Here is a 167,254-nt window from a genome sequence, read left to right on the forward strand (position 1 = left end):
ACGGCCTCGGCGACATCGCCGAAGAGGGCTACCGCGAGCTGGAGCTGCAGGCTCCGAACGTGATGGCCCGGCAGTCGGTGTTCGAGCCGCTGCAGACCGGCATCAAGGCCATCGACGCGATGACCCCGATCGGTCGGGGCCAGCGGCAGCTGATCATCGGTGACCGGAAGACCGGCAAGACCACCGTCGCGCTGGACGCCATCCTCAACCAGCGGGACAACTGGCGCACCGGCGACCCGAAGAAGCAGGTTCGCTGCATCTACGTCGCCATCGGCCAGAAGGCCTCCACCATCGCCTCGATCAAGGGGCAGCTGGAGGAGGCGGGCGCGCTGGAGTACACGACCATCGTCGCCTCGCCGGCGTCCGACCCGGCCGGCTTCAAGTACCTGGCCCCGTACACCGGCTCGTCCATCGGACAGCACTGGATGTACGGCGGCAAGCACGTCCTGATCGTCTTCGACGACCTGAGCAAGCAGGCCGAGGCGTACCGCGCCGTGTCGCTGCTGCTGCGTCGCCCGCCGGGCCGTGAGGCGTACCCGGGTGACGTCTTCTACCTGCACTCCCGCCTGCTGGAGCGCTGCGCGAAGCTCTCCGACGAGCTGGGTGGCGGCTCGATGACCGGTCTGCCGATCATCGAGACGAAGGCCAACGACATCTCGGCCTTCATCCCGACCAACGTCATCTCGATCACCGACGGTCAGATCTTCCTGGAGACCGACCTGTTCAACCAGGGCGTCCGTCCGGCGATCAACGTCGGCACCTCGGTCTCCCGGGTCGGCGGCGCCGCCCAGGTGAAGCCGATGCGCAAGGTCGCCGGTTCGCTGCGGCTCAACCTGGCCCAGTACCGCGAGCTGGAGGCGTTCGCCGCCTTCGCCTCCGACCTGGACCGGGCCTCCCGGGCCCAGCTGGACCGCGGTGTGCGGCTGGTCGAGCTGCTCAAGCAGCCGAACTACTCGCCGTACCCGGTGCAGGAAGAGGTCGTCTCGGTCTGGTCCGGCGTCGAGGGCAAGCTCGACGACATCCCGGTCGGCGAGGTGCGGCGCTTCGAGGCGGAGTTCCTCCAGTACCTGCGGCACAAGCACGAGGGCGTCCTCGCGTCGATCGCCGACAACCAGTGGGGCGATGACATCGTCAACTCCCTGGACACCGCGATCAGCGAGTTCAAGCAGGTCTTCCTCAACAAGGAGGACGAGCGCAAGGTCAACGACGCGCCGGCCGCCCCGCTCGAGGGTGACGAGAACCGCGAGACGGTGACCCGCTTCCGCGACAGCGCTGCCGACCGCCCGGCCGAGAGCTGATCTGATGGCGGCCCAGGTTCGCGTTCTTCGTCAACGAATCCGCTCGGCGAAGTCGATGAAGAAGATCACCAAGGCGATGGAGCTCGTGGCGACGAGCCGGATCGCCAAGGCCCAGGCCCGGGTGCAGGCGTCCCTGCCGTACGCCCAGGCCATCACCGGTGTGCTCACGGCGCTGGCGTCCAACGCGCGGATCGACCACCCGTTGCTCACCCCGCGCGAGCGGGTGCGACGGGCCGGTGTCCTGTTGGTCACCAGCGACCGTGGCCTGGCCGGCGGTTACAGCTCAAACGCGATCAGGATGGCCGAGTCGCTGATCGCGCGGCTCAAGGCGGACGGCAAGGAGCCGGTGCTCTACGTCATCGGGCGTAAGGGCGTCGGGTTCTACCGGTTCCGTGACCGGCCGATCGAGGCGAACTGGACGGGCTTCAGCGAGCAGCCGTCGTTCGAGGACGCCCGTACCGTCGGCGAGACGCTGATCAAGGCGTTCACCGCCGGTGCGGACGACGTCGACGGCGGTGCCGGCGCGGACGGCGTGCTCGGTGTCGACGAGTTGCACATCGTCTACACCGAGTTCCACTCGCTGATGACGCAGAACCCGGTCACCAAGATCATTGGTCCGATGCAGGTCGAGGACCGGCCGCGCTCCGAGGGGCTGCTGCCGGCGTACGAGTTCGAGCCGGAGGCGGAGGCGCTGCTCGACGCGCTCCTGCCGAGGTACATCAACACGCGGATCTACGCGGCGTTGCTCGAGTCGGCGGCGAGTGAGTCGGCGGCACGGCGGCGGGCGATGAAGAGCGCCACCGACAACGCCGAAGAGATGATCGAGAAGTACACGCGTGAGATGAACTCGGCCCGTCAGGCCGGGATCACCCAGGAGATCAGCGAGATCGTCGGCGGCGCCAACGCGCTTGCCGCGTCGGGAAGTGAAGTGTGATGACTGCACCAGTAGAGACCAAGACGGCCACGGGTCGCGTGGTCCGGGTCATCGGCCCGGTCGTCGACGCCGAGTTCCCGCGCGACGGCATGCCGGCCCTGTTCAACGCCCTGAACGTCACCGTGAGCCTGTCCGGCGGTGAGAAGACGCTGACCCTGGAGGTCGCCCAGCACCTGGGTGACAACCTGGTCCGCGCGATCTCGATGCAGCCGACGGACGGTCTGGTCCGCGGCGCGGAGGTTCGTGACTCCGGTAAGCCGATCACCGTTCCGGTGGGCGACGCGGTCAAGGGCCACGTGTTCAACGCGATCGGCGAGGTGCTCAACCTCAAGGAGGGCGAGACCCTCACCCCGGACGACCACTGGGGTATCCACCGCAAGGCCCCGGCCTTCGCGGACCTGGAGCCGAAGACCGAGATGCTGGAGACCGGCATCAAGGTCATCGACCTGCTCGCCCCGTACGTCAAGGGCGGCAAGATCGGTCTGTTCGGCGGCGCGGGTGTGGGCAAGACGGTGCTCATCCAGGAGATGATCACCCGGGTTGCCCGTAACTTCGGTGGTACCTCGGTCTTCGCCGGCGTGGGTGAGCGCACCCGCGAGGGCAACGACCTCATCGCCGAAATGACCGAGTCCGGCGTCATCGACAAGACCGCGCTCGTCTACGGCCAGATGGACGAGCCGCCGGGCACGCGTCTGCGGGTGGCCCTCTCCGCGCTGACCATGGCGGAGTACTTCCGGGACGTGAAGAAGCAGGAGGTGCTGCTCTTCATCGACAACATCTTCCGCTTCACCCAGGCCGGTTCAGAGGTCTCCACCCTGCTCGGCCGGATGCCGAGCGCGGTGGGTTACCAGCCGACCCTGGCCGACGAGATGGGCGAGCTCCAGGAGCGGATCACCTCCGTCCGGGGCCAGGCCATCACGTCGATGCAGGCGATCTACGTGCCGGCGGACGACTACACCGACCCCGCCCCGGCCACCACGTTCGCCCACCTGGACGCGACCACCAACCTGGAGCGGTCGATCTCCGACAAGGGCATCTACCCGGCCGTGGACCCGCTGGCGTCCTCGTCCCGGATCCTCGCCCCGGAGTTCGTCGGCCAAGAGCACTTCCAGGTGGCCACCGAGGTGAAGCGGATCCTGCAGCGCTACAAGGACCTGCAGGACATCATCGCCATCCTCGGTATCGAGGAGCTCTCCGAGGAAGACAAGATCACCGTGGCCCGGGCCCGGCGGATCGAGCGCTTCCTCTCGCAGAACACCTACGCGGCGGAGCAGTTCACCGGCGTGCCGGGCTCGACGGTCCCGATCAAGGAGACCATCGAGGCGTTCCGGAAGATCAGCGAGGGTGAGTACGATCACTTCCCCGAGCAGGCGTTCTTCATGTGCGGCGGTCTCGAGGACCTGGAGAAGAAGGCTGAGGAGCTGATGAAGGCCTGACCCAGCCCTCGTCCGACCCGTAGCAAAAAGACTGCCCCGGCAATGCCGGGGCAGTCTTTTGTTCATGTTCGCGTCCTACCATCGTCGCGGTCCGTTACTCGTGGTCGTCATTCCGGAGGGTCCCGAGCTACGGTTCGATCCGCGCTCACCTTAACGAGCGTTGATCTTTGCAACCCTTCGACGACGTGCGCCCGTCTTCCTCGTCGTGGGCGCGACGAACGGAGCTGCTCGTGGGTAAGGCCGGCAAGAGTGGCCGCAAGCCATCCATCTGGCGAGGTGTGCCGCGGTGGGCCAGGCTGTGCACGGTGTTCGGCACCGTACTGACCGTGCTCAGCGGCGCCGTGCTGGTGGGCACCGAGGTGCTCATGGCCCGCTACGAGGGTGCTGTCGGCAAGGCCGACCTCTTCGGCGACCAGGCGGCGGGCGCCCAGGCGAAGAAGAGCGAGATCAAGGGGCCGCTCAACATCCTGCTCGTCGGCATCGACCCGCGTACGCCGACGGCCGCGCCGCTGGCCGACTCGATCATGGTGCTGCACGTGCCGGCCTCGATGGACCGGGCCTACCTGTTCTCGCTGCCTCGTGACCTCTACGTGCCGATCCCGCCGTTCAAGAAGGCCGACTTCCCGGGCGAGACCACGAAGATCAACGCCGCGATGTCGTTCGGCAGCAAGGTGCCGGGTGCCAACCCCGACGCGGCACGGGGCTTCGAGTTGCTGGCCACCACAGTGCAGAACGCCACCGGCATCAAGCGCTTCGACGCTGGCGCGATCATCAACTTCACCGGTTTCCAGAAGATCGTCGACGCCATGGGCGGTGTCGACATGTACATCGAGCGCGACGTGAAGTCCGAGCACAAGCAGCCGGACGGCAAGCCGCGGCCGGGAAACACCCGTGGTGAGGGCTACGTCGGCCCGCAGGCGCTCTACAAGAAGGGCAACCGGCACCTGAGTGGGTGGCAGGCGCTGGACTACGTCCGGCAGCGCTACCCGAAGAACGGTGTTCCGGATTCCGACTACGGCCGGCAGCGCCACCAGCAGCAGTTCGTCAAGGCCATGGTCGGCCAGGCGTTCAGCGCCGACGTGGTGTCCAACCCGATCAAGCTCGACAAGGTGCTCCGCGCCGCCGGCCAGTCGTTGATCTTCAACGGTCGAGGCAACAGCGTGGTCGACTTCGGGATCGCCCTGAAGGACATCCGCCCGAACACCATCGAGATGATCAAGCTGCCCGGTGGTGGGGTCTTCGAGGGTAAGAAGTACCTGGGCGAGCAGTTTCAGGAAGGTGTTCCGGACTTCTTCACCGCTCTGCACAACGAGCAACTCGACCCGTTCCTGCTGGAGCACCCGGAATTCGTCAACAAGGCCAAGTAGTCAGGTCGGCGTTGTCCCCACCCGCGTTGGGCGCGCCGCGTCGTCAGGCTAGACTTTCGGCAATCCGTAGCCGCAGCAAGGAGACAGCGTGGCACAGCAGCTTCACGTCGAGCTCGTCGCCGTCGAGGAGAAGGTCTGGTCCGGTGACGCCGAGATGGTCGTCGCCCGGACGACCGAAGGCGAGCTCGGTGTCCTGCCGGGGCACGCGCCGCTGCTCGGCCAGCTCGCCGAGCCCGGCCAGGTACGCATCAAGCTCGCCGGCGGTGAGCAGGTCGCCTACGAGGTGGCCGGCGGCTTCCTCTCGGTGAGCGCCGACGGTGTCACCGTGCTGGCCGAGAGCGCAACCCCGGTCTCCGCGCAGAGCCGCTGAGCCACACCGGGGATGGAGATCGTCGAAGGATTCGGAATCGGCGTAGTCGTCATCCTCGGCGCGCTTCTGATCCTCTTCGTCCGGCGAGCTCTCGTCACCCGCAGCGGTGGCATCATCCGGCTCAGTGTCCGGGTCTCCACCATGCTCGACGGCCGCGGCTGGTCGCCCGGCTTCGGCCGGTTCGCCGGTGACGAGCTGCGCTGGTACCGGATGTTCAGCTTCGCGATCCGACCCAAGCGGGTGCTCTCCCGCAAGGGGCTGGCCGTGGAGCGCCGCCGGTTGCCCGAAGGTCAGGAACGGTTCTCCATGCCCGCCGACTGGGTGATCCTCCGCTGTACCAGTCACCACGCACCGGTGGAGATCGCCATGGCGCGATCGACCGTGACCGGTTTTCTCTCCTGGCTCGAGGCCGCCCCTCCGGGGGCGGTCTCGCCACGTATGGCCTCCCAGGACTGGCCGGCTGCCTGATCGGCTCTTCTGTGGTTGCTCTTCTGTGGTCGCTCTTCTGGGTTTCCGGGGGAGCCCGCCCGGCTCCGGGCGGTCAGGCTTGATCCCTGCGCCGGGCGGGCTCCCCCGGAAACCCTTCGTTGGGCACTGCCCGCCGTTCTGGCGCGGTTCTCTCACCTGCCGTTACCGGTGCGGTTGAGTCCCGCCTCCTCAGTACGCGCAGCGCGCCGGGCTGCGCGTTGGGCTGGTTGATCGACTCGGCTTTCTTGATGTCGGGGTGTTCTGGTGCTTGGGATGCCCCGACATCAAGAAACCCGAGTCGATCGAGGCGCCGGCCAGCCGGACTCGCCGACGGGCCCAGGTGCTGGTCGGCCTGGCTCGCGAGGAGTCAGCCCTGGCTACGCGTGGTGGCGGGCAGAGTGGGAACCCAGACCTCGACGTGGTGCGAAGCGCTGACGTTCAGCGCTTGCCGCCCGGCACCCATAGCACGTCTCCTGCCGGATTTGCCGTTCTTGACAGGATAAAGAGCAGATCGGAGAGCCGGTTGAGATACTTTGCCGGGAGCGTGCTGGTTCGTTCCGGATCGTGGCTGACCAGTGCCCACGCTGCCCGTTCGGCACGCCGGGCGACGGTCCGCGCCACGTGCAGCAGCGCCGCACCTGCGGTGCCGCCGGGGAGGATGAAGGAGTCGAGCTTGCTCAGGCGTGCGTTGTACTCGTCGCACCAGCCCTCCAGGCGCTCGACGTACTCCTCGGTCACCCGCAGCGGCGGGTACTTCGGCTCCGGCTCGACCGGGGTGGACAGGTCGGCGCCGACGTCGAACAGGTCGTTCTGCACCGACCCCAGCACGCCGCGAAGCTCCTCGTCGAGGTTTCCCAGCGCGAGGGCGACGCCGATCGCTGCGTTGCACTCGTCGACATCCGCGTACGCGGCGATCCGTGGATCGGTCTTCGGCACCTGCTCGTTGTTGCTCAGCCTGGTCATGCCGGCGTCGCCGGCCTTGGTGTAGATGCGCGTGAGGTGGACGGCCATGACGCACAGCCTACGGATTCCCGACCTGACGATCCCGGCGCGGCCGGACAGCACCGCCGGCTGGCCGGTGGTGGTGGGCCCCGGCGACGCCGGGGATTCGGCGGTCAACGATGTCGACGTCATCCGGGTACGCGGTGACGCACGACTGTCCGGCACCGTGCACGTGGTCGGTGCGAAGAACTCGGCGTTGAAGCTGATGGCCGCCGCGCTGCTCGCGCCGGGCCGCAGTGTGATCACCAACGTCCCCCGGATCACCGACATCGCGATCATGGGGGAGGTGCTGCGTCGGCTGGGCTGCGACGTCCAGTTCGACGCGGACGACCCGGTCGACCCGATGGTCGCCCGTGGCGGCGTGGCCCGGTCCCGGTCGGTGACGATCGACGTACCCGAGCAGCCGGGCGCGGAGGCCGACTACGACCTGGTCCGACGGTTGCGCGCGTCGATCTGCGTGCTCGGCCCGTTGCTGGCCCGCCGGGGGTACGTGCGGGTGGCCCATCCCGGCGGCGACGCGATCGGGTCGCGGGGGTTGGACATGCACATCTCCGGGCTGACCCGGATGGGCGCGGAGATTTCCGGTGAGCACGGGTTCGTCATCGCGTCCGCCCCGCACGGGCTGCGTGGCGCGGACATCGTGCTGGACTTCCCCAGCGTCGGCGCGACCGAGAACCTGGTGATGGCGGCGGTGCTGGCCCAGGGCACCACGATGATCGACAACGCGGCCCGGGAGCCGGAGATCGTCGACATCTGCACGATGCTCAACCAGATGGGCGCGCGCATCGTCGGCGCGGGCACGTCGACGTTGCGCATCACCGGTGTGCCCGGTCTGCGTCCGGTGCGCCACGCCACGGTGGGGGACCGGATCGTCGCCGGCACCTGGGCCTTCGGCGCGGCGATGACCCGGGGCGACGTGACGGTGACCGGGCTCGACCCGGCCTTCCTGGAGGTCGCCCTGGACAAGGTGGTGGCCGCCGGCGCGCTGGTGGAGACCCGGGGAGACGGCTTCCGCGTACGGATGGACGAGCGGCCCCGGGCGGTGGACGTGGTGACGCTGCCGTACCCCGGCTTCGCCACCGACCTGCTGCCGATGGCGATCGGGCTGGCGGCCGTCAGCGACGGCGCCTCCCTGATTACCGAGAACATCTTCGACGGCCGGTTCATGTTCGCCAACGAGATGATGCGGCTCGGCGCGGACATCAAGACCGACGGGCATCACGCGGTGGTCCGGGGTCGGGATCGGCTCTCCGGTGCCCCGGTGCGGGCCACCGACATTCGAGCCGGGGCAGGGTTGATCATCGCCGGACTCTGCGCGGAGGGGGTCACCGAGGTCTCCCACGTGCACCATGTCGACCGGGGTTACCCGGACTTCGTGGCCGACCTGCGTGCGCTCGGGGTGGCGGTCGAGCGGGGCACCACGCCGGAGGAGCCGGCACTGGAGATCTGAGGTCCTCCACGACCCGGCCCGACCGCCACTTAGCCATCGTTCAGGCTCGCCGACTAGGGTGCAGGCAGGCACTCAATTGCAGCGAGGGAGAAGCAGATGGCGGGTCGACTCGCGGTCGTCGGGGCCGGGTTGATGGGTTCCGGCATCGCCCAGGTGGCGGCGCAGGCGGGCTGGCAGGTGACGCTGCGCGACCTGGACGACGCGGCCACCACCCGGGGTCTGGGCGGCATTCGGAAGTCACTGGAGAAGTTCGCCGAGAAGGGCAGGATCGAGGCGTCCGAGGTCGAGGCGACGCTGGCTCGGATCACCCCGACCACCGACCTGGAGGCGGCGGCGGACGCGGATATCGTGGTCGAGGCGGTCTTCGAGCGGCTGGAGATCAAGCACGAGGTGTTCCGCGTCCTGGACAAGATCTGCAAGTCGGACGCGGTGCTCGCCACGAACACCTCGGCGATCCCGGTCACCCAGATCGCCGCGGTGACCGAGCGGCCCGAGGCGGTGGTCGGCACCCACTTCTTCTCCCCGGTGCCGATGATGCAGCTCTGCGAGCTGGTGCGCGGTTACAAGACCAGCGACGCCACGCTGGACACCGCGCGGGCCTTCGCCGAGGAGATCGGCAAGACCGTCGTCGTGGTCAACCGGGACATCGCCGGCTTCGTCACCACCCGGCTGATCTCCGCTCTGGTGATGGAGGCGGTCAAGCTGGTCGAGTCCGGGGTGGTGTCCGCGGAGGACCTGGACACCGCCTGCCGGCTGGGCTTCGGGCACGCGATGGGCCCGCTGGCCACCACCGACCTGACCGGCGTGGACGTGCTGCTGCACGCCTCGAAGAACATCTACACCGACACCGCCGACGAGAAGTTCTTCCCGCCGGAGCTGCTCCAGCGCATGGTCACCGCCGGCGACCTGGGCCGCAAGACCGGCAAGGGCTTCTACACCTACTGAGATCGGCAGCCGCGGGGGCCCGTTCGCGGGCCCCCGCGGTCAGCTCGGGTCGGGCGGCGCCGCCCGCGCCGCCGCGACGAAGTCGAGGGCAGCGGGTATGACCGAGCCCCAGTACCGGAAGTCGTGCCCGCCGTCGGCGTACTCGGCTCGCGCGGCCGGCTCGGGAAGGGCTCGCTCCAGCGCCTGCACGTCGGCGAGGAAGTCGTCCTGGCGACCGCACCAGAGGCCCAGCGGAGTGCCGCGCAGCCGGTCGACACCCGCGAAGACGGCATCGCCGGGCACCACGGCGGGGGAGAAGGCCGCCACCGCCCGGAGCAGCCCCGGCCAGGTGGCGGCGAGCAACAGCGAGCCGAAGCCCCCCATGGACCAGCCCCACGCCGCCAGTCGGGTGGCGTCGAAGCCCTGCTCGGCGCACCAGGCCGGCAACTCCTCACGCACCATCCGCTGCGGGTCGTCCCGACCGGCGGGGCGCCAGGAGAGGCGGTCGCCGGTCGCTCCGGCGAGCACGAACGGCGGCGAGTCGCGACGCACCGCGTCGGTCAGGAAGCGCCCCAGGCCGAGCCCGGGAAAGTCCCGTGCGGTGGTGGACGCGCCGTGCAGCACCAGGCAGACCGGCAACCCCTGACCGTCGCCGTGCCCGTCCGGGACGGCGCTGTAGAAGTCGACCGAGCGGCCACGCGCGGCGGACGGGCGGCTGACCAGTCGCTCGTCGCCGGCCGGCGCGGCCGGGGGGACGGGTCGCGTCGGCGACGGGCGGATCAGGTCGCGGGCCGTCCAGCCGACCCCGACCGCCAGCGCCGTTGCCCCTGCCCCGGCCAGCAGGAGCCCGCGTCGGGTCGGTCGAGCGGCCATCGTCAGAGTCTGGCAGCCCCGGGGGCGGATCGGGGGCCCCGGGAAGAGGTCAGCCGTCGCGCTTGGTGGTCCAGCGGAAGGTGGTCAGGCAGAGCACCACGCCGATCACGCACCACAGGGCCAGCACCATCGCCACCCGGCCCAGCTCGAACGAGCCGCCCGGCTCCTGGGCGCCGAAGCCGTCGGGCAGGAAGACCGACCGCAGCCCCTGGCACATCCACTTGAGCGGGAACAGCGCCGCCACCTGCTGCATCCAGGTGGGCAGGTCGGTGAAGACGAAGAACACCCCGGAGATGAACTGGAGCACCAGGGCGACCGGGGTGACCACCGCCGAGCCGCTGCGGGCGGTGCGGGCCAGCGACGAGATGGCGATGCCGCACAGGGTGCAGGCGGTCACCCCGAGCCCGGCGACCCAGCCGAAGGTCAACCACTTGCCGGCGGTGCCCGGCAGGTCGAGATCGAACAGCGCCACCGCGACGGCCAGCAGCAGCGCGGTCTCGGCGATGCCGATCGCCACCACCATGATCACCTTGCCGGCGAACCACACCCACTTCGGCATCGGCGTGCCCCGGTAGCGCTTGAGCACCCCCCGGTCCCGTTCGATCGGGATCCAGATGCCCAGGTTCTGGAAGCTCACCGTCATCAGGCCGGTCGCGATCATGCCGGTGATGAAGTACTGGGTGTACTTCACCCCGCCACCGATCTCCCCGCTGAAGATCGCCGCGAAGATCAGGATCATGATGATCGGGAAGCCCATGGTGAACACCACGGACTCCCGGCTGCGCAGGAACTGGGTGATCTCCAGTCGGCCCTGGCGCAGCGCGAGCGCTCCGGCACCGGGACGACGGCTGCGGGTCGCGGTGGCCGGCGCCGCCGGCCTTGTCGTGGTGGTCATCGCGCGTGTCCGATCATCGTGAGGTAGACGTCCTCCAGGGTCGGCCGGGTCACCGTGAGGCCGGGGACCTCGCCGCCGTAGCGCGCGGCGAGGTCGGCCACGAAGGCCGTCGGCGTCGCGCTCTGCGCGCTTTCCAGCGTCCCTTCCGGGGTACGCCAGGAGACCGTCGCGAGGGCCTCCTGCCGATTGCCCAGCCGGTTCGGCGCGGCCACCTCGACCAGCCGGCCACCGGCGATCACACCGACCCGGTCGGCGAGCGCCTCCGCCTCGTCCAGGTAGTGCGTGGTGAGCACGATGGTGGTGCCGGCCGCGGCGAGGTCGCGGATCAGCTCCCAGAACTCGCGGCGGGCCTCCGGGTCGAAGCCGGTGGTCGGCTCGTCGAGGAAGAGCAACTCGGGGCGACCGATGATGCCCAGCGCCACGTCCAGGCGGCGCTTCTGCCCGCCGGACAGGGTGTGCGTCCGGGCTTTCGCCTTGGTGGCCAACCCGACCCGCTCGATCACCTTGTCCGGGTCGTCCGCGTCGGGGTAGAAGCCGGAGAAGTGCCGGATCACCTCGGCCACGGTCAGCTCGTCGAACTCGCCGGTGCCCTGGAGCACGATGCCGACACGGGAGCGCCAGTCGGCGTCCGGGTGGGCCGGGTCCGCGCCGAGCACGAAGACCTCGCCGGCGTCCCGGTGCCGGTAGCCCTCCAGGATCTCCACCGTGGTGGTCTTGCCGGCGCCGTTCGGGCCGAGCAACGCGAACACCTCACCGCGGCGCACGTCGAGATCCACGCCCGCCACCGCCACGTTGTCCCCATACGCCTTGCGCAGCCCACGGACCGAGATGGCCAGCTCGTCATCCATGCCGTCCAGTGTGCGTCCTGGTGACAACCGGTGCGTGCCCGGGGTGTGGCGATGCGCGCCACTCCGCGTGGATCGCGCCAGGGCGTCCTCGACATGGACCTGTGCGGTTTTCCACAGCTCCTTTTACTGAACGGTAACTTAGACTCCGGCCATGGATGAGACGGCATTCCCGGGGCGACTGCCCGAGCGGGACCGCCCGTGGGTGATGCGCACCTACGCCGGCCACTCGTCGGCCACCGCGACCAACGCCCTCTTCCGCCGCAACCTGGCGAAGGGGCAGACCGGCCTGTCGGTCGCCTTCGACCTGCCCACCCAGACCGGGTACGACCCGGACCACGAACTCGCCTCCGGCGAGGTCGGGCGGGTCGGCGTGCCGGTGGCCCACCTCGGCGACATGCGGGCGCTCTTCGACGGTCTCCCGCTCGCCGACACGAACACCTCGATGACCATCAACGCCCCGGCGATGTGGCTGCTCGCCCTGTACGGCACCGTCGGCCTGGAGCAGGGCGCCGACCTGGCCCGCTGCGCCGGCACCACCCAGAACGACATCATCAAGGAGTACCTGTCCCGGGGCACCTACATCTTCCCGCCGGCGGCGTCGCTGCGGCTCACCGCCGACGTGGTGGCGTACACGCTGCGCGAGATGCCCCGGTGGAACCCGGTCAACATCTGCTCGTACCACCTCCAGGAGGCCGGCGCCACGCCCGTGCAGGAGGTCGGCTTCGCACTGGCCACCGCGGTCGCCGTGCTCGACGCGGTCCGTGACTCCGGCCAGGTGCCGGCCGAGCGGATGGGCGACGTGGTCCAGCGGATCTCGTTCTTCGTCAACGCCGGTGTGCGCTTCGTCGAGGAGATCGCCAAGATGCGCGCGTTCGGCGCGCTCTGGGACGAAATCACCCGGGACCGGTACGGGGTCACCGACGCCAGGCAACGGCGGTTCCGCTACGGGGTGCAGGTCAACTCGCTCGGCCTCACCGAGGCGCAGCCGGAGAACAACATCCAGCGCATCGTGCTGGAGATGCTCGGCGTGACGATGTCCCGTGACGCCCGGGCCCGCGCGGTCCAACTGCCCGCCTGGAACGAGGCGCTCGGCCTGCCCCGCCCGTGGGACCAGCAGTGGTCGCTGCGGATGCAGCAGGTCCTGGCGTACGAGTCGGATCTGCTCGAATATCCCGACCTCTTCGCGGGCTCGCACGTGATGACCGCGCTGGTCGACGAGGTCGTCACCGGGGCGCGGGTCGAGCTGGACAAGGTGCTGGAGCTGGGCGGCGTCGTCGCCGCCGTGGAGACCGGCTACCTCAAGAGCGCGTTGGTCGCGTCGCTGGCCGAGCGTCGTCGGCGGATGGAGTCCGGTGCCGACGTGGTGGTCGGGGTCAACCGGTACACCGAGACCGAATCCTCCCCGCTGACCGCCGCCGGCGCAGGCGCCGTCGAGCAGGTCGATCCCGCGGTCGAGGCGGCCGCCGTGGACGGCGTACGCCGCTGGCGGGCCGACCGGGACGCGGCCGTCGTCGACGCGGCGCTGGCCCGGCTGCGCGCGGACGCCGCGACCACCACCAACCTGATGCCGGCCACCCTGGAGTGCGTGCGGGCCGGGGTGACCACCGGCGAGTGGGCCGGCGCGCTGCGCCAGGTCTTCGGCGAGTACCGGGCACCGACCGGCCTGGCCGGTGCCACCGGCGGCGGTGGGGAGCCGGGCCTCGTGGCGGTCCGCGAGCGGGTCACCGCCACCGCGCGGGAGCTGGGCAGCGGCCGGCTGCGCCTGCTGGTCGGCAAACCCGGCCTGGACGGGCACTCCAACGGCGCGGAGCAGATCGCGGTACGCGCCCGCGACGCCGGCTTCGAGGTCGTCTACCAGGGCATCCGGTTGACTGCGGCGCAGATCGTCGCCGCCGCCGTCGAGGAGGACGTCGACCTGGTCGGGCTCTCCGTGCTCTCCGGGTCGCACCTGGCCGCCGTGCCCGCGGTGCTCGACGGGCTGCGCGCCGCCGGCCGGCCGGACCTGCCGGTGGTGGTGGGCGGCATCATCCCGGCCAGTGACGCGGACACCCTCCGGGCGGCCGGCGTCGCCCGGGTCTTCACCCCGAAGGACTTCGCCCTCACCGGCATCATCGACGACCTGGTGACGGTCATCCGTCACGCCAACGACCTGCCCTGAGCGGGCGCTGTCCCGGCAGGTCGCCGGCCGACGTGGGTCAGCGGCCGGCAGGTCGCCCGCCGACGTGGGTCAGCGGCCGGCAGGTCGCCGGCCGGCGTGGGTCAGCGGCCGGAGTAGGTCATGCAGTCGGCCATGTCGTTGTCCGGGCCGACCCTGATCGACGCCGCGTGGCACTCCAACTGCTCGTTGTGCCGGCAGTCGGAGCGCTGGCAGGCGCCCACCTGTGCGATCAGGCTGTCCACGCCGCCGCGGACGGGCGACTCGACGAACGTGTGGCAGTGGGCGTGATCCATGCTGCCGATGGTGATCGCGAAGGCGTGGCAGTCACCCGACTGGTTGTACGCGCACGCGGCCACCACGCATTCCTGGACTCGGGGCATCTCCAACGCTGCGGTCATGCCGACCTCCTCTAGGTTCTTGCCCCGATCCTAGGCTTTTGTCGGCCACCGGAACCCCGGTATAGCGGGCCGCCGATCCGCCGCCCACCGTGATCGACTCGGGTTTCCGGAACGCGGGGTGTCCCGCTGCGGGGGATGGCCCGGTTTCCAGAAACCCGAGTCGATCAAGCGTCAGACGCGGAAGCCGGCGGCGCGGGCGGCCTCTCGTTCGCGGCGTCGTTCCGATCGACGACGGAAGAACCAGAAGGTGAAGAACGCCAGGCCGACCAGGGCGACGAGCACCAGCACCGGCAGGATGATCGCCACCAGGGAGACCACCACGCTGGTGGCGTCCTCGGCCGTGCTGGCGACCGGGGCGCCGATCCCGGCGGTGGTCGCGTTGATCACCGGGCGGGCCGCGGACTTGAGCAGGTGCACGCCCAACGCCAGCAGTACGCCGGTGACGACCGGCACCCACTGGTGGGACGAGAAGAAGCTCCCCGGGTCGCTGACCGTCACCGTCTCCGACGATGAGCCGGCGCCGAAGGCCAGGCCACCGGCGGTGGGTCGGACCACTGTCTGCACCACGTCGTTGATGTGGTCGACCACGGGCACCTTGTCCGCCACCATCTCGACGGCGAGCAGCACGGCCATGATGGCGATGACCCAGCCGTTGCCGAGCCAGGTCCAGCCGCTGGGCAGGTCGATCAGGTCGGTGTAGCGGCCGAGTAGACCGAGGATGAGCAGGGGTATGTAGGCGTTCAGGCCCGCCGAGGCGGCGAGACCGGTGCCGGTGAGGACTTCGAACACGGTCTCAGCATCGCATCGACGCGCCAGTGCCGCTCGCTGGCGACCGGGGGGTGCTCGGCTACCCTCGTCGGGTGCGGTTGGTCATTGCGAAGTGCTCGGTGGACTATGTCGGACGGCTCTCGGCTCACCTGCCGCTGGCCACCCGGTTGCTGATGGTGAAGGCGGACGGGTCGGTGTCTATTCACGCCGACGACCGGGCGTACAAGCCGTTGAACTGGATGAGCCCGCCGTGTCGGTTGGAGGAGGCCCCCGGTGTGTGGCGGGTCGTCAACAAGGCTGGCGAGGAGTTGCGGATCACCCTGGAGGAGATCTTCCAGGACACCTCGTACGAGTTGGGTGTGGATCCGGGCCTGCGCAAGGACGGGGTGGAGGCGCACCTACAGGAGTTGCTGGCCGCCAACCCGGGTGCCCTGGGTGAGGGGTTCACGCTGGTCCGCCGCGAGTACATGACGGCCATCGGCCCGGTGGACCTGCTGTGCCGGGATGCCAACTCGGGCTCGGTCGCCGTCGAGGTCAAGCGGCGTGGCGACATCGACGGGGTGGAGCAGTTGACCCGTTATCTCGAGCTGATGAACCGCGACCCACTGCTCAGCCCTGTCGTCGGGGTCTTCGCCGCCCAGGAGATCAAGCCGCAGGCCCGGGTGCTCGCCACCGACCGGGGCATCCGGTGTGTTGTCGTGGACTACGACAAGCTGCGCGGCATCGTGAAGGACGAGCTGACTCTCTTCTGACCGGCGTCCTATCCGGTGCGCACCGCGATCAGTGACTTCGGCAGGCCGAACACCCGCTCCACCAGCATGGTCGAGTCGGGGAAGTAGTGGCGCATCTGCGAGCGGTCCAACAACTCGGTCCAGAGCACCTGGTGGATGGCGGCGTCGTGGCTGCGGGTCGGCTTGTGCCCCAACGGCCAGCGGCGGGCGAACGCGGTGCGCAGTCGTACCGGCAGGAACTGCATGCCGGGCGCGATCCAGTGTGGCTCGATGGGGAAGTAGCGGTAGGGCGTCTGCACCCAGTGCCGGTCGGCCAGTGAGCGGGCGGTGGCGGCGAAGCGGATCCGGCGTTCGTGCCCGCCCACATGCTCCAGCACCGAGTTCGAGAAAACCAGGTCGTAGCTGCCCTTGGTGAGATGCGGGGGCAGGTCGCAGGCGTCGGCCTGCTCGACGTGGGCCCATTCCGGGACGACGGCGGGCGGCTGCTCCAGGTTGACGACGGTCACCCGGGCCGGTCGGACGGTGGAGCGGTGCCAGGTGCCGAGCCGACCACCGAGGTCGACCACGTGCATGTCGCAGATGTCGGGAAAGGTGCGCGCCAGCCAGTCCGAGCGGTGCCGACGCCGTCGGGCGCTCCACGACTGGTCACTGTCGACAAGGCGGTAGCGCAATCGATTGGGGCCCATTTAACGCAATGTACCGCCGTGACCACAGCGTATAAACATGTGGATACACCGATCCTTGTGATGATCGGTTATCCGACACTTACCTTCCGTACATGACCTTGATGGCCTTGACGAGTCGGGCCACGTCGGCCGGGGTGCGCTCGAAGGTCATCGACGGCAGCAGCGACCGCGCACGACGTCGGGTGACCGCCTTGGCCCGACCGAACTCACGCAGGCCGTCCTCCCCGTGGATCCGCCCGAAGCCGGAGTCGCCCACACCGCCGAACGGCAGGGTGGACATGCCGGCGAAGGTCAGCGTGGAGTTGATCGACGCCATCCCGGAGCGCAGTCGCCGGGCGATGGCCACCGCACGCCGCCGGCCGAAGACCGAACCCCCGAGGCCGTACGACAGGGCGTTGGCCCGGGTGACGGCCTCGTCGGCGTCGCGGACCCGGCTGATGGTCAGCGTGGGACCGAAGGTCTCCTCGCGGACGGCGGCGGACTCCTCCGGTACGTCCACCAGCACGGTGGGGTGGACGTACGGCGGCTGTACGGCGCTCGGGCCGCCGAGCACGGCGCGCCCGCCGGACGTGATCGCGGCATCGATGTGCCGGCGGATCACGTCGATCTGCGTGGGCATGGTGATCGGGCCGATGTCGGTGCCCTCCGGCCCGACCGTCAGTCGACCGGCGCGGGTGACCACCTTGTCGACGAAGGCGTCGAAGACGGCGTCGACCGCGTACACCCGCTCGATGCCGATGCAGGTCTGGCCGGCGTTGGTCATGCCGCCCCAGACGCACGCCTCGGCGGCCGCGTCCAGGTCGGCGTCGCTGTCCACGATCATGGCGTCCTTGCCGCCGCCCTCGATCAGCACCGGGGTCAGCGTCTCGGCGCAGGCCGCCATCACCTTTCGGGCGGTGGCGGTGGAGCCGGTGAAGGCCAGCTTGTCGACGCCGGAGCGGCACAGCGCCGCGCCCACGTCGCCCAGCCCGTGCACGGCGGTGAACACCGGCTGCTCGGGCACCACCTCGGCGAAGCTGTCCACCAGCCACTGGCCGACGGCGGGCGTGTACTCGCTCGGCTTGAGCACCACGGCGTTGCCGGCGGCGAGGGCGTACGCGGCGGAGCCGATCGGCGTGAAGACCGGATAGTTCCACGGCCCGATCACGCCGACCACACCGTGCGGCTGGTATTCGAGGTGCCCGGAGAACTCGGCGAGGATGAGCCGGGACCGCACCCGGCGTGGACCGAGCACGCGGCCGGCGTTGCGGGCGGCCCAGTCGATGTGCTCGATCGCGGTGACGATCTCGACGATGGCGTCGGCGGTCGGCTTCCCGCCCTCGACGTGCACCAACTCGGCCAACTGCTCGATGCGCTTGGCGAGCAGGGCACGCCACCGCAGCATCCGCTGGCGGCGGCCGGTGAACCCGAGACCGGCCCACCACTCGCCGGCGGCGCGGGCGCGCTCGACGGCCTGCCGCACGTCGGCGTCGCTGGCGACCGGGAGGCGACCGGCCTCAGCGCCGGTCGCCGGGCTGGTGGAGACCAACTCGCCCGCGTCGATGACCGGAACGCCCGGGATATGCACTGCCGTCATGGCGGAAGTCTAGACCCGAGGATTACTCACCGGTAGGGTTCCCGATTCGCGGTCGGGGGACCGGCGTCGCACCAACCCGGCCGATCGTTGATCAGTGCAGGTCAGGGCGTCGGCGACGGGTGCAGCCCGCCCGAATCGTCGAACGGCAGGTGGCCGGGAGGTGACGAGAGGCTGACCGGCCGGTCGGTATTGACGACTACCGTCTGATGGCAAGCTGACGCGCGGAGTGACGGTGTGGGGTGGAGGGCTGACTGTCCATGGAGGAACATCCGGAACTGATGCCGCTGTTGACGGTCGCGGGTGGACCGATGCGCGGCGCGAGCTTTCGCATGCGAGCCGAAATACAGGTGATCGGCAGAGCGCCGAGCGGTCAGGTGGTCATCAACGACCCACACCTGAGCCGTCGTCACGCCGAGGTGTGGCTGGCACCGGAGGGCCCGTCCCTGCGGGACCTGGGCTCCACCAACGGCACCTGGCTCAACGACCGGCGGATCACCGAGGTGGAACGACTCTCCGACGGCGACGTGATCCGGCTGGGCCGTACCGAGCTGCGCCTGTTCGACCCTGGGGTGGCGCTCACCGACCCGGTGGGGCTCAGCTTCGGCCCGTCCCGGCGCGACGTCCGACCGACGCTGGCACTGCCACTGGCCGCGCCACCGGGCTCGCGTCGCTGATCTGGCGGCCGGCCACACCTGGGAGCTCCGCTGGGTGGCGGTCCGACACCTGGACCGGCGGGGACACCCGTGGCACCATGCCGCGGATGGAGACCGAGCAGCGGACCGTGGCGGCGAACGGCATCACCCAGGCGGTACGGGTGGCCGGCCCACCGGACGGCACGCCGGTGCTGCTGATCCACGGCAACTGCTCGTCCGCGCTGTTCTGGGAGCCGCTGGTCCGCCGTCTGCCACCGACGCTGCGGGTGGTCGCCCCCGACCTGCGGGGGTACGGGGACTCCGCGACCGCCCCGGTGGACGCCACCCGAGGCCTGCGGGACTTCGCCGACGACGTGGCCGCCCTGCTGGACGACCCGACGCTCTTCGACGCCGACGCGCGCCCGGTGGTGGTCGGGCACTCCCTCGGCGGCGGGGTGGCGATGCGCCTGCTCGTCGACCATCCGCACCGGGTGGGGGCGTTGCTGCTCGCTGCACCGGTCTCCCCGTACGGCTTCGGTGGCACCCGCGACCTGACCGGCACGCCGACCACCCCCGACTTCGCCGGCACCGGCGCCGGCACGGCGAACCCGGACTTCGTCGCCCGCCTCGCGGCCGGTGACCGGAGCACGGACGCGCCGGCCAGCCCGCGCGCCGTGCTGCGAGCCACCTACGTGGCCGATCCCGCCTCACTGGGCACGGACGAGGAACTGTTGCTGGACACCGTGCTCTCCACCGCCACCGGGGACGACAACTACCCGGGCACGGCGGTGCCGTCGGAGAACTGGCCGGGCACCGCGCCGGGGGAGCGCGGGGTGCTCAACGCGCTCGCGCCGACCTTCTTCCGGATCGCCGACGAGTTGGTGGCCGTCGCCGAGAAACCGCCGGTCACCTGGGTACGCGGAGACGTCGACGTCATCGTCTCGGACACCTCGCTCTTCGACCTGGCGTACCTGGGTTCGCTGGATCTCGTGCCCGGCTGGCCCGGCGCGGACGCCTGCCCACCCCAGCCGATGGTCGGCCAGACCCGGGCGGTGCTGGAGCGGTACGCGGCGGCCGGCGGCGCGTACCACGAGGTGGTGCTGCCCGGCTGCGGTCACAGCCCGCACCTGGAGCGCCCGGCGGAGTTCGTCGCGGAGTTGTTGGCCCTGACCAGCGTGTCGGCCGGGTAGCGGCGCCGCTGGGCCGTGGGTGAAATATGCCACGGCGTCTCGACAACTCACCGTCACGTGGCAGACTCGCGCGCATAACCTTAGCGGCCGTTCAGTGGCCGTGTGGAGTCTCTGGGGAGGCCGGTCGTGGCGCGCGAGTTCAGCACCGTGGGTGTGGTGGGGCTGGGCACCATGGGTGCCGGCATCGTCGAGGTCTTCGCCCGCAACGGCATCGACGTGGTGGCCGTGGAAATCTCCGCGCCGGCGCTGGAGCGCGGCCGGGCCACCCTGAAGGGCTCCACCGACCGGGCGGTCGCCAAGGGCAAGCTCGCCGAGGCGGACCGCGACGCCCTGCACGAGCGGGTGCACTTCGCGGTCGGGCTGGACGCGCTGCACTCCGTCGACCTGGTCATCGAGGCGGTGCCCGAGCACCTGGACCTCAAGCAGCGGATCTTCGCGGAGCTGGACCGGGTCTGCCGACCGGAGACGATCCTCGCCACCAACACCTCGTCGTTGAGCGTCACCGAGATCTCCGTCGCCACCAGCCGGCCCAACCAGGTGATCGGCATCCACTTCTTCAACCCGGCCCCGGTGATGAAGCTGGTCGAGGTGGTCCGCACGGTCGTCACCGCACCCGAGGTGGTCGCCGACGTGGAGGCGCTCTGCGCCCGGCTCGGCAAGGTCGACGTCACCATCAACGACCGGGCCGGCTTCATCGCCAACGCGCTGCTCTTCGGCTACCTCAACCACGCGGTCGGCATGTTCGAGGCGCACTACGCGACCCGGGAGGACATCGACGCCGCCATGAAGCTCGGCTGCGGCCTGCCGATGGGCCCGCTGGCGTTGATGGACCTGATCGGCCTGGACACCGCGTACGAGATCCTGGACACCATGTACCGGCGCGGCGGGCGGGACCGCCGCCACGCCCCGGTGCCGCTGCTCAAGCAGATGGTGACGGCAGGGCTGCTCGGCCGGAAGTCGGGCCGGGGCTTCTACACCTACGAGCGGCCCGGCTCCCCGGTGGTCGTACCGGATGAGGCGACGCCGCTGGCCACGGACGGCGGGCTCGCCGACGGCGCGCGCGCCATCGCGAAGGTCGGCGTGGTCGGCTCCGGAACGATGGCCACCGGGATCATCGAGGTCTTCGCGAAGGCCGGCTACGAGGTCGTCTCGGTGACCCGCGGCATGGAGAAGTCCGCGAAGGTCTGTGAGGCGGTGAAGACCTCGCTGAACAAGGGCGTGGTGCGCGGCAAGCTCGCCGAGGCCGACCGGGACGCCGCCCTGGGCCGGATCAGCTGGTCCGCCACGCTCGACCATCTCGCCGACGTCGACCTCGTGGTCGAGGCGGTCGTCGAGGAGTTGAGCGTCAAGAAGGCCCTCTTCGCCAGCCTCGACGAGATCTGCAAGCCCGGCGTGGTGCTGGCCACCACCACCTCGTCGCTGCCGGTGATCGACGTGGCGATGGCCACCCAGCGGCCGGCCGACGTGGTGGGGCTGCACTTCTTCAACCCGGCCCCGATCATGCCGCTGGTCGAGGTCGTCCGCACCATCCGCACCTCCCCGGAGGCCACCGCCACCGCCCGCGCCGTCTGCGCCGCGCTCGGCAAGACCGGCGTTGTCTGCGGCGACCGGTCCGGCTTCATCGTCAACGCGCTGCTCTTCCCGTACCTGAACGACGCGGTGAAGATGCTGGAGGCCAGCTACTCGACGGCCGACGACATCGACCACGCCATGAAGCTGGGCTGTGGCTACCCGATGGGCCCGTTCGAGCTGCTCGACGTGGTCGGGCTGGACGTCTCCCTGGCCATCCAGCGCGAGCTGTACCTCGAACTGCGCGAGCCGGGCTTCGCGCCCGCGCCGCTGCTGGAGCACCTGGTCACCGCCGGCTACCTGGGCCGCAAGACCCGCCGCGGCTTCCGCGACCACTCGCACCGCTGACCGGGTCAACGCCGGGCGGCTCCGGCCGCGTCTGCATGGTGTGACCTTCGAGGAGTACGTCGGCAGCCGCGGCCCGGCCCTCGTTCGGCTGGCCCGGCTGCTGACCGGTGACGAGCACCGGGCCGAGGACCTCACCCAGGAGGTGCTGTCCCGGGCGTACGTGCACTGGCGCGCCCCGGTGCGGCTGACCGCGATGCCGGCCGGGGCGTGGCCGGCCGGCTGCGAGGTCACCGTGACCAACTTCCCGGCCGCGCTGGACGTCTCGCTGGTCGTCAACGGGAGCGGGTTCCGCTCGATGGAGGTGCGGCTTCAATACGCGCGCAGCATCGCCGGTGCGCGCACGGAATCCAACGCGACGGCGGCCGGCCGGCCGGTCTACCGCTACCCGCAGGGCGGAATGATGGAGCTACTGGGGATACCGAAGGCTCATCTCACCGCCGGTTGGGGCTGGCCGAACAAGGGGTTCACCGAGGACGACGCGACCACCGTGCTCGGCGGGGTGCAGGTCGCCGAGCACCTGGACCGGCCCGCGACCTGGTGACCGCCCCGGGCGGTCGCACCCGCCGGACGTACGCTTGGTGACTGTGAGCCCCCGTCGCAATCGCCCTCGCCGGGACGAGAACGCCAACCTGGACGCCGACAGGGTCCGGCAGGGCGTCGCCTCGGTGCAGCAGTGGACCGACGGCGCCTGGCAGGTACGCGGCATCGGCGCGGGCGCGTCGGTCAAGACGTACCGCTGCCCCGGTTGTAACCAGGAGATCCGGCCCGGGGTGGCGCACCTGGTGGCCTGGCCGGCGGACGGCCTGGGTGACCTGACCGACCGGCGGCACTGGCACAGCGGCTGCTGGCGTGCCCGGGACCGGCGCGGCCCGGCGGTGCAGCGCGGCCGGGGCGCCCCGCGCTACTGAGCGGCCCTCTTCGGGGGTGGCCTGTGCCACGGCTGAGCGATCTGGATCACCCTGTTCGTGCCTGGGCGGGCGGTGGCGGCGACTTCGCGACAGACTTGGGCGGTGAGCACAGCGATCCGCGCGTCGTCGATCCTGCCCGGCCGCCGGGAGGACATCGAGCTGCACACCGCCGACGGTCTGCGGCTGGTCGGTGAGCTGGCCCTGCCGGCCGACCGGCCGCCGGTGGCCACCCTGGTCTGCCTGCACCCGCTACCGACCCACGGCGGAATGATGGACAGCCACGTGTTCCGCAAGGCGGCCTGGCGGCTGCCCGCGCTGGCCGACCTGGCGGTGCTGCGGTTCAACACCCGGGGCACCAGCAGCGTGCGCGGCACCAGCGAGGGAGCCTTCGACGGCGCGGTGGGCGAGCGGTACGACGTGGCCGCCGCCATCGAGTACGCGGAGTTCGCCGAGCTGCCCAACATCTGGCTCGTCGGCTGGTCGTTCGGCACCGACCTGGCGCTGAAGTACGGCTGCGATCCGGCGATCGCCGGGGCGATCCTGCTCTCCCCGCCGCTGCGCTTCTCCGCCCCCGAGGACCTGGCCACCTGGGCCAACTCGGGTCGGCCGCTGGTGGCGCTGGTGCCGGAGTTCGACGACTACCTGCGCCCCACCGAGGCGCGGGAGCGGTTCGCCGCCGTGCCACAGGCCGAGGTGGTCGGGGTGCCGGGTGCCAAGCACCTGTGGGTGGGCGACGCGGAGACGGTGCTGGACGAGATCGTCCGGCGGGTCAACCCAGCCGTCGAGGTGCCACTGCCGACAACCTGGGACGGCCCGATGGAGGCCGGCGACGTCAGCGCGTACGCCGACCGGACGGTGGCTGCCTTCGCCGACACCCCCGTCCCCGGCCCGGCCGCGACCAAGGCGGACTGACCCGGCCGCCACCAAGGCGGACTGACCCGGCCGCCACCAAGGCGGACTGACCCGGCCGCGACCGAGGCTGGCTGACTCGCTCGTCCCCGGCCTGGCCGCCGGTCCGGCGGGCTGATGCTCAGCGGCGCTCCTGGCGGGGCAGCACCACCTCGCGCAGGATCAGTTGCAGCGCGGCCACCGTGGGGATGGCGATCAGCGCGCCCACCACACCCAGCAGCGCCACCCCGAGCAGCGCGGCGAGCAGGGCCGCCACCTCGTTGACCTCGACCGAGCGCCGCATAACCTTCGGGTAGATCAGGTAGTTCTCCACCTGCTGGTAGATGAGGAAGAACACCGCGCAGGCGATGCCGGTGGGCAGGTCGGCGGCGAAGCCGACCAGGCTCACGATCACCGCGCCCAGGGTCGCGCCGATCTGCGGGATCAGGTCGGTCACCGCGACCACCACAGCCAACGCGAACGGGTACGGCAGGTCGACGATCAGCGCGAAGACGAACGTGGTCGCGCCGGCCAGCACCGCGATGCTCAGCGCGCCGACCATGTAGGCGCCAACCTTGGCCAATATTTCGTCACCGATCAGCTGCACCCGCTCCCGCCGGGAGCCGGGCACCAACGAGTAGCCCAGCGAGCGCAGCTTGTCGAAGTACGCCAGGAAGTAGATGGTCAGCACCAGCACGGTCAGCGTCCGGAACACCGTGCCGAAGATCAATTGGGCCCCGCCCAGCACCCCGCCCAGCGCCCGTCCGACAGTCTCCGCGTTGGCCGCGCCCTGCACCCGCTCCACCACGTCGTACCGCTCCACCAGGTCGTTGACCGTCGGATTGCGGCGCAACTCGTCGAGCAGGCTCGGGATCTGGTCGATGAACTGCCCCGACTGGGTGACGATCGGCGGGACCAGCGCCACGATGCCGCCGCAGAGCAGCAACACCACCGTGAGGGCGACCCCCGCCACCGCCAGGCCGTGCGGCACACCCCAACGGCGTAGCCGGACCACCGCCGGGTTGAGGCCGACCGCGAGGAAGAGCGCGATCACCACCAGCACCAGGATGCCGCCGGCATTCCGAATCCCCAGATAGAGGGTGTACGCCAGCAGCACGCCCAGCGCACCGGTGAAGCCCAGCAGGAAGCTGCTGCGGCGCAATGGCCGCCCTGGTGTGCCGAACTTTCCGGACGGGACCGCCGGCGGCTCGTCCGGGTCGACCCCCGGGGCGGGGACCGGCACCGGCGGTGGCACCTCGGCTGGCTGGGGGGTCTCCGCTGGCTGGGGGGTCTCCGCCGGTGGTGGCGTTTCCGCTGACGGGGGACCGGGGGTCACGTCCGGCTCGTCGCCGGAGGGGTCGTGCTGTGGCACCAGGAACCTCCCGGCTCAGGCCGTCGGACGACGGGCGACGGCCACGAACGCCCGCCACGCGGCGGGCGCGAACACCAGGACCGGACCGGCCGGATCCTTGCTGTCCCGCACCCCCACGACCCCCGGCAGATTGTCCGCCACCTCGACACACTCTCCGTTGCCGCTACGGCTGGACGTGCGCCAGAGCGCGCCGATCAGGTCCATGAGGTCACAACTTCCTTCATCAGTTCGATCGACTGGCGGCGAGACAACGCACCGTTTCTGATCATCTCCCAACGCGCCAGCAGCGTAGCCACCTCATGGTCGCCATCGACCACGAGACCGTCAATCTGATGCTCCATGTGCCCCACCCAACCACCGTCGGCGCCTCGGGCCAGATTGAACGGTCCGGAAAGGCCGACGTGCAGTCCGGTGTCGGCCGGAACGATGTGCAGGCTGACGTGTGGTTGCTCCAGGCTGGCGACGAGGTGGGTGATCTGCTCGACCATCAACCCGCGAACCTCCTCGCCGGCACGCCGCAGCACCAATTCGTCGACCACCGCGACGAACTGCGCCGGCTCCGGCTGCACCAGCAGCGACTGGCGGTCCAGGCGAGCGTGGACTCGGCGTTCCACTTCGTCGTCGCTCAGCAGGTCGTCGCAGCGGATCACCGCGCGGGCGTAGTTCTCGGTCTGGAGCAGCCCGGGGATCAGCGTGGGTTGGAAGCAGCGAAGTTGGCGGGCGCTGCGCTCGGCGTCCAGCCAGGGCCGGAACCAGCTCGGCTGGCCGTCGCGCTCGGCGAGCTTGAGCAGGTAGACGAGCAGGCCGCCGGTCGTCAACACCTCGTCGGCGCGGGCCAGGAAGAGTCGGTCCAGTGGACGCTGTCCCAGCTCCAGCGCGGACACCATCGAGCCGGAGTAGTGCACCAGCCGACCGAAATCCTCCTGGCTCATCCCGGCGGCGATCCGGAGCCGGCGCAGTTGCGCGCGGATCATGTCGGCCGTCGGCGCGGCGTCGCCTTCCACAGTGCCTCCGCAGGTCGAGGGTCGTCTCCACCGGTCGACCCGGCGGGTCACGTCGTCACCGCAGTCGCCCCACCGGAGCCGTCGAGGCCTTCCGACCGTAGCGGTGTTCTCAGCAGACTGTCACGTACCGGGTCGTCCCCGGACCACTCCGGTTTTCACCGCGCGGGCACTGCCGTCTCCACGTCGGCACGACCGCGCCCCAGCCGAGGAGACCTCCCATGCCCACGCCCACGTGTCGCGCCGTCAGCCGGTCGCTGCCCGTCACCGTCACCTCGCCCGCGCGGAGGTCCACCGGCTGTGCACTGCCCGATTCGCACGTGGTCGGCAGAGCGGGTACACCGGCTTGGCGGTTGTCCACCGGCTGCACGCCGCCGGGTCCGCACTCACGGCGCAGGGCGCGTACCCCGGTGTCGGGGCTGCCCCAGCCGCGGCTCGGGCCGTACCCCATGTTTCCCCGACCCTGCGGCGCGCGGACGCCGCACACCCCGTTGCGACCCATGTGGTGCTGCCGGGCCGACGGCCTGCCGTGGCCCTGTGCGGACGCCCGGCTGCTGCTCAAGGCGGAGTTCGACAGCGATCCGGCCGCGCTGACCATCTACCTCGCCGGGCTCTACCACGAGGCGGCGCACGACCTGTACCAGCTCAATCCCTACGACGGGCCGGCACCTCGGGAGCTGTTCGAACGCTTCGTGGCGTGGGGCCCGTTCCGCCGCCCGATCATCGACCCGGATGGCCCCTAGGCTCCGGACCACGCGCAGATCTTGGACAGTTTCCGTCACGCGATGACGGAAACTGTCCACGATCTGGTGGTGTGGCGGCCTCCCGACGTGAAGGCTGTTCGGATGCTGCCCGCCGATGACGCCGACGCACTCGACTGGCTCACCTTCGAGCAGGCGGGCGTGCTGACGACCGCGCAGGTTTCCGGGCTGCTCAGCGAGGGGGCGATACGTGGCCGCATCCGATCCGGTCGGTGGCGGTCGATCTGTCGGGGCATCCTGCTGACCGGCAACGGTCGCCTGGGCCGCGACCAACAGCTCTGGGTCGCGGTGCTGGCAGCCGGACCAGGGGCGATGTTGGCCGGCGCAACAGCCGCCAGCGAAGCGGGGGTACGCGGGCTGCGCGGTGAGCCGCCACGTGCTGGTGTCGGCCACCCGCCGTGCCGCGCGGACCTCCCTGCGCCGCCTCCCGATCGACATGCCTGCGGTGCTGGTGCATCGCACGTCGGTGTTGCCGGAATCGCACCGCCAACTCGCCCGTCCGCCGCGCACCACGACGGCCAGGGCGCTGGTGGACGCGGCGGGGTGGGCGGTCAGCGTGGACGAGGCGCAGTCGGTGCTGGCCGCCGGTTGCCAGCAACGCCGGGTGCTTCCCGAGGAGTTGCGGGCGGTGCTCGACGTTCTGCCCCGGGCACCACGCCGACGCCTCATCCAACAGACGGTTGGTGACATCACCGGCGGCGCGCAGGCGCTTTCCGAGATCGATTTCCTGCGCCTCTGCCGGCGGCATCACCTGCCGCTACCTGATCTGCAGGAGCAGCGGATCGATGCGGCCGGTCGTACCCGCTGGCTGGACGCGTACTGGCGGGAGTGGCGGGTGCAGGTGGAGATCGACGGCGCGCACCACATGGACGTCCGGCAGTGGGCAGACGACATGCGTCGGCAGAACGACGTGTGGACCAGCGGCGACCGGATTCTGCGCTTTCCGGCCTGGCTGGTCCGTGCCCGCCCCGACGAGGTCGCCGACACCGTCCGCCGTGCTCTCGTCGCGGCCGGCTGGACCCCGACTGCATCCGTGCGCACTCCGACGCACAACTGAATCTTGGACAGTTTCCGTCACGCGATGACGGAAACTGTCCAAGATTTCGAAGCTCACACGGGCGCCCGTAGCAGGGTCAGTCCTTCTCGATGGTGACCTTGCTGGGCTTGGCGCTGCGCTCGTCGGTGGTCGGCTTGGTGGGACGTTTGCCGTTCTCGCCCGTACTGGTGATCTTGGTGGGCTTGGCGTCCCGGCCACCCACCCCCGGGACCGCGGCGACTGTCGGTTCCCCGTCCACCCCGGCGCTCGCCACGCCACCGTCGACGGTGGTCACCGGCTCGGCCACGGGTCGCGTCGTCGGCTGCCCGGCGTCCTCCGCGTTGGCGTTCACCGGCTGCCTGGTGTCGGCGGGCTCGGTCTTGAGACCGGTGGTCGGACCCGACCCGGAGGCCGCGCCGGCGGCAACGCTCACGCCGTCGTCCCCACCACCGGGCACGCCTCCGCTCGCGCTGGCGTCTCCGGCCGGCGCGGTCGGGCCGTCGATCGGACCGGCGACACTCTGCAACCGCAGCTCGGACATCTGACGCTGGAGCTCGTCGGACTCCTGCCGGGCCTTCCAGGTCTCCTGCCGCAGATCCGCCAACTGCTGCTGGGCCTGGGCGATCTCCAGCATCACCTGGGCCAACTGCTGACGGCCCGCCGCCGACTCCTGCTGGGTCGCCGCCAGGTGCTGCTGAGTGGTGGCCAGGTGCTGCTGCGTGGTGGCCGCGTACTCCTCGAACTGCCGCCGGGACGCCGCGACATGCTCGTCGGCCTTGCGGCGCTTGTCGCTGGCCTCGGCCTCGGCCCGGCTCAGCAGCTCGGCGGCCTCCGCCTCGGACCGCTGACGCAGCGCCGCCGCGTCCTGCTCGGCCGCCTGACGGATGCCGGCGGCGCCCTGCTCGATCTCGTTCTTGCGAGCCGTGTACTCGGTCTCCAGCTCGTTCTTCCGGGTGGAGAATTCGGTTTCCAGCTCGTCCCGACGGCTGGTGAACCCGGTCTCCAGCTCCTGCTGACGACTGGCGAGCCCGGCCTCCACCTCCTGCTGGCGCGCCGCGTGTTGCTTGTCCAACTCGTCGCGGCGCTTGGCGAACTCCTGCTCGGCCGCGGACCGTCGCTGCGCCAACTCCCGGTCGGCCGCCTCCCGACGGGAGTTGACCTCCTGCTCCACCCCGGCCCGCCACGCGCCCAGCTCCTGTTGGGTCTGCGCCCGGGTGTGCTGCACGTACGCCTCGGTCTCGGTGCGCATCCGCTGCACGTACGCCTCGGTCTCGGCCCGGCTGCGCTTCGCCGCCTCGGTCGCCTGCGTCGTCAGCCGCTCGGCCTCCTGCTGCGCCTTCGCGCGGGTGGCCCGACCGGCCATCGACGCGTCGTCGATGATCTGCTTGGCCTCCTGCTGCACCTTGGCGTGGGTGGCCCGCCCGGCCTCGGTCGCGGTGTCGGTGAGCCGCTTGGCCTCCTGGAGCGCCTTGGCGTGCACCTCCTTGGCGGCATCGCGCAGATCGCTGGCCTCCTGCCGGGCGTTGGCCAGCGTCTCGCGGGCCGTCTCGCGCAGCTTGGTGGCCTCCTGCTGGGCCCGGGTGTGGATCTCCTTGGCGGAATCCCGCAGCTGGGTGGCCTCCTGCTGGGCCTTCGCCAGAGCGTCCTGCGCGGCCTTGCGCAACTGCGCCGCCTCGTCCTTGGCCGCCCGCAGGGACGCGTCCGCCTCGGCCCGCTGCGCGGCGCTGTGCCGCTCCTCCTCCGCACGTCGGGCGGCGAGGGCGATCTCGAAGTCCTTCAGAGCCCGCGCGGCCTGCTCGCGGGCCTCCTCGATGATGTGCTCGGCGGCGGCACGACGGGCCTCGATCTCCCCGTTCGCGTCGCCGAGGATCTGCTCGGCCTGCTCCTCGGCGAGAGTGAGGATCGACTCGACCCGCGGACCGAGGTGCCGGAACGACGCCCGGTCGACCACGTTCATCTGCTTGCGCACCTGGGTCAGGTCGCGCTGGAGAACCTCGACCTGGCCGGCGAGCTTGTGGATCTGTGTGTACGCCTGTTCCCGTTCGGAGGCGAGGGTCGCGATCTCGTGCTCAGCACGTGCGACATAACGGTCGACCTGTTTCTTCTCGTACCCCCGCAGAGCGGACTCGAAGCTGGGCTCCGTCGTCACGTCCCCGCCGAGAGCGAACAGTTCCTCGCCGTGCGACATGCCCCCATCCTCACACGCAACGGGGCCTGCTGGGGCGATACGGACGGGCCTTGTGGGAGCTACTTCACTCCGTTGCGGTCAGCGAACACCAGGGGTTAGGAAACGCATACGGCGCGAGGCGGCACCGGTTACCCGGTGTCACCTCGCGCCGTCGATGCCCCGACCTGACGCCTCGCGTCAGCCGGCGGTCTCCGCGGGCACCCGCTCCTGACCGCCCTCGGTCTTCTTTGCTGCTTCCGGCTTGGCAGCCGGAGCGGCCTGCGCCGGCATTCCCGGAACGATGCCGGCGAGGCCGGAGAGCATCTGACCCAGCTGCGACGTGACAGCGTCCTTCTGCCGGGTGAGGTCCTCGACCTCGCGGCGGGCGGCCTGCGTGGTCAGCTCCGCCTCGGTGCGAGCCTCGGTGAGCAGGCGCTGCGACTCGGCCTTCGCCTCGTTGAGGGTCTTCTCCGAGTGGGCCTTGGCCTTGTCGACCGTCTCGGCGGCGTTGCGCTCCGACTCGACCCGCCGCGCCTCGGCGCGCTGCTCGATCTCCTTGGCCCGCTCCTGTGCGGCCCGGGCACGCTGCTCGGCCTCGCTGACCAACTTCTGGGTCTGCGCGACCTGGGCGGCGTGCCGCTCGGACTCCTCGCGCTCGGCCTTCTCCCGCCGCTCGGCCAGCTGGAGCTCCAGGGCCTGAAGGTCCTTGTCGCGCTTGTCCCGCGCATCGGTGAGCAGCTTGGTCGCCTCGGCGCGCTTCTCCTCAGCCTCGCGGGCGGCCTTCGCCCGCTGCTGGGTGATCTCCCGCTCGGCGGTGGCCCGCAGGGTGGCGACCTCCCGCTCGACGGTCGACTTCAGCTCGGCCACCTCGTGCGCGGTGACCGTACGCAGCTGCTTGGTCTCCCGGTCGGCGTCGGCGCGCAACGTGTCGGCCTCGCGGCGTGCCTGCACCCGGACCTCGGCGGCCTCGCGCTCGGCGGCCGTCCGCAGGTTGCCCGCCTCGCGCTCGGCGCTCGCCTTCATGGCGGCAGCCTCGGCGCGGGCCTTGTCGGTGATCTCGCGAGCCTCGAGGCGGGCGGCGGAGAGGATGCCCTCCGACTCGCGCTTGGCCTCGTTGCGGTGGTCGTTGGCCTGCTCCTCGGCGAGCCGGAGGATCTGCTCAACGCGCGTGCCGAGCCCGGACAGGGTGGGCCGGCTGTTCTCTTCGAGCTGCTTGTTCGTGTCGGTGAGCTTCTGCTCCAGCGCACTCATGCGCTGCTCGGCCTGGCGGAGCCGACGCTGGGCGTCGTTCATCCGCTGCTCGGCCTCGGCACGGGCCTGCTCGGACTGGGTCAGCGCGGCGGTCATCCGGCCGAGGAAGTCGTCGACCTGATGAGTGTTGTATCCGCGCAGGCCAACGGTGAAATCTGGCTGCGAGTTCGCGTTATCGAAGAACGCGAGAGGGGAGGACTGCTGCTGGGGCATTGGGACATACTGGCAGACGCCCCAGGGTGCTTCGCAAGAGCGGTGCGCAGCTTTCGTGCCCTCTTTACATGGTCAACTCCCGCGATCGGCCAGGATGGACCAATCGGCGATCTTGGCAGGTCCCGGCGGGTGGGACGCCACGCAGCGTGACACGGAAAAGGGCCCCGGGGTTACCCCGAGGCCCTTTGTTCGATCCGGGTGGCTTATCCGCTAATGGGGGCGGAAGAACAATGAGCGATCAGCGCAATGGTCATCCGGCGTTCCACCGTCCGGCCGGAACCCGCCTCGGCGCTCCGGACGCCGGTCGGTGCCTCCGAGGGCCGGCGGTGCCGGTCAGTGACCCCGGAACCGGTTGATCGCGTCCTCGTGCCGGGCCCGAAACTCCCCGTCACGTACGCCCAGCCCGTCGGTCGGTGCGAGGCAGCGCACGCCGACCTTGCCCTGGTGGGCGTTGCGGTGCACCTCGTACGCGGCCTGGCCGGTCTGCTCCAGCGGGTAGGTGCGGGACACCGTCGGGTGCACCTTGCCGAGAGCGACCAGGCGGTTGGCCTGCCACGCCTCGTGGTAGTTGGCGAAGTGGCTGCCCACGATCCGCTTGAGGTGCATCCACAGGTAGCGGTTGTCGTACTGGTGCTGGAAGCCGCTCGTGGAGGCGCAGGTGACGATGGTCCCACCGCGCCGGGCCACGTAGACGCTGGCACCGAACGTCTCCCGACCCGGGTGCTCGAACACGATGTCCGGGTCCTCGCCGCCGGTCAGCTCGCGGATTCGCTCACCCAGGCGCTTCCACTCGTCCGGGTCCTGGGTTTCCTCGTCCTTCCAGAAGCGGAAGCCCTCCGCAGCCCGGTCGATGACCAGATCCGCGCCCATCCTGCGGCACAGCTCGGCCTTCTCCGGAGAGGAGACCACGCAGACCGGGATCGCGCCGCCGTTGAGCGCCATCTGGGTGGCGTACCCGCCGAGGCCGCCGGAGGCGCCCCAGATCAGCACGACGTCACCCTGCTTCATGTTGGCGCCGTGGTGCGAGACGAGCTGCCGGTACGCGGTGGAGTTGACCAGCCCGGGACTGGCCGCCTCCTCCCAGCTCAGGTGCCGCGGCTTGGGCATCAGCTGGTTGGCCTTGACCACCGCCAGCTCGGCCAGCCCGCCGAAGTTGGTCTCGAAGCCCCAGATCCGCTGTTGCGGGTCGAGCATGGTGTCGTCGTGCCCGGCCGCGTCCTCCAGCTCGACGGAGAGGCAGTGCGCGACCACCTCGTCGCCGGGCGCCCAGCGGGTCACCCCGGGGCCGGTGCGCAGCACCACGCCCGCCGCGTCCGAGCCGACCACGTGGTACGGCAGGTCGTGCCGGCGGGTCAGCTCGGAGAGCCGGCCGTAGCGCTGGAGGAACTTGAAGGTGGACACCGGCTCGAAGATGCTGGTCCACACGGTGTTGTAGTTGATCGCGCTGGCCATCACCGCGATCAGTGCCTCGCCCGGCGCCAGCTCCGGCGTCGGCACCTCCTGCACGTGCAGGGCCTTGCGCGGGTCCTTGTCCCGGGTGGCCATGCCGTCGAACATCCGGGCCTCCTCGGCGCGGACCACCACGCCCCGGTAGCTCTCCGGTACGGGCAGCCTGGCGAGGCCGGCGAGTTCGCGGTCCGGATCGTTCGATTCCTCCGCCGCCATGATCGCTTCGAGGATGTCCTGCACGGTGACCTCCGGTTCATCCGCACCCGCACGGGCCTGGGTGCTGCCATCGTCGGCGCCGGTGGGCACGACCGCCATGTCGGCATTCGACACATCCGGCACCGGTCGCGCTCCTGTGGGGCCGGACGTTACTGAACGGTAGCTAGGGCGGGAAGTCCTCTGTGAAAAACTGCATCCACCGATGCGTGAAGGTGTCCAACCACCCCGCCAACCGCGCACTGACGTGCGCGCACCCGGCCTCCAACGGCCGCACCCCTCGTTGATCAAGAGCTTTCGGTCATCCGTGCGGCGCAGGATGACGCAAACCTCTTGATCAACAAGGGGTAGGGGTGGGGGCGGGGGGTCAGTGGGAGGTGGGGGCGGGTTGGACCAGTTCGACGAGGACGCCACCGGCGTCCTTGGGGTGGACGAAGTTGATCCGGCTGTCCGCGGTACCACGCCTCGGGGCGTCGTAGAGCAGGCGCATGCCGCGCTCGCGTAGCGCCGCGCAGGCCGCGTCGATGTCCACCACGGTGTACGCGACCTGCTGCACGCCCGGCCCGTTGCGGTCCAGGAACTTCGCGATCGTCGACTCGGGGGTGAGCGGGGCGAGCAGCTGCACGCAGCCACCCTCCGTGGTCGGTCCGACGGCCAGCATCGCTTCCCGTACGCCCTGCTCGGTGTTGGTCTCCACGTGTACGCAGCGCATCCCGAACGTCCGCTGGTAGAAGTCGATCGCGGCGTCCAGGTCGGCCACGGCGATCCCGACGTGGTCAATCTTGCGAAGCCCGATGTCTGTGACGTAGTCCGCACCGGGCTCGACGGGGGAGTTCTCTGCCATGGCGCTAGTCTGGCCGAACAATCGTTAAGGCGTACAGCTCGGCACCCCTTCGGAGGCAGGCATGGCTTCGGTGATCGTCAGCGGCGCGCGGACCCCGATGGGCCGGCTGCTGGGCAACCTCAAGGACCTCCCGGCCACGAAGCTCGGCGGGATCGCCATCAAGGCGGCGCTGGAGCGTGCCGGCGTCAGCCCGGACCAGGTCCAGTACGTGATCATGGGCCAGGTGTTGCAGGCCGGCACCGGTCAGATCCCGGCTCGGCAGGCGGCGGTCGAGGCCGGCGTGCCGATGTCCGTGCCGGCGCTGACCATCAACAAGGTCTGCCTCTCCGGCCTGGACGCGATCGCCCTTGCCGACCAGCTGATCCGGGCCGGCGAGTTCGACATCGTGGTGGCCGGCGGCATGGAGTCGATGACCAACGCCCCGCACCTGCTGATGGGCCAGCGCACCGGCTACAAGTACGGCGACGTGGTGGTCAAGGACCACATGGCACACGACGGGCTCAGCGACGCCTGGGACTGCTGCTCGATGGGCGAGTCGACCGAGCGGCTCGGCACCAGGCACGGCATCTCCCGCGCGGAGCAGGACGCCTTCGCCGCCGCCAGCCACCAGCGGGCCGCCGCCGCGCAGAAGAACGGCCACTTCGCCGACGAGATCGCCCCGGTGGTCATCCCGCAACGCAAGGGTGACCCGCTGGTGATCACCGAGGACGAGGGCATCCGCCCGGACACCACCGCCGAGTCGCTGGCCAAGCTGCGCCCCGCCTTCGCCAAGGACGGCACCATCACCGCCGGCAGCTCGTCGCCGATCTCCGACGGTGCCGCCGCCGTGCTCGTGATGAGCAAGGCCAAGGCGAAGGAGCTGGGGCTGACCTGGCTGGCCGAGATCGGTGCGCACGGCAACGTGGCGGGCCCGGACAACTCCCTGCACTCGCAGCCGTCCAACGCCATCAACCACGCCCTGAAGAAGGGTGGCCTGAGCGTTGCGGACCTGGACCTCATCGAGATCAATGAGGCGTTCGCGCAGGTCGGTGTCCAGTCCACCCGGGACCTCGGGATCAGCCCGGACAAGGTCAACGTCAACGGCGGCGCGATCGCGCTGGGGCACCCGATCGGCATGTCCGGCGCGCGTCTCGTAATCACCCTCGCCCTGGAGCTGAAGCGGCGCGGCGGTGGCACCGGGGCGGCCGCGCTGTGTGGCGGCGGTGGCCAGGGCGACGCGCTGATCATCCACGTGCCGGGCAAGGCCGAGACGGACCAGTGAGCGCGAGGAGTGAGCCGGTCCTGCGAGCCCCGCAGTCGCGAACAGGGATGGCGCAGTGAGCGAGGCTGAGCACGTCCCGGCAGCGGGCACCACGTCGGTGCGCCGCAGCCGGGACGTACCGCTGCTGGTCGAGCGGGCCCGCACGGGCGACCCCCGCGCGGTGGCTCGCCTGATCACGTTGGTGGAGAACGGTGACGCGCTGTTGCCGGAGATCGCCGCGGCGCTGGCGCCGTACGCCGGGCAGGCCCAGGTGGTCGGGCTGACCGGTTCACCCGGGGTGGGCAAGTCGACCACCACGAACGAGCTGGTCCGCGCGCTGCGGGCGCGCGGGCACCGGGTGGGCGTGCTGGCGGTCGACCCGTCCAGCCCGTTCACCGGTGGAGCGATCCTCGGTGACCGGGTGCGGATGCAGGACCACGCCACCGATCCGGGCGTCTACATCCGGTCGATGTCCAGCCGGGGGCACCTCGGCGGGCTGGCCGCGGCCACGCCGCAGGCGGTCCGGGTGCTGGAGGGCGCCGGCTGCGACGTGGTGCTGGTCGAGACGGTCGGCGTCGGGCAGGCCGAGGTGGAGGTCGCCTCGCTCGCCGACACGACGCTGGTGCTGCTCGCACCCGGGATGGGCGACGCGATCCAGGCGGTCAAGGCCGGCATCCTGGAGATCGCCGACGTGTTCGTGGTCAACAAGGCGGACCGGGACGGCGTCGACGCCACCGTCCGTGACATCCAGGGCATGATCGCGCTCGGTGAGCGCGGGCCGGGGCAGTGGCGGCCCCAGGTGGTCCGGTCGGTCGCCGCCCGGGGTGAGGGCATCGACGACATCGCCGCCGCCATCGACAAGCACCGGGGCTGGCTGGTCGAGCACGGCGAGCTGCGCCGCCGCCAGGAGACGCGGGCCGCCGCCGAGATCGAGGCGATCGCCCTCGGCGCCCTCCGCGCCCGGATCGGCTCACTGCGCGACGGTACGGAGTTGGCCACGCTCGCCACCAAGGTTGCCGGGGGCGCGACCGACCCGTACACGGCGGCGGACGAGTTGCTCGCCCAGCTCGCGCGCTGACCCGGCGACCCGCCGGCCGGCGCGTCCACCTGGAGGAACCCGATCGGCACTGTCCGGTGCGGACCGGCGCCGTCGCTCGTGCGCGCCTCACGCCCGCAAGCGAAGGTCGCTCTGGTTTTAGTAGGCTCGCCGCGCGTGGCCACAAGCGGGGCTTCCGCGGAGCGGGCTGACGAGCCGGTCGGTCCACAGTGCACCGGGACCAGGGAGATGTGATCATGACGGACGCGGTGGAGAACGCCGGCGCAGTGCAGCCCGCGACGGGCGCGGCCCGGGGTGTCACGTCGGTTTCCGACGAGGTCGTCGAGAAGATCGCCGGTACGGCCGCTCGTGCCGTGCCCGGTGTCGCCGATCTCGGCGGTGATGTTTCCCGGTTCTTCAACAGCGTGCTGGACAAGATCGGCCTGGACGAGGTGGGCGACGCTCGGCGGGGCGTGTCGGCCGACGTGAATGGCAGCTCGGCCGTCATCAACGTGGTCCTGGTGATCGACGCCGGCCACGTCGTGGCCGACGTGACCGAGGCGGTGCGGGCCGCGGTGATCGAGGCGGTGGAGAAGTACGGCCTGACGGTCACCCAGGTCAACGTCACTGTGGACGACATCGAGCTGAACCCGCCGGGGGCGGCAGCGGGAGCCTGAGGCGTAGCTGCGACGGCCTGACGGCTGCCGGACCGCCCGTTTGCCGTCCGCCAGGAACATCCCGGGACGCATCGTCCCAGTAGGCTCGCACCGCCCCGACTTCACCGGGGCCGGACGTGCCCAGACGCGGTGGTGCGAGGAGCAGGGAGCAACTGTGGACCTGGAAGCAACGCGGGAGCTGACCCGGGCGTCGGTGCCGGCCGGCGGGACGACGCAGGTCGCCGACGAGGTGATCGAGAAGATCGCCGTCGCGGCGGCCCGCGCGGTGCCCGGCGTTGCCGACCTGGGCGGGGACGTCGCCCGGTTCTTCAACGCGGTTCTCGACCGGGTCGGGCTGGACCAGGTGGGTGACGCGCGGCGGGGTTGCTCGGCCCACGTGACCGGGGACGCCGCCGTGGTCAACCTGGTGTTGGTGATCGAGGCGGGTCGTCCGGTACCGGAGATCACCAGTGAGGTACGCGCCCGGGTGACGGAGACGGTCGAGGCGTACGGGCTGCGGGTCGACGAGGTCAACATCCGGGTCGACGACGTGGCGATGGGTGGGCCGACCCTGTAGCGCGCAGCCGGGCGTCCAGGTCGCACGTTACTCGCCGGTACGGCCTGACTTAGCGATCGTTCAGGTGGGGGCCTTACACTCGACGTGCAGTCGAGGACCCGAGGAGGAGCCCTGCTCATGGACGCCGACGAGATCGACGCCGGACGGGCGCGCTGGCAGGCCCGGTACGACGCCGCGCGCAAGCGGGACGCGGACTTCACCACGCTCTCCGGGATGCCGGTGGAGCCGGTGTACGGGCCGCCGGAGGGCGCCACCTATCCGGGCTTCGAACGGATCGGCTGGCCGGGCGAGTATCCGTACACCCGGGGCTTGTATCCCACCGGTTACCGCGGTCGGACCTGGACGATCCGGCAGTTCGCCGGCTTCGGCAACGCCCAGCAGACCAACGAGCGCTACAAGATGATCCTCGGCGCCGGCGGCGGCGGGCTCTCGGTGGCGTTCGACATGCCGACGCTGATGGGCCGCGACTCGGACGACCCGCAGGCGCTCGGCGAGGTCGGCCACTGCGGCGTGGCCATCGACACCGCCACCGACATGCAGGCACTCTTCGACGGCATCGACCTGGCCGGCGTGACCACCTCGATGACCATCTCCGGTCCGGCCGTGCCGGTGTTCTGCATGTACCTGGTCGCCGCGGAGCGGCAGGGCGCCGACCTGTCCAAGCTGGACGGCACCCTGCAGACCGACATCTTCAAGGAGTACATCGCGCAGAAGGAGTGGCTCTTCGACCCGGAGCCGCACCTGCGCCTGATCGGCGACCTGATGGAGTACTGCGCCCGGGAGATTCCGCGCTACAAGCCGCTGTCGGTCTCCGGCTACCACATCCGTGAGGCCGGCTCGACCGCCGCGCAGGAGTTGGCGTACACCCTGGCGGACGGCTTCGGCTACGTCGAGCTGGGCCTGTCGCGTGGGCTGGACGTGAACGTCTTCGCGCCGGGGCTGAGCTTCTTCTTCGACTCGCACCTCGACTTCTTCGAAGAGATCGCCAAGTTCCGCGCCGCCCGTCGGATCTGGGCCCGTTGGCTGCGTGACGTCTACGGCGCTACCAGCGAGAAGGCCCTGTGGCTGCGGTTCCACACCCAGACCGCCGGGGTGTCGCTGACCGCACAGCAGCCGGTCAACAACGTCGTACGCACCGCCGTCGAGGCTCTCGCGGCGGTGCTCGGCGGCACGAACTCGCTGCACACCAACGCGCTGGACGAGACGCTGGCGCTGCCCACCGACGAGTCGGCCGAGATCGCCCTGCGTACCCAGCAGGTGTTGATGGAGGAGACCGGTGTGGTCAACGTGGCCGACCCGCTCGGCGGCTCCTGGTACGTCGAGGCGTTGACCGACAAGATCGAGGCCGAGGCGGAGGAGATCTTCGCCCGGATCCGGCAGCTCGGCGGGGACGGGCCACACCAGATCGGCCCGATGACCTCGGGCATCCTGCGCGGCATCGAGGACGGCTGGTTCACCGGGCACATCGCCGAGTCGGCCTTCGTCTACCAGCAGGCCCTCGAAAAGGGCGACAAGAAGATCGTCGGGGTCAACTGCCACACCGGCACGGTCGCCAAGGAGCTGGAGATCCTGCGCATCTCGCACGAGGTGGAGCTGGAGCAGCGCCGGGTGCTCGCCGAGCGCAAGAGTGCGCGGGACGAGTCAGCGGTCCGCGCGGCGGTGACCCGGATGATCGAGGCGAGCCGTACCGACGAGAACATGATCCCCGCCATGCTCGACGCGGTCCGCGCCGAGGCGACCCTGGGCGAGATCTGCGACGCCCTGCGCGCCGAGTGGGGCACCTACCGAGAGCCGGCCCGCTTCTAACCCCCCCAACCCCCACCCCTCCGCGATCTTGCAGTTTCTGCGCCGACATAAGGCATAAATGCGGCGTACCGGCGACAGAATGTGCAAGATCGCGGGGGGTGGGGGCGGGGCGTGAGAGTTGCAACGTCGGGGTTGCGGGTGAGCTGAGATCGGGGGCTCACGTGCGAGACTAGGTAACCATGAGCGACCCACGGATCACCTCGTCGATCTTCACCCGCGGCGCGGTCGACCTCAGCACGCTGCGTGGCCCCGCACCAGCAAGTACCCGCCCCGGCACGCCCCCGCAGGGCGGCCCGTCCAACGGCGCCCCCGGCGCGCCCACAGCCGGCGGTGACACCGCCATCGTGGACGTCACCGAGGCGACCATCCAGTCCGACGTGCTCGAACGCTCGATGGCCACGCCCGTCGTCGTGTTCTTCGGTGCGGCCGGCTTCCCGGAGAGCGACGAGTTCGCCCCGGTCCTGGAGCGGCTGAACGCCGAGGGCGGCGGCACCTGGGTGCTGGCCCGGGTCGACGTGCAGGAAAATCCCCGAATCGCCCAGATGTTCCGGGTGCAGGGCATCCCCATGGTCTACGCGGTCGTCGGCGGCCAGCCGGTCGACGCCTTCTCCGGAGTGGTTCCCGAGGCGCAGCTGCGGCAGTGGCTCCAGGCCGTACTCAAGGCCGGTGGCGTGACCGTCGCCGAGCCGGAGGACCCCCGCCTCGACGAGGCGGACGACGCGCTGATGAGCGGCGACCTGGACGCCGCCGAGCAGGCGTACCGGAAGATCCTCGCCGACGCCCCGGCGGACGCCGCGGCCACGGCGGGGCTGGCCCAGGTCGGGGTGGCCCGCCGGGTGGCCGGTGCCGACCCGTCCGCCGCGCTGGCCGCCGCCGAGAGCGCCCCCGACGACGTCGCCGCCCAACTGCTGGCCGCCGACATCGAGGTGCTCAGCGGCCTGGCCGAGCAGGCGTACGCCCGGCTCGTCGGTCTGGTCCGGCGCACCGCCGGTGAGGACCGTGAGACGGTTCGCCAGCACCTGGTCTCGCTCTTCTCCATCGCCGGCCCGGACGACCCGGCGGTCGCGTCGGCGCGTCGGGCCCTGGCCAGCGCCCTGTTCTGAGTTCGTAGCACGCCAGCGCGGGCCGGCGTTCCGGCCGGCCCGCCCGACCACCGAGGACGGGAGCTCATGATGCGCCGGATCGCCGTCCTCGACGCGCCGACGAATCTCGGTCTACGGCCGCCGACGCCCACGTCGGTCCCGGGTTGCGCCAAGGCGCCCGGGGCGCTGCGCGACCACGACCTGCTGGCCCGGCTCCGCGCCCGCGACGCCGGATGCGTCACCCCCGCCCGGTACGACCCGGGCGACTGGCGGCCCGGCGACGGGGTGTGCCACGCCCGGGAGATCGCCGACTACTCGTTGGCCCTCGCCGAACGCATCGGCTCGATCATCGACCGGGGTGAGTTCCCGGTGGTGCTCGGCGGCGACTGCTCCGTGCTCCTCGGCTCGGCCCTGGCCATGCACCGCCTCGGTGAGGCCGTCGGCGGGCGGATCGGGCTGGTCTTCGTCGACGGGCACTCCGACTTCCGGCACCCCGGCAACGCCTCCTACGTCGGCGCGGCCGCCGGTGAGGACCTGGCCCTGGTCACTGGGCGAGGGCAGGCCGACCTGGCCGCGCTGGAGGGCCGCCGGCCCTACTTCCGCGACATCGACGTGGTGGTGCTCGGCATCCGCGCCCAGGACGAATACCGGCTCGACCTCCAGGCCGCCGGGATCACCACCCGACCGGTGCCGGCGCTGCGTGCCGAAGGCGCCGCCCGGACGGCCCAGTGGGCGCACGAGCAACTCGCCGACTGCGCGGGCTACTGGGTGCACATCGACGTGGACGTGCTCGACCCGGCGGTGATGCCCGCCGTGGACGCCCCCGACCCGGGTGGAATCGCCTTCGCCGAGCTGGAGATCCTGCTCGCCGGCCTGGTCGACACCCCGCACTGCCTCGGCGTGGAGCTGACCGTCTTCGACCCCGACTACGACCCGGACGGCTCGTACGCGGCCGAGATCGTCAACACAGTGGTCGCCGGTCTGGCACCGGTGACCGCCCCGGAAGCCGTGCCCCCCCGACTGCTGTCGGCCCGGCCCGCGCCCTCCCCGCGGCGCGGCAACGGCCGGGGCGCCACCGCCACCACCGATCGCTTCGAGCGGCTCGACCGTGCCGAGCGTCCCAACCGTGCCGAGCGGCTCGACGGGCTGGTTGGGCTTGACGGGCTCGACGGTGCTGAGCAGGTTGCGAGTCTTGAATTCCCCGCTGACGTCGACCCTGCTGACATCGACCCTGCTGACATCGACCCGGCCGATGTCGGGCCTGCTGGGCTCGGGTCTGCCGGCGTCGGGCCTGCCGGGCTCGGGCCTGCGGCTCTCGGGCCGGCCGGTGTCGGCGCACCCGGCGTCGGTCCGTCGGTGAGCGTGGTGCCGAACGACGTCCCGGCCGAGAGGGAATCACTTGGCACGGGCGGACGGGCCCACTCCGGGCCATCGGGCGTCGCGGCCAGTGTCGCGCCCCTGGTCGAACGTGAACCGGTCGGCCCGCCGGCGTCGGCCGGCCCAGGTCTCCTGCGACGCACCGCCCCGTCGACCCAGAACCCGCCGGAAAGGCACGAAGCCGACACCGCCTGACCCGGTCTTCGGCCCCCTAGCCTTGATCGACTCGGTTTCAGTGAATCCGGGGTGTCCGAGTGGCTCGGACACCGCAGTTTCAGCGAAACCGAGTGGATCAAGGCCGGGCGCCGGGCGTTGCCCCCCGGGCGAGGGCCGTACGCCGGGGCGTTGGCCCCGGGGCAGTGGCCTCAGGGCGGTGGCCCGGCGCCTGGTAGGCCCCGGGTGGTGGGGTCAGGGGGTCGGGAGGGCGCGGAGGAAGCGCTCGGCCATCGGGACGGCCGAGGCGGTGCTGGCCCCGCCCTTCTCCACGAAGACGGCGAACGCCACGTCGCCCCGCCAGCCGACGAACCAGGCGTGGGTGTGCGCCGGGTTGTCGTCGTACTCGGCGGTGCCGGTCTTGCCGTACACCTCGCCCGGCACATCCTTGAGCGCGCTGCCGGTGCCGGCGGTGACCACCTCGCGCATCATCGTGCGCAGCGCCTTGACGGACTCTGGCTTGAGCTGCTCGCCTGCCGGCGCCGGCTTGGCCGGCGCCGGGTCGATCAGCAGCTTCGGTTGCTCGAAGCGGCCGCGGGCGACGGCGGCGGTGGCGCCGGCCATGGCGAGCGGGCTGACCAGCGTGGTGCCCTGCCCGAACGACGCGGCGGCCTGCTCGGCCAGGCTGCCGCCCGTCGAGACCTTGCCGGTGAAGGCGTCCGTGCCGAGGTCCCACTGACCCTCCAGGCCCAGCGAGCGACCGGCGGCGGCCAGCCCGTCGCCGCCGAGCTTCGGGGCCAGCGCGGCGAACGCCGTGTTGCAGGACTTGGCGAAGTCGGTGCGGAACGGCACCGAGCCGAGCTCGAAGTTGTCCGAATTCTTGAAGGACCGGCCGTCCACGGTGAAGGTCTTCTTGCAGTCCACCGGCCCGTCCAGCGTGACCGCGCCCCGGTCCAGCAGGCCCAGCGTGCTGACCATCTTGAACGTGGAGCCCGGAGGAACCTGGGCGTCGAAGGCCAGATTCTCCCCGGCCGGACCGGGGCCGTTCGCGGCGGCGAGCACGGCGCCGTCGCTGATCCGGATCGCCACCAGGGCGGATCGGCGCGGCTCGGCGCGCAGTGCCCCGTCGGCCGCGTTCTGGACGGCGACGTCCAGCGTGGTCTTCAGCGCCTGCCCGGGCTGCGGCTCCCGGCGGAACAGCTCGGCGCCGGTGGGTTCGAGTTTGCCGCCCTCGGCCGGACGCTCGACCACCACGGTCAGCCCGGGGCCGCCGCGCAGTCGTTCGTCGTAGCGGCCCTGTAGCCCGCCGTGCCCGACCAGATCGCCGACGACGTACCGGTCGGGGTGCGCGGCGAGGTCGTCGGCCTGCGCCTGGTCGACAGTGCCGAGCAGCGCACGGGCGAACTCGCGGGTGGGCGCCAGGTCGAGCTTGTCGGTGATGAACTTGGTGCCGGGCAGGTCGTAGATCCGGGGCTTGATCTGCAGGTACGCCTCCTCGCGGAGCGACACCACCTCGACGAATGCGCCCGGCTCGGCCTTGGCCACCCGGTCGGGCAGGTCGGCCAGGTCGACGCCGGGGACCAGCGCCGGGCGGATGGCCTTGAACGCCGCGTCGAGGTCCTTGACGAGCTTCTTGAGGTCGGTGACGGCGTTGGGCTGCACGCCCACCCGGACCACCGGGCGGGGGGTCACCAGCGGCTTTCCGGTGTTGTCCAGCACGGCGGCGCGGGCACCGGGGTCGCGCCGCAGCGCCAACCGGTCGCCCTTGGTGAGCTGCTCGTGCACCACCTTCGGCTCCCAGATCACCTGCCACTGGTCGTCGTCGCCGTGGGCGAGCCGCACCTCCCGGTCGTACGCCCAGCGGGTCTGACCGGGCAGGGCCCACTCCACCTGGACGGTCGTGGTGGCGATGTCCTTCGTGATCTTCGGCTCGCCGCGACGCGTCAGCTTGGGCGGGGTGGCCGCCAGCTCACCGGAGAGGTCCTTGATCTCGCGCGCCACGTCGGCCGACGGCAGTTTCGAGCCGAGCGGGTCGATCAGACCGACCGCCTGGAGGTCACCGCTGCGCCAGCCCGCAAGGAAGGCGTCGACGGTGCTCTGCGGCCCGTCGTCGCCGGAACAACCGACCAGGACACCCGCCGTGAGCAGCGCCGTGGTGACGGCGGCGGCGAGCCGGCGGGCGGGGTTCGGCCGGTGGGGCCGGGGGTACGACAAGGGCATGAAGCTGGTCCTTCCGATCTCGGACTGCCCTCGCACGGTAGTACGGGAACGCCGTCCCCAACGTCCCCCAGGTGCTTGGTCGCGCTCAAAGACGGGCCGCACCCGTGTGATGAACATCGCGTGGCGGGGTATCCCGCAGCCGGCCAACCTCGGACCCGCAACGGGTGAAAGGACAAAGTCCCGATCCGGACGTCTGGCCAGTGGTCCGCCGACGAAGGCGCAGAGCGGCAGGGCCTAGGCTGGGCGGCAGAGTGACCCACAACGCGGTGGGTCGAGGGGAGTGGCACCGATGGACCGGCGTCCGGCGATCAAACCGGAACCCGACCTCCGGCAGGATGACTCCGGCCGGGACGATGACAGCTTCGATTCGGCGACCGACGGGGACGGCTACGGCCGACTCGACACGGGAGTCACCGGGCTGACCGGGTCGAGCATCGACACCATCTACGATCTGGGTCTGCCAGCCGAGGCGCTGGCCGACGACGTGGAGGACGCCGAGCTCGACGAACCCGTCCCCAACGCGGAGCGCCTGGTGGCCCAGGCCGTCGCGCTCGCCGGGGACGACCACGACGCGGCGACACTTGTCGGCCGTTTCTGGCGGTTCGCCCCGGACGAGGAGCTGGTCGGCTTCACGGCGGAAGAGATGCTCGACGCGGCCCGGGCGCACCGGGATCTCGCCCAGCAGCGGGTGCCGGGCGAGTTGAAGCTGCGGATCCACGAACCGCACGCCGACCAGCACCACACGGTCGTCGAGATCGTCACGGACGACATGCCGTTCCTGGTCGACTCGGTGACGGCGCTGCTCAACTCGTACCACCTGGACGTGCACCTGCTGGTGCACCCGCTGGTGGTGGTACGGCGGGAGCCGCTGGGCCGGCTCACCGAGGTCTCCGCGGATGTGGAACCGGACGACGCGATCAGCGGCGACATCATCGAGAGCTGGATGCGGATCGAGATCGACCCGGTCCGGGACGCGGCCGAACGGGACCGGTTGCGCCGCGAGTTGCAGCGGGTGCTCACCGACGTGCGGGAGGCGGTGGAGGACTGGCCGAAGATGCGTCAGCGTGCCCTCGCGCTCGCCGACGAGCTGGCGTCCGCCCGTACCTCCGACAACCGCCCACCGGTGCCGGAAAAGGACATCACCGACTCGGTGGAGCTGCTGCGCTGGCTCGCCCAGGACCACTTCACCTTCCTCGGTTACCGCGAGTACCGGTTGGTGGACGCCGACGGCGGCGACGCCGCCGACCCGGTCGACGGCAAGGCGTTGGAGGCGGTGCTCGGCACCGGGCTGGGCATTCTGCGCTCCGATTCGCCGGACGCGCGGTCGCTGTCCTCGATGACACCCGAGGCGCACGAGAAGGTGCTGGAGAAGCGCCTGCTGATCATCACGAAGGCCAACTCGCGGGCCACCGTGCACCGCTCGGCGTACCTGGACTACATCGGCTTCAAGATCTTCAACTCCGACGGTGACGTGATCGGCGAGCGGCGCTTCCTGGGCCTGTTCTCGACGGCCGCCTACCGGACCAGCGTCCGCGAGCTGCCGGTGGTACGCCGCAAGGTGGCCGAGGTGCTGGACCGCTCCGGCCTGAGCCAGCGCAGCCACTCGGGCAAGGATCTGATCCAGATCCTGGAGACCTACCCGCGCGACGAGCTGTTCCAGATCAAGACCGACGACCTGTACCACGCGGTGGTCGGCGTGCTGCGGATGGCCGGCCGCCGGCAGCTGCGGGTCTTCCTGCGGCGGGACGCGTACGGGCGGTTCATCTCCTGCCTGATCTACCTGCCCCGGGACCGGTTCACCACCCAGAACCGGCTGCGCATGCAGGACATCCTGCTGCGTGAGCTGAACGGTGTCGGGGTGGACTACACCACCCGGGTCACCGAGTCGATGCTGGCTCGGGTGCACTTCATCGTCCGTACCGACCCGACGCGGCCACCCGGCGACATCGACGCCGACCTGCTCGCCGAGGAGTTGGCCGACGCCACCCGGCTCTGGGACGACGACTACCGGTTGGTGCTGGAGCGCAAGCTCGGCGACGAGCAGGCCAAGCACCTGTTCACCCGGTACGCCGACGCTTTCCCGGAGGGCTACAAGGACGGGCACACGCCGTACGAGGCGATGAAGGATCTGGCGAAGCTGGAGCTGCTGGAGGAGCCCGGCCAGCTGGAGATGCACCTGTTCCGCAAGCAGTTGGCACCCCGGCCGGGCACCCGGGTACCCGGAGCCGACCTGGCCGAGGCGATGGACGTCCGGTTCAAGGTCTACCGGTACGGCGAGCCGATGATGCTCTCCGCCGTGCTGCCGGTGCTGCACTCGCTCGGCGTACGGGTGGTCGACGAGCACCCGTACGAGGTGGACCGGATCGACGGTCGGGTCTACCTGTACGACTTCGGCCTCATGCTGCCCGAGGGGCACCACGAGCTGGCCGAGGTGCGCCCGCACGTGGAGAACGCCTTCGCGGCTGCCTGGCGCGGCGAGGCCGAGGTGGACCGGTTCAACGAGCTGGTGCTGCGCGGCGGGCTGACCTGGCGGCAGGTGGTGGTGCTGCGGGCGTACGCGAAGTACCTGCGGCAGGCCGGCACGGTCTTCTCGCAGGACTACATGGAGCAGACCTTCATCGCGTACCCGAAGCTCGCCGCCTTGCTGGTGGAGCTCTTCGAGACCCGGTTCGCGCCGGGCGAGTTGAGCACCGAGCAGCGGCAGCAGCGCAGCGGTGAGCTGGTGGAGACGATCCGGGGCGCGCTGGACGACGTGGCGAGCCTCGACCAGGACCGGATCCTGCGCTCATACCTGACGCTGATCGAGGCGACCCTGCGGACCAGCTTCTACCAGAAGCGCGCCGACGGGCGGCCCAAGGCGTTCGTGGCGTTCAAGCTCGACCCGCAGGCCATTCCGGACCTGCCCGCGCCGCGACCGAAGTTCGAGATCTTCGTCTACTCGCCGCGCTTCGAGGGTGTGCACCTGCGGTTCGGGCCGGTGGCCCGGGGCGGGTTGCGGTGGTCCGACCGTCGGGAGGATTTCCGTACCGAGGTGCTGGGCCTGGTCAAGGCGCAGATGGTGAAGAACACCGTGATCGTGCCGGTCGGCGCCAAGGGCGGCTTCGTGTTGAAGCAGAAGCCGGGCGACCGGGACGAGGCGGTCGCCTGCTACCAGGAGTTCGTCGGCGCGATGCTGGACGTCACCGACAACATCGTCAGCGGGCAGATCGTGCCGCCCGAGGACGTGGTCCGGCACGACGGCGACGATCCGTACCTGGTCGTGGCGGCCGACAAGGGCACCGCGACGTTCTCCGACATCGCCAACGAGATCTCCAAGAACCACAACTTCTGGATGGGCGACGCGTTCGCGTCCGGCGGATCCGCCGGCTACGACCACAAGAAGATGGGCATCACCGCCCGGGGCGCCTGGGAGTCGGTCAAGCGGCACTTCCGTGAGCTGGGCCTGGACACCCAGACCCAGGACTTCACAGTGGTCGGTGTCGGCGACATGTCCGGCGACGTGTTCGGCAACGGAATGCTGCTCTCCGAGCACATCCGGCTGGTGGCCGCCTTCGACCACCGGCACATCTTCCTCGACCCGGAGCCGGAGGCCGCCACCTCCTACACGGAGCGTCGACGGCTGTTCGACCTGCCCCGTTCCTCCTGGGAGGACTACAACCCGGAGCTGATCTCGGCAGGTGGCGGCATCTTCCCGCGTACCGCGAAGTCCATCCCGATCACGCCGCAGGTCCGGGCGGCGATCGGCCTGGACGACGACGTCACGCAGTTGTCACCGCAGGACCTGATGAAGGCGATCGTCACCGCCCCGGTGGACCTGTTCTGGAACGGCGGCATCGGCACCTACGTCAAGGCCTCCACCCAGACCAACGCCGAGGTGGGCGACAAGTCCAACGACGCGATCCGGGTGGACGGGCGCAACCTGCGCTGCCGGGTGGCGGGCGAGGGCGGCAACCTGGGCTGGACCCAGCTCGGCCGGATCGAGTACGCGTTGACCGGTGGCCGGATCTACACGGACTTCATCGACAACGCGGCCGGGGTGGACACCTCCGACCACGAGGTGAACATCAAGATCCTGCTCAACACGGCGGTGGCCGACGGTGAGTTGACCATGGCCGACCGGGACGAGCTGCTGGCCGGGATGACCAACGAGGTCGCGGAGCTGGTGCTGCGGGACAACTACGACCAGGCTCGGGCGATCAACAACGCCCAGGCCCAGGCCGCCTCGCTGCTCCCGGTGCACCGTCGGATGATCAACGAGCTGGAGCGTTCGGGCGGGTTGGACCGCGCGCTGGAGGCGCTGCCGCCGGACGAGGAACTGGCGGTCCGTAGCGAGTCCGGGCTGACCGCGCCGGAGTTCGCCGTGCTGCTCGCGTACGTGAAGATCGTCCTGGAGCGGGAGATCCTCACCGAGGGGTTGGCCGACGAGGAGTGGACGACCGACGTCCTGGTCAACTACTTCCCGACGCCGATGCGTGAGCGGTTCGCCGACCGGATGGGCCGGCACCGGCTGCGCCGGGACATCGTCACCACAGTGCTGGTCAACGAGGCGATCAACCGGGGTGGCATCTCGTTCATCTTCCGGGTGGTCGAGGAGACGGCGGCCAGCGCGGCCGACGTGATCCGGGCGTACGTGGTGGTCAGCGAGGTGTTCGGCCTGCGCGACCTGTGGGACGCGGTCGAGGCGCTGGACAACAAGGTGGCGCCGGAGCTGCAGACCAGCGTCTACCTGGACACCCGTCGGCTGCTCGACCGGGCGGTGCGATGGCTGGTCTCCAACCGGCGTTCGCCGATCGACGTGCCGGCCGAGATCGCCCGGCTGCGCGACGGGGTCACCCGGCTGCTGCCGGGGCTGGAGGAGCTGTTCTACGGCAACGAGCGCCAGGGCATCGCCGCGCACATGGACTCGATGACCGAGCGTGGGCTGCCCCGCGAGCTGGCCGAGCGGGCCACCCGGCTGATGTACAGCTTCGGCCTGATGGACGTGGTGGAGACCGCGAACGCCAGTGGGCGGGACGTCAGCGAGGTGGCCTCGGTCTACTTCGTGCTGTCCGACCTGTTCCGGGTGGACTCGCTGCTGTCGAAGATCTCCCTGCTGCCGCGGGAGGACCGCTGGCAGACGTTGGCCCGGATGGCGCTGCGGTACGACCTGTACGCCGCGCTGGCCGCGCTCACCGCGGAGGTACTCGACTCCACCCCGGGCGACCTGCCGCCGCACGAGCGGGTGCAGCAGTGGGAGCAGTCGAACGCCACCTCGATCCACCGGGCGCGGCGGGCCATGGGTGAGTTCGACGAGTCGCGGGCGGACCTTGCCGCCCTGTCGGTGCTGCTGCGCCAGATCCGCACCCTGGTGCGGACCTCCGCAGCCGCCTGAGTCAGGTACGCCGGACGCGGTCCGGCCGGTCGGGGTGACCCGACCGGCCGGACCGCGTTTCGTTCGTCGTGGGTCACGCCGCCAGGGTGGCGAAGACGACGATGTTGTCCGGGTAGCTCTTCGCGGCCTGGTCGAACTGACCACCGCAGGTGACCACCCGCAGGCCGGGCCGGTCACTCGGTCCGTACACCAACTCGGTGGGGAAGGCCGTCTTCGGGTACGACTTCACCGAGTCGACAGTGAAGGTGGCCGGCACTCCGTCGGCGCGGCGCACTGTGACGGTGTCGCCGGGGGTGAGAGCGCCGAGGTCGAAGAAAACGGCCGGGCCGAGCACCGCCGAGTCCACGTGCCCGACGATCACCGCGTTACCCGTCTCGCCGGGGCTCGCGCCGGGCTCGTACCACCCGGCCTGGTCGGCCTTGTCCAGCGGAGGGACCTGGACGGTGCCGTCCGGGTTGGTGCCCAACGACATGATCGTCGCGTCGACGCCGATCCGGGGGATCTCGATGCTGGTCGGTGCCGAACGGGCCAACCCGGCCGCCGCCTGACCGACCGGCTGCCCGTCGAGCGGGGCATCGTCGGCGGTGCTCGCCGGCCCGGTCGCCTCGGGGCCGGCCTGGGCCAGCGGCTGCGGCGGTCGCGGAGTGGGCGTGGTCTTCAGGGAGGCGCCGATCATGCCGGCACCGATCATGGCCAGGGTAACGACGACGGCCGTGCCGGCGGCACGCCACGGTCTCCCGTGGCGGCCGCCGGCCGGTGTCGCCGTCACGTCAGACGAGCGAACCATCGGTCCGCCGACGACGCATCAGCACGATCCCGCCGAGCGCGGCAGCGCCGAGCACGCCCGCCCCGCCGGTGGCCAGACCCCGGTCGGTGCCGGTGCTGACGCCGCCGTCACCACCGTCGACACCGCCGTGCGGCAGCACGACGAGCTCGCCCTCGCCGCAGGAGCCCTTGAGCTCGTAGCGACCCGGCTTGGCGTCCTTGTCGACCTTGGCTTCGCCGTAGTAGACGAACTCGCGCTCCTCGTGCCGGCCACGCTCGTCCGAGCCGCGCTCGTCCTTGCCGTAACCGCCACGCTCGTCCGAGCCGTGCTCGTCCTTGCCGTAACCGCCACGCTCGTCCGAGCCGTGCTCGTCCTTGTTCTCCCAGCCCTTGTCCGAGCCGTATTCGGAGCCGTGCTCGTCCTTGTTCTCCCAGCCCTTGTCCGAGCCGTATTCGGAGCCGTGCTCGTCCTTGTTCTCCCAGCCCTTGTCCGAGCCGTACTCGGAGCCGTGCTCGTCCTTGGACTCCCAGTCCTTCTTGCCTTCGTCCTTGGAGTCCCAGTCCTTCTTGTCACGGCCCTCTTCAGCGTCCTGGCCGTGCTCCTCGCCCTTCCAGTCCTTGCTGCCCTCGTCGCCGTAGGCGTCGGCGGCAGCGCCGCCACCCTGGCCACCCTTGCCGTTCTCGTCCTTGCCCTTGTCGTCCTTGCCCTTGTCGTCCTTGCCGTGCTCGTCCTTGCCGTTCTCGTCCTTGCCTTCGTGGTCCTTGCCCTTGTCGTCCTTGCCGTGCTCGTCCTTGCCGTTTTCGTCCTTGCCGTTCTCGTCCTTGCCCTTGTCGTGGTCGGAGGAGTTCTCCTCCTCGCGCCACTCGCGGTCCTCACCCCGGTCTTCATCCGCCGGCTTGAGCTTGACCTTGCCGGTGACCTTGGACCACACGTACGCGTGCTCCTGCCGATCCGGGCAGATCTCGAGGAGCTTGACCTCGTCGCCAGCCTTGACGACGTGCGGCTTGGCGTAGACCTTGCCGTCGTCGTGGCCGTCGGCGAATGCGATCCCCGGTGCGAACACCAGGAGCGACGCGCCGCCGAGCGCGGCGCCCGCAACGACCTTCCCGAGCATCTTCTTAGCCATGACCTGCGTCACTCCATCCCTGTTGTCCTGAGCTCGGCGACAACCGAGCTAAGACCGACGTTAGACCGTTTCATGACTTATGAAGTGAAAGATTCGCGTTTTGACGTTTAAGCCGCTAAGGGGTGAAGGGGTGCTACGCGGCTTTCGCCGCGCCGAGCGTCGTGTCGGTCGTCGCGGGACCTTCTGGGTGGCGCACGGCGTTCCGCGCTCCGTGCGCCCGCACTGCCCCGCTCATCGCGTTGCGGCGGGTCCGGGCCACCCGTGCCGGTCGGGCCCACTCGGAGGTATCGTCCGAACGGCTCCCGCAACGCATCGAGCCATTGCCATGGAAGCGCTCCCATGCAAGAATCGGCGAACGCGGTTCAGAGAGCCACACCGTGCAGGCAGGGGAGTCGAGGGCACCCGGGTCACCGGGCGACGCACCCGCCGCCGATCGACCGGCCGACGCATCGGGCGGGCACCACCACCACCATCGCCCGTCCGGGTCGGGCGCCCCCCCAAAGAATCCCGTGGCGCCGACGGCCGTCCGTGCAGGACGCCCATCGGGCCGTCCCGCCGGGCCGTACGTGGGCCCGGTCTCGCCCAAGGAGATCAGTGGCATGAATGTGTGGAGAAGGCTAACCGGCCCACGCCGGGCCCTCGCGCTCGCCGGCGCGGGTGCCCTGGTCGCCGGTGGGCTCGTAACGATTCCGGTTACCGCGGCGCAGGCCGCGACGCAGTGCGACATCGCGTACACGAGTAACGACTGGCAGGGCGGCTTCACCGCGAACATCACCATCAAGAACGTCGGCGACCCGCTGAACGGCTGGACGCTGGGCTGGACCTTCCCCAACTCCAGCCAGCGGGTGCAGCAGGGCTGGTCGGCCACGTTCACCCAGTCCGGCAGCCAGGTGACCGCGCGCAGCATGTCCTACAACGGCACCCTGGCCACCGGTGCGTCGACGAGCATCGGCTTCAACGGCGCGTGGAGTGGCAGCAACCCGAAGCCGACCTCGTTCACCCTGAACGGTGTGGTCTGCAACGGTGGCACCACCCCGCCGACCACGCCCCCGCCGACCGACCCGCCCACTGACCCGCCGACGGACCCGCCGACCGATCCGCCGACCACGCCGCCGCCCGGCACCAAGGTCGACAACCCGTACGTCGGGGTGCGCGGTTACGTGAACCCGGAGTGGAAGGCCAAGGCGGACGCCGAGGCCGGCGGAAGCCGGGTTTCCAACAACCCCACCGCCGTCTGGCTGGACCGGATCGCCGCGATCAACGGCACGCCGAACAGCAGCTCCAACGGTGCCTTCGGGGTGAAGGAGCACCTGGACGAGGCGCTGCGCCAAGGCGCCGGCTACATCCAGTTCGTGATCTACAACCTGCCCGGCCGGGACTGCTCCGCGCTCGCCTCCAACGGTGAGCTGGGTCCGGACGAGCTGCCGAAGTACAAGGCCCAGTACATCGACCCGATCGCCGCGATCCAGGGCCAGTCGAAGTACAGCAGCCTGCGGATCATCAACATCATCGAGATCGACTCGCTGCCGAACCTGGTGACCAACACCTCCGGTCAGCCGGGCGGTACGGTCATGTGCGACACGGTCAAGGCGAACGGTGCCTACGTCAACGGCGTCGGCTACGCCCTGGCCAAGCTGGGCGCGATCGGCAACGTCTACAACTACATCGACTCCGGGCACCACGGCTGGCTCGGTTGGGACAGCAACTTCAACCCGAGCGCCGAAATCCTGAAGACCGCCGCAGTCGCCTCCGGCAGCACTGTCAACAACGTGCACGGCTTCATCACCAACACCGCGAACTACTCGGCGCTGCAGGAGCCGTACTTCAAGGTCACCGATAACGTGAACGGCCAGACGGTGCGGCAGTCCAAGTGGGTCGACTGGAACTACTACGTCGACGAGCTGTCGTTCGCCCAGGCGTTCCGGACCAAGCTGGTCTCGTTGGGCTTCAACTCGAACATCGGCATGCTCATCGACACCTCCCGCAACGGTTGGGGTGGCTCCGCCCGACCCACCGGGCCGGGCGCGACGACGAGCGTCGACACGTACGTCAACGGTGGCCGCATCGACCGTCGGGCGCACCTCGGCAACTGGTGCAACCAGGCCGGTGCCGGTCTCGGTGAGCGGCCGCGGGCCAACCCGGCGACGGGCATCGACGCCTACGTCTGGGTGAAGCCGCCGGGCGAGTCGGACGGCTCCAGCAGCGAGATCCCGAACAACGAGGGCAAGGGCTTCGACCGGATGTGCGACCCGACGTACGGCGGCAACGCCCGCAACGGCAACAACCCGTCGGGAGCTCTGGGCAACGCGCCGATCTCCGGTGCCTGGTTCTCCGCCCAGTTCCAGGAGCTCATGCGCAACGCCTACCCGGCCCTCTGATCGGGTAGCTCACGCACCAACCCGCTGCCAGTGGTTGGTGAGGCACTGTTGGCAGCAGGTTCCCCCGGGTCCCCGGCTCGACCGTCACAGGTCGGGCCGGGGACCCCCCTTTCGGACCCCGATCAGGGCACTGTCCGTTCGATCGCCGCCCGGCCCTGCTCGGCCAGGTCACGGCGGGCCTTCTCCAGGTTCTCCGGTGTCAGATCCTGCCCGCGGGCCATCACCAGGTCCTCCGGCTCCCAGGGCTGCTCGCCCCCGGTGCGGATGTTGTCCCCTCCGGCGCCGGTGCCCGTCCCGGTCGCCCCGGTGCCGGCGGCGTACGGGTCACCGATCAGCTCGTCGGTGTCCGGTGCGAGGTCGTCCGGTCGGCTGCGAGGCTCGGCGAAGCCCGGTGTGTCCCGGTCCGGGCCACCTCCGGTCCGCAACTGCGGCACGGTGGCGTCATCGTCCACCGCCGAGGCCACCTCGGGGCTGTCCTCCAGCGGCGGTTGGCGATCGCGATCGGTCATGGTGCTGCCTCCTGTGTCCGACACGGTGCCTGATTTCCCCCGCGTACCCCTTCGTGTCGCGCTCATGCCGCACGGCCCGGCGGTCGGAGCCGGGCCGTGCTCCCGCCTTGCGAGTCAGGTGGTCAGGCGTCGGGCTGCTGCTCGTTCGGGGACGGCGCTTCCGCTGGGCGCCACCACTGCCAGAGCAGCATGAGCAGACCGAACACGAGCATCGCCAGCCCGGCCCACAGGTTGATCCGTACGCCTTCGGCCTTGTCGATCTCGGCCCGGCTGTCGAAGATGCCGATCAGCGTCACGATGACCCCGTACGCGACGAAGAGGCCACCGATCACCCGGCGGATGTCGAACAGCCGAGCCGCGGCGGAACGTCGCTGCTCCGCCTGCGCCTCGTTGATCAGCGGGTCCTGTGCCGGCTTGCCATCGTTGCTCATCTGCCGACCCCTTTCCTCAGAAGACCGGGATGTAGAAGAGGGCGGCCAGCGCGACCGCGATCAGACCGAGCAGCACCGGGGAGCGGTACCAGGCGGCGTCCCCGGTGAGCACGTCGCCCTTCAGGTCGACGCCGCCCATGCCGTACACCAACCCGCGCAGCTCCTCGTCCCGCTTGGGTGAGGTGAGCGGAGTGACGATCGCGGCGACCACCACCGCCGTGACGAACGCCAGACCGGCGCCCCAGAAGCTCTCCTCCAGGTCGGAGTTGAAATCGACCACCCCGCCCTTGTAGAGCAGGTACAGGCTCAGCGACACCAGGGTGCCCAGCAGCAGCGACCAGAAGCCGGCCAGCGCGCTCATCCGCTTCCAGAACATGCCGATGATGAAGGTGGCGAACAGCGGTGCGTTGAAGACGGAGAAGAGCGCCTGGATGTAGTTCATGATGTTGCTGAACCCGGCCGCGATGAACGCGGTGCCGATCCCGATCACCACTGCGCCGACCGTCGCCCACCGGCCGACCCGCAGGTAGTACTCGTCCGACCGGTCGCGGCGGATGTACGCCTGCCAGATGTCGTAGGTGAAGACGGTGTTGAAGCCGCTCACGTTGGCCGCCATGCCGGCCATGAACGAGGCGAGCAGGCCGGTGACCGCCACCCCGAGCACGCCGTTGGGGAGCAGGTCGCGCATCAGCAGCGGGATGGCGTTGTTGTACTGGAGGTCGCCGCTCTCCGCGCCGAGGCCCTTCACCGTCACCAGGGCCACCAGGCCGGGGATGACCGTGACCAGGGGGATGAACAACTTCGGGTACGCGGCGATGATCGGCGTACGCCGGGCGGCGCTCATGTTCTTCGCCGAGAGGGCCCGCTGCACCTCGGCGAAGTTCGTCGTCCAGTAGCCGAACGACAGCACGAAGCCGAGGCCGAAGACGATGCCGATCCACTGCGCGCCCAGCGGGTTGGCGGTGCTGCCGGTGTCCTGCCACGCGTGCAGGCCGGCCTCGCCGAGTTTGGTGTCGCCGACCGCGTCCATCAGGCCGTTCCACCCGCCGACCTTGACCAGGCCGATCACGGTGACCGGGATGAGGCCGGCCAGGATGACGAAGAACTGGAGCACCTCGTTGTAGATCGCCCCGGACAGGCCACCGATGGTGATGTACGCCAGCACGATCGCCGCGCCGACCACGATCGCCGTCCAGAGCGGCCAGCCGAGCAGCGCCTGCATGACGAGGGCCAGCGCGTACAGGTTCACGCCGGCGATCAGCACCTGGGCGACGGCGAAGCTGATCGCGTTGAGCAGGTGGGTGGGGCGGTTGAACCGGAGCCGCAGGTACTCCGGCACGCTGCGGACCTTGGAGCCGTAGTAGAAGGGCATCATCACGATGCCAAGGAAGACCATCGCCGGGACTGCGCCGATCCAGTAGTAGTGGACCGTCATCACGCCGTACTGGGCCCCGTTGGCGGCCATCCCGATGATCTCCAAGGCGCCCAGGTTCGCCGAGACGAAGGCGAGACCGGTCACCCAGGCCGGCAGCGAGCGGCCGGAGAGGAAGAAGTCGACGCTGGTCCGGATGGCCCGGCGCGCGGCGAAGCCGACCCCGAGGACGGTGACGAAGTACAGCGCCAGGATCAGGTAGTCCAGGCCGTTCATGTTGAACCGAAGACCGTCGCCGTCCATCCCGTCCCCCCTTGTCCCGGCGTCCGCGCTGGTGGTGGGCGCGCGCCCTATTACCCCGTCCGCACGGTTTCACTCCTGGGGGTCGGGATCGTCGTATTCGGGCAATTCGGGTGGTCTGGCGGGCTACGCGACGATCGGCACGCAAGAGGGCGCCCCGGCCGTTTCGGCCGGGGCGCCAGTGTTGGTCCGGTGACTCAGCGACCGAGTACGCGGTCCAGGAAGTCCCGGTAGTTGCGGACCGCCATTCGCAGTTGCTCGGTGTCGGACGAGCCGGCGTCCTGCCACCCGCCCAGCGTGTTCTTCTGGGCCGCCAGCGCCGAGGAGAGGGCCTGGATGGCCTCCTCCACCAGCGACTGCGCCTCGCCGGCAGCCGCCTGCGGGTCGTCGACGAAACGCAGCTGCACGTCCCGCCAGCGGTCCCGGAAGCCCTGCGCGGTGTCGGTGTCGAGGAGCGTGGCCGGCTCGGCCGCGACCGTCGACCCGGCGGGTCGGGATGTTCCGGCGGACTCCAGCGTGGGGCTGGTGTCGTCGCCGGGGACCGGTTCGCCGTCCGCGTCCGGGTCGACCATCTCCGGTGTCGCGCTGCCGTAGCCGGCTGCGCCCGCTGCGGCGGCATCCCGATCGCCGGTCAGATCGCCGCGCCGCTCCGGGTCGCCGTCCGTGCTCCCCGGCGGGACGACGGTCCGCGCGGAGGTGTCCGCGTCGGCGCGGTCGTCCAGGTCGGTGGGGTCGTCGACGTCCGCGCTGTCGTCGACGTCCGCGTCGCGGCGGTGCAGCTCGGCGGTGGGGTCGGCGCGCAGACCCTCCCGCTCACCGTCCTCGGCGCCGTCGCCCGGCTGGGCGGTCCGCTCGGCCCTCGGGTCCGGCTGATCCTGCGGGTGCGGGCTGGCCAGCGCGGAGGCGGCCACCGCGTCGGCCACCGTGGTGGCGCCGAACGTCGTCGGCAGCGGCCCCGGCTCGTGGAAACCGCCCTCGTCGGTGGACCGGTCGTCGCGCCGGTGGCGCGGGTCGGAGTCGTCGGTCAGCTCGTCGTCGGCCGCGTCGTACGTGGCGTCCCGGTCGGTGTCGCCGGTCCGCTCATGGACGGCGGCCCGCTCGTCGAAGGTGCCCCGGTCGTCGAGGGCGTCCTCCGGGACATCGGAGCGGTCGGCCCGGTCGCCGGCCGGGGGTACCGGCACGGGCGCAGACCGGACGGCCTCCGGGTGGTCGTTGCTCACCTGCTGCTCTTCCTGGCGCATCGGTGGCCTCCTCAGCGGCTCGTGGCGTCGTGGTCCGGGTGGTGGCGCTGTTCGGGCGTGCGTTGGCCGACCGGCTCCTCACCCAGCAGGTCGGCGAAGAGTGCGCGGTAGTGCACGACCGCCTGCCGCAGCTCCTCGGTGCTGGCCTCGCCCCGGGAGTTGCGCAGGTGGATCTCGTGCGCGTCCCGGTAGTTGGTCAGCGTGCGGGCGTGCTCGACGGAGAGGTGGGCGATCTGGTCGGAGAAGTCACCGGTCGGGTAGCCCTGCTCCTCGATGAGCCGGGTGACCAGTTCGTCCGCGTCGCCCACGGTCTCGCCGGGGGAGTCGATGAAGCGGACCTGGAGTTCCTCCCAGGCGGCGGCGTACCGGGCCCGGGACTCGGGGGTGAGTGGGGTGAGCGTGAGCTCGGCATGCCGGCGTTCCCGGTCGCGCAGTTCGCGCTCCGCGGCGGACCGGCTGTCCTGTTCCGCCACCACCCGGTCGTACTCCGGTCCGAACCGGTTGCGCAGGGCCCGGCGGTTGTTGAGCGAGCGGGCGGCCACGGCCAGCACCGCGACGATCACCAGCACGACGAGCACGATGACGACTATCTGCGTGGGCGACATGGGCTCCTCCTTCGTCATCTGCTATTCCCTCCGCGCAGTGATCGCCAATCCCGATCCGAGGCACTTTCCTGACGAGGGGCCCAACTACTCACCGGCCAAGACCTGATTCATCCCGGAAGAGGCGCTTGGGCGGTGGAGACACGGGCGGTAGTGAAACAGCCTCCGATTACGTATCCTGCCCAAGGCGCCCGCGCCGGTGCCCGGCGACGCGGCCGGGCGCGCAGCCGGCAGGCGCGGTGCCCGGCGGTGCCGGCGCCCCTCCTGCCACCCTGTACGGGCGAGGTCTGATGAAAACCCGCGACTGGCCGATCCGCTCGAAGCTGACCGCGTTGGTCGTCGCGCCGGTGACCGCGCTCCTGGCGCTGTGGATCTTCGCGACCACGCTGACCTTCGGTCCCGCCCTGAACCTGCTCTCCGCCCGCACCCTGTTGTACGACCTGGGTCGCCCCGGCGAGACGGTCGTCACCGAGCTGCAACGGGAACGCCGACTGTCGGTGGTGCAGCTCGCCGGCAACACCGAGCTGCCCGCACTCGCCGAGCAGCGCGGACGCACCGATCGAGCGGTCGCCGAGCTGCGCCGCCGGGTGGACGGGGAACCGCTGCGCGACGCCGCGGACGACCTGCTGGAAACCCGGGTCGACCAACTGGTCACCGCCCTGTCGGCGTTGCCCGACGGGCGGAAGTTCATCGACGAGCGCAAGGTGGACCGGGCCGGCGCGATCGGCCTGTACAGCGGCATGGTCTCCGCGGCCTTCCAGGCGTTCGCCGGGATGGCGACGCTGACCGACCCGGACCTCAACCGGCAGGCCCTGGCGCTCACCGCGCTGGGTCGCTCCCGGGAACTGCTCGGTCAGAGCGACGCGCTGTTGGCCGGCGCGCTGACCGCCGGACGGTTCGCCGAGGGCGAGCACACCCAGCTCGTCCAGGCCATCGGCAACCAACGGTGGCTCACCGAGAGCGCCGTCGCCGACCTGCCCGAGAGCAGCCGGGTCGCGTACCAACGGTTGACCGAGAGCGAGGCGTTCACCCGGCTGCGCAGCATGCAGGACGCGCTGGTCGTACCCAACCGGTCCGGCCGGCCGACGGTCGACGCGGCGGCCTGGCAGGCCAGCCAGGACACGGTGCAGCAGCAGTTGCGGGACTTCGAACTGTCCGAGGCCGACGCTCTCACCGACCGTTCGGTGCCCATGGCGGTCCGCATCCTGGTGCGGCTGGCCGCCGCCGGCGTACTCGGGCTCGTCGCGGTGGTCGTCTCGGTGCTGGTGGCATTGCGGGTCGGCCGCACCCTGGTCCGCCGGCTCAGCGGCGTCCGCACCGCCGCGCTGGAGCTGGCCGAGCACCGGCTGCCCGACGTGGTGGCCCGGCTGCGCCGGGGCGAGCAGGTCGACGTCGCCCGGGAGGCGCCGCCGCTGGAGTACGGTCACGACGAGATCGGTGAGGTCGGGCGCGCCTTCACCGAGGTGCAGCGCACCGCCGTCCAGGCCGCGGTGGACGAGGTCACCCTTCGTCGCGGGCTCAACGAGGTCTTCCTCAACATCGCCCGACGGAGCCAGAGCCTGGTGCACCGTCAGCTGCACCTGCTGGACCGGATGGAGCGGCGTAGCGAGGACCCGGACGAGCTGGCCGAGCTGTTCCGGGTCGACCACCTGGCCACCCGGCTGCGCCGGCACGCCGAGGATCTGGTCATCCTCGCCGGCTCCGCGCCCGGCCGGGGTTGGCGGAACCCGGTCGCGATGGTCGACCTGATCCGCGGCGCGATCTCCGAGGTCGAGGCGTACGAACGGGTGGACGTCAAGGCCGTGCACCCGGCCGGCGTGCTGGGGCGGTCGGTCGGCGACATCATCCACCTGCTCGCCGAGCTGGTCGAGAACGCCACCGCCTTCTCCCCGCCGGACACCCGGGTCACCGTCACCGGGGCGCAGGTGGCCAACGGGTACGCCCTGGAGATCACCGATCAGGGGCTGGGCATGTCCGACGCGGCACTGGAGACCGCCAACACCCGACTGGCCAGCTCGCCGGAGTTCGACCCGGCGCAGAGCGCCCGACTCGGCCTGTTCGTGGTGGCCCGGCTGGCGGCCCGGCACGGCGTACGGGTGCGGTTGCGCCCATCCGGGAAGGGCGGCGTGACAGCCGTGGTGCTGGTCCCCGGCGACCTGGTCACCACCGAGCCGCCGGCCGGCCCCGACCCCGCCACGCTCGGTACCGCGTCGGCCGACCCGAGCCGGCGGCTGGCTCGGACGGCGCGCCGGGGTGCCGTGACCCGCCCCCGTACCCGCCCGCCGACGGCCCCGTCCGCCAGCACAGCCCCGCCCGCCCCACCCACCGGAGCACCGACCTCGGCCATCCCGCCTGCCAATGGGCGCAACGAGGAATCGGCGACCCCAGACGAGCCGGACGATGAGCTGGATGGCCTGCCCCGCCGGGTGCGCCGTCGTACCCCCACCGCCCAGCCTCGCTCGACCGTCACCGACACGCCGTCGCCCCGCTCGCCCGAGGAGGTCCGCCAGGTGATGGCGGCACTCCAGGCCGGCACGGCGCGCGGACGCGCCACCGCAATCACCCCGACGGCGTCAACCGGCCCGGCGGCGTCAACCGGCCCGGCGGCGTCAACCGACCCGGCGGTCCAGGCGGTGCCCACCGACCCGCCGACGACCCCCGAACCCCCGACCGTGACTGAGAGGGACGCCTAGTGCGGCATTCGACGAAGCAGAGCGCCGGCCTGGACTGGTTGCTCGACGAACTGGTGCAACGGGTACCGGCCGCCCGCGAGGCGGTGGTGCTCTCCGCCGACGGCCTGCTGCTCGGCTGCTCGGCCGAGCTGGAGCGCTCCGACGCCGAGCACCTCTGTGCGCTCGCCGCCGGCTTCTCCAGCCTCGCCCGAGGTGCCAGCCGGCACGTGGACGGCGGCCCGGTGCGGCAGACCGTGGTGGAGATGGAGGCGGCGTACCTCTTCGTCACCGCCGCCGGGCAGGGTGCCTGCCTGGCCGTGGTGAGCGACGCCGACGCGGACATCGGGCTGGTCGCGTACGAGATGGCGATGCTGGTGATCCGGGTGGGGGAGAGCCTTGCCGCGCCGGCCCGATCGGCAGCGGGTGCCGGAGATGCGGACTGAGCCGCCCGGGCCGCAGCACGAGTGGCTGGACGGTGAAGCCGGCCCGGTGATGCGCCCGTACACGCTCACCGGAGGCCGGGTACGCTCCGCCGTCGACGATTTCAACCTGGTCGCGTTCGTGTTGGCCGGCTCGGACGTCGATACGTCAAGCCAATCGCATCTGCTGCCGGAGCATCGACGGCTGGTCACCTTGGCCCACCGGCCGGTGTCGGTGGCCGAACTGGCAGCCGAGCTGGACCTCGCGGTCGGCGTGGTCCGGGTACTGCTCGGTGATCTCCTCGCCGAGGGCCTGGTCGCGGTGCACGAGCCGCCGGCCGCCGGCATCCTTCCCGACGACGACATCCTCAAGGCGGTGGTCAGTGGACTCCGTGCGCTATGACCAGGTGGGCACCAGCACCACCATCCCGCTGGCACTGAAGATCCTCATCGCGGGAGGCTTCGGGGCTGGCAAGACGACCTTGGTGAGTGCCCTGAGCGAGGTCCGTCCGTTGCAGACCGAGGAGGTGCTCACCGGTGCCGGGATCGGCACCGACGACATCTCCGGCGTGGAGGGCAAGACCACCACCACGGTGGCGATGGACTTCGGCCGAATCACCATCAACGACGACCTTCAGGTCTACCTGTTCGGCACGCCGGGCCAGGACCGGTTCTGGTTCCTCTGGGACGAGCTGGCCTTCGGCGCGCTCGGCGCGGTGGTGCTCGCCGACACCCGGCGGTTGGCCGACTGCTTCCCCTCCATCGACTACTTCGAGCAGCGGGGAATCCCGTTCGTGGTGGGCGTGAACTGTTTCGACGACTCCCGCCGGTTCGACCTGGAGACCGTACGCCGAGCGCTCGACCTGGACCCGGACGTGCCGATGGTGCTCTGCGACGCCCGGGACCGGCAGTCCGGAAAGATGGTGTTGATCTCTCTGGTGGAGCACGTCGCACGACAGCGCGGCGAGCCGGTGCCGGCGGCCTGAGATCCGGGCCGGAAAGCCGGTTAACGGGCGGGCAACGCGGGCAGCCTCTGGTTGGATCAACGAAGGATGCCGGCGGAGGAGTTGGGCGTGAGCGGTCAGGGTGAGGTCGTCCACATCGGGGGTTACACCGCGCAGAGCGGCGGGCGGGGCAGCGGCATCGTCGCCGCTCGTCGCGACCCGAGGACCGGGGCGCTGACCCCGCTCGGCACGGTGGCGGTCACCCCGTCCCCCTCCTTCCTGGCGCGGCACCCCACCCAGCCGGTGCTCTACGCGGTCAACGAGCTGACGGACGGCGAGATCAGCGCCTGGCAGGTCGGCGCGGACGGTGCGCTGGACCCGCTCGGCAGTCGATCGACCGGCGGCGCCGAGCCCTGCCACCTGGCGGTGCTGCCCGGCGGGGGTCACCTGCTGGCGGCCAACTACGGCAGCGGCAGCATCGCGGTCTTCCCGCTCGACCCGCAGGGCGTACCGGGCGAGCGCACCGACCTGGTGGTGCACGAGGGGCACGGCCCCGACCCGGAGCGCCAGGACCACGCCCACGCCCACATGGTCTCGCCCGGGGTGGGCCAGGGGCCGATCTTCGGCGTGGATCTCGGCACCGACTCGGTCTACCGGTACGACCTGGACGAGGCGACCGGACGACTGGTGCCGCGTGCGCCCCGGATGCGTACGAAGCCCGGCACCGGGCCCCGGCACCTGGCCCGGCACCCCGACGGACGGCGCTGCTACCTCGTCGGTGAGCTGGACGCCTCGGTCACCGCCTACGAGCTGACCGACGACGGCGCGTTGCACCAGCGCGGGCGGGTCGAGGCGAGCGAGCGCGCCGGTCACGTCCAGCCGTCGGAGGTCTCGGTCGCCCCGGACGGCCGGTTCCTCTACGTCGCCAACCGTGGGGTGGGGACCGTGGCGGTCTTCAGCCTGGGCGGGGAGCTGCCCGAGCTGGTGGCCGAAGTGGACACCGGCGGGGAGTGGCCCCGGCACTTCGCCCTCGTCGGGGAGCACCTCTACGTCGCCGACGAGCGGGCGGACATGGTGCGGGTGTTCCGCCGCGACGCCGACACCGGCGTCCTGGAGGCGGTCGGCGAGCCGGTGCCGGTGCCGAGTCCGACGTGCGTAATGTCCTGAACGATGGTTTAGAGACGTGAGAGCGACACTGGTTTGGCAACGCCGTGAGGCTGTCGCGTCACTCTGTGTTGCAAAAAAGAGGTCAACTGTTTCTCCTCCGTAACTTTAGTCCGAACGGATGTGGCAGGGACGGCACCTAGTACGCAAGATGGTCACCGTGTCAGCAGGCCGCCATCGCATGCGTTCGAAACTCCACCTAGCCGCCGCCGCCGCAACGGCGGGGGTGCTCGTCGTGACGACGGGCGCGTGGTTCGGCTATCAGGAGTTGATTCAGCCCAGCTGCTCGGGAGAGATCCGACTCGCCGTGGCGGTCGCCTCCGAACTCGCGCCAGCGGTGGACGCCGCCGCGTCCCAGTGGGTCAAGGATGGCGCCGCGGTCGGCCCGACCTGCATCCGCGTCGACGTGTCCGCGTCCGACCCGGTCGACGTGGCGGCCGTGGTGGCAGCCAAGCACGGCGCTGTGCTGGCCGGCGTGGGGCAGGCCAGTGGCACCGCCGTCAGCCCGGACGTCTGGGTGCCCGACTCCTCGACCTGGCTGCTGCGGTTGAAGAAGGACGCGACCGCGTTCGCTCCGACCAACGGCGCCTCCATCGCGCGCAGCCCGATCGTCGTCGCGATGCCCGAGCCGATCGCCACCCGGCTGGGCTGGCCGGACAAGAAGTTCAACTGGACCGACCTGCTCAAGCAGGTCACCAACACCAGCACGCCGCTGCGGACCGGGATCGTCGAGCCGACCCGCGACGCGGCTGGCCTGTCCGGTCTGCTCTCGCTGACCGCGGCCGCCAACGGCGCCGGTGGCGACGCCCAACGCAACACCGTCGGCGCGCTCCGCGCACTGGCCACAGGGCGTTCCTCGCTCCGCAACGACCTGCTGGCCCGCTTTCCTACGGCCAACGACTCGACCTCCATCGCCAGCGGTCTCGGCGCGGCGGCCCTGTCCGAAGAAGACGTGATCGCGTACAACAGCAAGAAGCCGCCGGTGCCCCTCGCCGCGCTCTACATGGAGCCGGCGCCGATGCCGCTGGACTACCCGTACGCGGTGTTGCCGGGCATCGAGCCGAGCAAGGCGTCGGCGGCCAAGGTGCTGTTCGAGCTGCTCACCAGCCCGAACTTCCGCAACCGGCTGGCCGCGCAGTCGCTGCGCGCGCCGGACGGCAACTGGGGCGAGGGTTTCAAGGCGCCGCAGGGTGCTCCGAGCCCGTCCGGCGGCGCGCCCACCGCGCCGGCGAACGGCGGCACCGCGGCGGGTGGCCTCGACCCGGCCGCCATCCAGCGGGTCGTCTCCAGCTGGTCGATCGCCACCCAGTCCGGTCGGATGCTCGCCGTCATCGACGTCTCCGGCTCGATGAAGGACCCGGTGCCCAGCGCCAACAACCGCAGCCGGGAGGAGGTCACCGTGGACGCGGCCCGTCGCGGCCTCGGCCTCTTCGACGACTCCTGGTCGATCGGCCTGTGGACCTTCTCCACCAAGCTCGTCGGCAACCGGGACTACCGGGAGCTGATTCCGATCGGGCCGCTCTCCGGCCAGCGGGCCCAGTTGGAGGGCGCGCTCGCGACCATCAAGCCCTCCAGCGGTGACACCGGCCTCTACGACACCATGTTGGCCGCGTACCAGGCGGTGCAGGAGAACTGGCAGCCCGGCCGGGTCAACTCGATCGTGCTGTTCACCGACGGCAAGAACGAGGACGACAACGGTCTCAACCAGCAGCAGCTGCTCGGCAAGCTCAAGCAGGTCGCCGACCCGGAGCGGCCGGTCCAGGTCATCATGATCGGTATCGGCGAGGGCGTCAGCAAGGCAGAGCTGGAGTCGATCACCAAGGTGACCGGTGGCGACGTCTTCGTCACCAAGGACCCGAGCGAGATCGGCAGCATCTTCCTCAGCGCCATCGCACGGCGTCCGCCAGCGCCGCGCTGATCCGACGCTCAGACGTCCAGGGGCCTGCCGTACCGTCGATTCGGTGTGGCAGGCCCCTTTTCGGCCACCAGGTTGTTGAAGAAAAGTGACGGCAATACGTCGGAAGCAATCGGCAGTCATAGTTGTCAAGGCAGGATGTCGACTGTTCCGGCATAGTCGGTCCGCCTCCGGTCCGACCCGTCGGCCGGGGCCATCCTGTACAGAGTGGGAGGGCCGGTGAGCGTGGCGACACTGTTGACCCCCGCCACGTCGGCGGAGCCGGACGCTCGACGCGCCGGGCTGGTGGCGCGTGCCGACGAACGGTCCTACGTGCGGGTCCTGGTGGTGCTGGACACCACCATCCTCATCATCGCGCTGCTGATCGGGTACGTGGCCCGTTTCGGTGACGACGAGCCGACCGGCTCGGAAATCCCGTACGTGCTGGTCGCCCCCGGGTTGGTGCTGGCCTGGCTGATCTCGCTCAAGGCGCTCGGCTGCTACGACGACCGGGTGATCGGCTACGGGGCGGACGAGTACCGGCGGGTCAGCTCAGCCAGCCTGCGCCTGGCCGGGGCGATCGCCATCATCGGCTACATCGCCGACGTCGGCGTCTCCCGGGGTTTCCTGGGCATCTCCTTCGCGGTGGGCACCGTCGGGCTGGAGGTGGCGCGGTTCGCCGCCCGCAAGCGACTGCACCGGGCCCGCTCGCTGGGCGCCGGCTGGTCCCGCAAGGTGCTGGTGGTCGGCGACACCGCCCACGTGTTGGAGTTGGTCCACACGCTGCGCCGCGAGCCGTACGCCGGCTACCAGGTGGTGGGCGCCTGCATCCCGGACGCGCTGCTCGCGCCGGTGGCACAGCGGCTGGGTGACGTGCCGGTGGTGGGGTCGTTCCGGGGTATCCCGGAGGCCGCCACCGCGATCGGCGCGGACACGGTCGCGGTGACCGCCTCCGGTGAGCTGACCGCGACCCGGCTGCGCCGCCTCGGCTGGCAGTTGGAGGGGACCGGCATCGACCTGGTCGTGGCGCCCGCGCTGACCGACGTCGCCGGCCCGCGCATCCACACCCGCCCGGTCGCAGGCTTGCCGCTGATCCACGTCGAGGCGCCCGAGTTCCGCGGGGTCCGCAAGCTGGTGAAAGGTTTCGTCGACCGGTCCGTCTCGTCGCTGGCGCTGGCGGTGCTACTGCCGCTGATCGCGTTCATCGCGCTGGCCATCAAACTGGACAGCCGGGGTCCGGTGCTGTTCCGGCAGGTCCGGGTCGGCCGGGGCGGGCAGGAGTTCGGCGTGTTCAAGTTCCGCACCATGGTCGTGAACGCGGACGCGCTGCTCGCCGAGTTGACCGCGCGCAACGAGACCGACGGCCTGATGTTCAAGATGCGCCACGACCCCCGGGTGACCCGCGTCGGCCGGCTGCTGCGCAAATGGTCACTGGACGAGCTGCCGCAGCTGGTCAATGTGCTGCTGGGGCAGATGAGCCTCGTCGGGCCCCGCCCGCCGCTGCCCTCGGAGGTGGCCCGCTACGACGGCGACGTGGCCCGGCGGCTGCTGGTCAAGCCCGGCATGACCGGCCTGTGGCAGGTCAGTGGCCGCTCCGACCTGAGCTGGGAGGACGGCATCCGGCTCGACCTCTACTACGTGGAGAACTGGTCCCTCGCCGCCGACCTCACCATCCTCTGGAAGACCTTCGGCGCAGTGCTGAACGGCCGCGGCGCGTACTGACCACCGCTCACGCCTGGGGGCCGGTCCAGTCCAGGCAGACGACCACCGCGTCGTCGACCAGGTCACCGGCCACGAACGCGCGCAGATCACCGATCAGCGACCGGACGGCGTCCAGGGGGGCCATCGGCCCGGTCCGCCGCAGGAACCGGTCCAGCGCCGTCTCGCCGTAGCGCATGTGCTGACCGGTGGCCTCCACCACCCCGTCGCTGACCACGAAGACCCGGTCGCCACGCTGCAGCGGGAACTTCTGCTCGTGGTAGTCGGTCGCCTCGAACATGCCCAGCGGGAACTGCGCCTCCAGGGGCTGCTCGGTGACGTCCCCGTCGCGGAGCAGGACCAGTCGGGGTGACCCGGCGTCCACCACGGTCATCATCCCGGAGCGCAGGTCCAACTCGATCAGCAGCGCGGAGAGGTGCTGCTCGCCCCGGTACAGGTCGTAGATGGCCTGATCGGCGAGGGCGGCCTGGTCGGCCAGGCTCAGCCCGGCCCGACGCGCGTTGCGCAGCGCGTGGGTGGCCAGCGAGGTGAGCAGAGAGGCGGCCACCCCCTCACCGGTGCCGTTGATGGTGGACAACCAGACCCGTTCCCCGTCGTCGGACCAGTCGAAGCTGTCGCCGCGCACCGCGTACGCCGGCTCCAACTGCCCGGCCAGGCTGAACGAGGGACGGATCCGGCTGCGGCCGGGGAGCAGGTCCCACTGCATCTCGGCCGCCAGGGTGAGGCGTTGGCTGCGCCGGGCCGCCAGATAGACGTCGGTGCCGGCGGAGACCGCCGCCACCTCGTGTGCGAGCGCGGTGGCGATGTCGGCCAGATCGGCGAGAATCTCCCGGTCGTCCGGAACGGGCGACAGGCACAGCACCCCTCGACGCTCGCCACGCATGGTGACCGGGAACCAGGCGGTGCCGTCGGTCAGTATCGGCGACTGGTGGTCGAAGGCGCGCCAGGCCGGGTGCCCGGGGTTCGTGATCGAGTCACCGTCGGTGAGGGGCAGTAGTTCCGCGAGTCGGTAGTCGACCTGGTAGAGCTCGACGTCGCTGATCCCGTACGCCTGGACGAGCACTTCCCCGATCCCACCGACGAGCCGGTCAGCTGGTGTCTCGTTCAGGGCACGTCGTGCCCGATTGACCGGTTCGCTCATCGTCAGTCCTTCACTGAAAGCTCGACTACCAGGAGGTTCGGAGTACTCTCGGGCCACCATGGCCGAACTGAACCGTCCGACGGACCCTGAGACGAGTATGGCCGCCGCACTGGATGCGGCAGCCGCTGCCCTGCTGGGCATCTGGGAGTCTGCCCGGGAGGGGACCGCGAACCGCGTGTCCGGTGCCCAGTTGCGGGCGGTGATGGTGGTGGAGCAGTACGACGGGATCAACCTGCGTCGGCTCGCCACCCGACTCGACATGCTGCTCAGTTCCGCCAGCCGCCTCTGTGACCGGCTGGTCGCCGCCGGCATGCTGGAGCGCGAGCCGGGCCGCTTCGACCGGCGGGAGATCTCGCTGCACCTCACCCCGGAGGCCCGCCGGCTCGTCGCCCAACTGCGGGCCGACCGCCAGGCCCAACTCGCCGCCGTGTTGGCCGGGATGAGCCGGGAGGGCCGCGACGCGCTGCTGAGCGGGATGCGGGAGTTCGACGAGACCGCCCGCCGCCAGCAGACGCAGAACGTGCCGACGCCGGATGAGCCGACGGGCCAGGGGGACTGGCCGGACGACCCGGACCGGCCCGGTGGGCGGTCGGAGGACTGGTCGGGCGATTCGGGTCGGCAGACCCGAACGGGGTGGACGGGTTCGTCGGGCGGTCCGGAACGATCGGTCGGCACCAGCAGGGAATGGCCGGCCGACGGCCCGCCGGTGGCGCGTACCGCCTGATCAAGCCGGCCGGGCCGGCCCCGGCCGGTCATGCCGGCGTCGACGCGCCCACGGCCAGCATCGCGATGTCGTCGTGGGCCTGCCCGCCCAGCCAGTCGTCGACCGTGCGGAGCACCCGGTCGATCAGCGCCGCCGGCGGTTGCCCGGCCGCCGACGCGAGCGCGGCCCGCAGCCGGGCCTCGCCGAACATCGCGGCGTCGCGCGGGCCGCGAGCTTCGGTCACCCCATTGGTGTACGCGAGCAGCAGATCGCCCGCGTCGAGGTGCACCCGGGTCTCGGCGAACCGTGCGGCCGTCAGCGCCCCCACCGGCATGCCACCGACCGGGACCGGGGTGACCGTGCCGTCGGCGGTGACCAGCAGTGGCGCCGGGTGACCCCCGCCGGCGACGCGGACGTCCAGCCCGGCCGGCCCCCGGTCCACGGAACCGAGCAACAGGGTGGTGAACTGGTTGCGCCGCGCCGCGTCCGGCGCGTCGAGCAGGGCCTGGTTGAGCAGGTGGATCAGCTCCAGCGGGCGTTGCTCGACGAGCCTCAGCGTCTGCAACGACTGGCGGACCCGGCCGGTCAGCACCGCCGCGCCCACGCCCTTGCCGCACACGTCGCCGAGCGCGAACAGGGCGCCGCGCCGGTGCGGAAACACCTCGTAGAAGTCGCCGCCGATGCGCAGGGTGTCGCCCGCTGCCCGGTAGCCGCCGGCCATGCTCACGCCGGGCACGACGGGCAGCTCGGGCGGGAGCAGACTGGTTTGCAGCACCCGGGCCAGGTGGGCCTGCTCACCGTGCAGGTCGGCGGTGGCCAGCGCGGCACCCGCGCGGGCGGCGAACTCCCGGGCCAGCTCCACATCGCGCGGGTCGAAGCCGGCCCGCCCGGCCCGACGGATGAGCAGCAGCGCACCGGCCGACCCGCTGGCGCTGAGCAGCGGGCTGACCAGCACCATGCCCGGGGGGCCGAACTCGGGCGGCAGCAGGTCGGCCAGGTCGGTGAGCAATGCGTCCGGCCAGGGGCCTGGCTCGGCCCGGTCGCCGGCCAGCGCTTCGGCCAGCCCGGGCACTGAGCTGGTCAGCGCGGGGCTGGCCAGCCCGGTGATCGGGGCGGGCTCGCCGTCGGCGTACCGGATCCATCGGGGGTGCGGCTCGGCCGGCGCGGTCGGTCGGGGCAGTGCCACGGCGACGTCGGCCAGGTAGGGAACGGCGAGCGTGGTGGTGGCCAGGAGGACCTGGTCCCGGTGCAGGGCCAGCGCCAGCCGGCTGCCGGCCTGGGCGAGGAAAGCGGTGCGGGAGCGTTCGGCGAGCAGGGCGTCGTTGCGGGCGTGCTCCTCGGTGACGTCGCGGACATACCACGCCCACCGGGAGCCGGCGAGTTGCCGTCGGACGCCGCGCAGTCGCCGGCCGTGGTGGTCGGCGTCGAAGCTGTCAGCGCCGCTGGCGACCGCCCGGGCCAGGGCTGCCACCGGGCAACCGGCCAGCTCGGTGCCGGCGTCGATCTCCGGGATCAACTCGGCCGCCATCGCGTTGACCAGGGTGACCCGACCGGTCCCGTCTGTTGTCAGCACGGCCTCGGCGAGCCCGTCGAGCAACTCCCGGGCCAACCGTTCGTCGGCTGACAACGGTGTGCCGCCGGGTTGCTGGGTCGTGGTCACCGCCGGACGCCGGCTCGCGTCTGACGACGTGTGCGCATGCTGCCTCTCGACTCCTCACCGGGGATCGTTGCCGGAAGGCAAGGGTACCGATTCGCTCCGACAGCGGCGCACGGCGCGGGTTGGCGATCAGCCGGCGCGGGCCAGCCAGCCGGCGGGCTGGGCGACGATCCTGCGCACCACCGAACCGGCGGCGCCTACCGCGGCGGCCTCCGCGCCGAGCGTCGAGGGGCGGACCGTGACCGGCGACCAGGCCGCGGTGAGCACCCGGGCACCGATCTCGGCGAGGACCGGGGGGCACAGCCAGGGTGCGAGCGCCGCGTAACCGCCACCGAGCACCACGGTGTCCAGGTCGAGCAGGTTGACGACGCCGGCAACCGCGACGCCGAGCGCCGTTCCGGCGTCGTGCAGCGCCCGCAGCGCGTCGGCGTCGCCGGCCTCGGCCAGCTCGGCCAACCGGGCCGTCGCGGTGTCCGCGGGAAGCTCGGCCCGGACCAGCCCGGCGGCGGCCACGATCGCCTCCTGGCCGGCGTACTGCTCCAGGCAGCCCTGCCCACCGCAGCGGCACGGACGGCCCTCGGGGTGCACCGGAAGGTGCCCGATCTCGCCGCTCCACCCGCGTACGCCGCGAAACAGCGCGCCGTCCAGCACGATGCCGGCGCCGATGCCCACCTCTCCGGAGATGTGCAGGAAGCTGGACGGGCCGGGTGGCTGCGAGTGCAGCTCGCCGAGCGCGGCGAGGTTGGCCTCGTTGTCCACCACCAGTGCGGGGACGCCGGGCACCTGCTCGATCAGCGGAGGGTGCTCGGCGAGCAGGGCGGGCACCGGCACGTCCTGCCAGCCGAGGTTCGGCGCGAGCCGGACCAGACCGGCGTCGTCCACCAGGCCGGGCACCGCGAGCGCGGCCCCGACCAGTGTGAGGCCCTGATCGGCGGCGTCGTCGCGGGCGGCCCCAGCCATCTCGACCAGCTGTGCCAGCGCGTCGGCGGGGGCCACCGGACGCAGGTCGGCCCGGTGCACGGTGCGGTGCCGGACCTCACCCGCGAGGTCCACCACGCAGACCGCCAGGTAGTCCACGTTGACCTCCAGGCCGAGCCCGGCCGGCCCCTGGTCGGCCAGGACCAGCCCGCGGGCCGGACGGCCGGCACCGGAGCGGGGAGCCGGGTCGGACTCGCTGACCAGCTGGCCGGCGAGCAGGTCCTCGACCACCGCGGACACGGTTGCTCTGGTGAGGCCGGTCGCGGTCGCCAGGTCGGCTCGGGACGGAGGGCGTTCGGCCGCGGCGATCCGGCCGAGCACCAGGGCGAGGTTGAGCTCGCGCAGACTGCCCTGACGGACTGCGCCGGCCGGGGCGTGGGTGAGGCTCACCCCTTGACAGTGCCATAGGGTGGGCAAATAATTCAATCGCTGAACAAATAGAGGACAACACCACCCCGGAGGTTGCTCATGGCACCCCGTCCCACCCCCGCCGACAAGTTCTCCTTCGGGCTCTGGACCGTGGGCTGGCAGGCCCGCGACCCGTTCGGTGACGCCACCCGTCCCGAGCTCGACGCGGTCGAGGCAGTCCACCGGCTCGCCGAGCTGGGCGCGTACGGCATCACCTTCCACGACGACGACCTGATCCCGTTCGGCGTCGACGCGGCCACCCGTGACCAGCACATCGCCCGGTTCCGCAAGGCCCTCGACGAGACCGGCCTGGTGGTGCCCATGGTCACCACCAACCTCTTCACCCACCCGATCTTCAAGGACGGTGGCTTCACCAGCAACGACCGCGACGTCCGCCGGTACGCGCTGCGCAAGGTGCTGCGTCAGGTCGACCTGGCCGCCGAGCTGGGCGCCAGCACCTTCGTCATGTGGGGTGGCCGCGAGGGCTCCGAGTACGACCTCGCCAAGGACGTCCGGGCCGCGCTGGACCGCTACCGCGAGGCCGTGGACCTGCTCACCCAGTACTCCATCGACAAGGGCTACAACCTGCGGTTCGCCCTGGAGCCCAAGCCCAACGAGCCGCGCGGCGACATCCTGCTGCCGACCATCGGGCACGCGCTCGGTTTCATCTCCCAGCTGGCCCACCCGGAGCTGGTCGGCCTCAACCCGGAGGTCGGCCATGAGCAGATGGCCGGGCTCAACTACGCCCACGGCATCGCCCAGGCGCTGTGGCAGGGCAAGCTGTTCCACCTGGACCTCAACGGCCAGCGCGGCATCAAGTACGACCAGGACCTGGTCTTCGGCCACGGTGACCTGATGAACGCATTCGCCCTGGTGGACCTCCTGGAGAACGGCGGCCCCAACGGCGGGCCGGCCTACGACGGCCCCCGGCACTTCGACTACAAGCCGTCCCGCACCGAGGACATGGAGGGGGTGTGGGCCTCCGCGGCGGCCAACATGAGCACCTACCTGCTGCTCAAGGAGCGGGCGGCGGCGTTCCGCGCCGACCCCGAGGTGGTCGAGGCGCTCGCCGCCAGCAAGGTCGGCGAGCTGAGCACGCCGACGCTCGGCGACGGCGAGGGCTACGAGGAGATCCTGGCCGACCGCTCCGCGTTCGAGGACGTCGACGTGGACGCGGTGGCCGCCCGGGGCTTCGCCTTCGTCCGGCTCAACCAGCTCGCCGTCGAGCACCTGCTCGGCGCCCGCTGAGGCCCCGCCATGCCGTTGGTCGCAGGCGTTGACTCGTCCACCCAGTCCTGCAAGGTGGTGATCCGGGACGCGGAGACCGGCGCCCTGCTCCGGCAGGGCCGGGCACCGCACCCGGACGGCACGGAGGTCGACCCGGAAGCCTGGTGGCAGGCGCTACGTAGCGCCGCCGACCAGGCCGGCGGGTTGGCCGACGTGGCGGCGATCTCCGTCGCCGGCCAGCAGCACGGCATGGTGTGTCTCGACGAGGACGGCCGGGTGGTCCGCCCGGCGCTGCTGTGGAACGACACCCGATCCGCCGACGCCGCCGCCGACCTCATCGAGGAGGCCGGCGGCGGCGCGGCCGGGAGTCGGTTCTGGGCCGAGGCCACCGGCAGCGTTCCGGTGGCCAGCTTCACCCTCACCAAGCTGCGATGGCTGGCCAGGCACGAACCGGAGCTGGCCGCCCGGGTGGCCGCAATCTGCCTGCCACACGACTGGCTGACCTGGCGGCTGGCCGGCGCACCAGGGTTGGACGCGCTGCGTACCGACCGGGGTGACGCCAGCGGCACCAGCTACTGGTCGCCAGCCACCGGCCAATACCGGTTGGACCTGCTGGAGCAGGGCTTCGGTCGGCGGTTGGTGGTGCCCGAGGTGCTTGGTCCGGCAGAGTCTGCGGGAAAGCTGTCCGACGGCCTCGGCGGGCCGGGCGGCGCGCTGCTCGGCGCGGGCACCGGGGACAACGCCGCCGCCGCGCTGGGCGTCGGCGCCGGCCCGGGTGACGTGGTCGTCTCGATCGGCACGTCCGGCACCGTGTTCAGCGTCGCCGACGTGCCGGCCGCCGACGAGAGCGGGGCCGTCGCGGGCTTCGCCGACGCGTCCGGCCGTTTCCTGCCGCTGGTCGCCACGCTCAACGCTGCCCGGGTGCTGGACGCTGCCGCCACGATGCTCGGCGTCAACCTGGACGAGCTGGCCGAGCTGGCGCTCTCCGCGCCAGCCGGTGCGGACGGGCTGGTCATGGTGCCCTACCTGGAGGGTGAGCGGACGCCGAACCGACCGCTCGCCACTGGTGCCGTGCACGGCCTGACCCTGCGCACGTCGACCCCCGCGCACCTTGCTCGGGCCGCCGTCGAGGGCATGCTCTGCGCGCTCGCCGACGGGCTGGACGCGTTGACCGCGCAGGGTGCCACCGCCCGCCGGGTCATCCTGGTCGGCGGCGGGGCCCGGTCGGCCGCCGTGCGTCAGATCGCCCCGCAGGTCTTCGGCTGCCCGGTCGTCGTCCCGCCAGCCGGGGAGTACGTCGCCGACGGCGCCGCCCGCCAGGCCGCCTGGGTCGCCCTGGGTGGCGCCGCGCCGCCGGTCTGGGCGGTAGAGGGCACCGAGGAGTACGCGGCGGCGGCCGTCCCCGCCGTCCGCGACCAGTACGCCGCGGCGCGCGGGTTGGTGCTCGACCGGCGCTGACCGTCGGGATCGACGCGGGTGGGTGCCGGTCGACGGTGACCGGCACCCACCCGCGTGACGACCTCCTTTGCGCGGTCTGGTTGGCTGCCGGTCATGACGGTGACCAGTGGCGGGCGCGGCCTGCGCCCGCACGCTCGGGGCGGTGGGCGGGCGCACCGGTTGTACAGCGTCGTGGTGTTCGTGCTGCTCGCCTCGCTGGACAACGTGGCGATCGGGCTGGTCCCCCCGCTGTACGGCCCGATCTCCGACGCGTTCGAGGTGTCCGGTCGGCTGCTCGGCGTGGTCACCGCGGTCAGCTTCCTGGTCAGCGCGGTGGCGGCGGTCGGCTGGGCGTACGTCGGGGACCGCACGAACCGCAAACCGCTGCTCATGGTGGGCACACTGCTCTGGGCGGCCGGCACCGGCGGTAGCGCGCTCGCCGGCGGCTACCTGACGTTCCTGGCCGCGCAACTGGTCGCGGCGGTCGGCCTCGGCGCGGTCGGCTCGGTGGGCTTCTCCGTGGTCACCGACCTGATCTCACCGACCCGGCGCGGGCTGGTGATGAGCTTCTGGGGGCTCTCCCAGGGGGTCGGCACCCTGGCGGGCACCCTCGTCGGCGGGCTGCTCGGGGCGGCCGACTGGCGTCGGCCGTTCCTGCTGTTGACCGGCGTCGGCCTGGTCGCCACCCTGGCCTACCTGTTCACGTACGACATCCGGCGTGGCCAGAGCGAGCCGGAACTGGCCGGCAGGTTGGACGCCGGCGCCGAGTACGACTACCGGATCAGCCGCGCCGACCTGCCGCGCATCCTGGCCCGGCGGACCAACCGGTGGCTGATCCTGCAGGGTCTGACCGCGCAGGCCGCGTTCGGCTCGTTGGTCTGGCTGCCGGTGCTCTTCGCCGAACGGGCCGAGGCCCAGGGCTACTCCACGTCGACCGCCGTGGTGGTGGGCAGCGTCTTCGCCACCCTGTTCCAGCTCGGTGGGGTGCTGTCCATCGTGGGCGGGCTGATCGGTGACGCCGTGCAACGGCGTACCCCAAGAGGGCGGGCACTCGTCGCCTCGATCGGCATCCTCGCCGCGCTGCCGTTCTACCTGGTGTTGTTCTTCGTTCCGGTGACCATCGACGTGCCGGACGGCGCGAGCGGCGGCGCGGTGATCGGTGCGGTGCTGACCAGTGTCTTCACCGAGCCGTCGGTCGGGCTGAGCCTGCTCACCGCGATCGTGGCGCTCGCGTTGACGTCGGCGAACTCGCCGAACTGGTTCGCGCTGATCGCCGACGTCAACCCGCCGGAGCACCGGGGCACGGTCTACAGCCTGGGCAACCTGGTCAACGGGGTCGGTCGCGCGGCCGGCAACGGGCTGGTCGGGGTGGCCTTCCAGGCGCTGCGAGCGGCATTCCCGCCACCGCTGAACTTCGCCGTCGGGCTGGCCGCGTTCCAGCTTTTCTTCATCCCGACCGGTGTCATGTACTGGCTCGCCTCGCGGACCTCACCGGCGGACATCGACAACGTGCACGACCTGCTACACACCCGAGCCGACCGCCTCTGACGCGCCGAGCTGCGCCGCGCCCGCGCTGCGTTGCCCGCGCTGCGCTGCCCGCGCCCCGCGCCGTGCACGCCTCAAGATCGCGCTACTTCCTGGTTCTAGTTGCCTTCCGGCGGGCCGAGACCACTACATCCTGGAAGTAGCGCGATCTCGAGGGTGCGGGCGGTGCGGGGCACGGCCCGCGGGCGCGGGGCGTGAATCGTTGACGACATCAGCTCCACAGCGGGCTGCCCCGCCCCGACCGGCCCGCCCGCGAGCACCGCTCGGCGGGGCGGGCCGGTCGGTGCGAGATCAGCCTCGCAGCCAGACGGTCACGTCGGCCGGGACCGCGCCGTCGTCGTCCAGGGGCGCGCTGGCGGCGAGCACCTCGGCACCGGCCGGCAGCGGCACCGGGGCGGCACCGAAGTTGGTCAGCACGGTCAGCTCACCGTTGCGGAAGCTCAGCACCTCGTCGCCGGAGGACAACCACTCCAGGGTGCCGCGACCCAGACCGTGTGAGCGGCGCAACCGCAACGCCGTGCGGTACAGCTCGTACGTGGAACCGGGCACGTCGCGTTGGCGGTCCAGCGCGTACTCCGCCCAGAGGGCAGGCTGCGGCAACCAGCTCGCGTCGGTCGGCCCGAAGCCGTACGACGGGGCGTCGGCCTCCCACGGGATCGGCACCCGGCAGCCGTCCCGGCCGCGCTGGGTGTGCCCACTGCGGGCCCAGGTCGGGTCCTGCCGGGCCTCGTCGGGCATGGTGGTGTGCTCGGGCAGCCCCAGCTCCTCACCCTGGTAGAGGTACGCCGAGCCGGGCAGCGCCAGCATCAGCAGGGTGGCCGCCCGGGCCCGGCGCAGACCGAGGGCGGCGTCCGGCTGCGGGTCGCCGATGCCGATGCCGTTGGGGCGTACGGTGCCGACCGGCAGGCCGAGCCGGGAGGCGTGCCGCACCACGTCGTGGTTGGACAGCACCCAGGTGGTCGGCGCGCCGACCGAGTCGGTCGCCTCCAACGAACGGGTGATCACCGCGTACTGGGCCGGTGCGCTCCACGAGGCGAGCAGGTACTCGAAGTTGAACGCCTGGTGCATCTCGTCCGGGCGGACGTAGCGGGCCAGCCGCTCGGCCGGTTCCACCCAGGCCTCGGCGACCAGCACCCGCTCGCCGGGGTAGCTGTCCAGGACCTGCCGCCACTGCCGGTAGATCTCGTGCACGCCGTCCTGGTCCCACATCGGCGGGCGGGGCTTGTCGATCTCGTTGCCGGAGAGGATCTCCTGCGGCTCCTGCCAGTCGGCCAGGTCGGCCTGCTTGATGAGGCCGTGCGCCACGTCGACCCGGAAGCCGTCCACGCCGCGGTCCAGCCAGAAGCGCAGCACGTCCAGGAACTCCGCGTGCACCTCCGGGTTGTCCCAGTTGAGGTCGGGCTGCCCGGTGTCGAACAGGTGCAGGTACCACTGGCCGGGCTGTCCGTCGGCGTCGACCGTCCGGGTCCAGGCCGGGCCACCGAAGACGCTCTGCCAGTCGTTCGGCGGCTGGTCGCCGGTCGGACCACGGCCGTCCCGGAAGATGTACCGCGACCGCTCCGCGCTGCCGGGCGCGGCCGGCAGCGCGGCCTGGAACCAGCGATGCGCCGAGGAAGTGTGGTTCGGGACCAGGTCGACGATCACCCGCAGGTTGCGGGACCGGGCCTCGGCGATCAACTTGTCCGCGTCGGCGAGGGTGCCGAACAGCGGGTCGATGTCGCGGTAGTCGGCCACGTCGTAGCCGGCGTCGGCCTGCGGCGAGGGGTAGAAGGGAGAGAGCCACACCGCGTCCACGCCCAGCTCGACCAGGTGGTCCAGGCGGGCGGTGATGCCGGGCAGGTCACCGATTCCGTCCCCGTCCGAGTCGGCGAACGAGCGGGGGTAGATCTGGTAGATGGCGGCCTCGGTCCACCAGCCGGTGGCCGGGTGACCGGAGGGGGTCTGCTGCGTCGGGTCGGTGTTCAGGGTCGTCTCCCGTGTTGCGGTGTTTGGATTTCAGTGTGCCCGGGGCGGTGCGGTCGAATCCCGGACCACCAACCGAGTGGGCAGGACCACCGGAGTGTCGCAACCGGCGCGCCGCTGACTGACGATGGGGCCCGGCGGTCGGGCCCCGAGCGGGTCGAGCAGCATCTGGGCAGCCAGCCGGCCCTGCTCGGCGGCGGGCTGGGCGACAGTGCTGAGCCCGAGCACACCGGCCAGGTCGTGGTCGTCGATGCCGACCACGCTGACGTCCTGCGGCACCCGCAGTCCGACGTCGCGCAGGGCGGTCATCGCGCCCATCGCCATCTCGTCGCAGGCGGCGACGATCGCGGTCGGTGGCTCGCCGCGGGCCAGCAGCTCGGCGGTGGCCCGGTTGCCGCCGTCGATGGTGAAGGTGGACTCGATGTCCAGGGTGGGGTCGGGTCGCAGGCCGGCGGAGCGCAGCGCCGCCTGGTAACCCCGACGTCGGTCGAGGTGGGTGGTGAAGGCCAACTCGTCGTCCGGGTCGCCGGAGATGTGGGCGATCCGGTGATGGCCGAGGTCGATCAGATGCTTGGTCGCGACCCGCGCGGCCGCCACGTCGTCGATGCGTACGCACGGCCAGTTGGGCACCCTGCTGCCCGAACTGATGGTGACGCCGGGCAGTTCCAGCGTGGCCAGCGCGGTCAGGTCGGCCGGGCGCAGGGGCGTGGCGACCAGCATCATCGCGTCCACCCGCTTGTGCAGGTTGGCCGTCCGCAGGACCCGCTGGCGGACCTGCTCCCGGCCGCCCAGGTTGTAGAGCAGCAGGTCGTAGCCGGACTGGTGGAGGTACTCCTCGACCGCCTCGACGACGGTGCTGAAGAACCAGCGGGTGATCCGGGGGACCACAACGGCGACCGTGCCGGTCCGGCCGCCGGCGAGCCGGGACGCGCTCGGTGAGACCTCGTAGTCGAGTTGCTCGGCGGCGGCGAGTACCCGGCGTCGGGTGGCGGCCGAGACCGTCGGTAGTCCGCGCAGCGCCCGCGAGACGGTGGCCGTGGACACTCCGGCCAGCCGGGCCACATCATCGATCCTCGTCACGGTTTCCCCCGCTCGGTGCCCGGAGCGTCCGCCGCCGCCCGAGGGGCCAGGCGGCGGCGGACGCGCGGGTCAGCCCTTGACGCTGCCGGCGAGCAGACCTCGCACGAAGAAACGCTGCAGGGACAGGAACACGATGAGCGGTACGACGATGCTGACGAACGCACCGGCGGTGAGGCGCTGCCACTCGTTGCCTCGGGTGCCGGCCATCTCGGCGAGCCGGACGGTCAGCGGGGCGGTCTCATCGCCGCCGCCCGCGAAGATCAGCGCCACCAGCAGGTCGTTCCAGACCCAGAGGAACTGGAAGATGCCGAACGCCGCCAGCGCTGGGGTGATCAGCGGCAGCACGATGGTGCGGAAGATCTTCGGGTGGGTGGCCCCGTCGACCCGGGCCGCCTCCATCAGGTCCCCCGGCAGTTGCGAGATGAAGTTGTGCAGCAGGAACACGGCGAACGGAAGCGCGAAGCAGGTGTGGGCGAACCACACCTGGGCGAACTTCTGCTCGTCGACCAGGTCCCAGGCCGGCATCAGGGTGACGCCGCCGAGGCTGACCCCGGTGGAGAAGAACCTCAGCAGCGGCACCAGGGCCATCTGCAACGGCACGATCTGCAACGCGAAGATCGCGATGTAGACCCAGTCCCGGCCGCGGAAGTTGATCCACGCCAGCGCGTACGCGGCGAGGCACGCGAAGGCGAGCGGGAAGAGCACCGACGGGATGGTGATCGCCAGCGAGTTGATGAAGGAACCGGCGAGCTGCCCGGAGGACGACGAACGCCCGAACAGGACCTGCTCGTAGTTCTCGAAGGTGAACTGCGGGTTGGTGAACGAGGTCCACCAGCCGGTGGTCTTGATCTCGTCCTCCGGTCGGAGGGAGGAGACGAGCAGGCCGAAGGTCGGGATGGTCCAGACCACCGCGATGACGATCGAGACGAGCGTCGCGGTGCGGCTGTTCAACCGCTTGCGGACCCGGCCGGCCGTGGTGGTCGGGGTGCCGTCGGTCTTCTGGGTGCCGGCGGCGACGGTGGGCGTTGCGGTGGTCATCTCAGCCCTCCCGCTGTTGACGGAGGTTACGGACCTGGTAGATCACGACCGGGATGACCAGGAGGAAGAGGAAGACCGCGAGCGCGGAACCCCGCCCGTTCTCGCTGTACCGGAACGCCTGGTTGTACATCTCGTTGGCGATCACGCTGGTGTCGTAGTTGCCGTTCGTCGAGGTCCGGACGATGTCGAAGACCTTGAGCGTGGCGATCGTGAGGGTCACCATCACGACGATCAGCGCCGGTCGGATGCTCGGCATGGTGATCTGCCAGAACATCTGCCACGGGCTGACACCGTCGAGCCGGGCGGCCTCGACGATGTCGCCGGGGATCGCCTTGATCGCGGCGGAGAGCACCACCATGGCGAAGCCGGCCTGGATCCAGACCATGATGACGATCAGCAGCAGCGTGTTCAGCGGCGATTCGAGCAGCCACTGCTTGGGCTCACCGCCCAGGCTGACCACGATCTGGTTGAGCAGACCGATCTGGTCGCCCTCACCTCGGTAGGCGTAGACGAACTTCCAGATGATGCTGGCGCCGACGAAGGAGATGGCCATCGGCAGGAAGATCAGTGACTTGGCCACGGCCTCGAAGCGGGCCTTGTCCACCAGTACGGCGTAGATCAGGCCGAAGCCGGTCGCCACCAGCGGGACCAGGAGCACCCAGATCAGGGTGTTGATCAGGACCCGGACGATCGCGTCGTCGGAGAACATCCAGCCGAAGTTGTCCAACCCCACCCACTCCGTGCTGGTCCTGTTCATCAGGGAGAGCAGCACGGTGCGGATGGCCGGCACGACCAGACCGATGGTGAGCAGCAGCAGCGTCGGCAGCAGGAAGAAGAGCGCGAAGATCCCCTCCCGCTGCTTGGGTCGACGGGGAAGTGGAGCACCACCCACCGAGGCGGCGACGAGCTGCGCCTCCCGTCGCCGGGCGAACCAGGCCGGCACCACGTCGAGCAGCAGTAGGAGACCACCCACCACCAGCACGAAGGCGACCAGCCCGTACATCAGCATGAGGAGCTTCGGCTGCTGATCGGCGAAGTCGAACTCCATCAACCCTCCCTTCCAGGTCCACCGCGGCCGGTGGCCCGGCCCGCGTCAGCGGACCGGGCCACCGCCGGGATCACTTAGGCCAGCTGCTCTCGATGCCCTGGAGCACCGGGGCGGTCGCCTTGCCGTTCAGCCACTCGACCATGCCCTTCCAGAACGTTCCCGCGCCGACGGCGGCCGGCATCAGGTCGGATCCGTCGAAGCGGAAGGTGCCCGTCTTGTCCTGGAGGATCTGGACGGAGAGCTTGTCGATCGGGCTGGCGACGTTGGCGATGTCCAGCTTGTTGTTCGCCGTCACCCAGTTGCCGAGCTTCGCGCGGCTGTTCACGTACTCCGCCGAGACGAGGTAGGTCTGCACGGCCTGGACCTCGGGACGGTCGGCGTAGCCGACGACGAACTCGCCTGCGCCCAGCACCGGCTTGCCCTTGGCCGGGTCGATGGCCGGGAAGTAGAAGGCGAACGCGTCGCCGTCCTCGGCCACCTTGGTGCCCTCGGGGAACTGGTTGGCGTAGAACGACGCCTGTCGGTGCATCGCGCACTTGCCGGTGGTCACCGGCAGGCCCGCCTCCTGGAAGGCGGTGGTGGTGATGCTCTTGACGCCGCCGAAGCCGCCGTTGACGTACTTCTCGTTCTTGAGGATGCTGCCGGCGCGGTCGACCGCGTCGACGATCTTCGGGTCGTTGAACGGGATGGCGTGGGTGGTCCACTGGTCGTAGACCTCGGGACCCTGCGTACGCAGGACCACGTCCTCGATCCAGTCGGTGGCCGGCCAGCCGGTGGCGTCACCGGACTCGACGCCCGCGCACCACGGCTTCGTGCCGCTGGCGGCGATCTTGTCGCTCAGGGCGATGAGCTGGTCCCAGGTGGTCGGGATCTCCCAGCCCTTCTCCTTGAAGGTCTTCGGCGAGTACCAGACGAAGGACTTCACGTTGGCGCCGAGCGGCACGCCGTAGAGCGTCCCGTTCACGGTGCCGTACTTCAGCCAGTCGGCCGGCATGTTCTGCTCGGCGAGGGCCTTGGTGTCGGCGCCGAGGGACTTCAGCTTGCCGGCGTCCGCGAATCGCTTCACCAGGCCCGGCTGGGGCACGAAGGCGATGTCGGGGGCGTTGCCGCCGTCGACCCGGACGGGGAGCTGCGCCTCGAACTCGCCGCTGCCCTCGTAGTCGATCTCGATGCCGGTGCAGTCCTCGAACGTCTTCCAGGAGTTCCTGAGCAGGTCGGCCTCGGCGTCACGGATGGACGCGTAGATGGAGACCTTCTTGCCGTCGTGGCCCTCGTACTTGTCGTATGCGGCGCACTCCGCGGAGCCCGCTTTGCTGCTCTTCTTGTCGTCGCCGGTACCACAGGCGGTGGCGCTGAGCGCCAGCCCGAGTACACCGGCGATCACGAAGGCCTGGCGTGGTCTGGTAAAGACCGCCATGCCGTCCTCCTTCCTAGCCGGCGCGGTCGTGCTGGTGACCTGTCGCCGGTCCGATTGGGCGTGCACACATGTAAGCGCTTGCATCCGGCCCGGTCCACCCCCTGTCAGACACGAGCGAGTAACAATCCGGAAACCTGCGGTCTGCCTGGTGGGCGCGCTCCCGGGACAAGCTGAGGACTCTTTCGAAGATTGACGATATCTGTCAGGCTGGCCACCTCGGATCGAAGGTTTTCGACATAGGAGGAGCTGTATGCGAAAGCGGTGGATCAGCCTGCTGGTGACGGGTCTCTTGGTCGGGGGAGCAGTGGCGCCGGCGACACCCGCGCTGGCCGCGCCGACCTTCAGGGTGCCGTTCCCGTGCGGGCAGACCTGGTCCGGGCAGACCCGGTCGGACCACAGCCCGGCCTACGCGGTCGACTTCAACCGCACCGACGACTCCGGCGACCCGGTGGTCGCCAGCGCACCCGGCACCGTCGACCGGGTCACCGACCTCGGCGGCACCAGCTACGGCAAATACGTCCGAATCAACCACGGGGGCGGTTACAGCACCTACTACGCGCACCTCAGCGGCTTCAACGTCTCGGTCGGGCAGACGGTCGGGTACGGCAAGGTGATCGGCTGGGTCGGCAGCACCGGGGGATCGACCGGCCCGCACCTGCACTACGAGCAGCGCCTCAACGGTGCCGACATTCAGGTCCGCTTCAACGGCACCCTGGCGCTGTACTGGGGCACCAAGAGCTACACCAGTGGCAACGGGTGCTCTTCGGGCAGCGGCAACGGCACTGTCGACACCAGCGGCACGCCGCTGACCGTCCGTTCCGGCCCCGGCACCGGGTACGCCTCGGTGGGTACCGTCGCCGACGGCACCCGGGTGACCATCGCCTGCCAGACCAGCGGCACCACGGTCACCGGCACATACGGCACCAGCTCGATCTGGGACCGGATCGGCTCCGGCCGGTTCATCGCGGACGCGTACGTGTACACCGGCTCCGACGGATACATCCCCGGCGTGCCCCGCTGCTGACCCGGTGACGGCCACGGTCCCCGGCGGACGCCGCCGCCGGGGACCGTGCGGTCAGTTGTTCAGCTGCCAGATCGACAGGTTCAACGCGGCGGCGAAGGTGACCCAGGCCCAGTACGGCAGCATCAGCGCCGTCGCCACCCGGGACACCCGGGCGAACAGCACCACGGTCAGGCCGATCGCCAGCCACATCAGCACGATCTCGGCGAACGCCAGCCCGTACTGCCCCGCGCCGAAGAACAGCGGGGTCCAGATCGCGTTGAGCACCAGTTGGGCGGTCCACGCCCAGAGGGCGGGGGAGAAGCCGACCCGGCGCCAGACCAGCCAGCCGGCCACCGCGATCAGCGCGTAGAGCAGCGACCAGACCGGGCCGAACAGCCACGACGGCGGGGCCCAGCTGGGCTGCCGTAGGTTCGCGTACTCCGCGGTGGTGCCCTGCACGCCCAGCCCGCCGATCGCGGCGGCCACGAAGACCGCCGCCGCGAAGCCAGCGAGGGCCCACCACGCTCGCCGCCCGGAGGTCGCCGGCGCGTCCTGAGACATCTCCATCGTCGAGATATTTCCCATCGGGGTCGGATCAAACCGCCGAGCGGGAGGGTGGTTCACGGGGCCGGCCAGCCACGAAAAAGCGCCGGGATCGCCACGGCCGATGCTTCTGTCGGGAGGACGAAGCTTCGGTCGCGGCGACCCCGGCGGGTCCCGGTGTCGAGGCGTATGAGCGCTAATTGAAAATGCTGACGCCACCCGGGCCGACCAACAGCCCGACGACGATGAGGACGATGCCCCACAGGATCTGCCGGCGGAACAGCGCGAGGATGCCGGCGACCACGAGTACGACTGCGAGAATCCAGAGAATCAGCTCCATGACCTCTGACTACCCGACTGGCCGATCGGGGAAACCTGGTCGGTGTCGAGTTGATCGCCAACGTGGAAGACGCTGTACGCCTGCTTGATCACCGGGTGCGCGACGTTGCGGACTCGTACCCCGCCGGGGGTAGTGCCGCGTTCGGTGCCGGCGTGCGCGTGCCCGTGCACGGCCAGCGCCGTGGGCGCCGAGTCGATCGCCTGCCCCAACTGGTACGACCCCAGGAACGGGTAGATCTCCAACGGCTCGCCGACCAGCGTGTCCGGCACCGGCGAGTAGTGCGTGAGCGCGACCAGCATGTCGCAGTCCAGTGAGCGCAGCGCCGCACCGAGCCGGTCCGCGCTGTCGGTGGTGGTCCGCACGAAGGCCTTCATCTCCGGCTCGCCGAAGTCACTGGCGCACCGCCCGGCGAACCCGCCGCCGAAGCCCTTGACGCCGGCGATGCCGAGCCGGCCACCCGCGCAGTCCAGCACGACGCCGTTGCCCTCCAGCACGGTGATGCCCGCGTCCTCCAGCACCTTGACCACCTGTGGCACCTGGTCACACTGGTGGTCGTGGTTGCCCAGCACGGTCACCACCGGTACGGCCAACCCACCGAACTCCTCTGCCACGCAGCGCGCCTCGGCCTCGGTGCCGTGCCGGGTCAGGTCACCGGCCAGCAGCAGCACGTCGGCGCACTCCGGCAGCTCCTCCAACGCCGGTCGGAACCGGCCGACCACGTCCTCGTCCAGATGCACGTCGCCCACAGCGGCAATCCGGATCACCATGGAACCTCCTCAGGGCAGTTGCTCGATCTCCGTGGGCGCCTGGGCGCCGATCACACCGATGTCGCTGGTGATCGGCACGTCCGGGAAGCGCTCGGACACCCGACGCAGGATCTCCTCCCGCCGGTGCGGGCTCTCCACCTCGCCGTAGAGCACGAGGGCGCGTTCGCGGCGAACCACTGTGATCCCCTGTTCGGCGACGGCGGGGTCCTCGACGAGCAGCCGTTGGATCTCCGCCTCGACGTACTCGTCCGGTGGGTCGGCACCGATGTCGCGATCGGTCACGATGTCCCCTCTCCTGGCTGGGTGCCGGCTGCCGGCACCACCTCCAGCCGGTCCAGCAGCACCAGGAACGCCTCGGCGTACGGCGAGTGCTGCGTCTCCTTGCGTACCCGTTCCCAGTCGATCTGCTCCCGCAGCGAGCGGGCCAGCGGCAGCCCGCGGGCGAAGTCGCAGTAGTGCTGGGAGAAGCTGAGCAGTTTGTGCACCATCAGCTGGGTCGCGGACAGCACCGGCATGTGAATCGCGTCCACCGGTCGGATGACCGTGTCGGCGAACGTCTCCTCGGTCACCGGCGTCTCGATCGGCCGGTGGATCAGGTCCACCATCCGGCCGTCGTCGAAGACCTTCACCAGCCAGTCCTCCGGTGGACGCTCGGCGACGAAGCCGGCGGCCACCAGGGCCTCCAGTGCCTCTTCCACGTCGGCCTCCCGGATCAGGAAGTCGACGTCGTGATCACTGGAGTGGCCCCCGTGGGCGTAGACCGCGAAGCTGCCGCCCAGGGCGAACGGAATCTCGGACTGCTTGAGCACGGCGGCGACCTTCTTGAGGGTGTGCACAAGACTCTCGTCTCCGCGCTCAGCCATCTGGTTCTCCCGTCGTCGTGTTGGTGGACCGGCGGTTGGATTTCGAACTCCGGTACCCGGCATTCCGGTCGTCCACACCTGCTGGTGTCTCGGTCGGGCGTCAACAGGGATGAAGCACCACAAACCTCGCGGACCAGGTGCGCGGGTCGGATAACCTGTGGAGAGTGGCCAGATCATCGGGGATGCGACGACGCAAGGCCCGATTGCGCACCGTCGCCCTGATCGGGATCGACGGTTCGGGCAAGACCACGCAGGCACACCGGCTGGCCGACGCGCTGAATGCCGCCGGACGCCCCGCCACCTACCGCCGCAACGCCAGTGGCCGCCGCTGGCTCGGCCGACTCGCCCAACGCCTCGGCCGACCGGACGCGCAACGGCTCGTCGGTCGCGACGGCGTGCTGGCCGTGGAGTCGGTGCTGCGCTGGCTGGCCATCGCCATCGCCCTGCTCAGCTGTCTGCTCACCGGCCGGACGGCGGTGATGGACCGCTACTCGGCCTGCCAGTACGCGAGCATCCGCGCGCACGGCGGGCAGCGCTGGGAGCGGCTCGCCCGGGCCGGCTACCGGCTGTTCCCGACGCCGCAGGTGACCTTCCTGCTCGCCGTCGACCCGGCGGAGGCGTACCGGCGCATCGAGAAACGCGGTACCGACCACGAGACGATGGGGTGGCTGACCGCCGCCGACACCGCCTACCGGGCACTGCCCGAGTACCCCAGCTTCGTGCTGGTGGACGCGGGCCGCCCGGCCGAGGAGGTGACCGAGCAGATTCAGGCGCACCTGGAGACCTGGCTTCCGCCGTCCGCCTCGGGCGGAGAGGACGTCGGCCCTGTGGTGGCTCAGGCCCGCCCGTAGACCGGCACGGTGGCGCCACTGGTCGGGGCGGAATCGGCCGACGCGAGGAACCGGATCACCGGCGCGATCTCGGCCGGGGTGACCCAGCGGGAATGGTCGGCGTCGGGCTGGGCCGCCCGGTTCGCCGGGGTGTCGATGACGCTGGGCAGCACGGTGTTGCAGCGCACGTTCTGCGACCGGTACTCCACCGCGACCGCGTTGGCGAAGGCCAGAACCGCCGCCTTGGCCGTCGAGTAGCCGGCCGCACCGCGGAACGGGTTGACCGCCGCGCGGGCCGAGACGCAGACCACCGCGCCGCCGCCGGACGCCACCAGGTGCGGCAGCGCTGCCTGGGTGACCAGGTAGGTCGGCCGCAGGTTGACGGTGAGCATCCGCTCGAACTCCTCGACCGGGGTCTCGTGCACCAACCCGCCGCTGGCGTACCCCCCGACGAGGTTGACCACCGCGCGCAGCGGCGCCGCCGGTTCGCCGGCCGCGGCCTCGACCGCCTGCGCCGCGCCCGCCGGCTCGCCCAGGTCCGCGACCACCCGGACCAGTCCGGCCGCCGCCGGCTCCGACCCGGGCCGGGCTTTCCGCTCCGGTACGACCACCCGCCAGCCCGCCTCGACGAACGCGGTGACGACCGCCCCGCCGAGCCCGCCGGAACCCCCGGTCACCAACACGCTGCGCTCTCCCATACGCCCCACGCTAGTGCCCCCGCCGCTTCGAGCCCCTCCGTCGATCATGACGTTGTTGCCGTGACACGCCGAGCTGAGTGGCAACAACGTCATGATCGCGGTCTGCCGTGGGCAGATTGGTTGGGACGTTCGGCCCTCGGGGGCGCAGGATCGGCGGATGCGCATCCTCATTCTCGGTGGCACCCGGTTCCTCGGTCGGGCGACGGCACGGCTCGCCGTCGAACAGGGGCACGAGGTGACCTGTGCGGCCCGGGGCGTGTCCGGGGCGGTGCCGGCCGGGGCGCGGTTCGTGGCGGCCGACCGCGATGACCCCGAGTCGCTCGTCCCGCTCGCCGCCGCGGGCTTCGACGCCGTGGTCGACGTGACCCGCCAGATCAGCCACGCCCGGCACGCGCTGGACGCGCTCGCCGACCACGTCGGCCACTGGTCGTTCGTGTCGACGATCTCGGTGTACGCGGACAACACCACCCCGGGCCAGAGCGCCGCGGACGCGCCCGTGCTGCCGGCCGCACCGGCGGACGTGGACGGTCCGGTCGGCCCGGACCACCGCTGGTACGGCGAGTGCAAGGTGAGCATCGAGGAGCTGGTCCGGGAGCGGATGGGCGTGGATCGTTCGTTCATCTGCCGGGCGGGGCTGATCGTCGGCGCAGAGGATCCGAGCGATCGTTTCCCGTACTGGGTGCGGCGGCTGTCGGCCGGTGGTGAGGTGCTGGCCCCCGGGCACCCGACCGATCGGGTGCAGTTCGTGGACGTCGCCGATCTGGCCGGTTGGCTGTTGCACGCCGCCGGCACCCGCCTCGGCGGCACGTACGACGGCAGCGGTCCGGCGATGTCCCGGGCCGAGATGTTGGCCGGGGTGGCCGCCGGGCTGGGCATCGCCGATCCGGCCTTCACCTGGGTCGACCAGGAGTTCCTGCTGTCCAACGACGTACGCGAGTGGTCGGGGGAGCGGGCGCTGCCACTCTGGGTGCGGCTGCCGGAGACCGCCGGCCTGATGGACCGGGACGTCCGAGCGGCCCTGGACGCCGGTCTGACGATCCGTCCGCTGGCCGACACCGTTCGGGCGACCGCGTCCTGGATGACCGCGCACCCGGCGGCCGTCCGGCAGGGTGGACTCGACCCGGCGGATGAGGCGGCGATCCTGGGGAAGTGGCAGGCTGTGCGGGACCGGTGATCCCGGCGATCGAAGTTTCCCCCACCTCGGACAGTCATAGTTGACGCTCACGCCTGGTGAAAGTAAGTTTCATCCGTGGCGAAGAGTGCGAAGATTTCTGCGAGTCACGAGCCCGGTGGGCTGATCGTCCACATCAGCGGGCTGTTGCCGTCGCTGTCGCCCGCCGAGCAGCGGGTCGCCCGGTTGGTGGTCTCCGACCCGGCGGCCGCCGCCCGTCGGACGATCACCGACCTCGCCACCGCAGCCGAGACATCCGAGGCGACCGTCATCCGGTTCTGCCGTTCGGTGGGCATGGACGGTTACCCCCAACTGCGCATCCGCCTCGCCGCCGAGGCCGCCCGCCGGATCGAGCCACCGGACGCCCGAGTGGTCGGCGGTGACATCCCGCCCGGCGCCGACCTCGCCCAGATCATCGCCACCATCGCGTTCAACGACGCCCGCGCCGTCGAGGAGACCGCCGAGCAACTCGACCCCGCCGTCTGCGAGCAGGTGGTCGAGGCGATCAGCGGTGCCGGTCGGATCGACATCTACGGCGCCGGCGCCAGCGGGTTCGTCGCCTCGGACTTCCAGCAGAAGCTGCACCGCATCGGCCGGATCGCCTTCTACTTCCCCGACGTGCACACCGCGCTGACCTCTGCAGCCCTCCTGGGCCGGGGGGACGTGGCGATCGGCATCTCGCACACCGGCACCACCTCCGACGTGATCGAGGTGCTGGAGCAGGCTCGTACCCGTGGTGCCGCGACAGTGGCGCTGACCAACTTCCCGCGCTCGCCGATCACCGACGTGGCGGACTTCGTGCTGACCACGGCGGCCCGGGAGACCACCTACCGCTCCGGCGCGACGGCCAGCCGACTGGCCCAGCTCACCGTGGTCGACTGTCTCTTCGTCGGGGTGGCCGCCCGCAACCGGGCCCGGGCCCGCAAGGCCCTGGAGGCGACCGCCGAGGCGGTTCAGTCGCACCGGGTGGGTGCCAACCGGAGGCGGGCATGACGGCCGGTGCGGAGATGCCCGCACGGCCCGCTCGCCCCACGGTCCGGGTGGGTGCCCCCACCGAACGGCGTAACCCGCTCAGCGTCGACCTCGACCTGATGTCGACCCGGGACGTGCTCACCGTGATCAACGAGGCGGACCGGCGGGTGCCCGCTGCGGTCGCCGCGGTGCTCGACGAGATCGCCACCACCGTCGACCTGGCGGTCGCGGCGCTTCGCGGCGGTCACCGGGTGCACTACTTCGGGGCTGGCACCTCCGGCCGACTGGGCGTGCTCGACGCGGCCGAACTGGCCCCCACCTTCAACTCGCCCCGACACTGGTTCTGCGCGCACCTCGCGGGAGGCCCGGACGCCATGTGGCGGGCCGTCGAGGACGCCGAGGACGACGACCGGGGCGGCGCGGTCGAAGCGGCCAGTTGTGTACGGGCCGGCGACCTGGTGGTTGGTCTGGCGGCCAGCGGACGCACCCCGTACGTCCTCGGGGCGCTTGCCTCGGCCCGTACCAAGGGCGCTTCGACCGTGCTGCTCTGCGCCAATCCGGAGGCGGAGGCCGCCCGGTCGGTCGACGTGTTCATCGGGGTGGACACCGGACCCGAGGTGGTCACCGGGTCGACCCGGATGAAGGCGGGCACAGCGCAGAAGTTGGTGCTCAACACGTTCTCGACCGCCGTCATGGTGCGCCTGGGGCGGGTCTACTCGAACCTCATGATCGATATGGTGGCCACCAACGCGAAACTCCGCGGACGAATGATCTCGATTCTGGTCGAGGCCACCGGTTGCTCGGAGGAGCTCTCCCGGCAGGCCCTCACCGAGGCCGACGGGGACCTGAAGACGGCGCTCGTCGCCCTCGTCTCGGGCGCCGAGATCGCCGCCGCCCGGGCCGCGCTGGCCCGCTCGGCCGACCAGGTGCGCGGCGCCCTCGCCCTGCTCGCCTCATAGCGCCGCCCGCGCCGGGAAGCGAACCGTCCCTCGGATTGTTCATCTGGCCGGGGGGTAATAACACCCCCGTGAATGAACCGACCGGTCCACCGGTGCGTATCTGGCAGTGACCAGGATCGCATCGCGGTGGTGACCCGGGTCGCTGTGCCCCCACGGCGGGCGGTGTTGCCATGGTGCGGTAACCCGTACGTGGTGCCCAGTGGCGAGCCACCCGATGGGGTGCTGACAGCAAACATGGACCGTGCTCTCAGCTACTACTCAGGCATTCGTGACACTTTCGACTCACGACGAGGAATCCCCGACACGTCTCATCTGTTGTGTAGGTGTCAGCACCGATCGGCACAGCAGAAGTTACCAGGGGCTGACAGGTGTGGGGAATGGCAAGGAACCGGGCAACCGGCGCGAGCGAGGGGACCGTGGGCAACGTGGACAAGAACATCGGCATGCGAACCGACGAGGTTGCCGAGGAGCGCGACCTGGTCGGCGTCTACCTGCACGAGATCTCCCGGACGCCACTGCTGGACGCCGCCAAGGAGGTCGATCTCTCCAAGGCGATCGAGGCCGGCCTCTACGCCGAGCACCTGCTCGGTGAGGAAGCCCTTCCCGCCGGTGTCGACCGGGCCGACCTGGAATGGCTGGTCGTCGAGGGGGAGCGGGCGAAGGACCTATTCATCCGCGCCAACCTCCGACTGGTCGTGTCGATCGCCCGACGGTACGTGCGTTCGGGGATGCCCATGCTGGACCTGATCCAGGAGGGCAACACCGGCCTCGTCCGGGCGGTCGAGAAGTTCGACTACGAGCGCGGCTACAAGTTCTCCACCTACGCCACCTGGTGGATCCGGCAGGCGATCAGCCGGGCGATCGCCCAGCAGGAGCGCACCGTCCGTCTACCGGTGCACCTGGTGGAGGACGTCAACCGGATGCGCAACGTGGCCCGGCAGTTGACCCGTGAGCTGGGCAGCGACCCGGAGCCGGAGCAGATCGCCAACGCCCTCGGCGTCACCGTCGAGCGGGTGAACGAGCTGCGCCGTTGGTCGCAGGACACCGTCTCACTGGACACCCCGGTGGGCGACGACGGCGACACGAACCTCGGTGACCTGGTCGCCGACAGTGACGCGCCGTCGCCGGAGGACATCGTCCTCAGCGGCCTGGAGCGGCAGCGCATCGAGGGGCTGCTCAACCACCTCGACGACCGGTCCGCCGGCATCATGCGGGCCCGCTACGGGCTGGAGGACGGCCGGGAGCACTCGCTCACCGAGGTGGCGTCCCGGTTCTCGCTGTCCCGCGAGCGGATCCGGCAGCTGGAGATCCAGGCCCTCGGCCGGCTCCGCGAGCTGGCTCGTGCGGAGGGGCTGCAAGCAGCCTGACCTGGTAGTAATGACGGCGAACGGCCGGCGTCCGATAGGGGGACGCCGGCCGTTCGCCGTTTGCGGTCGTGGTTAGCGGACCCGGCCGTAACCCTGGATGGACATCATGTTCATGCCACGCTTGAGCACGTTGCGACCGGCGCTGGGCGCGTCGATCACCTGACCGTCGCCCACGTAGAGGGCGACGTGCCCGAGCCCGCTGTAGAACACCAGGTCACCGGGGCGTAGTTCGCCCCGCCCGATGTGGGCCACCGCGCTCCACTGCATCCGGGTGTTGTGCGGAAGGGACTTCCCGGCCGCCCGCCAGGCCGCCGAGGTCAGGCCGGAACAGTCGTAGCCGTTCGGCCCGTCGGCCGCCCAGATGTACGGCTTGCCGATCGCGCCGAACGCGTAACGCACCGCGGTGCCGGCAGCACCGGACACGGCGGGCACGTTCTTGGCCTCGGTCGTCGCCGCCTTGGGCTCGGGTCGCTCGGTGGCGGCCCCGTACGCCTGCCGGCGCAGCTCGTACAGCTTGGCCAGGTCCTGCTCGATCTGCTTCTTACCCGCGGCGAGCTGACGAGCCTGCGCGGCCTGCCGGGTCAACGTCGCGCCCAGGCGGGCCTTCTCGTCGAGCAGCCGCTGCTGGTCGGCCGTGAAGCCGGAGATGCGCTCCTGCCGCTGGCGGGTCAACTGCTCGATCGTGCCGAGCCGGTCCAGCAGCGCGGCCGAGCCGCCCGGGCGCAGCAGGGCGTCCGCGGTGCGCAGGCCGCCACTCTTGTACGCGGTGGAGGCGAGCTCCGCCACGTCGGCCCGGCTCTGCTCGACCTGCTGTTCGAGCGGGCTGATGCGGGTCTGTAATCGGGCCACGGCGGCCTCGTTTGCCTTGATCTCCTCACGCAGCTTGTTGTACGACTCGACGACCCGCTCCAACTCGGCCGAGGACGTCTCGATCCGGCGGGTCAGGTCGGCGGGGGACGGCTCGGCCTGGGCCACCGCCGTCGGGGCGATCAGCGCGGCCGACATGCCGACCAGCGCCACGGTGCGCAGCAGATTTCTCAGGGATGACAAGAGCGGAAGGCCCCTCTCCCACGGCCGCCGGGGCTGCTGACGCCCTCGACGACACCGGCCGGGGCCATCCGGGCGGACGGCACTGGGCCGGACCGGCTCGCCCAACCTAACCCGGGACGGTTGTCGCTCGCAGTTGAAGCAGGGGTGAAAGTTGGGGGAGTTGCCGGTCGGGCCGGTGGGTTGGGTGGCGTCATCGTGGCTGATGACGCCTCAGAACGAGGAAACAATGCCCCTTTCGCGAGCTAATGACGGATATACGACTTTCGTCGTTCCGGGCGTATGCCGCCGGAGCCCTGGCCGCCATAACCGATAAAACCTGAAATGGATGCTGTTTCTCGGCGATGTCACCCAGGCGTGACGAGCTGTCGGGACCCGGTAAATGCCCAGGTCGACTGGCGGGGCCGCAACACAATGAAGTCCGGAGCCGGGAATCCCGTCGACAGCCAGCGATGACTGTCGCCAGCGGGCCCACTCGGCCAACCGTCCCCTTCGGGAGGAACCGTGAATCGTGAAGGCGCAAAGACGCGACCGCCGCGAACGGTGCCGGGCGCCCGGTCGACCCTGCTGTACGCGAGGCCCGGCATCATCGTGACCGTCGACCGGTTCACCGTCGGTCGGAACAGCTACCGGGTCGCCGACCTGACCCATCTGCGTACCACCCGGGGTCCGCACGACCGGATCGCCGTCCGGGCCGTGGTCATCACCGCCAGCATGCTCGGCGGTGTGGGGGTGCTCCTCGGCTTCACCGGCGGTCTGCAACGCCTCACCGCCGAGGCGTACCTGATCCTCGGCGCGGTGCTCCTGCTCCCGGCCGCTCTCGCCCTGGTCGGCGATCGCTGGCGCCCACCGCCGCACGAACTGTGGGGGTGGTACCAAGGCTCGGAGGTGCTGCTGTTCAGTGCCGACGACGAACGGCAGTTCGGCCAGGTCACCCGGTCGCTGCTGCGGGCCCGGGAGGTCAACCGCTACGGCGGTTGGGTCGACCCGCTCGCGGAAGCGGACCCGTGGCGGCCCAACCGTTGACCCGACGGCGGCGGGCCGGAGCCGCGTCGGCCCACCGGCCGCTCAGCAAGCTCAGCGGGCGACCGGCTCCGGAGCCCGTTCCTGCTGCGGCGCGGCCACCCAGGCGCTGACCCGGCGCTCGGCGTAGAACGAGACGAACGGCACCGTGCCGGCCAGCATGACCAGGATCATCCGCTTCAGCGGCCAGTCGGCCCGGCGGCTGAGGTCGAACGCGGCCGCCAGGTAGACCATGTAGAGGAAGCCGTGCGCCTGACCCACTGTCTCCACCACGACGGGGTTGTCGAACGCGTACTTCAGTGGCATGCCGATCACGACCAGCAGGATCAGCACCACGCCCACGATCCAGGCGATCACGCGGTACCGGGTAAGGGCAGCGCCCACCTTCGTCCGTCCTTCCGAGCCCGGCTCAGCCGGGATAGTCACCGGGCCGGGCGCCCGGATTGGCGTTCAACCATGACAGGTAGTGGTTGTAGGCGGCCAGGTCGGTGTCCTCGACGACATCGCCGGTGGCCGGCACCCGGGACACCCGCACCGGGCGGCGTACCGCCGGTCGGGACCCGGCGGCGACCGTTGGCGCGGGCTCGACGGCCGGATCCGCCGGCGGCGCGTCGGCCTCCGCCGCCTTGCGGCGGGCCAGCTTCACCTCACGCCACCAGACGTAGACCACGAAGCCGGCGAAGATCGGCCACTCGACCGCGTACCCCCAGCTCAGGCTGTTGCCGGCCGCGGCCCGGCTGATCTGCCACCAGCCCAGCCCGAGGAAGCTCACGACCAGCACGACCATGGCCACGTGGCGTGCGATCCACGCCGGGGTCCAGAGCCGCCTCATGTCATTGAGGGTACCGGGGGCGCTGCCGGTCTCCGACACCGTGTCGTAGTCGTCGCCTCGCGGGCTTGGTTTGGCATCACCACGCCTGGGCAATCGTCTAGACGCCAGCCCAAACGAGATCAAGGGGGGCGGTCATGACCGGATCGGTACGTGAGGACGACTTTGCGTCCAGCGGCAGTGCGGATATGAGCCCGGAGCAGCGGGTGCCCGAGTGGGGCGGCGATCAGCTCGCCGACCCGGCTGGCGCTTCCGGCCTCGACGGCGACCTCGGCATCGACCCGACGGAGCTGACCGACGAGGACCTGATCCGCGAGATGCACAGCCTGCACCGAACCCGCCTGGACACTCTGCGGCACGCGGCGGACTCCGCACTCGCGAACCATCTCCGGCGCACGGCGGAGCTGGAGACCGAGTACCTGGCCCGACACCCGGGTCGTGAGGTCGATCCCAGCCGCCTGCGGGACGCCTGATGGCGGCCCGCGCCGTGCGCGGCATGTCCGCGCCACCCGAGGTGGTCTTCAACACGGCCACCGACCCCGACCGTGCCTCGGCCTGGCTGCCGGAGCCGCTGCGCGGCGACGGCAGCCCCGCTGCGGAGATCAGTGGCGAGGAGCTGCGCGCCCGCTGGGGCGACGGCGACACCGACGACTGGTCCGCCGAGATCCGGGTGGAGCCGGCTGATTCCGGTGGCGCCCGGATCCAGCTCGACCTGGCCGACGGGTCCGGCGGGCCCAGTCTGGACCAATTGGCCGACGAAGCGCTCACCAACCTGGTACGCGAGGTCGCCGACAACCTCCAGGCCGGCTGAGCCGGCCGCGCGGGACGCCGTTCCCGTACCACCACGACACGTGAGGAGATCGGGTGAGCGACACTGGCCTGCGGCAGAAGGCGGCCCGGCTGCGCCGGGCGTACGCGCCGCACGAGCACCGGCCGCTCGGCGGCTACCTGGTGGCGATGGGCGCCTACGCCGGGGTGACCGGAGCTCTCGCCGGCCTGGTCAAGGCGACCGGCCGACCGGTGCCGGAGCGTCCCGCGCCGTCCGACGTGGTGCTGCTCTCCATCGCCACGCACAAGCTGAGTCGGTTGCTGTCCAAGGACGCGGTGACCAGCCCGTTGCGGGCGCCGTTCACCCGCTACGACCGTCCGATCGGCAGCGGCGAGGTGATGGAGCAGGTCCGCGACTCGGGCAGCCCCACCCGGCACGCCATCGGCGAGCTGCTGAGCTGCCCGTTCTGCCTGGCGGTCTGGGTGGCCACCGGGCTGACCGGTGGCCTGGTGCTCGCGCCCCGGCTCACCCGCCTGGTGGCCACCGCGCTGACGGCGGTCGCCGCGTCCGACTTCCTCCAGATGGCGTACGCGACGGCGCAGCAGGCCGCCGAGGGTGGGCACCAGGACGACGACTGACGAACAGGACACGAGAAGGGGGGCCGGCGCATGCCGGCCCCCCTTCTGCGTACGTCTCAGCGCTGCATGCCGGACCAACCGTGCGGCGACTCCGGCTCCCGTTCGTCCTCGTCCGCCCCGGTGATGATGTCCCGATCCACCGCCGTGCGGTCGTGCTCGTTGGCGAAGTCCGGCTCGGGCGTGGTGTCCCTGCCCTTCGGGGGCTGACCCAGCGCCGGCACCGTCTCGTCGTGGTCCTCGTGGTGCGTCATGTCGTGTCCCTTCTGCGGTCGCTGACTCGATGGCAGGCGCTCAGCCGATGGAACCGCCCAGCAGGTCGCTGGCCTCGTCCACCGCGTACTCACCCTCGGGAAGCGCGTCGATGCGGGCGAGCAGGTCCGGTGGAAGCTCGGCGGCCACCGCCCGGCGATAGATCTCCGCCTGGGTGACCCGCTCCTGCGCCCGGAAGATCTCGTCGAGCAGGTCGTCGAGGGCCTGCGTGTCCGGCTCGTCGGCCACGGATGCGTCGTCGGTCACGTCGATCAGCTACCCGGGGCGGAATCGGTCAAACGTCACCCCGGACCGGTGGCGGCCTGCGCTCTCGGTCGATGGCCCCGCGAACCTTCCTTTGCTCTGCACCCGCCCAGGCGACAGTCACGCTCGGTAGGTGGTGCACGGACGGGTGCAGAGCAAAGGAAGGCAAAGAGGTAGCGGGGGCGAGGAGGGGCGAGGGTGATGTTGCTCGGCCCTCCTCGGCCGGGCCGGGTCCGCCGGGGCTCGCCCAATACAGACAGCGCCGCCCCCGGCCTTGTGGGCCGGGGGCGGCGCTGGTGTCGGTGTGCAGGTCGCCTCTCGGCGAGTGGCACTACGCGGCTCCAGCCGGACGGTATTCCGCGAAGGCTATATAGGTGAGGCCCGGGGACACTGGACACACCGACACCCCTGTCAACGAGCCGACCCCCGCTCGTGTTCCGCGGGTCGTGGTGTCGGCGGTCACACCGTCGTCGGCAGGGTGGCCCGACGGGCCCGCACCGCGGAGGCGAGGTGGTCGAGCACCTCGGCGGTGTCGTCCCAGCCCAGGCAGGCGTCGGTGACCGACCGGCCGTACTCCAGCTCCCGGGTCGGGTCGAGCTCCTGCCGGCCGGGCAGCAGGAACGACTCCAGCATCACGCCGGTGATCCCACGCTGGCCGGCGGCCAGCTGGGCGGCCACGTCCGCGGCGACCAGCGGCTGGTTGCGGTGGTCCTTGCCGCTGTTGGCGTGGCTGGCGTCGATCACCAGCCGTTCCGGCAGGTCGGCGGCGCGGAGCAGGTCGAGCGCCCCGGCGACCGACTGGGCGTCGTAGTTGGGCCGGCCGCCCCCACCGCGCAACACCAGGTGCCCGTCGGTGTTGCCCCGGGTGTGCATGATCGCCGGAGTGCCGGAGAAGTCGATGCCGGGGAAGACGTGCGGCACCCCGGCGGCGCGGATCGCGTCCACGGCCGTGCCGATGCTGCCGTCCGGCCGGTTCTTCATGCCGATCGGCATGGACAGGCCGGAGGCGAGCTGACGGTGCACCTGGCTCTCCACGGTGCGGGCACCGATCGCGCCCCAGGCCACCGTGTCCGCGATGTACTGCGGGGTGATCGGGTCGAGGAACTCACAACCCACCGGCAGGCCGAGGCGGAGCACGTCGAGCAACAGCGCCCGGGCCAGCCGCAGACCGGTGTTGACGTCCCCGCTGCCGTCCAGGCCGGGGTCGTTGATCAGGCCCTTCCAACCGACGGTGGAGCGCGGCTTCTCGAAGTAGACCCGCATGACGATCAGCAGGTCGTCGGCGAGCCGGTCGGCTGCCGTCCGAAGACGCTGCGCGTAGTCCAGGGCGGCGGCCGGGTCGTGCACCGAGCAGGGACCGACCACCACCAGCAGGCGGTCGTCCTCGCGGTCCAGCACGCGACCGACCGCGCGGCGGCCGGTCAACACGGCCGACGCGAGCGGGGCGTCCAGGGGCAACTCGTGGTGCAGCAGGGCGGGCGTGGTCAGCGGCACGACACGGTCGATCCGCTGATCGCTGACCCGATCGGTCTCCGGGGTCGTCACGGTGGGCATCCTTCCGCCGACCGTGCCCGGGGCCGGTGCCCGGGACGAGCCGGCTGCTCGTACGCAAAAGGGCAGGAACGACAGCTCCTGCCCAGCCGGCTCGGTCCGTGGTGACGTCAGTTCATGGTGAAGTCACCGGCGTGCGAGCCGGCTGCCTAAACCATCGATAGGAACGCGTCACCGGGCCAGCGTACCCGACCGGACGCGGTCACCCGTCCTGTCGTCCCAAGATGCGGGGCGAAGATCGCGTGCCGGGGGTGCGGTCGGGGTAACAGGGGTGCCATGACACACGAGCAGAGCGATCAGGAGCGGGTGGAGTCCCGCGCGCACCACCTCCTGCCCGAGGAGGAGGCGGTGGGCAGCGACGACCCGGAGGCGCAGGCCGAGGCCATCCTCGCCGATTCGGACATCCGCGAGGCGGACCAGAACGCGGCACCGGACACGGTGCTGGAGCGTCGTACCTCGGATCAGACCGTGGTGGCGGTCGAACCGCCGGACTGAGCGGTCGCCCCGCGGGCCCTGCGCGACCCCCGGTAGGTCTGGTCGCGCAGCCAGGCGAGCGGACCTGCCACCCGCAGTCCGGGTGGCAGGTTGCGCACCGGGTCGAACGCGAGCGCCGCGTCCTCCTCGGCGCTGAGCTGGGCATCGAGGCTGACCTGCCCGACCAGCCGCCACGGCCCCACCGCCGACGCGACCGCGAGCACCAGGAGCGGCGTGTCCGTCCGGGTCGCGGCGGCCGCCGCGGCCAGGCTGCGACCGAGGTCGGCCGAGTCGGGGTCGGCCAGGGCGGCCAGCCACAGGCGGCGCCGACCCGCGCGGTAGTACGTGATCGTGCTGTACGTGCCGGTGAAGCGGCGTCGGGGCAGCGGCAGGTTCCGCAGCACCGGGGCTGCGCCGCTGGAGCTGACCAGCAGGTCGAACGGCCGGCCGCCGTCGCGGTGCAGGCGCAGCGCGAGGCCCAGGACGTCGGGCCAACTGCCGGGCGTGGGCGTCCCCTTGGAGAGCCGGATGGTGGTCCGGTACCGGCCGGGGTGGTCCAGCAGAGCGACCCCGGTGGGCGGTCCGGGCGTACCCCAGATCACCGTCTCGCCGACGAACGAGCGACCGGCCGGATGCAGCAGCCGGCCGCGGCGCAGCCGGCCGAGTGCGGTGCTGGCGCGTACGACGGCGGTGGCGGCCCGGCCGGCGGACCGGGACGGAGGCGGGGTGACGGTCATTGCTCTCCGGTACCCCACGCGGCGGCTCCGATGCCGCCCGGGTCGGCTCGCCGACCGACCGCACGTCACCTTTCCGCCCCCGAGATCGGATAGCGTCGGGGGCATGCCCGACAGCGGTTACCCCTGGCCCATTCAGACGTCCCGACTGGACAACGGCCTGCGCGTGGTGGTGAGTGAGGATCGCACCGCGCCCGCCGTGGCCGTCAACCTCTGGTACGACGTCGGCTCCCGGCACGAGCCGGCCGGGCAGACCGGTTTCGCCCACCTCTTCGAGCACCTGATGTTCGAGGGCTCGGTGAACGTGGCGAAGACCGAGCACATGAAGCTGATCCAGGGCTCCGGCGGCTCGCTCAACGCCACCACCAACCCGGACCGGACCAACTACTTCGAGACGGTCCCGGCCGAGCACCTGGAGCTGGCGCTCTGGTTGGAGGCCGACCGGATGGGCGGCCTGGTCCCCGCCCTCACCCAGGAGACGCTGGACAACCAGCGGGACGTGGTGAAGAACGAGCGCCGGCAGCGCTACGAGAACGTGCCGTACGGCGACGCCTGGCTGCGGTTGCTGCCGCTGCTCTACCCGCCGGGGCACCCCTACCACCACGCGACGATCGGCTCGATGGCCGACCTGAACGCCGCCGACCTGGCCACCTTCCAGGCGTTCCACCAGACCTACTACGCGCCGAACAACGCGGTGCTCACCGTCGTCGGCGACGCCACCGCCTCCGACGTGTTCGCGCTCGCCGACAAGTACTTCGGCGCGCTGCCCGCCCGCGACGACATCCCGCCGGCACCGGACGGCCGCAGCGTCCCCGCCACCGGGCAGACGGCCGTCGAGTCGGTGAGCGCCGACGTGCCCGCGCCACGGGTCTACATCGCCCACCGCAGCTACCCGTTCGGCAGCCCGGGATACAACGTGATCACCGTGCTCGCCACCATCCTGGGCAGCGGCCGGGGCAGCCGGCTCTACCAGCGCCTCGCCGACGGCGAGCGGATCGCGCAACCGGACCTGGTCGGGGCGTACGGGGTGGACCTCGCCCACGCCCCGGCACCGCTGATCGCCACCGCCACCGCCCGCCCCGGAGTGAGCGCCGAGCGGCTGGCCGAAGGGCTGGCCGAGGTCGTCGACGAGTTGGCCACCGTGCCGGTCACCGCCACCGAACTGGATCGGGCCAAGGCGTTGCTCAGCACCGGATGGTGGCGTCAGCTGTCCACCGTCGACGGCCGTGCGGACCTGCTCGGCCGGTACGCCACGCAGTTCGGTGACCCGGCCCGCATCGCCGAGCAGTTGCCGGCCCTGCTCGCGGTGACCGCCGAGCAGATCGCCGAGGCCGCCGCCGACGTGCTCGCCACCGACCGGGTGACCCTGACCTACCTGCCCGAGGAGACCTCATGACGCTGATCGCCGACCGTCCCGGCCCGGGTGCCGCCCGCCCGTACCGGTTCCCGCCGGTGGTCCGCCGCGCCGCGGCCGGTGGTCAGGTCGTCGCCGCGCACCTGCCGGGGCAGAACCTCGCCGTGGCCCTGCTGCTGCTCGACGTGGGCGCGGGTCAGGAGCCGGTCGGCAAGGAGGGCTTGTCCGGTGTGCTGGCCAAGGCGTTGGAGGAGGGGACCGCGCAGCGGGACGCCGCCGCGTACGCGCTCGCCGTCGAAGGGCTCGGCACCGCTTTGTCGACCGGTCTGGACTGGGACTCGTTCCAGGCCAGCGTGGTGATCCCGGTGGACCGGCTGAACGCCGCCGTGGAACTGCTCGCCGAGGCGGTCCGGACGCCCAGGCTCGACCCTGCCGACGTACGCCGGGTCCGCGACGACGAGGCGACCGCGCTCCGGATGGACTGGGCCAACCCCGGCCCGCGGGCCGACGCCGCGCTGCGCGCCGACCTGTTCGGCGCGCAGAACCGCTGGGGACGGCCGATGCACGGCGACCCGGAGTCGGTCGCCGGGTTGGACGTGGAGGACGTGACGGTCTTCCACTCGGAGTGGTTCCTGCGCCCCGGCACCCTGATCGTCGCCGGTGACCTGGACCGGATCGACCTGGACCAGCTGGCCGCCGCGGCGTTCGCCGGCACCGGTGGTGGCCCCGCCGAGCGGCGCGGTCCCATCGAGGTGCCGCTGCACAACGGTCGGCGGATCATCCTGGTGGACCGGCCCGGCTCGGTGCAGTCCACGCTGCGGCTGGGGCACCCGTCGCCACACCGGGCGCACCCCGACCACGTGCCGATGACGCTCGCCGGCACGGTGCTCGGCGGGGCGTTCACCTCCCGACTCAACCACCTGCTGCGGGAGGTGCACGGCTACACCTACGGCATCCGGGGCGACTTCGCCGCGTCGCGGCGGTTCGGTCGGTTCGCGGTCAGTTCCGGCGTGCAGACGGCGGTCACCGCGCCGGCCCTGGTCGAGGCGGTGGGCGAGATCACCCGTACCCAGGCGACCGGGGTGACCGAGGACGAGCTTGAGGTGGCCCGCTCCTGGCGGGCCGGGCAGCTGTCGGTCGAGTTGCAGAGCCCTCGGGCGATCGCCTCCGCGCTGACCACCCTGGTGGTGCACGACCTGCCGGACGACTACCACGCGCGGTTGCGCGAGTCGCTGCTCTCCGCCGACGTGGCCCAGGTCTCCGCGGCGGCAGCCACCCACCTGCACCCGGAAGCCCTCACCCTGGTCATCGAGGGCGACGCCGCAGTGATCCGCGACGACCTGGAGGCCACCGCCCTAGGAGATCTCCTCCCCTAACCCCCGGACAACGCCGTTGATCAAGAGGTTTGCGTCATCCGGAGCACGGTTCCTGACGCAAATCTCTTGATCGACAGCTGTAGGGCGGGATGTGAGGTGGGACCCGGGGGGTGGGAAAGGGGTCCCGGTTTCGGGGGTGGGGTCGGTAGCCTCGCGGGCATGAGGATCGGCATTGTGGGGGCCACCGGCCAGGTCGGTGGCGTGATGCGGCAGGTGCTGACGGAGCGGAAGTTCCCGGCGGAGCAGGTGCGGTTGTTCGCCTCGGCGCGGTCCGCCGGGCGTACGTTGCCGTGGCGCGACGGTGAGGTGACCGTCGAGGACGCAGCGACCGCGGACTACTCCGAGCTGGACATCGTGCTCTTCTCGGCCGGTAAGGGCACGGCCCGGGAGTTGGCGCCACGAGTCGCCGAGGCCGGCGCCGTGGTGATCGACAACTCGTCGGCGTTCCGGATGGACCCGCAGGTGCCGCTGGTGGTCGCCGAGGTCAACCCGCACGCCGCCCTGGACCGCCCGAAGGGCATCATCGCCAACCCCAACTGCACCACCATGGCCGCGATGCCGGTGCTGCGTCCGCTGCACGCCGAAGCTGGCCTGGTGGGCCTGGTCGTCTCCACCTACCAGGCGGTCTCCGGCGCCGGGCTGGCCGGCGTCGCCGAGCTGGACGAGCAGGTCCGCAAGGTGGCCGAGCACGCCGCCGGGCTGGCCTTCGACGGGTCGGCCGTGGAGTTCCCCGCGCCGCGCTCGTTCACCCAGCCGATCGCCTTCAACGTCCTCCCGCTGGCCGGTTCGATCGTCGACGACGGCTCGTTCGAGACCGACGAGGAGCAGAAGCTCCGCAACGAGAGCCGCAAGATCCTGGAGATCCCCGACCTGAAGGTCTCCGGCACCTGTGTCCGGGTGCCGGTCTTCACCGGGCACTCGCTCCAGATCAACGCCCGGTTCGCCCGACCGATCACCCCGCAGCGCGCCCACGAACTGCTGGCCGACGCGCCCGGGGTGGCACTGACCGACGTCCCGACGCCGCTGCAGGCCGCCGGCCAGGACCCGACCTACGTGGGCCGGATCCGCGCCGACGAGACCGTCGAGTACGGGCTGGCCCTGTTCTGCTCCAACGACAACCTGCGCAAGGGCGCCGCGCTGAACGCGGTGCAACTCGCCGAGCTGGTCGCCGCCGAGCGCCGCTGACCGGCACGGTCGAACTCTCACCGAGCCCTCGCCGTCCGTCGGCGAGGGCTCGGTGCCGTTCCGGGTGGTCGCCCTGCCGTTCCGGGTGGTCGGCCGCGGCGGCCGGCAGGTCGTGCTTGGATGGGTCGGAGACGATCGTCCAACCTGGAGGACACCATGCCGGATGACGGCACCCAGCAGGCGTTGACCGATCTGGTGGCCGGCCGCTCGATGGGTGTGCTCGCCACCATCAAGCGGGACGGACGTCCGCAGCTGTCCACGGTGCTCTACTCCTTCGACCGGAACGCGGGCCTGATCCGGGTCTCGGTCACCGACGGCCGTGCCAAGACCGCCAACCTGCGCCGCGACCCGCGTGCCAGCTTCCACGTCAGCAGCGAGGACGGCTGGGCGTACGCGGTGGTCGAGGGTCGCGCCGAACTGACCCCGCCGGCCACCCAACTCGACGACGAGACTGTCGAGGAGTTGGTGGCGCTCTACCGGGGGCTGAGCGGTGAACACCCCGACTGGGACGAGTACCGCCAGGCCATGGTCGACGAGGGACGGATCGTGCTACGCCTGCACGTCGAGCGGCTCTACGGGATGCCGCCTCGGGGCTGACCCGCCCACAGCCGATCAGCCCGGCTCGATCACGGTCACGCCGGGCCACCGCTGCGCCGGCCGGTGCCGGGCCAACCGCTGCCGCGACCCGGCCACGTCCACCCTTGTCGGGTTGTGCCGCCACACCCCGGCCAGCAGATCCGTCAGGCCGTACGGGGCGCAGACCCTGAGCCGGCCGGCCGAGTCCAGACTGACGGCCACCGCTGTCGCGTACTCCGGCCAGGTGGCGACCGCCTCGGCAACGCTTCGGTACGGCTCGATCGGGTCGCCGCCGAACTTGGCCGCGTACCAGGTGTGCACCGCCGCCTGGTTGCGCGCCTGCCACGGCGGCTGCGGCCACATCGCCGCCAGCCGGGCGGTGGCCCGGTCGTCGTCGGCGCGGGTCAGCCTCGTCGGGTCGAAGAAGACCACGTCCACGTCGCGGACCCGCGCCGGGTCGAACCCGTCGCCGTGCCGCTCGCCCCACACCAGGTCGCGCAGGGCGCCCGCGCCGATCCAGGCGTCCGGCAGCTCGGAATCACGCACCACGGTCAGCGCCCGGGTCAGCCAGTTGCTGCCGGAAACCAGTTCCCGCAGCTCCTCCTCGCCCGTCATCATCCGCCCACGATAGGCAGCACAGCCGACGCGCGCCGTCGGTAGGCGGGTGTGCCGCCCGTCGACGGGTATACGGCCCTGCTTTGCCGTTGCGGCCTGCTTCTGCCGTCGCGGGATGTCGGGGAGGGGGTGGGCGATGGGCGCCGGCACGAGCAGCGACGAGGCCGGCCCTGCGGGCCCGATTCTGCTGCCTCTACGAACTGCGACGCCTGCGACACCCGCGTCGATGGGCCGGGGCCGTATGCGTTACCCCCTCCCGGGCGGCGGGTAGACGGGCGGTGCCGACACCGAGAGGGGAGCACCATGACAACGGTCGGAGAGTTCATGACGACCCGGTTGGTGACGATGGACGGCAACGACACGCTCATCGCCGCCGCGCAGGAGATGCGTGACAGCGCGATCGGCGATGTGGTGGTGACCGACGGCGACAGTGTGGTCGGCATCGTCACGGACCGGGACATCACGGTCCGAGGTGTCGCGGAGAACATGGACCCGGGCTCGACGCGGTTGAGCCAGATCACCACTCGCGACGTGATCACGGTGAGTCAGTACGACGATGCCGTGGCCGCCGCGGACCTGATGCGGACGTACGCCGTACGCCGCCTTCCCGTGATCGACGACGGGCGCCTGATCGGCCTTGTGTCGATGGGTGACCTCGCGGTCGAGCGCGAACCGCAGTCGGTACTGGCCGACATCAGCGCCGACGATCCGAACAACTGACCCGTCCGCCGCGGCACGCGCCGGCTCTCCCGTTCGGGAGGGCCGGCGCTGTGGCGTTTCCGCCCCCTCGGTGATCAAGAGCTTCGCGTCAGGACACGCCGATAGCGGTGACGCAAACCTCTTGATCACCGGGGCAAGGGCGGGGGGCTCACCCGAATTGGGCGAGGTTGACCGGGGGAGCGGCGGGGACCCGTGCGGGGACGTGCAACGCCGGCCGTCCGTGCGACGCGAGCGCGGTGGGTGGGATCCCCGGCCCGGCAACTGGGAGGAGTGGACCCGATGGTGGACGCGACCACGAGGTTCTTCGAGGACCTGGACCGGCGGGGGTACGAACCCCTGCTGGCCAAGACCTCCGGGACGCTGCGGATCGACCTGCACGAGGGGGCGCAGACCTGGCACTGGCTGCTGAGGATCGACCACGGCCGGCTGAACGTCAGTCAGGAGGACCAGGAGGCCGACACGGTCATCGGCGCGAGCCCGGTCCTCTTCGACGACATCGCCTCCGGGCGCGAGCACGGCCTGGCCGCACTGCTGCGGGGGGACATGACGGTGTCGGGCGACGCGCGTCTCGTCGTGCAGGTGGAGCGGATCTTCCCGGGTTCCCCGGACGCCCGTGGGCCGCGCCGCCGATTCGCCGGGGAGGTGCACTGATGGGGCAGAGCAACACGATCAGGATCCTGGACGGCAACACGTTCGTCGTCTGCGAGGACACCGGTGACATCGAGGCGACGCCGAGCGAGCCCACCGGGCTCTTCTCCATCGACACCCGGTTCCTGTCGACCTGGGTGCTGACCGTCAACGGTGAGCGACTCAACTCGCTCTCCTACGACGACCTGCAGTACTTCGAGTCGCGATTCTTCCTGGTCCCGGGCATGGCCACGCACTACGTGGACGCGAAGCTGTCGATCATTCGGGAGCGCACGGTGGGCGGCAGCTTCTGTGAGCAGCTGACCATCCTCAACCACGACGAGAAGCCGGTCGACCTGGAAATCCGGATGGACGCGGCGTCGGACTTCGCCGACCTGTTCCAGGTCAAGGACGAGATCCTGAACAAGAAGGGCGAGATCTACACCGAGGTGGAGTCGGACCGGCTGCGGCTGGGGTACCGGCGGGGGAACTTCCGGCGGGAGACGATCATCTCGTCGTCGGTGGGGGCCCGGTACGACAGCAAGGGCTTCGCGTACACCGTGCACCTGGAGCCCAACGAGCAGTGGGACACCTCGATCGACGTCCAGACCCAAGCGGTCGGGCCCGGCGGCCGGGATCTGCGGTTCGGGCTGCGCAAGCACGGCGACGAGCGGCTCGCTCTCCAGCACGACCTGGAGAAGTGGATCGCCGACGCACCGAAGGTCAACAGTGAGCACGGCCGGGTGGCCAGCACGTACCGGCGCAGTCTGATCGACCTGGCGGCGCTGCGCTTCTCGCCGCTGTCGTTGGGCGGCGCCACCCTGCCCGCCGCCGGTCTGCCCTGGTTCATGACCATGTTCGGCCGGGACAGCATCCTCACCTGCCTGCAGACACTGCCGTTCACTCCGCAGCTGTCGAAGACGACGCTGCGCATCCTGGCGTCTTTGCAGGGCAGCCGGTTCGACGACTTCCGGGACGAGGACCCGGGGCGCATCCTGCACGAGATGCGCTACGGCGAGACCGCGGCCTTCGAGGAGCAGCCACACTCGCCGTACTACGGCTCGGTCGACGCGACGCCGCTGTTCATCGTGCTGCTCGACGAGTACGAGCGGTGGAGCGGGGACGTCGCGCTGGTCAAGGAGTTGGAGCAGGAGTCCCGGGCCGCGCTGAGGTGGATCGACAACTACGCCGACCTGGTCGGCACCGGCTACATCTGGTACGAGCGACGCAACACCGACACCGGCCTGGAGAACCAGTGCTGGAAGGACTCCTGGGACTCGATCTCCTACTCCGACGGCACGCTGCCACCGTTCCCACGGGCCACCTGCGAGGTGCAGGGGTACGCGTACGACGCGAAGGTCCGCGCGGCCCGGTTGGCGCGGGAGTTCTGGGGTGACCCGGAGTTCGCCGACCAGTTGGAGCGGGAGGCGGCAGAGCTGAAGGAGCGGTTCAACCGGGACTGGTGGGTGGACGACGGCGAGTACTTCGCCCTGGCCCTGGACCCGGACGGCCGGCAGTGCGACATCCTCAGCTCCAACATCGGCCACCTGCTGTGGAGCGGGATCGTCGAACCCGAGCGGGCGGAGAAGCTCGCCGCGCACCTGGTCGGGCCGCGGCTCTTCTCCGGCTGGGGGGTGCGCACCCTCGCCGAGGGGGAGGCCCGCTACAACCCCATCGGCTACCACAACGGCACGATCTGGCCGTTCGACAACTCGTTCATCGCCTGGGGCCTGCGCCGTTACGGCTTCGCCGAGGAGGCTGCGACCATCGCCAACGGCATGCTGGACGCGGCCACGTACTTCGACGGCCGGTTGCCGGAGGCGTTCGGCGGCTATCCGCGGGAGCTGACCAAGTTCCCGGTGGAGTATCCGACGGCGTGCAGTCCGCAGGCCTGGTCGACCGGCACGCCGCTCCTGCTGCTGCGCACCATGCTCGGTCTGGAGCCGCACGAGGGTCACCTGGCGGTCGAACCACGGCTGCCGGTGGGGATGGGTCGCATCGAGGTGCTGGACATTCCGGGTCGTTGGGGCCGGGTGGACGCGTTCGCCCGGGGGCGACTGGACCTGAACAAGCTCGGCGACTGACCGACCGGACCGCCGAACCGGCGGTGGTGCGCCACCCGCGTCGCCGCCGGTTCTCCACCCAGCCGACACCCAGCCGGTCAGGGTAGATTCTGCGAATGCCGGAGCTCGTGTACCCGCCCGTTATCGCCGCCGCCAAGACGATGTTCCGTCTTCTCGACCTGAAGATCACCATCGAGGGCGCCCACCACGTACCCCGCTCCGGCGGGGCGGTGCTGGCCAGCAACCACGTCAGCTACCTCGACTTCATCTTCGCCGGCCTGGGCGCGAACCCCTCGGGGCGGCTGGTCCGGTTCATGGCCAAGCAGTCGGTCTTCGCGGACCGGATCGGTGGCCCGTTGATGCGCGGGATGAAGCACATCCCGGTTGACCGGCAGGCCGGCGCTGCCTCGTTCCGGGCCGCCGTGGACGCGCTCAAGCGCGGCGAGGTCGTCGGCGTCTTCCCCGAGGGGACGATCAGCCGGTCGTTCACCGTGAAGGAGCTCAAGAGCGGCACGGTCCGGATGGCCCGCTCGGCGAAGGTGCCAGTGCTGCCGGTCGCGGTGTGGGGCACCCAACGGCTCTGGACCAAGGGCCGCCCGCGTACGCTCACCCGCCGGCACACACCGATCACCATCCTGGTCGGCGAGCCGATCAACCCGGCGGACTTCCCGGACCCGAACGTGCTGGCCGCCGAGCTGACCACCCGGCTCAGCGCCCTGGTCGACCGGGCACAGCGGGATTATCCGGACACCCCGGCCGGCCCGGACGACACGTGGTGGCAGCCCGCGCACCTGGGCGGCAGCGCGCCCACGCCGGAGGAGGCCGCCGCTCTGGACGCCGCCGCCGAGCAGCGCACCGCCAGCGCCTGACGCCAGGTTCCTCGACACGCGCCCAGTTGGCCGGATCGTTCCGCACCGGGGCACGATGGTGTCTGCCGGCGCGATCGCCGTCCGGCCAGGATCGACGTCATGAGCAGAGCAGCACTCGTCGTGATCGACGTGCAAGAATCCTTCCGTCAGCGCCCGATCTGGGCGTACGGCTCCAACCCCGACATGATCCGCCAGGTCGACCGGCTGGTGGCTGCGGCCCGCGAGCGTGGCGACCTGGTGGTCTGGGTCCTGCACTCGGAGCCCGGCACGGGCGGGTTGTTCGACCCCGCCCTCGGGTACGTGCGGCTGATCGACGGGTTGGTCCCCGCCGAGGGTGAGCCGACGCTGGTCAAGACCGCGCACAACGCGTTCACCACCACGAACCTCCAGCAGGTGCTCACCCAGGCGGGCATCACCGACATCACCGTCTGCGGCATCCGCACCGAGCAGTGCGTGGAAACCACCGCCCGGGTCGGCTCCGACCTCGGCTACCGGATGACGTTCGTCACCGACGCCACGCTGACCTTCCCCATCCCACACCGGGACCTGCCGGAGACCGCCACGGTCGCGGAGATCCTCGCCGACCCGCGCACCCTGACGAACGAGGAAATCGTGACCCGCACCGAGTACGCGCTGGCCGGCCGCTTCGCGACCATCCGCACCGTGGACGAGGTCACCGGCGCGACCCTCGCCGGCAGCCGGGGCTGACGTCGTGACCCGGGTCGTCTTCCTGCTGGTCCCACAGCTGCACCTGCTGGACCTCGCCGGGCCGGCTCAGGTCTTCTCCAGCGTCGCCGACCTCGGGTACGACTATCAACTGCACTACGTCGCGGAGCGCGAGCAGGTGCCCACCGTGCAGGGCGTACCGCTGGTCGCCGACACCCGGTGGCCCGAGCTGGCCCCGGACGACCTGGTGATCGTGCCCGGTTGGCGGCCGGCGGCGCACGGGCCGCAGGGGCCGGTGTCACCCGGCGACCTGCGGCGGCTCGCCGCGCACCACGCTGCCGGTGGCACGGTGGCCAGTGTCTGCGCCGGGGCGTACGCGCTCGGGCGGGCCGGGCTGCTCGACGGCCGACGCTGCACCACCCACCACGAGGTGCAGGACGACCTGGCCCGCCGGCATCCGGCGGCCCAGGTCGTGCGCGACGTGCTGTACGTGGTGGACGACCGTGTGGTCACCTCGGCGGGTATCGCCAGTGGCATCGACGTGGCGCTGCACCTGGTGGCGACCCGGCACGGCCCGGCGACCGCCGCGAAGATCGCCCGCACGCTGGTCGTCTACGCCCGCCGCAACGGGCACGAGCCGCAGGCCAGCGCGTTGATGCGGCACCGCTCACACCTGTCCGACTCGGTGCACCGGGTGCAGGATCTGATCGACAGCCGGTACGCCGAGCCCCTGCCGCTGGCCGAACTGGCCGCCGCCGGCGGTGTGGCCGAACGAACCCTGACCCGGCTCTTCCGGGCGAGTACCGGCCTCACTCCGCTCGGCTACCAGCAGCTGCTCCGGGTGGAACGGGCCGAGCACCTGATCGGGCACGGCACCACAGTGGAAGCCGCCGCGCGGGCGGTCGGCTTCACCGATGCCCGGATGCTGCGCCGCCTGCGAGCCCGCCCCACGAGGTCGGATCCGGTCTCGAGCGGTAGTAGTCGTCCCGGGAGTGGAACTCCACCGGCAACGAGCCGGGCAGCGTGATCCGGGTGTCCCCGGCGAGCAGACCGGGGCCGGCCCGCAGCAGCAGCACGTCGCGCTCCTGGGCCGAGAGGTCGACCAGTTGTGGACGGTTGAGCCGGAACATGGCCACCGCCCGGCGGACCTGCCGGGCCAGCGCCACGACCTCGGCGGTCGTTCCGCTGAGGGCCAACGCCGGCTGCTGAATGGTGCGCAGCGCGTCGCAGACGATCAGCAACTGCGCCGGGGCGTCCGGCGCGCTCGTCGGCAGCTCCAACCGGGACGGCCACTGCCAGCGGATCTGACCGCTCATCAGGCCGTTCAGTCGAGCCGGCGGTCGGGCCAGGTGCGTGCCGTCGGTGACCAGCGACAGCTGCGAGCCACTGCCCACCCAGCAGATCCGCTGGTCGGTGACGGTCACCGCGACCGGCTCGGGCATCTGCCAACGGCGGCGCACCTCGCTGGGCCCGAGCAGGTAGCCCGCGACCAGCAGCCGGTGTCGCCCGAGCAACCGTTCGCCGGGCATCGGTCGCAGGTTGTAGCGGCGGTCCAGGGTCGGGCCCACGTCGTCGTCGGGGGCGTCGAACCGGTGGGGACCGATGAAGAAGGGGGACGCGTCGGCGTGCATCGTCACGACCTTCCGGTCAGCTGGCTGTGTACTGAAGCCTTCCGGACCGGAGCGCCCCTGTCATGACGCCTGTTAGGGGGTCGGCCGGTCGTGTGTCGCCTGTGACCGGTAGATGCCGATCTCCTCCGGGCGGACGAGACCGTCCTCGATCGCACGGGCGAGTAGTGCCGCCTTTGTGGCGGCTGGTCGCCCCGCCCGGGTGTACTTGATCCGCGCCCGGTCGACGTACTGCTTCACGGTGTGCTCGCTGATCTGCATCCGCCGAGCCACCGAAGCCTTGGACATCGACTGGAACCAGAGCAGCAGCGCCTCACGCTCCTTGTCGGACAACATCGGCCGGTCCGGTCGCGGGTCGCCGACCATGGCACCGGCCAGCGCCGGCGGTACGTACGGGCGGTCGCTCGCGGCGGCCAGCACCGTTTCCACGCAGTGTTCCCGGCCCTCGTGTTTGGCCAGGAACGCCACCGCCCCGGCGTCCAGCGCGGCGAGCATCGTCTGCGGGTCGGTGTGCTCCGAATAGACCACCACCCGCCTGCCGGCGGCGCTCAGCTCGGCCAACTTGTCCAACGCCATCCGACCGTGCAGCCGCAGGTCGAGCAGGATCACATCGGCGTGCGGCGCCGCCCGCAGCACCGCGTCCGGGTCGTCGCCGGTGGCGAGCACCGTCAGGCGCGGTTCGGTGGCGAGCCAGGCGCGGACCCCCTCGACCACCACCGGGTGGTCGTCGACGATCGCCACCCCGACCGGCCGATCGCCGGTCACCGCCGCCACCGGGTCTGCGCCCATCTGATGTTCCCGTCCCGTTCGTAGAGGTACTGCACCGGCCCGTCGTCGTGCTCCCCGGGGGGCGGGCCGGTCGACTCCGGTCCCTCCCGGTCCGGCGTGACGAGGCTGACCACCACCTCGTCCGGGCCGGAGACCACTGTCAGTCGCGCCCATTCCCGGGCGTCGGCGAGGGTGCCGGTGAGCGGGTCGGCCAGCCGGCGGCGGACCTCCACCGGCAGCGGAGGCGGGGTGCCGATGGTGACCAGGTCGATCGGGAGACCGTTGCGTTCGGCCAGGTCGGCGGCGGCTCGCAACTCGTGCAACAGCGGGTCGGGCACATCGTCGGACTCGGCGATCAGCCGGCGCAGCCGGGCGGCGGCCAGCATGCACCGGCGCTGCACCTCCGGGTCGTCCGGGTCAGCCTGGCCGCCGGCCAGGTCCCCGAGGACCCGCCCGGCCGCCGAGCTGACCAGAGCGAGCCGGTCCCGGCGTTCCCGAAGGCCCCGCTCGGCGGCATCCCGCTCCGCGGCCATCGCGTGACCGGCGACCGAGACGGCGGCCCGTTCCCGAGCCAGGCCGACGATGACCGTGCTGCCCACGAAGACCGCCACCGGCAGGGAGAACGTGCCGTAGACGTACATCACGTAGCGCGCCACGTCGGCCGGATCGGGGCCGTGCACGAGCACGGCGACCAGCGCGATCAACGCGTGCGTGCTGAGGAGCGCGATCAGCCCCACGACGCGCCGACCCCACACCGCCAGCACGAAGAACCAGCCGAGCGTGCCCCACACCCAGTTGGCGGCGGTGAACAACTGCCGCTCACCGGCGGCGGCGAAGACGGCCGCGTCGACGACCAGCAGCAGCCCGGCCAGCGGCCACGGCGGCAGTGGCGAGCCTTGCAGCAGTCGTACCCCGGCCACCGCGCCGGTCACGGCGACCAGGATCCAGGCGCCGAGCACCACCGCTGGCGCGGCGAACTCCGCGCGGGCGGACAGCACCGCCGGTAGCGCGATCGCGACGTGCCAGGCCAACGCGATGGCGACGGCGGCGATCCGGGCACCCCGGTCGGACGCGTGCGCCACGGCGGCCGGCGCGGCGAGCGTGGCGGGGGAGTCCGGCTCGCGGGGGGTCGGGACGCTGGTGCGGTTCGGTGCTTCCGGCGCGTCGGTGGGGTGCGCCGGGGTGTTCAGGTCAGCCGACACCGGGCCACTCCAGTCGAATCCGGGTGCCCGCGCCGACGGCCGAGTGCACGACGGCCCGCCCACCGACCGTCGCCATCCGGCCGCGGATCGACTCGCGCAAGCCGTACCGGTGGGGTGGGACGGTGGACAGGTCGAAGCCGGGGCCGTCGTCGGCGACCTCGACCACGACGCCTATCGCGTCGCGGCTCAGCCGCAGCGTGGCCCCGGCGCCCGGCGCGTGGCGGACCACGTTGGACAGTGCCGCGTAGGCGCTCTCGCTGATCGCGTCGGCCACCCCGACGGGGACCGTGCAGGACGCCAGGTCCAGCCGTACCGCAAGCTCGGGCAGCCGGCCGACCATCAACCGCAACCGCCCGTCGAGCGGCACCGGGCCGTCGCCGGCCACCGGGCCGACGTCGGTGAGCGAGACGAGGGTACGCAGGTCGGCCGCGCACCGGTCCCGGAAGACGACCGACGGTCCGGCCACCGCGCCCAGCCCCACCATGGTCAGCGTCCCGAGCACGGTGTCGTGCAGGTCGCGGTTCTGCTGGCGTTCGGCCTCGCGGGCGGCGCGCGCGACCAACGCCTCCCGGGTCATCCGCTGGTGTTCGACGAAGGCGCGGTCCGCCCGGCCGATGCGCCGGCGCATGACCGCCGTCATCATCGCCGTGCAGGCGGTCTGCGCCAGTAGCGTGGCCGCGTGGGCCCGAGCTTCGATGGGGTTGCCGGCGGCCTGCGCCCCGGTCACGTAGGTGGCTATCACGAGTAGTCCGGCCGGGATCGACCAGCGTGCCGAGGTCGTGGCCTGTGTGTTGATCACCGTGGTGCTGGCCAGCACGGCGATCCAACTGCCCTCGCCGGGCAGCACCTCGGGCGCCACCAACACCGGGATGAGAAGGCAGGTCAGCGCGGTGACCGCCACGTCACCGGCGACGAGGCCGGGGCCGATGCCGTGGCGCAAGGCGCGGTGCGCATACCAGAGAGACCAGCCGGTCAGCACTGCCACGGCGGGCAGCAACACCGCCTGCTCCACCGGCGGGGTCTGCACCGACACGGCCACCGCCGCGCCGAACAGCCCGCAGCTCAGCCGCAGCAGCGCTGGCAACGTGGTGAAGATGAGGCCCAGGGCCCCGCCGGCCGGATTGTCCAGCGTGGGCGGCGGCACGGTTGGGGTGGCAACGGCCGGCATCGGGAAGTGTCCTTCCGACAACGACCCGGTCCGGGTCCACACGGCGTAGATCGACATCGGACAATAGCATGGGGGCCGTGGCGGAGTGATCCTATGTGTGCGGAGTGTCGCTAATGTGTCACTCTGTGCTGCGGGGCTGAAGGAGGTCCCAACGGTTGCCATAGAGATCGACGAACACCGCTACCGAACCGTACGCCTCGTGCCGCGGTTCCTCCAGAAAACGGACCCCGGCCGCCACCATCCGGGCGTGGTCCCGAGCGAAATCCTCCGTGTAAAGAAACAGCCCGACCCCGCCGCCGGTCTGGTCGCCGATCCGAGCCTGCTGCTCGGCGCTGCTCGGCCGGGCCAGCAGCAGGGCAGTCTCCCTGGCCCCCGCCGGGCGGACCACCACCCAGCGTGAACCGTCCGGTCGGGCGGTGTCCTCCACCAGCTCGAAACCGAGGTCGCCGACGTAGAAGTCGATCGCCTCGTCGTACTCCCTGACCAGCAGCGCGACAAGTCCCAGATGTGCCATTCGGCCATTCTGCCGGCGGACGCCCCGAGCCCAGCCGGCGACGTCCCCACCGGTCACCAGCGTCACGCCGCGGCCCGGCCGGCCGGAACCGGACGCGTCCGTCGTCCGTCTCATCCCCGGGTGGAAGGTGGTGAGCTGGATGCGTTCGTCTCGTACGGCACTGGCGGTGGCACTGCTCGGCATGGCGCTGGGTGGTTGCGGTGGCACGGAGCTCGGACCGGGTGGGGCGGACGAGCCCGCTCCGGCTCAGATCGTCGATGGGTGGACCTCCTGCGCCAAGGAGGCGCCCCGGGCCGGCGAAATGATCACGGAGACGTCGCCGCCGGCAGTGAAGGAGCCGACCATCGGTCGCATCGACCCGGCGTTCACCCCGGTCGCGGCGGTGATCTGTGGGCGCGAGATCCGGCCGGGCCCCAACGGCGGCCAGGAGCAGATTGCCACCGAGCGACGCGCCGAGCAGATCGCACCGCTGCTCACGGCGCTGCGCCTGCCCAGCGAGCAGACCGGCGGGGAGGTCGCCTGCACCCTCGACATGGTCATCCCGCCGTGGCTGGCTCTGCTCGACGAGCGGGGGCGCTGGCTGCGGCCCCACATCCCGACGGACTCCTGCGGCAAGCCACGCGGCGAGGTGATGGACGCCCTGGCCGAGCCGACGTGGACCACGGTGGACACCCGTACCATCCGGCAGATCGAGTCCGCGGCGGCCGAAGCCGCCGGATGCGCCCAGCAGTGGAAGGATCTGGTGTGGGCAGACATCCGGAACGGTAACCCCGGGTCGGCCGGGCCGGGCACCCGCCCGGCCGCGGGGCCGCTGCGCCTCTGCGTGTACCAGGTGCCCGCGTCGCTTCAGGACGGCGAGAAGCCGCCGGGCGACTTCGTGTACGGCGGACCGCTGCCAGCCGAGCGCCAGGCGGGCGTGCTCCGGGCACTGTCCAACCGCCGGGCGGTGGTCGACTGCGCCACCCCGGCGACCCGCTTCGCGGTGCTGCGCCCACTCGACGGGAGAGGCCCCGACCGGCACGTGGAACTCGACGGCTGCCGACGGTTCCTGGTCGCTTCAGCGACGGGTGGGGCGCAACTCGGCCAGGGCGACGACGCGCTGGTCGCCCTGCTGGGGCCCGTCTAACGTCGGAGGTACGCGCTACCGTCCCGGCCATGGCAGCTCGGATCTCCCTGACCCTCGACTCCACCGACGCACAGGTGCTCGCCGCCTTCTGGAAGACGGCCCTGGGCTACATCGACGAACCACCACCACCGCCCTTCGCCACCCGCGAGGAGTGGCACGCGCAGTTCGACCTGCCGGAGGACGACCTTCCCGAGCATGGCGCGTGGCTGTGCGACCCGGACGGCGTCGGCCCGTACCTCTCCATCCTCAACGTGCCCGAGCCCAAGACGGCGAAGAACCGGCTCCACATCGACATCCGGGTGCCCGGCCACGGCAGCCCCGACGAGCGGTGGGCGCGGATCAGGGCCGAGGCCGAACGGCTGACGCAGGCCGGCGGACGGGTCCTGGCAGAGTTCGGCCAGGAACACGTGGTGATGGCCGACCCGGAGGGCAACGAGTTCTGCGTGGCGGTAGCCTCAGCCTGAGCACGCCGTCACCAGCTGTCCGGGCGGTCGAGATCGCGGGCCGGCTGGTACCCGCCGAGGATCGCCAAGCCCTCCGCCTCGGTGTAGCCGTTTCCCCGACCCTTGCGGAACGCCTCGACGTGGCAGGGCTTGACCACCATCTCCAGCACGTCCCTGCCTTGCCGGCGGGCCCGGTAGGGGCCGGCGACAAGATCTCCGCGCCGGGCGTCGTCGCCGGCCGGGGCGAGTTGCGCCCGAACGGTCAGCCAACGGCCGGATGCGTCACCGACCACCAGGGAGCCCTCGACGAAGGAGTCCCGCGCCGACCGGCCGAGCGTGACCGAGCACTCCAGCAGCCGTCCGTCGGGCGGCAGCGACTCCAGCCGGAACGGCACGACGCAGCGGTGGGCACCGTCGAACCGGACCCGAGGTGCGAGCGAACGCGTACTCCTCGAACGTCACGCCCTATTGACGCCGTAGGCCGGCCAGCCCGTAGACACCCGGCGGGAACTTTCTGCCGGGCAGGGCCGTCGTGACGCGCCTACCTGTCGCTGACGTAGATGCCCCGCTGCGGCACGTCATCACCGGGTTGCGCGCTAGAGCTGTTGGACGATCTGGACCGGGTTGCCGTCCGGGTCGGCCGTCCAGGCGATCAGCAGGCGATCGAGCCACCGATGCGGTGCGGCCAGTGCTGGCGCGCCGTTCGCCGTGAGTTCGGCGTACGCGGCGGCGGTGTCGTCGGTCCAGAGGATCACCGCGGCCCGCTGGCCATGGGGTACGGGGTCGAGCCCGTGATCGTCGCGGGTGGAGGCCACCGAGGCGACGCCGATCTTGTAGCCGTCGAGGACGAGATCGATGTGGATCGGCTCGCCCTCGGCCGGCACCCGGAAGGTCTCAGTGAAGCCGAGACCGGCGTAGAACTCGGCGGCGCGGGAGACGTCCTCGCTGAAGAGGATCACCTGCGGGGTGCGGAACATCGACACGGCCCGACGCTATCAACGCAGTGCTGGTGCTGGTGCTGGTGCTGAGCGCCAGGAGACAGCTGTGCGCCAGCGGGGCTATCTCCGTCCTCGGAGAAAATCTATGTTCGAAGCGCTAGACATTCGCACCGTCATCAACTAGCGTTTCTGTGGTCGAGAACAGAGCCAACAAAGACGCTGACGTTGCCGCCCCGCACGAGGGCGAAGGAGTGGGGCCAAGGATCTTGCAAGCCCTGCTCAGCTCGGCGGCAGAGATTTGCCGCAGTTCGGCAGTGCGCAGGAATGCGTGTGACAGCGGGTGGGGCCAACGCTTGTTCAGGGCTTCACCCGAGGTGAGAAGAGTTCGTCGTACGTGTCGGGGCCATGAAGTTGCGTGGGGCTCGGACACCGACGGACAGCACGGAGTGCAGCAGAGGAAATCAGAGGCAAGGGAGGGCATTACACCGTTGGATCGCCCGCAGCCAGTCGCACTTGTGGGCTGGGCGCGGACACCGCAGTTTCCCTCGAACGAGAGGTGGTCTCCGGTCACGCTTATGCGATCCTCGCACCCGAAGCCGTCACTGACGGCCGGTGTGGACAAGACAAGCCGACGTTCTGTCGGTAGATGGTGTTCCTGACCCACAACCCTTGGGCCCCGGTGCTTCCGAGCACCGGGGCCCTCGTGATGGAGGTTCCATGGCTCAACCCGACGACATGCTCGACGATGAGGACTACCCCGCCTACACGATGGGCCGCGCCGCCGAGATCATCGGCTGCTCGCAGGATTTCCTACGCCGACTCGGCGACGCGAAACTGATCGACCCGCAGCGCTCCGGTGGAGGGCACCGCCGCTACTCCCGCTACCAACTGCGCCTTGCCGCGCGAGCTCGGGAGATGTGCGACCAGGGCACGGACATTGCCTCGGCCTGCCGGATCATCATTCTTGAGGACCAACTCGAAGAGGCCCTTCGACGCAATGAGCGCCACCAGCAGGGCTGAGCAAACCCTCCGCGCGGGCCTGGCCGCACGGTGAAGCCGAGCGCCATACGGTCCCTCCCCTCAGGGCAGGGGCCGTCTGTCGTCTCGGGAAAGGTCTCGGTCATCTGGACGGGCGGGCCTGGCGGCAGCGCTCGATTGTGGTCTCGTGCCTGCGGCTTCCGGATGACCAACTCTCCAGACACGGCCGTGGCCGTGGTGAGTTTTCTCGTTGGAGCGGAAGCTGCAAGTCAGCGGTGGTGCGCCCGGCAGGATTCGAACCTGCGGCCTTGGGATTAGAAGTCCCCTGCTCTATCCGCTGAGCTACGGGCGCGTGTGGCGTGGATGTCGCGCCCAGAGGGTACCGCCGTCCCACTGCCCGACGGTGAAAAGGGTGCCCGCGTCCACGTTGCCGAGCAGAGTCTCACGTCCGCCCCGTAGCGGGCATCCGGGTTACCGCGGAGCGGCCTGGCCGTGGACCGTACCTTTGGCTGGTGTTGCTGGATTCCGACGCCGAGAGCGACGTCGCCTACGAGCTGTGCCAGGTCGTCGGTCGCGCCATCCTGCCGTACCGGTCATCGGGCGACTTCGGTACCGCGTTCTTCTTCCGGGGCGGCGACGACCCGGTGGGGGAGTCGCTGCTGACGGCGGCCGACCTGGTGGTCGGTTCGGCTGGTGAGTTGGGCCTGCGGGCCAGCGTCACCGAGCCGGCGGGGGTGGCCCCGGCCGTCATAACCGAGGCCGAGATCGTGCCCGGTTGGGCCCGCTTCGCAGGCGACGGGGTCGCGGTGTTGCCGACCGCTGGCCTGCACCGGTATGCCGGCGACGGCGGCTGGCGGTGGCGCGTCCAGCCGGTGCCGGCGGGGATCGCCGCCGGGCCCGAGGTGGTCGCCCGCCTCGGCGCCGACGCCAGTTCCGCCTTCGTGCTGGCCCATGGGGTACGCGAAGACGGGTCGCGGCCGCTGGAGGTCGCGATCGAGCGGGTGGTCCGCGACGGGGACGCCGTGCTGATCACCACCGAGCTGCCGCCGGGGTACGTCGGCGCGCCGGTCTTCATCGTTCAGGCTGAACCCACCGGTGAGGTCTCCCCGTACTGCCTGGGCCTGGTCCTGCCAGGTGTCGGCGCGCACCCGGTGGCCACCTTCGACCGGATCCGTGCCCTCCTCCCGGCGACACCCGGCGACATGTGAGCCGCGGCGCCGTCCGGCCCACTCAGCCGCCGAGCGTCGCCGCCCCTGCCGCGTCGGCCGTCTGCGTGCTGGTCGGCGGCGCGTCAGCGCGGTCGGCGTCGGTACGCGCGGCGTCAGCTGAGGACGCGTCTGGCCGAGCGGCGTCTGATCGAGCGGCGTCGGCCGGGGCGGCGTCGGTCGGCGCCGCGTCGGTCGGCACGGCGTCGGGCGGCACGGCGTCGGGCGGCACGGCGTCGGGCGGCGCGGCGTCGGGCGGCACGGCGTCGGGCGGCGCGGCGTCGGGCGGCGCGGCGTCGGCCGGGGCGGTGGGGCCGGCGGCGAGGAACGCCTCGGCCCAGCGGCCCACCTCGTCGAAGACCTTCTTCCGTACGGCGGGGCCGGAGAGCGTGAGGTCGTGCAGCCCGCCGTCGAAGCGGGCCACTGTGACGTGGCGGCCGAGTCGGGGCGCGTAGCGGACCATGTGCTCGACGTCCAGTACGGCGTCGGCCAGGGTCGCGTTGTCGTGCCACTTGGTCCCCCGGAAGGACCGGGTCGAGCAGGCCAGCAGCACCGGCACCTGGATGTCCAGCCCGGCGCGCAGCCGGCGTTGCCCGGTACGGATCGCGTTCAGCCAGCCGGCCCGGACCGGGAACCCGGCCAGCGGCTTCCACGCCAGGTCGTAGGTCCACTCGCCGCGGTGGTCGGAGTGGATGCTCTCGCCGTACACCGTGCCCAGCCCGAACGGGAGGATGCGGTGCGGCGCCCTGCGGCCCAGCCGGGACGCGGCGGCCGCGAGGGGTCGACGGACCGCCCAGGGGGCGTTCAGGTCGAAGAAGGGGCTGTTGAGCACCAGGCCGTCGATGGTGCCGGTGTCGCGGCGAGCGTCCGCCCAGAGCGAGATGATCAGGCCGCCGGTGGAGTGGCCCATCGCCAGTAGGGTGTCGTGCCCGTCGTCCTTGCGGATGATCTCGGCGGCGGCATCCAGCTCGGGGAAGTAGTCGCTGATCTCGTGGCAGAAGTTCGGGGTCTGGCCAGGGAGCAGGCTGCGGCCGTATTTGCGCAGGTCGAGCGCGTAGAAATCCCAGCCTCGCTCGGCGAAGAAGTCAGCCAGGTGCGTCTGGAAGAAGTAGTCGACGAAGCCGTGCACGTAGAGCACGGCCCGCCCGGTGGGCCGCTCGGCCCGCCGCCGGACCACTGTCGCGACAACGGGGCCTTCGTCGTCGGTGCCCAGGTCGATCGTCTGCCGCTCGTACGGCGGCCCCAACACGTCCGGTTCCACGAACGCGACGCTACGCCGCCAACCTACCCAGCGGTAGCCCGCGCGTCCCACTCGTCCCGCTCGCCGCACTTACCCCGCGATCTTGCACTTTCTGTCCCGACAAAAAGGGGCAAAAGCCGCTGTTCGGGAGCCGAAAGTGCAAGATCGCGGGGTGGGGCGTGGGTCAGGCCGTTTCCGCGTCGGCGCGGGGGGCCAGGTTCTCCGGCTCGTCCGCCTCGATCTGCGGCTGGGGGACGTCACGCAGGTGCTTGTTGTGCCGGGGCTCCTGGCGGGTCTTGGCGTCGTTGAGCCGACGGCGCAGGTCGTCACGGACGTCATTGAGTGCGGCGTGCAGGTCCTCCTCCGCGGAGGTGGTGACGATCTTCTGCCGGCCGGCGATCCAGCACTCCAGGGTGACCTTCTGACCACGCGCCTCCCGGTCCTTCACCGACACCTCCAGCTCGGTGGCGTCAGCGTGGAAGCTGGCCAGCCGGGCGTCGAGGGTGGCGAACTGCTCGGCGATCCAGTTGCGGTCGCCCTGGGAGAACCCGGCGCCCACCCGCAGGCACTCAGCCACGGTGGCCGGGTTCGCCACGGCGCTCATCGCTGCGCCTCGGAAGCGTTCGCGGAGTCGATGGTAGTGATCGTCATGGCGCTGACCTCTCGTCGACGTGGAGCTGTCGGTGGTGCGTTGATCAAGTCCTTACCCAGTTCCGGTGGCCTGGGAAACCGTGGACGGCAGGCCGGGCGGGTCGGGCGTACCACATCCGGGCGTGATCAGGGCGTTGTCCACAGGTGGGCTCGTCATCCACAGGTCGGGGATGGGCGCTCACGAAGCCCGTCCCCAGTGTCGATGCTCGGTGTCGAGTCGACTCGCGCTGGCAGGCCCCGATCCCCCTGGAGGGACGATGTTCGACACTTACGTGACAATCGTCGGCAATGTGCTGACTACGCCCGAGTGGCGGCGTACGACCCAGAGCAACACTCTGGTGGCCAACTTCAAGGTCGCCTCGACCGCCCGCCGACTCGATCGGGACAGCGGCCGTTGGGTTGACGGCAATTCGCTCCGCGTCCGCGTCAACTGCTGGCGCAAGCTCGCCGAGGGGGTCGCGGCCTCCGTCATGGTCGGCGATCCGGTGGTGGTCTGCGGGCGGCTCTACACCCGCGACTGGACCGACGACGGCGGTAACCACCGCACGCTCTACGAGCTGGAGGCGGTGGCCGTCGGCCATGACCTGTCCCGGGGTCGCGCCCGCTTCCTGCGCAACCGGCCCAGCATGGCGACCAGCACCGTGGAGGACGCGGAGGCCGAGAGCCGGGTGCACGGTGAGCCCACCGAGCCGGTGCCGGCCGGGCAGGCGCCCGTGCTGCCCGACGACCGTCCGCTGGACGACGACTTCGAGCTGCCCGACTACGCGGAGCTGCGAACCAGCCCGTTCGGCAACGTCCCGGCGGGCGACGACAGCTCCCCGAGCGGCGGGGTCTTCGGCGACGGCGGAGCGCTTGCGAGCGCCGGGCAGGCCGACGTTCCGCCGGACCTCGATGACGAGTTGGCCCCTCCACCCGAGGCGGACGACGACAACGCCGACGGTGACCTGGACATCGAGTTGGGGCCGGTGCCCGACGAGGGGCAGCCGGAGCCGCCGCAGTCCGGTCGAGGGCGGCGTGGTCGGGGCCGGATCCCGCAGCCAGCCTGACCGATCGGCTCGGCCGTCGCGGGTTGGGCGGCGGTCGAGCTGGCCGAGGCACCGTTTCGGTCACAGGTGCTGCGGCGAAACGGCACCACCCGGCACGGCGCGGTGCGGCACGACGGGGGCGGGGTGGCGGCGCGACCAGCGTCGTCACCCCGTGACGGGCGTCGGTGGGCTGGTCTGCCTGTTCGCTCCACGGGTTCTCGTTGCCGTTGCGGGACCGTGGGTTGGGCTGGTTCACGGAATGCTCGTCTAGGCTGGCCGGCCGGAGGTGGTGCGGGTGCGACGGACAGCGCCGATGGCGAACGCGGTGGGGCTGCTCGCCGGGTACGCGCTGGACAGGGTGCTCGGCGACCCCCGCCGTTGGCACCCGGTGGCCGGCTTCGGGCAGGCCGCGGGCGCGCTGGAGCGCCGCCTCTACCGCCCGGACCGAACGGCGGGTACGGCATTCACCGCGCTGGCCGTCGGCGGGCCGGTGTTGCTCGGGGCGGTCGTCGCGGCGGCTACCCGGCACCGGCCGGTGACCCGCGCGGTGCTGGTGGCGGCCGGCACGTGGACCGTGCTGGGCGGCCGCACGCTGCGGCACGAGGCGACCGTCATGGGTCGTACGCTGCGTGACGGTGACCTGCCCGCCGCCCGGCGACGCCTCGGTCACCTCTGCGGGCGGGACCCGTCGACGCTGGGCGAGTCGGAGCTGGCCCGTGCCACCGTCGAATCGGTCGCGGAGAACACCTCCGACGCGGTGGTCGCTCCGCTGCTCTGGGGTGCGGTCGCCGGTCTGCCCGGGCTGCTGGGCTATCGCGCGGCGAACACCCTCGATGCGATGGTCGGGCACCGGTCGACGCGCTACGCGCGGTTCGGCACACCGGCCGCTCGGCTGGACGACGTGCTCAATCTCGTCCCGTCCCGACTGACCGGGCTGCTCACCATCGCCGTCGCGCCGGTCGCGCACGGGGACCGGCAGCACGCCTGGCAGGTGTGGCGGCGGGACCGCAACGACCACCCGAGCCCCAACGCCGGTCAGTGCGAGGCGGCGATGGCCGGTGCGCTCGGAGTCCGCCTCGGTGGTCGCAACGTCTACTTCGGGCGCTCCGAGGTGCGGCCGTTCCTCGGCGACGGTCCCCGCCCGGAGGCGCGGCACCTGAAGCGGGCCGCCCGGATCTCCGGCGCGGTGGGGCTGGCCGCCGTCGGGTTGGCCGCCGCGTACCCGGTGACGCTCGGCCGGCTGGTTGACGCGGTGAGCAGGCGTGCACTGATCGGCGCGGTGGGCCAGCGAGGGCCGGCAGGTGCGGCCGGAGGGCGCGGGCTGGCTGGCGTGGCCAGGGCCGTGCGGCTGGGCGGTGCCGGTGAGCACGGACTGCGGGCCGTCGGTATGGGCAGGGCTGTCGGAGTGGCCGGGGGCGTCGGGATGCGGCGGGGGAGTGGGCGGTGAGCGGCGGGCTGCTGGTGGCCGGCACGACGTCCGACGCCGGCAAGAGCGTGCTCACCGCCGGCATCTGTCGTTGGCTGCACCGGCAGGGCGTGAAGGTGGCGCCGTACAAGGCGCAGAACATGTCGAACAACTCGGCGGTGGTCGTCGGGCCGGACGGGCGCGGCGGCGAGATCGGGCGCGCCCAGGCCATGCAGGCCGCGGCGTGCGGGCTCGCACCCGACCTGCGGTTCAACCCGGTGCTGCTCAAGCCGGGCAGCGACCTGGCCAGTCAGGTGGTGCTGCTGGGCGAGGCGGTCGACACGATCACCGCCGGCACCTTCCGGCAGATGCGTCCCCGGCTCGCCGAGACCGCGTACGCCGCACTGGCCGAGCTGCGCGAGACGTACGACGTGGTGATCTGCGAGGGCGCCGGCAGCCCCGCCGAGATCAACCTGCGGGCCGGTGACTACGTCAACATGGGGCTGGCCCGGCACGCCAACCTGCCCACCATCGTCGTCGGCGACATCGACCGGGGCGGTGTCTTCGCCTCGATGTTCGGCACCGTGGCACTGCTCGACCCGGCCGACCAGGCGCTGATCGCCGGCTTCGTGATCAACAAGTTCCGGGGCGACCTCGGGCTGCTCCAGCCGGGTCTGGACATGCTGCGTCAGGTCACCGGCCGTCCCACGTACGGGGTGCTGCCCTGGGCACTGGACCTGTGGCTCGACGCGGAGGACTCACTCGCCTACGGCCGGGTGCTCGGCCGACCCGCCGCCCCGCACGGCAGCGAATGGCTGGACGTGGCCGTCGTCCGCCTACCCCGGATCAGCAACGCCACCGACGTGGAGGCGCTCGCCACCGAGCCGGGCGTCCGCGTACGCCTCACCATCGAACCGGCCGAACTGGCCGCCGCCGACCTGGTCGTCCTACCCGGCTCCAAGTCCACCGTCGCCGACCTCGACTGGCTGCGCGAAACCGGTCTCGCCGACGCGGTGGCCACCCATGTGGCGGCCGGCAAGCCCCTGCTCGGCCTCTGCGGCGGCTTCCAGATGCTCGGCCGCGCCATCCACGATCCGGTGGAGAGCCGGCAGGGCAGCGTGCCGGGGCTCGGTCTGCTGCCCATCGACATCACCTTCGATCCGCGCAAGACCGTCCGGCAGTCGGTGGGCACCGGCCACGGTGGCCTGCCGGTGCGGGGCTACGAGATCCACCACGGGTACGTCTCACAGGCCGACCCGAGCCTGACCCCGCTGCTGACCAGCGATGACGGTGTCGGAGAGGGCGCCGTGCTCGGCGTGGTGCACGGCACGCACTGGCACGGGGCGTTCGAGTCCGACGAATTCCGCCGGTGGTTCCTCACCGAAGCGGCTCGCCTGGCCGGCCGCAGCGGGTTCCGGGTCGCACCGGCCACCAGCTTCGCCGCCGCCCGGGAGCGCTCACTCGACCTGCTCGGCGACCTGGTCGAGGAACACCTGGACACCGATGCTCTCTGGCGTCTCATCGAAGCCGGCCCACCCACCGACCTCCCCTTCATCCCACCCGGCGCCCCGTCCTGACCCTCGTGGCCGGTCCACCGTCCTGGCTGGCCCACCGTCGTGGCTGGTCCGCCGTCGTGGCCGGTCCGCCGTCGTGGCCGGTCCACCGTCCTGGCTGGCCCACCGTCCCATGCGGTGCGTGGCCCGGGACCGCGCGCCCCGGGGCCGCGAGGCGCACCCTCGAGCCGGTCGCCAGCCGGTCGCCAGACAGGGGCCCGCCGAGCGTCGCCCACTCCCGCATGATCGTGCTCGATCGTTGTTGTAGGGGCCTCGCCCGCGCGAGGAGGGGCCTGTTTCCTGGATCGAGTGCGATCTTGCGCAGACCGACCGCCCGGCATGGAACCTGAAGGGCAAGGCCGGGGGAGTCAGGGGCGGATGTCGGCGGGACGGTCGGTGGTGGGCAGACCCGCGGCGAGCCAGGCGTCCACGCCGCCGATCATGTCGGTGGCGCGGCGCAGCCCGAGGGTCTGCAGGCTGGCGGCGGCCAGGCTGGAGCTGTAACCCTGTCGGCACACCAGGATGATCTCCCGGTCGTACCCGGTCGCCTCCGGGATCCGCCAGGCGCTGGCCGGATCGAGGCGCCACTCCAGTACGGTCCGGTCGATGACGACCGCGCCCGGCAGGTCGCCCTGTTCGCGGCGCTGTAGGTCGGTACGGGTGTCGACCAGCAACGCGCCGCCGCGGACCGCCTCGACGGTCTGCTGCGGAGTCAGTCGGTGCAGCCCGGCGCGGGCCTGTTCGAGCAGGGCGTCTATACCGGGGCTCATTACGTCTCGGAGCACCACCCGATCATGCCGATTCGGTGGCACCCCGGGCGGCGAACGGGCCGCCCGTCACCCGTCGCCGCACCAATTCCCCCGGACGTGACGGTGGCCGGCCAGGGCGGTCAGCCGGACGGGTCAACGTGGCCCACTTTGGCCCCCCGATCGGCATGATCGACACAGTCACCGACAACGGTGGTCCGGCCGACCGGGACTTCGATGAACCCGAGTCGATCACCCTGCCCACCAGCGGTGGCGGCATACTTCGGTCATGCACCACGGGAGGCTGCGCTGAACCCGGGAACTGGCCGACCGACCGTCGCGGTTGTCGAGGCGTACGCCGAATTGGCTCGTCGGGTGCTCGCGGGCCCGGCGCGGTTGGGGCGGACCCGGCTGGTCGCGGTCGACGGGCCGAGCGGCGCGGGTAAGAGCCGGTTCGCCGCGCAGCTCGCGGATGCCCTGGCCGGGCCGCTCGGCGGCCGACCGCCGCTGGTGCACACCGACGACCTGCTCGACGGGTGGGACGACCAGGTCACCTTCTGGCCCCGGCTCGACGAGGAGGTGCTCGCTCCGCTGCGCGACGGGGAGCCGGGAGCCTACCGGCGGTACAGCTGGGTCCGGCAGTGTTTTCTGCCCCGACCGGTTCCGGTTCCGGTGGCTCCGGTGCTGGTGGTCGAGGGGGTCAGCGCCGCCCGGGCGGTCGTCCGGCCGGAGCTGACGCTGGCCGTGTTCGTCACCGCGCCCGCGTCGCTGCGGCTGGCTCGCGCGGTCGCCCGGGACGGGCCGGAGATCCTGCCCGAGCTGCGCCGCTGGCACGACGGGGAGCGGGCGCACTTCGCCGTCGACGAGACCGTGACCCACGCCGACCTGGTGGTGGATGGCGCGCCGACACTGCCGTACGACGCGGACCGGTACTACGTGCGGCTTCGCTGAGCGGGGCATGGACGTGGGCCACGGTCTGCGGCACGATGCGGAGAGCTACGGCGAACGGGGAGCCACCATGACGGCAGCGGACGCGCCAGCGCGGCGTCGGATCACCCTCAGCGGCATCAGCTCACGGGCCTGGGAGCATCCGGCCGACCGGGGTGCCCTGGTCGCGCTGCGCGAGCTGCGCGGTTTCGACGACGTGGTGCGGGCGTTCTTCGGGATGTGGAACGAGCGGGGGTTCCGGCTGTCCGTGCTGGCCTCCGGCATCCGGGTCGACCACCGGCAGTACCCGGCGGTGTGGCAGCGCTACACCGAGGCCGCGGCGGCGCTCGACGTGGCCGAACTGCCCGAGCTGTACGTGACCCAGTCGCCCTGGTTGGGCGCCGAGGCGGTCGGGTTGGAGCGACCGTTCATCGTTCTGAACTCCGCCTGCGTGCAGCAACTCGACGAGGACGAGCTGCGCTGCCTGCTCGGCCACGAGTTGGGGCACGTGGGCAGCGGGCACGCGGTCTACAAGACCATGCTCATGATCCTTACCCGGTGGGCGGCCAACCTGAGCTGGTTGCCGGTCGGCGCGATCGCGCTGCGCGCCATCATCGCGGCGATGCTGGAGTGGTGGCGCAAGGCGGAACTCTCCGCCGACCGGGCCGGCCTGCTCGCCGGGCAGGACCCGGCCGCCGCGCTGCGGCTGCTGATGAAGCTCGCTGGCGGCGGTGACCTGTCCCAGGTCGACACCACCGCCTTCCTGGAGCAGGCCGCCGAGTACTCCGGTGGCGGCGACCTGCGCGACAGCCTGCACAAGATCAGGATGACCGCGTGGAGCACCCACCCCGTGCCGGTGGCGCGGGCGGCGTCGCTGCGCCAGTGGATCGACTCCGGGGCGTACGGGCAGGTGCTGGCCGGGGACTATCCCCGCCGCGAGGACGACAGCTCGACAAGCGTCTCGGAGGAGATCAAGGCGGCGGCCGAGTCGTACCGGGAGGAGTTCAGCCGGTCCACCGACCCACTGGTCGGGTTGCTGCGCCGGCTCGGCGACGGCGCGAGCGACGTCGGCGAGTGGGTGGGGGGCACCGCCGGTCGGGCCCGTTCCTGGATGGACGCCGCCACCGAGGCGGCGGGCCGCGCACACCGCGCCGGGCGGGCCGCACCGGGCGCGCGGGCCGGCGCCGGCCCTGCGGACAGCGGTGACGGTACGGGCTCCGCCGGCACGCCCCGGTAAGGCCGGCATACGATGCCGGTCATGACCTCACCGATCATGTCCGAGTCCGAGGTGCGGGCCGCCGTCGAGCGGGAGATGCCCGGCGTCCGGGCCGACCTGGAGCGCCTCGTCCGCATCCCCGGCATCGCCTTCGAGGGCTTCGACCACTCGCACGTGGAACGCTCCGCCGAGGCGGTCGCCGAGCTGCTGCGCGGCTGTGGCCTGGACGTCGACATCGTGCGATCCGGCGGCCAGCCGGCGGTGATCGGCCGTCGGGCCGCCCCGCCCGGCGCGCCCACCGTGCTGCTCTACGCCCACCACGACGTCCAGCCGGTCGGCGACCGGTCGCTGTGGGAGTCCGACCCGTTCGAGCCGGTGGAACGGGACGGCCGGCTCTACGCCCGGGGCGCGGCCGACGACAAGGCCGGCATCATGGCGCACGTCGCGGCGCTGCGCGCGTACGGTGACGCGCTGCCGGTCGGCGTGGTGCTCTTCATCGAGGGCGAGGAGGAGTACGGCTCCGACTCGCTGGAGCAACTGCTGGCCGAGCACCGCGACGAGCTCACCTCCGACGTCATCGTGATCGCCGACTCCGGCAACTGGGACATCGGCGTACCGGCGTTGACCACCTCGCTGCGGGGCATCGTCAACTGCTTCGTCGAGGTGCGCACGCTGGACCACGCGGTGCACAGCGGCATGTTCGGCGGCGCCGTGCCGGACGCGCTCACCGCGCTGGTCCGGCTGTTGGCGACGCTGCACGACGACGCCGGTGACGTGGCCGTGGACGGCCTCGTCGGCCGGGAGGGCGCCACCGTCGACTACCCGGAGGACCGGGTCCGGGCCGAGGCGGGGCTCGCCGAGGGCGTGCAGTTCATCGGCACCGGCCGGATCACCGACCGGCTCTGGACCAAGCCGGCGCTGGCCATCCTCGGTGTCGACGCGCCGTCCACCGGCGAGGCGCCGAACGCCCTGGTCCCGGCCGCGAAGGCGAAGCTCAGCGTCCGCCTCGCCCCGGGCGACGACCCCAAGCGGGCGTACGCGGCGCTGCGCGCGCACCTGGAGCAGCACGCGCCGTGGGGTGCGCAGGTGACGGTCACCTTCGAACACGACGGCGACCCGTGCGTGATCGACGCGTCCGGGCCGATGTTCGATGCCGCCCGTTCGGCCTTCCGGACCGCCTGGGACGGCACCGCCCCGGTTGACATCGGCGTCGGCGGCTCGATTCCGTTCATCGCCACCTTCCAGGAGATGTTCCCGAAGGCGGCGATCCTGGTGACCGGTGTGGAGGACCCGCACGCCCGCGCGCACGGCCCGAACGAGAGTCTGCACCTGGGGGAGTTCGCCCGGGTCTGCCTCGCCGAGGCGCTGCTCCTGCGCAACGTGGCGGCGGTCGGCGGTTAGGTGTCAGAACGGCAACTTTGGGCCTGATCTGCGAGTTTACGGCGTGTCGGATGGTCGGCTGTTATAGCCTTTCGTACATGAGTACGAACGAGGTGATGGCCCGGTTGGGGGCCGCTGTCAGCGCGCTGGGAGATGTCGACGTCTCCGCGTGGTCCGAGGACACGCTCAACGAACAGCTCGGTGAGCTCTCCGCCGCACTGGTCGCCCTCGACTCGGTGCTCTCCCGGGTCGCCGGCGAGGTCCGCGCCCGAGGGTTGCGCATCGAGGAACCCGTCTCCGCTTAGGGCCGGTTTCATGAGGACTGGCCGGCCTGCGCCGGTCGCCGTCCGGACTCCGCCTCGACTCGACCGCCCTCATGAAACCGGCCCTGATCCGTCGTCCGCGTGAGTGGGCGGCACCCTGCCGACACCGCCCGGGCACGGCAATGCCCGGGCGGTGTCGGAGGTGACTGGCAGGATGAGCTGCGTGCGGTTCCTCGATCTGGCAGCCACCTCCGCCGCCGTCGGCGCCACCAGCGGTCGGCGGGCCAAGGTGGAGCTGCTCGCTGACGCGCTGCGCCGGCTCGACCCCGGCGAGGTCGAGCCCGGCGCCGGCTATCTCGCCGGTGAGCTGCGCCAACGGCAGACCGGGGTCGGCTACGCGAGCCTGCGTGACCTGCCGCCACCGGCCGCCGAGCCGACGTTGACGGTGGCCGCCGTGGACGCGGCCATCGGGCAGATCGCCGCGGTGCACGGCTCGGGCTCACAGGCTCGGCGTCGGGCGCTGCTCGGTGCCCTCTACGCGGCGGCGACGGCCGACGAGCAGCGGCTCCTCACCGGCCTGTTCAGTGGCGAGCTACGGCAGGGCGCCCAGGCCGGGCTCCTCGCGGACGCGGTGGCCCGGGCCGCCGAGGTGCCGGTGGCGGCGGTCCGCCGGGCACTGTTGCTCGCCGGTGATCTCCGGGCCGTGGCGGTGGCCGCGCTGGCCGGAGGGGCCGCCGAGTTGGCCGGGTTCGGTCTACAGGTCGGCCGCCCGCTGGCGCCGATGCTCGCGCAGAGCGCCCCCTCGGTCGACGAGGCGCTCGCCGCGACCGGCACGCCGGCGGTGGTCGACGTGAAGCTCGACGGCATCCGCATCCAGGTGCACCGCTCCGGCGCCGACATCGCCGTGTTCACCCGCAGTCTCGACGAGATCACCACCCGGGTGCCCGAGGTGGTCGCCGCGGTCCGTGCCCTGCCGGGCCGGGAGTTGGTCCTCGACGGCGAGGCGATCGGCCTGGACGAGACCGGCCGCCCACTGCCGTTCCAGCAGACGTCGAGCCGGGCCGCCCGACGCACCACCCCCAGCACCACCGGGCGCACACCGGTCGCCCCGGCGGTGCTCGCGGCGGCCGCCAGCACGGGCGCGACGGTGCTCACCCCGTACTTCTTCGACCTGCTGCACCTCGACGGCCAGGATCTGATCGACCTTCCCGGCCGGGACCGGTGGGCCGCCCTCGCCGGTTCGGTGGATTCGTCGCTGCTGGTCGGCCGGATGGAGGTCGACGGCCCGGAGCAGGCCGCCGCCGCGTTCGCCGCCGCGCTCGACGCCGGGCAGGAGGGCGTGGTGGTCAAGGCGCCGGACGCCCCCTACGACGCAGGCCGGCGCGGTGCCGCCTGGGTCAAGGTGAAACCACGACACACCCTCGACCTGGTGGTGCTCGCCGTCGAGTGGGGCAGCGGCCGGCGCAAGGGCTGGCTGTCCAACCTTCATCTGGGTGCGCGTGACGCGCGTACCGGTGACTTCGTCATGCTCGGCAAGACGTTCAAGGGGCTCACCGACGAGTTGCTGCGGTGGCAGACCGAGCGGTTCCTCGACCTCGCCGTGGAACGCGGCGACTGGGTGGTCCGGGTCCGGCCCGAGCAGGTGGTGGAGATCGCCTTTGACGGGGTGCAAACGAGTTCGCGCTATCCCGGTGGGATGGCACTGCGGTTCGCCCGGGTGGTGCGCTATCGCGACGACAAGTCCGCCGCGGAGGCGGACACCATCGATGCGGTCCGTGCCATCCACGCCGGCCGCATGACTGGCTGATCGGGCGAGGTCAGGCGGAAGCGGTCGGCGTCGGCTCGGCGGCCCTGTCCAGCGGCGCCGGGGTGGTGCCGATGCCGGCGGCCCGGCGGGCCTCCCGACGGGCCACCCAGCCATAGCCGAAGAGGGCCATCACCGCGAACAGCCACCACTGCACGACGTAGCCGAAGTTCTGCCAGTTGTTGGCGTGCCCGACCGGCACCGCCTTGAACACCGGATCGGCTGCCGGGGTCTGCTCGTCGAGCAGCAGATACGCACCGTAGACCGGGTAGGGAAGCTCGCCGGCCAGCCGCGACACCCCGATCCGCCGGATCTCCAGCAGCCCGTCGCGTCTGGCCACCGCGCCGGCGCCGCTCTCGGTCTCGTGCACCCGGCCCACCACCGTCACGTCGCCGGTCGGCGCGGCCGGCACCGACGGCTGGGCGGTCGCCCCACCGGGCGCCGGCGGGATCCAGCCCCGGTCCACCAGCACCGCAGTGCCGTCAGTGAGCACCAGCGGCGTGAGCACCTCGAAACCGACCCGGCTGTCCACCGTCCGGCCACGGACCAGCACGGTGTTCGTGGGGTCGTACCGGCCGGTGACGGTGACCCGGGTCCAGACCTTGTCCTCGGCGGGGGCCGGACCGGCCGTCCCCGCGCCGCCAGCGGGAGCACGCAGCGCGTCGGCGAGCGGCACGGGAGCCATCCGCTGGCCCGCGTCGATCCGCTCGTTGACCTCGGTGCGCCCCCGGTAGCGGTCCAGCTGCCAGTTGCCGAGGAACACCATGACGGCGGCCGCGACCAGGGTCAGCGCGAGAGCGCCCAGCCAGCGTGGGCTCAGCAGGAACCGGTACACGGCACCGAGGCTACTCGTATGACCGGCGCCACTGACCTGGACCGGCCGGACCGAGGGCGGGGCCGACGTCCTGGGGCACTGTCAGGGCCGGGTCGCCCACCCCGGTTGGCGGTGCTCGCGCCTCCAGTCGGGCGGGTATCGTCACGCCGACGGATCGGCCTTGGTCGTCCCGTCGCGTACCCGCCGCCGCTCGCGAGGAGTCGATGATGACCGTCGTGCCGCGCCTGGTGCTCAGCGCGCCGTCCTCCGGACACGGAAAGAACGCGCTGGCGATCGGGCTGCTCGCCGCCCTGGCCGAGCGAGGGGTCGACGTCGCCGGATTTAAGCTCGGGCCGGACCACGTCGACGCCGCCTACCTCGGCCTCGCCTCCGGTCGGCCGGGTCGGGTGATCGACCCCCGACTCGTCGGCCTCGACCGGCTCGCCCCGCTGGTGGCGCACGGTGCCGCCGGTGCCGGGCTGGCCGTGGTGCAGGGCAGCATGGGGCTGTACGACTCGGTCGGTGGCCGTCCCGAGCAGGAGTCCACGGCCGCCGCGGCCGCCGCGCTGCGCAGCCCGGTGGTGCTCGTTGTCGACGTGGCCGCGATGGGTCAGTCGGTGGCCGCCCTGGTGCACGGTTTCCGCTCGTACGACGAGCAGTTGTGGCTCGGCGGGGTGATCCTCAACCGGGTGGCGTCGTCGCGACACGAGGGGATGCTGCGCGAGGCGTTGGACGACGTGGGGGTGCCGGTCTACGGCGCGCTGCGTCGACAGGACCTGCCGGCGGTGCTGCCGTCGCGGCGGCACGGGGTGGCACCGGTGGTCGACGACTCGGCCGACGCCGCCCGTGCGGTCCGCCGGCTGGGCGAGGCCGTCGCCGCCACTGTCGACCTGGAACGGCTGCTCGGGCTTGCCCGCTCCGCCCCGCCGCTCCCGGCGCCGGCCTGGTCTCCCGAGGAGGCCCTCGGCACGTTCACACCCCCGGCGAACCGCCCACTGGTGGCGGTGGCCGGTGGGCCGGGCGGCAGCTTCAGCCACCCGGAGACCACCGAGTTGCTCCGGGCCGCCGGCGCCGAGGTCGTCGTCGTCGACCCGCTGCGCGACGAGGCGCTGCCGGTCGGCACCCGCGCGCTGGTCGTCGGCGGCGCGCTGCCCGAGGCGTACGCCGAGCAGTTGTCGGCCAACCGGCGGCTCTGCATCGCGGTGGCCGAGTTGGCGCGGACCGGGCGGCCGGTGGTCGCCGAGGGCGCCGGGCTGCTCTGGCTGGCCCGGGAACTGGACGGGCTGCCGATGTGCGGTGTCCTGGACGCGGTCGGCGTCAGCCGCGACGGGGTCGTGGCCGGCTACCGGGAGGCGACCGCCCAGACCGACAGCGTTGTCGCCGCCACCGGCACGGTGCTGGTCGGGCACAAGGCACATCGTGCGGTGCTCACCCCCCGCGCTGGTCAGCGCCCAGCCTGGAGCTGGGACGGCGGCGCGCCGGAGGGCTTCGTCTGGCGCAACGTGCACGCCTCGCAGCTCACAGTGCACTGGGCGAGCCATCCGGCGACGGCGGCCCGGTTGGTCGCCGCGGCGGCGGCCGACCCGACGAGCGAGGTGGTACCCGCCCAGCCGGGCGAGGTGTCGGTGTGATCGGTCAGGTGGCGGTGCGGCGATTCCCGGCGTTGACCGTCTCCACCCCGCGTACCGAGGTGCGTCAGCTCACGGCGGCCGACGCGGCGGCGGCCGGGGAGATCTTCGCCGACAAGCTGACCCGGCGTTGGCTGCCGCTGCCCGACGACTCCGGCCCGATCGACGGGCTGGCCTGGTGCACGGATCTGGCCCGGCAGCGGCGTGACAGCGGGGAGGGCGACCACTACGCGGTGCTCCGGCGGGAGGACGACCAGGTGGTGGGCTCGCTGTGGACCCGGCGCACCGACTGGGGTGCCCGCCTCACCGAGATCTCCTACGCGATGGCGCCCCACGCGCGGGGTTTCGGCTTCGCCGCCGAGGCGGTCGACGCGGTGGCCATCGCGCTGATCCTGGAGCACGGCTTCCAGCGGGTCGAGCTGCGGGTGGCTCCCGGCAACCTGGCCTCGCGCCGGGTCGCCGAGAAGGCCGGGTTCAGCTACGAGGGTCTGTTGCGCAACGCCGGGTTCGTCAGCGGCGGCCGGGTGGACCTGGAGCTGTGGTCGTTCGTCGCCGCCGACCTGCGCTGAGCCGCGCCGGCTCCCGCCGACCTGCGCTGACTCTCGCGCCGGTCAGCCGACGATGGCGTCCGACGGTGGGGTGAACTGGCGGGTCGGGGTGCCCTTCAGACCGTCGCGTAGGGCCTCCGAGACCGCCTTGATCGGGATCTGGGACTGCCCGTCACCGACCGCGTTGAACGGGTTGTCCGGGTCGGAGATGAAGCTCGCCGCCGCCAACTCCGGGGTGTAGCCCACGAACCAGGCCGACCGGGTGCTGTCGGTCGTACCGGTCTTGCCGGCCACCGGGCGTCCGACGGTGCCTCGCACGCTGTCGGCGGTGGACCATCCGCCGCAGCTGCCGCGCGCCGGGGTGTCTCCGGTCGGGCAACGGGCCGCGTCGGTGGCCGCCCGCGCGGCGTCCGCGCTCACCACCTGCCGGCAGCGCGGCTTGGCCACCTCGCGGTGCAGACCGCCCGGAGTGGCGTAGGTGGCGGGCGTGCCGTCCCGGTTCATGATCGCTTGCACCGGGATGGCCTCGCAGTAGCGGCCGTCGGCGGCGATGGCGGCGTACGCGTTCGCCATCTCCAGCGGGGTGGCGTCGGAGACGCCCAGGGTGAACGCACCCCACTTCTTCGCCTTGGCCGGGGACGCCTGTTCCCGGTCGACGTCGGTGCGCCACCGCAGCCCGAGCTGTTCGGCCAACCGGACCGCCCGGTCAGCGCCGACCTTCTCCTCCAGCCACACGAAGTACGTGTTGACCGATTTGCCGAAGCCGGACCACATGGTCTGCTGGCCGGTCATGGCGCCGCTGGCGTTGGAGGGCGCCCAGCCGTCGTACACGGCCGACTTGTAGCGGTACGGCGCGTTGAACGAGGTGGAGAGGGTCATCCCGGAGTCCAGCGCGGCCAACATCGGAAACATCTTGAACGTCGACCCGGCCTGGTAGCCGGCCAGGTCACCGCCGCCGAGCAGCGGTGCCACAGTGTTCGGGTAGTTGGCCTTCACCTTCGGCCCGGCCTCGGGGTTGGAGCTCTGCGGGTTGTCGGCCAGGTCCAGTGAGTACGTCCGGTTCACCGCCATGGCCTTCACCCGCCCGGTGCCCGGCTCGGAGAGCACGATGCCGTTGGCGAACGGGCTGCCGGTGGCTTCCTTGGTGCCGACGCTCTTCTCCGCCGCCTCCTGGATCTTGGGGTCGAGGCTGAGCACGATCCGGTAGCCGCCCCGGCGCAGGTTGTCCATCCGTTCCAGCCGGTTCGCCCCGAACGCGGGCTGCGCGCTCCACCAGTTCTTCAGGTAGTCGCAGGCGAAGCCCCAGCTGTTGTACTTCTCCGCCACCGCGGCGCAGTCGTGCGGTGGGGTGGTCAGCTTGAGCCGGATGGGCTCGGACTTGGCGGCGGCGGCCGAGTCGGGGGAGAGGTAGCCGAGTTGGCTCATCCGGTCCAGCACGTAGTTGCGCCGCCCGGTGGCCTCCTTCTGATCCGAGTCGGCCGGGTCGTACTCGGAGGGGGACTTGACGAGTCCGGCGAGGGTGGCGGCCTCGACCGGGGTGAGGTCCTTCGGGGTCTTGGAGAAGAAGATCTCGCTGGCCGCGTAGATGCCGTACGCCCGGTGCCCGAAGTACGCCGAGTTCAGGTAGCGCTCCATGATCTCTTCCTTGCTGATCTCCTTCTCCAGGTCCAGCGCCATTCGCATCTCCTTGACCTTGCGCAGGCTGGTCTGCTGGGTGGCTTCCTGGACCTCCTTGGGCGTGGTCGCGCTGTCCCGCAGGGCCATCCGGACGTACTGCATGGTCAGCGTCGAGGCACCCTGGGAGCCGCCGGAGCGGGCGTTCGAGACGAAGGCCCGGGCCACGCCCTTCGGGTCGACGCCGTGGTGCTGGTAGAAGCGGGAGTCCTCGGCGGCCACGATCGCCTGCTGAATGTTCGGCGACATGTCCGACAGCTTGGTGTACTGCCGGTACTCCTCGTAGAACATGGTCAGCACGGTCTTGCCGTCCGGGCCGTAGACGTACGAGGTCTCGGCGGGCAGGGCGGTCTTCAGCACCCGGGTCTTCTGGTCCACGGCGTGCGCAGTGGCTTTCGCACCGAGCCCGGTGAGGGCGACCAGTGGATAGGCGGCGGCGGCGATCACGATTCCGGCGATCAGTCCGGCGCGGAGGAGAGGGACGAGACGACCAGCGGCAGCAAGGGGTCGGTTGCTCACCTGGTCAAGTTATGACATTTCCGATTCGTACATGAGAAGAACTCTTAAACCGGCGAGTGGGTGACGCGGCTTACGCCGAGATCGACTGTCCCACCGGCCACCTTCCCGGCAGGATCGCGGACATGTCTGATCAGCCGAGCGCTGTCGCCCCACCAACCGGGGTCGAGCCGGACCTCGCCCACCACGGCGACGCGGAGGCCACAGCCGGCCTGATCGACCTCGCCGTCAACGTCCGTCGGGCGCGGCCTCCCGCCTGGCTGGCCGACCCGATCGCCGCGACCCTGACCGACCTGGCCCGGTATCCGGACCCGGCGCCGGCCCGGGCGGCCGTCGCCGCCCGACACCGCCGTCACCCGAACGAGGTGCTGCTCACCGCCGGCGCCGCCGAGGGCTTCGTGCTGATCGCCCAGGCGCTGCGCGGCGTGCACCGCCCCGTGGTGGTGCACCCCCAGTTCACCGAGCCGGAGGCGGCGCTGCGGGCCGCCGGACACCCGGTCGAGCGGGTGCTGCTCGACGCCGCCGACGACTTCCGGCTCGACCCGTCCCGGGTGCCCGCCGACGCCGACCTCGTGATGATCGGCAACCCGACGAACCCGACCTCGGTGCTGCACCCTGCCCAGACCGTGGCCGCGCTGGCCCGCCCCGGCCGGGTGCTGGTGGTCGACGAGGCGTTCGCGGACACCACCATTGCCACCGGGCACCCCGGCGAACCGGAGTCGCTGGCCGAACGCCGCGACCTGCCCGGCCTGCTCGTGGTGCGCAGCCTCACCAAGACGTGGGGCCTGGCCGGCCTGCGGATCGGCTACCTGCTCGGCGCCCCGGAGCTGCTGTCCCGGCTGGCCGCCGTCCAACCGCTCTGGGCCGTCTCCACGCCCGCGCTGGCGGCCGCGTCGGCCTGCGCCAGCGCCGTCGCGGTCCAGGCCGAACGCGCGATCGCCGCCGACCTCGCCGCCGACCGCGAGCACCTGGTCGCGCGCCTCACCGAACTGCCCGGTGTACGCGTCGTCGGCCGTCCCGCCAGTGCGTTCGTCCTGCTGCACCTGCCGGGCGCGACAGCGATCCGGGCCGCCCTGCGCGAGCGCGGCTGGGCGGTGCGCCGCGGCGACACGTTCCCCGGCCTCGGCCCGGACTGGCTGCGGGTGGCGGTACGCGACCGAAACACCACCGACGCGTTCATCGACGTGCTGCGCGAGACCATGGAGGCATGATGCTGGAGACCACGATCGCGGCAATCCGCGCGGCGGACGAAGCGGCCATGGCCGCCGCCCGGGAGCTGCAGGGCCGGCTGACCAAGCCGGCGGGATCGCTGGGCGCGCTGGAGGAACTTTCGGTACGCCTCGCCGGCCTGGCCGGAGTCTGCCCACCACCGCTGCCCGAGCCGGCCGCGGTGGCGATCTTCGCCGGCGACCACGGGGTGCACGCCCAGGGGGTCAGCCCATGGCCGCAGGAGGTCACCGCGCAGATGATCGGCAACTTCCTGGCCGGTGGAGCGGTGGTCAACGCGTTCGCCCGGCAGGCCGGCGCCTCGGTCACCGTTGTCGACGTCGGCGTGGCCACCCCGCTGCCCGCCGACCCAGCCGTGCTCGACCCGACGGCCCTCGACCCAGCCGTGCTCGCCCCGACGGCCCTCGATCCGGCTGTGCTCGACCCGACAGCCGCCGACCCGGCTGTGCTCGACCCGGCCGTGCCCCGACTGGTTGTCGCGTCCGTCCGCCGAGGCACCCGCGACCTCACCGTGACCGCCGCGCTGACCCGGGACGAGGCGCTGGCGGCGGTGCAGACCGGCATCCGGATCGCCGACGAGCTGATCGACGCCGGTGCCGGCATCCTGCTCACCGGGGACATGGGCATCGGCAACACCACCCCGGCCGCCGTGCTGATCGCCGCGTTCACCGGCGCCGACCCGCTCGACACCACCGGTCGGGGCACCGGGGTCGACGACCCGACGTACGCGCGCAAGGTGGCGGTGGTGCGGGCCGCGCTGGCCCGGCACACCCCCGACCCGGCCGACCCGCTGGGGGTGCTGGCCGCCGTCGGTGGTCTGGAGCACGCCGCCCTGGCCGGGCTGATCCTGGGGGCCGCAGCACGCCGCACGCCGGTGCTGCTGGACGGCGTGATCGCGGTCTCAGCCGCGCTCGCCGCCGCCGCGTTCGCCCCGGCGGCAGTCGGCGCCATGGTCGCCGGCCACCGCTCGGCCGAGCCCGGTGCCACAGTCGCGCTGCGCCACCTCGGCCTTGACCCGCTGATCGACCTGGGGTTGCGCCTCGGCGAGGGCACCGGCGCGCTGCTGGCTTTGCCCGTGGTCACCGGCGCGGTCCGGGTGCTGCACGAGGTGGCCACCTTCGACTCCGCCGGGGTGGCCGAGAAGTGAGCCCGTGCAGCGAACGAGCCGTCCGCGTCGGTGGTGCGGCGTGACCTCCAATCCGTACCCCCTGGGTCTGCGGCTGCACGGGCGGCGGGTGGTCGTGGTGGGTGGCGGTGCGGTCGCCACCCGGCGCGTACCCGCGCTGCTGGACGCCGGTGCGGACGTCCTGCTGGTGGCCCCGGAGCTGACCCCGGCCCTGCGCGCCCAGGCCGACGCGGGTCGGCTGCACTGGGTGCCGCGCCGGTTCGTGCCCGAGGACCTGGACGGCGCCTGGCTGGTCCAGGTCGCTGTCGACGACTCGATGGCGGCGGCCTCGGTGAGCGCCGTCGCCGCCGAGCGGCGGATCTTCTGCGTCCGGGCCGACGACCGGACGGCCGCCACCGCCTGGACCCCGGCGGTGACCCGGCACGGCCCGGTCACCGTGGCGGTGCTCGGCGGTGGCGACCCGCGTCGGGCGATGACCGTCCGCGACGCGATCCGCGACCTGCTCGCCGTCCGCCTGGCACCGGACGGGATCGCTGGCCGGCCCGACGCTGCGACTGGTGCGGCCGGCGGGCGGCAGGCCGGGCGGGTGGCGCTGGTCGGGGCGGGGCCGGGGGACCCGGAGCTGATCACCGTGAAGGGTTGGCGGCTGCTCACCGAGGCCGACGTGGTGGTCGCCGACCGGTTGGTGCCCGGGTTGCTCCTCGACGAGTTGCGTCCCGACGTGGAGCTGGTGGACGCCTCGAAGATCCCCTACGGCCCGTCCCGGGCCCAGGAGGAGATCAACCAGATCCTGGTCGACCGCGCGCTGGCGGGCGCCTTCGTGGTGCGGCTCAAGGGCGGTGACCCGTACGTCTTCGGTCGTGGCGGTGAGGAGCTGCTGGCCTGCGCTGCTGCCCGCGTGCCGGTGACCGTCGTGCCCGGGGTGACCAGCTCGATCGCCGCGCCGGCCGCAGCGGGCATCCCGGTCACCCACCGGGGGGTGGCGCACGAGTTCACTGTGGTCTCCGGGCACCTGGCACCCGACGCGCCGGCTTCGCTGGTGCGCTGGGACGCCCTCGCCGGTCTGCACGGCACCCTGGTGATCCTGATGGGGTTGAAGAACCTCGCCGCCATCACGGCCACCCTGATCGCCCACGGTCGGTCGCCGCAGACGCCGGCCGCAGTGGTCCAGGAGGCCACGACGGGCACCCAGCGGGTGCTGCGGTCCACGTTGGGCGAGGTCGCCGCCGATCTGTTGGCGGCCGAACTGCGCCCGCCCGCCGTGGTGGTGGTGGGCGACGTGGTGGACGCCCTCGACGGCTGACAGCCGGCCGAACGCGGCGGCGACTCGTCCGGCGGTGGACCCGGGTATCGGAGGGCACTGACACGGTAGATCTTGGACAGTTTCCGTTACGCGCTAACGGAAACTGTCCAAGATTGCCAGCTGCGGCGGTTGCCGGTGGCTGTCGACACAATGTCGACCATGCTCACCGTGAAGGCGCGACTGACGGGGCCAGAGCGTGCGCTCCGGCCCCGTCATACGAGCGGTCGAACTACTGCTTGAGCATGTTGTCCAGCAGCAGGGCACAGCGGATCAGACCGAGGTGGCTGTACGCCTGCGGGTGGTTGCCCAGGCCGCGCTCGGCGAGCGGGTCGTACTGCTCGGGGAGCAGACCGGTCGGGCCGGCGGTCAGCACCATCTGCGCGAACAGTTCCTCGGCGTCGGTGCGGCGGCCGGTGCGCAGGTACGCCTCGATCAGCCACGCCGTGCAGATGTGGAACCCGCCCTCACGGCCGGGCAGGCCGTCGTCCCAGTGGTAGCGGTAGACGACCGGGCCGCTGCGCAGGTCCGCCTCGATCCGCAGGACGGTGGACAGGAAGCGCGGGTCGTCGCCCGGGAGCAGGCCGGAGAGGCCGATCCAGAGCGATGAGGCGTCCATGTCCTCGTCCCCGTACGCGACGCTGTACGCCTCGACGTCGGAGTGCCAGCCGTGCTCCAGCACGTTGGCGCCGATCCGGTCGCGCAGGTCCTTCCACTCGGGCCGGTCCTCGCCGCCGTGCTCGCGCATCACGTGCAGCGCGCGGTCGACTGTCATCCAGCACATCACCTTGGAGAAGACGTGGTGCCGGGGTGGCAGCCGGGCCTCCCAGATACCGTGGTCGGGCTCGTGCCAGCGGCGGCGGACCGCCTCGACCATGTTCTCCAGGACCCGCCATTCGTCGTCGCGGACCGAGCCGCGAGCGTCGGCGACGGCCGCGATCAGGTCGGCGATCGGGCCGAAGACGTCCAGCTGCAACTGGTGGTTGGCGAGGTTGCCGACCCGGACCGGCCGGGAGCCGGCGTACCCGGGCAGCGTGTCGATGACCGCCTCGGCGCCCAGCTCGTAGCCGTCGATGGTGTAGAGCGGGTGCAGTCGCTCCGGGTGCCCGCCGGTGCGCTCGATGCAGCCGTCCACCCAGCGCAGCAGCGCCTCGGCCTCCTCGACGGAGCCCAGGTCGACGAGTGCGCGGGCGGTCAGCGCGGCGTCGCGCAGCCAGCAGTAGCGGTAGTCCCAGTTGCGGACGCCGCCCAGCTCCTCGGGGAGCGAGGTGGTCGCCGCGGCCAGGATCGAGCCGGTGGCCTCGTGGCAGAGCCCGCGCAGGGTGAGGGCGCTGCGCGCGACCAGGTCCCGGGCGGTGGACGGCAGCCGCAGCGAGGCCACCCAGTCCTTCCACGGCTGCTCGGCGGCGGCCTGCCGCTCGTGGATCGGCACCCGGTGGTGCTCCAGGCTGTGCGTGCCGAAGCGCAGCTCCAGCACGACCTGGCCACCGGCGGCGGAGAGGTCGACGATCGCCTTGGCGGTCTCGTAACCGCCGTCGTTGCCGACCTCCCACTCCACGCCGGGGGCGTAGAGCGCGACCGGTTCGTTGGAGCCGAGCACCAGCAGGCCGTCGCCGAGCGGCTGCAACTGCACGGCGACCTGGCCGAACTCGGGCCTCGGCGCGAACTCCACCTTGGCCTTGCCACTGCCGGTCAGCACCCGGACCAGTGTGGAGTCGCCGGTGATGACCGCCGGGCTGTCGTCCGGGGTGGTCTCCCGGGCCGGCTTGTCCAGCCAGTCGGTGACGGTGAGCCCGGACCAGCGGGTCTCCACGGTCATCGTGCCGGAGCGGTAGCGCTGGCCCAGCGGAATGCCGCCACGTTCCGGGGTGATGCTGAAGTGGCCGGCCGGGCTGCCACCGACCAGGTCGGCGAAGATCGCCGCCGAATCGGGCTTGGGGTGGCAGAGCCAGCTCACCTTGGCCTCGGGGGTGAGCAGAGCGACGGTACGACCGTTGCCCAGCATGGAGTGCCGTTCGATCGGCACCGCCCGCTCACCGAACAGCCAGTGCCGCCGGGTCTCCAACAGCAGCGCCAGCGCGCGGGCGGCCTCCAGTGGGTCGGCCACCCGGTAGCTGGCCTCGGTGTCGCCGGGGCCGATCTTGATGCCGAGGTCGGGACCGTGCAGGTGGGCGAACCCGTTCTCGTCGGTGACGTCGTCGCCGATGAACAGCACCGCGCTGGAGGCGAGCTGGGTCCGCAACTGGTCGAGTGCGGTGCCCTTGTGGGTGGCCACCACGGAGAGTTCGATGACCTCCTTGCCCTGGGTCACCGTGACGCCGTCGAAGGTGGCCGGACCGTTGAGGACCGCCTCGATGGCGGCGGCGGCGATCTGCGGGTCGACCCCACGGGTGTGCATCGCGACGCTCGCCGGCTTGCGTTCCATCCGGATGCCCGGGTGCTGGGCGGCGATCTCACGCAGCGCGTTGCGGACCTGGGTCCGCACGGCGACCAGCTCGGGGGAGAGCCGCTCGACGAAGCCGATGTCGAACTCGGAGCCGTGGCTGCCGACGAGGTGCACCTCGCTGGGCAGCCGCGAGAGCGCGGCCAGGTCGCGCAGCGCCCGACCGGAAACCACCGCCACGGTGGTCTGCGGCAGCGCGGCGAGCGCGCGGACGGCAGCCACCGACTCGGGCAGCGGGACGGCAGTGCTCGGGTCCTCCACGATCGGCGCCAGCGTGCCGTCGTAGTCGCAGGCGACCAGGAGTTGGGGGACCCGGGCGATCCGGCCGATGGCGGAACGCAACTCAGGGTCCATGACCCCGGTGGCGGTTGCCGCCCCATCGTTGACGGACGTGTTCACTCGGCCTCCGCCTCGGGAACTCCGAGCTCAGAGAGGAAAGACTTGGCCCAGTGGCCCACGTCGTGGGTACGCAGGTGACGTTGCATTGTCCGCATCCGGCGGCGTGCCTCGGTTTTCTCCACGTGCACTGCCCGGAGGAGGGCGTCCTTGACCGCGTCCGGGTCGTGCGGGTTACACAAAAATGCCTGGCGAAGCTCGGTGGCGGCGCCGGCGAACTCGCTGAGCACGAGCGCGCCACCTTGGTCGGCACGTGATGCTACGTATTCCTTCGCCACGAGGTTCATTCCGTCTCGCAGCGGGGTCACCATCATCACGTCGGCAGCAACGTACATCGCCGCCAGCTCACTGCGACTGTACGACTGATGGAGGTAATGGACCGCCGGCACGCCGACCCTGCCGAACTCGCCGTTGATCCGACCGACCTCGCGCTCCACCTTCACCCGTAGTGCCTGGTAGTGCTCCACGCGCTCGCGGCTGGGTGTGGCGACCTGAACCATGACCGCGTCGGGAACTGTCAACTTTCCGTCAGCCAGCAGTTCCCGGAAGGCCTTGAGCCGCAACTCGATGCCCTTGGTGTAATCCAGCCGGTCCACGCCCAGAATTATCGTCTTCGGGTCGCCCAACTCGGCGCGAATCTGCTTGGCCCGGGCCTGGATCGCCGGATCGGCGGCCATCCGCTCCATCTCCTGGGTGTCGATCGAGATGGGGAAGGCGCCCGCCTTCACCTGCCGACCGTCAACCTGGATCATCTGCCCCTCGTAGCGCAGCCCGAGCAGGTGCCGGGCCAGCCGGACGAAGTTCTGCGCGGCCAGCCGCTGCTGGAAACCGACCAGGTCGGCGCCGAGCAGACCGCGCAGGATCTCGGTACGGAACGGCATCTGCATGAACAGCTCGATCGGCGGGAACGGGATGTGCAGGAAGAACCCGATCCGCAGGTCCGGGCGGAGCTCACGGAGCATCGCCGGTACCAACTGGAGCTGGTAGTCCTGCACCCAGACCGTCGCGCCCTCGGCCGCCACGTCGGCTGCGGCCTCCGCGAACCGGGCGTTGACCAGGCGGTACGCCTCCCGCCACCGGCGCTTGTAGGCCGGCGTCTCCACCGCGTCGTGGTAGAGCGGCCAGATCGTCGCGTTGGACTGGCCCTCGTAGTAGCGCTCCAACTCCTCGGCGCTGAGCGGGACCGGGTGCAGCCGGATCCCCTCCAGGTCGAACGGCTCGGGGGCCGCGCCGGTGCCACCGGCCCAGCCGACCCAGGTGCCCTTGTGTTCGGCGAGTACGGGATGCAGCGCGGTGACCAGCCCGCCAGGGCTACGTCGCCACTGCCGGCCCTCGGGTGTGCTCACCTCGTCGACCGGCAGACGGTTCGCCACTACGACAAAGGAGCTACGGACGGTCACGATCGGCCACCTCCGGGTACTGACGGGTCCACCGCGATGAGCGTACTGAGCGTAGCTGCGGCGTCTTGTGCCCCGTGCCGGAGTCTCCTACCCGCCTCGGTGCGACCGAATCCTAGAGGTGATCTTGTCGACAGCCCGCAGGTCAGAGGTCGATGATCGGCCATTCCTTCGGCAGCACCTCGCCGAGCAACTCCCGCCGATCCGTCATGATCGGTGTAATCGCCCGAGCGGCCTCCATCGCAGCCTGGGCCAGGTCCATCCCGCCGAGGGTTCGTGACCAGCCGCCGAGAATGGCGCACATGTCGTGCTCGACGGGCGTGACCATGACCTGCTCCAGGTCGCCGACGATGTCGAGCAGTGGCCAGCCGTCGCTGGCCACCTGGCGGTACGCGGCTGCGAGGCAGAGTGCGGGGACGATCACGCCCTGCCCCTTGTCCGCGACTTTCGCGATCTGCTCCCCGACCGCCTCCATGCCTTCCGAGTACGCGAGGAGGCAGCCCGTGTCGAGGACGAGGCCGGCATCAGTCACGAATGGTCATCCGTCCGCGAGAAGCCTCCCCCAGCAGGGCAGCTGCCTTGGATCGCAGTTCCGGGGTGATCTTCGCGTGAGCCTCGTCAAGCTTCCTGCCCGCCTCGGCGAGGCCTTCGTCCGTGAGTTGGAAGCCCACCTGTCGCAGCGCCCGCCGCGTCCGTTCGCCAGCCATCCGCTGACGAACGGAGTCGGTGATGAAGGCGGAGACATTGGATTCCTCGGCCAGCCGCTCCGCCACGTCATCCGGCACGCTGATGGCGATCTTCTTGGTCATACCGGGAACGCTATCGGGTGATACCGCGGTCGGCAAAGAGGCGCGCCCGCGTACTCCTGGGGCGGGGTGATGTGGGCGAAGCGCGCCGTACCTGTCAGGATTGACGATGGCGTGCGCGCGGCCGGCTCCCGGCCGGCGGCGGCGGGCGGTCCTCGCAGCCCGCGCCGCGCCGCCGATCAGCGACAGCAACCGACGGAGGTAGCCCGCACCGTGGCCCAGTACATCTACGTCCTGGAAAAGGCGCGCAAGGCGCACGGCGACAAGGTCGTGCTCGACAACGTCACGTTGAGCTTCCTGCCGGGAGCCAAGATCGGTGTGCTCGGTCCGAACGGCGCCGGTAAGTCCAGCCTCCTCAAGATCATGGCAGGGCTGGACAAGCCGAGCAACGGCGAGGCCCGACTCATGCCCGGCTACACCGTCGGCATGCTCGCCCAGGAGCCCCCGCTCAACGAGGCCAAGACAGTGCTCGGCAACGTCGAGGAGGCGGTCGCCGAGACCAAGGCCAAGCTGGAGCGGTTCAACAAGATCGCCGAGCAGATGGCCACCGACTACTCCGACGAGCTGATGGAGGAGATGGGCAAGCTCCAGGAGGAGCTTGACCACCTCGACGCCTGGGACGTCGACTCCAAGCTCGAGCTGGCCATGGACGCGCTGCGCTGCCCGCCGCCGGACGCCGACGTGACCCAGCTCTCCGGTGGTGAGCGCCGTCGGGTAGCGCTCTGCAAGCTGCTGCTGGAGGCACCCGACCTGCTGCTGCTCGACGAGCCCACCAACCACCTGGACGCGGAGAGCGTCTCCTGGCTGGAGCAGCACCTGGCGAAGTACGCCGGCACCGTCATGGCGATCACCCACGACCGGTACTTCCTCGACAACGTGGCCAACTGGATCCTTGAGCTGGACCGTGGCCGGACCTACCCGTACGAGGGCAACTACTCCACCTACCTGGAGAAGAAGGCCGCCCGGCTGGCCGTCGAGGGTCGCCGCGACGCCAAGATGAAGAAGCGCCTCACCGAGGAGCTGGAGTGGGTCCGCTCCAACGCCAAGGCCCGGCAGACCAAGTCGAAGGCACGCCTCGACCGGTACGACGAGATGGCCACCGAGGCGGAGAAGACCCGCAAGCTGGACTTCGAGGAAATCCAGATCCCGCCGGGCCCGCGCCTGGGCAGCACGGTGATCGAGGCGAACAACCTCAGCAAGGGCTTCGGCGACCGGCTGCTGATCGACAACCTGTCGTTCTCGCTGCCGCGCAACGGCATCGTCGGCATCATCGGCCCCAACGGTGTCGGCAAGACCACGCTGTTCAAGACCATCGTCGGACTGGAGGAGCCGACCGGCGGCGAGGTCCGGGTCGGCCCCACCGTCTCGCTGTCGTACGTCGACCAGAACCGTGAGGGCCTCAACGGCGACAAGACCGTCTGGGAGGTCGTCTCCGACGGGCTGGACTACCTGATGGTGGGCAAGGTCGAGATGCCGTCGCGGGCGTACATCGCCGCGTTCGGCTTCAAGGGCCCGGACCAGCAGAAGCCGACGAAGGTGCTCTCCGGCGGCGAGCGCAACCGGCTCAACCTGGCGCTGACCCTGAAGATCGGCGGCAACGTCATCCTGCTCGACGAGCCGACGAACGACCTGGACGTGGAAACGCTGTCCAGCCTGGAGAACGCGCTGCTGGAGTTCCCCGGCTGCGCCGTGGTCATCTCGCACGACCGGATGTTCCTGGACCGCGTCGCCACGCACATCCTGGCCTGGGAGGGCGACGACCAGGACCCGTCCAAGTGGTTCTGGTTCGAGGGCAACTTCGAGGCGTACGAGAAGAACAAGATCGACCGCCTCGGCGCGGAGGCTGCTCGGCCGCACCGGGTGACCTACCGCAAGCTGACCCGCGACTGACCGGCCGAGAAGGTGTCTGACCGCTTCGTCTACCACTGCACCCTGCGCTGGTCCGACCTGGACGCGTACGGCCACGTCAACAACTCGCGCTTCCTCACCCTGTACGAGGAGGCGCGGGTGGCGTTGATGTTCGCCGGCGGCCGGGCCTGGGGCGTCGGCTCGTTCGCCGACGGGGTGGTGATCCGCCGGCACGAGGTCGACTACCTGCGCCCGGTCGACTACGCGCTCGGCCGGGCCACCGCGGAGGCGGCACCCACAGTGCGGATCGAGCTGTGGGTGGAGGAGATCCGGGCCTCCCGGTTCACAGTCGCCTACGAGCTGTACGACGGCGAGGTGCTGGCCAGCCGGGCCCGTTCGGTGCTGGTGCCGTTCGACCTGACCCGCCAGGTGCCCCGGCGGATCACCACCGAGGAACGGGACTTCCTGCTCACGTACGCGCCGCAGGGCGGCACGGCGTGACCCGGCCGGGCACCGCCGAGCCGGGCCGGACGGCGGCGTCCACCCACGGTGTCGCCGGGGTGGCGGACGCGGGCGCCTTCCTGGCCCGGCTGGTCCGGTTGGATCCGGTCGCGCCGGTCCGGCTGCGGCCGGCCGGCGCACCGGGCCGGGTCGCCCTGTGGGCCCGGCTGCCGTGGCAGGTCCTGGTGGTCCGCACGGTTGCCGGTGGGCCGGCCGACGGCGTCGCGGAGGACGTCACTGTGGCAGCCGCGGAGCTGCTCGCCGAGCTGGAGCGGGGCGGCGAGACCCTGCCGACCCGCCGGGACGCCCAGTGGCGGTGGCCGCTGCCGCCGACGCGGAGCGACCAGGTGGAGGCGCTGCCCGTTGCCGAGTTGCGACGGATCGCCGACGCGGCGGCGGGCACCCTGCGGACGGCGAGCGAGCAGGGTGTGGCCGGCCGTGCCGTGGGCCAGCGGGCCCTGCGTGACGCGTTGCTCGACCACGTGGCGGTGCTGATCACCCCGGACGGGACGCCCGCCGCGCCGGTCGAGGTGCCGCAGCGGCTGGTGCAGGGGGTGGTCCGGATGGGCTTCCTCGGCGCCGCCCACGGCTCGGCGGCCGGCGAGGGCGGGGACGCCGTTCAGGTGCGGGTGGCCGGTCGTTGGGTCGGCCTGGTGGGACCGCACGGAGCGGCTTGGTTGCAGAAGGCCACGGATCTTGCCGTGACACCCCTGAGCGCTCGTCCGAACGGATGATCCCGGATCATTCTTCTGGTCAGGGGCGGTCGTTGGGGGGGTGCTTCAACCCGGCTGTCCGGGTACCGTCCATCCTCGGATCCAACGCACCGTAGGCGACTGGATCCGCTGGGGAGTGAGGTGCGCGAGCGATGCCGTGGTGGTCATGGCGCCCCGGTCCCGCCGACGGCGGCGGCGATCCGGAAGCCCGAAGCGGGATCACAGTCGATAGCGCGGTCCGGATCGGGCCGCCCAGCCCTCGCCAGCCGGGGGACGACTGCCCGTCCAACGAGCGGCCCGTGCTGACCGAGATGCCCGCCACCGTCGAGCCGGTGAGTCTGCGCCGGGTCTGTGACGCGCTCGATCTGCTCGACGTGCGTTACCTGGCCGACGGCGACGGCAACCTGCTGGCGATGTGGGAGCGGCACGCGGTGCTGGTCACCCTCGAAGGGCCGGAGGACGAGATCCTGGTCATGCGGGCACGTCCGCACGCCACGGTCCCGCCGGACTGGGCCGACCGGGCGTACCGGGTGGTCAACGAGTGGAACCACACCCGCCGGTTCTGCAAGGCGTACATCGGTGACCCGACCGAGCGCGGTCAGCTACCGATCTACGCCGAGCTTCAGGTGCCCCTGGGTGCCGGCACCCACGACGCGCTCCTGGTCGAGATGCTCGACTGCGGCGCGGCGGTTGCCACCAGCTTCGTGGACTGGCTGCACGACGAGGGCGCGCTGCTCTGACGCCGCTCCGGGTGGGGTGGGTCAGCCGCCGTTGGCCGGGTCGTCCTCGACGTTGACCATGAAGTACGCGGCCCGCTCCAGGTAGTCCCAGAGGGTGCCGGCGATCTCCGGCTCAAGGTCGAGCCGGTCCACGGCACGGCGCATGTTCCGCAGCCAGGCGTCCCGTTCGGCCGCGCCGATCCGGAACGGCGCGTGGCGCATCCGCAGCCGTGGGTGCCCGCGCTGAGCGGAGTACGTGTTCGGCCCGCCCCAGTACTGCATCAGGAACAGGGTCATCCGGTCCGCGGCCGGGCCCAGGTCCTCCTCCGGGTACATGGGTCGCAGCAGGGGGTCGGTGGCGACGCCGGCGTAGAACTCGTCGACCAGCTTGCGGAAGGTGGGTTCGCCGCCGACCGCTTCGAAGAGGGTCATCGACGCACCGGGACGGTCGGATTCACCTGCGGAAGTCACCGTTCCATCCTGCCAGGTGCGTCCGGTGCCGACCCGACCCGCACGGCGTGCGTCGGATCACGCCGGGTCGACAACCCCGAATATGGGGCACCCGGCCCGCACGGGTGGAGGTCGGTTCGACGGTCAGGTGACCGCGTGCCGGCGGTGGCCGTCACCGGTATGTGGGTCGGACGTGCCTTCCACCGGGCGGTCGCTGGCCGGGCCGCCGGGCCCGGAGGGCGGCGGAGCGGCGTTGGCCAACGCGGCGGCGGTGATCGCGTCGTCCACCGTCTGCCGGTCCGGCCACCGCAGCGTGGCCACCGCCATCAGCACCACCCCGGCCGCGCTCCAGACCCCCACCACGATCGGAATGGGGAACCGTTCGGCGAGCATCCCGGTGACCAGCACCGCGAGGCCCTGGATGACCTGTATGCCGGTGGCCATCACCCCGAAGGCGCGGGCTCGGAAGCCGTTGGGCAGCGCCTGGATGAACAACCCGTTGGCCATCGGCATCATGCCGGCGACTGCGAACCCGCAGAGAGCGGCGAGCAGCGCGACCACCAGCGGCGGGGGGTCGAGTAGCACCGGTACGAGCACCAACGGGGCGAGCACCGCGAGCGGCCGCATCAGCCTCAGTCGGCGAGCCGGCCCGAACAGGCGACTCACCAGCAACCCACCGAGGATGAAGCCGATCGGGTTGGCCACCATGATCGCCGCTTGTGCGGTGCCTGCGCTCACCGCGCCACGGCTCTCGTCGTGGGCCCAGGCTGCGGCCAGACCCTCGGGAACGATCGAGAAGAGCATCGAACTGAACACCAGCACCGCGATGGCCCGCAGCACCGGTGTGCGGAACACGATGCCGAACCCCTGGCGAGTCTCCTGCAGCAGGTGGCTGCGGTGCTCCGGGTTGATGACCGCCGGGCGGTGGCGCACACCGAGGCGAACCAGCAGCGCCGAGAGACCGAACGTGGCCGCGTTGAACAGCAGCGCCGCCTCCGGGTCGATGGCGGCGACAGCGGCGCCGAAGACGTACCCCACGACCTGGGCGGCCTGCCCGACGCTGCTGTTCAGCGACAGCCCCAGCACCAGTCGGTCCCCGGTGAGCAACTGCGGGATCAGCGCGGACTTCGCCGCCTGGCTCGGCGGGTTGGCCAGCGTGGCGGCGAAGATGAGCACCAGCACCGCCTGGTACGGCAGGGCCGGAATGGCGATGAGCAGCATCAGCGCCATCCGGATGATGTCGCACGCCACCATCACCCGTCGGAACGGGTACCGCTCCGCGAGTGCGGCGAGCACGGGACCGCCGAGCAACCAGGGCAGGAAGCTGACCGCGAAGGCGGTCGCCGAGAGCGCGACGGACCGGGTCTGCTGATAGACGAGCAGGGTGACGGCGGCCTTCGCGACGTAGTCGCCGACCCAGGAAAGAGCGCCGGCCACGAACACGGCCCGGAACTCGTGCTGGCCGAAGACTTCGCGAAATGTGGCGGGGCCTTCCGCGGAAGGTCGCTCGTCAGGCACCGTCGCCTCCATCGGCCCCGGCTCGGCCGCTCGTGGCAGCCCGGCCGGAAGCGCTCGTCAGATCTACGGATCAGCGAGGATGTGATCACGCTTTGGTGTGAACGCGTGCTCCGGATTCTGCCCGATCGTCTGACAACTAGCTAGGTCGAACGGGTCGTTCGTCGCCTCCCCGACTGAACGAACGGACGATACCCGAGGGGCCGCCCGGCTCGCGACCCCTGAATTGCCGGACAATGTCGGCGGTTTCAGGTGGCGCCGCCCTGACCGGTCTCACCCTCGGGCAACGGCCGGGTCGACAGACCGGGATAGATGCGGGCCGCAGCGATCTGCGCGGTGATCCCCGAATTCTCCAGCGCCTCGGCGAGACGTCGACGCAGTTCCCGGCCCACCGCGAACTGCCCGTCCGCGGTGGTCTTCACCACGGTGCGGATGACCGCGCCGTCCACCGTCACCTGCTCGACACCCAGCACCTCGGGCGCCTCCACGATCTCGGGTGACAGCTCCGGGTCCATGGCGATCGAGGCGGCAGCGGTCCGTAGCACCGCCGTGGCCTCCTCGGTGCTGTTGAAACCGATGGGCAGGTCCACCACCACGAGGGCCCAACCCTGGCTCTTGTTGCCCACCCGGATGATCTCGCCGTTGCGGATGTACCAGAGCACACCGCGGCCGTCGCGCACCGTGGTGACCCGCAGGCCGACCGACTCGACCACGCCCATCGCCTCGCCCAGGTCGACGTTGTCACCCACGCCGTACTGGTCCTCGATCAGCATGAAGAGGCCGGCGATCAGGTCCTTCACCAGGCTCTGCGCGCCGAAGCCCAGCGCGACGCCGGCGATCCCCGCGCTGGCCAGCAGCGGAGCCAGGTCGAAGCTGAACTCCCGCAGGATCATCAGCAGCGCGATGCCGAAGACGAACGCGGTGGTCAGGCTGCGCAGCACCGACCCGATCGCCTCGGCCCGCTGCCTCCGTCGCTCGGGCACGAACTCGGCCGGGTCGACCGCGGCGGTGGGCACCCGCTCGCGCAGCGGCCGCAGCATCGTCGGCACCGCACCGTCGGTGGTCGTCCGAACCAACCGGTTGATCGTCCGGTGCAGCGCCCAGCGGGCCACCATCGCCAGTGCCAGGATCAGCAGCACCCGAAGCGGTTTGAGTAGGATCCAGTAGCTTCCCTCGGCGAACCAGGCCGACCCGGTGATCCGGTAGATCCACTCGCAGGAGGTGCTGCCCTGGCAGCTCACCGAGACGGCGTCGGACAGGGCTAGGGGCGTCACACTGGCGGCACTCACCCTGTCTTCGTACCGCAAGGGGCCCGAGCGCCCACCGCCGACCCACCGGCCGGTGACCCGCTGCCGAGGGCAGGACGCTCACCCTCTCCGGGGCAACGCGGCGCGTAGCCGTTCGTACTCGGCCTGACTACCGATCGCCGCCCGGTGTTCGGGGTGGGCGACGTAGTGCCCGATGACCGCAGCGAGGAAGCCCGCGTCGACGATGTCGGTCCGCAACGCCCCCCGGCTCGGCGGAATGCCGTACCGCCGAACCAGCCGGGGTTCCGTGATCCTCATCGGGAGCCACGGACGGCGGTTGCCAGCCGGGGGGATCTGCGGGGCCAGCAGGGCCTCCCACGGCACGGTGAGCGAGCCCAGCGCCCAGGTCTGCCGTACCCCGGACGGGTGCAGCCGCACACCATGACCCCGCCACGCCCACGCCACCACCAGCGCGGCCAGGACCATCCAGAGGACATCGAAGACCAGGTCGAACGTCGACAGCGTGCCCTCTCTGGTCGAGCGCACCAGTGCGTTGATGCGAGTGGACACGGGCCCGAGGTAGCCCACTGCGAAGAACACCGTCCAGGCGGGCCCTGGTGTGGCGAACGCCGGGATCTGTGGCTGCACCAGGAAGTAGGCCGGGCGGACCCCCATGACGACGATCGCCAGGACCAGGGCCGCCAGGGAACTGAGGATCAACAGGCGCTGCCCCACGACGGACGCGGGCTCCGGGGCTGCGGCGTTCACGCCGACCAGGAGGAGCCCAAGTGTCAGGGCGACGTGCCGGTGGCGCACGGTGGCTGCGGCAAGCTTGTCGATCATGCGCTGACCATAGGTGCCGATGGCTGCTGGGCCTGCTGGCCGATCGGTCGAGGCTGAGCACCGAAGCGTCGTAACCGAGGTGGCTGGTGAGACCGGGGTCGATCCGGCGCCCGGCGCAGGTCCGGTACCGGTGAGACCGGCGGTGGGGGTGTCACCGGCCAGCGTCCGCCCAGGCCGGAGCAGTTGTCCGTCCCGGCGTGGGTGATCCGCTTACCAGAAGAGAGATTAGTACGTGCAATCCGGGGTCCGATCAGGGACTATTGGCGCAACGGACGTCGGTGATCGGCCCGGCGCCGACCGTGTGGGCCCTTGTGCCCGGCCCCGGTCGGCGGCGGTCCCCAGCAGCCGCTGAACCGGGAGGGTGAGCGCGATGCCTGACATACGACCCACGGTGGGCTCCGGCGCGTTGGTCCTCAACGCCACCTACGAGCCGCTGTGTGTCGTGTCGGTGCGTCGCGCCGCTATCCTCGTCCTCTCCGCCAAGGCGGTCTGCGTCGCCGACGGTGACGGCATCCTGCACAGCGCCCGGGACGCGCTCCCGGTGCCATCCGTGGTCCGGCTGACGCGCTTCGTCCGGGTGCCGTACCGAACGCATGTCGGGCTGTCCCGCCGGGCGATCTTCGCCCGGGACGGGTGGCGGTGCGCCTACTGCCGGGGCCCGGCCGAGACCATCGACCACGTCTTTCCGCGCAGCCGCGGTGGCCGGCACGCCTGGGAGAACGTGGTCGCCGCATGTGCCCGGTGCAACCACACCAAGGGCGACAAGACCCCGGCCGAGATGGGATGGCGGTTGCACGCGTTGCCGGCCCCGCCGAAGGGCACCGCCTGGCGGGTGCTGGGCCACCGCGCCCCCGACCCCCGCTGGGCCGACTGGCTGGACCTGCGGGAGCCCGAGGCAGCCGCCTGACCACGTAGGGCGTGGTCAGGCTCCGGGTTGCGGGCGCATTGCCCGGCGCGCTACGCGTTCGTGGCGGTCGACCGCTCGGCGGTACGCGATCGCGAGTAGCCGGTCGATCTCGGGCAGCAGTTGCGGACCGGGCATGACGATGCTGGCGAAGCCGTACTGTGCGTAGCCCGGGTGCGGCACGAGGGTGTCCAGTCGGGCGAAGTCGAACTCGTGCCGGTGCTCCTCGAACGCCTTGGGCGGAAAGCCGAACAGCCGCTCGAACTCCGCCCGGCCCAGGTCAAGGTTGAGGCGGAAGACGCCGGGGCGGTCAAGCTGTGCGGCCTCGTCGAAGCCGGGCACGTCGTGCTCGACGATGGTGGCGAACGGCTGGCGGCGGTCCGGGCCCACGAAGAAGAACCGGTCGCCCCAGGCCGCCTCGGGTGATCCGTTCTCCTCGCTCGCCACGACCTGCTCGACGCCGGGCAGTGCGGCGATCCGATCGGCGAGCACGGCCGTGTCGACACCGGTCGGGACGTGCAGGACCGCGTCGGCGTGTTCGATGGTGGCCTGGTCCAGCGGGAAGTAGCGGTAGTCGTGCGTTCGCTGCTCGGCCGCTGCGATGTCGGACGTCGGCAGGTACCGGGGAAGGCTGGTCTCCTGCTGGAGTCGGCCCTCGTAGGTCGAGGCGGCGGGGGGCCCGATGCCCAGCGCCGGGCTCGCGCCGAGGCTGCCGGCGATCACCGCGTACCGGTCGCCCAGCAGCGACGCGACGATGGCGCCGGCGCCGGCCCATGTCACCTTCGTGTCGGCCAGCGTCATCGTGCTCAGGTGACGCTGGAGGTGCGTGTTGTGCGCGAAGACCAGCGTGGGCCCGCGGTGTGCCTCGGCCGATCGGATCGCGAGCAGGTTCTCGGCCATCAGCGCGTCCCGGACCGCGGCCAGGCGGGCGAAGCGTTCCTCCTGGGCCAGTGGTGCGGCGGCCGCGGCGTGGTAACGCAGCAACGCGACCGCGGCCGTGGCGTGCACGAACGCCGTCGGCCAGCCCGCTGACTTCCACGGTGCCCGCAGGTACAGCTCGGTCAGCAGGTCGTCGGCGAGCACCCGCAGTCGCTGGGCGTCGGTCGAGCGCCCGACCGATCGGCCGGGTTCCCAGATCGCGGCCGTGTCACTCCACCGCACCTCGTCGCCGATCAGGTCGTCGATCTCGGCAGCCCGGTCCAGGTCCAGGAACTGGCAGACCTGGGTGAGGTGGCGGCGCGGGCTCGGGGCGCTCTCCAACTCCACCGGGGCGTCGAAGCCGTGGAACGTCAGTCGGTCGGGGACCGGTCGTCCGGCGTTCCACTCCCGCATCCGCAGCAGGAGGTCGCGGTTGGCCGGGGCCGCTCCGAATTTGTGGCTGAACCCTTCGGCGAGCGCCCGGTCGAGCGTCACGGCGCCGACGCCCTGCACGAACTCGTCGGCGATCAGCCCGGCCGTCCGGTCGCTCTCCACGGCGATCGAGCGGTAACCGTGCTCTGCCAGCGACAGAAAGGCCTCGTTGCGGAGTTGGAGGAAGGCGGACTCACCGTGCGTCGGTTCGCCGAGCGCGAGCAGCTCCGGGGATACCGCCAGCAGGTCGAGAAAAGGTGGCATTCCATGAACCGTATCGTTGAACCAGCGGTTGAGACTCACGAGCGGCGGAGCGCGGTGACAGGCACAAAACCTTCAAACCCAGGGGTACGCCGACCGGTCGACCTGGCGCGCGCCCACGGTCTCTCCGCGCAGGCCGTGCGCAACTACGAACGAGACGGCGTCCTGCCTCCGGCCCAGCGCACCCCGAACGGCTACCGTCGCTTCACGGAGCTGCACGCCAAGGCGCTGCGTGCCTACCTCGCGTTGATCCCGGGCCACGGCTATGCGGCCAGTGGCGAGATCATGCGGGCCGTCAACCGAGGCGAGATCGACACGGCGTTGCGCACCATCGGCCAGGGTCATGCCCTGCTCCAGCGCGATCGGGAAACCCTGGACGCTGTCGAGGCGGCGGTGGCGACGCTCACCGGAACGAGACCGCAACCGCAGAGCCAGAGAGCCGTGCCGATCAGCGTGCTGGCTCACCGCCTCGGTCTACAGGCGGCCACGCTGCGCAAATGGGAGCGGGCCGGGGTGCTGCGACCGGTACGTGATCCGGTGACCCACTACCGGCTCTACCTTCCCGACGACGTCCGGGACGCCGAACTGGCCCACCTGTTGCGCCGCGGCGGGTACCGGCTCGACCACATCGCCGGCGTGCTGCGTCGAGTGCGCGACGCTGGCGGTGCCGAACCGCTCGCCGCGTCGCTGCGCCAGTGGCGGCAACGGCTCACCGAGCGAGGCCGGGCCATGCTCACCGGGGCCGCCCGGCTCGCCGAGTACGTCGACACCGGTCAGCCGCCTGAACGCGCCTTGACCAGCGAGGCGAAGACCACCACGTTGTCCGCGTAGCCGGTCTCGCCGCCGACCCACTGGCCGCCGCAGGTGATCAGTCGGAGGCTCGGGCGGCTGAAGTCGCCGTACACCTCGTCCACCGGCAGTCGGCCCTTGTCGAACTTCTCCACCGAGTTGACCTCGAAGACGGCCACGCGCTGGTCGGTGCGGGTGACCTCGATCTCGTCACCGGAGCGCAGCTCGCGGAGTTTGTGGAAGACCCCCGGTCCGCTGGTGGTGTCGACGTGCCCGACGATCACGGCTGGGCCGTACTGGCCCGGGGTGGGCCCCTGGTCGTACCAGCCGGCCTCCTGGGCGCGGGCCGCGTCCGGCACGGCGATCGTGCCGTCCGGGGCGATGCCCACGTCGTGCACGGGCGCCCGCAGGTCGATCTTCTCGATGGCGAGGCTGGTCGGATGGCTGGCCGGCAGTACCGGGAACTTCTTCGGCGGCGGTCGCAGGCCGGCGCTGAGCCGGTCCGGCAACAGGCTCATGCCGGTCACCTGCTCGACGCCGAGCATCGCCACGATCAGCACCATCAGCGCGGCGATGGCCAGCACCGGCAACCCGGGGCTCGTACCGAACCGGTGTCGGGCCGACGGCGGCCCGGCCGGCCGCCGTGGCGGCAGTGGGCGGGCGGCCGGATCGGTGGTGGTGACGCTGGCCGACACGGCCTGCCCGGCGACCCGGCGCAGCCGTCCGGAGACGCGGGCCACCAGCCGGCCGGACGCGCGCAGCGCCGGCCCGGCCCGGAGGCGGGCGCGGCGATCCCGCCGCGCACGCGCGGATCTGCGGGTCATGGGTGATCCGGCTCAGGAGCCGGCTCCCGATCGACGTCGGCCGCCGGCCATCCCGAGCACGATCGCGGTGGCCACCAGCGCCACGCCACCGAGCACCAGCAGCGAGCCGGTGCCGCGCCCACCGGCCATCCCACCGCCACCGGTCGCCGGGCCCTTGCTGGGTGAGGCCATGTTCAACACGGTCAACGTGGTCGACGACGTCTGGCCGTTCTCGCAGCGCAGGTCGACCGGGTAGTCACCGGCCGCCTTGTCGCTCGGAATGGTGGCCTGCCCGGTCAGGAAGCCTTTGTCCGGTTTGAGCATCACGTTCCCGAACGCGTCGGAGTGCACGTTGGACTGTCGGTTGTTGTTGTCGTTGTCGCAGCTCGCCTTGATGTTGACCCGGCTGCCGGCCTGGGCGCTGTTCGGTGTCACCTCGACGAAGACGTTCTCGCCGGCTCGCGCCGGCGCGATCGACAACAGGACGAACGCCCCGACCAGCCCCACCAGTGTCAGTACGGACGAGAGCGCGCGGTTGATCGTGCGGATTGCGTGCATGATTTCCCCCCAACCGGCGACGACCGCCGGAACCCTCCCCTGGGCACGCGGGCTGCTTTCCCGCTGGCGCGGGGGCAAACCCGCAGGACGGGCAGGGTCAGCGGGGTCGGGGGATGGGGCCGGTGGCGGGCAGGGGGGTGACGGGGTGCCAGTTCAGCGGGGAGGACAGGACCATCGTGCTCGACGGTTGGCCGTACGGGGCGAGACGGTCGATGACCCCCTCGAACGCGCCGATCGAGCCGGCCGCCACCTTCAGCACGCTGCACGCGTCCCCGGTGATCCGGTGGATCTCCAGGATCTCCGGCCAGTCGGCCACCGCCGGGTCGTGCAGGATGCACCGCGCGCCGTAGCAGGACATCCGGATCAGCGCGACCACGGTACGGCCGGCGCGGCTCAGGTCGACGTGGGCGTGGTAGCCGGTGATGATCCCGGCCTCCTCCAGCCGGCGGACCCGCTCCGCGACCGACGGTGGCGACAGGTGCACCCGCCGGGACAACTCGCTGAAGGAGAGCCGCGCGTCGGCCTGCAGCTCGCGCAGCAGCGCCCAGTCCATGTCATCCACGCTCAGACCTTACTTTCGTGAACCGACTTCGCCTAGTTGCCTTTGGTTTGCCAGGTGAAGGGGCCCAGAGCCGTTGATTCGGCATTCCGCAGGCCGATCCGACCGCGAGATCATGACGTCGGCCAGTCCGGGGGAGGGAGACGAGATGGTGGATCAGACGGAGCGGCGGGCGCCGAACCGCCGTGCCACGGTGCAACCGGTGACCCCCGGGCAGCGCGTCGCGCAGGCGGAGCGCACCGGCGGCGAGCCGACCCTGGAGTTCGCCGACATGGTGCCGTACGACGCGTACGTGCAGGCCAGCGCCCTGCACAAGATGCAGCACCCGCTCAGCAGCGACCCGGGCGAGATGTCCTTCCTGATGGTCAGCCAGATCATGGAGCTGTACTTCGGGCTGACCTGCCACGAACTGCGGGAGACCCAGCGGCTGATCCGCGCCGACCAGATCTGGGAGGCGTTGGCCCCGCTGGGCCGAGCCAAGCTGCACCTGGAGGGGCTCAACGCCGCCTGGCAGGGCCTGCGCTGGATGAGCCCGGCCGACTTCAACCGGTTCCGCAATCTGCTCGGTGAGGCCTCCGGCTTCCAGTCGGCGATGTACCGACAGTTGGAGTTCCTGCTCGGGTTGCGCGACCCGACGCTGATCCGCCCGTTCCGCAGGCAGGCCGAGGTGCACGCCGAGTTGAGCGCCGCGTTGGCCACCCCGAGCCTCTGGGACGATGTGCTCGCGCTGCTCGCCCGGCGCGGCTTCGACCTCCCCGCCGAACTGCTCGACCGGGACGTGGCCGTCGAACACGACCCGCACCCGTTGGTCGAGGCGGCCTGGGTAGGGATCTACGACGACGCCAGCCCGGACAATCACCTGCGGCTGCTCGGCGAGGCGCTGAGCGCGGTCGCCGAGGAATTCGGCGACTGGCGCTGGAACCACGTCAAGGCGGTGCAGCGGACGATGGGCGCCAAGGTCGGCAGCGGAGGCTCCGCCGGCCTGGCATGGTTGCAGCGCAGCATGGCCCGGGTGGTCTTCCCGGAGTTGTGGTCAGCCCGCACCGCGATGTGACCGGAGAGCGAGAAGAGCAATGACGACCCCTCAAGCCGAGCCGCTGGGCCTCGCCGCCGGCGAGGCCAAGTCGCACCGCCTCGCCGCTGGCGAAGCGGAAGCGCATCGCCGTGACGAGGCCGACGCCGGCCACCGGCACCTGTTCCACGTGCCGCCGGCCGACGGCGGCGACCACCCCGAGTCGGCGTACCTGGCCGGCAACTCGCTCGGCCTGCAACCTCGGGCCACCCGCGACGAACTCCTGGCCGACCTGGACGCGTGGGGGCGGCTCGGCGTGGAGGGGCACCTGGAGGCGGAGCGCCCCTGGCTGCCGTACCACGAGCTGTTGACCGGGCCGGCGGCGCGACTGGTCGGCGCCCGGCCCGCGGAGGCCGTGGTGATGAACTCGCTCACGGTCAACCTGCACCTGCTGATGGTGAGTTTCTACCGACCGGAAGGCGCGCGCACCCGCATCGTCATCGAGGACGCGGCGTTCCCCTCGGACAGCTACGCCGTGCGCAGCCAGGCCCGGTTCCACGGCCTGGACCCGGACGACACGGTGGTCCGGTTGCGTCCGCGCGCGGGTGAGGACGCCCTGCGCACCGAGGACGTGACCGACTACCTGGCCGCCGAGGGCGACCGGGTGGCGCTGCTGCTGCTCGGCGGGGTCAACTACCTCACCGGTGAGCTGCTGGACATCCCGGCGATCACGGCTGCCGGCCGGGCCGCAGGTGCGGTGGTCGGTTGGGACCTGGCCCACGCGGTCGGCAACGTGCCGCTGGCCCTGCACGACTGGGACGTCGACTTCGCCGCGTGGTGCTCCTACAAGTACCTGAACTCCGGCCCGGGTGCGCTGGCGGGCGTCTTCGTGCACGAGCGGCACCTCGGCGACGAGAACCTGCCCCGGTTCGAGGGGTGGTGGAGCACCACGGCGGCCACCCGGTTCGAGATGACGCCGGTCTCCCGGCCACCGGCCACTGTGGAGGCCTGGCAGATCTCCAACCCGCCGATCTTCGCGATGGGTCCGGTGCGTACCTCGCTGGAGTTGTTCGACGCGGTGGGGATGACCGCGCTGCGCGCGCGCAGCCAGCGCCTCACCGGCTGGCTGGAGGCACTGCTCGACGAGGTGACCGTCGGCCGGCCGCTGCGGGTGGTCACCCCGCGCGACCCGGCCCGCCGGGGCTGCCAGCTCTCCGTGCGCATCGGTTCCGGAAGCGCCAACGAGCTGACCAAACGCCTACGGTACGAACACGGGGTCATCGCCGACGCCCGCGAACCCGATGTCGTGCGGTTCGCCCCGGTGCCGCTGTACTCCACGTACCTCGACTGCTGGCGTGCCGCTACGGCGCTCGCCGCGACGGTGGGGGCGACCCTGTGAGCGCGAGGAGTGAGCCGGGGTTGCGGGCCCCGCAGTCGCGAACGAAAGGCGGCTCAGCATGACCGCGCGGCGCGACGAGATCGCGATCATCGGTGCCGGGCTGGCCGGCTGTCTCGCGGCCTGCTTCCTGGCCCGGCGTGGCTACCCGGTGGCCCTCTACGAGCGCCGCTCCGACCCGCGCGCCGGCACCGCCGAACGCGGTCGCTCGATCAACCTGGCGCTCTCCGAGCGCGGCCTGGACGCGTTGCGCCGCATCGGGCTGGCCGAGCAGGTGATGACCGACGCGCTGCCGATGCGCGGCCGGATGATCCACCCGGTCGAGGGCGAGCAGCAGTTCCAGTCGTACAGCGCGGCCGGCGACCGGGCGATCAACTCGATCAGCCGGGGTGCGCTGAACAACGCCCTGCTGGACGAGGCCGCCGCGCTGCCGGGCGTGCGGGTCGTCTTCGACCACCGGCTGGTCGGGCTCGACCCGGCCGACGGCACCCTGAGCTTCGAGACCCCGCAGGGTCCGGTCGCGGCGAAGGCGTCGGTCGTGCTCGGTGCCGACGGCGCCGGCTCCGCGGTGCGCGGGCAACTGCTGGCGTACGGGCTGCTGGACGAGAGCGTGGACTTCCTCGACTACGGCTACAAGGAGCTGACGATTCCGCCGCTGGGCGGGGACTTCGCCCTGGACCCGGACGCGCTGCACATCTGGCCGCGCGGCACCTCGATGATGATCGCGCTGCCGAACCCGGACCGCTCCTTCACCTGCACGCTGTTCTGGCCCAACGACGGTGCCGGCAGCTTCGCCTCGCTGACCAGCCCGGCGGAGATCGAACGGCACTTCACCGAGCACTACCCGGACGTGGTTCCGCTGGCCCCGAACCTGGTCGACGACTACCAGCACAACCCGGTGGGCGTGCTCGGCACCGTGCGCTGCACCCCGTGGCAGGTCAACGGGAAGGTCGGCCTGCTCGGCGACGCGGCGCACGCCATCGTGCCGTTCTACGGCCAGGGCGCCAACTGCGCCTTCGAGGACGTGGTGGAGCTGGACCGCTGCCTGGACGAGTGCGCCGACGACTGGTTGGCGGCGCTGCCGCTGTTCCAGCGGCGCCGACAGGAGAACGCCGAGGCCATCGCGACGATGGCGCTGACCAACTTCGTGGAGATGCGGGACAAGGTCGCCTCCCCGGTCTTCCAGACCCGGCGGCGGGTGGAGCACGCACTGGAACGGGCCCTGCCCGGCCGGTACGTTTCCCAGTACGAGCTGGTGTCGTTCTCCACCACCCCGTACGCGGAGGTTCGCCGCCGGGTGCGCCGACAGCACCGGGTGCTCGGGGCGGTCGTCGGCGGGGCCGCGCTGCTGCTGGTCGGCGCGATCGGTGCGGCACTGAGCCGAGGGAGGCGGGCATGACCGGCAACTGGGATCCGCGGCTGATGGCCGGCCACGCGCCGAGTGGCCCGCAGCGGTTGCGCAACTTCGTCGCCGGCGAGTTCGTCGACGGCGGAAGTACGTTCGCCAAGGCCAGCCCGGTCACCGGGGAGCAGGTCTTCGAGGTCGACGAGGCGTCGCAGTCCACGGTGGACGACGCGGTGGCCGCCGCCCGGGCGGCACTGCGGGGGCCGTGGGGCCGGATGGGGGAGCGCGAGCGCGCCGAGGTGCTGCGCCGCGTCGCCGACGAGCTGGAGCGCCGCTTCGACGACCTGGTCACCGCCGAGGTCGCCGACACCGGCAAGTCCATCGCCCAGGCCCGCACCCTGGACATCCCGCGCGGCGCGGCGAACTTCCGGGCGTTCGCGGAGATCGTGGCGACCGCCCCCACCGAGTCGTTCACGACGGTCACCCCGACCGGCGGCCGGGCACTCAACTACGCGCTGCGCAAGCCGGTCGGCGTGGTCGCGGTCATCGTGCCGTGGAACCTGCCGCTGCTGCTGCTCACCTGGAAGGTGGCTCCGGCGCTGGCCTGCGGCAACGCCGTCGTGGTCAAGCCCAGCGAGGAGACGCCCGCCTCGGCGACGGTGCTCGCCGAGGTGATGGCCGCCGCTGGCGTACCGGCTGGGGTGTTCAATCTGGTGCACGGCTTCGGGCCGGACTCGGCGGGCGAGTTCCTCACCCGTCACCCGGGCGTCGACGCGATCACCTTCACCGGCGAGTCGGCCACCGGCGGCGCGATCATGCGGGCCGCCGCCGACGGGGTGAAGGCGGTGAGCTTCGAACTCGGCGGCAAGAACGCCGGCCTGGTCTTCGCCGACGCCGACCTGGACGCCGCGGTGGCCGGCTCGGTCCGGTCCAGCTTCACCAACGGCGGGCAGGTGTGCCTCTGCACGGAGCGCATCTACGTGCAGCGCCCGGTCTTCGAGGAGTTCACCGCACGGCTGGCGAAGCGGGCCGGCGAGTTGACGTACGGCTGGCCGACCGACGAGGCCACCGCCACCATGCCGCTGATCTCCCACCAGCACCGGGCGAAGGTGCTCGGCGCGTACGAGCTGGCCCGCTCGGAGGGCGCCGAGGTGCTCACCGGTGGCGGCACGCCCACCTTCGGCGACACCCGCGACGGCGGGTCGTACGTGCAGCCGACGGTGCTCACCGGGCTCGGCCCGGACGCCCGCACCAACCGGGAGGAGATCTTCGGCCCGGTGGTGCACGTCGCGCCGTTCGACACCGAGGACGAGGCGTACGCCCTCGCCAACGGCACCGAGTACGGTCTGGCGGCGACCGTGTGGACCCGGGACGTGGGTGTCGCGCACCGGGCCGGCGCCCGGCTCGACGCCGGCATCGTCTGGGTGAACACGTGGTTCCTGCGTGACCTGCGTACCCCGTTCGGCGGGGTGAAGGCGTCCGGGATCGGTCGCGAGGGCGGCGTGCACTCGCTGAACTTCTACTCCGAACTCACGAACGTCTGCGTGGACCTGTCGTGAGCCGTAGCGAGGGAGCGGGCATGGAAGCTGACATCGAGGCCGCCAATCGGGAGTTGGCCGACGCGCGCAGCTCCGGCAAGCCGTGCGCTCCGCTCCGGGGCCGGCTGCTGCCGGAGGGCGACGTCGAGGCCGCGTACCGGGTGCAGCAGCTCCAGGCGCGGGCCTGGCAGGGCCGTGGCGAACGCCGGGTAGGCGCGAAGATCGGGTTGACCTCCCGGGCCGTGCAGGAGGCCTTCGGGGTGTTCCAGCCGGACTTCGGCATGCTGACCGACGCCATGGCGGTCGGCGACGGGGTCGAGGTGCCCATCGACCGGCTGCTCCAGCCCCGCGTGGAGGCGGAGATCGCCTTCGTGCTCGACAAGGATCTCCCGAACCCGCAGCTCACCACGGTCGACCTGATCCGCGCGGTCGACCACGTGCTGCCGGCGATCGAGATCGTCGACTCCCGGATCGCCGCCTGGGACATCTCCATCGTGGACACCGTCGCCGACAACGCCTCCAGTGGGCTCTTCGTGCTCGGCACCACGCCGCGCCGGCTCGCCGACGTGGACCTGCGACTGTGCGGAATGGTGCTGGAGCACGCCGGCGAACCGGTCTCGGTGGGCGCGGGCGCCGCCTGCCTGGGCAACCCGCTGCACGCCCTGCAGTGGTTGGCCGGCACCCTGGCCCGCGCCGGCGACCCGCTGCGCGCCGGGGACGTGGTGCTCTCCGGGGCGCTCGGTCCGATGGTGCCGGTCACCCCGGGGGCCGCGTACGAGGCCCGAATCTCCGGGCTGGGCTCGGTGCGCACATCCTTCAGCGACAGGGGCGGCCAGTGACCACTAACGTGGCGGTGCTGGGATCGGGAAACATCGGCACCGACCTGATGATCAAGGTATTGCGGCTCAGTGAGAGCCTGCGCATGGTGGCGATGGCCGGCATCGACCCGGCCTCCGACGGCCTGGCGCGCGCTCGCCGGCTCGGCGTCGCCACCACCGCCGACGGCGTGGACGGGCTCGTGGCGATGCCCGAGTTCGCCGACGTCGAGCTGGTGTTCGACGCCACCTCGGCCGGTGCGCACCGACGCCACGACGAGGTGTTGCGCGCCCACGGCCGCACGGTGGTCGACCTGACCCCGGCCGCGCTCGGCCCGTACGTGGTGCCGCCGGTCAACCTCGACGAGCATCTGCACCAGCCCAACGTCAACATGGTGACCTGCGGCGGGCAGGCGACAGTGCCGATCGTCGCCGCGGTACGCCGCGTCACCCCGGTGGCGTACGGGGAGATCGTCGCGTCGATCGCGTCGAAGTCCGCCGGGCCCGGCACCCGGGCCAACATCGACGAGTTCACCGAGACCACGGCCCGCGCCATCGAGGTGGTGGGCGGGGCCGAGCGGGGCAAGGCGATCATCGTGCTGAACCCGGCGGACCCGCCGCTGCTGATGCGCGACACCGTCTACTGCCTCTGCCCGGACGCCGACGCCGACACCGACGCCATCGCCGCCTCCGTGGCCGAGATGGTGGCGGCCGTGCAGGAGTACGTCCCCGGCTACCGGCTCAAGCAGGACGTGCAGTTCGACCGGGTCGAGGCGTACCTGCCGACGCTCGGGCGGCGGCTCACCGCTCTTCAGGTGTCGGTCTTCCTGGAGGTCTCCGGCGCCGGGCACTACCTGCCCGCGTACGCCGGGAACCTGGACATCATGACCTCCGCCGCGCTGCGCACCGCGGAGCGGCTGGTCGCCCTGCGTTCTTCGGAGGTGGCCGCGCCATGACCGAGCTGTACATCCAGGACGTGACGCTGCGCGACGGCATGCACGCCATCGCCCACCAGTACACCGTCGACCACGTACGCACCATCGCCGCCGCGTTGGACGCCGCCGGGGTGGCCGCCATCGAGGTGGCGCACGGTGACGGTCTCGCCGGCTCCAGCGTCAACTACGGCCACGGCGCCGCCAGCGATGCCGAGTGGATCTCGGCGGCCGCCGAGGTGCTGACCACGGCGAAGCTGACCACGCTGCTGCTGCCCGGGATCGGCACCATCGCCGACCTGAAGGCGGCGAAGGCGCTCGGGGTGACCAGCGTGCGCATCGCCACGCACTGCACCGAGGCGGACATCAGCGCCCAGCACATCTCGTGGGCCCGGGAGAACGGCATGGACGTCGCCGGGTTCCTGATGATGTCGCACATGTTCGATCCGGCTGGGTTGGCCGGGCAGGCCAAGCTGATGGAGTCGTACGGGGCGCACTGCGTCTACGTCACCGACTCCGGCGGCCGGCTGCTGATGTCCGACGTGGCCCAGCGGGTCGACGCGTACCGGCAGGTCCTCGCCCCGGAGACGCAGATCGGCATCCACGCCCACCACAACCTGTCGCTCGGGGTCGCCAACAGCGTGCTCGCCGTCGAGCACGGCCGGGTCACCGGGTCCGCGCCGGTCGGCCCCGACGCGGTGCACGGCCGGACCGTCCGCGTCGACGCCTCCCTCGCGGGCATGGGCGCCGGCGCCGGCAACGCCCCGCTGGAGGTCTTCGTCGCAGTGGCCGAGCTGCACGGCTGGAAGCACGGCTGCGACGTGTTCGCGCTGATGGACGCCGCCGACGACATCGTCCGTCCGCTGCAGGACCGGCCGGTCCAGGTGGACCGGGAGACGCTCTCCCTGGGGTACGCCGGGGTCTACTCCAGCTTCCTGCGGCACGCCGAGCGGGCCTCCACGAAGTACGGCGTGGACGTCCGGTCGATCCTGGTCGAGCTGGGCCGCCGCCGGATGGTGGGGGGCCAGGAGGACATGATCGTGGACGTGGCACTCGACCTGGCCGACAAGGAGCAGGCTGTGAGCGCGAGGAGTGAGCCGGGTTTGCGAGCCCCGCAGTCGCGAACGGAAGGTGGCTCAGCGTGAGCGCGAGGAGTGAGCCGGGTTTGCGAGCCCCGCAGTCGCGAACGGAAGGTGGCTCAGCGTGAGCGCGAGGAGTGAGCCGGGTTTGCGAGCCCCG

At 71.3% G+C, this 167,254-nt stretch carries 155 protein-coding genes, 1 tRNA gene and 3 pseudogenes (1 of these 159 cut by a window edge); 89 read left to right on the top strand and 70 right to left on the bottom strand.

Annotation, left to right across the window (positions count from 1 at the left end):
• The 6 genes from atpA to ACFYP0_RS21660 all read left to right on the top strand — a co-directional run.
• Window positions 1–1,298: the 3' portion of a F0F1 ATP synthase subunit alpha gene (gene atpA / locus ACFYP0_RS21635; protein ID WP_386997342.1), read on the top strand. 355 nt of this gene lie to the left of the window's left edge; the window shows 1,298 of its 1,653 coding nt (coding positions 356–1,653); its start codon lies beyond the left edge, outside the window; it ends in the stop codon at window positions 1,296–1,298.
• 4 nt (window positions 1,299–1,302) lie between these two features.
• Window positions 1,303–2,232: a F0F1 ATP synthase subunit gamma gene (locus ACFYP0_RS21640; protein WP_334501836.1), complete on the top strand. Its 930-nt coding sequence runs from the start codon at window positions 1,303–1,305 to the stop codon at window positions 2,230–2,232.
• Window positions 2,232–3,668 carry a F0F1 ATP synthase subunit beta gene (gene atpD, locus ACFYP0_RS21645; protein WP_386997344.1) on the top strand — a complete coding sequence of 479 codons (1,437 nt, stop codon included), beginning with the start codon at window positions 2,232–2,234 and terminating at the stop codon, window positions 3,666–3,668. Before ACFYP0_RS21640 ends, atpD begins: the two co-directional genes overlap by 1 nt.
• Before the next feature lie 224 nt (window positions 3,669–3,892).
• Entirely contained in the window at window positions 3,893–5,035 is a 1,143-nt protein-coding gene (locus tag ACFYP0_RS21650; protein ID WP_386997469.1) for an LCP family protein, read from the top strand.
• 88 nt (window positions 5,036–5,123) lie between these two features.
• Window positions 5,124–5,405 (top strand): F0F1 ATP synthase subunit epsilon, encoded by a 282-nt coding sequence (locus ACFYP0_RS21655; protein ID WP_030333186.1) that lies wholly within the window; start codon window positions 5,124–5,126, stop codon window positions 5,403–5,405.
• 12 nt (window positions 5,406–5,417) lie between these two features.
• Window positions 5,418–5,873 carry a DUF2550 domain-containing protein gene (locus ACFYP0_RS21660; RefSeq protein ID WP_124857610.1) on the top strand — a complete coding sequence of 152 codons (456 nt, stop codon included), beginning with the start codon at window positions 5,418–5,420 and terminating at the stop codon, window positions 5,871–5,873.
• Between the two features lie 438 nt (window positions 5,874–6,311).
• Here the strand turns inward: ACFYP0_RS21660 and ACFYP0_RS21665 are convergent, their stop codons facing one another.
• On the bottom strand, window positions 6,312–6,884 hold the full coding sequence (locus ACFYP0_RS21665) for a cob(I)yrinic acid a,c-diamide adenosyltransferase (RefSeq protein ID WP_091405871.1): 573 nt from the start codon (window positions 6,882–6,884) through the stop codon (window positions 6,312–6,314).
• On the opposite strand from ACFYP0_RS21665, the gene murA reads away from it, so the two are divergent.
• Complete coding sequence (gene murA, locus ACFYP0_RS21670) at window positions 6,883–8,325, top strand: UDP-N-acetylglucosamine 1-carboxyvinyltransferase (protein ID WP_355579866.1); 1,443 nt, start codon at window positions 6,883–6,885, stop codon at window positions 8,323–8,325. The two genes, ACFYP0_RS21665 and murA, sit on opposite strands and share 2 nt — an antisense overlap.
• A gap of 96 nt (window positions 8,326–8,421) precedes the next feature.
• Entirely contained in the window at window positions 8,422–9,270 is an 849-nt protein-coding gene (locus tag ACFYP0_RS21675; RefSeq protein ID WP_386997348.1) for a 3-hydroxyacyl-CoA dehydrogenase family protein, read from the top strand.
• A 39-nt stretch (window positions 9,271–9,309) separates the two neighbouring features.
• Here the strand turns inward: ACFYP0_RS21675 and ACFYP0_RS21680 are convergent, their stop codons facing one another.
• Genes ACFYP0_RS21680 through ACFYP0_RS21690 form a run of 3 tightly spaced genes read right to left on the bottom strand, consistent with a single transcriptional unit; the run spans window position 9,310 to window position 11,865 of the window.
• A complete protein-coding gene (locus tag ACFYP0_RS21680) occupies window positions 9,310–10,122 on the bottom strand; it encodes an alpha/beta hydrolase (protein ID WP_386997350.1) in 813 nt (270 codons plus the stop codon).
• 49 nt (window positions 10,123–10,171) lie between these two features.
• Window positions 10,172–11,017: an ABC transporter permease gene (locus ACFYP0_RS21685; protein WP_386997352.1), complete on the bottom strand. Its 846-nt coding sequence runs from the start codon at window positions 11,015–11,017 to the stop codon at window positions 10,172–10,174.
• Entirely contained in the window at window positions 11,014–11,865 is an 852-nt protein-coding gene (locus ACFYP0_RS21690; RefSeq protein WP_386997354.1) for an ABC transporter ATP-binding protein, read from the bottom strand. The genes ACFYP0_RS21685 and ACFYP0_RS21690 overlap by 4 nt, the downstream gene beginning before the upstream one ends.
• A 151-nt stretch (window positions 11,866–12,016) precedes the next feature.
• Between ACFYP0_RS21690 and ACFYP0_RS21695 the strand changes: the two genes are divergently transcribed.
• Complete coding sequence (locus ACFYP0_RS21695) at window positions 12,017–14,023, top strand: protein meaA (protein WP_386997356.1); 2,007 nt, start codon at window positions 12,017–12,019, stop codon at window positions 14,021–14,023.
• A gap of 101 nt (window positions 14,024–14,124) precedes the next feature.
• Here ACFYP0_RS21695 and ACFYP0_RS21700 read toward each other — a convergent pair whose 3' ends face one another.
• Together ACFYP0_RS21700 and ACFYP0_RS21705 are read right to left on the bottom strand one after the other, a co-directional pair.
• Window positions 14,125–14,421 carry a DUF1540 domain-containing protein gene (locus tag ACFYP0_RS21700; protein WP_124857622.1) on the bottom strand — a complete coding sequence of 99 codons (297 nt, stop codon included), beginning with the start codon at window positions 14,419–14,421 and terminating at the stop codon, window positions 14,125–14,127.
• A gap of 171 nt (window positions 14,422–14,592) precedes the next feature.
• Complete coding sequence (locus ACFYP0_RS21705; protein ID WP_124857624.1) at window positions 14,593–15,210, bottom strand: DUF4126 domain-containing protein; 618 nt, start codon at window positions 15,208–15,210, stop codon at window positions 14,593–14,595.
• 71 nt (window positions 15,211–15,281) lie between these two features.
• On the opposite strand from ACFYP0_RS21705, the gene nucS reads away from it, so the two are divergent.
• Window positions 15,282–15,941: an endonuclease NucS gene (gene nucS, locus ACFYP0_RS21710; protein ID WP_112584054.1), complete on the top strand. Its 660-nt coding sequence runs from the start codon at window positions 15,282–15,284 to the stop codon at window positions 15,939–15,941.
• An 8-nt stretch (window positions 15,942–15,949) separates the two neighbouring features.
• Here the strand turns inward: nucS and ACFYP0_RS21715 are convergent, their stop codons facing one another.
• Both ACFYP0_RS21715 and ACFYP0_RS21720 read right to left on the bottom strand, forming a co-directional pair.
• Window positions 15,950–16,606, bottom strand: coding sequence for a methyltransferase domain-containing protein (locus tag ACFYP0_RS21715; RefSeq protein WP_386997359.1), 657 nt, complete (start codon window positions 16,604–16,606; stop codon window positions 15,950–15,952).
• Between the two features lie 79 nt (window positions 16,607–16,685).
• Window positions 16,686–18,182 (bottom strand): aldehyde dehydrogenase family protein, encoded by a 1,497-nt coding sequence (locus ACFYP0_RS21720; protein WP_386997361.1) that lies wholly within the window; start codon window positions 18,180–18,182, stop codon window positions 16,686–16,688.
• Between the two features lie 257 nt (window positions 18,183–18,439).
• Between ACFYP0_RS21720 and ACFYP0_RS21725 the strand changes: the two genes are divergently transcribed.
• The 6 genes from ACFYP0_RS21725 (at window position 18,440) to ACFYP0_RS21750 (ending at window position 23,741) form a co-directional block, all read left to right on the top strand.
• On the top strand, window positions 18,440–18,856 hold the full coding sequence (locus ACFYP0_RS21725) for an FHA domain-containing protein (RefSeq protein WP_386997363.1): 417 nt from the start codon (window positions 18,440–18,442) through the stop codon (window positions 18,854–18,856).
• A 77-nt stretch (window positions 18,857–18,933) separates the two neighbouring features.
• Window positions 18,934–20,004, top strand: a complete 1,071-nt coding sequence (locus ACFYP0_RS21730; protein WP_386997365.1) for an alpha/beta hydrolase — start codon at window positions 18,934–18,936, stop codon at window positions 20,002–20,004.
• 126 nt (window positions 20,005–20,130) lie between these two features.
• Entirely contained in the window at window positions 20,131–21,921 is a 1,791-nt protein-coding gene (locus ACFYP0_RS21735) for a 3-hydroxyacyl-CoA dehydrogenase family protein (RefSeq protein WP_124857633.1), read from the top strand.
• 40 nt (window positions 21,922–21,961) lie between these two features.
• On the top strand, window positions 21,962–22,462 hold the full coding sequence (locus ACFYP0_RS21740; protein WP_386997367.1) for a sigma factor: 501 nt from the start codon (window positions 21,962–21,964) through the stop codon (window positions 22,460–22,462).
• Window positions 22,463–22,505: 43 nt separating this feature from the next.
• Window positions 22,506–22,829: a hypothetical protein gene (locus ACFYP0_RS21745; RefSeq protein ID WP_355501185.1), complete on the top strand. Its 324-nt coding sequence runs from the start codon at window positions 22,506–22,508 to the stop codon at window positions 22,827–22,829.
• A gap of 102 nt (window positions 22,830–22,931) precedes the next feature.
• Window positions 22,932–23,741 (top strand): alpha/beta hydrolase, encoded by an 810-nt coding sequence (locus ACFYP0_RS21750; RefSeq protein ID WP_091405830.1) that lies wholly within the window; start codon window positions 22,932–22,934, stop codon window positions 23,739–23,741.
• A gap of 118 nt (window positions 23,742–23,859) precedes the next feature.
• Here the strand turns inward: ACFYP0_RS21750 and ACFYP0_RS21755 are convergent, their stop codons facing one another.
• From ACFYP0_RS21755 to ACFYP0_RS21765, 3 genes are read right to left on the bottom strand one after another with little or no spacing between them, the layout of a single operon-like run.
• Window positions 23,860–25,089, bottom strand: coding sequence for an AI-2E family transporter (locus ACFYP0_RS21755; protein WP_386997370.1), 1,230 nt, complete (start codon window positions 25,087–25,089; stop codon window positions 23,860–23,862).
• A gap of 15 nt (window positions 25,090–25,104) precedes the next feature.
• Window positions 25,105–25,293 carry a DUF397 domain-containing protein gene (locus ACFYP0_RS21760; RefSeq protein WP_124857643.1) on the bottom strand — a complete coding sequence of 63 codons (189 nt, stop codon included), beginning with the start codon at window positions 25,291–25,293 and terminating at the stop codon, window positions 25,105–25,107.
• Entirely contained in the window at window positions 25,284–26,063 is a 780-nt protein-coding gene (locus ACFYP0_RS21765; RefSeq protein WP_124857653.1) for a helix-turn-helix domain-containing protein, read from the bottom strand. The genes ACFYP0_RS21760 and ACFYP0_RS21765 overlap by 10 nt, the downstream gene beginning before the upstream one ends.
• A 476-nt stretch (window positions 26,064–26,539) precedes the next feature.
• Here ACFYP0_RS21765 and ACFYP0_RS21770 point away from each other — a divergent pair, with 476 nt between their 5' ends.
• Together ACFYP0_RS21770 and ACFYP0_RS21775 are read left to right on the top strand one after the other, a co-directional pair.
• A complete protein-coding gene (locus tag ACFYP0_RS21770) occupies window positions 26,540–26,833 on the top strand; it encodes a hypothetical protein (protein ID WP_124857645.1) in 294 nt (97 codons plus the stop codon).
• Window positions 26,834–27,215: 382 nt separating this feature from the next.
• Window positions 27,216–27,908 carry an endonuclease domain-containing protein gene (locus ACFYP0_RS21775; RefSeq protein WP_355501189.1) on the top strand — a complete coding sequence of 231 codons (693 nt, stop codon included), beginning with the start codon at window positions 27,216–27,218 and terminating at the stop codon, window positions 27,906–27,908.
• A gap of 76 nt (window positions 27,909–27,984) precedes the next feature.
• On the opposite strand, the gene ACFYP0_RS21780 is transcribed toward ACFYP0_RS21775, so the two are convergent.
• From ACFYP0_RS21780 to mce, 4 genes are all read right to left on the bottom strand, one after another.
• A complete protein-coding gene (locus ACFYP0_RS21780) occupies window positions 27,985–30,075 on the bottom strand; it encodes a hypothetical protein (protein ID WP_355501192.1) in 2,091 nt (696 codons plus the stop codon).
• 177 nt (window positions 30,076–30,252) lie between these two features.
• Window positions 30,253–31,518, bottom strand: a complete 1,266-nt coding sequence (locus tag ACFYP0_RS21785; RefSeq protein WP_386997373.1) for a DivIVA domain-containing protein — start codon at window positions 31,516–31,518, stop codon at window positions 30,253–30,255.
• Window positions 31,519–31,851: 333 nt separating this feature from the next.
• Entirely contained in the window at window positions 31,852–33,207 is a 1,356-nt protein-coding gene (gene ccrA / locus ACFYP0_RS21790; RefSeq protein WP_355501282.1) for a crotonyl-CoA carboxylase/reductase, read from the bottom strand.
• 340 nt (window positions 33,208–33,547) lie between these two features.
• Window positions 33,548–34,024 carry a methylmalonyl-CoA epimerase gene (gene mce / locus ACFYP0_RS21795; RefSeq protein WP_355501195.1) on the bottom strand — a complete coding sequence of 159 codons (477 nt, stop codon included), beginning with the start codon at window positions 34,022–34,024 and terminating at the stop codon, window positions 33,548–33,550.
• Between the two features lie 61 nt (window positions 34,025–34,085).
• Here mce and ACFYP0_RS21800 point away from each other — a divergent pair, with 61 nt between their 5' ends.
• The 7 genes and pseudogenes from ACFYP0_RS21800 to ACFYP0_RS21830 all read left to right on the top strand — a co-directional run bounded on the left by ACFYP0_RS21800 (window position 34,086) and on the right by ACFYP0_RS21830 (window position 41,781).
• On the top strand, window positions 34,086–35,285 hold the full coding sequence (locus ACFYP0_RS21800) for an acetyl-CoA C-acetyltransferase (RefSeq protein ID WP_386997375.1): 1,200 nt from the start codon (window positions 34,086–34,088) through the stop codon (window positions 35,283–35,285).
• A 55-nt stretch (window positions 35,286–35,340) separates the two neighbouring features.
• The gene (meaB, locus tag ACFYP0_RS21805; protein WP_356978380.1) at window positions 35,341–36,342 is read left to right on the top strand and encodes a methylmalonyl Co-A mutase-associated GTPase MeaB; all 1,002 of its coding nucleotides are present in this window, start codon (window positions 35,341–35,343) and stop codon (window positions 36,340–36,342) included.
• A 215-nt stretch (window positions 36,343–36,557) separates the two neighbouring features.
• A complete protein-coding gene (locus tag ACFYP0_RS21810; RefSeq protein WP_356978378.1) occupies window positions 36,558–36,977 on the top strand; it encodes an Asp23/Gls24 family envelope stress response protein in 420 nt (139 codons plus the stop codon).
• A 154-nt stretch (window positions 36,978–37,131) separates the two neighbouring features.
• The gene (locus tag ACFYP0_RS21815; protein ID WP_356978376.1) at window positions 37,132–37,533 is read left to right on the top strand and encodes an Asp23/Gls24 family envelope stress response protein; all 402 of its coding nucleotides are present in this window, start codon (window positions 37,132–37,134) and stop codon (window positions 37,531–37,533) included.
• 117 nt (window positions 37,534–37,650) lie between these two features.
• Entirely contained in the window at window positions 37,651–39,339 is a 1,689-nt protein-coding gene (locus ACFYP0_RS21820) for an acyl-CoA mutase large subunit family protein (RefSeq protein ID WP_091405796.1), read from the top strand.
• A gap of 179 nt (window positions 39,340–39,518) precedes the next feature.
• On the top strand, window positions 39,519–40,442 hold the full coding sequence (locus tag ACFYP0_RS21825; protein ID WP_124854281.1) for a tetratricopeptide repeat protein: 924 nt from the start codon (window positions 39,519–39,521) through the stop codon (window positions 40,440–40,442).
• Window positions 40,443–40,508: 66 nt separating this feature from the next.
• A pseudogene (locus ACFYP0_RS21830) lies at window positions 40,509–41,781 on the top strand (arginase family protein).
• A 425-nt stretch (window positions 41,782–42,206) separates the two neighbouring features.
• Here ACFYP0_RS21830 and ACFYP0_RS21835 read toward each other — a convergent pair.
• A complete protein-coding gene (locus ACFYP0_RS21835) occupies window positions 42,207–44,171 on the bottom strand; it encodes a penicillin-binding transpeptidase domain-containing protein (protein WP_355501203.1) in 1,965 nt (654 codons plus the stop codon).
• A gap of 289 nt (window positions 44,172–44,460) precedes the next feature.
• Here ACFYP0_RS21835 and ACFYP0_RS21840 point away from each other — a divergent pair, with 289 nt between their 5' ends.
• Window positions 44,461–49,542, top strand: a complete 5,082-nt coding sequence (locus ACFYP0_RS21840) for an NAD-glutamate dehydrogenase (protein WP_355501206.1) — start codon at window positions 44,461–44,463, stop codon at window positions 49,540–49,542.
• Between the two features lie 73 nt (window positions 49,543–49,615).
• Here the strand turns inward: ACFYP0_RS21840 and ACFYP0_RS21845 are convergent, their stop codons facing one another.
• Both ACFYP0_RS21845 and ACFYP0_RS21850 read right to left on the bottom strand, forming a co-directional pair.
• Window positions 49,616–50,311 carry a class F sortase gene (locus ACFYP0_RS21845; protein WP_124859985.1) on the bottom strand — a complete coding sequence of 232 codons (696 nt, stop codon included), beginning with the start codon at window positions 50,309–50,311 and terminating at the stop codon, window positions 49,616–49,618.
• 1 nt (window position 50,312) lies between these two features.
• Window positions 50,313–51,434 (bottom strand): hypothetical protein, encoded by a 1,122-nt coding sequence (locus tag ACFYP0_RS21850; RefSeq protein WP_386997380.1) that lies wholly within the window; start codon window positions 51,432–51,434, stop codon window positions 50,313–50,315.
• A gap of 599 nt (window positions 51,435–52,033) precedes the next feature.
• On the opposite strand from ACFYP0_RS21850, the gene ACFYP0_RS21855 reads away from it, so the two are divergent.
• Window positions 52,034–53,812, top strand: a complete 1,779-nt coding sequence (locus tag ACFYP0_RS21855; protein WP_355501207.1) for a glycoside hydrolase family 6 protein — start codon at window positions 52,034–52,036, stop codon at window positions 53,810–53,812.
• A 122-nt stretch (window positions 53,813–53,934) separates the two neighbouring features.
• On the opposite strand, the gene ACFYP0_RS21860 is transcribed toward ACFYP0_RS21855, so the two are convergent.
• The 5 genes from ACFYP0_RS21860 to ACFYP0_RS21880 form a co-directional block, all read right to left on the bottom strand.
• A complete protein-coding gene (locus ACFYP0_RS21860) occupies window positions 53,935–54,321 on the bottom strand; it encodes a hypothetical protein (RefSeq protein ID WP_091405768.1) in 387 nt (128 codons plus the stop codon).
• A 122-nt stretch (window positions 54,322–54,443) separates the two neighbouring features.
• A complete protein-coding gene (locus ACFYP0_RS21865; RefSeq protein ID WP_355501209.1) occupies window positions 54,444–54,752 on the bottom strand; it encodes a hypothetical protein in 309 nt (102 codons plus the stop codon).
• Between the two features lie 16 nt (window positions 54,753–54,768).
• The gene (locus ACFYP0_RS21870; protein WP_386997383.1) at window positions 54,769–56,427 is read right to left on the bottom strand and encodes a sodium:solute symporter family protein; all 1,659 of its coding nucleotides are present in this window, start codon (window positions 56,425–56,427) and stop codon (window positions 54,769–54,771) included.
• Between the two features lie 194 nt (window positions 56,428–56,621).
• Entirely contained in the window at window positions 56,622–57,665 is a 1,044-nt protein-coding gene (locus ACFYP0_RS21875; RefSeq protein WP_386997385.1) for a hypothetical protein, read from the bottom strand.
• An 11-nt stretch (window positions 57,666–57,676) separates the two neighbouring features.
• Complete coding sequence (locus tag ACFYP0_RS21880; RefSeq protein WP_112676003.1) at window positions 57,677–58,270, bottom strand: hypothetical protein; 594 nt, start codon at window positions 58,268–58,270, stop codon at window positions 57,677–57,679.
• Between the two features lie 287 nt (window positions 58,271–58,557).
• On the opposite strand from ACFYP0_RS21880, the gene ACFYP0_RS21885 reads away from it, so the two are divergent.
• The 7 genes from ACFYP0_RS21885 to ACFYP0_RS21915 all read left to right on the top strand — a co-directional run bounded on the left by ACFYP0_RS21885 (window position 58,558) and on the right by ACFYP0_RS21915 (window position 67,082).
• Window positions 58,558–60,960, top strand: a complete 2,403-nt coding sequence (locus ACFYP0_RS21885; protein WP_355501213.1) for a sensor histidine kinase — start codon at window positions 58,558–58,560, stop codon at window positions 60,958–60,960.
• Window positions 60,960–61,382, top strand: coding sequence for a roadblock/LC7 domain-containing protein (locus tag ACFYP0_RS21890; RefSeq protein WP_112584065.1), 423 nt, complete (start codon window positions 60,960–60,962; stop codon window positions 61,380–61,382). Before ACFYP0_RS21885 ends, ACFYP0_RS21890 begins: the two co-directional genes overlap by 1 nt.
• The gene (locus ACFYP0_RS21895; protein WP_355501215.1) at window positions 61,372–61,761 is read left to right on the top strand and encodes a DUF742 domain-containing protein; all 390 of its coding nucleotides are present in this window, start codon (window positions 61,372–61,374) and stop codon (window positions 61,759–61,761) included. The genes ACFYP0_RS21890 and ACFYP0_RS21895 overlap by 11 nt, the downstream gene beginning before the upstream one ends.
• Window positions 61,742–62,344: a GTP-binding protein gene (locus ACFYP0_RS21900; RefSeq protein ID WP_386997388.1), complete on the top strand. Its 603-nt coding sequence runs from the start codon at window positions 61,742–61,744 to the stop codon at window positions 62,342–62,344. Before ACFYP0_RS21895 ends, ACFYP0_RS21900 begins: the two co-directional genes overlap by 20 nt.
• Window positions 62,345–62,431: 87 nt before the next feature.
• On the top strand, window positions 62,432–63,469 hold the full coding sequence (locus ACFYP0_RS21905) for a lactonase family protein (RefSeq protein WP_386997390.1): 1,038 nt from the start codon (window positions 62,432–62,434) through the stop codon (window positions 63,467–63,469).
• A gap of 157 nt (window positions 63,470–63,626) precedes the next feature.
• Window positions 63,627–65,384 (top strand): substrate-binding domain-containing protein, encoded by a 1,758-nt coding sequence (locus tag ACFYP0_RS21910; RefSeq protein WP_386997392.1) that lies wholly within the window; start codon window positions 63,627–63,629, stop codon window positions 65,382–65,384.
• A 216-nt stretch (window positions 65,385–65,600) separates the two neighbouring features.
• Complete coding sequence (locus ACFYP0_RS21915) at window positions 65,601–67,082, top strand: sugar transferase (protein ID WP_124858705.1); 1,482 nt, start codon at window positions 65,601–65,603, stop codon at window positions 67,080–67,082.
• Between the two features lie 7 nt (window positions 67,083–67,089).
• On the opposite strand, the gene ACFYP0_RS21920 is transcribed toward ACFYP0_RS21915, so the two are convergent.
• Window positions 67,090–68,220 carry a PP2C family protein-serine/threonine phosphatase gene (locus ACFYP0_RS21920; RefSeq protein WP_124858704.1) on the bottom strand — a complete coding sequence of 377 codons (1,131 nt, stop codon included), beginning with the start codon at window positions 68,218–68,220 and terminating at the stop codon, window positions 67,090–67,092.
• A gap of 58 nt (window positions 68,221–68,278) precedes the next feature.
• Between ACFYP0_RS21920 and ACFYP0_RS21925 the strand changes: the two genes are divergently transcribed.
• Window positions 68,279–68,944 (top strand): MarR family winged helix-turn-helix transcriptional regulator, encoded by a 666-nt coding sequence (locus ACFYP0_RS21925; RefSeq protein WP_386997395.1) that lies wholly within the window; start codon window positions 68,279–68,281, stop codon window positions 68,942–68,944.
• 28 nt (window positions 68,945–68,972) lie between these two features.
• Here the strand turns inward: ACFYP0_RS21925 and ACFYP0_RS21930 are convergent, their stop codons facing one another.
• A complete protein-coding gene (locus ACFYP0_RS21930; RefSeq protein WP_386997397.1) occupies window positions 68,973–70,583 on the bottom strand; it encodes a SpoIIE family protein phosphatase in 1,611 nt (536 codons plus the stop codon).
• Between the two features lie 126 nt (window positions 70,584–70,709).
• Window positions 70,710–71,948 carry an ROK family transcriptional regulator gene (locus ACFYP0_RS21935; RefSeq protein WP_208741240.1) on the bottom strand — a complete coding sequence of 413 codons (1,239 nt, stop codon included), beginning with the start codon at window positions 71,946–71,948 and terminating at the stop codon, window positions 70,710–70,712.
• Window positions 71,949–72,026: 78 nt separating this feature from the next.
• On the opposite strand from ACFYP0_RS21935, the gene xylA reads away from it, so the two are divergent.
• The 3 genes from xylA to ACFYP0_RS21950 all read left to right on the top strand — a co-directional run bounded on the left by xylA (window position 72,027) and on the right by ACFYP0_RS21950 (window position 76,178).
• Entirely contained in the window at window positions 72,027–73,214 is a 1,188-nt protein-coding gene (gene xylA / locus ACFYP0_RS21940) for a xylose isomerase (RefSeq protein WP_124858701.1), read from the top strand.
• A 9-nt stretch (window positions 73,215–73,223) separates the two neighbouring features.
• Window positions 73,224–74,651, top strand: coding sequence for a xylulokinase (gene xylB, locus ACFYP0_RS21945; RefSeq protein ID WP_357008879.1), 1,428 nt, complete (start codon window positions 73,224–73,226; stop codon window positions 74,649–74,651).
• Window positions 74,652–74,744: 93 nt separating this feature from the next.
• Window positions 74,745–76,178 carry an MFS transporter gene (locus ACFYP0_RS21950; protein ID WP_124858699.1) on the top strand — a complete coding sequence of 478 codons (1,434 nt, stop codon included), beginning with the start codon at window positions 74,745–74,747 and terminating at the stop codon, window positions 76,176–76,178.
• 288 nt (window positions 76,179–76,466) lie between these two features.
• Here ACFYP0_RS21950 and ACFYP0_RS21955 read toward each other — a convergent pair whose 3' ends face one another.
• The 5 genes from ACFYP0_RS21955 to ACFYP0_RS21975 all read right to left on the bottom strand — a co-directional run bounded on the left by ACFYP0_RS21955 (window position 76,467) and on the right by ACFYP0_RS21975 (window position 82,720).
• A complete protein-coding gene (locus tag ACFYP0_RS21955; protein WP_124858698.1) occupies window positions 76,467–78,140 on the bottom strand; it encodes a glycoside hydrolase family 13 protein in 1,674 nt (557 codons plus the stop codon).
• A 30-nt stretch (window positions 78,141–78,170) separates the two neighbouring features.
• Window positions 78,171–79,217 carry a LacI family DNA-binding transcriptional regulator gene (locus ACFYP0_RS21960; protein WP_124858697.1) on the bottom strand — a complete coding sequence of 349 codons (1,047 nt, stop codon included), beginning with the start codon at window positions 79,215–79,217 and terminating at the stop codon, window positions 78,171–78,173.
• A gap of 69 nt (window positions 79,218–79,286) precedes the next feature.
• Window positions 79,287–80,255 carry a carbohydrate ABC transporter permease gene (locus tag ACFYP0_RS21965; RefSeq protein ID WP_124858696.1) on the bottom strand — a complete coding sequence of 323 codons (969 nt, stop codon included), beginning with the start codon at window positions 80,253–80,255 and terminating at the stop codon, window positions 79,287–79,289.
• Window position 80,256: 1 nt separating this feature from the next.
• A complete protein-coding gene (locus ACFYP0_RS21970) occupies window positions 80,257–81,303 on the bottom strand; it encodes a carbohydrate ABC transporter permease (RefSeq protein WP_124858695.1) in 1,047 nt (348 codons plus the stop codon).
• 70 nt (window positions 81,304–81,373) lie between these two features.
• Complete coding sequence (locus ACFYP0_RS21975; protein ID WP_124858694.1) at window positions 81,374–82,720, bottom strand: ABC transporter substrate-binding protein; 1,347 nt, start codon at window positions 82,718–82,720, stop codon at window positions 81,374–81,376.
• A 250-nt stretch (window positions 82,721–82,970) separates the two neighbouring features.
• Here ACFYP0_RS21975 and ACFYP0_RS21980 point away from each other — a divergent pair, with 250 nt between their 5' ends.
• The gene (locus tag ACFYP0_RS21980) at window positions 82,971–83,744 is read left to right on the top strand and encodes a M23 family metallopeptidase (protein WP_124858693.1); all 774 of its coding nucleotides are present in this window, start codon (window positions 82,971–82,973) and stop codon (window positions 83,742–83,744) included.
• 51 nt (window positions 83,745–83,795) lie between these two features.
• Here ACFYP0_RS21980 and ACFYP0_RS21985 read toward each other — a convergent pair whose 3' ends face one another.
• The 5 genes from ACFYP0_RS21985 to ACFYP0_RS22005 form a co-directional block, all read right to left on the bottom strand.
• On the bottom strand, window positions 83,796–84,290 hold the full coding sequence (locus tag ACFYP0_RS21985; RefSeq protein ID WP_124858692.1) for a TspO/MBR family protein: 495 nt from the start codon (window positions 84,288–84,290) through the stop codon (window positions 83,796–83,798).
• Between the two features lie 172 nt (window positions 84,291–84,462).
• Window positions 84,463–84,606 (bottom strand): GPGG-motif small membrane protein, encoded by a 144-nt coding sequence (locus ACFYP0_RS21990; protein WP_007464364.1) that lies wholly within the window; start codon window positions 84,604–84,606, stop codon window positions 84,463–84,465.
• Window positions 84,597–85,373 carry a metallophosphoesterase family protein gene (locus tag ACFYP0_RS21995; protein ID WP_354974312.1) on the bottom strand — a complete coding sequence of 259 codons (777 nt, stop codon included), beginning with the start codon at window positions 85,371–85,373 and terminating at the stop codon, window positions 84,597–84,599. The genes ACFYP0_RS21990 and ACFYP0_RS21995 overlap by 10 nt, the downstream gene beginning before the upstream one ends.
• Before the next feature lie 9 nt (window positions 85,374–85,382).
• Complete coding sequence (locus ACFYP0_RS22000; protein ID WP_124858690.1) at window positions 85,383–85,655, bottom strand: hypothetical protein; 273 nt, start codon at window positions 85,653–85,655, stop codon at window positions 85,383–85,385.
• Window positions 85,652–86,236: a nucleotidyltransferase family protein gene (locus ACFYP0_RS22005; protein ID WP_091405683.1), complete on the bottom strand. Its 585-nt coding sequence runs from the start codon at window positions 86,234–86,236 to the stop codon at window positions 85,652–85,654. The genes ACFYP0_RS22000 and ACFYP0_RS22005 overlap by 4 nt, the downstream gene beginning before the upstream one ends.
• Before the next feature lie 182 nt (window positions 86,237–86,418).
• Between ACFYP0_RS22005 and ACFYP0_RS22010 the strand changes: the two genes are divergently transcribed.
• Entirely contained in the window at window positions 86,419–87,087 is a 669-nt protein-coding gene (locus ACFYP0_RS22010) for a dTMP kinase (RefSeq protein ID WP_124858708.1), read from the top strand.
• Here ACFYP0_RS22010 and ACFYP0_RS22015 read toward each other — a convergent pair.
• Window positions 87,072–87,764 carry an SDR family NAD(P)-dependent oxidoreductase gene (locus ACFYP0_RS22015; protein WP_124858689.1) on the bottom strand — a complete coding sequence of 231 codons (693 nt, stop codon included), beginning with the start codon at window positions 87,762–87,764 and terminating at the stop codon, window positions 87,072–87,074. The genes ACFYP0_RS22010 and ACFYP0_RS22015 overlap by 16 nt on opposite strands.
• A 157-nt stretch (window positions 87,765–87,921) precedes the next feature.
• Here ACFYP0_RS22015 and ACFYP0_RS22020 point away from each other — a divergent pair, with 157 nt between their 5' ends.
• The 4 genes from ACFYP0_RS22020 (at window position 87,922) to ACFYP0_RS22035 (ending at window position 92,233) form a co-directional block, all read left to right on the top strand.
• Window positions 87,922–88,938: an NAD-dependent epimerase/dehydratase family protein gene (locus ACFYP0_RS22020; protein WP_124858688.1), complete on the top strand. Its 1,017-nt coding sequence runs from the start codon at window positions 87,922–87,924 to the stop codon at window positions 88,936–88,938.
• Window positions 88,939–89,013: 75 nt separating this feature from the next.
• The gene (locus tag ACFYP0_RS22025; protein ID WP_091405675.1) at window positions 89,014–89,928 is read left to right on the top strand and encodes a MurR/RpiR family transcriptional regulator; all 915 of its coding nucleotides are present in this window, start codon (window positions 89,014–89,016) and stop codon (window positions 89,926–89,928) included.
• Window positions 89,925–90,866 (top strand): N-acetylmuramic acid 6-phosphate etherase, encoded by a 942-nt coding sequence (gene murQ, locus ACFYP0_RS22030; protein WP_124858687.1) that lies wholly within the window; start codon window positions 89,925–89,927, stop codon window positions 90,864–90,866. The genes ACFYP0_RS22025 and murQ overlap by 4 nt, the downstream gene beginning before the upstream one ends.
• 377 nt (window positions 90,867–91,243) lie before the next feature.
• Window positions 91,244–92,233, top strand: a complete 990-nt coding sequence (locus ACFYP0_RS22035) for a sigma-70 family RNA polymerase sigma factor (RefSeq protein WP_124858686.1) — start codon at window positions 91,244–91,246, stop codon at window positions 92,231–92,233.
• Between the two features lie 72 nt (window positions 92,234–92,305).
• On the opposite strand, the gene ACFYP0_RS22040 is transcribed toward ACFYP0_RS22035, so the two are convergent.
• Window positions 92,306–93,283, bottom strand: a complete 978-nt coding sequence (locus ACFYP0_RS22040) for a C40 family peptidase (protein ID WP_124858685.1) — start codon at window positions 93,281–93,283, stop codon at window positions 92,306–92,308.
• A 501-nt stretch (window positions 93,284–93,784) separates the two neighbouring features.
• On the opposite strand from ACFYP0_RS22040, the gene ACFYP0_RS22045 reads away from it, so the two are divergent.
• Window positions 93,785–94,306 carry a DUF6232 family protein gene (locus ACFYP0_RS22045; RefSeq protein WP_124858684.1) on the top strand — a complete coding sequence of 174 codons (522 nt, stop codon included), beginning with the start codon at window positions 93,785–93,787 and terminating at the stop codon, window positions 94,304–94,306.
• A 51-nt stretch (window positions 94,307–94,357) separates the two neighbouring features.
• Here ACFYP0_RS22045 and ACFYP0_RS22050 read toward each other — a convergent pair whose 3' ends face one another.
• Entirely contained in the window at window positions 94,358–94,687 is a 330-nt protein-coding gene (locus ACFYP0_RS22050) for a DUF3817 domain-containing protein (RefSeq protein ID WP_124858683.1), read from the bottom strand.
• Window positions 94,688–94,712: 25 nt separating this feature from the next.
• Entirely contained in the window at window positions 94,713–95,135 is a 423-nt protein-coding gene (locus tag ACFYP0_RS22055; protein ID WP_208741238.1) for a hypothetical protein, read from the bottom strand.
• 134 nt (window positions 95,136–95,269) lie between these two features.
• Between ACFYP0_RS22055 and ACFYP0_RS22060 the strand changes: the two genes are divergently transcribed.
• From ACFYP0_RS22060 to ACFYP0_RS22070, 3 genes are read left to right on the top strand one after another with little or no spacing between them, the layout of a single operon-like run.
• The gene (locus ACFYP0_RS22060) at window positions 95,270–95,605 is read left to right on the top strand and encodes a DUF6158 family protein (protein WP_124858681.1); all 336 of its coding nucleotides are present in this window, start codon (window positions 95,270–95,272) and stop codon (window positions 95,603–95,605) included.
• Window positions 95,605–95,943: an SRPBCC family protein gene (locus ACFYP0_RS22065; RefSeq protein ID WP_124858680.1), complete on the top strand. Its 339-nt coding sequence runs from the start codon at window positions 95,605–95,607 to the stop codon at window positions 95,941–95,943. The genes ACFYP0_RS22060 and ACFYP0_RS22065 overlap by 1 nt, the downstream gene beginning before the upstream one ends.
• A gap of 53 nt (window positions 95,944–95,996) precedes the next feature.
• Window positions 95,997–96,539, top strand: coding sequence for a DUF1360 domain-containing protein (locus ACFYP0_RS22070; RefSeq protein WP_124858679.1), 543 nt, complete (start codon window positions 95,997–95,999; stop codon window positions 96,537–96,539).
• Between the two features lie 56 nt (window positions 96,540–96,595).
• Here ACFYP0_RS22070 and ACFYP0_RS22075 read toward each other — a convergent pair whose 3' ends face one another.
• The 3 genes from ACFYP0_RS22075 to ACFYP0_RS22085 form a co-directional block, all read right to left on the bottom strand.
• Entirely contained in the window at window positions 96,596–96,790 is a 195-nt protein-coding gene (locus tag ACFYP0_RS22075; RefSeq protein WP_124858678.1) for a hypothetical protein, read from the bottom strand.
• 40 nt (window positions 96,791–96,830) lie between these two features.
• Window positions 96,831–97,064 carry a hypothetical protein gene (locus ACFYP0_RS22080; RefSeq protein ID WP_386997473.1) on the bottom strand — a complete coding sequence of 78 codons (234 nt, stop codon included), beginning with the start codon at window positions 97,062–97,064 and terminating at the stop codon, window positions 96,831–96,833.
• A gap of 447 nt (window positions 97,065–97,511) precedes the next feature.
• Window positions 97,512–98,606, bottom strand: coding sequence for a 3-deoxy-7-phosphoheptulonate synthase (locus ACFYP0_RS22085; protein WP_112676020.1), 1,095 nt, complete (start codon window positions 98,604–98,606; stop codon window positions 97,512–97,514).
• A gap of 273 nt (window positions 98,607–98,879) precedes the next feature.
• Here ACFYP0_RS22085 and ACFYP0_RS22090 point away from each other — a divergent pair, with 273 nt between their 5' ends.
• Entirely contained in the window at window positions 98,880–99,098 is a 219-nt protein-coding gene (locus ACFYP0_RS22090) for a hypothetical protein (RefSeq protein ID WP_091405628.1), read from the top strand.
• Here ACFYP0_RS22090 and ACFYP0_RS22095 read toward each other — a convergent pair.
• Window positions 99,065–99,814 (bottom strand): phosphodiesterase, encoded by a 750-nt coding sequence (locus ACFYP0_RS22095; protein WP_386997411.1) that lies wholly within the window; start codon window positions 99,812–99,814, stop codon window positions 99,065–99,067. The two genes, ACFYP0_RS22090 and ACFYP0_RS22095, sit on opposite strands and share 34 nt — an antisense overlap.
• Window positions 99,815–99,917: 103 nt before the next feature.
• On the opposite strand from ACFYP0_RS22095, the gene ACFYP0_RS22100 reads away from it, so the two are divergent.
• The 4 genes from ACFYP0_RS22100 to ACFYP0_RS22115 all read left to right on the top strand — a co-directional run bounded on the left by ACFYP0_RS22100 (window position 99,918) and on the right by ACFYP0_RS22115 (window position 104,323).
• Window positions 99,918–101,207 carry a M16 family metallopeptidase gene (locus tag ACFYP0_RS22100; RefSeq protein ID WP_124858674.1) on the top strand — a complete coding sequence of 430 codons (1,290 nt, stop codon included), beginning with the start codon at window positions 99,918–99,920 and terminating at the stop codon, window positions 101,205–101,207.
• The gene (locus ACFYP0_RS22105; protein ID WP_386997413.1) at window positions 101,204–102,541 is read left to right on the top strand and encodes a M16 family metallopeptidase; all 1,338 of its coding nucleotides are present in this window, start codon (window positions 101,204–101,206) and stop codon (window positions 102,539–102,541) included. Before ACFYP0_RS22100 ends, ACFYP0_RS22105 begins: the two co-directional genes overlap by 4 nt.
• 159 nt (window positions 102,542–102,700) lie before the next feature.
• The gene (locus tag ACFYP0_RS22110) at window positions 102,701–103,726 is read left to right on the top strand and encodes an aspartate-semialdehyde dehydrogenase (protein WP_124853312.1); all 1,026 of its coding nucleotides are present in this window, start codon (window positions 102,701–102,703) and stop codon (window positions 103,724–103,726) included.
• 156 nt (window positions 103,727–103,882) lie between these two features.
• Entirely contained in the window at window positions 103,883–104,323 is a 441-nt protein-coding gene (locus tag ACFYP0_RS22115; protein ID WP_124853311.1) for a PPOX class F420-dependent oxidoreductase, read from the top strand.
• 15 nt (window positions 104,324–104,338) lie between these two features.
• Here the strand turns inward: ACFYP0_RS22115 and ACFYP0_RS22120 are convergent, their stop codons facing one another.
• A complete protein-coding gene (locus ACFYP0_RS22120; RefSeq protein WP_124853310.1) occupies window positions 104,339–104,920 on the bottom strand; it encodes a nucleotidyltransferase family protein in 582 nt (193 codons plus the stop codon).
• Window positions 104,921–105,220: 300 nt separating this feature from the next.
• Between ACFYP0_RS22120 and ACFYP0_RS22125 the strand changes: the two genes are divergently transcribed.
• From ACFYP0_RS22125 to ACFYP0_RS22150, 6 genes are all read left to right on the top strand, one after another.
• Window positions 105,221–105,637 carry a CBS domain-containing protein gene (locus ACFYP0_RS22125; RefSeq protein ID WP_091405600.1) on the top strand — a complete coding sequence of 139 codons (417 nt, stop codon included), beginning with the start codon at window positions 105,221–105,223 and terminating at the stop codon, window positions 105,635–105,637.
• A 279-nt stretch (window positions 105,638–105,916) separates the two neighbouring features.
• Window positions 105,917–106,288, top strand: a complete 372-nt coding sequence (locus ACFYP0_RS22130) for an SCP2 sterol-binding domain-containing protein (RefSeq protein WP_355500961.1) — start codon at window positions 105,917–105,919, stop codon at window positions 106,286–106,288.
• Complete coding sequence (locus ACFYP0_RS22135) at window positions 106,288–108,348, top strand: amylo-alpha-1,6-glucosidase (RefSeq protein ID WP_355500964.1); 2,061 nt, start codon at window positions 106,288–106,290, stop codon at window positions 108,346–108,348. The genes ACFYP0_RS22130 and ACFYP0_RS22135 overlap by 1 nt, the downstream gene beginning before the upstream one ends.
• Window positions 108,349–108,443: 95 nt before the next feature.
• Complete coding sequence (locus ACFYP0_RS22140) at window positions 108,444–109,196, top strand: lysophospholipid acyltransferase family protein (protein ID WP_355500967.1); 753 nt, start codon at window positions 108,444–108,446, stop codon at window positions 109,194–109,196.
• A 99-nt stretch (window positions 109,197–109,295) separates the two neighbouring features.
• Window positions 109,296–109,904 carry a cysteine hydrolase family protein gene (locus ACFYP0_RS22145; RefSeq protein WP_386997417.1) on the top strand — a complete coding sequence of 203 codons (609 nt, stop codon included), beginning with the start codon at window positions 109,296–109,298 and terminating at the stop codon, window positions 109,902–109,904.
• Between the two features lie 4 nt (window positions 109,905–109,908).
• On the top strand, window positions 109,909–110,889 hold the full coding sequence (locus ACFYP0_RS22150; protein ID WP_356978319.1) for a GlxA family transcriptional regulator: 981 nt from the start codon (window positions 109,909–109,911) through the stop codon (window positions 110,887–110,889).
• On the opposite strand, the gene ACFYP0_RS22155 is transcribed toward ACFYP0_RS22150, so the two are convergent.
• The 5 genes from ACFYP0_RS22155 to ACFYP0_RS22175 form a co-directional block, all read right to left on the bottom strand.
• A complete protein-coding gene (locus tag ACFYP0_RS22155) occupies window positions 110,771–111,493 on the bottom strand; it encodes a hypothetical protein (protein ID WP_386997419.1) in 723 nt (240 codons plus the stop codon). The genes ACFYP0_RS22150 and ACFYP0_RS22155 overlap by 119 nt on opposite strands.
• Before the next feature lie 72 nt (window positions 111,494–111,565).
• The gene (locus tag ACFYP0_RS22160) at window positions 111,566–112,279 is read right to left on the bottom strand and encodes a response regulator (RefSeq protein ID WP_091405585.1); all 714 of its coding nucleotides are present in this window, start codon (window positions 112,277–112,279) and stop codon (window positions 111,566–111,568) included.
• Complete coding sequence (locus ACFYP0_RS22165; RefSeq protein ID WP_208740879.1) at window positions 112,252–113,460, bottom strand: hypothetical protein; 1,209 nt, start codon at window positions 113,458–113,460, stop codon at window positions 112,252–112,254. The genes ACFYP0_RS22160 and ACFYP0_RS22165 overlap by 28 nt, the downstream gene beginning before the upstream one ends.
• The gene (locus tag ACFYP0_RS22170; RefSeq protein ID WP_124854241.1) at window positions 113,450–114,628 is read right to left on the bottom strand and encodes a sensor histidine kinase; all 1,179 of its coding nucleotides are present in this window, start codon (window positions 114,626–114,628) and stop codon (window positions 113,450–113,452) included. The genes ACFYP0_RS22165 and ACFYP0_RS22170 overlap by 11 nt, the downstream gene beginning before the upstream one ends.
• A gap of 118 nt (window positions 114,629–114,746) precedes the next feature.
• Window positions 114,747–115,142, bottom strand: a complete 396-nt coding sequence (locus tag ACFYP0_RS22175) for a VOC family protein (RefSeq protein WP_124854235.1) — start codon at window positions 115,140–115,142, stop codon at window positions 114,747–114,749.
• 139 nt (window positions 115,143–115,281) lie between these two features.
• Here ACFYP0_RS22175 and ACFYP0_RS22180 point away from each other — a divergent pair, with 139 nt between their 5' ends.
• Entirely contained in the window at window positions 115,282–116,268 is a 987-nt protein-coding gene (locus tag ACFYP0_RS22180) for a hypothetical protein (protein ID WP_124854236.1), read from the top strand.
• 29 nt (window positions 116,269–116,297) lie between these two features.
• The gene (locus ACFYP0_RS22185; protein WP_124854237.1) at window positions 116,298–116,732 is read left to right on the top strand and encodes a VOC family protein; all 435 of its coding nucleotides are present in this window, start codon (window positions 116,298–116,300) and stop codon (window positions 116,730–116,732) included.
• Between the two features lie 8 nt (window positions 116,733–116,740).
• Here the strand turns inward: ACFYP0_RS22185 and ACFYP0_RS22190 are convergent, their stop codons facing one another.
• Together ACFYP0_RS22190 and ACFYP0_RS22195 are read right to left on the bottom strand one after the other, a co-directional pair.
• Window positions 116,741–117,106, bottom strand: coding sequence for a hypothetical protein (locus ACFYP0_RS22190; protein WP_244218801.1), 366 nt, complete (start codon window positions 117,104–117,106; stop codon window positions 116,741–116,743).
• A 201-nt stretch (window positions 117,107–117,307) separates the two neighbouring features.
• Window positions 117,308–117,688, bottom strand: a complete 381-nt coding sequence (locus ACFYP0_RS22195) for a VOC family protein (protein ID WP_244218802.1) — start codon at window positions 117,686–117,688, stop codon at window positions 117,308–117,310.
• Window positions 117,689–118,366: 678 nt separating this feature from the next.
• On the opposite strand from ACFYP0_RS22195, the gene ACFYP0_RS22200 reads away from it, so the two are divergent.
• Complete coding sequence (locus ACFYP0_RS22200) at window positions 118,367–118,669, top strand: MerR family transcriptional regulator (RefSeq protein ID WP_124854239.1); 303 nt, start codon at window positions 118,367–118,369, stop codon at window positions 118,667–118,669.
• A gap of 234 nt (window positions 118,670–118,903) precedes the next feature.
• Here the strand turns inward: ACFYP0_RS22200 and ACFYP0_RS22205 are convergent.
• A tRNA-Arg gene (locus ACFYP0_RS22205) sits at window positions 118,904–118,979 on the bottom strand.
• A 160-nt stretch (window positions 118,980–119,139) separates the two neighbouring features.
• Here ACFYP0_RS22205 and ACFYP0_RS22210 point away from each other — a divergent pair.
• Window positions 119,140–119,835 (top strand): hypothetical protein, encoded by a 696-nt coding sequence (locus tag ACFYP0_RS22210; protein ID WP_124854240.1) that lies wholly within the window; start codon window positions 119,140–119,142, stop codon window positions 119,833–119,835.
• Between the two features lie 241 nt (window positions 119,836–120,076).
• On the opposite strand, the pseudogene ACFYP0_RS22215 reads toward ACFYP0_RS22210, so the two are convergent.
• Together ACFYP0_RS22215 and ACFYP0_RS22220 are read right to left on the bottom strand one after the other, a co-directional pair.
• Window positions 120,077–121,093, bottom strand: a pseudogene (locus tag ACFYP0_RS22215) (alpha/beta hydrolase); the annotation flags it as partial.
• Window positions 121,094–121,256: 163 nt separating this feature from the next.
• Window positions 121,257–121,676 carry an HPF/RaiA family ribosome-associated protein gene (locus ACFYP0_RS22220; protein ID WP_124853328.1) on the bottom strand — a complete coding sequence of 140 codons (420 nt, stop codon included), beginning with the start codon at window positions 121,674–121,676 and terminating at the stop codon, window positions 121,257–121,259.
• 304 nt (window positions 121,677–121,980) lie between these two features.
• On the opposite strand from ACFYP0_RS22220, the gene ACFYP0_RS22225 reads away from it, so the two are divergent.
• The 3 genes and pseudogenes from ACFYP0_RS22225 to ACFYP0_RS22235 all read left to right on the top strand — a co-directional run bounded on the left by ACFYP0_RS22225 (window position 121,981) and on the right by ACFYP0_RS22235 (window position 125,730).
• Window positions 121,981–122,769, top strand: a complete 789-nt coding sequence (locus tag ACFYP0_RS22225; RefSeq protein ID WP_386997424.1) for a single-stranded DNA-binding protein — start codon at window positions 121,981–121,983, stop codon at window positions 122,767–122,769.
• Between the two features lie 292 nt (window positions 122,770–123,061).
• Window positions 123,062–124,042: pseudogene (locus tag ACFYP0_RS22230) on the top strand (cobalamin biosynthesis protein); the annotation flags it as partial.
• Window positions 124,043–124,191: 149 nt separating this feature from the next.
• Window positions 124,192–125,730, top strand: coding sequence for a cobyric acid synthase (locus tag ACFYP0_RS22235; protein ID WP_386997426.1), 1,539 nt, complete (start codon window positions 124,192–124,194; stop codon window positions 125,728–125,730).
• 344 nt (window positions 125,731–126,074) lie between these two features.
• On the opposite strand, the gene ACFYP0_RS22240 is transcribed toward ACFYP0_RS22235, so the two are convergent.
• A complete protein-coding gene (locus tag ACFYP0_RS22240) occupies window positions 126,075–126,476 on the bottom strand; it encodes a rhodanese-like domain-containing protein (RefSeq protein WP_091405532.1) in 402 nt (133 codons plus the stop codon).
• A 213-nt stretch (window positions 126,477–126,689) separates the two neighbouring features.
• Here ACFYP0_RS22240 and ACFYP0_RS22245 point away from each other — a divergent pair, with 213 nt between their 5' ends.
• The 5 genes from ACFYP0_RS22245 to ACFYP0_RS22265 all read left to right on the top strand — a co-directional run bounded on the left by ACFYP0_RS22245 (window position 126,690) and on the right by ACFYP0_RS22265 (window position 132,045).
• A complete protein-coding gene (locus ACFYP0_RS22245) occupies window positions 126,690–127,403 on the top strand; it encodes a uridine kinase family protein (RefSeq protein WP_386997428.1) in 714 nt (237 codons plus the stop codon).
• A gap of 67 nt (window positions 127,404–127,470) precedes the next feature.
• Window positions 127,471–128,616, top strand: coding sequence for a M48 family metallopeptidase (locus ACFYP0_RS22250; RefSeq protein WP_355584591.1), 1,146 nt, complete (start codon window positions 127,471–127,473; stop codon window positions 128,614–128,616).
• Window positions 128,617–128,652: 36 nt separating this feature from the next.
• Window positions 128,653–129,996 (top strand): dipeptidase, encoded by a 1,344-nt coding sequence (locus ACFYP0_RS22255; protein ID WP_355584701.1) that lies wholly within the window; start codon window positions 128,653–128,655, stop codon window positions 129,994–129,996.
• A 77-nt stretch (window positions 129,997–130,073) separates the two neighbouring features.
• Window positions 130,074–130,280 (top strand): hypothetical protein, encoded by a 207-nt coding sequence (locus ACFYP0_RS22260; protein WP_030333429.1) that lies wholly within the window; start codon window positions 130,074–130,076, stop codon window positions 130,278–130,280.
• A gap of 172 nt (window positions 130,281–130,452) precedes the next feature.
• Window positions 130,453–132,045: an ATP-dependent DNA ligase gene (locus tag ACFYP0_RS22265; protein WP_386997430.1), complete on the top strand. Its 1,593-nt coding sequence runs from the start codon at window positions 130,453–130,455 to the stop codon at window positions 132,043–132,045.
• A 10-nt stretch (window positions 132,046–132,055) separates the two neighbouring features.
• Here ACFYP0_RS22265 and ACFYP0_RS22270 read toward each other — a convergent pair whose 3' ends face one another.
• Window positions 132,056–132,877: an SURF1 family cytochrome oxidase biogenesis protein gene (locus ACFYP0_RS22270; RefSeq protein WP_386997432.1), complete on the bottom strand. Its 822-nt coding sequence runs from the start codon at window positions 132,875–132,877 to the stop codon at window positions 132,056–132,058.
• A 206-nt stretch (window positions 132,878–133,083) separates the two neighbouring features.
• On the opposite strand from ACFYP0_RS22270, the gene ACFYP0_RS22275 reads away from it, so the two are divergent.
• A complete protein-coding gene (locus tag ACFYP0_RS22275) occupies window positions 133,084–134,487 on the top strand; it encodes a cobyrinate a,c-diamide synthase (RefSeq protein WP_124861201.1) in 1,404 nt (467 codons plus the stop codon).
• Window positions 134,484–135,053 (top strand): GNAT family N-acetyltransferase, encoded by a 570-nt coding sequence (locus tag ACFYP0_RS22280; protein ID WP_124861203.1) that lies wholly within the window; start codon window positions 134,484–134,486, stop codon window positions 135,051–135,053. The genes ACFYP0_RS22275 and ACFYP0_RS22280 overlap by 4 nt, the downstream gene beginning before the upstream one ends.
• Window positions 135,054–135,095: 42 nt before the next feature.
• Here ACFYP0_RS22280 and ACFYP0_RS22285 read toward each other — a convergent pair whose 3' ends face one another.
• A complete protein-coding gene (locus tag ACFYP0_RS22285; RefSeq protein ID WP_386997435.1) occupies window positions 135,096–137,225 on the bottom strand; it encodes a transglycosylase domain-containing protein in 2,130 nt (709 codons plus the stop codon).
• Window positions 137,226–137,347: 122 nt separating this feature from the next.
• Between ACFYP0_RS22285 and cobC the strand changes: the two genes are divergently transcribed.
• Genes cobC through cobA form a run of 3 tightly spaced genes read left to right on the top strand, consistent with a single transcriptional unit; the run spans window position 137,348 to window position 140,878 of the window.
• Window positions 137,348–138,433: an Rv2231c family pyridoxal phosphate-dependent protein CobC gene (gene cobC, locus ACFYP0_RS22290; protein WP_386997437.1), complete on the top strand. Its 1,086-nt coding sequence runs from the start codon at window positions 137,348–137,350 to the stop codon at window positions 138,431–138,433.
• Window positions 138,433–139,596 (top strand): nicotinate-nucleotide--dimethylbenzimidazole phosphoribosyltransferase, encoded by a 1,164-nt coding sequence (locus tag ACFYP0_RS22295; RefSeq protein WP_386997477.1) that lies wholly within the window; start codon window positions 138,433–138,435, stop codon window positions 139,594–139,596. The genes cobC and ACFYP0_RS22295 overlap by 1 nt, the downstream gene beginning before the upstream one ends.
• A gap of 40 nt (window positions 139,597–139,636) precedes the next feature.
• The gene (gene cobA / locus ACFYP0_RS22300; protein ID WP_355501024.1) at window positions 139,637–140,878 is read left to right on the top strand and encodes a uroporphyrinogen-III C-methyltransferase; all 1,242 of its coding nucleotides are present in this window, start codon (window positions 139,637–139,639) and stop codon (window positions 140,876–140,878) included.
• A gap of 229 nt (window positions 140,879–141,107) precedes the next feature.
• Here cobA and otsB read toward each other — a convergent pair whose 3' ends face one another.
• The 4 genes from otsB to ACFYP0_RS22320 form a co-directional block, all read right to left on the bottom strand.
• Window positions 141,108–143,672: a trehalose-phosphatase gene (gene otsB / locus ACFYP0_RS22305; protein WP_386997479.1), complete on the bottom strand. Its 2,565-nt coding sequence runs from the start codon at window positions 143,670–143,672 to the stop codon at window positions 141,108–141,110.
• A 41-nt stretch (window positions 143,673–143,713) separates the two neighbouring features.
• Window positions 143,714–145,114, bottom strand: a complete 1,401-nt coding sequence (locus tag ACFYP0_RS22310) for an alpha,alpha-trehalose-phosphate synthase (UDP-forming) (protein WP_030333449.1) — start codon at window positions 145,112–145,114, stop codon at window positions 143,714–143,716.
• A 142-nt stretch (window positions 145,115–145,256) separates the two neighbouring features.
• Complete coding sequence (locus tag ACFYP0_RS22315) at window positions 145,257–145,643, bottom strand: hypothetical protein (RefSeq protein ID WP_386997439.1); 387 nt, start codon at window positions 145,641–145,643, stop codon at window positions 145,257–145,259.
• A complete protein-coding gene (locus tag ACFYP0_RS22320) occupies window positions 145,636–145,920 on the bottom strand; it encodes a hypothetical protein (protein ID WP_386997442.1) in 285 nt (94 codons plus the stop codon). Before ACFYP0_RS22320 ends, ACFYP0_RS22315 begins: the two co-directional genes overlap by 8 nt.
• A 210-nt stretch (window positions 145,921–146,130) precedes the next feature.
• Between ACFYP0_RS22320 and ettA the strand changes: the two genes are divergently transcribed.
• The 4 genes from ettA (at window position 146,131) to ACFYP0_RS22340 (ending at window position 149,719) form a co-directional block, all read left to right on the top strand.
• A complete protein-coding gene (gene ettA, locus ACFYP0_RS22325) occupies window positions 146,131–147,807 on the top strand; it encodes an energy-dependent translational throttle protein EttA (protein ID WP_124859713.1) in 1,677 nt (558 codons plus the stop codon).
• Between the two features lie 12 nt (window positions 147,808–147,819).
• Window positions 147,820–148,266 (top strand): acyl-CoA thioesterase, encoded by a 447-nt coding sequence (locus tag ACFYP0_RS22330; RefSeq protein WP_386997444.1) that lies wholly within the window; start codon window positions 147,820–147,822, stop codon window positions 148,264–148,266.
• Window positions 148,263–149,000: a hypothetical protein gene (locus ACFYP0_RS22335; protein WP_386997446.1), complete on the top strand. Its 738-nt coding sequence runs from the start codon at window positions 148,263–148,265 to the stop codon at window positions 148,998–149,000. Before ACFYP0_RS22330 ends, ACFYP0_RS22335 begins: the two co-directional genes overlap by 4 nt.
• Before the next feature lie 131 nt (window positions 149,001–149,131).
• Window positions 149,132–149,719: a type III secretion system chaperone family protein gene (locus tag ACFYP0_RS22340; RefSeq protein ID WP_124859709.1), complete on the top strand. Its 588-nt coding sequence runs from the start codon at window positions 149,132–149,134 to the stop codon at window positions 149,717–149,719.
• Between the two features lie 21 nt (window positions 149,720–149,740).
• On the opposite strand, the gene ACFYP0_RS22345 is transcribed toward ACFYP0_RS22340, so the two are convergent.
• The 4 genes from ACFYP0_RS22345 to ACFYP0_RS22360 all read right to left on the bottom strand — a co-directional run bounded on the left by ACFYP0_RS22345 (window position 149,741) and on the right by ACFYP0_RS22360 (window position 153,753).
• A complete protein-coding gene (locus ACFYP0_RS22345; RefSeq protein ID WP_124859707.1) occupies window positions 149,741–150,169 on the bottom strand; it encodes a globin in 429 nt (142 codons plus the stop codon).
• 123 nt (window positions 150,170–150,292) lie between these two features.
• A complete protein-coding gene (locus tag ACFYP0_RS22350) occupies window positions 150,293–151,678 on the bottom strand; it encodes an MFS transporter (protein ID WP_124859705.1) in 1,386 nt (461 codons plus the stop codon).
• Between the two features lie 233 nt (window positions 151,679–151,911).
• Window positions 151,912–152,970 carry a mechanosensitive ion channel family protein gene (locus tag ACFYP0_RS22355; protein WP_386997449.1) on the bottom strand — a complete coding sequence of 353 codons (1,059 nt, stop codon included), beginning with the start codon at window positions 152,968–152,970 and terminating at the stop codon, window positions 151,912–151,914.
• A gap of 60 nt (window positions 152,971–153,030) precedes the next feature.
• A complete protein-coding gene (locus tag ACFYP0_RS22360) occupies window positions 153,031–153,753 on the bottom strand; it encodes a hypothetical protein (RefSeq protein WP_355501045.1) in 723 nt (240 codons plus the stop codon).
• Between the two features lie 370 nt (window positions 153,754–154,123).
• Here ACFYP0_RS22360 and ACFYP0_RS22365 point away from each other — a divergent pair, with 370 nt between their 5' ends.
• Window positions 154,124–154,660 (top strand): HNH endonuclease, encoded by a 537-nt coding sequence (locus tag ACFYP0_RS22365; RefSeq protein WP_030488239.1) that lies wholly within the window; start codon window positions 154,124–154,126, stop codon window positions 154,658–154,660.
• Between the two features lie 15 nt (window positions 154,661–154,675).
• On the opposite strand, the gene ACFYP0_RS22370 is transcribed toward ACFYP0_RS22365, so the two are convergent.
• Window positions 154,676–156,271 carry a DUF6194 family protein gene (locus tag ACFYP0_RS22370; RefSeq protein ID WP_355501049.1) on the bottom strand — a complete coding sequence of 532 codons (1,596 nt, stop codon included), beginning with the start codon at window positions 156,269–156,271 and terminating at the stop codon, window positions 154,676–154,678.
• A 54-nt stretch (window positions 156,272–156,325) separates the two neighbouring features.
• On the opposite strand from ACFYP0_RS22370, the gene ACFYP0_RS22375 reads away from it, so the two are divergent.
• Complete coding sequence (locus ACFYP0_RS22375) at window positions 156,326–157,099, top strand: MerR family transcriptional regulator (RefSeq protein ID WP_355501052.1); 774 nt, start codon at window positions 156,326–156,328, stop codon at window positions 157,097–157,099.
• Here the strand turns inward: ACFYP0_RS22375 and ACFYP0_RS22380 are convergent.
• From ACFYP0_RS22380 to ACFYP0_RS22390, 3 genes are all read right to left on the bottom strand, one after another.
• Window positions 157,042–157,818: a class F sortase gene (locus tag ACFYP0_RS22380; protein ID WP_355501145.1), complete on the bottom strand. Its 777-nt coding sequence runs from the start codon at window positions 157,816–157,818 to the stop codon at window positions 157,042–157,044. The genes ACFYP0_RS22375 and ACFYP0_RS22380 overlap by 58 nt on opposite strands.
• 75 nt (window positions 157,819–157,893) lie before the next feature.
• Window positions 157,894–158,418, bottom strand: a complete 525-nt coding sequence (locus ACFYP0_RS22385; RefSeq protein ID WP_355501055.1) for a hypothetical protein — start codon at window positions 158,416–158,418, stop codon at window positions 157,894–157,896.
• 97 nt (window positions 158,419–158,515) lie between these two features.
• Window positions 158,516–158,980 carry an Lrp/AsnC family transcriptional regulator gene (locus ACFYP0_RS22390; RefSeq protein WP_091405454.1) on the bottom strand — a complete coding sequence of 155 codons (465 nt, stop codon included), beginning with the start codon at window positions 158,978–158,980 and terminating at the stop codon, window positions 158,516–158,518.
• A gap of 148 nt (window positions 158,981–159,128) precedes the next feature.
• Here ACFYP0_RS22390 and ACFYP0_RS22395 point away from each other — a divergent pair, with 148 nt between their 5' ends.
• Genes ACFYP0_RS22395 through dmpG form a run of 7 tightly spaced genes read left to right on the top strand, consistent with a single transcriptional unit; the run spans window position 159,129 to window position 167,160 of the window.
• Entirely contained in the window at window positions 159,129–160,031 is a 903-nt protein-coding gene (locus ACFYP0_RS22395; protein ID WP_355501148.1) for a tryptophan 2,3-dioxygenase, read from the top strand.
• Between the two features lie 19 nt (window positions 160,032–160,050).
• The gene (kynU, locus tag ACFYP0_RS22400) at window positions 160,051–161,388 is read left to right on the top strand and encodes a kynureninase (RefSeq protein WP_355501058.1); all 1,338 of its coding nucleotides are present in this window, start codon (window positions 160,051–160,053) and stop codon (window positions 161,386–161,388) included.
• 58 nt (window positions 161,389–161,446) lie between these two features.
• Window positions 161,447–162,784 carry an FAD-dependent oxidoreductase gene (locus tag ACFYP0_RS22405; protein ID WP_355501061.1) on the top strand — a complete coding sequence of 446 codons (1,338 nt, stop codon included), beginning with the start codon at window positions 161,447–161,449 and terminating at the stop codon, window positions 162,782–162,784.
• Window positions 162,785–162,807: 23 nt separating this feature from the next.
• Window positions 162,808–164,289, top strand: coding sequence for a 2-hydroxymuconic semialdehyde dehydrogenase (locus ACFYP0_RS22410; RefSeq protein ID WP_355501151.1), 1,482 nt, complete (start codon window positions 162,808–162,810; stop codon window positions 164,287–164,289).
• 20 nt (window positions 164,290–164,309) lie between these two features.
• A complete protein-coding gene (locus ACFYP0_RS22415) occupies window positions 164,310–165,107 on the top strand; it encodes a 2-keto-4-pentenoate hydratase (protein ID WP_124856670.1) in 798 nt (265 codons plus the stop codon).
• Window positions 165,104–166,039, top strand: a complete 936-nt coding sequence (locus ACFYP0_RS22420; protein ID WP_112584141.1) for an acetaldehyde dehydrogenase (acetylating) — start codon at window positions 165,104–165,106, stop codon at window positions 166,037–166,039. The genes ACFYP0_RS22415 and ACFYP0_RS22420 overlap by 4 nt, the downstream gene beginning before the upstream one ends.
• Window positions 166,036–167,160 (top strand): 4-hydroxy-2-oxovalerate aldolase, encoded by a 1,125-nt coding sequence (dmpG, locus tag ACFYP0_RS22425; RefSeq protein ID WP_355501070.1) that lies wholly within the window; start codon window positions 166,036–166,038, stop codon window positions 167,158–167,160. The genes ACFYP0_RS22420 and dmpG overlap by 4 nt, the downstream gene beginning before the upstream one ends.
• The last annotated feature ends 94 nt before the right edge of the window (window positions 167,161–167,254 follow it).

The sequence above is a fragment of the Micromonospora arida genome (assembly GCF_042873195.1).
GTDB classification, from domain to species: domain Bacteria; phylum Actinomycetota; class Actinomycetes; order Mycobacteriales; family Micromonosporaceae; genus Micromonospora; species Micromonospora arida.

Excerpts from the sequence above, each read along its gene's own strand:
- ACFYP0_RS22020 (WP_124858688.1), top strand. The coding sequence starts at position 87,922 with ATGCGCATCCTCATTCTCGGTGGCACCCGGTTCCTCGGTCGGGCGACG.
- ACFYP0_RS21720 (WP_386997361.1), bottom strand. The coding sequence starts at position 18,182 with ATGACGGCAGTGCATATCCCGGGCGTTCCGGTCATCGACGCGGGCGAG.
- otsB (WP_386997479.1), bottom strand. The coding sequence starts at position 143,672 with ATGGACCCTGAGTTGCGTTCCGCCATCGGCCGGATCGCCCGGGTCCCC.
- ACFYP0_RS22415 (WP_124856670.1), top strand. The coding sequence starts at position 164,310 with ATGGAAGCTGACATCGAGGCCGCCAATCGGGAGTTGGCCGACGCGCGC.
- ACFYP0_RS22120 (WP_124853310.1), bottom strand. The coding sequence starts at position 104,920 with ATGATGACGGGCGAGGAGGAGCTGCGGGAACTGGTTTCCGGCAGCAAC.
- ACFYP0_RS22225 (WP_386997424.1), top strand. The coding sequence starts at position 121,981 with ATGTTCGACACTTACGTGACAATCGTCGGCAATGTGCTGACTACGCCC.
- dmpG (WP_355501070.1), top strand. The coding sequence starts at position 166,036 with ATGACCGAGCTGTACATCCAGGACGTGACGCTGCGCGACGGCATGCAC.
- ACFYP0_RS21665 (WP_091405871.1), bottom strand. The coding sequence starts at position 6,884 with ATGGCCGTCCACCTCACGCGCATCTACACCAAGGCCGGCGACGCCGGC.
- xylB (WP_357008879.1), top strand. The coding sequence starts at position 73,224 with ATGCCGTTGGTCGCAGGCGTTGACTCGTCCACCCAGTCCTGCAAGGTG.
- ACFYP0_RS22115 (WP_124853311.1), top strand. The coding sequence starts at position 103,883 with ATGCCGGATGACGGCACCCAGCAGGCGTTGACCGATCTGGTGGCCGGC.
- ACFYP0_RS22015 (WP_124858689.1), bottom strand. The coding sequence starts at position 87,764 with ATGGGAGAGCGCAGCGTGTTGGTGACCGGGGGTTCCGGCGGGCTCGGC.
- ACFYP0_RS21980 (WP_124858693.1), top strand. The coding sequence starts at position 82,971 with ATGCGAAAGCGGTGGATCAGCCTGCTGGTGACGGGTCTCTTGGTCGGG.
- ACFYP0_RS22100 (WP_124858674.1), top strand. The coding sequence starts at position 99,918 with ATGCCCGACAGCGGTTACCCCTGGCCCATTCAGACGTCCCGACTGGAC.
- ACFYP0_RS22125 (WP_091405600.1), top strand. The coding sequence starts at position 105,221 with ATGACAACGGTCGGAGAGTTCATGACGACCCGGTTGGTGACGATGGAC.
- ACFYP0_RS21760 (WP_124857643.1), bottom strand. The coding sequence starts at position 25,293 with ATGGACCTGATCGGCGCGCTCTGGCGCACGTCCAGCCGTAGCGGCAAC.
- ACFYP0_RS22255 (WP_355584701.1), top strand. The coding sequence starts at position 128,653 with ATGTCCGAGTCCGAGGTGCGGGCCGCCGTCGAGCGGGAGATGCCCGGC.
- ACFYP0_RS21840 (WP_355501206.1), top strand. The coding sequence starts at position 44,461 with ATGGACCGGCGTCCGGCGATCAAACCGGAACCCGACCTCCGGCAGGAT.
- ACFYP0_RS21700 (WP_124857622.1), bottom strand. The coding sequence starts at position 14,421 with ATGACCGCAGCGTTGGAGATGCCCCGAGTCCAGGAATGCGTGGTGGCC.
- ACFYP0_RS21800 (WP_386997375.1), top strand. The coding sequence starts at position 34,086 with ATGGCTTCGGTGATCGTCAGCGGCGCGCGGACCCCGATGGGCCGGCTG.
- ACFYP0_RS22005 (WP_091405683.1), bottom strand. The coding sequence starts at position 86,236 with ATGGCTGAGCGCGGAGACGAGAGTCTTGTGCACACCCTCAAGAAGGTC.
- ACFYP0_RS22365 (WP_030488239.1), top strand. The coding sequence starts at position 154,124 with ATGCCTGACATACGACCCACGGTGGGCTCCGGCGCGTTGGTCCTCAAC.
- ACFYP0_RS22085 (WP_112676020.1), bottom strand. The coding sequence starts at position 98,606 with ATGCCCACCGTGACGACCCCGGAGACCGATCGGGTCAGCGATCAGCGG.
- atpD (WP_386997344.1), top strand. The coding sequence starts at position 2,232 with ATGACTGCACCAGTAGAGACCAAGACGGCCACGGGTCGCGTGGTCCGG.
- ACFYP0_RS22240 (WP_091405532.1), bottom strand. The coding sequence starts at position 126,476 with ATGAGCCCCGGTATAGACGCCCTGCTCGAACAGGCCCGCGCCGGGCTG.
- ACFYP0_RS22075 (WP_124858678.1), bottom strand. The coding sequence starts at position 96,790 with ATGACGCACCACGAGGACCACGACGAGACGGTGCCGGCGCTGGGTCAG.
- ACFYP0_RS22370 (WP_355501049.1), bottom strand. The coding sequence starts at position 156,271 with ATGCCACCTTTTCTCGACCTGCTGGCGGTATCCCCGGAGCTGCTCGCG.
- ACFYP0_RS22140 (WP_355500967.1), top strand. The coding sequence starts at position 108,444 with ATGCCGGAGCTCGTGTACCCGCCCGTTATCGCCGCCGCCAAGACGATG.
- ACFYP0_RS22180 (WP_124854236.1), top strand. The coding sequence starts at position 115,282 with ATGCGTTCGTCTCGTACGGCACTGGCGGTGGCACTGCTCGGCATGGCG.
- ACFYP0_RS22410 (WP_355501151.1), top strand. The coding sequence starts at position 162,808 with ATGGCCGGCCACGCGCCGAGTGGCCCGCAGCGGTTGCGCAACTTCGTC.
- ACFYP0_RS22160 (WP_091405585.1), bottom strand. The coding sequence starts at position 112,279 with ATGGGCGCAGACCCGGTGGCGGCGGTGACCGGCGATCGGCCGGTCGGG.
- ACFYP0_RS22175 (WP_124854235.1), bottom strand. The coding sequence starts at position 115,142 with ATGGCACATCTGGGACTTGTCGCGCTGCTGGTCAGGGAGTACGACGAG.
- ACFYP0_RS21690 (WP_386997354.1), bottom strand. The coding sequence starts at position 11,865 with ATGGATGACGAGCTGGCCATCTCGGTCCGTGGGCTGCGCAAGGCGTAT.
- ACFYP0_RS22350 (WP_124859705.1), bottom strand. The coding sequence starts at position 151,678 with ATGGAGGCGACGGTGCCTGACGAGCGACCTTCCGCGGAAGGCCCCGCC.
- ACFYP0_RS21880 (WP_112676003.1), bottom strand. The coding sequence starts at position 58,270 with ATGTCGCCCACGCAGATAGTCGTCATCGTGCTCGTCGTGCTGGTGATC.
- ACFYP0_RS22065 (WP_124858680.1), top strand. The coding sequence starts at position 95,605 with ATGGCGGCCCGCGCCGTGCGCGGCATGTCCGCGCCACCCGAGGTGGTC.
- ACFYP0_RS22135 (WP_355500964.1), top strand. The coding sequence starts at position 106,288 with ATGGGGCAGAGCAACACGATCAGGATCCTGGACGGCAACACGTTCGTC.
- ACFYP0_RS22055 (WP_208741238.1), bottom strand. The coding sequence starts at position 95,135 with ATGAGGCGGCTCTGGACCCCGGCGTGGATCGCACGCCACGTGGCCATG.
- ACFYP0_RS21685 (WP_386997352.1), bottom strand. The coding sequence starts at position 11,017 with ATGACCACCACGACAAGGCCGGCGGCGCCGGCCACCGCGACCCGCAGC.
- ACFYP0_RS21640 (WP_334501836.1), top strand. The coding sequence starts at position 1,303 with ATGGCGGCCCAGGTTCGCGTTCTTCGTCAACGAATCCGCTCGGCGAAG.
- ACFYP0_RS22265 (WP_386997430.1), top strand. The coding sequence starts at position 130,453 with ATGAGCTGCGTGCGGTTCCTCGATCTGGCAGCCACCTCCGCCGCCGTC.
- ACFYP0_RS21885 (WP_355501213.1), top strand. The coding sequence starts at position 58,558 with ATGAAAACCCGCGACTGGCCGATCCGCTCGAAGCTGACCGCGTTGGTC.
- ACFYP0_RS21730 (WP_386997365.1), top strand. The coding sequence starts at position 18,934 with ATGCCGCGGATGGAGACCGAGCAGCGGACCGTGGCGGCGAACGGCATC.
- ACFYP0_RS22010 (WP_124858708.1), top strand. The coding sequence starts at position 86,419 with ATGCGACGACGCAAGGCCCGATTGCGCACCGTCGCCCTGATCGGGATC.
- ACFYP0_RS21780 (WP_355501192.1), bottom strand. The coding sequence starts at position 30,075 with ATGTCGCACGGCGAGGAACTGTTCGCTCTCGGCGGGGACGTGACGACG.
- ACFYP0_RS21820 (WP_091405796.1), top strand. The coding sequence starts at position 37,651 with ATGGACGCCGACGAGATCGACGCCGGACGGGCGCGCTGGCAGGCCCGG.
- ACFYP0_RS22130 (WP_355500961.1), top strand. The coding sequence starts at position 105,917 with ATGGTGGACGCGACCACGAGGTTCTTCGAGGACCTGGACCGGCGGGGG.
- kynU (WP_355501058.1), top strand. The coding sequence starts at position 160,051 with ATGACGACCCCTCAAGCCGAGCCGCTGGGCCTCGCCGCCGGCGAGGCC.
- ACFYP0_RS21715 (WP_386997359.1), bottom strand. The coding sequence starts at position 16,606 with ATGGGCCCCAATCGATTGCGCTACCGCCTTGTCGACAGTGACCAGTCG.
- ACFYP0_RS21825 (WP_124854281.1), top strand. The coding sequence starts at position 39,519 with ATGAGCGACCCACGGATCACCTCGTCGATCTTCACCCGCGGCGCGGTC.
- ACFYP0_RS22245 (WP_386997428.1), top strand. The coding sequence starts at position 126,690 with ATGAACCCGAGTCGATCACCCTGCCCACCAGCGGTGGCGGCATACTTC.
- ACFYP0_RS22155 (WP_386997419.1), bottom strand. The coding sequence starts at position 111,493 with ATGCACGCCGACGCGTCCCCCTTCTTCATCGGTCCCCACCGGTTCGAC.
- ACFYP0_RS22295 (WP_386997477.1), top strand. The coding sequence starts at position 138,433 with ATGCTGGAGACCACGATCGCGGCAATCCGCGCGGCGGACGAAGCGGCC.
- ACFYP0_RS22220 (WP_124853328.1), bottom strand. The coding sequence starts at position 121,676 with ATGAGCGCCGTGGCGAACCCGGCCACCGTGGCTGAGTGCCTGCGGGTG.
- ACFYP0_RS21675 (WP_386997348.1), top strand. The coding sequence starts at position 8,422 with ATGGCGGGTCGACTCGCGGTCGTCGGGGCCGGGTTGATGGGTTCCGGC.
- murA (WP_355579866.1), top strand. The coding sequence starts at position 6,883 with ATGACGCACAGCCTACGGATTCCCGACCTGACGATCCCGGCGCGGCCG.
- ACFYP0_RS22340 (WP_124859709.1), top strand. The coding sequence starts at position 149,132 with ATGCCGTGGTGGTCATGGCGCCCCGGTCCCGCCGACGGCGGCGGCGAT.
- ACFYP0_RS21860 (WP_091405768.1), bottom strand. The coding sequence starts at position 54,321 with ATGACCGATCGCGATCGCCAACCGCCGCTGGAGGACAGCCCCGAGGTG.
- ACFYP0_RS22195 (WP_244218802.1), bottom strand. The coding sequence starts at position 117,688 with ATGTTCCGCACCCCGCAGGTGATCCTCTTCAGCGAGGACGTCTCCCGC.
- ACFYP0_RS21785 (WP_386997373.1), bottom strand. The coding sequence starts at position 31,518 with ATGCCCCAGCAGCAGTCCTCCCCTCTCGCGTTCTTCGATAACGCGAAC.
- ACFYP0_RS21920 (WP_124858704.1), bottom strand. The coding sequence starts at position 68,220 with ATGAGCGAACCGGTCAATCGGGCACGACGTGCCCTGAACGAGACACCA.
- ACFYP0_RS21970 (WP_124858695.1), bottom strand. The coding sequence starts at position 81,303 with ATGGAGTTCGACTTCGCCGATCAGCAGCCGAAGCTCCTCATGCTGATG.
- cobC (WP_386997437.1), top strand. The coding sequence starts at position 137,348 with ATGTCTGATCAGCCGAGCGCTGTCGCCCCACCAACCGGGGTCGAGCCG.
- ACFYP0_RS21765 (WP_124857653.1), bottom strand. The coding sequence starts at position 26,063 with ATGATCCGCGCGCAACTGCGCCGGCTCCGGATCGCCGCCGGGATGAGC.
- ACFYP0_RS22320 (WP_386997442.1), bottom strand. The coding sequence starts at position 145,920 with ATGACCAAGAAGATCGCCATCAGCGTGCCGGATGACGTGGCGGAGCGG.
- ACFYP0_RS21810 (WP_356978378.1), top strand. The coding sequence starts at position 36,558 with ATGACGGACGCGGTGGAGAACGCCGGCGCAGTGCAGCCCGCGACGGGC.
- ACFYP0_RS21725 (WP_386997363.1), top strand. The coding sequence starts at position 18,440 with ATGGAGGAACATCCGGAACTGATGCCGCTGTTGACGGTCGCGGGTGGA.
- ACFYP0_RS21660 (WP_124857610.1), top strand. The coding sequence starts at position 5,418 with ATGGAGATCGTCGAAGGATTCGGAATCGGCGTAGTCGTCATCCTCGGC.
- ACFYP0_RS21950 (WP_124858699.1), top strand. The coding sequence starts at position 74,745 with ATGACGGTGACCAGTGGCGGGCGCGGCCTGCGCCCGCACGCTCGGGGC.
- ACFYP0_RS21985 (WP_124858692.1), bottom strand. The coding sequence starts at position 84,290 with ATGGAGATGTCTCAGGACGCGCCGGCGACCTCCGGGCGGCGAGCGTGG.
- ACFYP0_RS22260 (WP_030333429.1), top strand. The coding sequence starts at position 130,074 with ATGAGTACGAACGAGGTGATGGCCCGGTTGGGGGCCGCTGTCAGCGCG.
- ACFYP0_RS22200 (WP_124854239.1), top strand. The coding sequence starts at position 118,367 with ATGGCTCAACCCGACGACATGCTCGACGATGAGGACTACCCCGCCTAC.
- ACFYP0_RS21975 (WP_124858694.1), bottom strand. The coding sequence starts at position 82,720 with ATGGCGGTCTTTACCAGACCACGCCAGGCCTTCGTGATCGCCGGTGTA.
- ACFYP0_RS21770 (WP_124857645.1), top strand. The coding sequence starts at position 26,540 with ATGTTTCCCCGACCCTGCGGCGCGCGGACGCCGCACACCCCGTTGCGA.
- ACFYP0_RS21855 (WP_355501207.1), top strand. The coding sequence starts at position 52,034 with ATGAATGTGTGGAGAAGGCTAACCGGCCCACGCCGGGCCCTCGCGCTC.
- ACFYP0_RS22185 (WP_124854237.1), top strand. The coding sequence starts at position 116,298 with ATGGCAGCTCGGATCTCCCTGACCCTCGACTCCACCGACGCACAGGTG.
- ACFYP0_RS22170 (WP_124854241.1), bottom strand. The coding sequence starts at position 114,628 with ATGCCGGCCGTTGCCACCCCAACCGTGCCGCCGCCCACGCTGGACAAT.
- ACFYP0_RS22090 (WP_091405628.1), top strand. The coding sequence starts at position 98,880 with ATGACACACGAGCAGAGCGATCAGGAGCGGGTGGAGTCCCGCGCGCAC.
- ACFYP0_RS21990 (WP_007464364.1), bottom strand. The coding sequence starts at position 84,606 with ATGGAGCTGATTCTCTGGATTCTCGCAGTCGTACTCGTGGTCGCCGGC.
- ACFYP0_RS21965 (WP_124858696.1), bottom strand. The coding sequence starts at position 80,255 with ATGACCACCGCAACGCCCACCGTCGCCGCCGGCACCCAGAAGACCGAC.
- ACFYP0_RS22250 (WP_355584591.1), top strand. The coding sequence starts at position 127,471 with ATGACGGCAGCGGACGCGCCAGCGCGGCGTCGGATCACCCTCAGCGGC.
- ACFYP0_RS21835 (WP_355501203.1), bottom strand. The coding sequence starts at position 44,171 with ATGCCCTTGTCGTACCCCCGGCCCCACCGGCCGAACCCCGCCCGCCGG.
- ACFYP0_RS21870 (WP_386997383.1), bottom strand. The coding sequence starts at position 56,427 with ATGGACGGCGACGGTCTTCGGTTCAACATGAACGGCCTGGACTACCTG.
- ACFYP0_RS22105 (WP_386997413.1), top strand. The coding sequence starts at position 101,204 with ATGACGCTGATCGCCGACCGTCCCGGCCCGGGTGCCGCCCGCCCGTAC.
- ACFYP0_RS21850 (WP_386997380.1), bottom strand. The coding sequence starts at position 51,434 with ATGGCTAAGAAGATGCTCGGGAAGGTCGTTGCGGGCGCCGCGCTCGGC.
- ACFYP0_RS22360 (WP_355501045.1), bottom strand. The coding sequence starts at position 153,753 with ATGATCGACAAGCTTGCCGCAGCCACCGTGCGCCACCGGCACGTCGCC.
- ACFYP0_RS22145 (WP_386997417.1), top strand. The coding sequence starts at position 109,296 with ATGAGCAGAGCAGCACTCGTCGTGATCGACGTGCAAGAATCCTTCCGT.
- xylA (WP_124858701.1), top strand. The coding sequence starts at position 72,027 with ATGGCACCCCGTCCCACCCCCGCCGACAAGTTCTCCTTCGGGCTCTGG.
- ACFYP0_RS21895 (WP_355501215.1), top strand. The coding sequence starts at position 61,372 with ATGCGGACTGAGCCGCCCGGGCCGCAGCACGAGTGGCTGGACGGTGAA.
- mce (WP_355501195.1), bottom strand. The coding sequence starts at position 34,024 with ATGGCAGAGAACTCCCCCGTCGAGCCCGGTGCGGACTACGTCACAGAC.
- ACFYP0_RS21865 (WP_355501209.1), bottom strand. The coding sequence starts at position 54,752 with ATGAGCAACGATGGCAAGCCGGCACAGGACCCGCTGATCAACGAGGCG.
- ACFYP0_RS22385 (WP_355501055.1), bottom strand. The coding sequence starts at position 158,418 with ATGCACGCAATCCGCACGATCAACCGCGCGCTCTCGTCCGTACTGACA.
- ACFYP0_RS22275 (WP_124861201.1), top strand. The coding sequence starts at position 133,084 with ATGACCGTCGTGCCGCGCCTGGTGCTCAGCGCGCCGTCCTCCGGACAC.
- ACFYP0_RS21680 (WP_386997350.1), bottom strand. The coding sequence starts at position 10,122 with ATGGCCGCTCGACCGACCCGACGCGGGCTCCTGCTGGCCGGGGCAGGG.
- ACFYP0_RS22405 (WP_355501061.1), top strand. The coding sequence starts at position 161,447 with ATGACCGCGCGGCGCGACGAGATCGCGATCATCGGTGCCGGGCTGGCC.
- ACFYP0_RS21995 (WP_354974312.1), bottom strand. The coding sequence starts at position 85,373 with ATGGTGATCCGGATTGCCGCTGTGGGCGACGTGCATCTGGACGAGGAC.
- ACFYP0_RS22035 (WP_124858686.1), top strand. The coding sequence starts at position 91,244 with ATGGCAAGGAACCGGGCAACCGGCGCGAGCGAGGGGACCGTGGGCAAC.
- murQ (WP_124858687.1), top strand. The coding sequence starts at position 89,925 with ATGACGGCCGGTGCGGAGATGCCCGCACGGCCCGCTCGCCCCACGGTC.
- ACFYP0_RS21695 (WP_386997356.1), top strand. The coding sequence starts at position 12,017 with ATGGATGAGACGGCATTCCCGGGGCGACTGCCCGAGCGGGACCGCCCG.
- ACFYP0_RS22095 (WP_386997411.1), bottom strand. The coding sequence starts at position 99,814 with ATGACCGTCACCCCGCCTCCGTCCCGGTCCGCCGGCCGGGCCGCCACC.
- ACFYP0_RS21925 (WP_386997395.1), top strand. The coding sequence starts at position 68,279 with ATGGCCGAACTGAACCGTCCGACGGACCCTGAGACGAGTATGGCCGCC.
- ACFYP0_RS22110 (WP_124853312.1), top strand. The coding sequence starts at position 102,701 with ATGAGGATCGGCATTGTGGGGGCCACCGGCCAGGTCGGTGGCGTGATG.
- ACFYP0_RS22060 (WP_124858681.1), top strand. The coding sequence starts at position 95,270 with ATGACCGGATCGGTACGTGAGGACGACTTTGCGTCCAGCGGCAGTGCG.
- ACFYP0_RS21875 (WP_386997385.1), bottom strand. The coding sequence starts at position 57,665 with ATGCGCCAGGAAGAGCAGCAGGTGAGCAACGACCACCCGGAGGCCGTC.